We start from the raw sequence: 226,356 nt of genomic DNA, 5'->3' as shown, positions 1-226,356 counted from the left end.
CAGGACCTGACCGTGCGCGAGTTTTACGCGCGCGTGGTGGCGGCGCCGGGCCTGGTGTTCGGCCTGCCGGTGCAGTCGCGCATCAGCGGCGACTGGGTGCTGCCGCTGGTCCATCCGCTGCGCCGCCCCGACGGCGGCTTCGGCGGCAGCGCCTATGTGCTGATGAGCAGCGCGCGGCTGGACACCGCCTTTGCCGCGCTCAACATCGGCGCCCACGGCCGCATCGTGCTGATCGACCGCGACAAGCGCCTCCTGCACCGCTACCCGGAAAGCGCCGACCTGCCGCTGGGCGGCGCCATCCAGGCCAGCGCCGCCACCGAGGCGTTGCTGGCCAGCGGCCGGCCCGGCGCCAGCTACCTGGTGGTCAGCGCCGGCGACGGCCGCCAGCGCGAGCTGAGCGTGGAGCGGGTCGGCGCCTATCCGGTGTACGTGGTGGTCGGGCTGGCCAGCGAGGACTTCCTGGCGCCGTGGTACAAGGAGGTGCGCAACGCCTCGCTGGCGCTGGTGCTGCTGCTGGGGCTGGCGCTGGCGCTGCTGCGCGGCGTGCGCTTCGGCCTGAACGAGCAGTTCCGCGCGCTGACCGCGCTGGGCGAGTCGGACCAGGCGCTGCAGCAGTCGCTGGCGCGGCTGACGGCGTCGGAGGCGCGCTGGCGCTCGCTGACCGAGGGCCTGCCGCAGATGGTGTGGACCGCCACGCCGGCGTTGCGCATCGATTTCATGAGCCACCACTGGGCCAGCTTCAGCGGCCTGCCGGCGGCGCAGCTGCTGGCCGGCGGCGACTGGTCGTCGGTGATCCATCCGGACGACCTGCCGGCGCTGACCGCCGCCTGGCAGCGCGCGCGCGCCGCCGGCGACCAGTTCCGCTGCGATTGCCGGCTGCGCCGCCACGACGGCGTGTGGCGGGTGTTCGACAACCACGCGTTGCCGCAGCGCGACGCCGCCGGCGCCATCGTCAGCTGGGTTGGCAGCAGCACCGACAGCACCGAGCTGCGCGCGGCGCACGCGGCGCTGTTGCAGGCCAAGGAGGCAGCCGACCAGGCCGGCCGCGCCAAGTCGGAGTTCGTTGCCAACATGAGCCACGAGATCCGCTCGCCGATGAACGCGGTGCTGGGCATGCTGCAGTTGTTGCGGCAGACGCCGCTGAGCGGGCGCCAGCACGATTACGTGGCCAAGGCGCAGGCGGCGGCCGGCGCGCTGCTGGGCCTGCTGAACGATGTGCTGGACTTTTCCAAGGTCGAGGCCGGCAAGCTGGCGCTCGATCCGCATCCGTTCCGGCTCGACAAGCTGTGGCGCGACCTGGCGGTGATCTTGTCGGCCAACGTCGGCGACAAGGACGTCGAGCTGCTGTTCCGCATCGATCCGGCGCTGCCGGCGGTGGTGGTGGGCGACGCGCTGCGGCTGCAGCAGGTGCTGCTGAACCTGGCCGGCAACGCCCTCAAGTTCACCGCGCGCGGCGAGGTGGTGCTGTCGGCGCAGCTGGTGTCGCGCGGCGCGCAGCGGCTGTCGATCGCGTTTGCCATCCGCGACACCGGTATCGGCATCGCGCCCGAGCAGTGCGCGCACATCTTTGACGGTTTTTCGCAGGCCGAGGCGTCGACCGCGCGCCGCTACGGCGGCACCGGGCTGGGGCTGGCGATCAGCCAGCGGCTGGTGCGGCTGATGGGCGGCACCTTGCGCGTGGTCAGCGAGGTGGGGCAGGGCAGCGTGTTTGATTTCGCCGTCGAGTTCGAGGTGGCGGCGGCGGGCGCCGAGCCGGAGCCCGCGGCGGCGGCCGCCGTGGCGCCGGCGGCGCGGGCGCTGCCGCGCGACCTGGCGTGCCTGGTGGTGGACGACAATCCGGTGGCGCGCACGGTGCTGCGCGAGATGGCGGCGTCGTTTGGCTGGCAGGTCGAGGTGGCGGCCGATGGCCAGTCGGCGCTGGAGCTGCTGGCGGCGCGGGCGGCGTGCCCACGGCCGTTCGACGTGGTGCTGATCGACTGGCGCATGCCGGGCCTGGACGGCTGGGAAACCAGCCGCCGCATCCGCCAGCTGGCGCCTGCCGGGCGCACGCCGCTGATCGTGATGGTGACCGCGCACGACCGCGAGCTGCTGGCGCAGCGCCAGCAGGACGTGGCGCCGGTGCTGGACGGGTTGGTGGTCAAGCCGGTGACGGCGTCGATGCTGTTCGACGCGGTGGCCGAGGCGCGGCTGGGGCGGCGGCCGGCATCGCCGCCAGGGCCGGCGCTGCCGTCGGCGCGGCGGCTGGCCGGGCTGCGGCTGCTGCTGGTCGATGACAATCCGGCCAACCAGCAGGTGGCCAGCGAGCTGCTGGGGCACGAGGGCGCGCAGGTGGTGGTGGCCAGCTCGGGCCAGCTGGCGCTGGAGGCGCTGGCGCAGGGCGCGCCGTTGCCGCAACTGATTTTGATGGATATCCAGATGCCGGAGCTGGACGGCTACCAGACCACCCATGCGCTCCAGGCGCGGCTCGGCGTGCGGACGCCGCCGGTGGTGGCGATGACCGCCAATGTCATGGCGTCCGACCGCATCGCCGCGCTGGAGGCGGGCATGGTCGACCATATCGGCAAGCCGTTCGATCTGGAGCAACTGATCGCGGTCATCCTCAAACACGCGCGCCGCGACGCCGACGCGCCGGCCTCGCCAGCCGTGCCTGCCGCGTCAGTTGCCGCGACGCCGGCCGCCGCCGCTGCCGCCGCGCCGGTTGTCGCCGTGTCGGACGCGCCGGCATCGGCTGGCTGGCCGGCGGCGGGGCTGAACCGGGCGGCCGCGCTGAAGCGCATGGGCGGGCTGGCGGCGGTGTACACCAGCGCCTTGCGCGGCTTCGTCGCCGAGGCCGACACGCTGGCGGCCCAGCTGCGCGCCGCCCGCGCCGGCAACGACCGCGCCGCCGCCCTGCCGGCGCTGCACACGCTGAAAGGCCTGGCCGGCACGGTCGGCGCCGACCAGCTGGCCGCGCTCAGCCAAGCGGCCGAGCAGGCCCTGAAGCGCGACGCCGCCGCCTGGACCGCGCTGGCGCCGGTGCTGGACGCCTGTGCCGCCGCCGCCGCCGACAGCGCGCGCTTACTTAGCGAAAGCCATCCGCACTGATCTCCAGCTCGGTGACCTCGCCATACTGCCGGGCGATGTCGCGGATCGCCTCGGCCTTGCCGATCAACACCGTCTGCAAATTGGCGCGCGGGAAGTGTTTGTCGATCAGCGCCTTGGCCTTGTCCGGCGTCAGGCGGTCGACGTCGCGCGTGAAGTTGTCGATCTGCGCGCGGCCGACCTGGAACGCGTACATGTCGCCCAGCAGCCCCGCCAGCTGCTCGCCGGTTTCATAGCGCGGCGGGAACTGGCCCTTGACGTAGGCCTTGGCCGAGGCCAGCGTGGCGGCGTCGATGCCCTGTTTCCACAGGCGCTGGTAGGTGGTCTGCGCCAGCGCCAGCGCCGCCCCGGTCTTGGGCAGCGCCGTGAAGCTGCTGATGGCAAACGTGCCGCTCTGCCCCAGCGGCGCGAACTGGCTGCTGGCGCCGTAGGTCAGGCCCGAGTTGACGCGCAGCTCGTCGTTGAGCCACGAGGTGAAGCGCCCGCCCAGCACGGTGTTGACCACCTGCAGCGGCACGTAGTCCGGGTCGTTGCGGGCGATGCCGGCGCCGCCGATCAGGAAGGTGGTCTCGATCGCGTCCGCCTTGTTGACCAGCAGCACGCGCGCCTGGTCGGCCCGCACCTGGCCGTTGTCCTGCGCCGCCGGCGCCGGGCCGGTGGCCTGCCACGCGCCGAACAGCGCCGCGATCTGCTGGCGCATCGCCGCCTTCTGGAAGTCGCCGACGACGATGACGGCGGCGTTGTCGGGGCGGTAGTAGCGCTGGTAGTAGCCCTGCACGTCGCTCTGCTGCAGCGCCGCCAGGCTGCCGGCGGTGCCGCCGACCGGGCTGCCGTACGGCCGCTCGCCGAACAGCATGGCGCGGTAGTAGGTCTGCACCACCAGGCGCGGCGCCTCCTTGGCCTGCTTGATGCCGTTGATCTTGCGCGCGCGCAGCTTGGCCAGCTCGGCCGCGTCAAAGCTCGGCTGCTGGACGATCTCGGCGAACAGCGGCAGCAGCGCGGCGCTGTCGGCGGCGGCGAAGTTGGCCTGCACGGTGCTGGCCTCGGTGCCGGCGCCGCCGGCCAGGCGCGCGCCGCGCGCGTCGAAGGCCTGGTCGATGCTGGCCTTGTCGTGCGCCCGGGTGCCGAGCAGCAGGGCGTCGCCGGTCAGGTTGGACAGGCCGGGCTGCGGGCCGTCGTGGACGGCGCCGGCCTTGACCACCGCGCGTACCGAGATCAGCGGCACGTCGTGGCGTTCCATCAGGTACACGGTCAGGCCGTTCGGCAGGGTCACGGTGTCGAAGTCCGGCAGGCGGAATTCGGCGGCCACGGCCGGCGCCGGCGCGGCCAGCAGGGCGACGGCCAGCGCGGCAGACACGGCGCCGGCAGCGGTTGCGGCGCCGGCGGCGGCGGTGGCGCGCCGGGAGAGGGCGGAGCGGGTAATCATCATCGGCTTAATCCTCCTTCGCGGCCAGCACGCCGACCGTGCGCTGCGATTTCTTCAGGTATTTGGCGGCGACGGCCTGGATGTCGGCCGGCGTCAGGTGGTCGTAGGCGGCCGGGGCGTCGAACATTTTCTTGTAGTCGCCGAAGAACACCTCGTAGTTGCCCAGCTGCTGGGCCTTGCCGTTGATGGTTTCCTGCTCGCGGTACAGATTGACCAGCTTCTGCTTCTTGACCTTCTGCAGCTCCTCGGCCGTCACGCCATCGCGCACCAGCCGGTCCACTTCGGCCAGCAGCGCCTTTTCCAGCGTGGCGGCATCGGTCTTGGCCGAGGCCACCGCCGACAGGTACAGCAGGCCGGGATCGAAGCCGTCCAGGCTGTTGGCGCTGACCTGGGTCGCCAGCTGCTGCTCGACCAGCGCCTTGTACAGGCGCGAGGTCTTGCCGTCGGCCAGCACGCTTTGCAGCACGTCCAGCGCGTAGTAGTCGGGCGCGCCGGCCTGCGGGATCTTGTAGGCGATGGTCAGGTTGGGCGCGCTGGCCGACGCCTTGGTGACGAACACGCGCCGCTCGCCCGTCTGCGGCGGCTCGACGGTGCGCACCGGCGGCGGCGCCGCGCGCTTCGGAATCGCGCCGAAGTATCGGGTTGCCAGCTGTTTCACCTGGTCGGCCTTGACGTCGCCGACGATCACCGCCACCGCGTTGTTGGGCGCATAATAGGTGCGGAAATAGTGTTCCAGGTCCTGCTGGGTCCAGGCCTTGATGTCGGACTCGTGGCCAATCACCGGCCACGAATACGGATGGGCCAGGAAGGCCACGCTGTTGACCTCCTCGCGCAGCATGCGCAGGTTGGAGTTCTCCAGCCCGGTGCTGCGCTCGGACAGCACCACGCCGCGCTCGCTGGCGACCATCTTCGGGTCGATGCTGAGGTGGGCGATACGGTCGCTCTCCAGCGTGAAGATGGTTTCCAGCGAACTGGCCGGGAACCAGTCCTGGTATACCGTCAGGTCGGTGCTGGTGTAGGCGTTGTTGGAGCCGCCCTTGGCCTCCATCGTGCGGTCGAACATTTTCGGGCCGAAGTTCTGCGAGCCGTTGAACATCATGTGCTCAAAAAAATGCGACAGGCCGGTGATGCCGGGCGCCTCGTTGCGCGAGCCGACCTTCCAGAAGGTGTACATATTGGCGTTGGGGATGGCGTGCGATTCCAGTACGATGAACTTCATGCCGTTGGCCAGCGTGAAGGTCTGCACCTGCTCGGCGGTGACAGCGGCCCGCGCGGGCGCGCCGGCGCCGAGCGCCAGCGCCAGACCGGCGGCCAAAACTTTCCATTTCATGAGCGCTCCTGAGTGAGAGAAGCGTCAAGCATACAACTTTTTGACAACTATTTGCGAATGGCAAGTTTAGCGGCTAGCATGGAGCCAACAACAACTGGGAGCGAGCAATGGAAAAACCAATGAACTGGGTCGAGCACGAACTGAGCATGACCGTGCTGATGACGCCCGACATGGCCAATTTCTCCGGCAACGTCCACGGCGGCACCATCCTCAAGTACCTGGACAGCGTGGCCTACGCCTGTGCCAGCCGCTATTCGGGCAGCTATGTGGTGACGCTGTCGGTCGACCAGGTGATGTTCCTGCAGCCGATCCACGTCGGCGAGCTGGTCACCTTCCTGGCGTCGATCAACTACACCGGCAACACCTCGATGGAGGTCGGCATCCGCGTGGTGACCGAGAACATCCAGCAGCGCCTGGTGCGCCACGCTAACAGCTGCTATTTCACCATGGTGGCGGTGGACAAGGACCGCAAGCCGGTCAAGGTGCCGACGCTGGTGCCGGAAACCGAGGAGCAGAAGCAGCGCTGGGAACAGGCGGTGCTGCGCAAGCAGGCGCGCCAGATGGTGCACGGCAACCGCAAGCAATGAAACGGCGCGCGCTGATGCTGGCGGCGCTGGCCGCCGCCGGCCGGGCGCTGGCGGGCGAGCCGGCCGGGCGCGACATCATCGCCGATGTCAGCCGCATTGTCGCGCCGCGCGGCGTGCAGGAAAATTTCACGCTGCGCATCGGCGGCATCGACCAGTGGCTGTACACGCGCGGGCAGGACCGCGGCAATCCGCTGCTGCTGTTCGTGCACGGCGGCCCGGCCTCGCCCAGCGCGCCCACCATGTGGTTGTACCAGCGGCCGCTGGAGGAATACTTTACCGTGGTCAATTACGACCAGCGCGGCGCCGGCCGCACCTATCTGGACAACGACGCGGCGACGGTCGGGCCGACGCTGCGCATCGACCGGTTTGTCGAGGACGCGGTGGAGATCGCGCGCGCGGTGGCGCGGCGCTATGGCAAGCGCAAGGTGATTCTGGTCGGGCATAGCTGGGGCACCGTGGTGGGCATGCGCGCGGTGCTGGCGCATCCGGAGCTGTTCCATGCGTATGTGGGCATCGGGCAGGTGATCAGCATGCGCGACAACGAGAAGCTCAGCTTCGATTTCGCCCTGGCGCAGGCGCGCAAGGAAAACAACCGGCAGGCGATTGAGGAACTGGAGTCGATCGCGCCGTATCCGGGCGATACGCCGATCACGCGCGAGCGCATCGTCAAGGAGCGCACCTGGGCGCAGCATTATGGCGGGCTGGCGGCGTATCGCGGCGACTTCGCCTACTACTTCAACGCGCCGCTGTTGTCGCCGGAGTACGACGCGGCGGCCATCGCCGCCATCGACAAGGGCAGCCAGTTGACGCTGGAACGCGTGCTGCAGGAGTGGCTGGCGGTGGACTTCAAGCCGGTCACGCGCTTCCCGGTGCCGGTCATCATGTTCATGGGCCGCCACGATTACACCACGCCGTCCGCACCGACCGCCGCGTGGCTGGCCAAGGTGAGGGCGCCCTACAAGAAGGCCGTGTGGTTCGAGAACGCCGCGCACCTGGTGCAGTTCGAGGAGCCGGGCAAGACGCTGGTCAGCCTGCTCGACTACGTGCGCCCGCTGGCCAAGGACTGAGGAGCATATACCCCCCTCTATTTTTTTCGGCCTCTAAAAACTCTAAAAGCTCTAAAACGCTAGATTTCGAACTATTTCGCTAGATTTCACTCTAAAACAGAGAGTGCTTTTAGACGAAATAGAGCAAATAGAGCAAATTAGAGCGAGCAACATCCTATTTTTAGAGTGATCTCTATCGAAATAGAGCGAATTAGAGCGAATTAGAACAAATAGAGTTTTTAGAGGGGATAAAAAAATGGAGCACCCAGACCACCCGATCGGCAACATGCACCTGCCGAGCAGAGTATTCATGGCACTGACTGGGCATGTGGGCGAGGGCTACTATGGCCCCCAATCTGAAGCAGCGCTCTGCGCGCTGATTCGGCAGTGGGTAGCCACCACGCCCCCGGCGCATAGCCCGTCGAATGGCATGGACGAAGAGGCGGGCGGGCCGAACGCCAGCGCCATTGACCAACCCCCGGTCGCCGCCTCATCCGCTGCGAGCCCGCCTGTCGTGGACGTCAGCCGTGGCTACCAATGGAAAGACCTCTTCCTGCCCAACGGGACGGAACTGCGCGTCATCTATGGCGGCCGCTCCCTCTACGCCACCGTGGAAGACGAACAAATCGTCGGCGACAACGGCCCCACCACACCCTCGCGCCTCGCCAACCGCCAGGGCTGCGGCACGCGCAATGCCTGGCAAGCGGTTTGGCTGCGCATGCCCGGAAGAGCACGCTGGCAGCGCGCCGCCGACTGTCGGCGCCAGGCTGCGATACCGTTCAGTTAAACATGTCGTTCCGGCGCAGGCCGGAACCCATGGAACATACGCATGCCATAACGCATGCGAAGTATGGATTCCGGCGTCCGCCGGAATGACAAATCAGGCGCCAACTGAACGGCATCAACCTCAGGCTGGCAACGCCGTCTTGCCGCGGCGGGTCAGGAACACCAGGCCGGCCGCCACCACCGATGCCGCCGCCAGCGCGTACAGCCCGCCCTGGATCGAACCGGTCCTCTGCTCCAGGTAGCCGAAGGTGGCCGGCGCCACGAAGCCGCCCAGGTTGCCCAGCGAGTTGATCAGCGCGATCACCGCTGCCGCGATGCGGCTGTCCAGATAGCCCTGCGGAATCGGCCAGAACAACGACGAGGCCGCCTTGAAGCCAATGCCGGCAAAGCAGATCGCCACGAACGCGAACACCGGCCCGCCGGTGGTGGAGGCGAACATGCCGCACGCCGCCACGATCAGCGCCACCGCCACCCACGCCTGCTGGTGGCGGTACTTCTGCGCCAGCGCCGCAAACATGTACATGGCCGCGATCGAAATGATCCACGGAATCGAGTTAAACAGGCCGATCTGGAACTCCGAAAAATGCCCCATCTTCTTGATGATGCTCGGCAGCCAGAACGTCGCGCCATAAATCGTCAGCTGGATCGCGAAATAGATGAAGCAGAACAGCGCGATGCGGCCATCCTTGAGCAGCGTGAACATGCTGGCGTGCGGCGGCCGGTTGGCGTCGCGCTCCTTCTTCTCGGCCTCGATGACCGCCGCCAGCGCGCCGCGCTCGGCTGCCGTCAGCCACTTGGCGTCCTGCGGCCTGGAATCGAGGAAGAACCAGACCACGAAGCACAGCGCCACCGACGCCAGCCCCTCGATGATGAACATCCACTGCCAGCCATGGAAGCCGCCGCCGTCGATCGACAGCAGCGCCCCCGACAGCGGCCCCGACATCACCGACGCCAGCGCCGAGCCGCTGAGGAAGATCGCCATCGCCTTGCCGCGCTCCGCGTTCGGCAGCCATTGCGTGAAGTAGTACACCACGCCCGGAAAGAACCCGGCCTCGGCCACGCCGAGCAGGAAGCGCATCACATAGAACGACGTCTCGCCCTGCACGAAGGCCATGCCGGTGGCCACCACGCCCCAGCTGGCCATGATGCGGGTCAGCCAGGCCTTGGCGCCGAAGCGCTGCTGCAGGATGTTGGACGGCACCTCGAACAGCGCGTAGGCCAGGAAGAATACGCCGGCGCCGAAGCCGAACGCCGCCGCGCCGATGCCCAGGTCCTTCTCCAGGTGGGTGCGCACGAAGCCGATGTTCACGCGGTCTATGTAGTTGGCGATAAACATCACCACAAACAGCGGCAGGATGCGCCATTTGACCTTGCTGACGGCGCTGTCGAGCACCGTGGGCGCGGCAAGCGCGCCGCCGCCGGTGGTGGTGGAAGCGGTGGTAGTCATGCTAGTCTCCTTATACTGGTTCTGATGATTGTTGTTAGCGAACCATGCAAGGCATCTTGTTGTTGAACTTCCAGCCCGGGATCAGGTACTGCATCGCCACCGCGTCGTCGCGCGCGCCCAGCCCCATGTTGTTGTACAGGTGGTGGGCCGCCTCGATGGCGGCCATGTCGATCTCCACGCCGAGGCCGCCGCGTTGCGGCACCTGCACCATGCCGCCGCGGATCTGCAGCGGATTGCGCGTCAGGTGCTGGCCGTCCTGCCAGATCCAGTGGGTGTCGATGGCGGTGATGTCGCCCGGCGCGGCCGCCGCCACGTGGGTGAACATGGCCAGCGAGATGTCGAAGTGGTTGTTCGAGTGCGAACCCCAGGTCAGGCCCCACTCGTGGCACATTTGCGCCACCCGCACCGAACCCTGCATGGTCCAGAAGTGCGGGTCGGCCAGCGGAATGTCGACCGACTGCAACTGGATCGCGTGGCGCATCTCGCGCCAGTCGGTGGCCACCATGTTGGTGGCCGTCAGCAGGCCGGTGGCGCGGCGGAACTCGGCCATCACCTCGCGTCCCGAGTAGCCGTTCTCGGCGCCGCACGGGTCCTCGGCGTAGGCCAGCACGTCGCCCATGTCGCGGCACAGGCGGATGGCGTCGCGCAGCAGCCAGCCGCCGTTCGGGTCGAGCGTCACGCGCGCCTGCGGGAAGCGCTCATGCAGCGCCGTCACCGCCTCGATCTCCTCCTCGCCGCGGAACACGCCGCCCTTGAGCTTGAAGTCGTTGAAACCGTAGCGCGCGTACGCCGCCTCGGCCAGCCGCACCACCGCGTCCGCCGTCAGCGCCGGCTCGGTGCGCAGGCGCGCCCAGTCGTCGTCGGCGTCGGCCGGCACGCCGGCGTAGGGCAGGTCGGTGCGCGCGCGGTCGCCGATGTAGAACAGATAGCCCAGCATCTCGACCTCGCTGCGCTGCTGGCCCTGGCCGAGCAGCGCCGCCACCGGCACGTTGAGGAACTGGCCCAGCAGGTCGAGCAGCGCCGACTCCAGCGCCGTCACCGCGTGCACCGCCACCCGCAGGTCGAAGGTCTGCAGGCCGCGGCCGCCGGCGTCGCGGTCGGCAAAGGCGCTGCGGGCGGCGTTGAGGATGGCGTTGTAGTTGCCGACCGGCTGCTGCAACAGCAGCGGGCGGGCGTCCTCCAGCGTCTGGCGGATCTTCTCGCCGCCCGGCACCTCGCCGACGCCGGTGTGGCCCAGGCTGTCGGTCAGGAGCACCAGGTTGCGGGTGAAATACGGGCCGTGGGCGCCGCTCAGGTTCAGCAGCATGCTGTCGCGGCCGGCGACCGGGATGACGCGCATGGCAACGATGCGCGGGGTGTCAGAAGCAGGGTGGGTCATGGTGTCTCCAATAATGATTGCGCTGTCATTCGGGATCTTAGCCCGTGTACCGCGCCAGATCAAGCAAAACCTGCGGCCGTGTGCGGCGCAAAAATGATAGAAAATGATGTGCGATGCTATAATCGCACATCACCACTTACCATTGACACCATGGACAAGACCGCATTGCGCCGGCTGCGCACCGCCGGCGGCGAGCTCAGCGTCAGCGGCGCCACGCTGGCCGACGTCGCCCGCGTGGCCGGCGTGTCGCCGATCACCGTGTCGCGCGCGCTCAACCAGCCGCAGCTGGTGCGGCCGCACACGCTGGCGCGGGTGCAGGCCGCCGTGACCGAGACCGGCTACGTCAGGAGCCTGCAGGGCGGCGCGCTGGCGGCCGCGCGCAGCCGGCTGGTGTCGCTGGTGTTGCCAAGCATCGGCACGCCGATCTTCGCCGACATGGTGCAGGCCGCCAGCGAGCAGTTGACCGCGGCCGGCTACCAGGTGCTGCTCGGCCTGTCGAGCTACGAGGCGTGGCGCGAGGAACTGCTGGTCGACACCATCCTCAGCCGGCGGCCGGACGGCGTCATCCTGACCGGCGCGCTGCACACCGACCACACGCGGCGCCGGCTGCAGGCCGCGCGCGTGCCGGTGGTCGAGACCTGGGACCTGACGCCGTCGCCGGTCGACATGATGGTCGGCTTTTCGCACGAGGAGGTCGGCCACGCCATCGCCCGCCACCTGCTGGAGCGCGGCTACCGCCGCATCGCCATCCTGGCGGTGGACGACCCGCGCGCCGCGCGCCGCAACCAGGGGCTGCAGGCCGGCCTGTCGCGCCACGGCGTCGCGGTCGCCGCGCTCGAGGTGATGCCGCTGCCGTCGACCTTCGCGCTCGGGCGCGACGGCCTGGCGGCGCTGCTGGCGCGCCAGCCCGACCTCGACGCCGTCGTCTGCAGCTCCGACACGCTGGCGCACGGCGTGCTGACCGAGGCCATCGCGCGCGGCCTGGCGGTGCCGGCGCGGCTGGCGGTGATCGGCTTCGGCGACCTCAATTTCGCCGCCCGCACCCATCCGCCGCTTTCGACGGTGCGGGTGGATGGCGCGAATATCGGCCGCAGGGCCGCGCAAGCCATCCTCGACCGCATCGACGGCAAAGCGGTGCCGGCCCAGACCGACACCGGCTTCGCGCTGGTACAGCGCGGCAGCACCTGAGCAACGGCGGAGCGCGGCATGGAAAGCAAACCCATCAACGCGGGCCAGCTGCGCGCCATCGGCTACGACCCGCGCGAGCGCCTGCTGCGCGCCGAGCTGGAAGACCTGTTCCAGCCGCCAGCCGACAACTAGCGCCGGCCGCCGAATCCGATTGAATCCGCTCCCCCGCTGTGGTTTAATCAGGCGATACCCACCTGACACAACGCCATGACCGACGCCCGCCAGCCGCCCGCCGCCCCCTCCACCCCCGCCTGCCGCGTCGAGCGTTCGCCGGTGCACGGCAACGGCGTGTTCGCCAACCGCGCCATCGCCCCGGGCGAGCGCATCATCCAGTACGCCGGCCGCGAGATCAGCTGGGACGAGGCGCAGGCGCGCGCCGCCGCGCAGGGCGGGCCGCACAACCACACTTTCTTCTTCAGCCTGGCCAACGGCAATGTCGTCGACGGCGGCGACCACGGCAACGACGCCCGCTACATCAACCACTCGTGCGAGCCGAACTGCGAAGCCATCGAGGAAGACGACGGCACCATCCACATCTACGCGCTGCAGCCGATCGCCCAGGACGAGGAGCTCAGCTATTCCTACCCGCTGATCTACGAGGGCCGCCACACGCCGGCCATCAAGCGCGCCTTCGCCTGCCGCTGCGGCGCCGCCAACTGCAGCGGCACCATGCTGGCGCCCAAGCCGCGCCGGCGCCGGCCGCAGCCCCAGGCTACGCCGGCAGCGGAGCGCGGTGCCGCGCCAGCAACTGTTCAAACTCCGCCGCCGGCAGCGCCGGGCTGAAATAATAGCCCTGGATCTCGTCGCAGCCGTGGCGGCGCAGATACGCCAGCTGCGCCGCCGTCTCCACCCCCTCGGCGATCACGCGCAGCTTCAGGTTGTGCGCCAGCGCGATGATCGACACCACGATGGCCGCCTCGTCGCCGTCGCCGATGTCGCTGACGAACGAGCGGTCGATCTTCAGCACATCGATGGGGAAGTGGCGCAGGTACGAAAAACTCGAATAGCCGGTGCCGAAATCGTCGATCGACAGCGCCACCCCCAGCCCCTTCAGCTTGTGCAGCAGCTCGACCGCCTGCGTCACGTCGTGCATGAACAGGCCCTCGGTCAGCTCGATGTCGAGGCAGGCCGGCGGCAGGCCGGTGTCGCCCAGCACCGCGCCGATGTCGGCCACCAGTTGCGGCGCGCCGAACTGGCGCGGCGACAGGTTGACCGCCACCCGCAGCGGCCCGTGGCCGGCGTCCAGCCAGGCGCGCGCCTGGGCGCAGGCGGCGCGCAGCACCCAGGCGCCGATCTCGACGATGAGGCCGGTCTCCTCGGCCAGGCCGATGAAGCGCTGCGGCGCCACCATGCCCAGTTCCGGATGGCGCCAGCGCAGCAGCGCCTCCATGCCGACCACGCGGCCGCTGGCCAGCTCCACCTGCGGCTGGTAATGCAGCACGAACTCGCGCCGCTCCAGCGCGCTGCGCAGCGCGCCCTCGATGCGCAGCCGCTCGCGCGCTTCCTCGTTCATGGCCGGCTCGTAGAACTGCACGCGGTTGCGGCCCAGCTTCTTGGCGCGGTACATGGCGATGTCGGCGTGCTCGATCAGGCGCTGGGCCGAGGTGCCGTCCACGCCGTACACCGCCACGCCGATCGAGCAGGTGACGATGAATTCCTTGCCCTCCAACATCACCGGCTGCGTCACCGCGCGCATGATGCGCTGCGCCCCGTCGGCCGACAAGGCGCGCTCCGGGTACTCGGTCAGGATGGCCACGAACTCGTCGCCCGACAGGCGCGCCACGGTGTCGCTGTCGCGCACGCTGTCGCGCAGGCGCTGCGCCACCGTCTGCAGCAGCAGGTCGCCGGCTTTGTGGCCCAGGCTGTCGTTGACGAACTTGAAGCGGTCGAGGTCGATCAGCAGCACCCACAGCGGCTTGCCGCTGCGGTTGGCCAGGGCCACCGCCTGGCGCAGCCGGTCCTGCAGCAGCGTGCGGTTGGGCAGGCCGGTCAGCGCGTCGTGGTGGGCGATGTGCTGGATGCGCTGCTCGGCCAGCTTGCGCTCGGTGATCTCGGTGCCGGTGCCGCGGTAGCCGCGGAACTGGCCGGCGCGGTCGAACACCGGCTCGCCGCTGGTGCTGAACCAGTGGGTCTGGCCGTCCAGCCCGACCAGCGCGTATTCGAGGTTGGCGAACGGCAGGTGCGCCGCCAGCAGCGCCTGGTGCTCGCGGCCCTGGCGCGTGTCCCACTGGTCCGGATGCAGCTCCCAGCGCGTTTTGCCGATGAACAGCGCCGGGTCCTGCTTGCCCTTGTCGAAAAAGCCGCCGGTGATGTGGGTGAAGCGGAACTGCGCGTCCTGCTCCCAGTACCAGTCCGACGACAGCGCCAGCAGCCGGCGGAAGCGGTGCTCGCTCTCCTGCAGCGCCTCCTCGGTGCGCTTGCGCGCGGCCACGTCCTCGGCCAGCTTGTCGTGGCTCCGCTTGAGCGCGGCGGTGCGCTCCTCCACCAGCCGCTGCACCCGCGCCGAGCGCCGCGCCAGCGACTGCACGAAGGCCGCCGTCAGCAGCGTGAACAGCAGGCCGCCGACCAGCGTCGACAGCGAGCCGAGGTGGGCCGGCAGGAACGGCCGCGGAAGCGGCGTCAGCTGCACGTGCCAGGTCTTGCCGGCGGCGCTGAAGCTGTTGACCTGCGGCGCGCGGTAATCCAGCCCCAGCCAGCGCCGCAGCGCCGCCGTGCCGTCGCCCATGGCGCCGCCCGCGTGGGCGCCGTCGCCCGGATCGCGGCCGTGCGCGTAGACCAGGTTGGCCGGCCGCAGGTCGGCGCCGATGTAGACCCGCAGCAGCAGCTCGCGGTCGTCCAGCAGGTCGGCCGCCAGCAGGATCTTCTGGATCAGGTCGCCGGAGCGTATCACCACGCTGGTGTTGCCGAGCCAGGCCGCGCGCCGCTGCGCCGCCGTGGCCAGCGCGGCGTCGGCACGGTACACCGGCATCATCATCACGAAGCCCTGCTGCATGGCGCGCTCCTGCGCCAGCCGCATCAGCGGCGTGGTGCGCGGCTGGCCGCTGTCGACCGCCTCGGCGATCGGCCGCGTCATGGCCGGCAGCGAGGCCACGTCCAGCCCGAAGGCGGCCTCGTTGCCTTCCAGCGGCTCCAGGTAGTCGACGATGAGGTGGCGCGCGCGCGGCGCCAGCGGCAGGTCGCCGGCGTCGTGCAGCCGGAAGTCGGGAAAGCGCGCGCGCAGCGCCGCCTGGTGGGCGCGCGCGCCGTCGCCATCCAGCACGCGCTGAAAATTGAAGGCCTGCACGAATGGATAGCGCTCCAGCAGCGGCCGGGTGAAGCTGGCGAACTGCTCGCGGTCGACCACGCCGACCGCCGTGAACAGGCTGTTGAGGATGGCCACCAGGCCCAGCGCGTCGTCCATGCCGCGCTGGATCGCCGCCGCCCGCACCTGGCCGCGCTGCTGCACGCTGAGCTCCATCTTGCTGTACTCGAGCGCGCCGACTGCCACGCACAGCAGCGCCGTCACGGCGCAGCCGCTGAGCAGGGTCAGCGCGGCGGCCAGCGACAGCCGGCGCGGCGATGGCTTGCGGAAGGACGACATGGCGCGCTTTCCATGGGCAAGGTGGAAGGGGCGCGGGCGGGGGCGGGGACCGCGGGGGGATCCGGCCTAGTGTGTCACAAAACGTGCCTGCCGGACAGACTCATTTGCTAAATAACCACGCCGGCGCCGGCGCGCCCCGGCCCAGCCGGCGCACCACCCACCATGCCAGCAAACGGTTCAGCAGCGGCAGCGCCAGCCCGCCCGAGCGCGCCACTTGCCGCTGCATCGCGGCGGCCGGCGTCGCGCCGCCGGCCTGCACCGCGAACACGATGTGGTTGTTGCCGGCCATGCCGGGGAAGGTGCAGATGCGGCCGTCGAAGGTCTGGCGCAGGCGCCGCACCATGGCGCGGTAGTGCAGATCGTAGCTGAACAGGTTGGCCGCCAGCACCCCGCCCGGCCGCAGCGCGCGCCGGCAGTCGGCGTAAAAGGCGGCGCTGCCCAGCGCCGGCGGCAGGCCGTCGGCGTCGAAGCCGTCCACCAGCAGCACGTCGGCGCTGCCGGCCAGCTGCGCCATGTGGGCGGCGGCGTCGGCCTGGATCACGCGGAAACGCTCGCTGTCGGGCGGGATGGCGAACTGCTCGCGCAGCGCGATCACCGCCGGATCCAGCTCCAGCACGGTGATGCGGCAGTGCGGCAAATGGCGGTGGCAGAACTTGGCCAGCGAGCCGCCGCCCAGCCCGACCATGACGATGTGCTCGGGGCGCGGATGGAACAGCACGAAGCACATCATCGCGCGGTTGTAGCTGAGCACCAGCGCGTCCGGGCGCGACAGGCGCATCTCGCTTTGCACCTGGCCGGGCTGGAATTCCAGCCGGCGGATGTCGCCGACGGTGCGCACCTGGGGCGGCGGGCGGGAGGCGGGCGTGGTCAAGTTGGTCCGGGGAAGTGGATTTACGTGGGGAATCATAGTAGCATGGCGACAGCACCGAGCCGCCAACCGGCGGCCGCCCTGGAGAGAGAAACGATGTTTTTAGACCACCCTACGCTGACCGCCACCAACAGTTTCACCGAGCCGGACCGCCTGGAGCGCCTGACCCGCGTCTACGGCTACGTGGCGGCGCTGGCCGACCTGGCCGGCAAGCAGAGCTTCATCGAGAAGGTCAGCCAGCTGCACGACCACAAGGGCACGCTGATCGTGTTCTGGCACGACAGCCCGACCGAGGACGAAAAAGCCTTCTTCACCCAGGCCTGGGCCAGCAAGATGGGCGACGGCAGCACCAACGTCGAGCACGAGGTCTGAACCCCGGGACGGCGCGCGCATGGACAGCACCACCCTGGTCCTGGCGCTGGCACTGGGCAATCTGAGCCTGTGCGCGGCGCTGTTCTTTTTTGAGGCCGGCGCGCGCCGCAGCGGCCAGCGCGCCCGCATCCACGCCACCTGGCGGGCCGCCAAGCAATGCCAGGCGCTGGCCTGGCTGCTGCTGTACGGGCGCGGCCAGCTGCCCGACCTGGTCACGCTGCCGCTGGCCAACGCCATTCTGCTGGCCGGCTTCGCGCTGGACGCGGCGGCGCTGTGGGAGCGCGCCGGCCGGCGCGTCTGGCGCCGCTACCTGGTGCCGGCGCTGGGCGCGGCGATCGGCGTCTACGTCACGGTCTGGCTGCTGCGGCTGCCGGCCGGCGTGCGCATCGCCGCCGGCGCCGCCGCCAGCGCGCTGTTCTTCGCCGCCGGCGCCGCCGCGCTGGGGCGCGGCTGGTCGGCCGGCAGCCCGCTGCGGCGCTACCTGGTGCTGCTGATGCTGGCGCTGGCCGGCGTGGTGCTGGCGCGCGGCCTGCTGTCGCTGCCGGCGCTGGCGCCGCTGGTGGCCGCCGCCGGCGTCGAGCCGCTGGCGGTGCAGGCGGCCGGCGGCATCGCGCTGTACCTGATGATGCTGGGCAACGCCTTTGGCTACCTGCTGCTGGCGCGCGAGCACGAGCACGGCGAGCTGGCGCGGCTGGAGGTGGTCGACCCGCTGACCGACGTCCCCAACCGGCGCGGCTTCTACACCGCGCTGACGCCGTGGCTGGCGCTGGCGCGCCGGCCCGGCCTGCCGACCGCGCTGATCATCCTCAATCTCGACCAGTTCAAGCGCGTCAACGACAGCTACGGCCACCCGGCCGGCGACCTGGTGCTCAAGGCCATGGTCGACGTCTGCAAGAAACAGCTGCGCGACTCCGACCAGATGGGCCGTCTGGGCGGCGCCGAGTTTGCCATCCTGCTGCCGCGCACCGGACTGGAGGACGCCGCCATGGTGGCCGAGCGCATCCGCCACGCGGTGGCGGCGCAGCCGGTCAAGGCCGAGAAGGCGGTGATCAACCTCACCGCCAGCCTGGGCGTGACCACCATCCGCGCCGACGACAGCACCGTCAGCCTGTTCAAGCGCGCCGACGAGGCGCTGCGGGCGGCCAAGCAGGCCGGCCGCAACCGCGTCATGGAAGCCGAAGTCATCAAGCTGTAACATAAACAGCTTATCGTGCTTATAATAGTGTAAATCGTTTAGTTAATTCCTATCACATGTACGCTGCCGTCGACCTGGGTTCAAATAGTTTTCGCCTCCACATCGGCAAGCACGATGGCGAGGCCATCCGCGTGCTGAAAAGCGTGCGCGAGCCGATCCGCCTGGCCGCCGGCCTGGACGACCAGGGTAACCTGACGCCGGCCGCCATGCAGAGCGCGCTCAACTGCCTGAAAAACTTCCGCGCCGTGCTGGCCGCCTACAAGCTGGACGCGGTGCGCGTGGTCGCCACCTCGGCCATGCGGGTGGCGCGCAACGCCGCCGCCTTCCTGCCGGAGGCCGAGCTGGCGATCGGCTATCCGATTGAAATCATCTCCGGCGAGGAGGAGGGGCGGCTGATCTACATGGGCGTGGCGCACGCGGTGGCGCTGCCCGGCGAGCGCCGGCTGGTGATCGACATCGGCGGCGGCTCCACCGAGCTGATTCTCGGGCGCGGGCCGGAAATCGAGCGGGTCGAGTCGTTCAGCGTCGGCACCGTCAAGCAAAGCCTGTCGTTCTTCATCGGCGGCCGCGTCGACGCGCCGTCGTTCGAGGCGGCCATCCTGTCGGCGCGCAGCCACTTCGAGGACGCCGCGCCGCCGTACCACCCGCAGTTCTGGAAGCAGTGCTACGGCTCCTCCGGCACCGCCCGCACCATCGCCGACATCATCGTCAAGAACGGCCTGGGGCGCGAGGTCAACGCCCAGTCGCTGGAGGCGCTCAAGCAGCGCTTCATCGACTTTGGCCACGTCAGCAAGATCGACATGGCCGGCCTCAAGCCGGACCGCGCCGGCACCATCATCGGCGGCCTGGCCATCCTGATCGGCCTGGTGCGCGAGCTGGACATCCCGCAGGTGCAGCCGATCGAGGCCGGCCTGCGCATGGGCGTGATGTGGGACCTGCACCTGCGCTCGACCAAGCGCGACCGCCGCGAGCAGTCGGTGCAGGCCTGCATCGAGCGCTTCCACGTCGACCCGCGCCGCGCCAACCGGGTGGCGGTGGACGCGCTGGCGCTGTACGCCCAGACCAAGCCGGCCTCCGACCAGTACCAGCGCCTGCTGTACTGGAGCGCGCTGCTGCACGAGATGGGCATGGTGGTGTCGCACACCGGCTACCACAAGCACGCCGCCTACATCATCGAAAACGCCGACCTGCCGGGCTTCACCGCGCGCGAGCAGCGCACCATGAGCCGCCTGATCGTCGCCCACAAGGGCAATCTGCGCAAGGTGGTGGAGGTGCTGGGCGAGCCCGATTGCGCCCGCGCCATCGTCGCCTTCCGGCTGGCGGTGCTGTTCATGCACTCGCGCATCGACCTGGATTTCACCCAGGTCAAGCTGCGCTACAAGCACCGCATCGAGCTGGAAATCCGCCGCGACTGGGTGGCCGAGCACCCGACGCTGTCCTACTGGCTGGAGAAGGAACAGGAGCAGTGGGACGAAGTGGGTGTAGACTTCCTGATCCGCACCACCGGCTAAAGGAACCCGCCATGTCGTCCAGGATCGCCCGCTACTGCGCTTGCATGCTGCTGGTCCTGGCGTGTCCGGCGGCGGCGCGCGACACCGTCACGCTGTGCTTCGAGGCGCAGGACGTGCTGCCGTGGCGCACCGGGCAGGGCGAGGGCCTGAACTTCGCGCTGCTGAACATGGTGGCGCGCCGGCTCGACCTGCGCTTCGACTACCAGAGCATCCCGTGGAAGCGCTGCCTGGCGCAGCTCAAGGACAACACCGTCGATGGCGCCTTTGCCGTCAGCTACAAGCCGGACCGGCGCGAACTGGGCGCATACCCGGGCGGCGACCAGCCCGACGCCGCCAAGCGCATGCACACCGACCGCTACGTGGTGCTGCGCCGCAAGGGCAGCCAGGTGGCGTGGGACGGCAAGCATTTCAGCCACCTCGATGGCGCCATCGGCTTCCAGCTCGGCTACTCGGTGGGCGACGTGCTGCGCGCGCAGAACCTCGAAGTGGACGAGGGCAGCCAGCGCGCCGACGAGCTGGCGCGCAAGCTGCTCGCCGGCCGCCTGGCGGCAGCGGCCATGGGCGGCAGCGACGCCGCCCACCTGATGCAAGGGCCGCTGGGCGCGCAGCTGGAGCAGCTGCCGATACCCATTATCGAAAAGCCTTACTTCCTGATCCTGTCGCACGCGCTGGTGGCCAACAAGCCGCAGCTGGCGGCGCGCATCTGGGACGCGATCGAACAGGCCCGCAACAGCGCCGAGTACAAAAAGCTGGCGCTGGCCCAGGGAGTGCGCCATTAGCGCCGCGCTGCCCGACGGCGGCGGTCCGCTGACGCAGCTGCGGCTGGCATGGCGGCGCAACATCCTGCTGCGCCTCGGCTTCGCCATTTTCATCGCGGTGGCGCTGTCCACCGCCATCTACACCACCTACGTGATGCGCACCTTGCGCGCCGAGGCCGAGCAGAACCTGCGCGAGCGCGCCGAGCGGCTGGCGGCGGTGCTGTCGCAGGCGCTGGCACGGCCGCTGTTCGACATCAACAGCGCCGCCGTCAACAGCGTGGTCGACGCCTCCGGCGCCACGCCGGAGGTGCTGGTGCTGCGGGTGCTGGCGCCCAACGGCGCCGAGCTGGCCAGCTACGTCTCGCCGCTGAAGGAACCGGTGGCGTCGATCCGCGTGCGGCGCGACATCCAGTTCAGCGACGTGCGCCGCAGCTACCCGGTCGGCGCCATCGAGCTGGCCTACTCGCGCCAGCAGATGGACAGCGACCTCGAACGGCAGATCTTCAACACCGTGGCCGCCAACCTGCTGCTGGCGGCCGGCATCGTGCTGTCGATCTTCCTGGTCGGCCGGCGCGCCGCGCGGCCGTTCGCCGACATCCGCGCCAGCCTGGAAAAGCTGACCCGCGGCGAGACCGACATCAAGCTGTCCGGCATCGGCCGCGAGGACCAGGTGGGGCGGCTGTCGGACGCGGTGCTGCGCTTTCGCGACACGCTGACCCGGCTGCGCGACGCTGAACGCGAACTGCGCAACTTCAACGCCGAGCTGGAACGGCGCATCGGCGAGCGCACGGCCGAACTGACGCACAGCATGGGCCAGCTGCGCGACAGCCAGCACAAGCTGCAGACCATCGTCGACACCGCGCTGGACGCCGTGGTGCGCATGGACCTGGACGGCCGCATCGTCGGCTGGAACCGCCAGGCCGAGGTCATTTTCGGCTGGCGCCGCGACGAGGCGCTGGGGCTGGCGCTGGACAAGACCATCATGCCGCCGCGCTTCCGCTATGAGCACAAGCGCGGCATGCAGCGCTACCTGAACGGCACCGGCGGCGGCGTGCTCGATACCCGCATCGAAGTCTACGCGCTGCGCCGCAACGGCGAGGAATTCCCGATCGAGCTGTCGATCACCCAGGTCAGGACCGAGGAGCGCAACGGCTACGAATTCTGCGCCTTCATCCGCGACATCAGCGAGCGCCGCGAGCGCGAACAGAAGCTGGTGACCGCCAACGTGATGGCGGAGGCGGCCAACATCGCCAAGTCCGAATTCCTGGCCAATATGAGCCACGAGATCCGCACGCCGATGAGCGCCGTCATCGGCATGGCCTACCTGGCGCTGCGCACCGAGCTGACGCCGCGCCAGCACGACTATCTGAGCAAGATCCACCGCGCCGCGCTGACGCTGCTGGGCATCATCAACGACATCCTCGACTTTTCCAAGATCGAGGCCGGGCGGCTGGAGGTGGAGGCCATCCCGTTCGCGCTGGAGGACGTGCTGGCCAACGTCCACAGCGTCACCGCCCAGCGCGCGGCCGACAAGCAGCTGGCCTACGTGACCGAGGTGGCGCCCGGCGTGCCGCGCTACCTGGTGGGCGATCCGCTGCGCCTCGGCCAGGTGCTGATCAACCTGGTCAACAACGCCGTCAAGTTCACGCTGGAGGGCGGGCTGGAACTGCGCTGCGCGCTGCAGGGCGGCGAGGCCGATGGCCGGGTGCTGCTGCGCTTCACGGTGCGCGACACCGGCATCGGCATGACGCCGCAGCAGAAATCGCGCCTGTTCCGCGCCTTCAGCCAGGCCAACGGCTCCACCACGCGCCAGTACGGCGGCACCGGCCTGGGGCTGTCGATCTCGCAGCAGCTGGTGCGTCTGATGGGCGGCAACATCGAGGTGCGCAGCGAGGTGGATCACGGCTCGAGCTTCGAGTTCGACCTGCCGTTCGCGCTGTCCGACGCGGCGGCGCTGTCGGTGCAGGCGGCGCTGCATCACGGTCCGTCCGCCGCCGCCGCCGCGCCGGACGCCGGCCAGCGCCGCGCCGCGCGCGTGCTGCTGGCCGAGGACAGCCCGGACAACCAGGACGTCACGCGCGAGCTGCTGGAATTGCAAGGCCTGACGGTGGACGTGGCGGCCAACGGCCGCGAGGCGGTCGCGCGCATCACGGCGGACAACGCGCCGGCCTACGACCTGGTGCTGATGGACCTCGGCATGCCGGAAATGGACGGCCACGAAGCCACCCGCCTGCTGCGCGCCGACGCCCGCTACGCCGAATTGCCGATCATCGCCGTCACCTCGCACGCGGTGGCCGGCGTGCAGGCGCGCTGCCTGGAGGAGGGCATGCAGGACTACGTCACCAAGCCGATCGACCCGCAGCGCCTGTACCGCGTGCTGTCACGCTGGCTCGGCATGCCGATGCAGGCGCTGCCGCCGCTGCCGCCGGCGCCGACGCCGGGCACCGACGGCACCGACGGCACCACGCAGCCGGCCGAGGCGCGCCAGGCGCTCAAGGAACTGGCCGCGCTGGTAGCGGACTTCAGCGGTGAAAGCACCGACTACTTTGCCCACAGCCGTGGCGCGCTGGCCACGCTGCTGTCGCCGCGCCAGATGGCGCGGCTGGATCACCACATGGCGCAATACGAATACGAGGCAGCCGGCAAACTGCTGGCCGAGGCCATTCACCAACAGGAGGCTACATGAATGCAATTCATCGGGCGACGGTGCTGATCGTCGACGACACGCCGGACAACATCACCTTGCTGGCCAATCTGCTGAAGGACAAATACCACACCAAGGTCGCCACCAACGGCGCTACCGCCTTGCAGATCGTGGCTTCCTCGAAAATTGACCTCGTCCTGCTGGATATCATGATGCCGGACATGGACGGCATCGAAACCTGTCGCCGGCTCAAAGCGGATCCGGCCAGTGCATCAATTCCAGTCATCTTCCTGACCGCCAAAAATCTGCAGGAAGACGAAGCTTTGGGGCGCGACGCCGGTGCGGTAGACTTCCTGCGCAAGCCAGTCAATCCCGATTTGCTATTCGCGCGCGTCGCCGCGCACTTGAAATGATATATACTGTTTATATTGTTGAATAAAATGGAGTGAATATGGCGACCAAACCAGCCACCAAAACGACCGTCACCAAAACCGCCGCCGCCGCCAAGCCGGCCGCGCCGAAAGCCGCCGTAAAGCCGGCGCCAAAGGCAGCCGCCAAACCGGCGCCGAAAGCCCCGGCGAAAACCGCCGTGAAGCCGGCGCCAAAAGCAGCGGCGCCAAAAGCAGCGGCGCCAAAGGCAGCAGCGCCTAAAGCCGCCGCGCCGAAAGCGGCCGCCAAGCCAGCGCCAAAGGCCGCCGCCAAGCCAGCACCGAAAGCCGCGCCCAAGACCGCCGCCGCCAAACCTGCCGCCGCCGTCGCCGACGCCAAGGTCAAAGCCCCGAAGGAAAAGCTGGTACGCGACAGCTTCACCATGCCGGAAGCCGAATATGCGGTACTGGGCCAGGTGAAAAAAGCCGCGCTGAAAGCCGGTTTTGAAGTCAAGAAGAGCGAACTGCTGCGCATCGGCGTGGCCCTGATCTCGCAAATCGACCTGGCCACGCTGAAAAACGTGCTGGCCGGCCTGCCGCAGCTGAAAACCGGTCGTCCGAAAAAAGCCTGATTAAAAAACAACAGGTCATGAAAATGACATTTCCTTGTCATTTTCCTGAAGTATTCGCTGGTTACGCTTGCTTCGTCTTCCACACAAAAGGGATGAAGCATGCAAACCTCGATCATACAAGCGGACGTCCGAGCAGCGTCCGGCAAGCTGGTACTCAGTATGGCAAGCACGCCGGAAGAACTGCGCGAAGTGCAGCGCCTGCGCTACAAGGTATTCATCGAAACCATGGGCCTGACCGCGCTGGAGCGCGCCGACGGCCTGGATAGCGACGAATTCGACGACCACTGCGATCACCTGATCGTGCGCGATTCCGACACCCTGATGGTGGTCGGCACCTACCGCCTGCTGAGCGCCAACCGCGCCCGCAAGCTGGGCCGCCTGTACTCGGAAGGCGAATTCGACCTGGGCCGCCTGAACAACATCCGCGGCCGCGTCGTCGAAGCCGGCCGCGCCTGCATCCACCCGGATTACCGCGGCGGCAGCGTCATCATGCTGCTGTGGTCCGGCCTGGCCGAATACATGCGCCGCGAGAACGCCGAATTCCTGGTCGGCTGCGCCAGCATCTCGCTGGCCGACGGCGGCCACAACGCCGTCGCCGTCTACCAGCAACTGGCCGCCAAGAACCTGGCGCCGATCGAATACCGCGTCACGCCGCACCTGCCATTCCCGTTCTCCAAGCTGGAAGCCGCGCAGAAGGCCCAGGTGCCGGCGCTGCTGAAAGGTTATATGCGCTCGGGCGCCTGGATCTGCGGCGAACCGGCCTGGGATCCGGATTTCGAAAGCGCCGACCTGTTCCTGCTGATGCCGCTGGCGAACCTCGACGTACGCTACGCCCGCCACTATGGCGTCGGCGAAGCCCAACCGCTGGCCGCCTGACGCGCTTTGCCGGCCCCGTGTAGAATAAGCCGTTGTGCTTATTCTGCGGGGCTGTCATGAAGTTGGATCTGGAGTCGAACAAAACGGGTTATCAGCAGCGCCCGGTGCTGCGGCATCGCGGCAGCAGCGCCACCCGCACGACCGATAGCGTCATCGAGGAAGTCCCGGTGGCGCTGGTCTTCAATGGCATCTCACACGCCGTCATGATGGTCACCCCGCGCGACCTCCAGCCGTTTGCCATGGGCTTTGCCCTGACCGAAGGCCTGGTCGCCAAATCCGCTGATGTGTTTGACATCGAAGTGCGCGAACACGCGCGCAGTTTCGAAATCGACATCACCATCGCCACCCAGGACTTCGTCCAGCTTAAGCAGCAGCGCCGCTCGATGGCCGGCCGCAGCGGCTGCGGCGTGTGCGGCATCGAAAGCCTGGAACTGCTCGACCTGCAGCCGGAACCCATCACCGCCGCGCCGCTGCACGCGGAGGGTGCGCTGCAGCCGGCCATCGCCACCGCCGCCGCGCAGCTCGGCCAGCACCAGGAACTGATGCGCGCCACCGGTGGCGTGCACGCGGCGGCGTGGTGCGACGCCGGCGGCAACGTGCTGCGCGTGTGCGAAGACGTCGGCCGCCACAACGCGCTCGACAAGCTGATTGGCTACCTGGCGCTGGACGGCATCGACATGCAGCGCGGCTTCGTCTTCATGTCCAGCCGCGCCAGTTATGAGCTGGTACGCAAGGCCGCGCGCATGAACATCCCCACGCTGGCCACCATCTCCGCCCCCAGCACGCTGGCGGTCGACATCGCCGCCGAAGCCGGCATCAAGCTGGTGAGCTTCTGCCGCCAGGACGGCTGCGTCGAATACACCTGAGGCACCGCGCCGCCAGACACGCTAGCGCGCCGGGCCCAGCCAGGCGCGCGTGTCGTCCAGCAGGATGCGGGTCCACATCCACCAGTCATGGCCGCTGGGGTAAGCGGTGAAGGTGGCCACGCCACCCCGGCTGACGATGTCTTGCGTGATCCGCTGGGCGTTGCTGCGGTACGCTGGTTCCAGGTCGCCGGCCGATACGTAAAAGCGCGACAGCGATCGTGCCGCGCCATGCTGCACCGGCGGCATGCCGGGCGACATGACCAACGCGGTGCCGAACACGCCGGGGTTGCGCAAGGCCATGGACGCCGCCCAGGAGCCGCCATTCGACGCGCCGCCGACCGCGCGCAACCCGCGCTCCGCGGGCGCACCGTATGTGCGCTCAATCGCCGGGATCACGGTCTCCAGCAGGAAGCGTTCATGCGCGATGAATTCCGGCGCCAGTTGACCGGGGACGTCAGATTCGCCGAGATAAGTCAGTATCCGCAGGTCGGAGTCGCTTTGATGCTCCGGCGCGTAATCGACGCCGACCACGATCAGCGGCGCCAGTTCGCCGCTGCCGATGGCGCCGGCCAGCGTGTTGCCCTGGCTGGTCCAGCCGCCATCGGCCAGGTACAGGATGGGATAGCGCACGCCGGCCCGGTAGCCCGGCGGCAGCCAAACGCGGGCCTGCGGCAGCGTCGGGCCGAAGGTCATGGTTTCGGGTTGGCTGTCGCCCTGCGGCACGGCGAACGCCTGCGGCCCCACCAGCTCGATTGGCTTTGAGAACTCGCTGGCGCCGTCCTTCTCCTTCTTTGTCGCAAAGAGTACGTGCACGCGCGTCTGCTGCGCCTTGGGATAGCGGATCACGGTCTGGAACAGATCCGGCGTCACGCGGGTCAGCGAACCGTCCAGTGCGATACCGCTGCCCAGCCACACGTCCTCCGCCTTGCCTACCCAGGACAGCACCAGCCGGTCGCCGCTGATCCACGCTGCTGGACCGGCCGCCGGCAGTTGCGAGCGGTCGGGCGCAGCGCCCTCGATCATGCATGGCGCGGGATCGTCCGGCGCGGTGCAGGCGCGAATCCGTTTCGATTGCGCCCAGGCGGGCGAGGCTAGCGTGGCAAGCGACAACAAGGTGACGGCGACAATGCGCATGGTTACTCTCCGCAGGGTTCGAGCAGCACTGGAATGGATTTGGAGGTCGGCGTGCCGGCGCCGTCGGCGGTGCTGTGCAGCGGCACCAGGTCGTTGGTTTCGGGGAAGTAGGCGCCCAGGCAGCCGCGCGGGATGTCGTATTCCACCAGCAGGAAGCGCCCGGCGCGGCGCGTGACCTGGTCGTCCCACACGCTGACGATGTCGACGTGGCCGCCGGCGCGCAGGCCCAGCATCGCCAGGTCCGCCGGGTTGATGAACACCACGCGCCGCAGGCCGTAGACGCCGCGATAGCGGTCATCCAGGCCGTAGATGGTGGTGTTGTACTGGTCGTGCGCGCGCATCGTCATCAGCACCATCAGCCGCGCGCCGTGGCGCGCGCGGGCGCGGTGGATCGGCGTGTCGGTGTCCACCGCGTGCGGCACGAACTGCGCGCGGCCGCTGGCGGTGCGCCATTCGCGCTCGCGCGAGGCCACGCGCAGGTGGAAGCCGCCCGGGTGCGCTACGCGCGCGTTGAAGTCGTGGAAGTCGTCGAACACCCGCTCGATCAGCTCGCGGATGGCGGCGTAGTCGCCCCCCAGCCGCAGCCAGTCGACCTTGTCGCTGCCCAGCGTGGCGTGCGCCAGCCGCGCGACGATCATCGGCTCCGACAGCAGGCTGGCCGACGCCGGCTGGTTGATGCCGTACGACAGATGGACCATGCTCATCGAATCCTCCACCGTCACGCCCTGCGCCACGCCGTGCTGCAGGTCGATCTCGGTGCGGCCCAGCGTCGGCAGCAGCAGCGCCGCCCGGCCGGTCACCAGGTGGCTGCGATTCAGCTTGGTGGCCACGTGCACGGTCAGCGCGCAGCGCCGCAACGCCTCGAAGGTGAGGGGCGTGTCCGGCGTGGCCATGGCAAAATTTCCTCCCATGGCGATGAACACCTGGACGCGGCCGTCCAGCATCGCCTGGATGCTGTCGACCGTGTCCAGCCCGTGCGCGCGCGGCGGCGCGAAGTGGAACACCTGCTGCAGGCGGTCGAGAAACGCCTGGCTCGGCTTGTCCTCGATGCCCATGGTGCGGTCGCCCTGCACGTTGGAGTGGCCGCGCACCGGGCACAGGCCGGCGCCGGGACGGCCGATCTGGCCGCGCATCATCATCAGGTTGGACAGCATCTGGATCGTCTTCACCGCGCCCTTGTGCTGGGTCAGCCCCATGCCCCAAGTGCTGATGACGTTCTTGCCGCGCGCGTAGACCTCGGTCAGCTGCTCGATCTGCGCGCGCGGCACGCCGGATTCGGCCAGCAGCAGGTCCCAGCTTTCGGTGCGCAGGTCGGCCTCGAAGGCCGCGTAGTCGAGGGTGTGGCGGGCGATGAACTCGCGGTCCAGCAGGCCGGGCTGGCCGGCCGCGCGCGCCGCGTCGTCGCGCTCGACCAGGCGCTTGGCCATGGCCTTGATCAGCGCGAAGTCGCCGCCCAGCCGCGGCTGGATGAACAGCGTGCTGATGGTGGTGCTGGCGCCGGTCAGCATCTCCAGCGCGTGCGCCGGGCTGGTGAAGCGTTCCAGCCCGCGCTCGCGCAGCGGGTTGATCGAGACGATGGCGGCGCCACGGCGCGCGCAGTCGCGCAGCTCGTTCATCATGCGCGGATGGTTGGTGGCCGGGTTCTGGCCGAAGATCAGCAGCGTGTCGGCGTGCTCGAAGTCGTCCAGCGTCACCGTGCCTTTGCCGGTGCCCACCGTGCCCGGCAGGCCGCGGCTGGTCGGCTCGTGGCACATATTGGAGCAGTCCGGAAAATTATTGGTGCCCAACATGCGGACGAACAGTTGGAACAGGAAGGCCGCCTCGTTGCTGGTGCGGCCCGAGGTGTAAAAGGTGGCCTGGTTGGGATCGGGCAGGGCGCGCAGGTGGCGTGCCATCAGTGCGAAGGCCTCGTCCCAGGCGATCGGCCGGTAGGTATCGCTGGCCGGATCGTAGACCAGCGGGTCGGTCAGCCGGCCGTGCTGTTCCAGTGCATAATCGGACTGGCGCAGCAGCTCGGTTACGGTGTGGCGGGCGAAGAAGTCCGGCGTCACGCGCTTGCTGGTGGCTTCCGCCGCCACCGCCTTGACGCCGTTCTCGCAGAACTCGAAGGTGGACGCGTGCTCGCGGTCTGGCCAGGCGCAGCCCGGGCAGTCGAAGCCGTCCGGCTGGTTCTGCTTGAACAGCGTCTTGTAGTTGCTGCCGGCCACGCGTTCACGCACCAGGTTGATCGCCACCTGCTTCAGCGCATCCCAGCCGGCGGCCGGCCGGGTGTAGGGAGCGATATGGCCTTCGGACTTTTTGTTCATGTTGCGGTTCGCTAATATCTTGACATGAGTATATTGTATTTTAGCTAAAGATTGGGACATGATGGACGAGCAAGCGATGGCCCTGCTGGCCGGCATACTGGAGGCGCTGTGGCGCGCCGAGCGCGAGCGGCCGGACAAGCCCTGTTCGCTGGCGCGGCTCAGCAAGCAGACCCAGCTCCCGATGAGTGTGCTGCGCCGGCAGTTGACGCTGATGGCGGACGCCGGACTGGTCGAGGTGACGCTGGACGAGGGCGGCATCAGCGGCCGCGTGGCGCTGCGCGACGCCGGCCGCCAGCTGATCGCGGAGTGAACCTGGCGGCGCCGCCGCGGTCCAACCAGTTTTGACCACGGGCGCCGCCATGACATCTCCGCTGACCCACGTCATCGCGCCCGGGCTGGCGCCGGATCTGCTGCTGCGCCACATCTACCTGAATGTGCGCGACTTCGCCATCTTCACCATCGACACCGGCGGCATGGTCACCAGCTGGAACCTGGGCGCCGAGCTGATTTTCGGCTATGCGCCGGCGGAGATCATCGGCCTTGGCACCGAGCGGCTGTTCACGCCCGAGGACCAGGCGGCGGGCGAGCACTGGCACGAAATGGCGCAGGCCGCGCGCTGGCAGCGCGGCGCCGACTACCGCTGGCACTTGCGCAAGGACCAGTCCACCTTCTGGGCCGACGGCGTGCTGACGCCGATTGCCGGCGACGACGGCGCGCCGGTGGGCTACCTGAAAATCCTGCGCGACATCACCGACCGCAAGCTGGCGCAGGACGAGATCCGCCGCCTGGCCACCATCGACGGCCTGACCGGCCTGGCCAACCGCGCCGCCTTCGACACGCGCCGCTCCGAGATGGTGTCGCTGGCCGAGCGCACCGGCCAGCTGCTGCTGTTGCTGATGATCGACCTCGACCAGTTCAAGGAAGTCAACGACGTGCTTGGCCACCAGTCCGGCGACCAGTTGCTGCAACAGGTTGCGCAGCGCATCCGCGCGGTCAGCCGCGAGAGCGACTACGTGGCCCGGCTTGGCGGCGACGAGTTCGGCCTGCTGCAGCCCTATGCGCCGTCGCCGGCGAGCGGCGGCATGCTGGCGGAAAAGCTGCTGCACGAGCTAGCGCAGCCGTTTTTGATCGGCGGCCGCGAGGTGCGCGTCAGCGCCAGCATCGGCATCGCCGTCTGCCCGGTGGACGCCGCCACGCCGGACGCGCTGCTGAACAAGGCCGACCTGGCGCTGTACCAGGCCAAGAAGGACGGCCGCAACCGCTATCACTACTACACCGCGGCGCTGGACGAACTGGCGCACCGCAAGAACGCCGACCACACCGAGCTGCGGCGTGTGCTGCGCACCGGCAGCTACTGGCTGGAGTACCAGCCCATCCTGGCGGTGGATGGCCGCCCGGTGGCGATGGAAGCCCTGCTGCGGCTGCCGGATTTTCTCGGCCAGCAGCCGGTCGAATACGTGATCGGCCTGGCCGGCGAGTTGGGCGCGCTGCCGGAGCTGGGCAAGGGCGTGATCCGGCGCGCCTGCGCCCAGTTGCGCCAGTGGCGCGATGCCGGCATCACCGACCTGCGCATCTGCGTCAACACCTGCGCCAAGGAGCTGCTGGACCCGGACTACCTGGGACACCTGGACGGCATGCTGGCCGAGTTCGGACTGGCGGCCGGCGACGTCGAAATCGAGCTGACCGAGCGCGACGCCATCGAGCTGGAACGCAGCGGCAGCCACATCATCGAACAACTGCGCGCGCGCGGCCTGATGGTGGCGCTGGACGACTTTGGCACCGGTTATTCGTCGCTCAGCTACCTGCGCGCGCTGCCGGTCAACACTATCAAGCTGGACAAGAGTTTCCTGCGCGGCGTGCCGGGCAGCGACGACGCCAACGCCGTGGTGCGCATGGTGGTGCAGCTGGCGCAGGACCTGCGCCTGAACGTCATCGCCGAGGGGGTGGAGCAGCCGGAGCAGGCGGCGTTCCTGGGCGCCGCCGGCTGCGGCGCGTTCCAGGGCTTCTTGTACACGCCGGCGCTGCGGGCCGAGGAGGCCACCGCGTGGCTGCGCCGGCACCTGGCGCCGTAGACGCGGCGTGCCGCTGCGGCCTACACCAGGCCGAGGTCGCGTCCCTTGGTGCCGAAGATGGTGTCGACCTGGCCGCTGTTCAGGCCATACATGCGCGCCAGCAGGCCGCCGAACATGGCGCGGTATTCGTTCAGCACCGGGTAGTCGCGGTTCTGGAACAGCGTCGGCTGCTCCAGCCGCACCTGCTCGCCGTGGATCTTGCCGCCGTTGACGCTGCCGCCCATGACCCAGTACACGCTGCCGTGGCCGTGGTCGGTGCCGCGGTTGCCGTTCTCGCGGAAGGTGCGGCCGAATTCGCTGACCACCACCACCACCGTGTCCTTCCAGTCCGGCCCCATCTCCTGCGCGAAGCCGGCCAGGCCGCGCCCCAGCTCATCGAGGCGGTTGGCCAGGTAGCCGCTGGCGTTGCCCTGGCCGACGTGGGTGTCCCAGCCGCCGACGTCGACAAAGCCGATGTTGTACTTGTCGCGCATCAGCCGGGCGATGCGGCGCGCCTCCAGCTCGAAACCCTTGGTGCTGACGGCGTTGCGGTTGGCCGCCAGCATCTCGCCGCTCATCTCCTTCATCACGTCCTCGCGCACCGCGAAGCCGTCCTTGACCTGCTGCGACAGCGCGGTGCCGGCGTACATGGCGGCGATCGCACTGGCCTGCTTGTTGTCGATGGACGGCTTGCTGACGCTGCGCAGCGCGGTGTTGGGCACCTGCAGGCCGCCCTGCATGATCAGCGGCAGCTGGTCGGTGAAGGAGATGGCGCTGGCGCGGTCGGTGTTGAGCGTGGCCGCCAGCCGGTTGAGGAAGCCGGAGCGGTAGTCGCGGCTGCGGTTCAGCGCCTGTCCCAGCTCGATGCTGTCCTGGGTTTCGAAGTGGCTGCGCGACAGGTCCTCGGTGCCGGCGAACGGCACAAACGCCACCTGGCCGGACGTGAACAGCGGATGGATGCTGTCGGCCAGCACCGGATGCAGGCCCCAGTCGCTGTCGATCGGCAGCGCGGCGGTTTTGGGAATGGCGATGTTGGGCCGCACCTGGTAGTAGTACTCGCTGGAGATGGGCACCAGCAGGCTGGTGGCGTCGTAACCGCCGCGCATGAAGACGAACAGCAGGCGCGTCCTGCTGGCCGGCGCGGCCCACAATTGGCCGGACAGGGAGGCGGCCGTCAGCGCGGCCATCGATTGAATCAGGGTGCGGCGTTTCATGGTGCTTCTCCTAACGGTGCATCAGTTCCGGTGACGACAACAGCAGCGTGTTCCACTCCTGCGGCGAGCTGGCCTGGTCCAGCGCCTGGCGGGTGGCCGGCGCCAGCGATTGTTGCAGCGACTGGTAGTACAGCGCGTTGGCCAGTTGCGGGAAGGCCGGCTTTTCCAGCGGCTGCGCGCCGTCGGTCTTGAACAGGCCGGCGTTGCCGCCGCCGATGGCCTTGGCGATCTCGAAGCGGGTGGTCATCTGGCCCGGGCTGTCCCAGCCGGAGGCGGTCAGCGGATAGCCGTCCGGCGTCTGGCGGCCGTACAGCGGCTCGGCCATGCGGCCCAGCCAGCCGAGCATGGGGCCGGCGTTGAGGATGACCTTGTCGTCATAGGTCAGGCGTACGGCCGACACCACGTAGTGCACCGGGTCCTTGAACTTCTTGCCCAGCGACTGCGTGAATTCGGGCGCATCGAACAGCGTGCGCAGCACGGCGGCGATGTCGCCATCGGTGGCCTGGAAGCGCGCCGCCATGCGCTCGACCAGTTGCGGCGGCGGTTCGTCGGCCACGAAGTAGATCGCCAGCTTGCGGCTGATGAAGCGCGCCGTGGCCGGGCTGCGGCTCAGGCGGTCGAGCGCTTCGTCCACCTCGGCCAGGCCGCGGCCCTTGACGGTCTGGCCGAGGAACACCTTGTCGCCGTAATCGTGACGGTTGGGATTGAATTCGAACAGGCCCTTGCGCACGTACTGGCTTTGCTTGTCGCCGCGCACATTCGGCTGCTTGTCGCCCAGGTTGACGCCGACGCCGGTGAGGATGCGCGCCAGCTGCTGCACGTCGGCCTGGCTGTAGCCGCCGTCCACGCCCAGCGTGTGCAGCTCCATGATTTCGCGCGCATAGTTCTCGTTGATGCGGTTGGCGGCGTTCTGCTCGTTGTCCAGGTAGCGGATCATGGCCGGATGGTGCAGCGTGGCGGCCAGCAGGTCGCGGAACTTGCCCAGCGCGTGCGGGCGGATCGCCTGTTCCTCGTAGTCGCCCACCAGCACGCGCAGATTGCTCTTGCCCTGGTGGACGTTGAAGTGGTTCATCCAGAACCACGTCATCTGCTCCTGCAGCTGGTTGGGCGAATACAGGTCGCGCAGCAGCGAGCGGGTGGCGGCTTCCCTGGCCAGGCGGTTCAGTTCCTGCTGGTAGGCGCGCTGCGCGGCCTTCTTGGCGTCGTCGTCGACCATGGCCTTGTCGTAGTCGCGGCGCTGCTGTTCCAGTTCCTGCACCAACTGCGGCAGCGGCTTTTGCGAGATCGTCATGGCGTCGATCTGCGCCTGCGCGGCGGCCGGCAGCACGGCGGGGCCGGGATGGAGTTGCCGGTCTAGCCACGCGTTGTAGCCGATCTTTTCGGCCTGGTGGAAAGTGCTGGTGTTGACGCCCCAGCTGACGCGATTGAGCGCGGCGCTCAGCGCCACCGGATCGGCCGGCGCCTGCGGCGGCGCGGACGGCGTGGCGGCGCATCCTGCCAGCAGCAGGACGGCAAGGGGACGGAGGAAGGTTGTGGTATGCATAGGCTGAAGCATAGGCCATTTTTATGTGCATGCAGTATGACGGATGTGTAACGTGCTACGAAATGTTACAGACGCGGGTCTTGCATGATTTATCATCAATGCTTCACTTTTCGGGGAGGCGAAAGCCTATGCGTGTCATTTTCTCCGCACTGCTGGCATTGGCGGCGGCGCCGGTGCATGCCGCCGTCACGCTGCACGTCAGCGCCACCAGCATGCAGCGCACCACGCAGATGGACGTCACGCTGGCCGACACCTACATGGCGGTCGACACGGCGCGCGGGCGGCTGGTGTACGACTTCGCGGCGCGCCGGACCAGGTCGAGGAACAGACGGTGAATGGCCAGCGCGTATTCTCCATCGGCGGCCAGCGGCTGGCCACGTGGAGCGTCAGCGGCGCCAGGGTCTCCGCGGAGGACGCCGCACGGTTCGCGCGCTTCATGCGCTATGAGCAGGGCGGCCACCCGCAGATGCTGGACATCCTGGCCAGGGAAGCCGTGATTCCGGACCAGATCACGCTCACCATGGCCGGCGGCCGCGATGCGCGCATCGTCATCACCAATGTGCGCGACGCGCAGCCGCCGCCGTATGACCTCACCCCCTGCCGGCGCGAAATCGGCAAGGCGGGCATGGACGCGTTGTTCGACCGCATCGCCGCAGCAACGCCGGAGCAGTTGGACGCGCTGCGGGCTGCCCATCCCTGCGACACCGCCGACGACTTCGGCCTCGCACAGGCCCTCGACACCATGCTGGGCAAGATGGAATGCATGCTGTCCAATGGCACGCCGCCGTCGCTGACAGAGGAGCAGAAGCAGGCGGCCGGCGAAGCCACGTCGCTGGCGCTGCTGTTTGCCGCCGTGAATCCGGCCAACCCCGTGCTGGCCGGCGCCTACAAGGACTTGGGCGACCTGCTGCTGATGCAGTACGATAGCGTGCAAGCGTGGCGCAGCTGGGATGCCGGCCGCCGCCTGGCGCCAGCCTTGTCCAACTTCGCACCGGTTAACAAGTTCGAGGCGGACCTGCTGGCGCAGCACCCGGAATTTTTTCTGACGAGACCACCATGCCCACCACCGACCCGCGCGTAGACGCCTACATCGCCAAGTCCGCCGACTTCGCACAACCCATTCTTGAACATCTGCGCGCGGTGGTCCACGCCACCTGTCCCGACGTTGAAGAAACCATCAAATGGGGTTTCCCCAACTTCATGTACAAAGGGATGATGTGCAGTATGGCCTCGTTCAAGGCGCATTGCTCGTTCGGCTTCTGGAAGGCCGAGCTGCTGATGGCGGACGATGACGTCAAGCGCGAAGCCATGGGCCACTTCGGCAAGCTCACCTCCATCAAGGACCTGCCATCGAAGAAGGTGCTGACCGCCTACATCAAGCAGGCCATGAAGCTGAACGACGAAGGCGTCACCGCGCCGGCCCGCGCCAAGCCGGCCACGCCGCGCGCGCTGGAGATTCCGGACGACCTGAATGCCGCGCTGGACGCGGTGCCGGCGGCACGCGCCCACTTCGACCGCTTCAGCCCAAGCAAGCAACGCGACTACGCCGAGTGGCTTACCGAAGCGAAGACCGAAGCCACGCGCACGCGCAGGCGTGAACAAGCCATCGAATGGATCGCGGAAGGCAAATCGAGAAATTGGAAATACGAGAAGTGCTAAGGACCTGCGGGTACTTGTCTGGTACTGCTAGTTAAAGTTGCGTTCAGCGGGGTTTGGGCTGATCGCTAAGGCGCTTCGGGGCGCCGGATACCGCATGCCGGCGCCTGGCATGGCAAGAACAGCTTTTTTGTTCAATGCATCGACGCGGTAGATAGATCTTTCAGCTCGCGAATGCTGATATCTGATTTCTCATGCATGCGCAGCAGGATCGTCGCACCAACAGCCAGCTTGCGGTGGCGGATCTTGCTGATGATCGGAGGCTGAACTTCCAGCACCCGGCACAACTCTGCATCGTTCTTCAAGTTCATCTTTTCGATCAAAGTGTCAAGAAGCTTGTTTGGGACAAAACTGGATGGCTCCAGCGCCCGCGCACGATTCATTGCTTCGATCAACTCCAACTTCTTTTGACGTACGTTCATGGTTTGCTCCTCCTTTGCTCAAAACGTTAAAGAAAGTACGTTTCCCGGCAAGGCTAGCGCCCACACCCTTTCTGGTCTGAATGTGGTACGCGACTCAACATTCTTGATAACCATGCAAGTTATTTTCAATAATACTACGGTTGAAAAAAAAGTGCAGGGTTTAACAATTAAATTATGTTAGTTATTGCGCAAACGGCTTGACGGTTGTTGTTTCTTTTAAACCGTCTCTCTCTAAAAGGAGGATTTTGTCTGTCTTTTTAGCAGCATGTTGCGAATGGGTCACCATGATGGCGCAGGCGCCGGTGGCTTTGATTTCGCGCTGCAACAGCGTGAGGATGGCATCGGCGGTGTCCGGATCGAGATTGCCGGTGGGTTCGTCCGCCAGGACCAGGGCCGGGCGGTGCACCAGCGCGCGGGCGATGGCCACGCGCTGCATCTGTCCGCCGGAGATTTGATGCGGAAAATCGTGCTCGCGCCCGGCCAGGCCCACCGCCGCCAGCATCTCCGCCGCGCGCGCGGTCGGCAGGCCATTCAGCAACAGTGGCAGGGCGACGTTTTGCAGCAAGGTCAGGTGCGGCAGCACGTGGAAGGCTTGAAAGATGAAACCCATGCGTGTGCGCCGCAGCCGGGTGGCCGCGTCGTCATCCAGCCCGGACATCGGGAGGCCGTCGACGATGATGGGCGATTCGCCCGGCGCCGCGTCCGGCGTGTCGAGGCCGGCGATGAGATTCAGCAGCGTCGACTTGCCGACCCCGGAATCGCCCATGATCGAGACGAATTCGCCGGCCTGGAATTGCCACGACAAGCGGTCCAGCACCGGGCGGCCGTTGTAGGATTTGGAGAGCTGGCGAAGTTCGAGCATGGTTAGCGGGTAAGTGCGCGCCGCAGCGCAAAGCTGACGCCATCGACCAGCGCCACCAGCAGCAGCATGGCGATGATGACGGTGGCGGCCAGCGGCATCTGGAACAGGGACAGGTGGTATTTAAGCATCTGTCCCAAACCGCCGGCGCCCACTACGCCCAGGATCGCGGCGGCGCGGATGTTGTTCTCCCAGCGGTACAGCGTGTAGGACATCATCTGCGGCAGCGTTTGCGGCAGCGTGGCGTAGAAGAAGGCGGCGGTGGCGCTAGCGCCGTTGGTGCGCAGGCTCTGTTCCGGCAGCGGCGCGGCGTTTTCCAGCGAGTCCGCGAACAGCCGCCCCAACACGCCGGCCGTGTGCGCCGCCAGCGCCAGCGTGCCGCCCAGCGGACCGAGGCCGGCGGCGATCAGCATGATCGACGCCCACACCAGTTCCGGGATCGAGCGCAGCACGTTGAGCAGCGCGCGCACGGCGGCGCGCGGCGCGGCGCCGAAGCGTCCCGACGCCGGCAGCGAGAAGGCGAGCCCGAAGATCACGGCCAGCAGCGTGCCCAGGCCGGACATGGCCAGCGTTTCAATCGCGGCCCAGAAGGTCTTGGCCAGGAAGCCGCTGGACGTCTCCGGCGGCGCGAAGCCGGCCAGCAGTTCCAGCGTGCTGTTGACGGCATCCACGGTGAAGAACTCGCGCCACTTCAGCGGCAGCGTGGCGAAGCTGGCGGCGATCAGCAGCAGCAACAGCAGCATCAGGATGCGCACGGTCCAGTCGCGCGCCGGCGGCTTGGGCAGATGACGGTTCATCCGAGCCTCCGCCGCAGCACCTTGGAGAACTGGTCGGCCAACGCCACCAGCGCCACGAACACCAGCAGCATGGCGGAAACTTCGGCGCCGTTCATGGCCTTCAGCGATTCGTCCATGCGCTGACCGAGGCCGCCGGCGCCGACGAAGCCCATCACCACCGAGCCGCGGATCGCGCACTCCCAGCGATAGACGGTGTAGGACATCAGTTCCGACGCCGCCTCCGGCAGCGAGCCATACAGCAGCGCGGCAAGACGCCCGCTGCCGTTGGCCAGCAGCGTGTCGCTGGCGTGGGCGTCGGAGGATTCGAGAATTTCGGCATACACCTTGCCCAGCATGCCGCAGTAGGTGAGGGCGATGGCCAGCACGCCGGCGGTCGGTCCCAGGCCGATGATGCGCACGAACAGCAGCGCCCACACCAGCTCCGGCACCGAGCGCAGCACCACCATCAGCCAGCGCATGGTCTGGCGCGCGGCGATGGCGACGGGACGCATGCGGCCCGTGCCCAGCGCGGAAATCGACAACTGCTCGTTGATGATCAGCGTGGCCGGCACGGCGCCCAGTAGCGCCAGCGTGAGGCCGGCGGTGGCGATGGCCACGGTGTTCCAGGTCTCGCGCACCAGCATCTGCAGGAACTCGGCGTCGTGCGCGGGCACCAGGAAGTCCGACAGGAAGCGGCCGGTGGCGGCCAGGCTTTGTTGGTCGAACAGTATCCACGGCTTGAATTCGGACACCACCATGGTCGGCCACAGGATGACCAGGGCGGCGATGATGGCGAAGATGCGGCGGCGCGTGGCGGGATCGTGGTGCGCCACGGCTGGCGCGGTGGTCATGGTCGTCATTACAGGCACGCGCCGACGCCGAGTTTGACCGCCATCGCATCGTCGTCGTGCGGCAGGCTGGCGCGCGGCTGCTCGCCCTGGTACAGCGCGGCGATCATCTCCGGCGTGACCTGCTCGCGCGGCAGGTCGAACACGATGCGGCCCTCGCGCAGCGCGACGATGCGCGGGAAGTGGCTCAGCGCCAGGTCCACCTGGTGCAGGGTGCAGATCAGCGTGGCGTTGCGCGCCGAGGCTTCCTCGCGCAGCGTGGCCAGCGTCAGCTCGGACAAGGCGGGATCGAGCGCGGACAGCGGCTCGTCCACCAGCAGCGCCTTGGCCGGCGACAGCAGTAGACGCGCCAGGCCGCAGCGCTGGCGTTCGCCGCCGGACAGGCGGTCGACGCGGGAATACAATTTGTCGCCCAGGTTAAAGCGCGACAGCGCCTGCCACGCCGCTTGCGGATCGGCAGGCCTGAACAGCGACACCAGCGCGCGCCACAAGCTCCATTGCGGCAGGCGCGCGGCCAGCACCGCCGTCACCACGCGCTGGCGCGGCGGCAGTGGCGGCGTTTGCGGCGCCAGGAACAGCTGCGCGCGCAAGCGATGGCGCGCCGCCTCGCCCAGCGCCCACGGATCGGCGCCGAAAGCCTGGAAGCGGCCCTCCGATGGTTTGTGGGACAGGGACAGCGTCGCCAGCAGGGTGGTCTTGCCGGCGCCGGAGGGGCCGATCAGGGCCAGTTGCTCGCCCTGTTCAACGGTCAGGTTGATGGCATGCAGCGCGGCAGCGGACCGTCCGCCGAGGTGGCGGACGGTCAGGTCTTGCAGTTGATACGTGGGCATTGAATTACTTCAGCAGGCCGGCGTTCTTGGCTGCGGCTTCGATGTTCTTGTAGTTCTCGGCCTTGGTCGGGATGAACTTGGTGGCGCGCTGCAGTTCCATGATGGCCTTGTCTTCAGGCTTGTTGGCGTCCAGCGCCAGGAAGGCGTCGGTCAGCTTTTTTTTCAGGTCAGCGTTCATGTCGGTGCGCACCGACCAGTTGTAGTCGTAGTAGCCTGGCGTGGTGTAGAACACGCGCACCACGTTCGGATCGACCTTCTTGGCTTCCACCAGCTTTTCCCACACCGAGATGTTCAGCGCGCCGGCATCGACCTTGCCGCCGGCGACAGCGGCCACGGTGGCGTCGTGCGCGCCGGAGAAGGCGATGCGTTTCAGATCGGTGTCCGGATTGATCTTGGCGGCCAGCAGGTAGTAGCGCGGCATCAGGTGGCCGGAGGTGGAGGACTCGGAGCCGAAGCTCAGGGTTTTGCCCTTGAGGTCATTCAGGCTGTTGATGTTCTTGTTGGTGGTGACGAACACCGAGCGGAATTTTTCGTCCTCGGCGCGCTGCACCAGCGGCGTGATGGCGCCCTTGCTGCGCTCATTGGCCTGCACGAAGGTGAAGCCGCCAAACCAGACCATGTCCACTTTCTTGTTAATCAGCGCTTCCACCGAGGCGGCATAGTCGGTGACCGGCGTGAACTCCACCTTCATCCCGATCTTCTTCTCCAGGTATTCGCCCAGCGGCTTGAACTTGCGCTGCAGTTCCGTCGGCGCCTCGTCCGGGATGGCGGACACGCGGAACACGTGATCGGCCGATTGCGCGTGGGACCACGAAGCGGCCAGCATCATGCCGGTGGCCAGCAGGGTTTTGAGGGAGAATTTCATTGTTGTTTGCCCTTTAATGTGAGAAGTCGCACGGAACTTTTGGAACAGCGCTACAAAATGGATATTCAGCTATGATAGCAAAAATCCCCATCCGGGATTGCCACCCTCTTTATAGGTAGAGCATCCATGCAAGTGTCCCGCTCCCCGGCGATTCGTGTTGTGTCGCCCATCGCCAGCAACACAGCGCCCCAGCGGCCCGCCCACGGCAGTGCGGCGGTCATCGACGAAATCACCAGCGGTCTGTCGGCGCGCAGCGCCTACACGTCGCCCAAGTTCCTGTACGACAGCCTCGGCTCCAAGCTGTTCGAGGCCATCTGCGAGCTGCCGGAATATTATCCGACCCGCACCGAGGCCAGCATCTTTGCCGCGTATGGCGCCGACATGGCGCAGGCGGTGGGCGAGGGCGCCGCGCTGATCGACCTTGGCGCCGGCAATTGCGCCAAGGCGGCCGCGCTGTTCCCGCTGCTGAAACCCGCGCAATACGTACCGGTCGATATTTCGCGCGATTTCCTGCTTGGCGCGGTGTCGCAGTTGCAGCAGCGCTTCCCGCAGATCGAGATGACCGCGCTGGGCCTGGACTTTTCCAGCGGCTTCGCGCTGCCGGACAGCGTGCGCGACGAGCGCCGCGTGTTCTTCTATCCCGGCTCCTCGATCGGCAACTTCTCGCCTGAGCAGGCGGTGACCTTCCTGCAAGGCCTGCGCGCCAATGCCGGCGCAGACGGCGGCCTGCTGATCGGCGTGGACCTGATCAAGGACCAGGCGGTGCTGAACGCCGCCTACGACGACGCGCTGGGCGTGACCGGCGCCTTCAACCTGAACATGCTGCGCCACCTCAACCATCTGATCGGCGCGGACTTTGAAGTGGACCAATGGCGCCACGTGGCCTTCTTCAATCCCGAATTGAGCCGCATCGAAATGCACCTGGAAGCGCGCTGCCCGCTGACGGTGACGTGGCGCGGCGGCGAGCGCGATTTCGCGCGCGGAGAGCGCATCCACACCGAGGACAGCTACAAATACACGCGCCAGTCCTTCGTCAGCCTGCTGGAGCGGGCCGGCTTTGCCACCACGCGCATGTGGACCGACAAGGACAACTGGTTCGCCGTCATCCACGCGCGGGCCGTCTGATATGAACCCGCTGATCGCGCGCTACCAGGCCGTCCGCAAGCACACGCTGGCGCTGTCCGAACCGCTGTCCGACGAGGACTGCGGCGCCCAGTCGATGCCGGACGCCAGTCCGATCAAATGGCACATGGCGCACACCACCTGGTTTTTCGAAACCTTCATCCTGGAGCGCATGGAGCGCGATTTCGCGCCGTTCCACCCGGCCTTCCGCATCCTGTTCAACTCCTATTACAATGGCATCGGCGAGAAGCACCCGCGCCCGCAGCGCGGGCTGCTGACGCGTCCCGGCATGGCGCAGGTGCGCGCCTACCGCGCCGACGTCGACGCCCGCATCGCCCGGCTGGCGGCCAGCGCGCCATCGGCGGAGCTGGACATGCTGCTCACGCTGGGCCTGCAGCACGAACAGCAGCACCAGGAACTGATGCTCACCGACGTCAAGCACCTGCTGGCGCAAAGCCTGCTGCGGCCAGCCTACATGGAGATTCCGCTGGCGCCGGCCGCCAAGGCGCCGCCGCAGGCGTGGGTAGCGTTCGACGGCGGCCTGACCGATATCGGCCACGACGGCCAGGGCTTCAGCTTCGACAACGAACTGCCGCGTCACAAGGAATACGTTGCCCCGTTCGCGTTGGCCGCGCGGCTGGTGACCAACGGCGAGTACCTCGACTTCATCAACGCCGGCGGCTACGCCAACGCCGCGCTGTGGCTGGCGGAAGGGTGGGACTGGGTGCGCACGCAAAACCTGCGGGCGCCGATTTACTGGTTCCAGGACGACAAGGGCGCGTGGCAGGAATTCACGCTGCACGGCCCGCAGCCGCTGGACCTGCATCGTCCGGTCACGCACGTCTCGCTGTTTGAAGCGGACGCCTACGCCCACTGGGTCGGCGCCCGTTTGCCGACCGAAGCGGAATGGGAATACGCCGCCGCGCGCGCGCCGCTGGAAACCGGTTCGCTGCATCCGGCCGGCGCGCTGGGCGAAGGCCTGCGCCAGATGTACGGCCAGTGCTGGCAATGGACCAGCAGCAGCTACGCGCCGTATCCCGGCTTTGCGGCGGCGGAGGGCGCGCTGGGCGAATACAACGGCAAGTTCATGCTCAACCAGTACGTGCTGCGCGGCTCGTCGTGTGCCACGCCGGACGGCCATGCGCGCCGCAGCTACCGCAACTTCTTCCCCGCCGGCGCCCGCTGGCAATTCACCGGCATCCGCCTGGCCCGCCGTTAAAGCCGGAACTGGCTGACGACGGCGTTCAGTTCGCCGGCTTGGTCCTGCATCGCGGAGGCGGCGGCCGCCGCCTCTTCGACCAGCGCGGCGTTCTGCTGCGTCACCTGGTCCATCTGGCTGATGGCGATGTTGATTTGCTCGATGCCGCTGCTTTGCTCGCGGTTTGCCAGCGTCATCTCTTCAACGATGGCGGTCACCTTGCGCACGCTGTCCTGCACCTCGCCCATCGTGTTGCCGGCCAGGTCCACCAGTTGCGCGCCGGCCGCCACCTTGTCGACCGAGTCGTCGATGAGCTGCTTGATCTCCTTGGCGGCGCTGGCCGAGCGCTGCGCCAGCGTCCGCACTTCCGACGCCACCACCGCGAAACCGCGTCCTTGTTCGCCGGCGCGCGCCGCTTCCACCGCCGCGTTCAGTGCCAGGATATTGGTCTGGAACGCGATGCCGCCGAGCCGCGCGCCGATGTTGAGATTCGAAATATTCATGCACCGCTCCCTGGAGGTGGTGATGAAAGCAGTATAGCGGCGCGGCGCGCGATCGGTTGTTGCTCGGGCGGGGCGTGTTACGCGGTGGCCGTGCCCTGCGCCTGCTCCGCCTTGGCGCGCGCCAGTTGGCGGTTGACCGCGCTCAGCACCGCCTTGAACGAGGCGGTGAGGATGTTGCTGTCGGTGGCCGCGCCAAACAGCGTCGGGCCGTTGGCCAGGCGCAGTTCGACGTAGCACGCCGCCTTGGCGTTGGCGCCGGAACCGATCGAGTGCTCATGGTAGTCCATCAGCTTGATGTCCAGGCCGAGCGCGTCGACGAAGGCGTCGATCGGGCCATTGCCGCCGCCTTGCAGCGCCAGTGGCGCGCCGTTGAGGAGCAGGGCGATGTCGATCTGCACCGGCTCGTCGCTGCTGCTGTCTTCCACCATCTTGTGCGACTGGTAGCCGTACGGCGCGTTCTGCTCGAAGTACTCCTTGCTGAAGATGTTGTAAATGCCTTCGGCGGTGATTTCCAGGCCGGTCTGGTCGGCCACCTGCTGCACGGCGCGACTGAATTCAATTTGCAGGCGGCGCGGCAGCACCAGGCCGTAGTCCTGCTCCAGCAGGTAGGACATGCCGCCCTTGCCGGACTGGCTGTTGACGCGGATGACGGCGTCATAGCTGCGGCCCAGGTCTTGCGGGTCGATCGGCAGGTAAGGAATCTCCCAGATCGCGCCAGGCTGCTGCTTGGCGAAGCCTTTCTTGATCGCGTCCTGGTGCGAGCCGGAGAAGGCGGTGAACACCAGATCGCCGACATACGGGTGGCGCGGGTGCACCGGCAGCTGGTTGCATTCCTCGACCACCTTGCGCACCTCGTCGATGTCGGAGAAGTCCAGACCCGGATGCACGCCCTGGGTGTACAGGTTGAGTGCCAGCGTCACCAGGTCGACGTTGCCGGTGCGTTCGCCGTTGCCGAACAGGCAGCCCTCGACGCGGTCGGCGCCGGCCATCACCGCCAGTTCCGCCGAGGCGACGGCGGTGCCGCGGTCATTGTGCGGGTGGACCGAGATGATCAGCGCATCGCGGCGCGCCAGCTTGCGCGACATCCATTCGATCTGGTCGGCGTAGACGTTGGGCGTGCTGCATTCCACGGTGGACGGCAGGTTGATGATCATCTTCTTGTTCGGCGTCGGCTCGAAGATGGCGGTGACGGCGTCGCAGATATGCTTGGAGAAGTCCAGTTCCGTGGTGGAGAACGACTCCGGCGTGTACTCGTAGCCCCAGTCGGTTTCCGGATGCTGCCTGGTCAGCTGCTTCACCAGCCTGGCGCCGGTGGTGGCGATGTTGGTGATCTCCTCGCGCGACATGCCGAACACCACCTTGCGGAACACCGGCGCCACCGAGTTATACAGGTGGACGATGGCGCGCCTGGCGCCGATGCACGATTCCACGGTGCGGCGGATCAGTTCTTCGCGCGACTGGGTCAGTACGATGATGGTGACGTCTTCCGGGATGCGGTCCTCGTCGATCAGCTTGCGCACGAAGTCGAAGTCGGTCTGCGAAGCGGACGGGAAGCCGACTTCGATTTCCTTCAGGCCGATCTTGACCAGCAGGTCGAACATGCGGATCTTTTTCTCGATGCTCATCGGCTCGATCAGCGCCTGGTTACCGTCGCGCAGGTCGGTGCTCATCCAGATCGGCGGTTTGCTGATGATGGCGTTCGGCCAGGTGCGGTCCGACAGTTGGACGGCGGGGAAGGGACGGTATTTGGACGCTGGGTTCTGCAACATCATGGTAATGCTCCTGGATCTTTGAATGGTGGTGTGCCGGCGAAGGGCGCTGGCGCTCAGACTGCGGTGTGGCGGAAGGCGGCCGCGCGGCCACGGGGCACTAGGCGCGGCAACCGATCGGTAGTTTTAGCAGTAGCGCCGACAGCGCGCGTGCGCCAGCCGGCAGCGCGAACAGATCGCTGGTGCGGGATGGAGCATGGGTGGCCGTAGTCGTCGAGAGCATCGGTGCAAACTTTCCTGGATTTTGAAGACGGTGCGGCTTGTGGCCGGCACTGGGGTACAACAGGGACGCGGATTAAACGCGTGCTAGTAGGCGCGCTGCTAGCGATAGGGCGCTGGCAGGCGATAGCAGGAAAGCGGATAGGTGCAGATGCGAGATCATTCCTCAAATGTAAGTGATTCCGGACTGGGCCGTCAAGCGAATTATTCTGCCTGCGGCCCGGTCGAACAGCGTGTTTAAGCAGCGAGGACGCGGTCACCTCCGGATTTGCGGCGCAGGACCAGTCCCAGCAGGCAAAGTCCCAGTCCGAACATGGCATACGAGGTGGGTTCCGGTACGGCGGTGGCCAGGCGGTTCAGCGTGGTGATTTGTGCGGTGAAGGCGACCCAGGCGAAGTCGGTCGGGGAATAATAGAAATAATAGAACTTGGCGTCATCAAAACTGGATAAGGACAGGCTGGTGGGGAGCGAGGTGTCCGAGAAAACGTCACCGTTGCCGCGGCGCAGAAAGAGCTGCGCAGGACCATCCACGGCGAAGCTATCATAATAATAGCTCCACGGCTTGGTTGAGTGACCGTCTACCATGGTGATGGAAGCGGAATCGCTGCCGATGCGGTAGTTGGTGCGGTTGAAAACCACGTTCATGGAAATGTTCTGCATGTATAACGCTGATTCGATGTCGACGCCCGGCGTCTTCACATCCGGCGCAGCCCCCGTGTCGAAGGAGAAGGTGCCACGCACCGAGTCGCCATTGCGTAAGCCGCCGGCAACGGTTTCCGGATCGATTGAGCCGTTTCCTTGAGAAAACACTGCAGCGTTTTCCGCGGTAAAGGAATACTGCACCCGCTCCGCGCATGCGTTGGTGGCGGCGGCAAGGCTAACACCGGCGACGGCTAACAATTTTAGTAAGTTGGCGTACACGTATTTGCTCCATGTGAATTAATATTTTATTATATCAAAACCACAATAATTGGGCTTGGGTGTAAATGTTTATTAGTTCGATGATGGGAATATTGTTCGCAGGCGTGGCGTTGGCCGCGCCGCCCAAGGCTGTGAGTACGCCGGAGGATGTGAAGGCGATTACGGCGGTGACGGAGCAGTTTCAGGCCGCGTTGAAGGCCAAGGATGTGAAGGCGCTGTCGTCGCTGCTGCTGCACTCGAATATCCTGTGGGCCTCGCCGATGAGCGACCAGCGCGTGCAGCAGATCCGCGCCGAAACGGATCCCAATTTCGACGGCGTGCCGGCCGGCGGCTATGCCGGCTTCGCGCAATTCGTGAAGACCGCGACGTTTCCGATCGAAGAGCGCTTTTACAACGTCAAGATCACCCAGGATGCCGACCTGGCCTGGGTGATGTTCGATTACGAATTTGTCGGCGACGGCAAGGTGGAAAACTACGGCGTCGAGACCTGGCAGATGGTCAAGCGCGGCGGCCAGTGGAAGATCTTCTCCGTGGTCTGGTCGACGCACTTCCCGGAAAAATAATCAGCTGACGTTGACGCGCGCCGGACCGTCGGCCATGCGGCCAATCACGGCGGCGTCGCCGAAGCCTTCGCGGCGGAACAGGGTCAGCACTTCCTCCACGCTGGCTTCGTCGCACGACACCAGCAGGCCGCCGGAGGTCTGCGGGTCGGTCAGCAGCGAGTGCTGCGCCGGCGTGATGTTCTCGGCAAGCTTGACGTCCTTGCCATACGCCTCCCAGTTGCGGCCCGAGGCGCCGGTGAAGAAGCCGTCGTGCGCCAGTTGCTCCACACCCGGCAGCAGCGGGATCTTGCGCATTTCCAGGTGCGCCTCCAGCTTGGCGCCGCGTGCCAGTTCCAGCAGGTGGCCGAGCAGGCCGAAACCGGTGACGTCGGTCAGCGCGTGCACGCCGGCCAGTTCGGACAGCGCCTTGCCCGGCTTATTCAGCTTGGTGGTGTTGGCGATCATGGCCTTGTAGCCTTCGTCATCCAGCTTGCCTTTCTTGAGCGCTGCCGACAGCACGCCCACGCCCAGCGGTTTGCCCAGCACCAGCACGTCGCCAGCCTTGGCGTCGGCGTTGCGCTTCACTTTCGATGGATGGACCAGGCCCATGACCACCAGGCCGTAGATCGGCTCCACCGAGTCGATGGTGTGGCCGCCGGCGATGGGAATGCCGGCTTCGGCGCAGATCGATTCGCCGCCCTTGATGATCTGGCCGATGGTTTCCACCGGCAGCTTATTGATCGGCATGCCGACCAGTGCCAGCGCCATGATCGGCGTGCCGCCCATCGCGTACACGTCGGAGATGGCGTTGGTGGCGGCGATGCGGCCAAAGTCGAACGGATCGTCGACGATGGGCATGAAGAAGTCGGTGGTGGCGATCAGCGCCTGCTCGTCATTCAACTGGTAGACGGCGGCATCGTCGGCCGTCTCGATACCGACCAGCAGTTCCTTCGGCACCGGGAAGCCGTTGGAGTTCTTCAGAATCTCGGACAGCACGCCGGGCGCGATTTTGCAGCCGCAGCCGCCGCCGTGGGAGAAGGAGGTGAGTTTGATTGGTTCGTTGCTCATGGTGTGAATTCCCTGGTTAAGTCTGATGGAGCAGATTATCCACCAAGTCCAGCAAAGCCGCTTGCTCGGTGGCCGGCGCGAACAGCGGCGCGCGGGCGCCGCACTGGGCGCTCAGGGCGGCATGGAAGTTGTCGTCTTCGATGACGCGGTCGATCAGGCGCGCCAGCGCGGCGGCGTCGCCAGGCGGGAAGTAGCCCTGGTAGTCGTCGCCCAGCATGCCACGGTTGCCGCCGATGTCGCTGGCCAGCACCGGCACACCGGCGCACACGGCTTCGATGATGACGTTGGCGCCGCCCTCCATGTGCGAGGTCAGCGCCATGGCGCGGCTGCGCTTGAGCCGCTGGCGCGTGTCGGCATGCGGCATGGCGCCCAGCCAGTGGTAGCGTGGATGCCGCGATGCCGTGGCGTGCGCGGCCTCGCCCAGTGCCGGCTCCAGCGCGCCGCCAATGTGGATCAGGCGCGCCGACGGCGCTTGCACCAGCGCGGCGGCGTGCATGAAGGTCAGCGGGTCTTTTTCGGCGCGCAGGTGGCCGATCATGCAGATGTCCGCATGGCGGCGTGCAGCCGTTGGCGCCGGCCGCAGCGTAGCGGCCGACTGGTGGATGATGCTGGTTTTGGCGCGCAGCAGCGGTGGCAGCGTGTTGACGCCGTCGGCCTGCAGCACCACCAGCGCGCTGGCCTGCCGCAGCGAGCGCTGAGCGCTGGCGTCGCTGTCGATGTCGCGATACAGGTCGGTACCGGTCAGCAGCAGGATCGAAGGGCGGTCCGGGTAGGCGCGCGTCCACGCGTCCAGCGAGGCCGCCGAGCGCCGCGCGTGCAGCGCGATCAGCAAATCGGGCGGCGCGGCTGGCGCGCGCGTGGCCGGTGCTGATGTCGCGTTTGCGGCGGCCGCGGCGGCAGTGCCTTCAGCGGCCGTGCCGTCGGCCCGTGCGTCGGGGCACGGCGCGGGGCACGACGTGGGGCCTGCGTCCGGCCACTGCCGGGCCAGCGTTACGCGGTAGCGGGTGCGGAGAAAACGCGCCCAGCGGCTGGCGCTCTGCCAATTACCGTTGTTTGCGTCGGCGAATGCGGGACTGACGATCCAGATATGTGCTTTGGTCACTGGTGTTTTGCTTGAAAGTGGTTACAATCGGCGCATGACTTCTTCATTCAGGAACGCCTCATCGCAGCAGATGGCCCAGGCCCTCCAGCATGCGAGGGATTATACGCTGTCGCTGTTCGACTGTTTTGCCGCCGCCGGCATGGACGTGGCGGCGCGCGTGCCGCAGCTGCGCATCATCAACCCACCGTTGTGGGAGCTGGGCCACACCGCCTGGTTCGCCGAATGGTTCATTCTGCGCGAAGCGGCGTCCAGCCATCCGGCCGACGCCAACGGCAACTGCCTGCTGACCAAGGGCGACGACTGGTTCGACTCCGCCCGCGTGCCGCACCGCAGCCGCTGGACGCTCGATCTGCCGAGCACCGGCGGTGTCAAGACCTACTGCCACGAGGTGCTGGACCGCGTACTCGACAAGCTGACCCGCGAGCCCAACACCGACGAGGCCCTGTATCCCTACCGCCTGGCCCTCGCGCACGAGGACATGCACGGCGAAGCTTTTCTCTACACGCTGCAAACCCTCGGCCTGCAAGCGCCGATGCAGGCCGTGAGCGAAACCCAGCAGATGTTCGCGCCGTCCGACATCGGCTTCCCCGGCGGGACCATCCAGTTGGGCAGCAAGGCCGGCGCCGGCTTCGTGTTCGACAACGAGCGCCAGGCGCACAGCTTCCACGTGGCGCCATTCCGCATGGACAGCACGCTGGTGACCAACGCCCAGTATGCCGATTTCGTCGCCGACGGCGGCTACGAGCAGCGCCAGTTCTGGAGCGACGCCGGCGCAGACTGGCTGATGCGGCAGGAACGCTCGGCGCCGCGCTATTGGCAACGCGACGGCGCGCAATGGCGCACCGTGCGTTTCGGGCAGCTCTCCACCTTGTCCGGCGCGGAGCCGGTGCGGCACGTCAACTTGTACGAGGCGCAAGCCTACTGCGCCTGGGCCGGACGGCGCCTGCCCACCGAGGCCGAGTGGGAGTATGCTGCCTTGTCGGGCCACCCGGCGTTCCGCTGGGGCCAGCTGTGGGAGTGGACCGCGTCGCCGTTCGAACCGTACCCGGACTTCAAGGCGGACCGCTATCTTGAATATTCCGAGCCATGGTTCCATACGCACCAGGTGCTGCGCGGCGCATCGTTCGCCACGCCATCCCGCTTTGGTTCGGCCAAATTCCGCAACTTCTACATGCCGGAGCGTGACGACATCTTTGCAGGTTTCCGCACCTGTGCCTGGCCGGGGTAGTCTGCTATGCTTTTTGTTTTCCAAAAAACAAAGGGCGCCGTCCATGAAAATAAAGAACGTTCTGATTTCCGCCGCCATCCTCGGCGCGGCCGCGCAGGTATCTGCCGCTGACGAGGTGACGGTCATCCGCGCCGGCAAACTGGTTGACGTGGTGGCCGGCGCGGTACTCAAGGACCAGACCATCGTCATCACCGGCGAGCGCATTACGGCGGTTGGCCCAAGCGCTTCGGCCCAGGTGCCGGCCGGCGCCCGGGTGATCGACCTGTCGGCGCAGACCGTGCTGCCAGGCCTGATCGACGCCCACACTCACCTCACCGCCGACCCTTACCTGAGCGGCTACAACTCGCTGGGCGTGTCCGACACCCGCGCCGCGCTGTACGGCGTGCGCTCGGCGCGCAAGACGCTGGAAGCCGGCTTCACCACCGTGCGCAACGTCGGCGCCGGCGGCTTTGGCGATGTGGCGCTGCGCGACGCCATCAATGACGGCGACATCATCGGCCCGCGCATGCGCACCGCCGGTTACGCCATTGGCATCAAGGGCGGCCACTGCGACGAGAACCTGCTGCCGCCGGATATGAACTTCACCGGCCGTGGCGTGGCGGACGGCCCATGGGAAGCGCGCGCCAAGGTGCGCGAGATGGCCAAGTATGGCGCGGACGTGATCAAGATCTGCGCCTCGGGCGGCGTGCTGTCCAAGGGCGACGAGCCGGGCGCGCAGCAGTACACGCTGGAAGAGATGCAGGCCATCGTCAGCGAGGCGCACAAGCTGGGTCGCAAGGTGGCCGCGCACGCGCACGGCACCAGCGCGATCCACGACGCCATCATGGCCGGCGTCGATTCGATCGAACACGCCAGCCTGATCGACGATGCCGGCATCAAGCTGGCCAAAGAGCGCGGCACCTACCTGGTGATGGACATCTACGACGATGACTTCATCCTGCAGGAAGGCGCCAAGGCCGGCATGCTGCCGGAGTCGATCGAGAAGGAAAAGGCGGTGGGCCAGCTGCAGCGCGATAACTTCCGCAAGGCCTTCAAGGGTGGCGCCAAAATGGCCTTCGGCACCGACGCCGGCGTCTACCCGCACGGCGACAACGCCAGGCAGTTCTACTACATGGTCAAATACGGCATGACGTCGATGCAGGCGATTCAGGCGGCCACCATCAACGCCGCCGACCTGCTGGGCTGGAAAGACCGCGTTGGTTCCATCAGCGTGGGCAAGTACGCGGACATCATCGCCGTCAACGGCAATGCGGCGGACGATGCGACGGAGCTGACCAAGGTGTCGTTTGTCATGAAGGGCGGCGCCGTCATCCGCCAGTAGCGCAGGCGCCGGTGCTGCTGCAGTTTTAAGGCCTCTACACTAAGCGCAACCCCTGGTCACCTCCCGAAAGAGGTGAAATTGCGAATTTGTTCTGGACAAACAGTCACGTTAATGGATAATCTGACACGTTAACGGCGCAACCCGCGCCGTTTTTTGCGTTCGTCCTTTACAAATAGGAAGTTGATGGAAGCGTTTAAAAAACTAAAAATAGGTACGCAGCTGGCGTTGAGTTTCGGTACGCTGACCGCGCTGATGCTGATCATGGCGACGTTTGCGATTGTGCGCATGTCGTCGATTACCACGGCTTTTCACGACGAGCAGCGCGTGATGAGCGAGAAGCTGGAGCCGCTGTACGTGGCGCGCGAAGCGCTGGACCAAACCGGCATCGCCGCCCGCAACGCCTTTATTTTTACCGATGCTTCCGCGGCGGCCAAGGAGCTGGCCACGCTTGATGAACAGAAGGCCGTCTATCTCGCAGCGCTGGAGCAGATGACGCCTTTCTACAAGGGCAACGCCAATTTCGGCAAGGTGCGCGAAGGCCTGCTGAAGATGGCCGAGGCGCTCAAGCGTCCGCGCCAGCTGCGCGAGGCCGGCGATATGCCAGGCTATGCCGCCTTCCTCACCAATGAATGCAGCCCGCTGCGCAAGCAGATCGTGGCCGACATCACCGTGGTGCTGAAGGCCACGCAGGACGAAACCCATGCGGCCAGCGCCGGCGTCGACGCGCATGCCAACGACGCCTTCCTGTGGATCGTACTGCAGGCGGTGCTGTCGCTGGTGGTGAGCGTGCTGATTGCGTGGGTGAACACGCAATTGCTGCTCAAGCAGCTGGGCGGCGAGCCAACCTATGCCACCGCCATCGCCAACCGCATCGCCGAGGGCGACCTGTCGGTGGCGGTGCAGGTCAAGGACAACGACAAAACCAGCCTGCTGCACGCCATTGCAGCGATGCGCGAGAGCCTGTCGTCCATCGTTGGCCAGGTGCGCCAGGGCACCAACCTGATTGCCACGGCGTCTTCCGAAATCACCAGCGGCAACCGCGATCTGTCGGTGCGTACCGAGCACCAGTCGGCGTCGCTGGAGAAGGTCGCCACTGCGATGGAGGAGCTGACCGGCACCGTGCGCCAGAATGCGCATAACGCGATGCAGGCGAACACGCTGGCGGTGTCGGCCTCGGATGTGTCGGAGCAGGGCGGCCAGGTGATGGAGCAGGTGACGGTGACCATGGCGTCGATTAACGCGTCGTCGAAGAAGATCGTGGACATCATTTCGGTCATCGACGGCATCGCCTTCCAGACCAACATCCTGGCGCTGAACGCTGCCGTGGAAGCGGCGCGCGCCGGTGAGCAGGGACGCGGCTTCGCGGTGGTAGCGACCGAGGTGCGCAATCTGGCGCAGCGTTCGGCCGCCGCCGCCAAGGAGATCAAGGCGCTGATCGATGATTCGGTCGTGAAGGTGGGCGCCGGCTCCGAGCAGGTGCACAAGGCCGCCGAGACCATGCACCAGGTGGTGACCAGCGTGAAGCGGGTGACCGAGATCATGGGCGAAATCAGCGGTGCCAGCATGGAGCAGACGGCGGGCATCGAGCAGGTCAACAATGCCATCGGCGAGATGGACAGCATGACGCAGCAGAACACCGCGCTGGTGGAGCAGGCGTCGGCGGCGGCACAGGAACTGCAGGATCAGGCCACCAGCCTGGCGCACGTGGTGGACGTGTTCAAGCTGGAGTCGCACACGGCCAGCGTGACCGGGCTGCGTGGCCGGGCGGCGCGCAACAAGGCAGCGCCGCCGGCGGCGCCCCTGCCGGACGAAGAGGTGCGCCGCATCGCCAACGGCTGGCCAGGCTGACGAATCGCTTGCATGCGGCGGTTGCGTATTCCATAATTGATAAAAAATTATGGTGGCCGCATGAAGATTGGTTTGCAAACCTGGGGAAGTCACGGCGATATACGGCCCTTTGTGGCGTTGGCGGAGGGCTTGCAACAGGCTGGCCATGACGTCACGCTGCTGCTGACCTGCGTGGACAGCGGCGCCTATGAGGGCATGGTGTCGCCGTCCGGCGTGCGGACCCGGGTGATTGCGTCGCCGGTGATTTCGCTGGCGGAGGCGGAACGGATCGGCGAGGCGGCGATTGGCATGCGCAATCCGCTGACGCAGATGACGATGCTGATCGAGTCGGCCTTCCTGCCGGCCGAAGAGCCGATGTTTGCCGCCGCGCGCGAACTGGCGGCGGAGTCGGACCTGCTGGTGGGCCACTACTTCATGTATCCGCTGCAGGTGGCGGCCGCGCATGCGGGCAAGCCGTATGTCAGCGTGTTGCTGTCGCATCTGGCGATTCCCAGTACTTACAGCCATCCGGCCGGACTGCCGTTCGGGCATGGCTTCTTGTGGTGGCTGAGCCGCTGGGCCTTGCAGAAGGCGGCGGGGCGTTATCCCAATCGCTTGAGGGCGCGCCTGGGCATGCCGCCAGTGAAGGACTTCGTCAACGAGGTCTGGCTGTCGGACCGGCTGACATTGGTGGCGGTCAGTCCGCAGTTGTGCGAGCGTCAGCCGGATTGGGCGGAGTCGATACAGGTGTGCGGCTTCCTCGATATGCCGAACATGCAGATGGAAGGCCGCTTGACCGATGAGGTGGAAGCCTTCCTTGCCGCTGGCGAGGCGCCGGTCTACATGGGCTTTGGCAGCTGGACGCCACGCGATATTCTCTACCAGACCGACACCTTGCGCCTGTTCACCGAAGCGGCGCGGTTGGCCGGCTGCCGCGCCATCATCCAGAGCGCCAACGCGGCGGCGTGCGGTTTTCAATCCGATGGGCGCGTGCTGTATGTGGCGGCCTCGCCGCATCACCTGATTTTTCCGCGCTGCGCGGCGGTGGTGCATCACGGTGGCGCCGGCACCACGCAATCGGCCACGCTGGCGGGCAAGCCTTCGGTGGTGGTGGCGCACATCAACGAGCAGGAACACTGGGGCAGGGAGCTGCGCCGCATCGGCATCGCTGGTAAGCCGCTGCATCGCCGCAGCGTCACCGCCAGGCAGCTGGCCGCGCGCCTGCGCGCCATCACACCGGCCATGCGTTCGACGGCGCCACAGGTCGCGCAAGCGATGGTGCGGGAAAATGGCGTAGCCACCGCCGTGCGGCTGATCGACGCGTTGCCGCGATCATGACGGACGACGCTCCCGACTACCTGCGCTACACGGAGTCCCAGCTGCGCCAAGTGCTGCGTGACATCGACGCGCTGCGTTTTCCCGAGCGGGTGGTGCAAGCCAGCCAGCGATTGGCACACTTCGAGCTGGCGAGGAAGGCTGTGATGCCGGTAGGCGTTGATCGCAAGCTGATTTCCAGCTCACCGAGCCGCTGGCTGCTGCGAAGGCATTTCAATGTGCTGTAGGTGTTGGTTGAAGGGATCGAGTTTTATGCTGCCTCCGGTGGTCCCGATGCGCGGGAACTGCGGAATTTATTGAACCACAAACTGAAGAAGGGACGACCATGTCGCGATTCGTATTGAAATGCTTGGTGGTGATGGTGGCGGGTACGGTGTCGGCGATGGCGGCGCCGGTGGAGGAGGAACTGACGGCGCTGGTCAAGCGGCACGCCGAGGCACAAAGCACCTTCGATCAGGCCACGCTGAAAGCCATCACGGCCGAAAACTACGTGGAGATTTCGCCGGTGGGCGAGGTCGATCCGCGCGAGAAAATGCTGTCCTTCTACGCGCCGGAGCAGAAGCGCCCCGGCCCGCAAATGAAAATCGACGAGCCGCTGGTGCGCGTGTTCGGCGACAGCGCGGTCATCTACACCCGCCTGACCTTCACCATGGGCACAGACAGCGCGGCGCGCACCTTTGCAATGCGCGCCGGCTATGTGGCCCAGCACAAGGACGGCAAGTGGCTGCTGGTGTCCGCGCAGTACACCGGCATCCGGCCGCCCAAAAACTGATTACAGCAGCGACTCCGCCATGTCTTTCAGGTCATCGGCGTATTCCTGCTCCACCAGCTGCTTGCGGGCGACGCCGCTGCGGTAAGCGGCGGTGGCGATCTTTGGCGTCACACCGCTCAGCAGGCGCGGGTCCAGCAGGCCGGGGACGATGTAGTCCTTGCTGAAGCGGGCGTCGCTGCGGGCCATGTCGGCCAGCGCCACCACGCAGGCGCGCTTCATTTCCTGGTTGATGGTGGTGGCGCCCGAGTCCAGCGCCGCGCGGAACATGTAAGGGAAGCACAGCGCGTTGTTGATCTGGTTCGGGTAGTCCGAGCGGCCGGTGGCGATGATGGCGTCCGGCGCCACTTCGCGCACCAGTTCCGGACGCAGTTCCGGTTCAGGATTGGCCAGCGTGAAGACGATCGGCTGCGCCTTCATGCGCTGCACATCGGCTTGCGACAGCACGCCAGGGCCGGACACGCCGAGGAATACGTCCGCGTCTTCCATCACGTCCGACAGCGTGACGGCGCTGGTGTCCTGCGCCCACGCGGCTTTTTCGCCGTCCAGATTGCGTGCGGTGGACAGCACGCCCTTGCTGTCGCACACGTAGATGTTCTTGCGCTGCGCGCCCAGGTCCACCAGCAGTTCCAGGCAGGCGATGGCCGCCGCGCCGGCGCCGGAGCAGACGATTTTGACGGTGGCGATGTCGCGGCCGGTCATTTCGATCGCGTTCAGCATGCCGGCGCCGACCACGATGGCGGTGCCGTGCTGGTCGTCATGGAACACCGGAATCGACAGGCGCTCGCGCAGCTTGCGCTCGATGTAGAAGCACTCCGGCGCCTTGATGTCTTCCAGGTTGATGCCGCCGAAGGTCGGGTGCAGGGCGGCGATGATGTCCACCAGCTTGTCCGGATCGCTTTCGTCGATCTCGATGTCGAAGGCGTCGATGCCGGCGAATTTTTTGAACAGGACGACTTTACCCTCCATCACCGGCTTGCCCGCCAGCGCGCCGATGTTGCCCAGGCCGAGCACCGCGCTGCCGTTGGTGATGACGCCCACCAGGTTGCCCTTGGCGGTATATTCGTAGGCCTTGGCCGGCTCGCGCTTGATCTCGACGCAGGGCGCGGCCACGCCCGGCGAATACGCCAGCGCCAGGTCTTCCTGGGTGCTGACACTCTTGGTGATTTCGATGGCGATCTTGCCGGCGCTGCCGGCGCGGTGATAAGCCAGTGCCTTTTGTTCAATCGTGGTCATTTATTCTTTATTCCTTGTAAAGCGAAAAACGCCCGTACGAGCCGCGAGGGCAGGTACAGGCGCAAAACTGCTGGGGATTCAGTGATTATGGGTAGAGGCCACGAACTTCACGCGCCTGCAGCACTCGGGTGCAAGCGAGGATGAAGGTGGCGGTTCGCAGCGTGACTTTCTTGTCCTGCGCAACGGCCCATACTGCATTGAATGCATCCTGCATGATGCGGGTAAGGCGTGCATTAATTTCATCTTCCGTCCAGAAGAAGCTGGAGAAATCCTGCACCCACTCGAAGTATGACACGGTTACGCCGCCAGCGTTGGCCAGCACGTCGGGAACGATCAGCACATCCTTGTCGGTCAGGATGTCGTCCGCTTCCGGCGTGGTCGGGCCGTTGGCGCCTTCCAGGATGATTTTGGTGCGAATACGCGGCGCGTTGGCGGCGGTAATCTGCTGTTCCAGCGCGGCCGGAATCAGGATGTCCGATTCCACGTCCCAGAAAGCGTCGCGGGTTAGTTGCGCTTCGGCGCCAGGGAAGCCGGCGACGCCGCCGGTTTCCGCCACGTGCTTGTGCAGGCGAGGGATGTCCAGGCCACCCTGGTGCACGATGGTGCCGGTGTGGTCCTGCACGGCGATGACCTTGGCGCCGGCTTCCGCGAACATGGTCGCTGCCACGCCGCCGACGTTGCCGAAGCCCTGCACGGCGACGCGGGCGCCTGCAATCGCCACGCCGCGCTTGGCGGCGGCCTCGCGGCCCACCACGAACACGCCGCGGCCAGTCGCCTCGCGCCGGCCCAGCGAGCCGCCCAGCGAGATCGGTTTGCCGGTCACCACGCCGGTCGACAGGTTACCCTCGATCATGGCGTAGGAGTCCATCATCCACGCCATCACCTGTTCGTTGGTGTTGACGTCCGGCGCCGGGATATCCTTGTTAGGGCCGATAATCAGGCTGATTTCGCTGGTGTAGCGGCGGGTCAGGCGCTGCAGTTCACCACGCGACAGGGTCTTGGGATCGACACGGATGCCGCCCTTGGCGCCGCCGTATGGCACGTTGACGGCCGCGTTTTTCACGGTCATCCATGCCGACAGGGCCATCACTTCGGACAGGGTCACGTCCTGGTGGAAGCGCACGCCGCCCTTGCCCGGGCCGCGCGACATATTGTGCTGAACGCGGTAGCCTTCGTAGTGGGCGATGGTGCCGTCATCGCGCTCGATCGGCACGTCGACGGTCAGGATACGCTTGGGGCGCTTGAGGGTTTCGACCCAGCGCGACAGGCTACCGAGGTGCGGGGTGACGCGGTCGATTTGCTGCAGGTAGACACCCCACGGGCCGAGGTCTTCGGCGTTGAGGTACGAGGGCAGTGCGTGTTGTGCTGGTACAGAGGTCATGCTCAAGGCTCCCAATGAATTCGTTTGCTGAGCGCCGCTCGTGACGGCGTTCAAGTGGCTCGAATCCTACGCCTGGGCATGTGGGGCGGCCAATGCTGTATGCGCATTCGGCTATGCAAAAGATGCATAGTTATGGAAATGCCACCGTCGTTCCGGCGGAAGCGGGTCAGCGTTCGGACGAGGGAATGCTACGCTTCTTGCGGCCGCCATTCTGCTGTAGTTCGAGGAAGTCCCACAGCCGGTCGACGATCGGCTTGCCGCGCCGTTGCGCCGATGGGCGTTCGCGGTACAGGCGGATCTCCATTTCGATTTCCCAGTCCGCGGTGTCGCCATCGGCACGCGCCAGCTGCTTCTGTTTGAGCTCGCGCGTGACCGCCGATTCCGGCAGGAAGGCGATGCCGCGTCCCTCCAGCGCCATCATCTTCAGGCCCTCGGCCATGTCGGTTTCGTAATGCGGCTCCAGGTGCAGCGGCGTGCGCGCGTCGCCGAGGATCAGCTCCACCATGCGGCCCAGGTAGGCGTTGTTGGTGTAGGAGAGGAAGGGCAGCGGCGCGCGCTTGGTGCCGGGCAGCGTGAACTCGGGCACCTTGTTCTTGTCGCAGCGGGCGTAGGCGCGCAGCGATTCGTGGCCCAGCACCAGCATGTCGTAGCGGCCCGGATCGAGTTGCACCGGCTGGCGCGGATGGTGGTAGCACAGCAGCAGGTCGCAGCCGCCTTCCACCAGTTGCAGCACCGCGTCGTGGACGTTGAGCGCCATCAGGCGGCTGCGGATCGGCGCGAAGTCCTGTTCCAGGCCGGTCAGCCACTTCGGCACGAAGGTCAGCGACAGCGTGTGCGGCACCGCGAGGTCGATGCTGGTCTGGGCGGCGGCGCGCTTGGAGCGCAGCAGCTCGCGCGCGCCGTTGATCTTGGCCAGCATCTCCAGGGCCTGCTCGTAGAACACCACGCCGGCCGGCGTCAGCCGCGTGGGGTAGGAGGTGCGGTCGATCAGGTCCGTGCCCAGCCAGTTTTCCAGCGACTGGATGCGGCGCGAAAAGGCGGGCTGCGTCACGTGGCGCAGCGCCGCCGAGCGGCTGAAGTTATTGGTCTCCACCAGCGAGATGAAGTCTTCCAGCCATTTGGTTTCCATGCAAAATCCTTTACGGTGTCGTCGATACGATGCCGCGGATCGGCGTGAACAGATAGGCGCCGGCCGCGAACAGCACCAGTATGATGCCACCACCAAGGAACAATTGCGACAGCGTGACCAGCGTCAGTATCCATCCGGTGGCCGCCGCCGACAACGGCGCCAGCCCCATGAAGATGAACATGAAGATGCTCATGGCGCGGCCCATCATGTGCGGCGGCACGCGGCGCTGTATCCATGTGAAGACGTTGATCTGCATGAAGCCCGCCAGCAGGCCGAGGGTCAGCATCAGCAGGCACGCCTGCCAGACCGATTGCACGAGGCCCAACGGCGCCACCAGCAGGCCGGCCACGCCGTCCACCAGCAGGATCATGACGCCGAATTCGGCGAAGCGCAGGCGCGTGCCGAACTTCGCGGCCACGCCCATGCCCAGCAGCGTGCCGGCACCGTGCGCGCCCATCATGATGCCGAGCGTGGAGGCGCCATGCAGCTCGCTGGCCAGCACCGGAATCGCCACCTGCATCGCGCCGCCGATCAGCAGCGAGACCGTGCCCCAGTAGATGAAGCACAGGCGCAGCGGCACGTCGTCCCACACCATGCGCAGGCCGGCGCCGACGGCGCGCAGCACCGATTGCGCTGGCGCCCGCGCCGCCGATGCTCCCGCTGCTGACGCCCCCGCAGGCGCCAACTCTGTCGACGCCATGTCGGGTGATGGCGTGCGCAATCCGCGCACGTGCGACAGCGTCCATGCCGACAGCAGGAAGCTGAAGCAGTCGATGCCGAAGGCCAGCGCCAGGCCGCGCGCGTCGCTGAGCGCGCCCTTGCCGTGTCCGGCCAACGCCAGCAGGCCCGCCGCCAGCAGCGGCCCGACCAGCATCGACACCTGCCGCAATCCCATCATCATGCCGTTGGCCGCCTGCAGATGCTCGGGCGGGATGGCCTGCGGCATGATCGAGGTGCCGGAAGGGATGCTGAACGCCTGCGCCAGGCCGATCGCCAGGGCCAGCGCGTAAATCAGGTGCAGCGTCAGTTGCGGCGTCAGCGCGATGGTCAGCGACACCGTATCGGTCAGCGCCACGCTCGGCGTGCTGTCGGCGTTCAGCACCAGCAGGGCGAGCAGGGCAAGCAGCGCGGCGTTGGCGTACTTGGTCAGCATCAGCACGCGCTTTGGCGAATAGCGGTCCACCAGCGCGCCGCCGATGAGGATGAACAGCGCGCGCGGAATGCTCATCAGCGCAATCACCAGGCCCAGGGCCAGCGTGTCGCCGGTCAGCTTGAGCACCAGCCAGGGCAGGGCGATCATCGTCAGCTGGTCGCCCAGCAGCGAGATCACGCCGCCGCGCATCAGCCATTTGAAGTTGCTGTTTTGTTTGAGCGCGTTCATGAGTTGGAGGCGTTCATGCCGGCGATCAGCGCCAGCGCGTTGCTCAGGTCATCGAATTGCGACGGCGGGCAGCTGCGCAGCAAATCCTTGCAGATCTGGTCCGCCACGGTGACGGCGTTGTTCAGCAGCTCGCGGCCGGTGTCGGTGATGGCGGCGTAGGCCACGCGGGCGTCGCGCGGGTCTTGCTGGCGCTCCACCAGGCCGATTTTCTCCAGCGGCAGCAGGGTACGGGTGACGCCGGACGCGGTCAGGCCCTGGCGCTCGGCCAGGTCGACCCGGCGCAGGCGGCCGCCGGGCGCGCGGTTCAGGTAGTGCAGCAGCATGAAGTCGCTGAAGCTGATGCCGTGGTAGCCGCCCAGCACCTGGTCGAGCCGGCGCACGAGGGTGGCCTGGGCGCGCGCCAGGCGCAGGGTGAATTCAAGGCTGGGGCTGATTGGAGTGTCCATGGTTGATCTCTCGTTGAGTAATGCTTGAAATATACTTGAGTAATCAAGTAAATGCAAACACTAAATGCACAACTGCCGCTATAATGTCGGCATGAACGATACTACTCAACTCCCTCCACTGCCGGACCGTCTGTCGATCGATCCGCGCAGCAAATTCCACGTCGCCGCCGTGTTCGAACACGATGTCGGCATCCGTTTCAACGGCAACGAGCGCATGGATGTAGATGAATACTGCATCAGCGAAGGCTGGATCAAGGTCCCGGCCGGCAAGGCGCTGGACCGCTTCGGCAATCCGATGCTGATCAAGCTGAAAGGCACGGTCGAGGCGTTTTACCGTTAATCGGTCACGCGGCCACAAACAAAAAACCGCCCGGTGGGCGGTTTTTTTATTGGGCGTTGACGTTGCCGCGCAGCTTGTCGAGCATCTGCAGCGTGGCCGGCGAGAGGTTCATGATCCCGTGGTACGCACAGTATTCACAAAACGCTTCTTCCGGCGTCATCGCTGCGATACTGGCGTCGGAGTGACCGCGGCGGCGCAGGGCGCGCAGGCAGGCCGCATCCATATTTCTGGAATTCATGCACTTCTCCCAAGTTGGTTGATGGTTAGTTTCCTACTGTTAATATTATAATTTGGGATAGTGCCGTGTGGCAACTAAATTAGAATTTCTTAACAAATAGAAACAATTTACTACCTTCAACCAACATTCACCAACATTCCGGCGGTTACGCGGCTGCCTGCGGCGCCGGGGCGGCGGCACCGGGCAGGCCGCGCTGCAGGCGCCACAGCAGCGCGGCGGCGGTCAGCGCGCTGGCCACCACCACGTAGCCGACCGTGTCGAAATGCTGCAGCCGCCCGTCCGCCGCCTGGGTGACGATGTGGCCGGACACTACCGACGCCAGGCCGCCGGCCAGCTGCTGGATCGAGGCGCTGATGGCGTTGTACGAGCCGCGCTGGGTCTGCACCGGCACCGTCGACGACAGCGCCTGGAACGGGATCATGCGCGAGAAGATGCCAACGAACAGCAGCGAATTGACCAGCACCAGCATCCACAGCGGCACGCGGCCGAGATGGGTGTAGATCAGCACCATGGCGATCGACAGCGCGGTGCCAAACAGGAACACGCGGAACTTGCCGACGGCGTCCGCCGCGCGGCCGATCATCGGGCCGATGAAGATGGTGCAGACGCCAGTGACCAGGTACACGGTCGGCAGATGCTGCAGGTCGATGCCCATGTTGTTGACGATGTAGGCGCTGCTGAACGGCATCAGCATGAAGCCGCCGGTGGTCAGCAGGGCGGTGACGGCAAACGCCAGCAGGTAGCGTTTTTCGGTCACGGTATTCCATAAATGCATAAACGGGCTGTGTTCCTGCGGCTGGCCGAGGTGGGCGTCCACCGGTTGCAGCTTCCACGCCACCAGCAGGCCGCCGGCCAGGCCAAACGCCGCCATGGCGATGAATGGCACGTGCCAGTTCCACTGGTTGGACAGGTAAATGCCGGCCGGAATGCCCAGCACCTGGCTGGCGGCGAACGCGGTCTGGATCAGGCCCATCACGCGGCCGCGCATCTGCGGCGGGAACAGGTCGGTGGCGATGGCCAGCACGATGGAACCGATCACGCCGCCGAACAGGCCGGTGAACACGCGCGCGGCCAGCAGCGACCCGAAACTTTGCGCCAGCCCGCACCAGACAGTGCCGACGATGAAGCCGGTGTAGAAGAACAGCAGCAGCTTCTTGCGGTCGTAGCGGTCGGCGAAACCGGCCGTCAGCAGGCCGGAAATGCCGGCGCTGAAGGCGTAGGCCGACACCACCAGGCCGAATTGCGCCGGGCCGATGTGCAGGTCCGGCATGATCAGCGCGCCCAGCGGCGACATGATCATGAAGTCGAGGATGACGGCGAACTGCAGGAAGGCCAGCATGACCACGACGATTTTCTGGTAGCCGCTGAACGGCGGCGCGGGCGTTTTGTTCATTCGTTTTCTTTCTTTTCGGATGGACGGCAGAAGGGCGCGCGGTGCTGGAAGAACTGCTCGCGTTGTTTGAAGAATTGCGCGCGTTCCTCCGGGGTCATGGCCTGCCAGCGTTGCCAGTGCTCGCGCTTTTCATGCCAGTCGCGGTGGTGGCCGCGGAAACCGCCAAACAGGATGCGGCAGAGTAGCAGCAATCCCAGGGCCTGCCAATAGCTGACGGCATTGGCGCCGGGGAAGATGTCCGGCAGCAGCGCGTTCCACAGCCACATGACGATGGCGCCGAGCGCGGCGGCGGCGGTGAGTATCCACAAGCCTTTGATCAGCTTGAATTTCTTGTAGCTCATGTGTTCGGGGCGCATCGGGTGTGTCCTTTCATTCGTCGTACAGGGCTTGCAGGCGCTGGCGCAGGAACAGCACGGCGTAGCGCTTGCGGGCCAATAAGGTGTTGATCGGGACGCCGGTCTGGGCCGCCATCTCCTTGAAGCTGATGCCGTCCAGTTCGTGGGCGATGAAGACTTCGCGCTGGTTGGCGGGCAGGGCTTCCAGCGCCAGTTGCAGTTCTTCCAGCAGCATGGCGCGGGTGTAGGCGGCCTCGGGGCCGGCGTCGGGCGAGGGTAGCATGAGGTCGAGGCGGTAGGCGTCGTCCTCGTCGTCGCTGTTGTTGTTGAGGTCGTCGAGCGCGACCTCCTTTTTCTTGCGGAAGCGGTCGATGATCCGGTTGCGCGCCACGCGGAACAGCCAGGCGCTGACCTGTTCGATCGGCTCGGGCAGGTGGTAGGCCTGGGTGAATTCGTAGAACACGTCTTGCAGGATATCATCGGCGTCGGTCTGGTCCGCCACGCGACGCCGGATGAAGTGCCACAAGCGCGACCGCTCGCGCAACACGGTCGCGGTGATGGCCTGGTCTTGCTCGGTTGTCGTTGGTGGTGCGGTCATATTCCGGAAGACGATCCACAACTGGAAATATTGTACCGCCCGAACAGCCAGATTGAGCTGCGCCTCCAACCCCGGAGGATGGGGTCTGACCCCGTACGGGGTCAGACCCCTGTTCGCCGCAGTGCGGGGTTAACCTCGTATGCCAATCGCCGGATCCGTGCGGCCCGCGCGGCCGGTCTCGACGTGCCCGGCCAGGCGCCGCCGCCAGTGGGGATCGGTGGCGCAGGTGATGGTGTAGTCGTACCAGCCATGGCTGGCACCGAGGTCGCAGGCGATCGCCTCGGTCCTGCCGGCGGCCACGCTGCGCTGGACCGGCGCGGCGCCATAGGCGTTGTCGGTGATGGTGAAACGGCAGGCTTGGCCGCCGTGCTGGCTGGCAAGCCGCAGGATGATGTTGCCGCCATCGCGATCGTACCCGGCCTGCACCTCCGGCCCGGCGGCCTGGCCCTCAAACTGGCGCAAAAAGCCGTTCGGACCGTGGACGCTCAGTTCGTACGCGCCGCCGTCGAAACGCAGGATGTCGCCGTCGATCTGCTTGCCGGCTTCGACCGTGTAGTACCACGGGCCATGCTGGCGCAGACGGGAATAGACGATGAACGCGGCGCCGGCCTGGCCGCTGTTGGCGAAGCTCAGTGCAAACTCCCGGGCGCCGGTCCGGTGGCCGTGCACCGACAATGCATACGGCAGCGCGCAGGCGGCGCGCGAGCCGGGCTCCTGCCGCGGCAGCGTCTGGTCAAGCGGCGGTTGCGGATACGGCTTGCCGGACACGCGCGCATAGGCGGCGCTCGGCGGCACGCTGGCCGGCCAGTCGCGGTTCGGCGTGCCGAAGTCGAACGCCGAGGTCAGGTCGCCGCAGACCGCGCGGCGCCACGGCGAGATCAGGTCACACCGCACGGCCGAGCGCTGCTTGCCCTTGGCCACCAGCCACTCTTCCAGGAAACGCAGTTGCGAGGTGTGATCGAACAGCTGCGAGCAGACGCGGCCGCCACGGCTCCACGGCGAAATCATCAGCATCGGCACGCGCGGTCCGAGGCCGACCGGTTCGCCCTGGTAGGTTTCGTACGGGCCGATGTCGGCCAGCGTGGTCTTGCCCATGGCGGCGTTGAGCGGCGCCAGGTCGGACGGCACGTGGTCGAAGAAGCCGTCGTTTTCGTCGTACATCAACAGGAACACGGTCTTCGACCATACCTCGGGATTGGCCACCAGCGCCGCCAGCAGGCGCGCGGTGATCTGTTCGCCGGCGTTGGGCGAGTTGGGCGAGTGCTCGGTGTAGTCGTTGGGCGAGCAGATCCACGACACTTGCGGCAGCCGGTTGTGGCGCACGTCGTCGGCGAAGGCGTTGACCAGCCAGTCGGCGGTGGTGCCGGCCGCGTTGGCGGCATTGGAGCCGGGCGCCAGCGCGCGGCCGCGCTGGTACAGCGGCGCATCCGCGGCCAGACGGCTGCCGTCCGCGTTGACGCGGAAGTTGCGGAAGTAGGCCAGGTAATTGTCGCCGTAGTTGTCCCATTCCTGGTAGACCTTCCAGCTGACCTGGTTGGCCTCCAGGGTTTCGGCATAGGTGCGCCAGTTGGGCGCGCCGGCGATGACGTCCGGCGCGATGTTGTCCAGCGCCGGATCGCCGTTGAAGTAGCCGGCGGCATTGACGTTGTACAGCTTGCCCATGGTGCCGATCCAGCCCTGGCTGGTGCCGGTCAGCGCGTACATGCGGTTGGGATCGGTGGCGCCGAAGATCGCGCAGTGGTAGGCGTCGCAGATGGTGAAGGCGTCGGCCAGCGCGTAGTAGAACGGCAGGTCGCCGCGGTCGAAATAGCCCATCGATTGCGGCGTTTTGCGCTTGACCCAGGCGTCCCAGCCTTGCCAGGCGGCCTGCGAACCTTTCCACGTGTGGTCGGTGCCGAGCGACAGGGCGCTGGTGTTTTTGGCGTCGAAGTGGAACGGCAGCACATGGCCGCCGGCGCCGTCGGGCTGGTACCAGACCGGCTTGCCGCTTGGCAGCGTGATGGCGCGCGGATCGTTAAAGCCGCGCACGCCGGACAGCGTGCCGAAGTAATGGTCGAAGGAGCGGTTTTCCTGCATGAAGATGACCACGTGCTCGACGTCGGCCAGCGTGCCGGTGGCGTTGTTGGCCGGCACCGCCAGCGCGTCGCGGATCAGGTCGGGGAAGAGGGCGGCGGCACCGCCGGCGTAGCGGAGGAATTGACGGCGGTTGATCGACATGCGGGCAAGGCAAAAATGGCGGAAGCGACGATGATAGCCGGCGAATATGACAAGCCGATGGCGTCGGCCGCGCGCCTTGCTAGCGCTGGTCCTTCGGCACGATCTGGTCGAGCATTTTTTCCATTTCCGCAGGCACGGCAGCGCTGCGCCGCTTCAGGACCAAGGTCTTGTTGTCGGCCGGCGTCGTGCAGGTCAGCGTGGCTGGCGCCGCCTCGTAGCGGCAAGGGATGACGAGTCCTGCTTTCATGCCGGGGACGCCCGGCGGCGCAAAGCTCCGCAGTACCGGCATGTCGCCCTCCATGCTGGCGCGAACCGGCCAGCCTATCAGTGCGCGGGGGGCGGGCTGGCCGTCATCCACGCCATCGGCGCGGCGCGCTGGCGCGGTCGAGCCGGCCATCAGGCCCCAGCCATCGGGCCACAAATAAATCTCCGCTTGCTGTTCGTTGCCGTCATACAGCGAGGCGCCGGTGCCCCAGCTGCCGACCAGGTGGGGTGGGACGACATCGGCCGCATGGGCGCTCACGGACAGCAGTGCGAGCAGGGCGAGAAATCGGCCCCGGCTCACATTGCGGCGGATCGACGTTAGCGAAGTCATCTAGCGCGGATTGTTGGCGCCCGGCCGGGCCATCTTATTGCCGAGCGCGGCAAGGAATGCGGGATCCAGCGTCGCGCTGCCTGGCGCTGTTTCCGCCAGTTGCACCTTGTTCCACGCGCCCGCGTAGTCGCCCATGTAAAACAGCAGGATGGCCCAGTTCTGCAGATTGGCGGCATGCTCGGGATGGCGCAGGTAGATGGCTTCGCAGCGCCTGGCGGCATCGGCCATCATGGCCTTGTCCCGCTGCTGGGCGCCGACCATGGCCAGCGCGCGGGCGTAATCCACGTCGAAATCCACATTGCCGCGCAGACGGGGCTCGGCCTCGGCAAGCAGCTTTTGCGCCTCAAGCGCCTTGCCTCTGCTGCCTTCTATCGCCGCCATGCCCCACAAGGCCGTGCCGTTTGCGTGATCCAGCAGCCATGCCTGGTTGAAGCGGCGGATGGCGTCCTGCTGCGAACCCTTGCGCAGATAGCTCCAGCCCAGTTGCGCCACCTGTTCCGCCGCCTTGGCGCGGTCGCCGTTGAACTGCTTGTCCATCTCGGCCAGGAAGCGGTCGTCGGCGGCGCGCTGCTGCGGCGTCTTCTCCACCAGTCCGTACTTGGGCGCCAGATTGATATTCTGCGCGCCGGCGGTCTGCGGCCAGCCGCCCGCGACAGCGAGCGCCAGCAGCAGGGAAGCGATGAATGTTTTCATTTCGGCAGCATAGCATTAAATGCAAAAAAAGCCACCAAATTGCTTTGGTGGCTTTTTCGTATTGCTGCTGACGCCGTCGATTAACGGTCGCCGTAGCTGCGGCGTGGACGGTCGCTGTTGTACGGGTTGTTGGCCTTGAAGCCTGGACCCTTGTAGCCTTCGGCCGAACCGCTGACGCCATCACGGCGCGGTGCGCCCGGCTTGCTGAACGAACGCTGGCCTGGCTTGGCGCCGCCGCGGTTGTCGCCCGGCTTCCAGCCGCCCGGACGCGAGGAGCGTGGCGCCGCGCCGGTTTTCTTCGGCTCGTAGCCTTCCACCACGTTGACCGGAATCATCTGCTTGGTGAAGCGCTCGATGCGCTTCACGTGCATGCCCTCGGCGTGGTTCACCAGCGAGATCGCCTGGCCATTGCGGCCGGCGCGGCCGGTGCGGCCAATGCGGTGCACGTAGTCTTCCGGGAACTTCGGCAGGTCGTAGTTGAACACGTGGGTGATGTTCGGCACGTCGATGCCGCGGGCGGCGACGTCGGTGGCCACCAGCACCTTGACCTGACCGCGGCGCAGGCTGTCCAGCGTGCGGTTGCGCGCGCCCTGGTGCATGTCGCCGTGCAGCGCGGCGGCCGAGAAGCCGGCGATGTTGAGGCGGTCGGCAATGGTGTCGGCGTCACGCTTGGTGGCGGTGAACACCACGGCCTGGTCCAGCGACTCGTCGCGCAGCAGGTGGTCCAGCAGGCGGTTCTTGTGCGACAGGTCGTCGACGAAGTGCACGCGCTGGGTGATGTTTTCGTGCTTGTTGGCCGCGGTCATGATCTGGATGATCTGCGGCTCCTTGGTGATGCGGCGCGCCATGTTGCCCACCACGCCGTCCAGCGTGGCCGAGAACAGCATGGTCTGGCGGCCTGCCGGCGTGGCGGCCACGATTTTCTCGATGTCGTCGATGAAGCCCATGTCCAGCATGCGGTCGGCTTCGTCCAGCACCAGGATTTCCAGTTGCGAGAAGTCGATCTTGCCCGATTCCATGTGGTCGATCAGGCGGCCCGGGGTGGCGACCAGGATTTCCGGATTCTTGGCCAGCAGTTGCATCTGCTTCGGATACGGCATGCCGCCCAGGATCGACACGGCCTTGATGCGGCGCAGGTTGACGCTGTACTTGTCGGTGTTGGTGGTGACTTGCAGCGCCAGTTCGCGGGTCGGGGTCAGCACCAGCATTTTCGGCTGGGCTGGACGGAAGCGTGGACGCTCGCCGCGCGCGCGGGCGGCTTGCATTTCCTGGTTGGGGGTGCGGCCGGCCGCCGTCGGCTCGGTCGCCGCCAGGCGGTGCAGCGACGGCAGCATGAACGCTGCCGTTTTGCCGGAACCGGTTTGCGAGGATACCAACAGGTCCTTGCCAGCGATCGCCGCTGGCACTGCCTGCTCCTGCACCGGGGTCGGCTTGGTGTAGCCGGCGTCGGTCAGGGCTTTGAGGATGGACGTGTTGAGACCTAGTGCTTCAAATGTCATGCTTTTCTTTCGTAAAAATCAGGCGCTCACGCTTTCAAAGCGGAACGCGAAATAGCAACGCCTACCAAAACGAAATGACTCAATCAAAATCGACAGAAATTTCGGCACAAAAGCTTTGCGCCGGGACGGTGTCAAAGGTCGACACCAGAGGCGGGAGGGCTTTATAAGGGCATCAGAATGGATGCGCTGAGGCTGCGTAGCTGCTTGGGTACTACTGGCTGAACAATCGGTATCGCTTTGCTATCGACACGCTCAATTGCAGGCTAGACCGCTATTATGCCTTAGTTTGGCCTGCTTGTATAGGCCGCTCATCCAGCCAGGCGCTTGAGCAGCCGTTCGAAGCGCAGACTGGCCAGGTGGGCCTTGGCCAGTTGCGCCTCGCTGATCTCGTCGATGTCATGGGATGCCGCGCCGTGGCCGTGCACCGGGCCGTAGCCGAAGCGGCGCGTGGTGTTGCGCATGCGCGCCGACATGAACACGGCCAGCGCGCGGTAGAAGCGGGCGGCGAAATACGGATCGGCGGCCAGCTTGTCGCGCAGGCGCACGTGCGACAGGCGCAGCGCCGAGGCGCCCTCGTTGGCGCGCACCGAGGCGGTGGTGCGGGCCGGGTCGACCAGCGACATTTCGCCGATGATCTCGCCGCTGCCCAACTCGGCCACCAGCTCGCCGCCGGCGCTGAGCACGGAAAAAGTGCCGTCGAGGACGAAATACACGCTGTCCGGCAGCGTGGCGTAGCCGATGATCTCGGCGCCGACCGGGTAGCGCAGGCGGTCGCCGGCATTGGCGATCCATTCGACGTCCACATCCTCCAGCTCGCTGAGGATGAAGAGTACTTTACGCATGCGCGACTGGTCCGGCGCGATCAGTCGATCGACGGAAGAGGTTCGATTCACTTGCTGCCCCTGGTCTTGGATAGTTCTGAATTGTTTTTAAAATAATAGCATGATTTGTATCATTTTGTAATCGCCTGACCCCGCCGCGCCGCGCGCCGCGATACACCCTGCAATGCCGGATCAGCCGGCGCAACGGGGGGAACGAGATGGGGAAATGGATGGCGATGGCGCTGCTGGCGGCCGGACTGGCGCAGGCGCAGGAACGGACGGCGCAGCCGCCCCGGCCGGTGTGGCCGATGCCGCCGGTGATGGTGGTGCAGGGCGCCGAGCAGCCGGTGCGGCTGCAGCGTCTGACGGTGGAGGCCGCGCTCGGCGGCAGCATGGCGCAGACCACGCTGCGCATGGTGTTTTTCAATCCGAACCGGCGTCCGCTGGAGGGCAAGCTGCAGTTTCCGCTGCTGCCGGGACAGCAGGTCAGCGGTTTCGCGCTGGATATCGAAGGCAGGATGCGGGCGGCGGTGCCGGTCGCCAAGGCACGCGGGCGGCAGATCCTGGAGGCGGTGGAACGCGCGCGCGTCGATCCGGCCCTGCTGGAGCAGACGCAGGGCAATAACTTCCAGCTGCGGGTGTTTCCGATTCCGGCGCAGGGCACGCGCACGGTCGAGCTGACGTACAGCGAAACCCTGAACCGCGAGGGCGCCAACTGGGCCTACCGGCTACCGCTGGCTTATGGCGAGCTGGAGCAGGGCGTAGCGCTGAACGTCACGGTGGCGGGCGACGCCGCGCCGCAGGTCAGCGGCGCCATCGGCGAGATCGCGTTCGAGCGCAGCGGCGGTGGCTACCAGGCGCGGCTGCAGCGCGCCAGCTATGCGGCCAGCGGTGTGCTGACCTTGCTGGTGCCGGCGTCGGCCGCGCCGCAGACCTATGTGCAGCAGTTTGGCGGCGAGACGTATTTCCTGGCCGAGATGCCGGCGACCGTGCAGCGCACGCCGCGCGCGCTGCCCAAGGTGGTGGGCCTGCTGTGGGACAGTTCCGGCTCGGGCGGGCAGCGTCAGCACGATGCGGAGTTGGCCGAGCTGGACCGCTATTTCCGTGCGCTGGGCAATGCCGAGGTGCGGCTGACGCGGCTGCGCGACCGCGCCGAGCCGGTGCAGCGTTTCCGCGTCGTCAATGGCGACTGGCAGGCCTTGCGCACGGCGCTGCGCGACACGGTCTACGATGGCGCCAGCGCGCTGGCCGACTGGCAGCCGCAGGCGGACGTCAACGAATATCTGCTAGTCAGCGATGGCTTGCTGAATTACGGCGGCAAGCAGTTTCCGCAGCTGGCGGCGCGCCAGCGCCTGTATGTGCTGAATTCGGCGGTGTCGGCGGACACCGGGCGCTTGTCGGCGCTGGCCGGGCGCAGCGGCGGCAAGCTGGTGACGGTGCGGGCCGACCGGCCGGGCGAGGCGGCGGCGCTGCTGCTGACCGAGGGCCGGCAACTGCGGCTGGCGAGCGCGCAAGGCGCGGCCGAGGTGCTGATCGACGATGATGAAGGGCCGCAGGGCATGTTGCGCGTGGCGGGCAAGCTGCTGGCGCCGGCGGCGCAACTGGCGCTGGAGTTTCAGCAGCAGGGCAAGGCGACGCCCTTGCTGATCGATGTGACGGCCAGCGCGCCGTCGCATCCGATGGCGGCGCGCGTGTGGGCCGGCCTCAAGTTGCATCAGCTGGAGGTGGATTATGATTTGCACCGCGCCGCGATCCGCCGGCTGGGCACGCTGTTTGGCATGCCGACGCGCGAGACCTCGCTGCTGGTGCTGGAGCGGCTGGAGGATTATGTGCGTTATGACGTGGCGCCGCCGCCCGAGTTGCAGGCGGCGGTCGAGGCGCTGAAGCGGCTGCGCGGCGGCGAGCTGGCGCAGCGGCGCGGCAGCCAGCTGGAGCGGGTGGTGCGGCAGTTTGAGCAGAAGCTGGCCTGGTGGGAGGGGCGGACGCCGAAGCCGATGTTTTATCCTGGCTGGAGCGATCAGCCGTTGACCAGGGTGGAGATCACTGGCTCGGCGGTTGGCGCGGACGGGGCCGACAAGGGCGCACGCATCATGCGCCGGGCGCCTGTGCCGGGACAGTCGCCGCCGATGCCGCTGGCGCCGCCTCCCGCGCCGGCGGCGGTTGCGGCGCCGCTGTCGTTTGTCTCGGCCGAGGGCAAGGCCGCGCCGGCCGTGATGGCGGGCGCGGCGCAGCGGCATCAGTCGGTCACGGGGGCGCCGGAGCAGCGGACTGGCGAAATCTCGGTCAGCCTGCAGCGCTGGCATCCCGATGCCGGCTATATCGCGCGCATGAAGGCGGCGAAAACGGATCAGCTGTATGCGATTTATCTGGATGAGCGGGCGTCGTACCTCAACAGCAGCGCGTTCTACATCGATGTGGCGGATCTGCTGTTTGAGCGGGGCCAGCGCGATCTGGCCTTGCGTGTGCTGTCCAATCTGGCGGAGATGGATCTGGAGAACCGCCAGGTGCTGCGCATTCTCGGTTATCGCTTGCTGCAGGCTGGCCAGCCGGAGTTGGCGATTCCGGTGTTTGAAAAGGTGCGCGAGCTGGCTGAGGAGGAGCCGCAGTCGTTCCGCGATCTGGGTCTGGCGTACGCTGCCGCCGGCCGGGCGCAGCAGGCGATCGACCAGCTGTACGAGGTGGCGATACGTCCGTGGGACGGCCGTTTTGCCGAAATCGGGCTGATCGCGCTGGCGGAGATGAATGCCATCATTGCCACGCAGTCTGGCAGGGGAAAGCTGGATACCAGCCGCATCGATCCGCGTTTGCTGAAGAACATGCCGCTGGATTTACGCGTGGTGCTGGGCTGGGATGCCGATAATGCCGACATGGATCTGTGGGTGACCGATCCGAACGGTGAGCGCTGTTATTACGGGCATCGCTTTACGCGGCAGGGTGGCCGGTTGTCGGTGGATTTCACCGGCGGCTATGGGCCGGAGGAGTTTTCGCTGCGGCGGGCGGTGCCGGGCAAGTACAAGGTGGAGGTCAATTATTTTGGCAGCAGCCAGCAGGTGGTGGCGGGTGCGACGACGTTGCAACTGCGGTTGACTACCGGCTTCGGTGGCGCCGGGGCCCGCGATCAGTTGGTGAACTTGCGTTTGTCGGGACGTGGCGAGACGGTGCTGGTGGGCGAGTTTGAGGTGGAATAGTTTTAGTTGGTGGCGTTGATCTGCCTGGTCAGGTGTTCCGGCACGGGATAGTCGGGATAGGCCAGGTGGAATTGGCGCCATTCCTCTTGCGCGTCTTTGCGCAGGCCGGCTTTGAGCATTTCGTCGATGACGTGCAGCCAGTTGGCGGCGCGCGCGGCGTCCGCCTGGGCCTCGGCTTTGCGCGCGGCGCCGGTGATGCTCACCATGGTCGGCGCGGTCGCGCTAGAGGCCACGTAGCCCGGGGCAGGCGCCAACGCCGGCGCCGACAGCGAGGCGCGGGCTGCCAAGGCGGCGGATGCCGCCAAGGAGGTAGATGCGGGCAAGGAGGCGGATGTCGACAGCGTGGCCGGTGCCGGCGAGCGGGCCTGGACCGGCGCCGGCGCCAGCGCGGGGGGCGGGGCCGGCAGGGCAATCGGCGCCCGCGACGACATCAGGACGGGCGTCGATTGCGCCGCGTACGAGAGCGGAGTGTCGGCGGACGGCGTCGCATACGAGAGCGGAATGTCGGTCGGCGGGGTCGCGGCCGTGAGCGGAATGTCAGCGGGTGGCGTCGCGGCCGTGAGCGGCGGCGGGGCGGATTGCTGGTGCGGCGCGTCCGTTGGCGTTGCGGGCTGGCGCTGCTCCCGCTGCCCTTGTCGCGTGGGCAGCGGTGGCGGCGCCGCTTGCGCGACGGGCGCGCTCCTGGTGGACGCTACGTTTGCTGGCGCGGCGTCTGCGATCGGCGCATTCGACGCATCGGCTGGTCCATCGGCCGGATGATTGACCTGTGCACTGACCGGTGCACTGACCTGAGCACTGACCGGCGTACTGACCGGCGCACCGACCGGCGTGTCGGCGGATGGTGGCGGCGCGAATTGCGGCGCGCTCGCGGCTGGGCTGTGCTTTGGTGCCGCCGTTTGCGCCTGCTGGGCATAGTCGCCGCGCTGCCATTCCAGCGTCAACAGCAACGCGCCAATCAGGCTGGCGGCAAGGCCGGCGGGGACGCGCCAGCGAGCCATATTGGCGGCTGGACGCGATGGGACACGCGTCACGACCGCGACGTCGGCCGATGCGAATCCCGCCGCCTGCCCCGTAGCCGCCGCGTTTCGCGCGGCGTTTTCTTCCGCAAGCTGCGCCTCGATCGACGCCAGAATCGCATCGCCAACCTGCTTGGGCGCCTCCGGCTGCGCCAGCGCGGCCAGCTGGCGCGACAAGTCGTCGCGGCCGGCGAGGAACCCGTCCAGCTCCGCATCCTCCAGATTGTGATCGCCGCGCGTCATGCCTGCTCCTCCTGCGCGGCCACATCGGCCGCCAGCTGTTCGCGTAATTTTCGCATGGCGTAGCGCAGCCTGCTCTTGACGGTTTCCACCGGCGCCTCGGTCAGCGCCGCAATCTCCTCCAGCGACAACCCGCTGAACTGCTGCAGCACCAGCGCCTCCTTCTGCTCGCCCGGCAACGCCCGGATGGCCCGGTGCAGCGCCGTATTCATCTGCCGCGACTCCAGCGCCATATCGGCCGCCGGACTTTCCAGCTCCGGCCCGGCATCATCGGCCAGCAACGGCGACTGCCGCTGCAAATCCACCAACCGGTTGCGCGCGATCTGATACAGAAAGGTGCGAAAGCTGGCGCTGGGCACATACCGCGCCCGCGCCTGGTGCAAGCCGATCCAGGTCTCCTGCGCCACCTCGTCGACCCAGTCGCGCCGTGGCGAGCGCCACGCGACAAAGCGGTACAGCCCGCGCTGATGGCGCTGATACAGCGCGCGGAACGCGGCCAGATCACCATCGGCATAGCGCAGCATCAGTGACTCGTCGGAGGGCTCGGTTGACATGCGAGCAAGTGTAGCACCGCGATCGCGCGGCGGGGGAGCCAGCTGCACCCCAAAACAAAAGGGTCTGACCCCGTACGGGGTCAGACCCTGGCCGCAGCGCCGTGCGGGGGAATTACTGGTAGTCTTCGGCGTTCAGACCCATCACGTGCGAGAAGCCGCCGTCGACGTAGGTGATCTCGCCGGTGATGCCCGACGCCAGGTCCGACAGCAGGAAGGCGGCGGTATTGCCCACTTCCTCGATGGTGACGTTGCGGCGCAGCGGCGCGTGCGAGGCGGCAAAGCCCAGCAGCTTGCCGAAGTCCTTGATGCCCGACGCCGCCAGGGTCTTGATCGGACCGGCCGAAATGCCGTTCGAACGGATGCCCAGCTTGCCCAGGTTCTCGGCCAGGTAGCGCACCGACGCTTCCAGCGACGCCTTGGCCAGGCCCATGGTGTTGTAGTAAGGAATAGCGCGCACCGCGCCCAGGTACGACAGCGTCAGCACCGACGAACCATCCTTCAGCAGCGGCAGCGCGGCCTTGGTCAGCGCCGGGAAGCTGTACGCCGAAATATCGTGGGCGATGCGGAAGTTTTCGCGGGTCAGGCCGTCCAGGAACTCGCCGGCGATGGCTTCGCGCGGCGCGAAGCCGATCGCGTGCACCAGGCCGTCCAGCTGCGTCCAGCTCTGGCCCAGGTCGGCAAACAGCGCGGCGATCTGCTCGTCGCTGGTGACGTCGCAGTCGAACACCAGCTTGCTGCCGAACTCGGCCGCGAATTCGGTGATGCGGTCTTTGAAACGTTCGCCGACGTAGGTGAACGCCAGTTCGGCGCCTTCGCGATGGCAAGCCTTGGCGATACCGTAGGCGATGGAACGGTTCGACAGCAGACCAGTGATGAGGATTTTTTTGCCTTGCAAGAACGCCATAGGGACTCCGATTGCAACTGCGCGCGCTCGCTGGCTCTCTCTCGGAGCTGGCTGGCGACGTCAGTGGGGTTGTGTTTTTTTAGGGTGCGAGTATTGCCCGACACGCAAGACCAAGATTGTAGGGCGTGTCAGCCGCGACTGCAACCTCTGAATCGCCGCCCGCCGCCCCGCCGGCGCGGGGCTGGCGCGGCCTCGTCAGTTGGCCTTGCGGTGTTTTTTGTTGCTGTCGTGGTGGACGCGGGCCTTGACCAGTTTGTAACCCTTGGCCGGCTTGGCGCTGGCGCGTTCGGTTTCGTAGGCCACGTTGGCGGTGTCCGCCACGTCCGGCGTGATGTCGCCGGCCGAGGCCGAGATTTTCGGCACCAGGATGGTGGAGCCGGCCTTCAGCACCGAATTCTGCGGAATATTGTTGGCCTGGCGAATGACTTCCGGCGAAGTGTGGAAGCGCGAGGCCAGCGAACGGATCGATTCGCGCGCGCTGGTGATCTTGTGGGTTGACCAGGTCGACAGTTCCTTGGTCCACTGGGCCAGGTTCAGGTGGAACTTCTCGGCGTTTTCCTTCGGCAACAGGATCTTGGTATCCTCGCCGCCGACGATCACCGGGCGCTTGAACTGCGGGTTGAGCGCCTTGAACTCGTCCACCGACAGCTCGGCCAGGTGGGCGGCCACGGTCAGGTCGATGTCGCTGGTCTTGTCGACCGCTGTGAAGTACGGCGAATTGTCGATCACCGGCAGGCTCAGGCCGTATTGCTGCGGGTTGGCGACGATGTTCTTGACCGCCTGCAGCTTGGGCACGTAGTTGCGGGTTTCGGCCGGCATCAGGTCGGCCAGGCTTTCAAAATCGGTCGGCTTGCCGGCCGCCTGGTTGCGCTTGATGGCCTTCTGCACCGAGCCTTCGCCCCAGTTGTAGGCGGCCAAGGCCAGTTGCCAGTCGCCAAACATATCGTACAGGCGCTGCAGATAGGTCAGGGCGGCGTCGGTCGAGGCCAGGATGCCGCGGCGCTCGTCCTTGAAGGCGTCCTGCTTGAGGTTGAAGTCGCGGCCGGTGCCCGGCACAAACTGCCAGATGCCAGCGGCGTTGGCGTTGGACAGGGCGTTCGGGTTGAACGCCGATTCAATGAACGGCAGCAGCGCCAGTTCGGTCGGCATGCCGCGCTTTTCCAGCTCGGACACCACGTGGAACAGGTACAGCGAGGCGCGCGCGGTGGTGCGGGCGATGTAATCGGGCCGGGTGGCGTACCAGTTGACGTGCTTGGCGACCAGGTCGTTATTGACATCTGGAATCGCATAGCCGCTGCGGATGCGGCCCCAGACGTCTTTTTCGCGGAAAGCCTCCTCGTCGACCAGCTTGGCCGATTTGGTTTTCAGGGAGGTGACGTCGGGAACAGGGAACTTTGGCAGGGGAGACAGCGCGGTGGTGACCGTCGGCAAATCTGGTGCGTGATCGTACGCTTGGGACAGCGCGGGCGCTAGCAGCGCCACCAGCGTGGCCAAAACGGCGGATTTGGGAGTTCGTGCTTGCATAGTTTTCCGTGAGTTGGCGAGAAGAAACTTCGCGTGGACTATGAATTAAACGTGGAGTGTACGAAGGTCGCCCCGACGAGTCAAGAAATATGTCAGCCTTATGACAAATTCTTATATGCAACAATTCCTGTCAAATAAGCGTCAGATCTGTGCAAATTAACGGAAGTAGGCGATGTGGCCAAGAGTGCGTACAATCCTGTTTTTGCGTAGTGATTGAGGAAGAGCAATATGAGTAGTCCCGCCATCGACCGCGATGTGGTCATCGCCGACACCGTCCATTGGCTGGAAAAGGCCGTCATCGGCCTGAACCTGTGCCCGTTCGCCAAGAGCGTGCACGTCAAAAAGCAGGTCCGCTACGTGGTCAGCGAGGCGGAAACCCCGGAAGCGCTGCTGGAAAAGTTGATGGAAGAGCTACAGCACCTGGCCGACGCCGATCCGGAAAAAATCGACACCACGCTGCTGATCCACCCGCATGTGCTGACCGATTTCTACGACTACAACGAGTTCCTCGACGTCGCCGACGCCGCGCTGGAAGACCTGGGGCTGGACGGTTTCCTGCAGGTGGCCAGTTTCCATCCGCAGTACCAGTTCGCCGATACCGATCCCAACGACATTGGCAACTACACCAACCGCTCGCCGTACCCGACGCTGCACCTGCTGCGCGAGGACAGCATCGACCGCGCGGTCGAGGCTTTCCCGGACGCGTCGGATATTTTTGACAAGAATATCGAGAAGCTGGAGCAGCTCGGCCACGACGGCTGGGACAAGCTGTTGGAGAAGCCATGAGCGACCTGCCGATCCGTCCGGACACGCCGTGCGTGGCGGTGTGCTCGACCACCTTCGATGAAGTCTGCCGCGGCTGCGGCCGCACGGTGGTCGAGGTGGCGCACTGGGTGTCGATGACGCCGGAGGCGAAAGAGGTGGTCTGGCAGCGCATCCTGGCGCAGGGCTACCCGCGCCGCAACACCTGACCGTCGTCGCCCCGGCGAACGCCGGGGCCCATAGAACGCGTGCTTAGTAGCTGCCGATAAAGTCCTTCTTGCCGATCTCCAAACCGTTGTGGCGCAGGATGTCGTAAGCGGTGGTGGCGTGGAAGTAGAAGTGCGGCAGCGCGTAGTGGAACAGATAGGTCTGTCCAACGAAGTGCTTGGTCTTCTCGCCGCTGCCGGTGGTGATGGCGCGGCCTTCGCTGCCCTCGATCTGCGCCTGCGGCACACTGTCGATAAACGCCAGCGTCTTGACGATGCGCGCCTTCAGGTCGGCGAAGCTGACTTCCTTGTCTTCATACGACGGCACTTCCTGGCCGCCCAGGCGGGCGGCGGCGCCCTTGGCGAAATCGCAGGCGATCTGGATCTGGCGGGTGAATGGCAGCATGTCCGGGAACAGGCGGAACTGCAGCAGCGCGGCCGGGTCGATTTTCTTGTCGGCGGCGTGGGCCTCGGCCTTGTCCAGGATGGCGTGCAGGCTGTTCAGGATCTGCTTAAACACCGGGATGGACGCGGAATACATGGAGAACGTGGTGGTCATGGCGAATTCTTCGATGAGGGAAAGAGCCGCGATCATAACTTGGCTGTGGGATTTTGGCGACTCTGGCACTTTTTTTGCATATTTACGGGCATAATTCCTATCAAGTAACAACCACAGACCGATGATGCAAACTAATCAATACGCTGTACCGGTGCATGACTAGCACGATTTATCAGAAACTGCGCACCCGCCTTGGTACGCTGTACGGTCTGTCGATCTATGGCGCGCTGCTGCTGGTGGTGTTTGGCGGGCTGGTGATTCCCGCCATCATCGGCAGTTACCTGCTGATCGGCGTGCACGAACAGCAGTCGGCCCGCGTCGCCCTCAACGAATCGCTGCAGCGCAACGCCGACATCCTGGCGCTGGGCATGCAGGAATCCCTGTGGAACATGAACGCCGAATCGGCCCACTCGCTGGTCGAATCGGTGATGCGCGACCGCTCGGTGCTGCAGGTGCAGGTGGTCGGCCAGGCCGACACCCAATTCATGCACATGCGTTCGCCGCGCGTCGCCAGTGGTAACGTGTATCGTGCCGAGCGCGAGATCCTGGTGCGCGGTGAGCGCATCGGCAAGATCATGGTGGAAATGGACGATGCCCGCAGCCAGCAGGAGCTGCGCGAGAAGCAGCTGTCCTACGTGTTCGTGCTGGCGGCGCAGCTGATGGTGTCGCTGCTGCTGATCGTGCTGTTCCTGAACGCCCGCCTGATCAAGCCGCTGCGCAAGCTGATGCGCTTCTCCGACCGCCTGTCGCACGGCGACTTTGAAACCCGGCTGGAAGTCACCGGCAGCGACGAGCTGGGCCGCCTGGCGCAGCAGCTGGAGCAGATGCGGATGGCGATCAAGCGCCTGTTTGAAGACATCGGCCAGCGCGAGGAGCGCTTCCGCACCATCGTCACGCAGGTGCCGGGCGCGGTGTTCCGCTTCCGTCCGGACGGCCCGATCGACTTTGTCTCGGACGCCATCGAGGACATCTCCGGCTATTCCGCCGCGCAGTTCATGCGCAGCACCACCCATTCGTGGACCAACCTGATCGCGCCGGAAGACCGCAAGAAGCAGCGCCGCGTGGTGACCCAGGCCATTCGCGACGGCCAGCCCTACGAAATCGAATACCGCATCCAGGACGCCAGCGGCGCCGAGCGCTGGGTGCAGGAAAACGGCCAGCCGCAGGCCGCCGACGGCGAGCGCGACGCGCCGTGGGTGGACGGCATCATCTCCGACATCAGCCAGCGCAAGCACAACGAGATGCGCATCGAGGCGCTGCTGGCCGAGCAGAGCGCGATCTTGGACAACGTGATGTTCGGCGTGATGTTCGTACGCCACCGCACCATCGTCTCGGTCAACCGCCGCTGCGAGGAGCTGTTCGGCTACGAGCCGGGCGAGATGGTCGGCACCTCCACCGCCGTCCTGTTCCTCGACACCTTCGACTTCGAGTCGTCCGGCGCGCGCCAGTACCCGCTGCTGTCCAAGGGCGACTACTTCAGCGAGGAGCGCCAGTACCGGCGCCGCGACGGCAGCGTGTTCTGGTGCCTGGTCAGCGGCTACGCGCTGGACCACAGCCGCGCCAACGAGGGCAGCATCTGGGTGTTCGCCGACATCACCGCGCGCAAGGAGGCGGAGGAAAAACTGCGCCTGTCCGCCACCGTCATCGAGCACATTGCCGACGGCGTGATGGTGCTGGACGCCGACGGCATCATCGTCGCCGTCAACCCGGCCTTCACCCAGATCACCGGCTACACCGAGGCCGAGGCGCTGGGCAAGGACCGCACGCTGACGCGCTCCGGCCGCCACGAGCAGTCGTTCTACGACGACATGTGGCAGCAGCTGCTCGACACCGGCTTCTGGCGCGGCGAGCTGTGGAGCCTGCGCAAGAACGGCGAGCTGTATCTGGAATTCCTGACCGTGAGCGCGGTGCGCGACACGCGCGGCCGCACCACCCATTACGTCGGCGTGTTCAGCGACATCACCAAGGCCAAGGAATCGCAGGAAAAGCTGGACCATCTGGCGCACCACGATCCGCTGACGGCGCTGCCGAACCGCCTGCTGTTCCACGACCGCCTGCAGCACGCCTTGCAGCGCGCCTCGCGCGATGGCGAACAACTGGCGCTGCTGTTCATTGACCTGGACCGCTTCAAGAACGTCAACGACACGCTGGGCCACCACATCGGCGACGAGCTGCTCAAGCAGGTGGCCAAGGCGCTGCAGGACCGCCTGCGCGAAGGCGACACGCTGGCGCGCCTGGGCGGCGACGAATTCATCGTGCTGCTGGAAGATATCGAGAACCAGTACGGCGCCAGCCAGGTGGCCGAAAAGCTGGTGCAGATGTTCGAGGAGCCGTTCATGGTGGCCGGCCACGAATTGTTCGTCACCTGCAGCGTGGGCATCTCGCTGTTCCCGGACGACGCGGCCGACCTGAATATGCTGATCCGTAACGCCGACGTGGCCATGTACCAGGCCAAGGCGCGCGGCCGCAATGGCTTCAGCTTCTACGCGCCGTCGATGACCGGCGAGGGCGTCGAGCGCCTGCGGCTGGAAACCTTCCTGCGCCGCTCGATCGAGAAGGACGAGATCTTCCTCAACTACCAGCCGCAGGTGGAAATCGACACCGGCCGCCTGGTCGGCGTGGAGGCGCTGGTGCGCTGGAACCACCCGGAACTGGGCCTGATCCCGCCGATCCGCTTCATTCCGCTGGCCGAGGACACGGGCTTCATCAACCAGTTGGGCAAGTGGGTGCTGCACGAGGCCTGCCGCCAGATGGTGCGCTGGCAGGAGGCCGGGCTGCACGTGCCGAAGATCGCGGTCAACCTGTCGGCCAAGCAGTTCGAGCGCGGCTCGATCGTCAACATGGTGGCCGACATCCTGCGCGACACCGGGCTGGAGCCACAGCGCCTGCAACTGGAAGTGACCGAGTCGGTCATCATGAACACCGGCGATGCCATGGTCTTCATCAACGACCTGCACTCGATTGGCGTGGCGCTGGCGATCGACGATTTCGGCACCGGCTACTCGTCGCTGGCCTACCTGAAGCAGCTGCCGGTGCAGACGCTGAAGATCGACCGCTCCTTCATCAAGGACATCTCGACCGACGTCAATGACGAGGCGATCGCCATCGCGATTATCCAGCTGGGCAAGAGCATGAACCTGTCGGTCATCGCGGAAGGCGTGGAAACCGAAGAGCAGGCAGCCTTCCTGCTGCGGCATGGCTGCAATCTGGCGCAGGGCTACTTCTACAGCCGCCCGTTGGCGGCGGATGATATGCTGACACGCTGGCAGAAATAAAAAACCACGCGGGAGACGTGCATGCAGGGAGCGAAGAACAAGTCGCGCCGCCGCTTCATTCTGGGCGGCCTGGCGGTGACGGGGGCGTTGGTGGTCGGCTGGGGCGTGATGCCGGCGCGCCAGCGCCTGAACGGCAGCCATCCGTTGCCGCTGGAGGGCAGCAGCGTCGCGCTGAATGGCTGGGTGGGCATCGGCCCGGATGGCACGGTGACAATCGCCATGCCGCGCAGCGAAATGGGGCAGGGCGTCCACACGGCGCTGCCGATGCTGGTGGCCGAGGAGTTGGACGTGCCGCTGTCCGCCGTGCGCCTGGTGCAGGCGCCGATCGACAAAATCTTTGGCAATATCGCCATGCTCAAGGACGGGCTGCCATTCCATCCCGACGATACCGGGCGCCTGAAAACGGCCGTCAGCTGGGTGGTCGGCAAGGTCGCGCGTGAACTGGGGCTGATCATCACCGGCGGCTCGTCCAGCATCAAGGACGCGTGGGAACCGATGCGCGAAGCCGGCGCCGCCGCGCGCGCCATGCTGGTTGCCGCCGCTGCCGCTCAGTGGTCGGTGCCGGCCGCCGACTGCCGCACCGAGGATGGCCACGTGCTGCACGCCGACGGCCGCAAGCTGGCCTACGGCGCGCTGGCCGCGCAAGCCGTCAACGCCAGGCCGGGCGAGGTGCGCCTCAAGACGCCGGCGGAATTCAGATTGATCGGCAAGCCGCAGCCGCGCCGCGACACGCCGTCCAAGGTCAATGGCACGGCCATTTTCGGCATCGACGCGCGGCCGCCGGGCATGCTGTATGCGGCGGTGCGCATGTCGCCCGTGATCGGCGGCACGGTCGCCAGTATGAACAGCGCGGCGGCGTTGAAGATGCCGGGCGTGGTCAAGGTAGTCGACTATTCCGCCGCGCTGCCGCCGCACGCGGGCGCCGGCGCTGGCGTCGCGGTCATCGCGCGCAGCTACTGGCAGGCGAAACAAGCCGCGCTGGCGCTGGCGATCCAGTGGCACGACGGTCCGCTGGCCAAACTCTCCACCGAGGCCATCTACGCCGACTTTGCGTCGCGCCTCGACAAGGAGGATGGTCACGCCTACTACCAGGCCGGCGACATCGCCGCGGTGGAAGGCAAGGCCGCCGGCGTCGCCAAAACGGTGACGGCGGAATACCGCGCGCCTTATCTGGCGCATGCCGCCATGGAGCCGGTCAACTGCACCGCGCAGGTCAAGGACGGCGAGGTGCGCCTGTGGGCGCCGACGCAATCGCCGGGCTTCGCGGTGGACGTCGCCGCCAAGGTGGCCGGGGTCGCGGCCGACAAGGTGGCGCTGCAGGTGACCATGCTGGGGGGCGGCTTCGGGCGCCGGCTGGACGTGGACATGGTGGCGCAGGCGGTCGCCATCGCGCGGCAGGCGGACGGCCATCCGGTGCAGATGATCTGGTCGCGCGAGGACGACACCACGCACGACGTCTACCGCCCGGCGGCGCTGGCGCGGTTCAGCGCCACGCTGGACGCGGCGGGCAATGTGCTGGGCTACGACAACAAGTCCGCCAGCGGTTCGGTCTCGCACCAGTTCTTCCGGCGTAATCTCGGCCTGCCGCCGGCAGGCCCCGACAAGACCACGGCCGAAGGCGAATTCGACATGCAGTACCACTTCGCTAACCAGCGCATCCGCCACGTGATCGTCGACAGCCCGGTGCCGCTGGGGTACTGGCGCTCGGTGGGCCACTCGCACAACGCCTTCTTCAAGGAGAGCTTCATCGACGAACTGGCGCACGCGGCAGGCAAGGACAGTGTGACGTTCCGGCGCGCGCTACTGGCGCAGCACCCGCGCCACCTGGCGGTGCTGAACGCGGCAGTGGCCAGGGCCGGCGCCGCGCCCGCCGGCCGCGCGCACGGCGTCGCGCTGCACCAGTCTTTCGGCACGATCGTCGCGCAGGTGGCGGAAGTATCGGTGGAGGGCACGGAGATCCGCGTGCACCGCGTGGTCTGCGCGATCGACTGCGGGCTGGCGGTCAACCCGAACATCATCGCGCAGCAGGCCGAATCGGGCGTGATTTTCGGCCTGTCGGCCGCCTTGTTCGGCGCCGCCACCATCAAGGATGGCAAAGTGGAGCAGACCAACTTCCACGACTACCCGGTGGTGCGCCTGAACCAGGCGCCGGAGGTGGAGACCATCATCCTGCCGAGCGCCGCGCATCCCGAAGGCATGGGCGAGCCAGCGACGCCGTCGATCGCCCCGGCGGTGGCCAACGCCGTGTTCCGGCTGACCGGCAAGCGCCTGCGCAGCCTGCCGCTGCAACTCTAAACTCCGGGGTCAGGTCCTCCATTTCTACACGAGCTGTGCCGTAAGCGCGCCTACGGCACAGCTCGTGTAGAAATGGAGGACCTGACCCCGGATTATGACCCCGGATTATGACCCCGGATTACGGATTACAGCGCGTCGCGCAGCAGGGTGCGGAGGTTGCAGGTGCGCTGCCAGGCGGCGCGGTCGCTGTTGTTGATGATCAGTTCCTGCAACGTCTCGTCGCTTTGCGCGGCGGTCGATTGCACCAGGCGGTGCGCTACGCCGGCGTCCGGCAGCATGGTGCCGTAGAAGGCCACCAGCTCGTGGTGCTGGATCAGCAGCGTCGGAAAGTTTTCCACGTCCAGGTCGCCCACCACGTCGGCCTGGTCTTCGATGTCGATCCACAGAAAGAATTTGTCCGGGTGGCGTTCCGCCAGTTCGTCGAAGGTGGCGCGGTAGGTGGCGCAGGTGCCGCACCAGGCGGCGCACAGACAGGCAACGATCCAGCGGTCGCCGGCCAGGGCGGCCGCCACGTCTTCGCGGTTTTCGGAATTCAGGGTCAGGCTGGGCATGATGTGTTCGGGTCGAGGCGATCTCCGCCTAAAGTGACATTCTACATCCCCGCGCGGGGTCGCGCCTGCCAGCGCGCCGGGTTAAAATACGGCATGCTTACCATTCTTGCCATTGAAACGTCGTCCGAAACCGCCTCCGTTGCCTTGCTGCGGGGCGACGCCGTCCTGAGCCGCGTGTCCAGCGGCGTCCGTACCCATTCCCAGGCCGTGTTGCCGATGATGCAGGAGTTGCTGGCCGAGGCCGGCATCGCGCTGGCCGACTGCGACGCCGTCGCCTATGGCGCAGGGCCGGGCTCGTTCACCGGCGTGCGCACGGCGTGCGGCGTGGCGCAGGGGCTGGCGTTCGGCGGCAAGCTGCCGGCGGTGCCGGTGGTGACGCTGGACGCGATGGCGCTGGCCTGCCGCCAGCAGCACGGCGCCGACGAGGTGCTGGTGGTGCTGGATGCGCGCATGGGCGAGGTGTATTGGGCGCAGTACCGCTTTGACAACGGCGCGCCGGTGGCGGTGCTGCCGCCGGTGCTGTCGGCGCCGGGCGAGGTGCGGCCGCAGGGGGCGCCGGTGGCGTGCGGCAATGGCTTGTCGGCCTATGCCGATGCCTTCCCGGCCGGCGGTTACGCCGAGGTGATGCCGCACGCGGTGCAGATCGCGCAGCTGGCGGCGCTGGCGTTCGCGGCCGGCCGCACGGTGACGGCGGCCGAGGCGCAACCGCTGTATCTGCGCAACAAGGTCGCCTACACCCAGGCCGAGCGCCGCGACATGGCGGCGGCCAAGCCGGAAGGCGGCGCATGACGACGCCGGTGTGGGACCTGGCGCGGCTGCAGTATGAGCCGATGCAGCGCGCCGATCTGGCCGAGGTGTATGCGCTGGAGCAGCGCGTGTATCCGCATCCGTGGAGCATGGCCAATTTCGAGGATTCGCTTAACAGCCAGTATGAGGCGTGGGTATTGCGCGAGCGCGATGGCACGCTGCTCGGTTATTTTCTGCTGATGGCGGTGGTCGATGAGGCGCATTTGCTGAATGTGGCGGTGGCGGCCGAGCGGCAGGGGCAGGGTTTGGGGCGGTTTTTGCTGAACCAGTCGGTGGCGTGCGCGCGCGGGCTGGGCATGGAGTCGGTGTTGCTGGAGGTGCGGCCGTCGAATACGCGGGCGCTGGAGATTTATGAGCGCTATGGTTTTAAACAGATCGGTCGCCGTCGGGGGTATTACCCGGCGGCCAACCAGCAACGCGAGGACGCGATTGTGATGCGGTTTCAGGTATGAGTCAGTCGGCGACGCGTAGCGCGGCGTTCCTGCAGGAGATGGGAATCGGCGTGCAGTGGAAGGTGCGCCATGGCGCTCCGGAGGCGCCGGAGGCCGATGCGTTTGTGACGGCCGTGCAGGCGCTGGCGGATGGCTTGCCAGCGGAGGACGCGCCCGTCGATGTCGCGCCGGTGGCGAGGCCGACGCCGCAAGCCAGCGCGCCAGTGGCGGGATCGAGGCCTATGTCGCAAGCCAGTGCGCCAGCGCCGGTGGCGGTGACTTCCGCTGCCCCGGCCGGCGTGCCGGTTGTCGCGCGCGCGGCACCGCCGGCCGCGCCGCCAGCCGCGCCCGCCGCTGCGTCGTCCGACACCGATGCCGCTGGCGAAGATATGTCGTGGTTCGACAATGCGCCCGTGCCGGCGCCAGCGCCACGCGCTGCTACGGCCACGGCTTCTGGCGCCGCACCGCGTCCTGCCCCGCCGCCGGGTCGCCCTGCGCAGCGCGCGGCCACGCCGGCCGACGCCGAGCCGCCGGCCGAAGATACCGCCTGGTTTGACGACGCGCCGATGCCGCCGCCCGCCGCGCCAGCGCGCCTATCCGACACGTCGCGTCCGTCCGATACGCCGCGCCCGGACGCGAGGTCGTCGCGACCGCCAGAGGCGTTGCATCCGGCCGCCGCACCATCGCGCGAAGCCCAGCGCGCGTCCCTGGCCGCGTTGGAACCCGTCAGCGACGAGGCGATTGCGGCCATGGACTGGCCCGCGTTGCAGGCAGCCGTTTCATCGTGCACCCGCTGCTCGCTATGCGAAACACGCGTGGCCGCCGTCAATGGCCGGGGCGCCGAAAACGCCGCCTGGATCGCCATCGCCGGCATGCCGTCGCAAGCCGACGAGCAGGACGTGCAAGCCGTCACCGGCGAGGCCGGCCAACTGCTGCACAACATGCTGAAGGCCATCGAGCTGACACCGGACACCGAGGTTTACGTCACCAACGTGGTCAAATGCCGTCCGCCGGGTCGCAATCCTACCGGCGAGGAGGTTATCGCTTGCCGTCCGTATCTGGAGCGCGAGCTGGCGCTGACCGGCGCCACCATGGCCATCACCTTCGGCCAGTTCGCCGCCCGCGGCCTGATGATGGGCCCGGCCGCGCGCGGCCAGGTGATGCATTACGGCGCCAGCCGTCTGCCGGTGGTCGCCACCTACCACCCTGACGATCTGCTGCGCAAACCGGAAGACAAGGCCAAGGCCTGGGCCGACCTGTGCCTGGCGAAAGCCAGCCATGGCTGACCAGCCGCCCGGCGCGCCAGCATCACCACCGCCGGGCCCGCCTGCCACGTCCGCCATCTCAGCCGACGCCAAGTCCGCCGCCGTGCCCGCCGACTTCGCCGACGTCGCCGCGCTTCCGACCGAGGTCGGCACGCCGCCGGCCAGCTTTGCCGCGCCCTCGGCCGACCTCGCCGTCCCCTCGGCCGACGTTGCTGCCTCGGCGAACTACCAAGCGCTGTTTGAGGCCCGCTGGCCGCAGTTGACCAACCGCCACGTGCGCGCGCTGGCCTGGCTGCTGGACGCGCCGGACCTGCTCGATCCCGCCGCGCCGCACTGGCAAGGCCGCATCGCCACGCTGGGCGCCATCCCGCCGCCCACGCGCGACTGGCTGGCGGCGCTGGACCGCGATCCGTCGCCGCTGGAGGCCGCGCTTGGCGCCAAGCACATCTCGCGCCTCGGCCTGTACGCCGAAAAGCTGATGGCCTTCCACTTCGCCGAGCATGGCCAGTTGGTCGCGCACGGCCTGCAAGTGCGCGCCGACCGCACCGACACCATCGGCGAATTCGACTTCCTGCTGCGCGACGGTCGCGACCTGGTCCACATCGAATTCGCCACCAAGTTCTACCTGCTCGACAGCGCCGACAACCTCGACGGCCTGATCGGCCCCAACCTGGCCGACACGCTCGGCCTCAAGATGCGCAAGATCTTCGACAAGCAGCTCTCGCTGTCGCAGCACCCGGCCGCGCAGGCGGTGCTGCCGCAGCCGGTCACGCGCGCGCAGGCGCTGGTCAAGGGCTGGCTGTTCTATCCGGACGGCGTCCAGCCCATGCCCGGCATCTCGCGGCAACACTGTCACGGCTTCTGGATGACGCAGGCCCAGGCGCAGGACCTGCCGCCGCAGCAGTACGCCATCATGCCGCGCCTGCACTGGCTGGCGCCGCTGAAGACGCAAGACAGCATGGACCGCGCCACGCTGCTGGCGCAGGTGGTCGGACTGGAGGCGCCGGTGATGGTCGCCGCGCTGCGGCAGGCAGGGGCGTGGCTGGTGGAGGAGCGCCGGGGCTTCATCGTCCCCGACGGCTGGCGCGCGCAGGCCGCGCAGCGCCGCCACGAGGGCGTGCTGCCGGCCTAGCGCTCAGTGCTTGGCTTCGCCGATCAGCGCGACCGAGTCGAACGCGCGCTGGTTTTGCTGGTGTTTGCGCATGATGTACAGCATGGTGCCGGCCAGGAACAGGCCGAACAGCAGAATGATGATGTCCAGATTCAGGTGCGCGCGCAGCATCAGCGAGTACATCGCCAGCATCGTCAAAATCGACAGATTCTCGTTGAAGTTCTGCACCGCGATCGAATGGCCGGCGCTCATCAGCACGTGGCCGCGGTGCTGCAGAAGCGCATTCATCGGCACCAGGAAGAAGCCGCCCAGCAGCCCGACCAGGATCAGCAGCGGGTAGGCCACCTTGACCGAATGCACCAGCGTCATGCTCATGACGATCACGCCCATGGCGATGCCCACCGGGATCACCGTCAGCGACTTGCGCAGCGTAATGAAGCGCGCCGAAATCACCGCGCCCAGCGCCACGCCGATCGCCACCACGCCCACCAGGCTGGTGGACTGCTCATAGCTCAGGTGCAGCGTGCGGTTGGCCCATTCCAGCACGATGAACTGCAGCGTCTGCGCGGCGCCCCAGAACAGCGTGGTCACGCCCAGCGAAATCTGGCCCAGCTTGTCTTTCCACAGCAGGCCGAAGCAGTTGGCGAAATCGGTGATCAGCTTGATCGGATTGCGTTCCTGGTGACCATACTTGCAGCCGGTGTCCGGAATGCGCGTGTTGAACAGCGCCGCCAGCATGTAGATGCCCACCACCACGCACAGCGCGGCCTGGGTTGGCGTCTCGATGCCGGTGTCGATCAGCGGCATGTCAAAGCCCAGCAGCACGGCCGACACGCGGTCGCCGACCAGCGCGCCGCCCATGACGGTGCCGAAGATAATCGACAGCACGGTCAGGCCCTCGACCCAGCCATTGGCCGCCACCAGCTTTTCGGCCGGCAGCAACTCGGTCAGGATGCCGTATTTGGCGGGCGAATACACCGCCGCGCCAAAGCCGACGATGGCGTAGGCCAGCAGGGGATGAACGTGGGCGAAAATCAGCAGGCAACCGCCAACCTTGATCAGGTTGGAGATGAACATAACCTTGCCTTTGGGCATTGAATCAGCAAAAGCGCCGACAAACGCGGCCAACAGCACGTAAAAGAGGGTAAATGACAGCTTCAGGAGCGGCGTGATCCACCCTGGAGATTTCATGTTTACCAGCAGGTCGATCGCAACAAAGAGCAGCGCATTATCCGCCAAGGACGAAAAGAACTGCGCTGCCATGATGGTATAGAAACCACGATTCATTCTGGGATATGCCTGGAAAACTTATCTGGCTTGCTTTATACCATGCTTTGATCGTAATCCCCAAGAATTGAGCAGTGCGCCTTCTGGCGCAGGCGTTAAAATAGCGCCTTCGTTTATTCCGCAGAAAAAGTCGTATGCCAAGGCCGATCTTAGCAACTATTCACGTTGATTCCATGAAGCAGAACCTGGCCCTGGCCAAGGCCAGAACCCCCGGCGCCAAGGCCTGGGGCGTCCTCAAGGCCAACGGTTATGGACACGGCCTGGAGCGCGCGATGCGCGGTTTCGCCGACGCCGACGGCCTGGCGCTGATCGAGTTCGACAACGCCGTCAGGCTGCGCGAACTGGGCTGGAAAAAGCCGATCCTGTTATTGGAAGGTTTCTTCGGTCCGGAAGATCTGCACACCATGGCCGGCTACGACCTGCAAGCGGCCGTCCATTGCGATGCGCAACTGGCGTGGCTGGAGGCGGCCGCGCCGCAACTGAGCGCGCGCGGCATCCGCTTCGACCTGCACCTCAAGATGAACACCGGCATGAACCGCCTCGGCTTCACGCCGGAGGCGTACGCGGCCGCCCACGCGCGCCTGAGCGCGATCGCCTGCGTCGGCAGCATCACGCTGATGACCCACTTCGCCAACGCCGACGACATTGATCACCCGCTGCTGCCGATCCGCGAACAGTTGCGCCGCTTCGCGCTGGGCGCGGCCGGCCTGCCCGGCCAGCGCAGTCTTTCCAATTCGGCCGGGGTGTTACTGCACCAGCAATTGCCGACCGACTGGATCCGCCCCGGCATCATGCTGTATGGCGGCACGCCGGGCGGCGGCACGGCCGAGGATTTCGGCCTGCAGCCGACCATGACGCTGACCAGCGAAATCATCGGCACGCAGGACATCGCCGCCGGCGAGGTGGTCGGCTATGGCAGCCGCTTCAAGGCCGATGTGCCGATGCGCATCGGCGTGGTGGCCTGCGGCTATGCCGACGGCTATCCGCGCGTGGCGCCGGCCGGCACGCCGGTGCTGGTCGATGGCGCGCGCACGCGGCTGGTCGGCCGGGTCTCGATGGACATGCTGACCGTGGATCTGACCGAACTGCCGCACGCGCGCATCGGCAGCCAGGTCACGCTGTGGGGGCGCGGCCTGCCGATCGACGAAGTGGCCGAGGCCGCCGGCACCATCGGCTATGAGCTGATGTGCGCGCTGGCGCCGCGCGTGCCGGTGGTGGAAGGCTGAGCGCATGGCCAAGGCAAAAACCAACTACACCTGCAACGAGTGCGGCGCCACCGCCACCAAGTGGACCGGCCAGTGCGCCGCCTGCCAGCAGTGGAACACGATGGTGGAGACGGTGATCGAGGCGGGCGGCAACAATCGCTACTCGCAGCCGGCCCACCTGTCGCTGGCGCAGACCGCGCCGGTGCTGTCGCTGGCCGACATCGACGCCATCGACGTGCCGCGTTTCGGCACCGGCATCGAGGAGTTTGACCGCGTGCTGGGCGGCGGCCTGGTGGCCGGCGGCGTGGTGCTGATCGGCGGCGATCCGGGGATCGGCAAATCGACCCTGCTGTTGCAGGCGCTGGCCAATGTGTCGCACCTGAAAAAGGTGCTGTACGTGTCGGGCGAGGAATCCGGCGCGCAGATCGCGCTGCGCGCCAAGCGCCTGGCCATCGACGCCCGCGAGCTGAAGCTGCAGGCGGAAATCCAGCTGGAGAAAATCCTCGCCACGCTGGCCGACCTGAAGCCGGAAGTGGCGGTGATCGACTCGATCCAGACCCTGTATTCGGACGCGCTCAGTTCGGCGCCGGGCTCGGTGGCGCAGGTGCGCGAGTGCGCGGCGCAGCTGACCCGCGCCGCCAAGCAGACCGGCGTCACCATCATCCTGGTCGGCCACGTGACCAAGGAGGGCGCGCTGGCCGGGCCGCGCGTGCTGGAGCACATCGTCGACACCGTGCTGTATTTCGAGGGCGACAGCCATTCGAGCTTCCGCCTGGTGCGGGCGATCAAGAACCGCTTTGGCGCGGTCAACGAGCTGGGCGTGTTTGCCATGACGGAGAAGGGCTTGAAGGGCGTGTCGAATCCGTCGGCCTTGTTCCTGTCGCAGCACGATAACCAGGTGCCGGGCTCGTGCGTGATGGTGACGCAGGAGGGCACGCGGCCGCTGCTGGTCGAAATTCAGGCGCTGGTGGACGCCAGCCATCTGCCCAACGCGCGCCGGCTGTCGGTGGGGCTGGAGCAGAACCGGCTGGCGATGCTGCTGGCGGTGCTGCACCGGCATGCCGGCATCGCGGCGTTCGACCAGGACGTGTTCATCAACGCCGTGGGCGGCGTCAAGATCAGCGAGCCGGCGGTTGACCTGGCGGTGCTGCTGGCGATCAACTCGTCGATGCGCAACAAGGCGCTGCCGCGCGGGTTCGTGGTGTTTGGCGAGGTAGGGCTGGCGGGCGAGATCCGGCCGGCGCCGCGCGGCCAGGAGCGTCTGCGCGAGGCAGCCAAGCTGGGCTTCTCGATGGCGATGATCCCCACCGCCAACGCCCCCAAGCAGCCGATGGAGGGCATGACGATCATTCCGGTTGACCGGATCGATGACGCCTTCAATAAGCTGCGCGAAATCCAATAACGTTGTATTGTTTTATGTTGTAATCGGTAATAGTGCAATTTACGTAATTAAAGGATAGAAAGTGTTAGTTGATCAACGGTCAGGCGCGCGCAAGATTGTGCGTTCGAAAGCAGTCGTGGTGATGGATGGCCTGCCGCCCGCGCAGGGGCGCACGCTGGACATCAGCGCCACCGGTCTGTCGCTCACGTTTGACCATAAACTGGGGACGGGCGACATCGGCATGGTGTCGTTTGAGCTGTTCGTCGAGGGCAAGGCGCAGGTGTTGACTTGCCGTTCGCGGGTGAATTACTGCATTTTCAGCGGCGACCACTTCAAGATCGGATTCCAGTTCATGAATCCCGACATGGCCACCATGGCCACCATCAATAAATTCCTGCGTTGACCGGCGCGGGCCCGGTGTAGCGGGCCCGTGGCCGGATCAGCCGGTTGGCTTGCACCTGTTCCAGGGCGTGCGCCAGCCAGCCGGCGCAGCGACCCACGGCAAACAAGATAAACGGTGCGTCTGGTGGCAGGCCGCAGGCGGCGGTCAGCGTGGACAGGGCGTAGTCGATGTTTGGCAATTCGCCGGCTTGTTGTTCTGCCGCTACAGCCAGTTCTTCATGTGATGCAACTTTTGGTAGGTGTTTGAGCAGCGCCTTGGCGCGCGGGTCGCCGTCGCGGTACAGCGGGTGGCCGAAGGCGGGCAGCGGGCGGTCGCTGGCCAGCCAGTCGCGGACGGCCTGGCTGGCGCCGTTCGCCTGCGCGTGGGCCAGCAGGTCGGTGAATTGCCGGGCGGCGCCGCCGTGCAGCGGGCCGGTCAGCGTGGTCAAGCCGGCCAGCACGCCGGCCGCCAGCGAGGCGCCGGTGGAGATGGCCACGCGGGTGGCGAAGGTGGAGGCGTTCAGTTCGTTGTCGGCCATGAGGACGAGGGCGCGGCGGATCAGGTCCTCGTGCGCCTCGGCGCCCCAGGCGCGGGCCAGGCGCCGGCTGATGGGGAGGCCCGCGCCGCCACTGCTGCGGCCACCGCTGGCGTTGCGGCCGTCGTTGTCGCCAGCCATGGCGCAAGCGAGCGTGGCCAGCACGTCGGCCGCTTCGGCCCGCAGCGTGGACGGCGCGCGGCCAAGCGACGGCGGATCGCTTGCGCTGCGGCGGGCGAGGGCCAGCAGGCCGGCAGCCAACGCGCTGCCGTTGCCCGTCGCAACAGCGAGTCCGGCGGCGCCAGCGGCGCTGGCTGCCTCGGCGACCCCGGTGGCTTCAGCGGCCTCGGCGGCCCCAGCGGCTTGGCTGGCGGCTTGGCTGGCGACTTCGTCGGCCGGGCATTGCCACAGCAGCGTGGCGATGTCTTCGAGGCTGGCGCTGTCGGCCAGCGTGGCGGCGTCGTGACCGCGATAGAGCAGGCGGCCGTCCCAGGCGGTGGAGATGGCGGATGGCAGCACCGGATCGCCATATTGCATCGCTTCGCTGGAGACGACGTCCACCTTGCGCCGCCCGTTGGCCCGCCGCGCCATGCGCAGCACGTCATCACGGTGATACAGACTGCGGCGCGGATCCTCCCCATCCGGCTTGGCGCGGATCTTGCCGCGGCTGACGTTGGCGTACAGCGTTTGCGGGCGAACGTTGAGCACCTCCAGTGCTTCTGCGGTCGTCATCCAGACCATCTTCGCTTCCTATGTTGACACTTCAAGTCAAGATTGACGCTCACGGACCGGCGGTCCTAAGCTGCGGCCAAGCTTAACTTATCTGGAGCCGGTATGTTGAACACAGTGTGGTCTGCCCTGGGCCTGCCCGTTGGCGCGCTGAACGCCTTGACGGTGACGGGCGAGGGCGCCTTGCCGTCGTATTTTGATGTCACCGGCCTGGCGGCGGCATCGGTGGGCGCGGCGACGTTGGCGGTGCGCGAGCTGATGCTGGCGCAGGGCGCCGCGCCGGGCCCGGTGACGGTGGATCGGCGACTGGCGTCCATGTGGTTCAGTTGGTCGATCTGTCCGGTTGGCTGGGAGCGGCCGCCGTTGTGGGATGCGGTGGCTGGCGATTACCCGACTGCCGACGGCTGGATACGCTTGCACACCAACGCCCCGCATCACCGCAGGGCCGCGCTGGCGGTGCTCGGCTGCGCGGAGGAGCGCGAGGCGGTCGCCCGCGCGGTGGCCGGCTGGCGCGGTCTGGCGCTGGAGGAGGCCGTCGTCGCTCAGGGCGGCTGCGCGGCCGTGATGCGCTCGCTGGTCGAGTGGCAGGCGCACGCGCAAGGCCAAAGCGTCGCCAGCGAGCCACTGATGGCGTTTGCGGACGCCGCCGACGTTGGCGCGCGGCGCGGGTGGGGCTGGGCGGCGGTGCGGCCGCTGGCGGGACTGAAGGTGCTCGATCTGACGCGGGTGCTGGCCGGACCGGTGGCCACGCGCTTCCTGGCCGGCTACGGCGCCGATGTGCTGCGCATCGATCCGCCCGGCTGGAACGAGCCAGGCGTCATTCCGGAAGTCACACTAGGCAAGCGTTGCGCACGCCTCGACCTGACCCGGACCGCCGACCGCGCCATCTTCACCGGCCTGCTGGCCGAGGCCGACGTGCTGGTCCACGGCTATCGCCCGCAAGCGCTGGAGCGGCTGGGCTTGGGCGAAGCAATGCGTCGCCGCCTGAACCCGCACCTGATCGACATCGCGCTGGACGCCTACGGCTGGACCGGCCCGCTGGCCGGCCGGCGCGGCTTCGACAGCCTGGTGCAAATGAGCTGCGGCATCGCGCACCACGGCATGCAAATGCGCGGCGCCGACAAGCCGGTCCCGCTGCCGGTGCAAGCCCTCGATCACGCCACCGGCTACCTGCTGGCCGCCGCCGCGATACGCGCCCTGATCGCGCGCCTCACCGAAGGACGCGCATTGCAGGCCCGCCTGTCGCTGGCCCGCACCGCCACCTTGCTGACCGACGCCAGCGCGCAGCCGTCCGCCACGCTGGCGCCGGCTACCGAGGACGACTTCGCCGCACGACTGGAACAGACCGAGTGGGGCCCGGCGCGCCGCTACCGCCCGCCGGCCGCCATCGACGGCGCCGCCATGGCCTGGGACCACCCCGCAAGCAGTCTCGGCTCGTCGAGCGCGCGCTGGGGCGCGGATTAAGGGTAGAATCCCCGCTTATTCACCGGATTGGCGCAACTGTCCATGTTGCATACTATGTAAGCATCCACATGGCGGAACCATCATGACTACTATCAGCAACCCGACCAGCGCCACCAGCACTGGCGTTTCGACCGACGTCTACAACCGCGTCGCCCAGGCAATGGCCCCGGCATCCGCCGCTGCCAACAAGATCAATTCGTCCATCACCAAGGACCAGACCAAGCTGTCGGCGCTGGGCCAGCTGCAAAGCGCGCTGGCCAGCTTCCAGCAACTGGTGGCCGGCCTCACCGGCGACGGCCTCAGCACCAGCGCCACCAGTTCGGCCAAGAGCGTGCTGACCGCCACCTCCACCGGCAGCGCCAAGGCTGGCACTTATGCGATCGACGTCAAACAGCTGGCCCAGGGCCAGGTGCTGACCAGCGACGCCTTCGCCACCGACGCCAATGGCAAGGTCGGCTCGGGCACGGCCACCACCATCAAGATCGATTTTGGCACCGTCGGCGACAAGGGCTTTACCAGCAACGGCAGCGCCAGCAGCAAGAGCATCACCATCGACAGCAGCAACAACACGCCGGAAGGCATCGCCGCCGCCCTCAAGGCCGCCGGCGTGGACGCCAGCGTGGTCAAAGGCAAGGATGGCCAGTACGCGCTGTCGATCGAGGGGCAGGACGGCGCGGCCAATAGCATGCGCATCAGCGTCAGCGGTGACGGCACGCTGAAGAACCTGCTGACCTACGATCCGGCCGGCACCCAGAAGCTGACCCAGACCAGCGCCGCGCAGGACGCCATCCTCACCGTCGACGGCAAGGAAATCAAGAGCGCCAGCAACAGCATCAAGGACAGCGCCATCGCCGGCGCCACGCTGAACCTGGTGGGGGCGGGCAAGAGCGACGTCACCGTCGCCGCCGGCGCCAGCCAGATCAGCGACAACCTGAAATCGTTTGTCACCGCGTATAACGACCTCAACGCCAAGATGCAGAAGCTGCAAAAGGGCGACCTCAAGTCCGACACCGCGCTGAACCAGGCCATCAATCAGATGGGCCAACTACTGAAGACCGGCGGCGGCAGCGTCTCGGTCACCAAGCTGGCCGCAGCCGGCCTGAGCCAGGACAAGGACGGCAACCTGGTGCTGGATGACAAAAAGTTGAAGGCCGCGCTGGCCGCCGATCCGTCCGCCGTGTCACAGCTGTTCACCACCAGCGACGGCCGCGGCGTTGCCGATCTGCTATCGGCCAAGGCCGGCGCGCTGACCTCGTCGGGCAGCGTGCTGACCAAGGAAACCTCGCTGGTCACCAACGACATCAAGAACCTGACCGCCAAGAAGGCCAGCATGACCAAGGCGCTGACCGCGCAGGCCAACGCGCTGGTGGCGATGTACACCGCCCAGGCCCAGACCGGCGCCGGCAGCGCCATCACCGGCGGCGGTTCCGGCACCGGCACGCTGTTCGATATGTTGGGGTGATTTTCTAACGAATTCCTTGCATCCGGGCGGTGGATGGCCGATCATCACGGCTTGTGTGTCTGAATTCCACTTACGGAGGTGTTATGGCAGGAAAGTTCGTTGGCGCGGCGTTGTTGGCGGCCGGTTTGATGGTAGTCGCGCTGCAGGGAGCGGCGGCGCAAGAGGAGAAAGTCCTCAATATCTACAACTGGTCGGATTACATCGCCGAGGATACGGTCAAGAATTTTGAAAAAGAAACCGGTATCAAGGTTCGTTATGACCTGTTCGACAACAACGAAATCCTGAACTCCAAGCTGGTGGCCGGCAAGTCGGGCTACGACATCGTGGTGCCGACCGCCCAGTGGGCGCGCCTGCAGATCGATGCCAAGCAGCTGCGCAAGCTGGACAAGTCCAAGCTGCCCAACCTGAAAAACCTCGACCCGGCCATCCAGGCCAAGCTGGCCAACATCGATCCGGGCAACGATTACCTGGTCGACTGGCTGTGGGGCTATACCACCGTCGGCATCAACGTCAACAAGGTGAAGGCCGCGCTGGGCGGCATGCCGCTGCCGGACAACGCTTGGGAGCTGGTGTTCAATCCGAAGTACGCGTCCAAGCTGAAGTCGTGCGGCGTGTCCTTCCTCGATTCGCCGTCGGAAGTGCTGCCGGCCGCGCTGATCTACGCCGGCAAGCCGGCCTTTTCGAAAAACGCCGCCGACTACGCGGAAGCGGGCAAGGTGCTGCAGGCGATCCGTCCTTATGTGACTTTGTTCAGCTCGTCGGGCTACATCAATGACCTGGCCAACGGCGGGGTGTGCGTGGCGCTGGGCTGGTCGGGCGACATCAACATCGCCCGCCAGCGCGCCATCGATGCCAAGAACGGCAACGTGATCGAGGTGCTGGTGCCGAAGACCTCGGCCGCGCTGGTGTTCGACACCATGGCGATTCCGGCCGACGCGCCGCACCCGAACAATGCCCACCTGTGGATCAACTACATCCTGCGTCCGGAAGTGCACGCCAGCCTGACCAACAAGGTGTTCTACGCCAATCCGAACGCGGCCAGCGTCAAGTTCGTGCGCAAGGACATCGCCGGCAACAAGACCGTGTTCCTGTCGGACGACGACAAGAAGCGCATGACGCCGCCCGAGGCGGTGCCGGCGGATATTCGCCGTAATATCACGCGTATCTATACCAAGTTTAAGACCGGCGTGTAACGCGCGCTTTTACCCCGCACGGCCAGGCGGGGTCGGACCCCGTTCGGGGTCCGACCCCTAAGCGGCGATGCACGCGTATCGCTGAAGGTCGTGGGGTAGGTGGGGACTAATCGTGGTAGCGGTCGATCAGCCGGTTTTTACTGCCGCGCATTTCCTGTACCAGTTCGTACACCACCAGGGCGATCATGCCCCCGAACATCCCCATGGTGAGCAAGGTGAACATCATGATGGCCTCCCCCGAGAGTTGATACAATTAAACTCTAGCAGATGCCAAGGCCTTTACAAGCCTATTTCACCACCAGGTCGGCCGCCATGACGGCTTTCAGATACACGCTCATCGGATCGCCCGGCTCGCGCTGCGCAAACCACCACGCGCTGGCCTTGCGGATGTCCCATTCGAGGTCGTCGCCGGTCAGTAGCATGGACGCCACCTGGCCCAGCGTCGGCTGGTGACCCACCACCAGCACCGAGTCCTTGTTGCCCGGCCAGTTGGCCGCCTTCAGCACGTCGGCCGGATCGGCGCCCGGCGCCAGGTCGGTGTGGATTTTGAATTTGCGGCCCAGCGCCTCCACCGTCTGCAAGGTGCGCACGGACGGGCTGGACAGAATCTTGCAGCTGTCCGCCAGTTGCGAGTTGAGCCATTGCCCCATGCGGCGCGCCTGCTTCTGGCCCTTGCCGGTCAGCGCCCGCTCCAGATCGGTCATGCCCGGCGCCGCATCCTCGGCCTCGGCATGCCGCCACAAAATGAGATCCATGCTTTTCTCCTGAGTTATATCTGGAAACACATTTGAAAACAGATCCCGGCCGCGCACCTCCCGGCGCGCTGCTTGTTATTCTCCCAGATGGGCGTTGGGCGTGCCCAGCGTGTCCATCAGGTGCTGCTGCGCGCTGAAGTGGACCTGCTTGCCGCGCGCCTTGCGGCGCTGGTAGTGGCCGTCCGGCTCCAGTTCCCATGCGTTCATATTGTCCTTCAGGTACGGCGTCAGGCCCTCGGCCATCACCCGCCGCTTGAGCGCCTTGTCCAGGATAGGGAAGGCGACCTCGATGCGGCGGAACAGGTTGCGGCTCATCCAGTCGGCGCTGGCCAGATAGGTGTCATGCGCCAGGTCATTGCGGAAGTAGTAGATGCGGCTGTGCTCCAGGAAGCGGCCGATGATCGAGCGCACCTTGATGTTTTCCGACAGCCCCGGCACGCCCGGCTTGAGCATGCAGGCGCCGCGCACGATCAGGTCGATCTTGACGCCATCCTTGGACGCCGCGTACAACGCGCGGATCACCGATTCGTCCACCAGCGCGTTGATTTTAACAATAATCCGCCCCGGGCGTCCGGCGCGCGCGATGCGTGCCTCGTTGCGGATGGCCTTGATGATCTCGTTCTGCAGCGCGAACGGCGCCAGCCACAAATGGGTCAGGCGGTGCGGCTTGGTCAGCGAAGTCAGGTGGATGAACACCTCGTTGACTTCCTGGCTGATGCCGGGGTGGCAGGTCAGCAGGCCAAAGTCGGTGTAGAACTTGGTGGTGGTCGGGTGATAGTTGCCGGTGCCGAGGTGGGCGTAGTAGCGCAGCTTGTGGTCCTCGCGGCGGATCACCAGCGCCACCTTGGCGTGCGTCTTCAGGCCGACCACGCCGTATACCACCTGGGCGCCGGCCTGTTCCAGCTTGTCGGCCCAGTTGATGTTGGCCTCCTCGTCGAAGCGCGCCTTCAGTTCGACGATGACGGTGACTTCCTTGCCGGCGCGGGCGGCGGTGATCAGCGACTCCATCAGGTCGGAGTTCATGCCGGTGCGGTAAATCGTCTGCTTGATCGCCACCACGGCCGGATCGAGTGCGGCGCTGCGGATGAAGTCGATGACGGTCTGGAACGACTGGTAGGGGTGGTGCAGCAAGATGTCGCCCTCGCGCAGCGCGGCGAAGATGTCGTTGGCGGCAGTCTTGTGCGCCAGGCCGGGGAAGAAGGGCGGGAAGCGCAGCGCCGGATTGTGGACGTGGTCCATGATCTCGTTCAGCCGCACCAGGTTGACCGGGCCGTTGACCGCGTACAGGCGGCTCTGGTGCAGGCCAAACTGGTCCAGCAGGAACTGCGACAGCTCCGGCGGACAGTTCTTGGCCACCTCCAGCCGCACCGAGGCGCCGAACTGGCGGCCGACCAGCTCGCCCTTGAGCGCCTGCCGCAGGTTCTTGACCTCGTCCTCGTCGACCCACAGGTCGCTGTCGCGCGTGACGCGGAACTGCGAGTAGCCGATCACCTCGCGGCCGGCAAACAGGTCCGAGATGTGGGCGTGGATTACCGACGACAGCAGGCAGAACGAAATGCCGCCGCTCTTCGACAAATGATCCGGCAGGCGGATCACGCGCGGCAGCACGCGCGGCGCCTTGACGATGGCGATGGCGGTGCCGCGGCCGAACGCGTCCTTGCCGCTCAGCTGGACGATGAAGTTCAGGCTCTTGTTGATCACCTGCGGGAACGGGTGGGCCGGGTCGAGGCCGATCGGCGTCAGCAGCGGCCGCACCTCGGTGTCGAAATACTCCTTGACCCAGGCGCGCTGCGCCTCGTTGCGCTCGTTGTGGCGCACCAGGTGGATGCCGTTGGCGGCCAGTTCGGGCAGGATCTGGGTGTTCAGCAAGTCATATTGGTGGGTCACCAGCGCGTGGCATTCATTGCTGATGCGCGACAGCGTGGCCACCAGGGCGGGGTGGCTGGACAGCGAGCCGTCGGCGGCGCCGGCCGCCAGCAGGCTGGCCACGCGCACTTCAAAAAATTCGTCGAGGTTGCTGCTGGCGATGCACAGATAGCGCAGCCGTTCTAATAAGGGAATGCTGCGGTCCTCCGCCTGCGCCAAAACGCGGCGGTTGAACATCAGTTGCGACAATTCCCGGTCGAGGAAAGCCGAGTTCTTGTTTACTTCATGCAAGTCAGGCTTCATGTCTTTTAATTCACTTTGCAGTTGTTTCCATTCTAGCGTGTTTAAGCCAAGAATGATTGCAACAGTGTAAAGAAGAAATATGACAAGTCGATGACAAATCCTGTCATAAATGACCGCTGATTATGACAAAGCGGCGTAACATAGAATGACAAGCCACCGCGTTTTCAGAGGGAAGAGCCGGTGCCGGAACTATTTTTGAAATATTTTGGCCATGTCATAAACCTGTCATAAATGACCGTTAGACTGCGCAGCATCCTAACCTGTCATAACAAAGGACTTGAAATGCGACTCAAACAAATGATCTCTTCCCTGGTGGTTGGCGCAGCAGCCGTAATGGCCTTCTCGTCGGCTGCACACGCCGCCGATATGACCGGCGCCGGCGCAACCTTCCCCTACCCGATCTACGCCAAGTGGGCAGAGTCGTACAAAGCCGCCACCGGCAACGGCCTGAACTACCAGTCCGTCGGTTCGGGCGCAGGCATCAAGCAGATCAAGGCCAAGACCGTCGATTTCGGCGCGTCGGACATGCCACTGTCGGCTTCCGACCTGGATGCTGATGGCCTGATGCAGTTCCCGGCCATCATGGGCGGCGTTGTGACCGTGGTTAACCTGGATGGCATCACCCCAGGCCAGATGAAGCTGACCGGCCCGGTCGTGGCGGACATCTACCTGGGCAAGATCACCAAGTGGAACGATCCAGCGATCGCCGCCCTGAACCCGGGCGTCAAGCTGCCAGCCGAAGAAATCACCGTGGTGCACCGCGCCGACGGTTCGGGCACCTCGTTCCTGTTCACCGACTTCCTGTCGAAAACCAGCCCTGAGTTCAAGACCAAGATCGGCGCATCGACCGCGGTGAAGTGGGTCGTCGGCGTCGGCGGCAAGGGCAACGAAGGCGTGGCCGCCAACGTGCAGCGCATCAAGGGTTCGATCGGCTACGTCGAGTGGGCCTACGCCAAGAAGAACAAAATGTCGCACACCCAGCTGAAGAACAAGGACGGCAACTTCATGCAGCCTGACGACGAGTTCTTCAAGGCCGCCGCCGCCAACGCGGAATGGACCAAGACCCCAGGCTTCGGCGTGGTGCTGACCGACCAGGCTGGCAAAAACTCGTGGCCGATCACCGGCGTGTCGTTCATCCTGATGCACAAGGTGCAGGCGGACGCCACCAAGGGCAAGGAAGTGGTCAAGTTCTTTGACTGGGCCTTCAAGAACGGCGCCCAGCAAGCCACCGACCTGGACTACGTGCCGCTGCCAGCATCGGTGGTCAAGCTGGTGCAGGAATCGTGGAAAGCCAACCTGAAAGACGCTTCGGGCAAGGCCATCTACTAATCCGGACGCTCCCTTCGCCGCCGGCAGCAAGGCGGCGAGGGGGTTAGCCTGCGCCTCCCAGCCGGGAGCCGCAGGCTAGCTTACATCCACCGAGACAATAATATGAGCGCAGATATCACTTCCACGCCCCTACCAAAGCAAGAGCCGGCCATGAACACGAGTACCGCACCTGTGTCCGCTGCGGAGCAAGCTGCCATGCAGGCGATGCTCCGCACCATGCGCAACCAGCGCATCCAGGATTTCTTCTTCCACAAGACCACGATGATTTTCGCGCTGTCCGTGCTGGCGGTGCTGCTGGGGATTATCGTTTCGCTGATGATGGGCGCGTGGCCGGCCTTCAAGGAATTCGGCCCGGCCTTCATCACCACCGTCGAATGGGACCCGGTCAATGACCAGTATGGCGCGATGATCGCCATCGTCGGCACGCTGGCCACCTCGGGCATCGCGCTGCTGATCGCCTTCCCGGTGTCGTTCGGCATTGCGCTGTTCCTGACCGAGATCTGTCCGGCCGCGCTGCGCCGCCCGCTGGGCACGGCGGTCGAGCTGCTGGCCGGCATCCCGTCCATCATCTACGGCATGTGGGGCCTGTTCGTGTTCGCGCCGCTGTTCGGCGACTACGTGCAGCCCTTCCTCAAAGCCACGCTCGGCCAGCTGCCGCTGATCGGCCCGTTCTTCAGCGGCCCGACCATGGGCATCGGCATCCTGACCGCCGCGCTGATCCTGGCCGTGATGATCATCCCGTTCATCTCGTCGGTGATGCGCGACGTGTTCGAGATCGTGCCGGCCGTGCTGAAGGAATCCGCGTACGGCCTCGGCTGCACCCGCTGGGAAGTGGTGCGCAAGATCGTGCTGCCGTACACCAAGACCGGCGTGGTCGGCGGCGTCATGCTGGGCCTGGGCCGCGCGCTGGGCGAAACCATGGCCGTGACCTTCGTCATCGGCAACGCCAACAAGCTGTCGTTCTCGCTGTTCGCCGCCGGCAACTCGATCGCCTCGACGCTGGCCAATGAATTCGCCGAATCGGATACCGTGCTGCACACCTCGTCGCTGTTCGCGCTGGGCCTGATTCTGTTCGTCATCACCTTTATCGTTCTGTCCGCCGCCAAGCTGATGCTGGCTGGCATGTCTCGCAAGGAAGGCGTCAAATAATGAGCGCAACTCTGGAAAAAGCCGCGATGAACCCGGTCTACCGCAAGCGTCTGCTGCGCCACCGCGTCGGCATCGCGCTGTCGGTGGCGGCCATGTCGATCGGCCTGATCGCGCTGGCATGGATACTGATCACGCTGGCCGTCAAGGGCTTCGGCGCGCTGAGCCTGGCCATGTTCACGCAAACCACGCCGGCCCCGGGCAGCGAAGGCGGCGGCCTGATCAACGCCATCGTCGGCAGCCTGCTGATCGTCGGCCTGTCGACGCTGATCTCGACGCCGGTCGGCATCCTGGCCGGCATCTACCTGGCCGAGTACGGCGAGGAAAACAAGATCGCCAGCATCACCCGCTTCGTCACCGACATCATGCTGTCGGCGCCGTCGATCGTGATCGGCATGTTCGTCTGGGCCGTGTACGTGGCCAACGCCAAGCACTTCTCCGGCTACGCCGGCTCGGTGGCGCTGGCGCTGATCGCCATCCCGGTGGTGGTGCGCACCACCGACAACATGCTGCGCTTGGTGCCGAACAGCCTGCTGGAAGCCGCGTTTGCGCTGGGCGCGCCGCGCTGGAAGGTGGCGATGATGGTGCGCCTGCGCGCCGTCAAGGCCGGCGTGATCACCGGCGTGCTGCTGGCCGTGGCCCGCGTGTCCGGCGAAACCGCGCCGCTGCTGTTCACCGCGCTGAACAACCAGTTCATGAGCGTCGACATGAACGCGCCGATCGCCAACCTGCCGGTGGTGATCTACGGCTTCGCCATGAGCCCGTACGACAACTGGCGCGAACTGGCCTGGGGCGGCGCGCTGCTGGTGACCTTCAGCGTGCTGGCCTTGAACATCATCTCGCGCACCATGTTTGCGCAAAAAGCCCCGAACTAATTATTTAAAGCGAATCCAGACAATGAATACGCAACTGAACCAGGAAAACGTCGTGAACCTGAACCAAGGCAAGCGCAAGACCATCGAGATTTCGGGCCTGAACTTCTTCTACGGTAAAACCCAGAGCCTGCACAACGTCAGCCTGGACATCCACGAGCGCCAGGTGACCGCCTTCATCGGCCCGTCGGGCTGCGGCAAGTCGACGCTGCTGCGCACGCTGAACCGCATGTACGACCTGTATCCCGGCCAGCGCGCCGAGGGCTCGATCATGTACCGCGGCCGCAATATCCTGGAGCAGGGCCAGGACTTGAACATGCTGCGCGCCAAGGTGGGCATGGTGTTCCAGAAGCCGACCCCGTTCCCGATGTCGATCTACGACAACATCGCCTTCGGCGTGCGCCTGTACGAAGACCTGTCGAAAGGCGAGATGGATGAGCGCGTGGAATGGGCGCTGAAGAAGGCCGCGCTGTGGACCGAGGTCAAGGACAAGCTGGGCAAGAGCGGCCTGTCGCTGTCCGGCGGTCAGCAGCAGCGCCTGTGCATCGCGCGCGGCGTTGCCGTCAAGCCGGACGTGCTGCTGCTCGACGAGCCGACCTCGGCGCTGGACCCGATCTCGACCTCGAAGGTGGAAGAGCTGATCAGCGAACTGAAGCAGGACTACACGATCGCCATCGTCACCCACAACATGCAGCAGGCGGCGCGCTGCTCGGACTACACCGCCTATATGTACCTGGGCGAGCTGGTCGAGTTCGGCGAAACCGACCAGATCTTCATGAATCCGGCGCGCAAGGAAACGCAGGATTACATCACCGGCCGCTTCGGCTGATCGACCTTTATAATATCAAATCGAAACTGGAGAGCAGCATGATCGGTGAGCATTCATCCAAACAGTACGACAACGAACTGGAAGCCATTCGCAGCAAGGTGCTGCTGATGGGCGGCATCGTCGAGACGCAATTCCTCGACGCCATGACCTGCTTCCGCATCGGCAATTCCGAGCGCGCCGACCGCGTGATGCGCGAGGACGACTCGGTCAACCAGCTGGAAGTGCAGCTGGACGACGCCTGCAGCCACCTGATCGTGCGCCGCCAGCCGGCCGCCAACGACCTGCGCACCATCATGGCCACGATCAAGGTCATCACCGACCTCGAGCGCATCGGCGACGAGGCCACCAAGATCGCCCGCGTGGCCAAGGCGCTGCACGCGCGCGGCGCGGTGACCGTCAACCACTACGAGATGGTGCGCGGCATCGCCAACAATACCTCGGACCTGCTGCACGATGCGCTGGACGCCTTCGCCCGCAACGACGGCAAGCAGGCGCTGCAGCTGATCGCCCAGGACGCCGTGATCGACCACGAGTTCCGCTCGATCATGCGCAACCTGATCACCTTCATGATGGAAGACCCGCGCACCATCTCGGCCGCGCTGGACACGCTGTGGGTGGCCAAGGCCATCGAGCGCATTGGCGACCACGCCAAGAACATCGCCGAATACGTGATCTACGTGGTGGAAGGCAAGGACATCCGCCACACCAAGTCCGCCGTGCCGGTGGAAGACCTGCCCGAGCAAGCTGAGTAAATAGAACCAAATGGCATCTGACAAGACTACTGTACTGATCGTGGAAGACGAACCGGCGATTGTCGAGCTGGTGACGTTTTCGCTGCGCGAGGCGGGCTGGAACTGCTGCAACGTGCAAAGCGCGGGCGAGGCCTGGGACTTCATCCAGACCAAGACCCCGCAGCTGATCCTGCTCGACTGGATGTTGCCGGACTCGACCGGCCTGCGCCTGCTGTCGCGCATCCGCTCGGACCGTCAGTTCAACGACATCCCGGTCATCATGCTGACCGCCAAGAGCATGGAGGAAGACAAGCTGGCCGGCCTCAACAGCGGCGCCGACGACTACATCACCAAGCCGTTCTCGCCGCGCGAGCTGCTGGCGCGCGCCAAGGCGCTGTTGCGGCGCAAGGCGCCGGAGCACGCGCAGTCGACCATGCGCGCCGCCAACATCATGCTCGACCCGGTGTCGTGCACGGTGTCGATGGACGACCAGAAGATCGACATCGGCCACGCCGAATACAAGCTGCTGAAGTTCCTGCTGGCGCATCCGGAACGGGTGTTCTCGCGCAGCCAGCTGCTGGACAAGGTGTGGGGCGACCACGTGGTGATCGAGGAGCGCACGGTGGACGTGCACGTGCTGCGTCTGCGCAAGGCCTTGAAAGAGGCCGAACACCTGATCAAAACCGTGCGTAGTGTAGGCTACATGCTGTCGGAAAAAAACTGAGTTTCACATGAATCCAAAACTGGTGTTCTGGGTGCCTGCCGCGCTGCGCACCGCCTTGATCCTGGCGGGTTGCTGGCTGGCGGGCTGGATGTTCGGCTGGACGACCGGGCTGGTGCTGGCGCTGCTGTCGATGATGGCGCTGGTGTTCACCCAGCTATCCTACCTCTACCAGCTGAGCAACTGGATGGACGACCCGCGCAGTGCCAAGCTGCCGGACGGCTGGGGCGAGTGGACCAACATCTTCTCGCGCCTGTACCGCATGCGCCGCGACGACGAGAAAAACCAGGCCGAGCTGACCGAGTGGCTGGCGCGCTTCCGCCAGGCCATGCACCTGCTGCCGGACGGCGTGGTCATCATGGACGACGTGCTGTTCCTGGAGTGGTGCAATCCGGCCGCCGAGCAGCACCTGGGCCTGAGCAATGAGCGCGATAAGGGTATGCGCGTGACCAACCTGGTGCGCAACCCGGACTTCATGGATTACATCATCCTGGGCCGCTACGACCAGCCGCTGACCATCAGCTTCCGCGAACGCAAGCTGATCGTGCACATTATCCCGTTTGAAAACCGGCGCCAGATCCTGGTCACGCACGACGCCACCGAAACCGAGCGCATCGAGGAAATGCGGCGCGACTTCATCGCCAACGCCTCGCACGAACTGCGCACGCCGCTGACGGTGATCGTCGGCTTCCTGGAAATCGCCGCGCAGGAAGGCCTGGACGCCGCCACCCGCGCCTCGCACCTGAAGCTGATGACCGAGCAGGGCCACCGCATGCAGCACCTGATCGAGGACATGCTGACCTTGTCGCGGCTGGAGTCGGTCGACTATCCGATGCGGCCGGAGCCGGTGGATGTCGGCAAGCTGCTGGACCAGGTGGCGCGCGAGGCGCGGGCGCTGTCGACCGGCAAGCATGACATCACCGTGTCGGTGAACGGCCCGAACGTCATGGGGTCATACGAAGAGCTACACAGCGCCTTCGGCAACCTGGCATCCAACGCTGTGCGCTACACGCCGGCGGGCGGCAAGATCCATTTGGTGTGGAAAGAGTTTGATGGCGGCGTCAAGTTCATGGTGGAAGACACCGGCATTGGCATCAGCCCGGAACACATCTCGCGCCTGACCGAGCGTTTCTACCGCGTCGACAAGAGCCGCTCGCGCGAAACGCAGGGCACTGGCCTGGGGCTGGCCATCGTCAAGCACGTGCTGTTGCGCCACAGCGGAACGCTGCAGATCAAATCGGAAGCGGGCAAGGGCAGCACCTTCATCGTCTGCCTGCCGAAGACCGCGATCGTGCAAGCGCAGCCGGAGCTGCTGCACGGTTAATCGCGCAGATCGGCCGGCACCTTGCCGCCGTTCTGCGCCAGCTTGGTCATCACCTGGCGGTGCAGCCAGACATTCATGCTGGCCGAGTTCTCCATGTCGCCGGAATAATGCAGCTCTTGCGCGAGTTGCTTGCGCGCCTGCAGGCTGCTGTCCAGATCCAGCAATTTCAACAAATCCAAGATCGAACTGCGCCAGTTGAGAGGCTGGCCGGCGTGTTGCGCCTTATCGTTGAGGATGGTTTCGACGTCGACATCCGTCAACTGCACACTGTCCGGCGCTTGCGGCTGCGATACCGGCTGAGGCGCCTGCGGTGCGGACGGCTGGCGGCGGCACCATGGTCCCTTGCGGCGCCTGCGCTACCGCCGGGTGGGAAGCAGGGAAAATCTTGTGAAAGATATTGCTGAGGATGCCCATTACTTCTCCTGATCAAAAAACGCCACGACCTTCTCGACCACGCCGGGCGCATGCTGCTCCGCCGTGGCGGCGATTTCGTCGACTTGCGCCGGCGTGATTTGCGCGGTTTGCTGCGGCGTCACGCGCGGGTGGCGGTCCTCGCCAAATTCGCCAATGCTGGCCGCCAGCGAGAGCACCATCTCGTGGCTGACGTTGCTCAGCAAGCGATTGACGATATCGGCGCGCTGGTCTGGGCTGCTCAGCAAGAACAACTGGCTGAGGGTGTGGTGTTCTGATTGCGTATCGATGGCGGCGGTCATGTTGGCTCCTTGAGGTCTACGAGAACAACTTAACCGCGCGGCCGGACCACGTCTGTACGGGCGCTAACGCTGCCCCCGGCGGTGACAAAGCGCGTATTTTTCGGCTTTGCAACATGCTATGCTGGCTTGCGATTACTTCTATGTTGTAGCCCAGCAAATGCACATACAGCCGCAAGCCGCGCGATTTCAGGCGGAAAGCACCATTGACGGATTCAGAGTCGTCATTCCGGCCAGTAGAAACTGGTTCAGCATCCTGTTTTTTGGCGCGTGGCTGTGTGGCTGGGCAGTCGGCGAAACCAGAGTGGCCGGACAGCTACTCGACCCCGTGAATAAGCCGGCGACTGCGTTCTCGCTGTTCTGGCTAATCTGCTGGACGCTCGGCGGTATCTACGTTTTCGGCTCCATTCTGTGGCAGTTTGCGGGCAGGGAAGTATTGACGGCCAACTCCCTGGCGCTGACATATCGGATAGAGATGTTCGGCGTCGGAGTAAATCGCTCGTACAGCGCATCCGACATCAAAAATCTGCGCACCACGGAATACGCGGTAGCACCGAACTGGAGCCAGCGCGGCACCTTCCCGCCGCTCTTCGGCTCCGGACGCGGCCTCATCGCCTTCGATTACGGCACCAGAACAATCCGCATCGGCTCGTCGCTGGAAGAGGCAGAAGCCAAAGCGCTCCTCACCAGCCTGCTGCCCCATCTGCCCCGCCAGATAGGAGATTAACGCTGGTTGCCTGTTAATTTGTCATCGCAGCGGGTTGGTTGCTGTCTTGTGTCTGCGACTGCTTCCGGCCAGAAGCCGCCTGTTGAAAAACGAAAGACGATTTATACATGCTGAGTCTTGAAGATAATAAGTGGCAAGAACTCCACGGAGGTTACAGAGTTCCATATGATGTTTCGGTAGCCTTACGGTCTATGCAGGGCGGAATAAATGTATGGGATGTGCGAAGACAACACTGTGCGTTACGTGCAGGCGTATAATTTCCCCTACAGGTGAAAGCTAGCGATATAATATTTTTTTTGCATTGTTAAATTGGCAGCATGTCGACTACAACTACGCCCCTTTTGCAATTTTTTTATAATCTGTTTCATGGACTGCGAGAGGTAGGTGTGCTACTCATAGCGTTAGCTCCGATGGAAGGGGTGTTGGCGGATCACAAACCCCTCTTGGACTCAAGTATTTTATGGTTTTTCGGTGCAGGCATTGTCGTGTACGGTATCGCTGCCTTTAGCGAAGCTCGCATTATGCGAGAGGTTTTGAAGCACAAGCCAGAGAAGGAGGCATAGTATGCAGTGGCCAGGTGATAATGTTGTATTGCTTCTGTTTGGTATCTTAGCTATAGCCGTCATTGGCATGCTAGCCGCGCTCTGGAGCGTGCCGAGGCATCTTAATAAGCTGAATCAGAAAAGTTCACAAAAAGATGCGGCCGAACCTGTAAAGCAAGCAAACACTACGCCCGCGGATATTAATAATGTCCTGGTAGCAATTGCTCAGTTAAGCCGAACTGCTGAGGCGCATGCATCCTCAGATGCCATCCTGAAGGTGCTGACAAGGGGACAGAATGAACCGGGCCCCTTTAACGTCCGATGATTTGTCAATTTAGCAATGAAACGGCGTCTCAACGGATGATGCATGTCTGGCACCCGGCTCCGAAAAACACGTGTAATAGCGCGTTTTCATTTACAAAGTTGAAGAAGCGCACGCGTCTCGTCAACGTCTGCAATGGGGTGCGGATTGCCGCCGGAAGCAGTAGCGTTACTGGCGCCGTGATTACAGCGTTGGCAAAATGGTGAAGGCGTCGCTGACGGATGTTGTGTCTTCGATGGCGACGTTGTCGACGCGGGCGGCGGGTGGGCCTCGGTGGCTCCAGGCGATAATGGCTTCGATAGCGGCGGTGTCGCCGTCCACCAGCGCTTCCACGGAGCCGTCGCTGCGGTTGCGGACCCATCCACGCAAGCCGAGCTTGATGGCTTGCTGTTCGAACGAGGCGCGGTAGTAGACGCCCTGGACCCGCCCGGTAATCTGCAATCGCTTTGCCATTGCTTTTCTCCTTAGTGTTGCGCGGCAAACGGCGCCAGCGCTTGCGCGGCGGCGGCGGGGCTGAGGGTCGCCGCTTGCAGCGGCTGCATGGCGCGCGCTATGTCGGTCTGTCGCGCGGGATCGGTCACTATCGCCTGGTTGTCGGCCATCGAGCGCAGGATTTGGGTGGTGATGCGGTCCAGCGCGGGACGGATGGTGTTGGCCAGGTCTGGCGCGTCGGCAAAATGGCCGGCCTGTTGTGTCTGCCATTTGGCGAACAGTTCGCGTTGCACGGTTTTGGACGCTTCGATTTGCGCGCGGAAGACGGATTCAATCCAGGCGGCCGGCAAGCCCATGGCGCCGCCCTGGCGTACGGCGGCCTGGATCACCAGCGCTTCGCGCGGCAGGTCTTCGATGTTTCCCTGCACATTCCATTTGGCGCGCGCCACGGCTTCCGCCAGCAGCAGGCGCTGGTCGATGGCCTGGCGCAGAGGTTCCAGTGACTTTTGTAAGTCCGGCCCGCTGCGGTCGCTGGTGGCGCCGCTGTCGCCTTGTGGATGAGCGCTGCCCGCCAGTGCCGGCGCCAACGGCGTCAGCAGCAATAGCGATAGCAGTAGTTGAGCCAGGGGGCGGAACGGGGCGGGCATCGGTCAGCCCCGTGCCTGGAACGATTCGAGTTCCTTGATGCGCTGCTTGGCGCGCTCCTGCATGCAGCCGCTGTACATCACGTTACGGATGGTGCCGCCTTTCCATTTGTCGTATTCGGCCTGGCAGTCGGCTTCGCGGAACTTCACCCACAGGCGCTGCGCGTCGACCAGCTTGGTTTTGGTCGAGGCGTCGTCCGCGCTGGCGAAGACTTTCAGCGTTTCCTGGTAGGTCGCGTTCAGCTGGCGCTCGACTTTCTGCTGCTCCTGCAGCGCGCACTGGTTGATTTCGATGGTGGAGCTGGCTTTGTCGCAGTCCAGCGCGTAACTGTGGCCGGCGCACGCGGCCAGCAGCAGGGGCATCAGATGTTTCATAAGGTGGCGCGTCCTTTCATGGCCAGCTGGCAGCTGTGCAGCACGTCTTCGTACGAGCGCGACACGTGGTCGGCGTCGGGGAAGACGCAGGTCTTGAGGTCGGGGTTTTCAAACGGGCTGGGCAGCAGCAGCGCGAATTGCTTGGAGTGCGGCAGGCGCTCGCGCATCTTGGCCAGCATCGCCGTCATCTGCTCGCAGTCGTTGAGCGGGTCGACGCTGATCAGGATGGTGATCGCCACCAGTTCGGGCGACGCGCCCGGGGGCGGCGCCGCGTCCAGTTCGTCGAAGTTGCGGCTGCGGGCGTCGATCTTTTGTTCGCGCAGGATGCGCACCAGGATCTCGGTGGCCAGCTCGGCGTACGACGAGCCGAGGCCGACGCTGAGGACCACGCTGCCAGCCGGCACGTCGAACGATCCCTGCCATTCGCCGGTGTCGGAGATGCGCTGTTCGCGCAACTGGCGGCCGATGCCGCCGGCGGCCAGCACGCTGTTGCGGCGGCGCTTCTTCCACCACCGGGGACTGCCGCTCAGCGCCTCGATCACGGCGATGATGGAGCCGGCCACTTTTTCCTCTTCCTGCGGCGTGATCGACTGGTCGCGCAGGTCAAAGCTGGCCAGGTGCAGCGCCGGCAGCAGCACCTTGTCGCAATATTCGGCCAGCGACTTGTGCTGCATGTAGCGCTTGGCGCTGGTGACGATTTCGTGCGCGTCGCCGGACAGCGCGCGCTGGTAAAAGTTCTGCGGCATGGTCAGCGCCGGCAGTTCGCCGAACATGATTTCGAGCACCTTCAGCGCGCGGATGTAGCGGCCGGCCACCACCAGGCACAGCGTCAGCGGCGTCGACAGGACCAGCCCGACCGGGCCCCAGATCCAGCTCCAGAAAATCGCCGCCACCACTACCGACAGCGGCGACAGCCCGGTGGTGTGGCCGTACAGCTTGGGCTCGATGGTCTGGGCGACGATGATTTCCACCGCCAGGAACAGGCCCAGCGTCATCAGCGCCAGCGACCAGCCGGGATCGACCGCCGCCGCCAGCACGGTGGCGCACACCGCCGCCATCCACACGCCAACGTAGGGGATGAAGCGCAGCACGGCGGTCATGGTGCCCCACAGCAGCGCCTGGCCGAGGCCCAGCAGGCTCAGGCCCAGCCAGATCGCCAGCCCGGTGGCGATGTTGACCAGAAACTGCGAGATGAAGAAGCGCGACAGCCGTTCGCCGGCGTCGTTGACGGCAATCGTGGTGGCGCGCAAATCACCGCCGCCGGCCAGGCGGATGAAGCGGTCGCGCAGCGATTCATGTTCCAGCAGCACGAAGATCAGCACCACGAACACGATGCCGGCGGTTTCCAGCGGCGGCCACACGGACGAGGCCACCTTGGCCAGCAGCTGGAAGGGCTTGAGCGCCGGCTCGTGGATTTCCACCAGCACCGGCGTCTTCACGCTGCCGTCGCTTTGCAGCACCGGCGCCGTGCCGTTGCTGTTGTCGCCGGTGAAGTGCTCGATCAGCTGGCCGGCCGGACCGCCCAGGCTGCCGAGGGTGCCGCGCGTCAGCTCGTCCAGCGTTTCCAGCTTGCTGGCGATGGTGTCCTGGTACTGCGGCAGGCTGGCGCCCATCATGCCGACCTGCTGCACGATGACCGCGCCAATGGCCAGCAGCGCCACCGTCACCACCAGCACGCCGGTGCAGACGGAGGTGGTTTGGCCCAGGCCGAGATGGCGCAGGGCGCGCACGAACGGCGCGATCAGGAAGCTGAAGATGAAGGCCAGCGTGATGGGGATCAGCACGTCGCGGCCGAAGTAGAGCAGGGCCAGCACCGTGGCTGTGCCGACCAGTCCGGCTACGGCGCCGGGTAGCGTGCGGGAGGTAAGGGAGTCAGACACCGTCTATCCTGGCAGGGTAAGTGAAGGCGATAAAGTGCACCGTGTTGAGCGCGATGTGGACCAGTATGCTGGATTCGATGCGCTGCGTGCGTTGATAAGCCCATGCGTAGCCGAGGCCGGCAATCGTCGCGAGTATCGCATAGCGCGCTCCGCCGCCGAGGTGGGCGGCGCCAAACAGCAGCGCCGAGGCCGCCACCGCCAGCCACGGTCCCCAGCGATAGCGCCGCAACGCTGCCGCCAGCCGGGCCTGCAGCAATCCGCGGAAGAACGCTTCCTCGGCGATGACGGTGAACAGCAGGTTGACGGCGACGAAGCTGAGCGTTTGCGGCGGGAATTTGAGGTCGACGCCGACCACGCCGGCCGCCAGCGCGAAGCCCAGCGTGGCCGCCACCGTCACGGCCAGCACCGGCGCCGTCTGGCGCAGCACCGGGGCCAGTTCGGCGCGCGAGGTCATGCGCTGGCACAGCCAGGCCAGCAGGATCAGGCCGACCGCGCCCTTGTCGAAGTTGGCGTACTGCGTGAAGGGCAGGGCGCCGGGCGAGAGTTGCACGTGATCGATCAGCACCGGGTTGTTGAAGCCGGGCAGCTTGTGCATGGCCAGCGCAAGCGACAGGACGATGACCACCGCCAAGGCCAGCGCGCGCAACGGCGCGCCGCGCGCGGCGGCGTTGACGGCGGCAGCGGCTGCGGTGGAGGAGCCGCCGCGCGCGGCCAGCCAGGCGGCGCCGGCCAGCAGGCCCAGCGACAGCAGCGCGGGCCAGTGCAGCACGCCGCCCAGCAGGCCGGCAAGCAGCGCCGCCGCAAACAGCGGCGCCGGCAGCAAACGGTGGAGCCAGACGGCGACCAGCGCGCCGGCCAGCAACAGGAAAGTCAGCAGGACAGGAATCGGCATGAAGCGAGCGAAGCAAAAAGGCTAATGTTTCCCTTCATCATATCACTTCGCCCCGTATCGATTTAGAAGCGGTAGATCAGCGCCGTCATCAGCATCGGCGTGGTTTTGCGGCGGGTGAGCGGGCTGTCGGCGGCGTCGCCGGTCAGGCGGTCGACGCCGACCGCGCTGCGCACCGACCAGTTGGCGTCCAGCACGTGGTTCCAGTGGACGCCGGCGCTCACATGCTCGAAGCCGCCGCTGGCCTTGTATTCGCGGTAGCCTGAGCGGGCGCTCTGCGTGGCGGTGACGCCAAAGTAAGTCTGCATGCGCTTGTTGTCGGCATAGACGGCCGAGGCGCCAAAGCCGATCTGGTCGGTGCTGTCGGTGTACAGCGCAGTGCTCATGCCCAGCGCATAGCTGGCGCCGTACGCGCGGTGGCCGATGTTCTGCCTGGTGGTGAAGGTGAGGCCAACGCTGCCGAGCTGGTAGCCGGCGCTCAGCACCGCTTGCGCCGAGCCGTCGATGTCACCCATGCCGCGCAGGGCGTCCGAGCCGGAGAAGTAGCCCTTCTTGTGGTCGTCGCGGCCGCCGTCATAGCCCAGCGCCGCGCTCAGCGTGAAACCGCCGACCTTGGCCTGGTAGCCGATGCCGCGCTGGGCGCTGAGGAAGACGCCATTGCTGTAGGTGCGTTCCAGGATCGGCAGCGGCAGAACGCGGCGCTTGTTGGCGCCGGCGTATTCCGGCACGTAGGCCAGGCCCAGGCCGGCGGTGAAGCTGTCGCCGTTGGCGGGTGTGTCGGCCGCGTCGGCAGCAAAGCTCTTGCCGCTGAAGGCGCAGAGGGACAGAAGGGTAAGCGTGATGGCGTGGCGCATGGTGGTGGTTCCCGGTCAGTGGTCCGCCGGCGCGGGGGGCCGGCGCAGACGGGCGGAAGTTTCCCAGTTACTATGGCACGACGCCACCGGCGCAGCTGAAGTATCATTTGTCGGAATCTTTGGTATCGCCCGTTGCACTTTGGAGCCGACTATGTCCCTGACCTTGTATTACCATCCGCTGGCCTCGTTCTGTCACAAGGTGTTGATCGCGCTGTACGAGAACGGCACCGCGTTCGACAAGCGCATCATCAACCTCGGCGACGCCGCCGACCGCGCCGAGCTGGAGTCGATCTGGCCGCTGTGCAAGTTCCCGGTGCTGCGCGACCACGCGCACGTGCGCGACGTGCCGGAGACGTCGGTCATCATCGAGTACCTGGACCGCCACTACCCGGGCGCGGCGCCGATGATCCCGGCCGAGTGGGACGACGCGCTGGAGGTGCGCCTGTGGGACCGCTTCTTCGACAATTACGTGCAGGGGCCAATGCAGACCATCGTCGACGCCCACCTGACCGGCCTGAGCTGCGACCAGACCAGGGAGCGCACCAAGCTCAAGACCGCCTACAAGATGATCGAGAAGCGCATGGCCACGCGCGGCTGGATGTGCGGTGAACGCTTCAGCCTGGCCGACTGCGCGGCGGCGCCGGCGCTGTTCTATGCCAGCACGCTGGTGCCTTTCCCGGAGGAATACCATCATTTGCACAGCTACTTCGAGCGGCTGGTGACGCGGCCGTCGGTGCGGCAGGTGCTGGAGGAGGCCAAGCCGTATTTCTCCATGTACCCGTTTGTGCAGGATATCCCCGAACGCTTCCTGTAAGCGCCTTGCCGCACAGTGCGGCGGCACGGATGGGGGAATGATGTGCTTTCCCGATCACGAAAGGACATCCCATGGACCATCCGAATTCTTCGCGTCGCGCGCTGGTGGGCGCGGCGGCCACCGGCTTGCTGGGCGCCGCCATGGCGCCGGCCGGGGCGCAGAGCGGCGCCGCCGAGGGCGCCCCGATGCCGCCCAAAAATCCGCTGGACGCCTACCCGGCGCCGCCATTCCCCAAGCAGCAGCAACCGTGGCCCGGCCTCACCAGCAAGATGACGCCGCGCCCGGATCATGGCGAAACCAGTTACAAGGGCTCCGGCCGGCTCAAGGGCCGCAAGGCGCTGCTGACCGGCGGCGACTCCGGCATCGGCCGCGCCGCCGCCATCGCCTATGCGCGCGAGGGCGCGGACGTGGCCATCAACTATCTGCCGGCCGAGGAGGCCGACGCGCGCGAGGTGGTGCAGCTGATCCGCGCCGAGGGCCGCAAGGCGGTGGCGATTCCGGGCGATATCCGGGATGAGGCCTTCTGCAAGAAGCTGGTGGCCGACGCCGCGCGCGAGCTGGGCGGGCTGGATATCCTGGTCAACAACGCTGCCCGCCAGTTCTCGCACGACTCGATACTGGACATCACCACGGCGCAGTTTGACGAGACCTTCAAGACCAATGTGTACGCGATGTTCTGGATCACCAAGGCGGCGATACCACTGCTGAAGGCGGGCGCCACCATCATCAACACCGCCTCGGTCAACGCGTATGATCCGGGCGAGAACATCATCGACTACGCTGCCACCAAGGGCGCCATCATGATTTTCACCAAGGGGCTGGCCAAGCAGCTGGCCAGCAAGGGGATCCGGGTGAACGCGGTGGCGCCGGGGCCGTTCTGGACGCCGCTGCAGGTGACCGGCGGCCAGCCGCCCGACAAGCTGCCGCAGTTCGGCGCCGACACGCCACTCAAGCGGCCGGGCCAGCCGGCCGAGCTGGCAGGCGTCTACGTGCTGCTGGCGTCGAATGAATCCAGCTATGCCACCGGCCAGGTGTATGCCGCCGTCGGCGGCAACGGCGGGCCATAACCGTCGTTGCCGGGCAAGCGGGACGGGCCGCCGCTGCGGCCCAGGTAACGCAAGCGTCTTGACAGCGCTTGCGACGGCAACTAGCTCTTGTTCCCTTCGTCGGCACTCTGCATCGACGCCGCCTGCGGGAAGGCCTGATTCTGCGCGGCGATATTGGCGAAGCGGCTGGCCTCGTCCGCCAGATGCTGGCCGGCGGCCTTGCGGCCGGCGTCCGCCAGCTCGGTGGCGGTGCGCGCGGTCTGCGGCACGTGCTGCTGGGCCACGTTATTGATTTCCGCCTGGAAGTCGGTCGCCAGCTTGGCCAGCTGCTGGTGATAGCTCTGCAGCTTTTGCAGCAGCGCGGTGGCCTGCTGCGGCGTGGCGTCCGCGCTGCGTTCCGATGGCGGCGTCAGCACAGCGCGTTGCATCGCCGCCGTCGACTCGTCCAGCCATTCACGGCTGAATTGGACGTTGACCTCCGACAATTGGCGCAGCGAGCGCAGGACCGCCTGGCTGAGGTCGGCGTAATAGTCGATGCGGGCTTCCGCGTGGTTGCGTGCTGCCGGGGACAGCGTTTCTACAAACGAGTTCATAAGCTTGCTCCTGATGGGTGGGGGCCAAAAGAGGGCGGATTGCGAGCGGGGGCGCGGGACGTTCTGGCCATGCGTCCCATGCCGTTATCATCGCAAATGTCGCCGCTTTGTGGCACTCCTGAGCTTGGCGGAACTATTTGTTTTCTTTATTCAACGGATGGCGACGGCCGTGGCAGGAGCAGCAGCTGTTTCTGGCGGCCGTTGATGAAGCGGATGCCGCTTGCATCGAAGTAGGCATCCTCCTCCAGCATGATGTTGACCGGCTCGCGCCAGCCGGGAATCTCGGCCGTGTTGCTCAGCTCAATCGAGTAGGCGGTGCGCGGCCGCAGCAGCTCGTCGCCGCTGCCCGGCACGCCGTTTTGCGCGTCCCACATGCCGATGGCCGGGCCGGCCGCGTGGCCGTGGTAGCCGATCGGATGGCTGTAGATGGTCGGCCGCAGGCCCTCGGCCTTGGCCTGCTGGAGCGCCGCCGCCAGCATGGCGTTGCCGCTGCGGCCGGTCTGGAATTGCGCCAGCAGGATGTCCTGCACGCGGTTGGCGCCGGCGAAGGCCTTGCGCAAGGCCTCCGGCGCGGCGGTTTCGCCCGGCTTCAGGACGTAGGCGTGCTGCTGGATGTCGGTGTTCAGGCGCAGGTAGGTGATGCCGATGTCGACGTGCAGCAGGTCGCCGGGAATGATCACGTTGGGATTGGCGCGGTTGGGGTCCTGGCGCTGGATTTCCACCGACGGATGAAACCAGGTGTCGTAGCCCAGGTCGCGGATCTTTTGGCGGAACCACCACACCACGTCGTCGGTGGTGGTGATGCCGGGCGTGATCACGCGCTCGGAAAAGCCTTCCTCGATGATGTTGTGGGTGGCGTGGACCAGTTGCGGATAGATCTGCATCTCGCGCTCGGAGCGCGTTTCCAGCCAGCGCACGGCCAGCGGTTCGGCCGACACCACGCGGCTTTTCAGCGGCGCCGGCAGCGCCGCCAGCAGCTCGGCGTAGTCGGTCTGGTCGATGCCGTCGGCATGGCCGAAGTGGGTCGAGGTGTTGATGCCGATTTTCTGCGGATTGCGGGTCTGGATGATGTCCACCAGCGCGTCCCACTGGTTGGGGAATTTCTTCTTGTCCCACAGCGGCTTGATGCCGCCGACGTCATAGCGCGCCACCGCCAGCTGCTCCACCTTGCCGCTGCGGGCGTCGCGGTAGAACACCAGGATGGTGCGGCGGCGGGCGTTGAGCCACTCGGCCGGCAGCATGGTCTTCAGCACCGGGTCCTCGTTGTATTCGCGCGAGACGACCACCCACATATCGATGCCGGTTTGCGCCATCATCTCCGGCAGCAGGTGGTCGAGGCGGTCGGCCAGCAGTTCGTTGATGACGGCTGCCTGCGCGCGCAGCGGCAGCACCTGGGCCTGGGCGTGCGCGGATGTCGCCAGCAGCAGGGCAAAAGCGAGGAGGAATTTTTTCATGCCCCCGATAGTGCTGCGGGTTTTTGGCAATGTCAACCAACAATATTTATAATGCCTGTTGCTTTTGCTAAGGAGAGAACATGGCAGCAATTTCGGTCTTTTATCTGCACGGTGGTCCGGGGCTTGGTCCGGTGTTTGAGCGCGCCCGCTATCCGGAGGCGTCGAATGTCCACTGGTGGCACCAGCCGGTGACCAAGCCGTGCGCGGAGCGTCCCTACCGCGACCTGCTGGAAGCGACGCTGACCGAATTCCGCCGCGTGGCCGCGGAAGCCGGCCAGCCGCTGACCGTGATGGCCAGTTCCTTTGGCGCCCATCTGGCGGTGCACCTGGCGCGTCACGTGCCGCAGCTGATCAAGAACATCGTGCTGCTGGCGCCCACCTTCAACCCGGAGCAGGCCGCGCTGCGCCTGGCGCGCCGCGCCTTCCGCGTGCACACCGACCACCAGCACGCCGGCAAGCTGGCCACGGCGCTGGCGATGTACGAGGAAGACCCGGGCCGTCCGCGCTTCTGGGACGTGTTCGGCGCACTGTCGCTGCTGCCGGACGTGACCGACCTGTATTTCGGCCCGCATGGCGGCGCCGAGGCGGCGCGCTCGTTCTCGGAACTGATCCAGCAGCCGGGCGCCTTCGACGGCCCGACCTCGGTGGCCACCTCGGACGACTTCTCGGCGCTGGACCACACGCCGGCGCGCAGCGCGTTTGACGGCCCGGTGTCGGTGCTGTTCGGCGCCTACGATCCGATGATCGACGCCGAACAGGACCGCGCCGTGTGGGAGATCATCTTCCCGCAGGCTGCCTTCTTCAAGGTGGACACCGGCCACTTCCCGCTGCTGGAGCTGTCGCTGGAGCAATGCCTGGCCCCCGCTTAAGGCGGGCTGGCCTTGTCCTGCTGGATCAGCCGCGCCAGCTGTGACTGCGGGCCGACTGCGTCCAGTGTCATGATTTTGTCGGCGGGGATGGTTTGCTCAAGCGGCCCGTGCCAGTCGTTTTTGCGCCGGCTGACCACGCGATTGCCGGGTTGTCCGTTGGGCTGCTGGTAGGACTGGATGTAGTACACATCGCCGAGCCTGATATAGGCCGGCGTGGCTTCCAGCAGCAAGCCGTAATACACCTGACCATTCACCAGTTGGACGCTATACCAGCCGCCGAGCGGTCCCGGCGTGATCACCCGGGCGCTGTTGTTGAGCCAATGGCTTACGGCCAGCGCCGCCAGCGCCGCTGCTGCCACCAGTCCCGCCAGCAGCGCGCCGGTCAGCTGCCAGGTTTTCCAGCCGCCTGTTGGGGTGACGGGGCGTAATTCCATGCCGTCCATTTTCATTTGCCGTGCTCCCGGATAGCTAACGGTGTCGTCGATGTGCGCGCTCATGCTGGTTGCTCCAGGTTAAATTGGCGTCGCTGGCGGCGCTGGCGCTGCAACAGCACCAGCATCACGCCGGCCAGACTCATGGCCCAGGTGGATGGTTCAGGCACCGCCGTGACAGCCACCGATCCGATCACATAGCGCAGGCCGAAGCCGCCGCTGGCGCCGCCATAGGTGGTGAGCGCCGTGGCAATTTCCAGGTCCTGCGCGCCGGCGCCGAACTGGCCAAGGTCCAGCGTGCCATCGCTAAAGAAACTGGCGGCCTCGCCGGCGTTGCTGAAGGTCTGCGTGTAGAGCAGGGTGCCGTGGCTGTTGACGCTCAGGCTGAACGCGTCAAAGCCGCTATTCAAGGCAAACGTCGACAGCCAGCCCACCACCAGGTGGCCGGCCTGCGTGGTCTGGAACTGGAATTGGCCGCTGGCCAGGTAGGTCTGGCTGCCGCCGGCCGGCACGGTATCGGCCGAATACGACGCGCCCAGGACGCCGCTGCCGTGCACCACGCCATCTGCCAGCGCGGCCGCCACGTTGCCGGCTCCGGCCAGCAAGGTGGCACTGTCGCCCGGATCGCCGGTGACGCGCGACAGCACTTGCGGCGTATACAGCGTCGACAGGTCATGCTGCGCCGCGCCGTCGCCGCCGTGGCCCGCCTGGGTGTTGGCGTAGAGGTAGCCGCTGGCGCCGCCCACCGGTGCCGTGGCCTTGGCGCTGGAGAGCGTGTGCGCGCCGTCGCTGGCGATGCTGATGGCGGTGACGCTGCCGCTATCGCCGCGGCCGGACGCGGTCGCCGCGATGGTGCCGTGTCCCACGCCCTCGGCCTGCGCCAGCGCGCTGATCTGACGGCCTTCGGCCTGGCTGGACGCCAGGCTGGTGCCGCCGCTTTGGTTGCTGCGCGCCAGTGCATAAGCGTCGGCATCGCCGTAGCGCTGCGCCGCATTGCTGTAGCCGCCAGAGGCCACCGCGCTGGCGCTGGCCGACGTGGGCGCGACCACCGTGGCGTGTGCCGTTGCGTTGCCGCCCACGCCGTAGGTGCCGGGATGCGCGCCGCCAGCGCCGCCGATGGCGGTGGCGCTGCCCACCGCGCTACCGCTGGTGTGCAGCAGCAAGCGGCTGTCGGCATTGCCGCCTTGACTGGCAGGCGTCTCGCTCCAGCTGGCGCCGCCGGCGCCACCGCTGGCGTTCAACTGTACCTGAACGCTGCTGGCTTTGCTGTCGTTGAGGGTCAGCCAGGACTGCGCCATGCCGGCCTTGCCGTTGACGGTGCTGAGGTCGCCGCCGTAGGCGCTGCCCGCGTTGCCGCCGGCGGCGCTTTGGGTCAACGTGAGCGCGCCGTCGGTGCTGCCGCTGACGGCATTCTTGAGCACCGAGTCGGCGCCGTCGCCGCCGTTGGTGCCGTAATAGCCGGCCATGCCGGAGCCGCCGGTCTGTGTCAGGCGCAGCGCCACCGCGCCGCTGCCGGAACTGCCGTACACGCTGCTGTCACGGGCCACTCCGCCGGACGCCGCCTGCAGTACGCCGCCGGCGTTGGAGTACACATAGCCGCTGCCGCCGCTGACGTTCAGGGTGATGTCGACGCTGTTGGCGCCATTGCTGACACCGCGCACGGTGCCGCTGGCGTCGCCGCCATTGCCGCCGCTGCTGCCGCTACCGCCGTAGTAACCTCCCATGCCGCCGCTGGCGTTGGCGCTGATTTGCAGCGGCCCGACAGCGCTGGCGTCCAGCCACAGCGTGGCGTTGCCGCCTTTGCCGCTCACTCCGCTGGCGGTGCCGCCGCCGGCGCCGCCCGCCGCGCTGGCCGACAGCACCAGGCTGCTGGCCTGGCCGTCGTTCAGCACCAGGCTGGAACTGGCGTCGCCGCCATTGCCGGCGCTGCGATAACCATAGCCGCCATCGCCACCGCGAGCATTTTGGGTCAGCGACAACTGGCCGCTGGTGCTGCCGCCCACGGCGTTGTTCAGCGTGCCCGCCGCGCCATCGCTGCCGCGCGCGTCGGCCGCGCCATCGCCAGTGGCGCCGCCACCGGCGCCGCCGGTGATATCGGCGCGCACCGAAACATTGCCCGTGACCGAGCTGCCATAGGCGCTGGCGCTGGCGATACCGCCGGCGCCGCCATTGGCATAGCTGGACGAGCCGCCAGCACCGCCTTGCGCCAGCGCGAAGACGGCGACATCGCCGCCGGCGCTGGCGCCGCGCGCGCTGCTGCTGGCGTTGGCACCCGGCGCCGCCTGGCCGTTATAGGCGTAGCCGCCGGCGCCACCGATCGCGTAGCTGGTGACGCCGACGGCGCCGTTGCCGCGACCGTCGGCCAGCGCGGCGGCGGTTCCGCCAGTGGTTGGCGCGCGGTTGCCGTTGGCGCCGCCGCCGGTGCCGCCGGTGGCGCCGGCGTACAGGCTCAAGCTGGCAGCCTGCTGGTCGTCGACGGTGAGCGTCGAACTGGCATTGCCCGCCAGCCCGGACTGGCCGTTGTACGCCCAGCCGCCGGCGCCGCCGTTGGCTTGTTGCGACAGACTGAGGGCGCCGCTGGTGCTGCCCTGCGCGGCATTGTTGAGCGTGACGCTGGCGCCGTTGCCGGCCAGCGCGCCATCGGCGGCGTCATTGTAATAATTGTTGCCGCCGTTGCCGCCGGTGAGTGTCAGGCTGACGCTGGCGGCGCCGCTGGCCGACACGGCGCGTCCGCTGGCGCTGCCGCCGGCGCCGTTGCCGGCCTGTAGCGACTGATAACCGGTGCTGCCGCCGTTGCCCCCCGTGGCGCTGACCGTCAGCGTGGCGCTGTTGGCGCCGCTGGCCGACACTTCGCCGCCGGCACTGGCGGCGCCACCGTTGCCGTTGGCGCCGGTATTGTAGTAAGAGTCAGACTCGTTGGCGTTGCCGCCGCGCGCAGCACTGCTGCCGCTAACGTTGCCGTTGGCGCTCAACTGCAAGCGCGCGTCGGCGTTGCCGCCATCGGCGGGCGCGCCGTACCAGCCGGCTTTGCCGGCGCCGCCAATGGCCAGGCTGCTGCCGTTGACGCTGGCGCCGTCGCGGGTGGCGCTCAGCACCAGGGCGCTGCTGGCGTTGCCGGCATTGCCGGACAGTCCGCCCACGGCATTGGTGCCGCTGGTGCCACCACTGCCACCGGTGGCGCTGATGGCGCTGGTCAGTGCGCTGGCATCGCTGTCGATCAGCGTTAAACGCGATTCGGCGTCGCCACCGCGCCCGCCCTGGCCGGCGGCACTGTCGCCGCCGCGGCCGCCGTTAGCGTTCTGGTTCAGCGTCAGGCCGCCGCTGGTGTGGCCGCTGACCAGATTGACGGCTGTCGCCAGCGCGCCATCGCCGCCGCGGTTGCCGTAGTTGCCATAGCCGCCGCTGCCCCCGGTCAGGGTGGCGTTGAGCGTGACGTTGCCGCTGTCGGACTGGCCGGACGCGTGGGCCTGCGCGGTACCGCCATTACCGGCTGCCAATTGCGAGTCGTAGGCGCTGCTGCTCGTGCCGCCGCCACCGCCGACGGCGTAGGCCGTCACCACCACGCTGGCGCCGCCACTGGCGCTGGCCGTTGCCTGCGCCAGGCCCTGACCGCCAACCGCGCTATTGCCGCCACTGCCGCCAGTGGCGTTGCTGGAGACAGTGGTGTTGGCGCTGTTGCTGGCGCTGGTGATCGCCTGTGCGTTGGCGCCGCTGCTGCCGACGCCGACGCCGCTGCTGCCGCCAGCGCCGCCGGTGGCATAGGCGTACAGGGCCAAATCCGGCTGGCTGGCGTTGCTCAGGCTGAGTGTCGAGCTGCCGCTGCCCGCCTGGCCGGCGGCGCCGGCGCTGCTGTCGCCGCCCTTGCCACCGGCCGCGCTTTGGCTCAGGGTCAGGTTACCGGCTGCCGTGCCGCTGGCCGTGTTCACCATGCTAATGGCGGCGCCGTTGCCGCCGCTGGCGCCACCGTAGCCGTCGCCGCCGGCGCCGCCGGTGGCATTGCTGGTGGCGCTGGCCGCGCCGCCAGCAACGCTGGCACTGCTGATGGCACTGCCGCCGTTGCCGGCCTGCTGGCCGGCGCCATACGCCATGCTGCCCCTGCCGCCGGTGGCGGCGGCGCTGACGCTGGCCCAATTGGCGCCACTGGCTTGTCCCTGGACCACGCTGGTGGCGCTGCCGCCGTCGCGGGCCTGCACCGTGTCGCCGCCAGTCGGCGCGTTGCTGCCATGGCCGCCCACCGCGTTGCTGGCGGCGGACAGGCTGCCGGCGCTGCTGCCCACCACCGTCGCGCTGGCATTGCCGGCCGTGCCGATTTGACCGCTTGGCGTTGCGCCGCCGCCGTTGCCGGTGGCGCTGGCCTCCAGCGACAATGCCGCGCCGTCGCGCGTGGATGTGCCATTCAGCAGGACCAGGGCGCTGCCGCCGTTGCCGCCAGCGTTGCTGCCGTTGCCGCCAGCGTTGCTGCCGCTGCCGCTGGTGTTGGCGCCGCCCGCGCCGCCTACCGCGCGGACAGAAAGGGTGACAGCATTACTGCTGTTGTCGAGTAGCGTCAACTGGGACGAGGCGTTGCCGCCGTTGCCGCTGACGCCACCATCGCTGCGGCCACCGTTGCCGGCGTTGGCGTACTGTGCCAGCTGCAGGCTGCCGCCGGTGCTGCCGCTGACGGCGTCGAGCAGGTGGCTGTCGGCGCCCTGGCCACCACTGGCGCCGCCATAACCGTCGCCGCCGTTACCGCCTTGCTGCGTCACGCCCAGTTGCAGGCTGCCGGTGCTGGACTGAGCGCTGGCGCTGGCGCTGGCCGTGGCGCCATTGCCGCCGTGCTGGCCGGCGCCATAACCGTCGCCGCCGCTGCCGCCGGTTGCGCTGGTGTTGACGTAGACGTAGCCATTGCCGGCATTGGTGCCATCAGCGCTGGCGCTGGCTGTGGCGCCATGCTGGCCGCTGGTGTTGCTACCGCCATGATTGGTGGCGCCGCCGCCGTTGCCGCCGCGCGCGCTGCTGCTGATGTTCAGGTTGGCATTGTCGGCACGGCCGCTGGCGTTACTGGTGGCGCTGCCGGCCATCCCGGTCACGCCACTGTCGCTGTGGCCACCGGCGCCGCCATTGGCGCTGAGGCTGATGGCGAGATCGCTGGCGCTGTTGTCATTGACCGTCAGCGTCGAGCTGGCGTTGCCGCCGGCGCCGGCCGTGCCGCTGTCGCTGTGACCGCCACCACCGCCGTTGGCGGATTGCGCCAAGCTTAGATAGCCGGTCGTCGTGCCGCTGACTGTATTGTCCAGCAGGCTGGCGGCGCCGGTGCCGCCATGGGCGCCATTGATGCCCGCGCCGCCGGCGCCACCGGTCTGATCGTTGTTCAGGTAAAGCGCGCCCGCGCCGACCACGCTGCCGCTGACGCTGCCGCTGGCCGCGCCGCCGTTGCCGCCGCTGTTGCCGGCACCCGAACCGCTGCCGCCAGCGCCGCCGGTGACATAGGTTTGCAGGCTGAGCGTTTGATCGGCCTGGCCGCTGCTGCTGGCCGTGGCGTTGCCGCCGTGCTGACCGTTGCCGCTGCCACCGCCGCCGACGCTGCCGCCGGTGCCGCCGCTGCTGGTGGCGCTGCCGTTGACGTTGTAGCCGCCGGTCACGTGGAACTGGCTGCTGGCACTGCCGGCCTGGCCGGCCTGGCCGCCGGCGTAAGCGTTGCCGCCGTTGCCGCCACTGCTGCTGGCCGTGGCGGTGGTCTGGCCGCTGCCTGGTGCCGAGGTCAGCGTCAGCATGGCGCTGCCGTTGCCGCCGTTGCCGGCCACGCCGCTCTGCGTATCGCCACCACTGCCGCCGACGCCGGCCGCGCGCAGCGTGGCGCGGTTGCCGAGGTCGCCGCCCAGGGTCAGACTCGAACTGCCGGCACCGCCATGACCTGCTTGTGCACTGTCGCTGGCGCCGCCGTTGCCGCCGTATCCGCTCTGATTCAGATCGCTGGCATAGCCGGACACTGTCGCGCTGAGCGCGTTGTTGATGGTTGACTGCGCGCCTTGGCTGCCGCGCGCACCGGCCAAGCCGGCGCCGCCGTTGCCGCCGGTCTGCGTCAGATTAACGACCGTGGAATAGGCATCGCTGTGCACCGTACCGGTGCTGCTGGCTTCGGCGCCGGCGCCGCCCTGGTAGCCGCTGCCTTGGCCAACGCCGCCGCTGCCGCCTGCGCTGCTGATCGTCAGATAGCTGTAATAGCCGCCGCCATTGCTGATACTCAGATTACCGCTGGCATTGGCGGTGCCACCGGTGCCGCCGGCGGCGCCGAGGCCGGGCAGGGCGCCGGAACCGGCCGCGCCCGGCACGCCGGCGTCGCCGCCGCGTCCGCCCGCGGCCGATGCACTGAGGTAGCCGTAGCTGTCACTGACCAGGCCGACCGTGGCGTTGGCGCTGCCGCCGTTGCCACCGGCGCCGGCATTGCCGCCATTGCCGGCGGGGATGCCCGGCGCGCCGTTGCCCCCGTTGCCGCCGGTTCCACCGCTGGCAGTGGCGCTGGTGCTACTGTCGCTGCCGCCGGTATTGCTGGCGAGCGCGCTGCCGCCGGCGCCACCATTGCCACCCGCCGCGCCCGGGGTCGCGCCGGCTGCGCCGTTCACACCGTTGACGCCGTACTGGCTGACATCGGTGGCGTAGGCTTGGCTGACCGCCAGTGTCAGAAGCAAGGGGACCAGTTTGCGGGGTGGGCCTGGTGGAAGCATACGCATGGTGCAGACCTTTCTGTAGTGAGGGGTTGGTGTCTATATGACAATTTCCTCACTGTCGCAGGATTGGCCGGCGGCGTAAATGATGCAATTGCATCACAAGGATGGGAATACAAATTACCGCTGGGAAAGCCGGCATTCAGCCGGCGGCGGTCCTGGCGAAACGCGCCTCGATTTCCTCCAGCGTCTTGCCCTTGGTTTCGGGCAGCAGGAAGGCGGCGGTGAGGAAGTACAACAGCGTGGCGCCGGCCCACCAGAAGAACATCGTCGCGTAGCCGTATTCGCCCACCGTGGGCAGGAAGGTGGCGGCGATGGTGGTGGACACGAACTGGTTGATCAGCAGCGCCACGCTCATGCCGTTGGAGCGTATCCGGTTCGGCATCAGCTCCGACAGCGCCAGCCACACGCACACGCCGGGACCGACGGCGAAACTCGCGACGAACACGCACATCGCCGCCATCACCTGCCAGCCATGCGCCGCCGGCGGCACCGCCGCCAGGTCGGCGCGCTCGATGCGCAGCGGCGCGCGCAGGCCTTCGGCCGGATCGGCGAACGGATTCAGATGCAGCTTGCGGAAGAAGGCACCGATCACGCTGTCCGGCTGCACCGTGTCGTCGCGGCTCATGCGCAGCACCGGCAGCGCGGCGTCGTCGCTGCGGCGCGTCTGCACATTGGTGAAGGGGCCATACGAATACGCCACCGTCAGCTGCAGCGGCGCGCCGGCCGCCGCGTTGGCGCCGGCCGCGCTGCCGAACGATTGCAGCGTCTCGGCGTCCAGCCGCATGGCCATGCTGTCGGACAGGATGCGCGCCTGCAGCATCGGCCGTACGTCGCGCTGCGTGCCTTCGGCGCCGCGGAACAGCAGGCCGGCCGCCAGCAGCGCGGCGACGATGCCGCCGGTGCCCAGCATCAGCAGGAACTTGCGGCCCTTGCGGTCCACCAGCACCACCGCGACGATGGTCATCAGCGCGTTGACCACTTTCAGCACCACGTCGGCGCTGTTGGCGGTGGCGCCGGGCAGGCCGGCCTGATTGAGGATGTTGACCACGTAGGCCAGCACCGAGTTGATGCCGGTGGTCTGGTTCAGCGCCAGGATCAGGCAGGCCAGCAGGAAGGGCAGCACGTAGCGGCGGCTGAGCAGCGGATCGCTGGCGGCCGGGCCGGCGGTGACGGCCGGCGCCAGCGCCTGCTGGATCTCGCGCAGTTCGGCCTCCGCCTCGTCGGCCGGACGGGTGCGCAGCAGCGCCGCGCGGGCGGCGTCGATGCGCCCCTTGCGCGCGAGCCAGCGTGGCGACTCGGCCAGCAGCGCGCAGCCGGCGGTGAAGATCACGCCCGGCGTCAGGCACCACCAGAAAATGCTGCGCCAGGCGTGGTCCTTGGCGGCGAACACCGCGGCGGCGCGCTGGTCTTCGTTCAGGTGCTGGACGGCGGCGGTGGCGCTGTCCACCGCGTGCGCCTGCAGCAGGCCGATGACGGCGGCGGCCACCAGGCCGATGGTCAGCAGCAGCTGGAACAGCGCGGCGCCGCGTCCGCGCTGGCGCGCGTGCAGGCATTCGGCCAGGTACAGCGGCACGATCACGCCAATCAAGCCGCCGCTGACGCCTTGCAGCAGGCGGCCCAGCAGCAGCGGCAGGTAGCCGTCGGCCAGCGCGATCAGCGGGATGCTGAGCGTGAACAGCACGCCGGACAGCATCATCGCCCAGCGCCGGCCGATCCAGTCGGCCAGCGCGCCGGCAAACAGCGACGACAGCACGGACCCCAGCAGCACCGCCGCCACGATAAAACTCAGTTGCTGCGCGCTGAGGCGCCACGCCACCGAGGCGGTCGATTCCAGATAGGGCAGGGCGCCGGCGATGATGCCGACGTCGATCCCGTACAGCAGTCCACCCATCCCGGCGATGAACAACAAGAATCCCATGGCGCGCTTTTGCATCGAGTCTCCGGCTAGTTGGTGGTGAGGTCGATGGCTTCGCCTTCAATGAAGACGGCCACCGGTTGTAATGTTTTGTCGAGGACCACGATATCGGCCCAGGCGCCCGGTGCCAGGCGGCCGCGCGTCGTCTCGCCGAGATAGTCGGCCGGGTAGAGCGACAGGCGGTGGGAGGCGTCGGCCAGGTCCAGCCCCAGGCCGACAAAGTTACGCAAGGCCTGGTCCATGGTGAGCACGCTGCCGGCCAGCGAGCCGGTGGCCAGCCGCACGCAGCCCACGCATTTGTAGACGCGCTGGCTGCCCAGCGCGTATTCGCCGTCCGGCATGCCGGTGGCGGAGGTGGCGTCGGTCACGCCGTACAGGCGGGGAATGGCACGCAGGGCGGCGTGGATGGCGCCTGGTGCCACGTGCTGCAGGTCGGGGATGATCTCCGCGTACTCGGCGTGCGCCAGCGCGGCGCCGACGATGCCGGGCTGGTAGTGGTTCAGGCCCGCCATGCCGTTGTACAGGTGGGTAAAGCCGGCGGCGCCGGCGCGCAGCGCGGCCACGCCGTCCTCGTAGCTGCCGTTGCTATGGCCGATCTGCACGCGGATGCCGAGGGCGTTGAGTTGCGGGATCAGCGCCAGGTGGTCGGCCACCTCGGTGGCCAAGGTCATGGCGCGGATCGGCGCCAGCGCGTGATAGGCGCGCACCAGGTCCATGCTGCCGGGGACCACCGCGTCCGCCGGCTGCGCGCCCAGGCGGTGGATGCTGAGAAAGGGGCCTTCCAGGTGCACGCCCAGCATGCGCGCGGCGCCGGCCGGGCGCTCGGCGATGATCGGCCCCAGTCCGCGCAGCGCGCGCCGGATGGAGTTGTCGGTGGCCGTCATGGTGGTGCCCAGCATGGCGGTGGTGCCGTGCTTCGCATGCGCGCGCGCCACGGTGACGCCGGCGTCGCCGCCCTGCATGATGTCGGCGCCGGCCGCGCCATGCACGTGCAGGTCGATGAAGCCGGGCAGGATGGTCAGCGCGTGGTCTGCGCCGCTGTCTTCCCGGATGGCCTGGATGCGCTGGCCGAAAGCGATGCTGCCGTTGATCCAGCCGTCCGGGGTCAGTATGCGTCCACTCAGCACCGCGTCACTCCGCAATCAGCAGCTCGATGCCGGCGTCGCGCAGGCCGTCGCGGTATTCCGGGCTGATGCCGGCGTCGGTGATCACCGTGTGTACGCGGTCCAGCTGGACGATGCGGTGCAGGCTCACGCGCCCGAACTTGGAGGCGTCGGCCAGCACGATGATCTTCTTGGCGCGTTCCACCATCTTGTGATTCAGGCTGGCCTCCGCCTCGTGGTGGGTGGTGACGCCGAACTGCAGGTCAAAGCCGTCCACGCCGAGGAACAGCTTGTCGAAGCTGTAGGCCTGCAGGCAGGCCTCGGCCTGCGTGCCCTGGATCGACAGCGACTGCTTGCGCAGCAGGCCGCCGGTCAGGATCAGGTCCACGCCCGGCGCGTCGGCCAGCTCCCAGGCGATATTCAGGCCGTTGGTCATGACGGTGACGCCTTGTGCCTCGCGCAGGTGGCGCGCCAGCGAAATGGTGGTGGTGCCGGAGTCGATGATGATGTTGTCGCCCGCCTGCACCATGCGCGCGGCGTAGGCGCCGATGCGCGCCTTCTGTTCGTGATTGATGGCGTCCTTCTGCGGCACCGTGTGCTCGGTGGGCGGCGTGCGCGCCAGCGTGGCGCCGCCGTGGCTGCGCGTGGCCAGACCCTGGGATTCGAGCGCACTCAGGTCGGTGCGGATGGTCACCGCTGAAACGCCCAACTGCTCCACCAGTTCGGTGACCTGCACCGAACCGTGCTGGGTGAGCGCCTGCAGGATGGCGGCGCGGCGTTGACTGGTATGTCGCATTTTTTGCTATCAATCTGTCAAAAACGGCAGCTTAACAGATCGCGGCCGTTGCGCCAGCCGGCGCGCCGCTGCCGGCGGCGGCGTTGCGGTTGCAGGCGCGCGCGTATTGCGCCAGCAGGCGGCCGATTTTGTGCTCCAGCAGGGCGTTGGCGCTGGCCGGCAGCTGGCCCTGCAACACCTCCAGGTACTGCTCCGGCAGGTGCTGGCTGAGCAACGACAGCGGGATCTCCACGCCATCCAGGTTGGCGAACAGCCGCTCCACCGCGGCCGCCACCGGCGCCTCGCCCCAGTAGTAGCGGCAGCGGTCGCTCAGGCCGTAGCGGCGCAGCAGGCGCTGTTCGGCGCTGGTGCCGGGATAGTGCTTGGCCCAGTGCCTGGGCTGCGCCAGCATGGTGTCGTCCAGCACTCGCATCAGGCGCGAGGTGCGGCCGGCCGGGATCAGCTCTTCCTCGATGCCGCACAGCGCCGCCAGGCCTTCGCGCAGCGCGAAGGTGGCCGCCGGGCCGACCTTGAGGATGGCAAAGTGGTCGCGCACCATCTGGTGCAGCGCCGATTCGCGCTGGTAATCGGTGGAGTGGGCCTCGAACACGATGCCCGGCTGGCCGGCCACGAACGCCGACAGCGGCGCGGCCTGGGCGGCGTCGTAGTGCTGGATGCGGCTATGGTCGAAGTCCACGCCCGGCTGCACCACCAGCGCGATCACGCGGCGCCAGGCGGCGTGCAGGTTGCGGTCCAGGAAGGACTTGCGGTGCACGTCCAGCGTGCGGCGCGCCGCCTCCGGCGCGGTGACGGCGCCGGCCTGCGCCAGGTTGGCCTCGCCGCCGGGGATCGGCACCTCGGTGCCGATCACGTACACCGGCGGCGGCAGGCCGGCCAGCGCGGCCGCCTGCTCGGCAACGATGCACAGGCGGGCCGACCGTTCGGCGATCAGCTCATCGCTCAGGTAGGGCGCGTCGTCGGCGCAGCGCATCGAGCAATCGAGGTGGATCTTGTGGAAGCCGGCCGCCGCGTAGGCGGCGATCAGCGTTTCGGCGTGGTCCATGGCGGTGGCGGCATCCAGCGATTGCCAGGCGTTGGGGCCCAGGTGGTCGCCGCCCAGTACCAGCCGCTCCAGCGGAAAGCCCTGCGCCCGCGCCAGGTCGTGCACGTAGTCGCGGAACCGCGCTGGCGTCATGCCGGTGTAGCCGCCAAACTGGTCGACCTGGTTGGAGGTGGCCTCCACCAGCAGCACGGTATCGTAGGTCAGGGCGACCCGCATGGCGGCGCGCAGCACGCTTGGATGGCTGCAGCACACGCTGTACAAGCCGGCGGCGGCGCCGCGACGGTGGGCGGCAATGATCTGCTGGATGGGGGACAGGGCGTCGGTGGTGGACATCATCAATCGTTCAGTTGTTGGCGGATGAGGAGGGCGGCGCCGCGCGCGCCGCCGGCGTCGCCAAACACGGGCGGCAGCACGGGCGGCGTGCGGACGCCGGGGAACAGGTGGCGGGCAATGGCCGCCGGCAGTTTCTGGTACAGGTGCGCCAGTTGCGACAAGCCGCCGCCCAGCACGATCGCATGCGGATCGAGCGCCAGCACCAGGCTGGCCAGCGCGTGACCCAGCAGGTCGAGGTGCACGTCCAGCGCGCGCCGCGCCAGCGCCGAGCCGCCCTGGGCGTGAGCGACGATGGCCAGCGGCGTGTCGTCGCCGCCGCCGAAGTGACGGTACATGCGGCTCAGGCCCGGACCGGAGACATAGCGTTCCAGGCAGCCGCGCCGCCCGCACGGGCAGTCGTACAACGGCAGGCCATGCGGCGCCAGTTGTGCGGCCGCCAGCGGCCAGTGGCCCCATTCGCCGGCCACGCCGTTCAAGCCGCGCAGCAGGCGGCCGTGCAGGCAGAAGCCGCCGCCGGCGCCGGTGCCGAGGATGGCGCCGAACATCGACGGCAGTCCCTCGGCCGCGCCGCCCTGCGCCTCGGACAGCGCGAAGCACTGGCAGTCATTGCCGACGGCGATGGGGCGCACCAGCGCCTCATGCAGCGCCTCCACCACCTGGCGGCCGTTCAGCGCCGGCACGTTGGAGCTGAGCTGGCGGCCGGTGGCGCTGTCGATCACGCCGGGCAGGCCGATGCCGACCGGCGCGCGCAGGCCCAGCGCGGCATCGGCGCGGCCGGTCAGGCCCTGCATGGCGGCGATGAAGGCGGCGAAGTCGTCGCCGGGCGTGGCGATGCGCTCGCGGTGCACTTCGCGCAGGTGGCCGCCTTCATCGGCAAAGGACACCAGTTCGATCTTGGTGCCGCCGATGTCGATGCCGTGGTAGCCGCGTTCAGAGGTCGTCATGACGATAGATGGTGACGCCTTGCACTACGCGGTTCACGATGCCGCCGGTGAAGGGATTATCGGGACGCAGTTGCAGCAGCGCCGATTGGTGCAGCGCGTACTGCTGCGCCATCAGCAGCCACAAAGGCGCCAGCCAGGCATCCGGCCACGCCGGCGTGTCGATGGCGAAGTCGCCGCCGGCGCCGATGGTCAGCACCGCGCTGGCCACCTGGTCCCGGCGCAGTTCTTGTAGCAGGTCTTGCTCGTAGCGGCGCGACAGCGGATCGGCGCTGCGGAACAGCAGCACCAGCGTTTCCGGCGTGACGGCCGCCTTGGGGCCGTGGCGGAAACCGAGGGCGCTGTTCGCCATCGTCATGACGCTGCCGGCGGTCAGCTCCATGATCTTCAGCGCCGCTTCCTTGGCCAGCGCTTCCAGCGGGCCGCTGCCCAGGTAAATCACGCGCGACACGCGCTGCTTCGCCAGTTGCGCCACGTCCGGCGCCCAGCGCACCGCGGCCTGCTCGCCCAGGTCGGCCAGCGTGTTCAGGTGCTGCGGCTGGAAGTCGGGATCCAGCGCACACAGCGCCGCCAGCAGCATGCAGGTGAAGCTGCTGGTCATCGCGAAGCCGCGGTCGCAGCTGGCGGCGGGCATCAGCAGGTTGAAGGTGTTGGCGTCCTGTGCGCCCTGGCGTGCCAGGTCGCCGTCGGCGTTGCAGGTGATGTTGAGGAAGCGCGCGCCGGGTACCAGGTCGCGCACCAGTTGCACGGCGGCGCTGCTTTCCGGGCTGTTGCCGCTGCGGGCGAACGACACCAGCAGCGTCGGCGCGCCGCTTTCCAGATACAGGGCGGGGTGTGTCAGCAGGCTGGTGGTGGCGATGGCGCGCACCTGGCATGGCCAGGCGGCGTTGATGTCGTCCGCGATGATCTCGCCCACATAGGCCGAGCTGCCGGCGCCGGTGAGGATCACCCGCGCTTGCGGATCGCGCAGGCTGTCGCCGAGGAAGGCGGCGAGCTCGCTTCGGCCGGCGCTCAATTGCCCCGCCAGTGTGCGCCACAGGGCGGGCTGGTGGGCGATTTCTTCCGCGGTGTCCAAACCGCCGATGTCACGCCAGTCATTGCTTGTGCGCTGGAATAAGGTAGTCATCGAAAGAATTTTCTGGTGAAGGTCAGATGAAGAGTAAGGTTTAATTTTCGAAAAGTCAAATACGAAAGTAAAAAGAAAGATATTGTTCGCAAGAACTTTATTTGCCTGTACCACTTTCGCGACGAAATCGAAAGTTAATGCCGCCTTGATCGGTTTAATCGAAAGATTTTGAGGAAATATTTTCGATTTATTTTTTCTTTTTATTGACCTTGATTATTTTTGTTCCTAGAGTTGGTGCAGAGTCTTTCGAAAGTACAAACAAAACACAACACCGAGGGAGAGTTCGACATGCATCACAGCCGCTTCAAACCACGCCACCACGCCATCCGCCAGGCGACGGCCATCCTGATTGGCCTGACGATGGCCGCCGCCGGTCATCAGGCGTGGGCCCAGTCTAACGCCACCACCACCATTTATGGCGAAGTGGCGTCGCCGGCCGGCGCCACCGTGGTACTGGAAAACCTGGCCACCGGCGCCCAGCGCACCCTGACGCCCGATGCGTCGGGCCGCTACGTAGCCAACTCCATGCCGCCCGGCCGCTACGCCTTGCGCGTGCTGCGCGGTGGCGCGGTGCAGGATGCGCGCGAGGTGGAGGCGCTGGTGGGCAGCGGCACGGAAGTCAACTTCGGCGCCAAAGAGGCGGACGGGCAGACGGTGGTGGTGCGCGCGGCGCGCAATCCGATCGACGTCTCCAACACCAACAACGGCGTGGTGTTTACCGCGCGCGAACTGAAAACACTGCCGGTGGCGAACGACGTGGCGGCCGTGGTGCAACTGACGCCCGGCGTGGCGCGCGGCACCAACAGCCAGTATGGCAACGCGCCGTCGATCGGCGGCTCCGGCCAGTCGGAGAACGCGTTTTACGTCAACGGCTTCCCGGTGACGAATATCCTGACGCAGGTAGGGGCGTCGGAACTGCCGTTTGGCGCCATCTCCAACCTTCAGGTGCTGACCGGCGGCTATGGCGCGGAGTTTGGCCGCTCCACTGGCGGGGTGGTGAACATCACCACCAAAAGCGGCGGCAATGACTTCCACTTCGGCGGCAAGCTGGCCACCATTCCGGGCGGCCTGAAAGGTTCGCCTAAAAACATCTACTTCCCCAACACCGGCGCCAACCCGGCCACCGACGGCAAGCTGCTGTACTGGAACGAAGACAACACCAGCACCAGCAAGGTGGCCGGCCTGTATGGCAGCGGCCCGATTATCAGGAACAAGCTGTTCGCCTTTGTCGCGCTGGAGCGCACCAAAACCAATTCGGAAGGCGTGGGCGCCAGCACGGAGTCCAACGCCACCGCGCTCAAGACCGGCTGGAGCACCAGCGAGTCGACCGTGGATCGCGGCACCATCAAGGTGGACTTCAACCTCACAGAGGACCATCACCTGGAGTACACCAAGCTGTATGACCGCACGCGCGTCAGCAGCCGCGCCTACGGTTACGACTACACGACCCGGACGCACAACGATGTTCCGGGCAATGCCGGTGAAACCACCACCAACTGCTGCGGCGCGTCGGCGGCGCCCGGCGCCAACATCGATATCTTCAAGTACACCGGCTACCTCACCGACAACCTGACGGTGACCGCCTTGTACGGCAAGTCGCGCACCCGCCATGAGCGCTCGCCGGCCGGCTACAATCCGGCGCTGCCGCAAATCTCCACCGGCCTCTCGGTGCAGGTGCCCACGCTGAACTACACCACGCCGCAGACCGTGACCGGCAACCTGGTCGATCCGGCGTCCGCCGACAACCAGAAGGGCAAGCGCCTGGATATCGAATACCGTCTCGGCGAGCACTCGCTGCGCGGCGGTATCGACCGCATCGATGTCGACTCCAAGGTCGGCTTCTCGCTGGCCGGCGGCTACCGCTGGACCTACCGCAAGGCGGCCGATCCCAATCGCGCCATCAACGGCGCGTTTGAAACGCCGGCGCAAGGCGGCGGCTTCGGCACCCAGGGCTATTACGTCAGCCGTGATGTGTACTCCAACCTGGCCAACCCGACCAGCGAGCAGTCGGCGCAATATCTCCAGGACCACTGGCAGGTGACGCCGCGCGTGTTGCTGGACCTGGGCCTGCGGCGCGAGCAGTTCACCAACTACACCAGCACCGGCGACGCCTTCATCTCGCAGCGGAACATGCTGGCGCCGCGCCTGGGCGCCACCTGGGATTACCACGGCGACGGCTCGGTCAAGTTGTTCGCCAACGCCGGCCGCTATCACTTGCCGGTGCCGTCCAACCTGTCGAGCAACATGGCGGCGCCGTTCACCTCGACCAGCGAATTGTTCACCTACACCGGCGTTGATCCGGTGACCGGCGCGCCCACCGGCCTGCACCAGATCGGCAAGCCATATTCCGCCAACAACGCGTATGGCCAGAGCCGCGATGCGCGCGAGGTGACCGCCATCGGCCTCAAGCCGCTGTCGCAGGACGAGCTGTCGCTGGGCTTCGAGAAGGCGCTGAGCAAGCAGCTGGTGGTGGGCGTCAGCGGGCTGTATCGCCGCATGAACGATACCAACGACGATACCTGCGACCAGCGCCCGATCGACGCCTGGGCGGCGCGCAACAACGTCAGCACCGCCAACTGGGGCGGCTTCCAGTGCGCCATCATCAATCCGGGCCGCGACAACGCGCTGTGGATCGACTTCGCCGACGGCCATGGCCTGCGCCGCGTGGATATTTCGGCGGCCGAGTGGGGCACGCCAAAGCCGGACCGCACCTACAAGGCGCTGAACTTCTTCATCGAGCACCCGTTCAGCAACGGCTGGTACGGCAAGCTGACCTACACGCTGTCCGCATTGAAGGGCAATATGGAAGGCCAGACCGACACCATCGGCGGTGGCGATGTGGGCCTGACCGTCAGCGACGATCATAAGGAACTGATGTACAACGCCTACGGCTACCTGCCGGGCGACCATCGCCACTCGATCAAGGCCTACGGCTACTTCCAGGCTACGCCTGAATGGACCGTCGGCGGCAACCTGAATCTGACCTCGGGCGCGCCGCGCAACTGCATCGGCGAGCTGCCGGCGAACCTGAAGTGGGAGAACGATTACGGGGCGGCCTACTTCTACTGCAATGGCGTGCCGGCGCCGCGCGGCAGCCAGGGACGCTTGCCATGGCAGGCGCAGTTAGACCTGAACCTGGCCTACCAGCCGCGTTTTGCCAAGGGCCTGAGCCTGAAGGTGGACGTGTTCAATGTGTTCGACCGCCAGAGCGTGCAGCGCTACAACGAGACGCGCGAAGACGGCGGCGCCATTTCCAAGAACTACCTGCAAGTGGCCAGCCGCACGTCGCCGCGCTCCGTGCGCCTGACCGCGGAATATGAATTCTGAGAGGAGGAGAGATGATGAAACAGCGACGCACATTCCTGTATTCGGCAGTACTGTTCCTGGCCGCTTGCGGCGGCGAGGGCGCCGGCAACGGCACGCCGATGGCGCAGGCGCTGGCGGCCGCGCCGTCGGCGTCGGCCACGTCGGCCGAACCGGCCACGCCGGCGGCGGCCAGCACGGCCACGGTGGCGCTGGCCGGCAACGCCTTCATCACGTCGGCGCCGGCCGGGGCGGCGGAGGTCATCAACGACAACGGCCTGGCCAACTGGAATAACGCCAGCACGGTCACCAGCGCCTACTTCCGCGTGGCCTCGGCCGGCTCGGTGACGCTGGGCCTGGACGCGCGGCTGGCCGGCAGCAATAACAGCACCATCCGCGTGACGGTCAATGGCACGCCGTTCACCGTGGCGCTGGCCGGCACCGCGACCAAGACCTACGCGGTCGGCACGGTCAACGTGGCGGCGCCGGGCTATGTGAAGGTGGACTTGCAGGGCGTCAGCAAGGACGGCGGCTACTTCGGCGACGTCTCGGCGCTGAAGGTGACCACCGCGTCCACGCTGAATTACGCCAGCGACGCCGCCAATTACTACTGGTCGCGCCGTGGCCCGTCGGTCCACATGGGCTACACCACGCCGGCCAACACCGAGTACTTTTACAACGAGATGACCATCCCCACCGGGCAGGACCCGGTCGGTTCTTACTTCATGGCGAATGGCTTCAGCGGCGGTTACTTTGGCATCCAGGTCAATTCCGCCACCGAGCGCCGGGTGCTGTTCTCGGTGTGGGACGCCGACAGCGGCGCCAAGACCACGCTGGTGAGCAAGGGCGCGGGCGTGGTGGACAACGGCTTTGGCGGCGAGGGCACCGGCGGCCAAGCCTACCTGCTGTACAGTTGGCAGGCCGGTACCACCTACCGCTTCATCACCCGCGCCACGCCGGACGGCGCCGGCGCCACCAATTTCTCGGCGTGGTTCTATGCACCGGAGGCGGGCGCCTGGCGCTACATCGCCACCTGGAAGCGGCCCGCCACCAGCACTTATCTGACCGGGAATCACTCGTTCCTGGAGAATTTCATCGATACCAACGGCTATACTGGCCGCCGCGTCTTGTACGGCAACCAGTGGGCGCGCAACGCCAACGGCACGTGGTCGGAAGTGACCACGGGCCGCCTCACCGGCGACGCCACCGTGACCAACGCGCAGCGCATGGACTATGCGGGCGGTTTGGACAGCGGCCGGTTCTACCTGCGTAACGGGGGCTTCTTTGCCGATTACGTACCGGTCAATCAAAGCTTTACCCGGCCGGCCAGCGGCCAGCAACCGACGGTGGACGTAAACAGCCTGCCGCAGTGACTATAAGAAGGAGCAACATGAAATCTGTTTTGAACCGACGTGACTTTATCGCGGCAGGCGCCGCGCTCGCTGGCGCCATGATGCTGCCGGCCTTCGCGGCTACGCGCCAGAAGGTGCGCCTGGGGATGATCGGCACCGGCATGCGCGGCCAGGTGCTGCTGCAGGAACTGCTGCGCCGCGACGACGTGGAAGTGGTGGCGCTGTGCGACATCGAACCTATCATGCTGGGCAAGGCGCTGGCGCAGGTGGCCAAGTTCGACAAACCCAAGCCGAAGACCTTCGGCGAGGACCGCGACCCGCAAGCCTACAAGCGCATGCTGGACGCCGCCGCGCTGGATGGCGTCATCATCGCCACGCCATGGGAATGGCACGCGCCGATGGCCATCGCCGCCATGCAGGCGAAAATTCCGGTCGGCTGCGAGGTGGTGGCCGGCGTCACGCTGCAAGACCACTGGGATGTGCTGAACACCCAGCTGCAAACCAAAACGCCCTACATGTTGCTGGAGAACGTGTGCTTCCGCCGCGACGTGATGGCGGTGCTGCAGATGGTGCGCGCCGGCGTGTTCGGTGAACTGGTGCACCTGCAGGGCGGCTATCAGCACGATCTGCGCGCGGTGAAGTTCAACAGCGGTGATCCGGCCAAGCCGTATGGCGGCGGCGTGGAATACGGCGCCAAGGGCTGGTCGGAGGCGCGCTGGCGCACCGAGCACTCGGTGCGGCGCAATGGCGAGCTGTATCCGAGCCACGGCATCGGCCCGTGCGCGATGTACACCAACATCAATCGCGGCAACCGCTTCACGCGCATCAATTCCTTTGCCACCAAGGCGCGCGGCCTGCACGACTACATCCTGAAGGAGGGCGGCGCCAATCATCCGAGCGCCAAAACCACCTTCAAGCTGGGCGACGTGGTGACCACCACGCTGGCGTGCGAGAACGGCGAGACCATCCTGCTGCAGCATGACACCTCGCTGCCGCGTCCTTATTCGCTGGGCTTCCGCGTGCAGGGCACCGATGGCTTGTGGATGGATGTAAACCATTCGATCCATATCGAGGGCAAGAGCAAGCCGCACCAGTGGGACGACTTCAAGCCGTGGCAGGACAAGTATGACCATCCGCTGTGGCGCAAGTACGAGAAGCAGGCGGAGGGCGCCGGCCATGGCGGCATGGACTTCTTCGTCATCCACGCGTTTGTGGAGGCGCTGAAGGCCGAGGCACCGATGCCGATCGATATCTACGATGCGGTGACGTGGAGCGCCATTACGCCGCTGTCCGAGCAGTCCATCGCCCAGAACTTCCAGACGCTGGATTTCCCGGACTTTACCAACGGCGCCTGGAAGTCGCGCAAGCCGATTTTCGCGTTCGACGACCGGTATTAATCGCGCGCGGCGGGGCGGTGTACAATTTGGGCGCTCAGCTAGTTCATCTTAATGCCCATGACATCACGCCGTCTCGCCCTTGCCAGTTTAGCCATCCTGTCCGCAGCCGCCATGGTCGGCTGCAAATCCCCGCCTGTCGCGGAGACGCCGGTGCTGCAAGCGCCGCCGGAGCCGCTGCCACCGAAGAAAATCAAGATCGGCCTGGCGCTGGGCGGCGGCGCGGCGCGTGGCTTTGCCCACATCGGCGTGATCAAGGCGCTGGAGGCGCAGGGCATCTATCCCGACATCGTGGTCGGCACCAGCGCCGGCAGCGTGGTCGGCGCGTTGTACGCGGCCGGTAACACCGGTTTCCAGTTGCAGAAGATGGCGCTGGAGATGGACGAGGCCTCGATCTCCGACTGGGCCGTGCCGCTGTTCCGCAAGAGCACCGGGGTGCTGAAGGGCGATGCGCTGCAGGCTTACGTCAACAAGGCGGTCAACAATCTGCCGATGGAGAAGCTGAAGATTCCCTTCGGCGCCGTGGCCACGGACCTCAAGGACGGCAAGCCGATCCTGTTCCAGCGCGGGAATACCGGCATGGCGGTGCGCGCCTCGTCGGCGGTGCCGGGCGTGTTCCAGCCGGTGACCATCAATGGCCATACCTACGTCGACGGCGGCCTGGTGGCGCCGGTGCCGGTGCGCTTCGCGCGCGACATGGGCGCGGACTTCGTCATTGCCGTCAACATCTCCACCCAGGCCGACGTGCAGGCCACCGTCAGCTCGCTGGACGTGATCATGCAGACCTTCTCCATCATGGGCCAGCGCATCAACGACTATGAGCTGCGCGATGCCGACGTCGTCATCACGCCACCGCTGGGAAAGATGGCCAGCAATGACTTCAATGGCCGCAACCAGGCGGTGCTGGCCGGCGAGCAGGCCGCCGCGCAGGTGATGGCACAGATCAAACAAAAACTCGAAGCAAAACGCAAACCATAAGGAAGCATCATGCAGACCAAGCCCTACCTGACCCTTGCCGACGTCAAGAAAATCGCCGCTGCCGCCGAAGCGGAAGCGCTGGCCAACAACTGGGCGGTGGTGATCGCCATCGTTGACGACGGCGGGCACTTGCTGTGGCTGCAGCGGCTGGACGGCGCCAATCCGCTGTCGTCGCACATCGCGCCGGCCAAGGCGCGGGTGTCGGCGCTGGGCCGCCGCGAATCCAAGCTGTACGAGGACATGATCAACAACGGCCGCGCCTCCTTCCTCAGCGCGCCGGCGCCGCTGGCCGATGGCATGCTGGAAGGCGGCGTGCCGGTCATCGTGGATGGCCACATCATCGGCGCCGTCGGCGTGTCCGGCGTCAAATCGTCGGAAGATGCACAAATTGCAAAAGCCGGCATTGCCGCGCTGAACTAAGCCACAACCGTAAAAAAACCGCCTGGCGCAACGCCGGGCGGCCTTGCCAAGCAGGGCAGATTTGGTTATAATTCAAAGGTTTAGCCAAATCACATCTCTACCGTAGCGACTACCACTCAATCCATCATCAATCTGACCCTCACCCCCGGCGCGCGCATGGCCAGGGTTGCTTGACGGTCGTCTGACGTGGCGCAGCTACGGTAACTTTATCAGGAGTTGCCCTTGCCGCCATTTTTTTCTGGCCCCGCCGTTCCAGCCATACTGGCCCTCGCTGACGGAACCATTTTCAAAGGTTTTTCGATCGGCGCCGCCGGCCATACGACCGGTGAAGTGGTCTTCAATACTTCCATGACCGGCTATCAGGAAATCCTCACCGATCCTTCCTACAGCCGCCAGATCGTCACCCTGACGTATCCGCACATCGGCAACTACGGTATCAATACCGAAGACGTCGAATCCACCAAAGTCCACGCCGCCGGTCTAATCATCCGTGACCTGCCGCTGATCGCGTCGAATTTCCGCTCCACCCAGTCGCTGGCCGACTACCTGAAGGCCGAGGGCATCGTCGCCATCGCCGGCATCGACACCCGCAAGCTGACCCGCATCCTGCGCGAGAAGGGCGCGCAGTCCGGCGCCATCCTGGTCGGCACCCAGGGCAACGAGCCGTCGGAATCGCAGGCGCTGGACCTGGCGCGTTCCTTCCCCGGCCTGTCCGGCATGGACCTGGCCAAGGTGGTGACCGTCAAGTCGACCTACGAATACACCGAAACCGAGTGGACGCTGGGCGAGGGCTACGGCAAACTGGCCGACGCCGACGCCAAATTCCACGTGGTCGCCTACGACTTCGGCGTGAAGAAAAACATCCTGCGCATGCTGACCGCGCGCGGCTGCAAGGTCACCGTGGTGCCGGCCCAGACCACCGCCGAGGAAGTGCTGGCGCTGAACCCGGACGGCGTGTTCCTGTCCAACGGCCCCGGCGACCCGGAACCGTGCGACTACGCCATCGCCGCCGCCAAGGTGTTCATGGAGAAGAAGCTGCCGCTGTTCGGCATCTGCCTCGGCCACCAGATCATGGGCCTGGCCTCCGGCGCCAAGACGCTGAAGATGAAGTTCGGCCACCACGGCGCCAACCACCCGGTGCAGGACCTGGACAGCAAGCAAGTGCTGATCACGTCCCAGAACCACGGCTTCGCGGTCGATCCGAACACGCTGCCGGCCAACTGCCGCGTCACCCACGTGTCGCTGTTCGATGGTTCGCTGCAGGGCTTCGCCCGCACCGACACCCCGGCCTTCTGCTTCCAGGGTCACCCTGAAGCATCGCCTGGCCCGACTGACGTCGCTTACCTGTTTGACCGCTTCATCGGCATGATGGAAGCTACGGAGAAAAAATAAATGCCAAAACGTTCTGACATTAAAAGTATTCTGATTATTGGCGCTGGCCCGATCATCATCGGCCAGGCCTGCGAGTTTGACTATTCCGGCGCCCAGGCCTGCAAGGCCCTGCGCGAAGAAGGCTACAAGGTCATCCTGGTCAACAGCAATCCGGCGACCATCATGACCGACCCGGAAATGGCCGATGTCACGTACATCGAGCCGATCACCTGGCAGATCGTCGAGAAGATCATCGCCAAGGAAAAGCCGGACGCCATCTTGCCGACCATGGGCGGCCAGACCGCGCTGAACTGCGCGCTGGACCTGCACCGCAACGGCATCCTGGACAAGTACAAGGTGGAACTGATCGGCGCCACGCCGGAAGCCATCGACAAGGCCGAAGACCGCGCGAAGTTCAAGGACGCGATGACCAAGATCGGCCTGGGCTCGGCGCGCTCCGGCATCGCCCACTCGATGGACGAGGCCTGGGCGGTGCAGCGCGACGTCGGCTTCCCGACCATCATCCGCCCGTCGTTCACCATGGGCGGCAGCGGCGGCGGCATCGCCTACAACGAAGAGGAATTCGAGGCGATCTGCAAGCGCGGCCTGGAAGCCTCGCCAACCAACGAGCTGCTGATCGAAGAATCGCTGCTGGGCTGGAAAGAGTACGAGATGGAAGTGGTGCGCGACAAGGCGGACAACTGCATCATCATCTGCTCGATCGAAAACCTGGACCCGATGGGCGTGCACACCGGCGACTCGATCACCGTGGCGCCAGCGCAAACGCTGACCGACAAGGAATACCAGATCATGCGCAACGCCTCGCTGGCGGTGCTGCGTGAAATCGGCGTCGATACCGGCGGCTCCAACGTGCAGTTCTCGATCAATCCGAAAGACGGCCGCATGATCGTCATCGAGATGAACCCGCGCGTGTCGCGTTCGTCGGCGCTGGCGTCGAAAGCCACCGGCTTCCCGATCGCCAAGGTGGCGGCCAAGCTGGCCGTCGGCTTCACGCTGGACGAGCTGCGCAACGAGATCACCGGCGGCGCCACCCCGGCCTCGTTCGAACCGTCGATCGACTACGTCGTGACCAAGATCCCGCGCTTCACCTTCGAGAAGTTCCCGACCGCCGACCACCACCTGACCACCCAGATGAAATCCGTGGGCGAGGTGATGGCGATCGGCCGCACCTTCCAGGAATCGTTCCAGAAAGCCCTGCGCGGCCTGGAAGTGGGCGTGGACGGCCTGAACGAAAAAACCAAGGACCGCGAGAAGATCGAAGAGGAACTGGGCGAGCCAGGTCCGGAGCGCATCTGGTACGTGGGCGACGCTTTCGCGCAAGGCTTTACGCTGGAAGAAGTGCACCAGCTGACCAAGATCGATCCATGGTTCCTGATCCAGATTAAAGAGATCGTCGACCTGGAACTGTGGATGGACACGCAGAAGCTGGAACAGCTGGACAAGACCACGCTGTACAAGCTGAAACAGAAAGGCTTTTCGGACCGCCGCCTGGCCTTCCTGTTGCAAACCACGCCGGCCGACGTGCGCCAGTACCGCCACTCGCTGGGCATCCGCCCGGTGTACAAGCGCGTGGATACCTGCGCCGCCGAATTCGCGACCAACACCGCCTACATGTACTCGACCTACGACGAGGAATGCGAGTCCAACCCGACCGACAAGAAGAAGATCATGGTGCTGGGCGGTGGCCCTAACCGTATCGGCCAGGGTATCGAATTCGACTACTGCTGCGTGCACGCCGCGCTGGCGATGCGCGAAGACGGCTACGAGACCATCATGGTCAACTGCAACCCGGAGACCGTGTCGACCGACTACGATACCTCCGACCGCCTGTACTTCGAGTCGCTGACGCTGGAAGACGTGCTGGAAATCGTCGACCTGGAAAAACCGGCCGGCGTGATCGTGCAGTACGGCGGCCAGACCCCGCTGAAACTGGCGCTGGACCTGGAAGCCAACGGCGTGCCGATCATCGGCACTTCGCCGGACATGATCGACGCCGCCGAAGACCGCGAGCGTTTCCAGAAGCTGCTGCAGGACCTGGGTCTGCGCCAGCCGCCTAACCGCACCGCGCGCACCGAACCCGAAGCGCTGGCGCTGGCACAGGAAATCGGCTACCCGCTGGTGGTGCGTCCTTCCTACGTGCTGGGCGGCCGCGCGATGGAAATCGTCCACGAGCAGCGTGACCTGGAGCGCTACATGCGCGAAGCGGTCAAGGTGTCGAACGACTCGCCGGTGCTGCTGGATCGCTTCCTGAACGACGCCATCGAGTGCGACGTCGACTGCATCTCGGACGGCGACACCACCTTCATCGGCGGCGTGATGGAGCACATCGAACAAGCCGGCGTGCACTCGGGCGACTCGGCCTGCTCGCTGCCGCCGTACTCGCTGGCGCAGGAGACCATCGATGAACTGAAGCGCCAGACCTCGCTGATGGCCAAGGGCCTGAACGTGGTCGGCCTGATGAACGTGCAGTTCGCGATCCAGAAGCAGGACGGCCAGGACGTGGTCTACGTGCTGGAAGTGAACCCGCGTGCCTCGCGCACCGTGCCATACGTGTCGAAGGCGACCGGCCTGCAACTGGCCAAGATCGCCGCGCGCTGCATGGTGGGCCAGAAGCTGGCCGACCAGGGCATCACCAAGGAAGTCGTGCCGCCGTACTACAGCGTCAAGGAAGCCGTGTTCCCGTTCGTGAAGTTCCCGGGCGTGGACACCATCCTCGGCCCGGAGATGAAATCGACCGGTGAGGTGATGGGCGTCGGCAAGACCTTCGGCGAAGCCTTCGTCAAGTCGCAACTGGGCGCCGGCGTCAAGTTGCCGAAGTCGGGCAAGGTGTTCCTGTCGGTGAAATCGTCGGACAAGCCGCGCGCTGTCAAGGTGGCACGCGACCTGGTGGACATGGGCTTCACGCTGGCCGCCACCAAGGGCACGGCTGCGGTGATCGCCGCCGCCGGCCTGCCGGTCACCGCGGTCAACAAGGTGGTCGAGGGCCGTCCGCACATCGTCGACATGATCAAGAACCATGAGCTGGTCCTGGTCATCAACACGGTGGAAGAGAAGCGCAATGCCATCGTCGACTCGCGCGCCATCCGCACCTCGTCGCTGGCCTCGCGCGTGACCACGTACACCACCATCGCCGGCGCCGAAGCGGCGGTCGAAGGCATCCGTCACCTGGACGAATTGCGTGTGTACGATTTACAAGGGCTGCATAAAACCTTACACTAAGGTTTAAGTAGTTAACGAACCACAGAGCTCGCGCTGCAACCTGGCGCGGCCTCTGTGGTTTTCCATTGTAAAAACAGAGTAAATAGATAACATGACTTCAGTTCCACTTACCAAGTACGGCGCAGAACTCCTGAAAGAAGAGTTGCACCAGTTGAAGACCAAAGAACGCCGTATTGTCATCGACGCGATTGCCGAGGCACGCTCGCACGGCGACCTGTCGGAAAACGCTGAGTACGATGCCGCCAAGGAGCGCCAGGCCTTCGTCGAAGGCCGCATCGCGGAACTGGAAGGCAAGCTGAGCGCCGCGCAGATCATCGATCCGGCCACGCTGGACGCCGATGGCCGCGTGGTGTTTGCCGCCACCGTTGACCTGGAAGACCTGGAAACCGGCGACAACGTCAGTTACCAGATCGTGGGCGTGGACGAGGCGGACATCAAGCTGAACAAGGTATCGGTGACCTCGCCGATCGCCCGCGCGCTGATCGGCAAGTCGGCCGGCGACGTGGTGGAAGTGCAGGCCCCGGCCGGCCCGCGCGAATACGAAATCCTGGAAGTGCGCTATATCTGATGTTACTCGCCCGCACACGCTTGCTGGTCGCGACCCTGTGGGCCGGCAGTTTATGGGCGGTGGGCTATCTGGCTGCGCCGACCCTGTTTGCCACGCTGAATGACCGCGTGTTGGCCGGCACCATCGCCGGCAGTCTGTTCACCAGTCAGGCCTGGTTATCGATCGCCTGCGCGGTGGTGATGCTGTTGCTGCTGTGGGCGACCAAGCCCGGTACGGAAGGCATTTTCGCCGGTCCGGCGGTGAACATGGCGGCCAAGGCGCGCCGCACCTTGCTGATTATTGTGCTGGTGATGCTGGCCTGCACGCTGGTGTCGCACTTCGGCCTGCAGCCGATGATGGCGTCGCTGCGGGCGGCGGCGGGGCCGGGCGGGGTGATGGCGGATGCGGCCAAGAACGAATTCGGCATCCTGCACGGGATTTCCAGCACGATTTACCTGATTCAGAGCCTGCTGGCCGCGTGGCTGGTGGTAAAGCAATAACGTCGTCATCCGGCGCAGCCGCGTCGTCCCGGCGCAGGCCGGGACCCATGCTGCGTTTGCGCCCTGGCCGACGTTCCATGGATTCCGGCCTGCGCCGGCATGACGGCGGCGCGGCTTAGCTCAATGCGCTTTTCTTGGTCGACTTCTGACGCGCCTTGGCGCGCTTGATGTTGCCGCCCTGGGTCACGCGTTCATTCCCCTTCAGCAGCACCTTGGTGACCGACGGCCGCTTGGTGCCGGTCGGGCTGGCCTTGACGATGGTGACTTCGCGCATGCCCTTGCCGCTGGTGGCGCTGCGGGTCTTTTCCGTTTCCACTTTCGGGCGGTACAGCACCAGCAGCTTGCCGATGTGCTGCACCGGCGCCGCCTTCAGCTGCTCGCAGATGGTCTCGTACATGGCGATGCGCGCCTCGCGGTCGTCGCCGAACACGCGGACCTTGATCAGGCCGTGGGAATCCAGGCCCAGCGAGATTTCTTTCAGGACATTGGCGGTCAGGCCGTCGGCGCCGATCATGACGATAGGATTCAGGCCGTGGGCTTCGGCGCGCAGTGCGCTGCGCTCGGCGGGAGTAAGTTTGATCATAAAATTCTTTTAGTAGGTTCCTTAAAGGCAGTATTCTACGCGAATGGCTAAGAACAAAATAAGCAAAAACTGGATTCACGACCACATTAACGATCCTTACGTGAAATTGGCCCAGAAAGAGGGCTATCGCGCCCGTGCGGCTTTCAAGCTGAAAGAGATCGATGAGGACGAGAAGCTGATCAAGCCCGGCCAGGTCATCGTCGACCTCGGCTGCACGCCTGGCAGCTGGGCCCAGTACACGCGGCGCAAGCTGGCCGGCAAGGAGGGCGGCGGCGTGCACGGCACGCTGATCGGCCTGGACATCCTGCCGATGGAGCCGGTGGCGGATTTCCACTTCATCCAGGGCGATTTCCGCGAGCCGGAGGTGCTGCAGCAACTGGAAGCGGTGGTGCAGGGGCAAAAAGTTGACCTGGTGTTATCGGACATGGCGCCCAACCTGTCCGGTATTCCGGATTCGGACGCCGCGCGCATGGAGCACCTGATCGATCTGGCGATTGAATTCTCGCAAGCCCATTTGAAACCGGAGGGCGCCTTGCTGGTCAAATGTTTTAAGGACATGGGCTTCAACGATATTGTGCATAAATTCCGTGCCGAATTTAAAACAGTGATACAAAAGAAACCAAAAGCCAGCCGCGACAAGTCCTCCGAGATATTCCTGCTGGGCCGCGGCCTGAAAAATCCGACCGACGAGGGCATGGCCTCGGCACAACCGCTGGATTCTGATGGCTGGCGCCCTTGATATTTGCTGAACAACCCGCACATCGATCAGGAAAAGTCGTTTTTTGCCTTGATCGAGGTAAGATTTTGGTTGAATAATGTGCTTTTCAGCCGGTTTTGGGCCGGCGCACGGCAGGTTTCTGGCAAGGCCTGCTTATTGCGAGTAAAATCGAATTTCAGCCAGGTTTATCGATGCGCCTCGCATCCAAGGAGTTTTCGTGAATAACATGTTTTCCAAATCAGCCATCTGGGTAGTCGTGGTACTGCTCCTGCTTATGCTGTACAAGCAGTTTGATAGCCATGGCGTAACCGGTGGCGCCAAGCCCATCGCTTATTCCGACTTGCTGGATGACGTGAAAGCCAAGCGCATCAAGGACGTCGTGATTGAAGGCGGCACCATCACCGCCACCCGCAGCGACGACACCAAGGTCCGCACCACCGCCACGCTGTACGACCGCGGCCTGATCGGCGACCTGCGCGACAATGGCATCCACTTCGACATCAAACCGCCGGAGGAACCGTCGTTCCTGTCGCAGGTGTTCGTGTCGTGGTTCCCGATGCTGCTGCTGATCGGCGTGTGGATCTTCTTCATGCGCCAGATGCAGGGCGGCGGCAAGGGCGGCGCGTTCTCCTTCGGCAAGTCGAAGGCGCGCATGATGGACGAAACCAATAACACCGTCACCCTGGCCGACGTGGCCGGCTGCGACGAAGCCAAGGAAGAAGTCGCCGAGATCGTCGACTTCCTCAAGGACCCGAGCAAGTTCCAGAAACTCGGCGGCCGCATTCCGCGCGGCGTGCTGATGGTCGGCCCTCCAGGCACGGGTAAAACCCTGCTGGCGCGCGCCATCGCCGGCGAAGCCAAGGTGCCGTTCTTCTCGATTTCCGGTTCGGACTTCGTCGAGATGTTCGTCGGCGTCGGCGCCAGCCGCGTGCGCGACATGTTCGAGAACGCCAAGAAGCACTCGCCGTGCATCATCTTCATCGACGAGATCGACGCGGTCGGTCGTCACCGTGGCGCCGGCATGGGCGGCGGCAACGACGAACGCGAACAGACGCTGAACCAGCTGCTGGTGGAAATGGACGGCTTCGAGGCGCAATCGGGCGTGATCGTCATCGCCGCAACCAACCGCGCCGACGTGCTGGACAAGGCGCTGCTGCGTCCGGGCCGTTTCGACCGCCAGGTCAATGTCGGCCTGCCGGACATCCGCGGCCGTGAGCAGATCCTGAACGTGCACATGCGCAAAGTGCCGATCGGCACCGACGTCAAGGCCGACGTGCTGGCGCGCGGCACCCCGGGCTTCTCGGGCGCCGACCTGGCTAACCTGGTCAACGAGGCCGCGCTGTTTGCCGCCCGCCGCTCCAAGCGCCTGGTGGACATGGCCGACTTCGAGGACGCCAAGGACAAGATCTACATGGGTCCTGAACGTAAATCGATGGTCATCCGCGAGGAAGAGCGTCGCAACACCGCCTACCACGAGTCGGGCCACGCGGTGGTGGCCAAGTTGCTGCCGAAGGCCGATCCGGTCCACAAAGTGACCATCATGCCGCGCGGCTGGGCGCTGGGCCTGACCTGGCAGCTGCCGGAGCACGACAACATCTCGGGCTACAAGGACAAGATGCTGGAAGAGATTTCCATCCTGTTCGGCGGCCGCATCGCCGAAGAGATCTTCGTCGGCCAGATGTCGACCGGCGCCTCGAACGACTTCTCGCGCGCCACCAAGCTGGCCCGCTCGATGGTCACCAAGTTCGGCATGTCGGACGCGCTGGGCGTGATGGTGTACGAGGACAGCCAGAACGACGGCTTCCTGGGCGGCACCAACAAGACCATCTCGGAAGCGACCCAGCAGAAAGTGGATGCGGAAATCCGCCGCATCCTCGACGAGCAATACGCGCTGGCGCGCAAGCTGCTGGAGGAAAACCGCGACAAGGTGGAAGTGATGACCAAGGCGCTGCTGGAATGGGAAACCATCGACGCGGACCAGATCAACGACATCATGGCCGGCCTGGAGCCGCGTCCGCCGAAAGCCGGTGTGTCGATCCGCAAGCAGCCTCCGAGCGATGGCGGCACCGGTGTGTCGCCGGGCGTGACCGCACCGGCCTAAGCCACGCGGAGCAGCATCCACCACAAAGGGTGAGGAGCGATCCTCGCCCTTTTTCATTCCAGTTTCACATGCAATCTACCTTACAGTTTGGCCGTTTCAATTTCCCGTGGCGGGGGCAGGGCGCGCGCGCGCGTGTGATGGGCATCCTCAACGTGACGCCGGATTCGTTCTCGGACGGCGGCCAGCACCACGCGCTGGAATTCGCGCTGGAGCACGCCGAGCAGATGATCGAGGACGGCGTCGACATCATCGACATCGGCGGTGAATCGACCCGGCCGGGCGCGCCGCCGGTGTCGCTGGAGGACGAGCTGCGGCGCGTGATGCCGGTGCTGTACGCGCTGCGCGACCTCGGCCCGGCGATCTCGGTCGACACCTACAAGCCGCAGGTGATGCGCGAGGCCATCATCGCCGGCGCCGACATGATCAACGACATCAACGGCTTCCGCGCGCCGGGCGCGATCGACGCGGTGCGCGACAGCGACTGCGCGCTGTGCATCATGCACATGCAAAGCGACCCGCAGCACATGCAGCTGGCGCCGTCGTACACCGACGTGGTGGACGAGGTGATCGCCTTCCTGCGCGCGCGCGCCGAGGCGCTGCTGGCGGCCGGCATTGATCCACGTCGACTGTGCATCGATCCCGGCTTTGGCTTTGGCAAGACTGTGGAGCATAATTACGCCTTGCTGAAGGCCACCTCGCGCCTGATTAACGAGCTGAACCTGCCGCTGCTGGCCGGGCTGTCGCGCAAATCGATGGTCGGCGCGGTGACCGGCAAGCCGGTCGAGCAGCGCATGGCCGGCAGCGTCGGCGGCGCGCTGGCGGCGGTGGCGCAGGGCGCGCTGATCGTCCGCGTGCACGACGTCGCGGAGACGGTCGACGCGCTCAAGGTCTGGCACGCGGCACAATAGAATAACGACTGGAAGAGCACACATAACATGGCACGTAAATATTTTGGCACCGACGGCATTCGCGGTCTGGTCGGCGAAGCCCCCATCACTCCTGACTTCGTCATGCGGCTCGGCTACGCCGCCGGCAAGGTCCTGGCCAGCAAGCGCACCGGCGCCGGCCGCCCGACCGTCCTGATCGGCAAAGACACCCGCATCTCCGGCTACATGCTGGAAGCCGCGCTGGAAGCCGGCTTCTCGGCCGCCGGCGTCGACGTCATGCTGGCCGGCCCGATGCCGACCCCGGCCATCGCCTACCTGACCCGGGCGCTGCGGCTGTCGGCCGGCGTGGTCATCTCGGCCTCGCACAACCCGTTCCAGGACAACGGCATCAAATTCTTCTCGGCCCAGGGCACCAAGCTGCCGGACGCCGTCGAGCTCGACATCGAAGCCGAGCTGGACCAGCCGATGAACTGCGTGCCGTCGGAAAAGCTGGGCCGCGCCAAGCGCCTGGACGACGCCCAGGGACGCTACATCGAATTCTGCAAGAGCACCTTTCCGAACGAGCTGGACCTGCGCGGCCTCAAGGTCGTGGTCGATTGCGCCCACGGCGCCGCCTACAACATCGCGCCGCACGTGTTCCACGAGCTGGGCGCGGAAGTCATCGCCATCGGCAACAAGCCTGACGGCTTCAACATCAACCTCGACCACGGCGCCACCGCGCCCAAGGCCATGGCTGCCGCCGTGCAGGCCCACGGCGCCGACCTCGGCATCGCGCTCGATGGCGACGCCGACCGCCTGATCATGTGCGACGCCAACGGCCGCCTGTACAACGGCGACGAGCTGCTGTACCTGATGGTCATGGACCGCCTGGCCACCGGCCCGGTGGCCGGCGCCGTCGGCACGCTGATGACCAATATGGCGGTCGAAGTGGCGCTGAAAGAGAAGGGCATCGGCTTCGCCCGCGCCAAGGTCGGCGACCGCTACGTGCTGGAAGTGATGCAAGACAAGGGCTGGATCCTCGGCGGCGAAGGCTCGGGCCACCTGCTGGCGCTGGACAAGCACACCACCGGCGACGGCATCATCTCCGCGCTGCAGGTGCTGTCGGCGCTGAAGCGCGCCGGCAAGTCGCTGGAAGAATGCTGCAGCGAGCTGACCATCTTCCCGCAAACGCTGATCAACGTCCGCGTGCCGGCCGGCTTCGACTGGACCCAGAACGCCGCCATGGTGGCCGAGAAAGCCAAGGTCGAGGCCGAACTGGGCGACAGCGGCCGCGTGCTGATCCGCGCTTCCGGCACCGAACCGCTGATCCGCGTGATGGTCGAAGCGCGCGACGCCGACGCCGCCCAGTCGATGGCACGCCGCATCGCCGACAAGGTCGATACCGCACTGGCCGCTTAAAATTTCAGCACTGAAATATAAATCAGGTGCTTTGATTGACGCGCGGGGCGAGTGCGGCTAAAATACTGTTCATCGGAGTGTAGCGCAGCCCGGTAGCGCATCTGGTTTGGGACCAGAGGGTCCAAGGTTCGAATCCTTGTACTCCGACCAATATCTCTAAAACGGGTTGTCCTCGGACAGCCCGTTTTTCATTTCCGCCGCAAAAACTGCGGCGCGATCACACTGCCCATAGCTCAGTTGGATAGAGCATCAGCCTTCTAAGCTGAGGGTCGCTGGTTCGAACCCAGCTGGGCAGGCCAACCAAAACCATGAGTTACGTAACTTTCTGTAATGCCGCGCGAGTAGGCAGGACTGGCTACGTCGATGTGCCGTCTCAGGTGGCTGCCTCACGCAGCAGCAGGCGCAGCGACGAGGCGGGCCGCTTCAGCGCTGGCGTGGTGGTGCTGGCGCTCAGGCGGAAGCGCGCCACCTGCGCACCCAGCGCCGCCGCCTGCTCGCGCATGGTGGCGCTGGCGGCAGCCGATTCCTCGGCCAGCGCGGCGTTCTGTTGGGTGACGTCGTCCATCGCGGCGATGGCCTGGTGCAGCTGGCGGATGCCGCTCGACTGCTGGCGCGCCGACACCACGATGCGCTCCATCAGGCTGGTGATGCCGGCCACGCTGTCGGCCACCTCGGCCATGCTGACGCCGGCCCGTCCGGCGACCTGCTTGCCGTTGCTGACGCGCCGCGTCGATTCCTCGATCAGCGACTTGATCTCGGCCGCCGCTTCCGCCGAGCGCAGCGCCAGCGCGCGCACCTCGCCGGCCACCACGGCGAACCCGCGGCCATGGCTGCCGGCGCGCGCCGCTTCGACGGCCGCGTTCAGCGCCAGCAGATTGGTCTGGAAGGCGATGCCGTCCATGACAGCGACGATGTCGGCAATGCGGGCCGAGGCGGCGTCGATACCGCCCATCACTGCCACCAGATCACGCACGGTTGCGCCGCTGCGCTGGGCGACGGTGGCTGCCGCCAGCGCCTGTTGGCGCGCCGCGCTGACCTGCTCCTCGTTGTGGCGCACGTCGCTGGCCAGTTGCTGGGTCGAACAGGCCGACTCCTCCAGCGCGCTGGCCTGGCGTTCGGTGCGGCGCGCCAGTTCCTGGTTTTCGGCGGCGATGGCGTCGACCGAGGCGCCGATGGTGGCGGCGCCCGTGCGCACCTCGCCGACCAGGCCGGCCAGGCCGTCGCGCATGCGCTGCAGCGCGTACAGCAGGCTGTGGCGGTCGTCCGGCGCCAACGCGATGTGCACGCCCAGATTGCCGGCGGCGATTTCATTGGCCACCGCCACCGCCGCCATTGGTTCGCCGCCGAGGCGGTGGAACAGCGCGCGCCCGAACAGCAGCCCGGCGGCGACGCTGCCGGCCAGCGTCAGCGCGCACAGGCCAACCAGCGTGCGCTGGGCCGCGCGCGCCTGGGCCAGCATGCCGACGGCGTCGGCGTCGATGGCTCGCTGTTGCAGCGCCAGCATCGCCTCGACGCCGTCGAGGTAGCGCTGCGACGCCTGCGCGAACTCGCGGTCGTAGAGCGCGATGCCGTCCTCGTGGCGGCCGTCGGCGGTCAGCCGCATGACGCGGTCGCGCACGGCGACGAACTGGCGGCGGCTGTCCAGCGTGGCGGCGAAGCGCTGCTGTTCTTCCGGCGTGGTCAGCAGCTGTTGCACTTCCTGTTGCAGCGCGGTGGTGCTGGCGCTCGAGTCGCGGGTTTCCTGTTCGAAGGCGCGCGCCAGCGCCGGGTCGGCGCTGCGGGCCACGGCCGCGGTGCGCTTGGCCGACACCGAGACGTTCAGCAGCCAGCGCGCCAGCAGCCGTTCCTTGGCCAGCGGCTGATGGATCAGCGTCTCGGTTTCCGCCGAGAGTTCCTGGAAACGCCAGATCGCCAGCGCGGTGCTGACGAAGGAGATGGCGATAACGAAGGCGAACGCCAGCCGCAGTTGCAGGCGCACGCTGTGAGAGAGTTTGGTCATGGCGATGTGTGGTTCGGTAGGTGGCCGCCGCCGGCGTGGCGGCGGCGGATGTCAGATGCCGGCGTACCAGTCGTAGCCGCGGTCTTCCCAGTAGCCGCCGTTGCCGCCCCACAGCCCGTGCAGGTTGTCGACCAGCTCGATGCGCATCAGGTATTTGGCCTGCTTGTAGCCCAGCTGGCGCTCGACGCGCAGGCGCAGCGGCGCGCCGTGGCCGACGCTCAGGTCCTGGCCGTTCATGCCGTAGGCCAGCAGCGTCTGCGGATGGAAGGCGTCGACCAGGTCGATGCTTTCGTAATAGCGGCCGCTGCCGTCGAGGGTCTTTTCCAGCTCGTCGGCGCAGTGGAACACCGCGTAGCGCGCGCCCGGCAGCACGCCGGTGGCGCGCAACACCTCGGCCAGCGGCACGCCGGTCCATTTGCCGATCGCGCTCCAGCCTTCGACGCAGTCGTGGCGGGTGATCTGGGTGCGCGACGGCATCAGCTTCAGCGCCGCCAGCGAAAACGCCGTCGGCCGCGCCACCATGCCGTCCACCGTCAGGCGCCAGTCGGCAAACTTGTCGGCCAGCAGCGCGGCGTACAGTTCGCTGTCCGGCATGCTGCTGCCGTTGACGCGGAAGGTGGGCGAGATGTCGGCCTCGGTGTATTCGCGCGCCAGCGCGTGTTTGCCTTGCAGACGTCGTTGCGCCTGTAGCGTCAGCGATTCGGCCGAGCGCAGGAGTTGGCCGGTCGGCGTGTCCTGGCCGCCGGCATCGCAGCCGCCGAGGGCGACGGCAGCAGCCCCGAGGGCGCCGCCCAGCAGGAAGCGGCGGCGTGTCAGTCGTGTGTCAGTCATGGTGGGGTTCACTTTCGTCAATGGCGTAGCGGCCGGTGATCATCGAGCGCAGGTTGTTCCAGACGCCGGACAGCAGCACCATGGCGATGTGCACCACCACGAACGTCACCAGCAGCGCGGCGCTGATGAAGTGCAGCGCACGCGCCGACTGGCGGCCGCCGAACAGGTCGAGCAGGAAGGGAGCGGCGGCGTTCATGCCGGGCGACATGGTCAGGCCGGTCAGCACCATCAGCGGCAGCAGCACGCCGATCACGCCGAGGTAGCTGAGTTTCTGCAGCACGTTGTAGCGCCGCGCCTCCTGGCCCTTGGGGAAGCGCAGGCGCGCGTGGTCGAGCACCTCGTGCCACACGTGGCGCGGCGCCAACTGGCTGCGCGACGGCAGCAGGTCGCGCCGCAGGTGGCCGCTCAGCACGGCATACGCCAGGTAGGCGGCGCCATTGAGCACGAAGCACCAGGCGAAAAAGAAGTGCCAGCGGCGGCCTTCGGCCAGGTCCTGGTAGGAGGGCAGCGTCAGCCAGGTGGGGAAGGCGCGCTCGGTCAGTTGGCCGTCGACCTTGGACAGGCCCAGCACGCCGGTGGTCGGAATCGCGGTGTCGCCGATGCGCACGCTGCCGCGCGTCTGGCCGTGTGCTTGCGTGGCGCCGATGCTCAGCCAGCTATGGTCGGCATCGGCCCCGTACTGGCCCCAGTACAGGCTGGGCCAGGCGTTGAAGATTTGCAGTCCGCTGAGCAGCAGGAAGCCGAGGCAGACGGCGTTGATCCAGTGCGTTATGCGGGTCAGGATGGCATGCCGGTGGACCAGCACGGTGTTGGTTTCAGGGCTCATGGCGGCTCCAGCGGGGGAAGGCCGGCCCGGGGCAGGGCCGGCCCGCCGGGATTACATCGGTGGCACGACGCCGTTGGTGCCCACCACCAGTTGCTGCGCGACCAGGTTGCCCTTGTCGTTCTTGGTGGCCGGGATGAAGACGATGGCGCCGGCGACCAGGTCCTTGGTGCTGGCCGGCGCCAGCGTCACCACCGGCGTGCCGTCGGCGATGGCGATCTTCTTCTCCTTGCCGTGGTAGGACACGGTGACGGTGTGGCCGTCCACGCCCTTGACGGCATCGGCCACGGTGGCGTTGGTCATGCTGCTGTTCGGCTTCAGATCCCAACCGTAGCTGCCTTCGCCGGTGCCCTTCATGGCCGGCGGGAAGATCAGCACTTCCAGCGCGCCGTCGCCGCCATCGGCTTTGGCCAGCGAGGCGATGCCGACGAAGTCGCCCGGCTTGATGTCGGTCACGGCGGCGCGCGCCACGCCGGCCACGCGGCCGCCTTCGGCCAGGGTGACGTCCACCATCTTGCCTTCGCGCGTCTTGACCTTGATGGTGTTGTTGGCGAACGAGACGATGCTGCCGCGGATATTGGTCGGAGCGGCGTGCGGCGCCTGCGCCTGGGCGGTGGCCGGCAGTGCGAGGTAGGCGGCTGGCAGACCCAGGGTGGCGGCGGCGATCAGGGCGCGAACGGTGATGCGGGTAACAGTGTTTTTCATAATATACCTACTAGTTGGTAGATTTGTGGCGCAAAAAAAAAGGGATCTCGATGCAGTGCGCCGACAGGCTGCGGAGATCTTCCGACAAAATCTTGGGGCCGCGGCGGCCACGCCGGCCGTAAAGGCGCGGCGCGGGCCGCGCTCAGCCCTTGGCCGCCAGGCGCGCCAGCAGCGGCTCGGTGATGGCGCCGAACACGCTGCCGTCGCCATAAGCGCGCGCCGACAGCATGGCGCCATGCACGGTGGCCATGAATGCCTCGGCCTCGACCCGTGGCGGACCGTTCAGCGTGATGACTCCTTGCGCCGCGCCGCGTTCCAGCACGCTGGTCAGCCAGCCCGACAGGAAGCGGAAGTAGGCGCGCACCTGCAGCGCGACTTCTTCCGGCAGCACCGGCAACTCGTTGGCCAGCAGCGCGCACACGCAGAACGGCCGGCTGCCGTCGCTGATGCAGGCCTTCCAGTGATCAATGTAGATGCGCAGCTGGTCGAGCGGATTGGGCGCCGCCAGTTCCAGATTGGCGAAGCCCTCGCGGGCGTCGGCCAGGTAGCGTTCCACCAGCGTTTTGACCAGATCGGCCTTGCTGGGGAAGTGGTGGTGGATGCTGGGCTTGCGGATGCCGACCACGTCGGCGATGTCCGCGTAGCTGAAGCCGTTGTAGCCGCCACTGACGATCAGCGCCCGCGAGCAGGCCAGGATATCGTCGGCGGTAGAAGAAGTTTTGTTCATGTCGAACATCCTACCTTCTGGTAGGTTTGGAGTCAAGCATGGCACCAAAGTATTTTATCAGTGCCTCGGCGCCGAGCGGCCTGGCGAAGTGGTAGCCCTGCGCCTCGTCGCAGCCCCAGGCGCGCAGCAGCGCCGCGCACTGGGCCGACTCGACGCCTTCCGCCACCACCCGGTAGCCGAGGTCGTGCGCCATGCGCAGGATGGCGCGCACCAGTTTCTGGTCGTGGGCGCTGGCGGTCAGGTCGCCGATGAAGGCGCGGTCGATCTTCAGCACGCTGGCGGGCAGCTTCTGCAGGTAGGCCAGGCTGCTGTAGCCGGTGCCGAAATCGTCGATGGCGATGTCGATGCCCATGGCGCGCAGCGCCCGCAGCTGGGTGATGACGCGGCCGTCGTCGCGGGCCAGCATGCTTTCGGTGAATTCCAGCTCGATCGCCGCCGGCGGCACGCCATGCCGTGCCAGCAGCGTGGCGACGCAGCCGGCGAAGCCCGGCTCTTCCAGGTCGGCGGCCGACACATTGATCGACAGCTTGAGCGTAACGCCGGCGGCGCGCCAGCGCGCCAGTTGCGCCAGCGCGTGGTGCAGCACCCAGCGCGTCAGCGCGCCGATCAGCGCGGTCTCTTCGGCCAGCGGCACGAACTCGGCCGGCGAGATGTCGCCATGGCGCGGATCGCGCCAGCGCAGCAACGCTTCAGCGCCACGCGGCCGGCCGTCGAGGTCGACACGCGGCTGGTACACCAGCGACAGCTGGTCCTCGGCCTGCAGGGCGCCGGCCAGGCCGGCCAGCAGCTGGAAGCGGCGCGCGTGGTGGCGGTCGTGGCTGGCGGCGTAGGCGGCGGTGCGGGCCGGCGTGCCGCGCGCGTCGTCCACCGCGCTGTACAGGCGGCGCAGCGCATCGCGCGCGGCCACCTGGCCAGGCACGAACACATCGATGCCGATGGCCGGCTCGGCGCGCACCGGCACGCCGTTGCAGTCGATCGGATCGCGCAGGCTCAGATGCAACTGGCGCGCCGTCGCCTCGGGCGCGTTGGCGCCGTCCTCCAGCAGGACCACGCAGCGCGCCGCGCTCAGGTGATACAGCCGGGCGCGCGGATCGAGCGCGCGCCGGATGCGCTCGGTCGAGCTTTGGATCAGGCTTTCGACGAAGGTGGCGCCGAACACCCGCACCCCTTGCTGCATCTGGCGCGCGGTGACGCTTTCCACCAGCAGCGCGGCGCGGCGCACGCCGGGCTGGCGCTCGGCCAGGTCGTCCAGATCGTCGATCAACTGGTATTCGTTGGGATAGCCGCTGACCGGGTGGATGCGGCCGATGCTGTTTTGCAGCTCGATCTGGGCCATCACCATCGCCGCCAGCTCGGCCAGCACCGCCACCTCGTCGTCGTCGAAGCGGCGCGGCTGGGTGTCCATCACGCACAGCGTGCCAAGGCTGTGGCCGGTGCGGGTGATCAGCGGCGCGCCGGCGTAGGCGCGCATGCCGCCGCGCCGCACCAGCGGCGTGTGGCCGAAGCGCTCATCGTGCAACAGGTCGGGGATCACGCACACGCGCTCGCCGCGGATGGTCCAGTTGCAGGGCGCGTCCTCGCGCGGCGCCTCGACCAGGTCGAAGCCAACGCGCGACTTGAAATACTGGCGGTCGCGGTCCAGCAGCGAAATCGAGGAGATCGGCACGCGCAGCAGCCGGCTGGCGATGCGCGTGATGCGGTCAAAGGCTTTGCTGGGCGCGGTGTCCAGCAGGCGCAGGCTGCGCAGCGCGCCCAGGCGCGCTTCTTCGTTGAAATGCGGGGAAAGGCTGGTCATGATGGGAAAACAATCGTCAGCCGGGCCAGGCGGCCCGGCTTAAAAACCGCAACGGGCCGCCGCGCTGGCCGGCGACACCGTCCACCGCCACACCGGTGCCGGCTGCGCGCGCGGCAGGTAGCTGATGCGCCGCTGCTGGCCGTCGCGCGTGACCAGCAGCGACAGCATGCCGGTTTCGTCCTTGCGGGCCTGTTGCAGGTTGTCCATCGACGCGATCTGGTCGCCCTCGGCCAGTCCCGCCAGTGCCGCCTGCGAGCCGGCGCGCAGGCGGCGCACCACGGTGTGGCTCATCTCGTCGAAGCCGAGGTCGAACGCGCGCACCTGCCTGAGCGAGCGCGCCAGGCATGGCGCCAGCGCCGACGCCGGTGGTTCGATCAGCTTGCCGCTGACCATGTCGTCGTAGTCGCGGCCGGCGGGCTCGCCCAGTTCGCCGACCACCATCGTGCGCCAGTCGGCGGCGCGCACCTGCTGGCCGGCGCGCTGGCGCCGCAGCACCTCCAGCACCAGGTCGTCGACGCCGCGCCGGCCCTGCGTGTGTTCGCGCAGTTGCGCGTTAAGGCGCAGGAAGTACAGAAAGCCGCGCACATAGGGCAGGCGTTGCGCGCGCGTGTCGGACCAGAACTGCTCGCCGGCCTGCTGATTGCTGGTGTGGATGAACGGGCTGGTCATGTAATCCTCGGTGTGCTTGTTGACCAGTTCGGCGAACTTGTCGAGCGTGATCGACTGGTTGCGGTACAACAGCACGGCGGTGTAGTACTCGGCCGTGCCCTCGGTGTACCAGGCGGTGGTGCTGAGGTCGTTGTCATCCAGGCGCGGCCAGTTGTGCACCATTTCGTGCGTCAGCAGCAGTTTCTGGTCGTCGGCGTTGGCGCCGTCCGAACCGTAGCCGAACACAAACGAACGGGTCCAGCCCGAGCCGCCGGAGGACGGGTAGGGATTGCGGCGCGCGAAGATGCGGTAGGTGGTGCCCTGATCCTGGAAGAAGCTGGCCATGGCGCGGTACATGGCCTGGGTGTCGGCGGCCAGGCGCGCCATGTCGAACGGCGGTTCGCTCAGCCAGTACAGCGCGAACGGGCCGCGACCGTCGGCCGGCAGGCTCTTCACCGGGCCGATGGCGAAGCCGCTCTGGAACAGGTCGCCGCTGGTGCCGGCCAGCGTCTGCCGGCCTTCACCCAGGCTCCAGACGCCGCGCGTGCCGGGCGCGGCCTGCGACAGGTCCCAGTCCAGCGTGATCTGGTAGCGGCGCTCGTCCGCGGGCAGGGCCAGGAAGTACATGCCGGCGCCCAGCAGGCCGCCGGCCTCGGCGCGCAAATCGTACAGCGGGCCGTTGCGGGTGTGGGCGTCCACCGCGCGCGGCTTGCCGGTGTAGCGCACCACCACGTTGCCGACCGTGGCGCGGCCAACCAGGTAGTCTCGGAACACCATCGACGGATCGGGCTCGCCTTCCTTGACCGTCAGCGTCAGCGGACCGGCATCGTCGCGGGCCTCGATCGCGTCGGCCGCGTAAGCCGGCACGTCGATCGACACCGCGTAGGTCGGCATGGTCAGCAGGCTGGCGCCGGGCGCCAGGTGCGGATTGTCGATGGTCAGCCGGACGCCGATGGCGTCGACCTCGGCGCCGTGCTGGTGCGGCATCATCAGCAGGTCCAGTTTGGGCAGGGTGGCAGGCTGCGCGGCGGCGAGCAGCGGCATCGACAGCGATGTGGCGAGAAGCAGGGTCTTGATCGGCATGTTAAGCGGCGCTGTCGTCAGCGGGGTGGGGAAACGGGACGGCGTCCCGCTCACGCTGGCGGCGTTCCGCGGCCAGCATGTGCGAGTAGAACCGCCATTCTTCCAGTTGGGCAAAATAGGTGGCCTGGCGCTCGCCGGTCCTGATCCGGGCGCAGCGGATCGCGGAGACCGAGGCGACCGGCGTGACAGGATGGCTGGCCATGGTGGCTCCTTGCGTTTATTTGTCGCGGCGCAGGCCGCTGATGCTCAGGGACAGGGCGGACACCAGGAAATAAAAGGCGCCAAACCCGGCGTAGCCGGCCACAGTGGCGACAGTCGGCGTGGCGGCCGCCTGCGCCTGGAAGATGAACACGCCGCCGGCCAGCGCCGATTGCGCGCCGCTCAGGATCATCGCCCACTGCGCGCCATACTGCTTACGGCGGCGCAATCCGGTGCCCAGCTGCAGCACGCCGGACAGGATGGCCCAGACGCCGAACACGCTCAGCACGCGATGCATGTCGGGCAGGGCGAGATAGACGCCAACGGCGACCGCCAGGCTGACGATGACATTGAACTGCTGGGTATGGTTGCGGGAGATGCCACCGCTGCGCGCGCCATCGACCAGGTTGGCCACGGCGTCCCACAGCGGGTAGAACACGAACAGCATGGCAGCCAGCGGGCCGCTCTGGTCGGCATTCAGTGCAAGAAACACCCAGGCGGCGGCAACGGCGGCGCGGGTGAAGTAGTAGGTTTTCAGCCAGCTTTCATTCGCGGAGAAAGCGGCCGTGGTGGAGGCTTGGTTCATGGAATATCCTTTGCAGAGTGTTTGCTATCTATTAGTTGGTAGGTCAATGAATGGTAGCCTACCTTCTAGTAGGACTGGAGTCAAGATTTTTCCGTAGAACCTACAGCTTGTGAAGCGCTGGTTTCATTTATGTTGATGTATGGAATCTTTTAGGGCATAGTGTGGGCAGATGCATTGTTCCGACGCGCCGGCCACGCCCTAGCCAGCGCCTCCGCCGCCTTTTCCGTCCCCATCCCGACTGTTCCATCGGTTTTCCATCGCCCTGATCCCGCGAGCCTGGTTGTTCAACCCGACTTTGCCTACCACAGGAGCGTCCCATGGACTCGTTCAAGAAATTAAAAATCGGTACCCAGTTGTCGCTGGGCTTTGGCATGCTGACCGCGCTGATGCTGGTGCTGGCGGTGTTTTCGGTAATGCGCGTGTCGTCGCTGTCGAAGGCCTTCTACGAAGATAATCGCATCTCCTCCGAGCGGCTGGAGCCGCTGTACCTGGCGCGCGAGGCGCTGGCGCAGACCGGCCTGGCCGCGCGCAATGCCTACATTTTCACCGACAACGCGCAGGCCATGCGCGAACTGGACATCGTTGATGAGCAAAAGGCGGTGTATCTGGCCGCCGTCGAGAAAATGACGCCGGTGTATGCCAACGATCCGCAATTTGCCAAGGTGAAGGAAGGGCTGCTGGCCATGGCGAACGAGCTGAAGCGCCCGCGCCAGTACCGCGAGGCGGGCAAGATGGAGGAATACGGCCGCTTCCTGGTCGAGGAGTGCAGCCCGCTGCGCCGCCGCATCGTGCAGGACATGGGCGTGCTGGTGAAGTCGGTGCAGAAAGAGTCGGAAGGCGCTGCCGAAATGGTGGAAGACGACGCCACGGGCGCGCGGCGCCTGGTGACGGTGCTGGCGGTGGTGGCTTTTGTCCTGAGCGTGGTGATTGCCGGCTTGATCAAGCGGCTGTTGCTGAAGCAGTTGGGCGGCGAGCCGGTCTACGCAGCCGAAATCGCCAGCCGCATCGCCAAGGGCGACCTGGCGGTCAGTGTGCATCTGGCGCCGGAAGACAAGGATAGTTTGCTGTTTGCCATCAAGGGCATGCGCGACAGCCTGGCGGGCATCGTCAGCGAGGTGCGGCATGGCACCGAGGCGATCAGCCATGCGTCGCAGGAGATCGCGACCGGCAATGCCGACCTGTCGCAGCGCACCGAGCAGCAGGCGCAGTCGCTGGAGCGGGTGGCGACGGCGATGGAGGAGTTGACCTCGACGGTGAAGCAGAATGCCAGCAATGCGCAGCAGGCCAATCAGCTGTCGCAGTCGGCGTCAGACGTGTCGGAGCAGGGTGGTGTGGTGATGCGCCAAGTGACCGATACCATGGAATCGATCAATGAATCGTCGAAAAAAATCGTTGAGATTATTTCTGTTATCGACGGCATTGCTTTCCAGACGAATATTCTGGCGTTGAATGCGGCGGTGGAAGCGGCCCGCGCCGGTGAGCAAGGCCGGGGTTTTGCGGTGGTGGCCAGCGAGGTAAGGGTATTGGCGCACCGCGCGGCGCAGGCGGCCAAGGAAATTAAAATCCTGATTGATGATTCGGTGGTTAAAGTCGGCAGTGGTTCCGAGCTGGTACAAAAGGCGGGGATTACTATTCACGAGGTCGTGGACAGCGTTCGCCGGGTGACGGAGATTATGGCTGAAATAAGCGACGCGAGTCAGGAGCAAAGTGCGGGTATTCAGGAGGTCAGCCAGGCCCTGGGGCAAATGGATGGCATGACGCAACAGAATACCGCCTTGGTGGAGGAAGCCAGCGCGGCTGCCGAGGAATTAAAGGAACAGGCTGCGCATTTAAATGACATCGTCGGGCAGTTTAAATTGGATGCCGCAGAATCGAATATCGCGCATTTGCCGGTGAAAACCAGCGCGACGATGAATTCGCGCACGCACCGCAATTTGCGGTTGGCCAACGGCTGATAGGCAGAGCAAGGCGGCGCGGCTTGCCGCGCCGCTTTTTTATGCCAAAAATTGGCCTGAAGGCGCCGGTTTTTGGCATGCTTCAGTGTCGCTTTCCTACGGGAGAGCAGGATGGACGCCAATACATCGGCTTTGCGCCGGCAGGGCAGAACCCGCCGGCTGTTTATTGACCCGGCGGCGATATGCGCGTGTGGCCGGAATCAGCGATATAGTCGGCGGCATAATTTGGCAGCATTGTGGCGTGTCGCATATTTTGCCTGCATGCTTATCGATATATTATTTCAACGCATGCCGATATTCAGCTCGACGGTAACTTCGATTATCGCCGCTTAATTGGCGTGCTTGTGGAATATCCGATTGTTGGCGTGACGGTATTTATAATCTCGCGGGTGAGGAGTGGCTGGCGAAATGGCGGGCATGCCGCTTTATGACTGATTCGACCGCCCGCGCGGTGGATAACTTTGCTGCGGAAAAATTACGCAGCAAACATTTGTCCTTACGAAACAAGCACTTGTTGGTGTGCCTTGATGCTTGTTAACAGCCTTATCCACAGAATTTGTTAACAACCGCCGGGCAAAGCATCAATCAGCGCCCGCACCGCCGCCGACAACCGCCGGTGCGGTGGATAAATCAGCGAAAACGGCCTGCTGCGTCCGCGCAGCCCAGGCAGCACCTCGACCAGCCGACCGGCAACCAGCCTGTCCGCCGCCACGAAATGATAGGTCTGGCAAATGCCTAAGCCCTGCTCGGCCAGCGACACCACCCCCAGCACATCGTCCGCCACCCGCAGGCGGGCCGGCGCCTGCCAGTCGATTTCCTTGCCATCCACGTGCAGCAGCCACGGCGCCTGCCGCCCAGTGCTCGGCATGATGAAGGGCAGGCAAGCGTGCCCGGCCAGTTCGTCCAGCGTCTCCGGCGTGCCGGCCCGACGCAAATAATCCGGCGACGCCACCAGGCACACGGCTTCGTCGCCCAGCCGCTTGGCCGCTAACCCGCTGTCAGCCAGTTCGCCCAGCCGGATCGCCAGGTCGTAGCCCTCGGCAACCAGATCGACGTTGCGATTGCTGACGCTTAACTCGACGGACACCTGCGGATGCCGCTCAATGAACGGCCGTAACATCGCCGGCAGCCGGTAATGGCCGTAGGTGGTCGGCACGCTGATGCGCACCTTGCCGGACAGTTCGCCGCCTTGTCCCTGAATGGCGCGTTCGGCATCGGCGATCAGGCCAAAGGCGTTGCGCGCTTGCTCCAGGTACAGGTTGCCGGCCTCCGTCACACTCAGCCGGCGGGTGGTGCGGCGCATCAGCTGGACGCCAAGCCGCGCCTCCAGCCGGGCGACCGCGCGGCTCAGCACCGACGGCGTGGTGCCCAGCGCCACCGCCGCCGCGCTGATCGTGCCCTTGTCGACGATGGTGACAAACGCCTCCAGGTCTGCCATGTGATCGAATTGTCTCGCCATTTTCACCTTTTGCGAACAAATGATTTGAATCGGAGGTTATTTAATCACATTCAAGACACGAATACACTGGCGCCACTGTCAAAACAAGGAGCCATACCATGATGCCCACCCTCCGTAACGCCGTTGCCGGCGCCATTGTGAGCCTGTCCGCCCTCGGCGCCCACGCCGCCAATGTACTGGTTGTGTTGTCCGACGAGTCCCAGCTGGCGCTGCGCGACAACCGTAGCTTCGACACCGGCTTCTACGCCAACGAGCTGATGCAGCCGGTCAAAAAGCTGCTGGATGCCGGCCACACTGTCACCTTCGCCACCCCGTTGGGCAAGGTGCCGACCGTGGACCGCCATTCGTTGGACCAAATGTACTTCGGCAATGATGAAGCCAGCATGCAGCAGCATCTGGCACTGCTGGACAAGCTGCAGCTGACCGCGGCCGCCAGCTCGCCGGTGATCAGTCTGGCGCGCGTGGAGCAGGCCGGGTACGACCGCTATGACGCCATTTATATCCCCGGCGGCCACGCGCCGATGCAGGATTTGCTGTACAGCGCCCCGCTGGGCCGCCTGCTGACCGCCTTCCACCAGCAAGGCAAACCCACCGCGCTGGTCTGCCACGGTCCGATCGCGCTGCTGTCGACGCTGGCCCAGCCGCATCAACTGACCAAGCCGCTGGAAAGCGGCGGCAAGGCGGCCAAGCCACAGGGCTGGATTTACGCCGGTTACAAGATGACGGTGATCAGCAACCAGGAAGAGGATGCCGCCAAGCCGATGCTGAACGGCGGCACGATGAAATTCACGCCGCAAACGGCGCTGCAAGCGGCGGGCGGCGCCTACAGCAGCGCGGCCAACTGGCAGCCTTACGTGGTGACGGATCGGGAACTGATTACCGGCCAGAATCCGGCCTCGGCCAACGGCGTGGCCGACGCATTACTGGCAAGGCTGAAGCGCTGAGCCGGATCAGGCAAACATCGGCTTGAAGAGGCGCCGCTGCAGGGGGCTGATTTCCTTGCGCCACAGGCGCGGCGCCAGCGGGTCGGGGAAAAAGGATTGCGACTGGTAGAAACGGTCGGTGCCTTCCGCCGCCTCCAGGATCAGGCGCAAGATGCCCGAACCGAGGCAGTATTGCTCGATCCGCTTGACGAACCAGTGGCCGACGCCGCGTCCGCGATACTGGCTCAAAATCATCAGGTCCGACACAAAGCAGAACGCCGGCGGCGCCAGTTCCAGCCGGGCGATGCCGATTTGCTTGTTTTTCAATTCCACCGACACCCATTGGATGGTGCCGCGCGGATCGTGGGCCTGCGCTTGCGGCATGACGCTGTTGAAGCCGGCATCCCTGCGAAAAGCCAGCAGCACTTTGGCGGTCGGAGGCGCCTTCATCGGGCGAAATTGCAGGTCGAGATCCATGGACGTGTTTCAAGTAAGTGATTTACTTAGCGTAATACCCACACCGCAGGAGCGCAATACCCAATTTGTATAAATTGTTGCGGGGACGTGTGCGACAATGGGCCATGCATACTCCCTATTTTTACGAACCGGCACGGGGCCACGGCCTGCCGCACGACCCGTTCAACGCCATCGTCGGCCCGCGCCCGATCGGCTGGATTTCCACCCGCGCCGCCAACGGCAACCTCAACCTGGCGCCGTACAGCTTCTTCAACGCCTTCAATTACACGCCGCCGCTGATCGGCTTCGCCAGCCTGGGCCGCAAGGACACGCTGCGCAATATCGAGGAAACCGGCGAATTCGTCTGGAACCTGGCCACCCGCCCGCTGGCCGACGCCATGAACGCCAGCTGCGCGCCGGCGCCGCCGGAGGTGGACGAGTTCCAGCTGGCCGGGCTGACGCCAACCGCGTCCAACATCGTCCGTGTGCCGCGCGTGGCGGAAAGCCCGGTGTCGTTCGAATGCCGGCGCACGCAGATCATCCGCCTGCAGAGCGCGTCCGGCGCGGACACCAATACCTGGCTGATCCTGGGGGAAGTGGTGGGCGTGCATATCGCGCACGAGCTGCTGCGCGACGGCGTATATGACACGGCCGGCTCGCGCACCATCTTGCGGGGTGGCGGTCCGGCCGACTACTTTGAAATCACGCCGGAGAGCCGGTTCCGCATGGCGCGGCCCAGCTACCCGTAAGCGTCATCAATAAGTGGCGAACATGCGCTGAATCTGTTTGCTGTCGGTGGTTTTGGTCAGCGCCAGCATCAGCAGGATGCGGGCTTTCTGCGGATTCAGCGTGTCCGACGCCACGAAGTCCAGCTCGTCGTCGTTGGCTTCGCCGTTGCGCGCCACGATGCCCTGGCCGACGCGGCTGGAACGCACGATCAGCACGCCTTGCTTGCGCGCCGCCACCAGCGCCGCCTTGACCGGGGTGGCCAGGCTGCCGTCGCCCACGCCGGCGTGGACGATGCCCTTGGCGCCGGCCGCCACCAGCGCGTTCAGCGCCACCGGACCCACATTGGCGTAGCCGTAGACGATGTCCACCTGCGGCAGCGCGCTCAGCTTGCTGACGTCGAACTCGGTGTCGGCGGTGTGCTTGCGCGCCGGCACGTGGTAGAAGTAGGGCTTGTTGCCCTGGATGTAGCCCAGCATGCCCAGTTCCGGCGTCTTGAAGCTGTCCGGGGTCGAGGTGTTGGTCTTGGTGACGTCGCGGGCGGCGTGGATCTGGTCATTCATCGCCACCAGCACGCCCTTGCCGACCGCTTCCTGGCTGGCCGCCAGCAGCACCGCGTTGTACAGGTTGATCGGACCATCGGCCGACAGCGCGGTGCCCGGACGCATGGCGCCCACCAGCACCACCGGCTTGCGGCTCTTGACGGTCAGGTCGAGGAAGTAGGCGGTTTCTTCCAGCGTGTCGGTGCCGTGCGTGATGACGATACCGTCAACGTCTGGCTGGGCCAAAAGGGTGTTGACGCGCTGGGCCAGTTTGAGCCAATGTTCATTACTCATGTTTTCGCTGGCGATCTGGAACACCTGCTCGCCCTTGACGTCGGCGACCTTGGCCAGCTCCGGCACCGCCGCGATCAGCTGGTTGACGCCGACGGTGGCGGCGGTATAGCCGACCGTGGTGGTGCTGGTGGCGCCGCTGCCGGCGATGGTGCCGCCGGTGGCCAGGATGGTCACGTGGGCCAGCTTTTCAGCTGCCCCGGCATAGGAACTGAGCAACATTGCACAAGCCAGCAGGGCTTTGCACCAGCGGGCGGGTTGAGGGTAGAGCATGTGTTCTCCTGAGCGGACTGTAAAGCTTGGGATATTAACAAAAGCCCCGCGTGTCAACAATGCGGGCTGTTGCTGCGTTAAGGTGGGATCGCGGCACACATATAAAAGAGAAAACATATGAGATTGGCTATCACGATGGCGTTGGCGCTGGTATTGGCCGGCTGCGGCAAGACGGCGGCGCAAAAACAGCAGGAGGACGCGGCGACGTTGACCAAGCTGGGTGAAAAATATGTCAAGGAAAAGATCCTGGAACCCAGCCAGGCCCAGTTCCGCAACCAGTTCATCGGCAAGGGCGGCGCGCCGTGCGGCGAGGTCAACGCCAAGGACGCGTTTGGCGGCTACATCGGCTTCCAGCGCTATATTTCAGTGGCGCGCGACCTGACCTTGCTGGCGCAGGACGTGTCGCCGGCCGAATTCGACGCGCAGTGGAAGCAGCTGTGCCAGTAAGACCCGGCCTGCCTGTCCGAAGGAAGGCTGCCGCGTTGTGCAATTAGCGCTATGATGGCTGTATCACACCGCGAGGATACGGCATGGCACAGCAACCCGGGGGCGGCAACAACGTCGCCCCGCATTTGGCATCATCCGACATCGGCAACCGCCGTCACCAGATTTTTCCCACCCTGAGCGAAGACCAGTTCGACGTGCTGCTGCGCTACGGCGAGCGCCGGCGTTTTGCCGCCGGCTCGGTACTGTTCCGCCAGGGCGAGCGCCACATCCCCATGTACGTGCTCATCTCCGGCGCGATCGAGGTCGAGCGCGGCTCGGCGCTGGGGTCGACGGTGCTCGGCACCCACGGCCCCGGCATGTTCACCGGCGAGATGGGCGCGCTGGCCGGCCGCGCCGCCGTCGCCACCGCGCGCGTGGTCAGCGACAGTGAGCTGATCGTGGTCAGCGAAGAGTCGCTGCGCACGCTGGTGATTTCGGAGGCGGCGCTGAGCGAAACCATCATGCGCGCCTTCATCCTGCGGCGCGTGGCCTACATGCAGGACCAGACCGGCGGCGTGGTGGTGTTTGGCGCGCGCGATTCGCAGGAAACGCTGGTACTGCGCCAGTTCCTCAACCGCAATGGCCAGCCGGCCGCCTATTTCGACACCGAGTACGACGCCGACGACGAGGCGCACAAGCTGATGGCCCGCTTCGGCGTCAAGCCGGAGGACATTCCCGCGGTGGTCACGCTGAACGGCGAGGTGCTGCGCCGCCCGACGCTACGCCAGCTGGCCGACGGCATCGGCATTTCGCCGGACAGCATCGACGGCCGCCTGTTCGACGTGGTGGTGGTGGGCGCCGGCCCGGCGGGCCTGGCAGCGGCCGTGTATGCGGCGTCCGAGGGCCTGACGGTGGCGGTGCTGGACGCCAAGGCGCCCGGCGGCCAGGCCGGCGCCAGCTCCAAGATCGAAAACTACTTTGGCTTCCCCACCGGGATCACCGGCCAGGCGCTGGCCGGCCGCGGCCTGTCGCAGGCGCGCAAGTTCGGCGCCGAGGTGGCGGTGCCGGTCAAGGTCAGCAAGGTCGATTGCGACAGTCCGGAATACGGCATTCAAATCGACAGCGGCGAGCAGCTGCGCGCGCGGTCCATCGTCATCGCCAGCGGCGCGCGCTACCGCAAGCCGGCCTTGCCGGAGCTGGAGCGCTTCGAGGGACGCGGCGTGTACTACAGCGCCTCGTTCATGGAGGCGAACTTCTGCACCGACGAGGAAGTGGTGATCGTCGGCGGCGGCAATTCGGCCGGGCAGGCGGCGGTGTTCCTGTCGGGCCACGCGAAGCATGTGCACATCGTGGTGCGCTCGGGCGGACTGGCGGCCAGCATGTCGCGCTATCTGATCCAGCGCATCGAGGCGTCGCCGAAGATCACGCTGCACACCCACAAGCAGATCGTGGAACTGCGCGGCACCGACAGGCTGGAAAGCATCTGCTGGCAAAGCGAAGGCGGCGAACCGCGCGAGGCGCCGGCGCGCCATCTGTTCCTGTTCCTCGGCGCCGAGCCCAGCACCGCATGGCTGGGCGATTGCGTGGCGCTGGACGACAAGGGCTTCGTGCTCACCGGGTCGGACGTGCCGGCCGGGCGCTGGCCGCTGGAGCGGCCGCGCCATCTGCTGGAAACCAGCCGTCCGCGCGTGTTTGCGGTGGGCGATGTGCGCAGCGGCTCCGTCAAGCGGGTGGCGGCGGCGGTGGGCGAGGGCTCGGCGGCGGTGGCCTCGCTGCACCAGGCGTTGGCGTCGGACTTCCTTTAAGGCTCGATTTAAGGCTCGATGCTGCGCAGCGGCTTGCTGTGGCGGTTGGCGCGGCGCACCATCGGCTGCTGGCGTGGCGGCCGCGCCAGCGCTTCGCGCGCGCGGTCGTAGCCGTACTGCCACTGGTCGTTCATGTGCTGCACGAAGATGTCGTGGGACGGCGGCATCTGCAGCTCGATGCGGTTGCGCAGCCAGTCCAGCTTTTGCTGCATCTGCTGCCGTTCCAGCACCACCGACACGTCCGATGAATCGATGCGGATGTCGGCCAGATGGCTGTTGGCGTAGCGCAGGCGCGCATTGCCGTCCACGCCCAGCACCGCGCGCCAGGCGGGGATCGAGAACACCTGGTCGAACGCTTCCTTGAATTCCATGATGACTTCCTCGCCGAGGCGGCGGGCGATTTCGACCGGGAACAGGTCCAGCACACCGCCGATGTATTCGTCGCCGCGATACTGCGCGCAGCGGAAGTAGATCATGTCGGCGATGGAGATGCGCGCGGCTTCGGTGAGCGGCACGCTGCCGTCGATGCGCAGCTCACGCGCGATGGCGTGCTCGCCCCAGCGGGCGTCGGCCAGCGGCGAGTCCATGCCATGCAGCGCGGCGGCGGCGCGCTGGTTGCAGAACACCGTCTCCGCGTACAGCTTGCGCTGGCCGCGCGGCTGGCCCACGTCCCCGGGGCCGAACAGCAGCTTGCCGCCGATGATGGCGACATCGACCTCCGCCGTGCCGGAGGCGGGCGGGAAGGGCAGTTGCGGCGGTATCTCGAACAGGTAGTCGTTAAACAGGTCCGGAATCACCGGCGCGGCCGCGCTGGACAACTTGCGCCGAGCGGCGCGCAGCAAGTTGCCGATCAGCGCCGCGTGCTCGGTAGAGCGCAGGCTGCACCAGAAGCGGTACATCGACTCGGACGACAGCCACGCGCGCTGCGCCTCGGGATCGGGCAGGTTGTGGATGATGGTGGCGGCGATGGCGCCGCCGCAGCTGGCCAGCAGCACGTCCGGCGCCTTGCCGGCCTGCCGCAGCGCGGCGTACATGCCGATGTAAATGCCGAAGCGGAATCCGCCACCGCCGAGCACCATGCAGCGTTTAAACGGTTTATACGATTGTTGCGTCATAGGCCGCAACGATATCACACCATCGCTTGAAGGACGCTGACCGCAGTGTGTTCCGGCCTGGGCGGATCGGCCGCACCCTGCACTGATTACAGTTGGTGCTCCAGTTGCACGCGTACCGTCGGCTGAGTGGGCATCTGGCGGAAGGTACGGGTGGCGCCGCTGGCGTCAATGAAGCTGGAGGTTTCGGTGGCGTCCTGATGCAGCAGATTGCTGGCCGAGACGCGCAGCTGGGTTTTAGCGTTCATCTTCCATAGCGCATACACATCCAGTTCGCGCTTGGCACTGGCGCTGTTCAGCACCTGCGCCGACTGGCGCGATGGCCCTGCGGCCTGATAATTCATATTGCCGCCCACGGTCAGCGCCGACCAGCGATAGTCGGCGCCAACGTTGGCGGTGGCCGGCGTCTGCGATTCCAGGCGGTTGTCCGGCCCCGGCACATTGTCGACCCGCGACCAGTTGCGCGCCACGTTCGCCCGCACATCCAGTGCTTTGGTCACACGCAGCTTGGCCTCCAGTTCAACGCCGTGTACGCGCGCGTTGCCATCATTGAACGGGGCAGTCACCCATACGCCGTCCTGCTCGAACAGGCGCCACTGCGTCACGTCGCGGATGCGGCGCGCGTAGACGCCGGCACTGAGCAGCGCACCATCGCCAAGATAATGTTCATACGCTGCATCCAGTCCCCAGGTCAGCTCCGGTCGCAGCGCCGGATTGCCTTGTTCGTCCGGATTGGTGGGATTATTGTTGTTGTCCTTGGTGTAGCGGCGTGGCACCATCCTGGCCAGTTCGGGCGCCTTGTACGTGCGGCTGACTGCCAGCCGCAGCACGTCCTGGTTCGCCAGCTCGTAGCGTGACTGCAGGGATGGACTCCACACCGCGGAACTATTGTCCAGCGCATCCGGCGCGTTGGCCGCCAGTGCGCGGCTGGCGGTGCCGAGCCGCTCGTGGCGTAAGCCGAGATACAGCGAATAACGTCTGGTCACCTGCCACTCATCCTGTGCAAACAGCGCCACACGGTCGACCGCCGCCGTGTAATCCGCGTTGTTGCGGCCTGCCAGTCCGCCGGCAGCATCGAATAGCGTCTCGTCGCGGTTTTCGCTGCGGCGCGCATGCGAGGCGTCCCAGCCGATCGCCACCGCATGGCGGTCGCCGACGGGATGGCGATACGTGCCGCTGCTGTTGACGTCGTTCTCCACCGGTCCGGAATCCACATGATGACGCGCCAGCGGCCGGCCTGCCGTATCCATGCCGTGAAAGTCAAAGGTGCCGGTGCGGCGGTTGGTGCTGGCGCCCACCTTCATCTCCAGCTTGTCGCCATTCGACAGCGCGTGTGTCCAGGTCACGTCACTGCGCAGCATGACGAAGTTGGCGACGAAGTTGGCGGTGTTGCGCGGATAGTCGCTATGGCCACCGGTCAGCGCCGTTTCGTCAGCGCGCGCGAGATTGTCCACGCGCCGAAGATAGGCGAAGTTTTGCCAGCTGAGCGTGTCGGTGTCATCCAGTTTCCAGTTCAGGCGCGGCGTCAATGTCAGCGCGTCGGTGCGTCCCGATTCGGTTTGTGGCGTGCGGCGCAGCAACGTTACCCGGCCGGACGCATCACGCTCCTCCTGCCAGTCGGTGAACGCCTTTTCGCTGCGTTTGCGGGTCAGTGTGGCGGCGAGGTTGTAGGAGTAGGCGTCATGCTGGTCGGAGAGTTGGGCGCTGAGCGCCGGCGTGTTGACGCCGTGCTGCCTGGCGACGCTGGCCGTCACGGAGCGTTGTCCGCGTTTTACCGCTTTTTTCAGGATGATGTTGATCGCGCCCGCTACCGACTGGTTGCTCAGCTCCGCCGTGGCGCTGCGCAGGATTTCGATGCGCTCGATGGTCTCGGGAGCGATGGCATCCAGCGAGAAGCCCGACGGCACTGGCTCGCCATTCAGCAGGATCTGCGTGTAGCCGTTGCCCAGGCCGCGCATCTGGATTGCGCCGCCCTGGCCCGGCGCGCCGGTGATGCTGATGCCCGGCAGGCGCTTGAGCACATCGGACAGCGCTTGGTCGCCTTGCCGCACAATGTCCGCGTGCTGGATCACAATGCTGGTGGTGGTGTCGCGCTGGCGCTGGTCGGCGCTGGAACCGGCGACGACGACTTGCTGCGGCTGCGGCAGGTCCGTCGCGCAGGCGCAAGCCGACACCGCCAGCAGCAGGCTGCTGGTGATGCGTGGTACTGGCATGGGTTATCCCTTCTGGGGCAGTTGCTGGCGGCGGACCTTGAGGGCGCGCTGGGTTGCATGGGCGTCCAGCGTGGGGTACATGGACGCCGGATCGATGTTGCGGCCGCCCTGCCGCACTTCCATGTGCAGATGCGGTCCGGTAGCGAAGCCGCTTTGGCCGGTGGCGCCGATCAAGGCGCCGGCTTGCACGTGCTGGCCGGCTGTCACGCTGACGCTGTCAAGGTGGGCGAAGAACGAACGTTGCGCGCCGTGGTCGATGATGACCACGTTGCCGTATCGGCCGTCATTCTCGGCGATGGGGCCGGCGGCGATGACGGTGCCGCTGGCCACGGCGTGCACCGGCGTGCCTTTGGCGGCGGCGAAGTCGATGCCCTTGTGCGGCGTGGGCAGCACGCTGCGCATCACGCCGTAGAAGCTGGTGACGCGGACCTTGTCGAGTGGCAGGCGCCATGCCTCGACCGGTGCCGCCACCACCGGCATCGTTGGCGGACTGACGGCGGCGGAAGGTAGGCTGAAGGCCAGCGCTGGCTGCAGCAGCGCGCCCGCCACCAGCACGACCGTCAGCGCGGCGCCGGTGAACCACACGGCTGCGGCGCTCAGTGTGGGCAAGCCGTCCTTCTGCATGTGGCGCAGGCGGGCGGCAACGGTGGCGCCGTTGAAGGCAGCCACGCCAACGGGCGTCATCATGGTCCATTGTTGCAGCAGGGACGCGGCATACTGCTTGCGCTCGTGCTGCGGGCGGCCGGTCAACACTCGCTGATCGCACTGGAGTTCCAGCGCCCACTCCATGTGCGTCGCCATCCAGCGCAGGGCGGGATTGAACCAGAAAATCGTCCGCAGCGCGGCGGCCAGTGCGAGGCAGAGCGGGTCTTGCGCGCGCCAGTGGTGCAATTCGTGCGCGATGATCATCCGTTGTTGTGTAGCGTCCAGTGCTTGCAGGTGGGCCGGCAACAGGAGGCGCGGACGGCGCACGCCGATCAGCATCGGCGAGATGGCCGCGTCAGTGCGCAGGACGGTCAGCCTGTGCCGGGCGATGGCGCGCCGCTGGCCGGCGGTGAAACCGTCGTGGGCTTGCAGCTCGTCGGGTGTCAGGCACTGTGCGCCGGCGATCAGGCCGCGCAACAGGCGGCGTGCCCGCCATTGGCGTGCCACGGCACGCGCCAGGCCCGCCGCATACACGAACAGCCAGCCGGCGGCTAGCAGCGGCAGGGCGCTGGCGGCGGACGGCGAGGCGGCCTGCATGGCATCTGCAACGGCCGCGGTTGCGCGAGCGGACGCGAATGCTGGCGCTGATGCGGCTGACTGCGTTGCGGCTGACTGCGCTGTGGCAGCGGTTGGCGTGGCCGTGCCGGCCGCCGGCGCGTCGTTGCGGACGTGGCTGCCAAGCGGCGGCACATCAAGCTCGATTTGTGGCGCGAGCCGAAGCTTTGAGGGGTGCGGCACCAAGGGCAGCAGGGCGGCGGCCGCCACCACGGCCTGCGCCGCCAGCCATACGTTGCGCCGCGTCCGCAGCGCCGGCCACCAGCGTACGGCAGCGCGCAGCAGTGCCCACGCCACCAGGCCGACCGCCAGGCTGCCGGCACAGGACAAGAGCCACTGCATCGTCCACAGCGGGATCATCACTCCTCCGCCGGCCAGTCGTTCAGCATTTGCTCCAGCTGCGACAGCTCCTGCTGATCGACCAGTTTGCTGCCGGTGAACATGGCCACCGGCAGCGGCGCGTCCAGCTCCATCACGCGGCGGCCGAAGTCGCGCGCGAAGGCGGCCAGTGTGCCCACCTTCTCCAGCACCGCGCTGTAGACGTTGATGCCGTGCACCACCTGCATGCTGATCATCTGCTTCTCCAGCATGCGGTCCAGCGTCTTGCGGGTGGACGAGAACGACCAGCCCAGTTCATCGGCGGCGGCGTCATGAATCTCGCGCGCGCTCAGTGGTTGCTGTTTCCACAGCACTTTCAGCAAGGTCAGCTCGCTGACCGAAGGAATCGTGACCGACATGAATTGCCCCTATGCGACTAATGGGATGATTATGCGACCAATGTCGCAATCCCGTCAACTGCCGCAGATGACACCGATGTATAAGATTTTGTAACATTGCTTTGAATAAATTCCAAATATGTTACGATGGATTTTTTGTTAATTAGCAAAAAAGTACGGTCGTGCACAGCGGGACGAAAGGTATCGCACGGCAGGTATCGGCATGAAGGCGGCGGCGCGAAGCGGCGGAGCGCTATACAATGCCTGTGGCCGCAGCTATCCCAGCCGCAGCCACCACTGCATTGGAAACGTTATGTATTACGGAGAGCGCTTTAACAGCATCACGCACACCGTAGGCGCGGCGCTGGCCGCCATCGGCGGCACATTGTTGATCGTTCAGGCCGCCCGCAGCGGCGACGCCTGGAAGATCGTCAGTTGCAGCATCTACGCCGCCACCTTGCTGGCGTTGTACCTGACGTCCACGCTGTATCACAGCCTGCGCGGCCGCGCCAAGGATGTGCTGCGGCGGATGGACTACTGCGCCATCTACCTGCTCATCGCCGGCAGCTACACGCCGTTCACGCTGGTCAGCCTGCGCGGGCCGTGGGGCTGGTCGCTGTTTGGCGTGGTGTGGGGGCTGGCGCTGGTTGGCATCCTGCAGGAGCTGTGGTTCGCCAAGGGCGCGCGCGTGCTGTCGCTGCTGATTTACGTGGCGATGGGCTGGGTGGGCGTGATCGGCGCCAGCCCGCTGATCGACGCGCTGGGCTGGAGTGGCTTCATGTGGCTGGCGATAGGTGGCCTGGTGTACACCGTGGGCATCGCCTTCTTCGTCACCGACCACAAATGGCGCTATGGGCACGGCGTCTGGCATTTGTTTGTACTGGGCGGCAGTGCCTGTCATTTCGGCGCTGTCATGCTCTACGTGGCGTAAGGATGGAACACCCGTGGAAATCAACTCGGACGATTTAAAAACCTTCATCACCGTGATCGACAGCGGCACCCTGAGCGCCGCCTCGGTGCACCTGGGACAAACCACCTCCGGCGTCAGCCGCGCGTTGTCGCGGCTGGAGGACAAGCTGGCCACCTCGCTGCTGACGCGCACCACGCGCCGCATGGAGCTGACCGAAGAGGGCCAGCTGTTCCTGGAAAAGGCCCGCGCCATCCTCGGCGCCATGGAGGAGGCCGAGGAAACCATCCGCATCCGCCGCCAGAAGCCGGCCGGCCGCCTGTGCGTGGACGCCGCCTCGCCGTTCATGCTGCACTGCGTGGTGCCGCACGTGGCCGAATTCCGCGCCATGTATCCGGACATCCGCCTGGAACTGAGCAGCAACGACCAGATCGCCGACCTGATCGAGCACCGCACCGACATCGCCATCCGCATCGGCACGCTGAACGACTCGACGCTGCACGCGCGGCCGCTCACCTCCAGCCCGCTGTACGTGCTGGCCAGCCCCGAGTACCTGGCGCAGCACGGCACGCCGCGCACGCCGGAGGATCTGGCGCGGCACGCGCTGCTGGGCTTTGTGCAGTATGAGCTGGGCAACCAGTGGCCGCTGCGGCACGCCAGCGGCAACAGCCTGCCGGTGACGCCGTCGATCTCAGCCTCCAGCGGCGAGACGCTGCGCCAGCTGGCGCTGGCCGGACAGGGCATCGTCTGTCTGGCCGACTTCATGACCCGCGCCGACATCGAGGCCGGGCGCCTGGTCAAGGTGCTGGAGCCGCACTACACCGGCTACCGCCAGCAGATCCACGCGGTCTACTACCGCAACACCCAGTTGGCGCAGCGGATCAGCTGCTTCCTGGAGTTCTTGCAGCAAAAGCTCTGAATGGCGCAGTGTGCGGGGCCGTACGGAGCGCCGCCGGCGGCGGGGCTACACTGGATTCAACAGCTTGACGATGTAGCCGCCTTTGGAGGTCATCATGACGCAAACCACACACCCTTCCAAGCATGCCGTGCGCGCCTATCTGGAGCGCCGTACGCACGAAGTGAAACCGCCGCCGACGCCGGAGGAAATCCGCCGCCAGCTGGGCTGGGGCCTGATGGCCTTCGAACAAAAGGTCGGCAACGGCCGTAACTGAGTAGCCGAGCGTCGTTCGCCGACGTTTCGCCGTTCACCGGCCCATTTCCGCCATTCGCCGAATAGCGGTTTCCTCGCCCGCGGTTCCCCGGTATTGTTACATGCATACCGACTTGGGGAACTCAAATGACTGTAGAAACCGCATATCGCTGGCGCAAACAGCTGGTCTGGGGCCTGGCCCTGATCATCGCCGGCACCGTTATCCTGCTGGCGCAGACCGACGTTCTGGACATCGATCTCAATCCCGCCCACTTCTGGCGCTGGTGGCCCTGGCTGCTGGTGATCAGCGGCGTCACCAAGATCATCCCGCCCACCAATTCGCGCCACTTCACCTCCGGCTGGTGGGAGATCTTCTTTGCCGGCTGGTGGTACGTCTCGTTCAATCACATCTGGGGTCTCGGCTTCGGCGACACCTGGCCGGCGCTGCTGGTCGCGTGGGGCATCGGTATGATGCTGCGCCCCCTGCTGGATAACATCTTCCCGCCACCAGTCAAGGAGCAGGCATGAGAACCCGTCAGCGCCGCGAGCGCAATCCCGCCACGCAGATGGTTATCGGCCTGTTCGTCATCGGCGTCGGCATGCTGTTCCTGCTCGATAACCTGGGCTGGCTGGACCTGGACCTGCGCATCCACATCTTCCCGAGCATCCTGATCGGCGCCGGCATCCTGAAAGTGCTGCAGACGCGCACCCAGTCCGGCGTGGTGGTCGGCGGTGCGCTGATCGTGGCCGGCGCGCTGTTCATGCTCAAGGCCATGGGCTACCTGAACATCGACTGGCGCACGCTGTGGCCGCTGTTCATGATCGGCGCCGGCGTGGCGGTGGTCATCAAGTCCAACATCAACCGCCATGCGCCGTCTTCGGATGCTTCATCGCTGTCCAAGGACAGCGATGAAGCGGTCATCAACGCCACCGCTGTCATGGGCGCGTTCAAGCGGCGCATCATCACGCAGGACTTCCGTGGCGGCGAAATCAACGCCATCATGGGCGGTTGCGACGTCGACCTGCGCCAGGCCGGCCTCACCGGCGACGCGGTGCTGAATGTATATGCGCTGTTTGGCGGCATCACCATCAAGGTGCCGGTCGACTGGACCGTGGTGCTGGAGGGGACGCCGATCATGGGCGGCTTTGAGGAAAAGACCGTGCCGCCCGCCGCCAACAGCAAGCGCCTGATCGTGCGCGGCTACGTCATCATGGGCGGCCTGGAAGTGCGTAACTGATGCTGGAGCTGTCGTCCACCCGGCGCGGTCTGGTCATCTACCTGCTGGTGTGGTTGTTCCTTGGCTGTGCGCTGGGCGGCGTGATCCGCGTCGCCAGCGATACGCCGCTGGCCAACGCCATGCTGTTCGCGGTGCCGCTCAATCTGGTGTATGCGTTTGCCGCCGGCTACTCGGCGTACTACGTGTGCCGCGCCTACCCGCTGGGCAGCCGCAGGGCAGGGCAGATCGCGCTGGTGCTGACGGTGGCGGGCGTCGTGTCCGGTTTCCTCTGGCTGATCATCGCCAATCTGTGGAACGGGGTGTGCGTAGCGTTGGGGGTGGCGTGGAGCGGCATCGTCATCACCCCGCAGTTGTCGGTGCTGATCGTGGTGCTGGGGGTGTTGTTGTATGGCTTTGCGGCGGCGGTGCATTATCTGGTGATCGAATTCGTGCGCGCCAAGAATGCCGAGCAGCGCGAGCTGGAATCGCTGCTGATGGCGCAGGAGGCTGAATTGCGCATGCTGCGGACGCAGATCGATCCGCACTTCCTGTTCAACAGCCTGAATTCCATCAGCGCGCTGACGTCGCAGGACCCCAAGGCCGCGCGCCGCATGACGTTGGAGCTGGCCAGCTTCTTCCGCCAGAGTCTCGGCATGGAGGCGCACAAGAAGGTGACGCTGGGCGAGGAGATGATTTTGATCCGTCACTTCCTGGCGATCGAGCAGGTGCGCTTCGGCGAGCGGTTGCGGGTGGAGGAGGTGATCGAAGAGGGCGCGGCGGAATGCCTGGTGCCGCCGATGATCATCCAGCCGCTGGTGGAGAACGCCGTCAAGCACGGCATCTGCAATATGCCGGAAGGCGGCACGGTGCGCATCGCAGCGCGGCGCCTGGGGTCGATACTGCAGATCAGCGTGACCAATCCGGTGGACGCGGATATCTCTTCGATCCGCAGCGAAGGCCACGGCATCGGCCTGACCAACGTGCGCCAGCGTTTATCCGGCGCCTACAAACACGAAGCCGGCATCCACTGGGGCCGGCAGGACAACAGCTTTGGCGTGGACATCACGATGCCCGCGCAAACGAGCGAACAAGGGGAGTAGAGCAATGCGTATCATCATCGTGGACGATGAAATGCTGGCGCGCGACGTGGTGCGCGAATACCTGTCCGAGCATGCGGACGTGGAGATCGTGGCCGAATGCGCCAACGGTTTCGAGGCGGTGAAGGCGATCACCGAGCTGTCGCCCGACCTGGTGTTTTTGGACATCCAGATGCCCAAGCTGGATGGCTTTGAAGTGGCCGAGCTGGCGGGCAGCAAGACGCGCTACATCTTTGCCACGGCGTTCGACCAGTATGCGATCAAGGCGTTTGAATTCCACGCGCTGGATTATCTGTTGAAGCCTTTCAGCCAGCAGCGTTTCGACCAGGCGCTGGCCCATGCCCGCGCCAACCTCGGCGCCGGCGGCGAGGCGGTGGAGAAGATGGTGCGCGAGGCGGCCGGCCGCAACAAGCCTTTGGGCCGGGTGCTGATACGCGACGGCGCCAAGGTCCACGTGATCAACGCCGAGAAGATCGAGCACGTGGAGGCGCAGGACGACTACGTGCAGATCCGCTCGGAGGGCAAGTCCTATCTGAAGAACCAGCGCATGTCGGAACTGGAGGAGCAACTGGATGGCCAGCAGTTCCTGCGCATCCACCGCTCCTACATCGTCAACATCGCCCATGTCGCGCGGATCGAGCAAGCGACCAAAGACAGCTATGTGGCGATCCTCAAGGATGGTGGCAAGCTGCCGATCAGCCGCAGCGGCTACCAGAAGATCAAAACCGTCATGCAGTAAACCTCAAAGGAGAAAAAATATGGAGCGCGAACGGGCAGCCGATTCCGCAGGAACTGCTGAATGAAGTCATCGATGCAAAATGACGGCCGGCCCGGCCCCGGCTCCGGCCCGGCATGGCGCCGCGCGGCGGGCCTAGTTGGGGCGGTGGCCGTAGCTTAGCGCGCGGGTGATTTGCCAGTCGTTGCCGCGCTGACGCCAGATGATGGTGAATTCGGCGATGCCTTCGCATTTGCCGCTGCCGAACTGGCAGAAGGTGTGCGAGCCGGTGGCGATGGCGCCGAAGTCCTTCACCGGCGATACCTTCAGGGTGCCCGGCACCAGCTCGCGGCGGTAATGGCCGCAGACGTTCTTCGCGGTTTGCGCGATCATCACGTCGCGCTTCCAGGTGACGCCGCCGTTATCGTGATAGAACTCGACCTCCGGATCGAAGTAGCTGGCGTATTTGTCCAGCTGCCCCGGCTTGTCGCATTGGTTGAAGGCGCTGAACATCTCGCTGTCCAGTCGTGCAATGGTGGCGGTCAGCGCCGCGTTATCCGCTGCTTGCGCGCCGGCGGCGGCGCATATCAGCATGCTGATGGCCCATCTCTTCATGTCCGGTTCCCCCATGGTTGGCATACCGGCCATCTTACGCCAGCGGCACCGCCGCGCCACAAATTTCCGACGAATGGCACGCGGCGGCCGACCAACTGCGCTCAAGCGCGATGAATGGACACGCCGCCATCCTCCAGCAGCGCCGTGCCGGTGAGGAAGCTGGACGCATCCGACGCCAGAAGCGGCGCCGCCCGCGCTATCTGTTCAGGAGCGGCGAGCCGCTTCAGCGCGTGCACTCGTTCGGCGACTCGCGCGCCGGGCGCACCGGTGGCGGCATTGCCCATGGGCGTATCGATCGCGCCTTGCTGGCCGCACAAGCGCCCATACCCGGCATGCCCCCCATGGCGTCGAGTTTGTGCTGCCGCCGCGCTGTGACTACCAGCTAGGTGCCTTGTTGCGCAATCAGCCACGTTCGATCTGGTGGCGCGCGATCTGTGCGCGCAGCTCGTCGGCGCTCAACTGCGTGTAGTCCTTGTTGATTTCCAGCTGGGCGGTGGCGCGCACGTGGGGATCGAGTACCTGGCGCAGCACGCCGAGGAAGTGCGGCGGCGCGATCAGCACCAGCTTGTCATAGACGCCGTCGCGCCGCGATTGCAGCAGATACGCGTTGATGTCACGCGCGAAGCGCTCGGCCTCGTGTTCGGCCGGCGTTTGCGCCGGCTGATAAGTCTTGTTGGGCAAGGCGCCGCCGGTGTTGTGCATGCTCTGTCCGGCGGACGTTGGCCCCATCCGGTCCGTCTCCAGATCGGCGGCGGGCTGGCGCGCCGCGTCGTTGATCATGTCGTGCACGTGGCATAACTGCCTGTTGTGCTGGCCGCTGTGGAAGAACAGGGCGCGGCCGGCATTCGCGGCCAGTATCAATGTGGTGTCCATGGGCGAGTCTCCTGATGAGCCGGAAAAACACCGGCAAGCCCATTGTTCCACTTTTCCTGGCGAGGGAGCGCCACGCCGTGTTAAGGATGAGCGGCGGTGGTGATCGACCACCACGCCGGCATCAGTTCCTGAATCTCGGGCCGGCCGAAGCGGTCGTCGATCAGGTAGACGGTGCCGCGGTCGGACGTGGTGCGGATCACGCGGCCGGCCGCCTGCACCACTTTCTGCAGGCCGGGATAAGTGTAGGTGTAGTCATAGCCGGCGCCGAAGATGCTGTCCATGCGCGCCCTTATCTGCTCGTTGACCGGGTTGATTTGCGGTAGGCCCAGCGTGGCGACAAAGGCACCGATCAGGCGCGCGCCCGGCAGGTCCACGCCTTCGCCAAACGAGCCGCCCAGCACCGCAAAGCCGATGCCTTCGCTGTCGAGCGTAAAGCGGTCGAGGAATTGCGCGCGCTCCGCCTCGTCCATGCGGCGCGCCTGGCGCCACACGGGCACGTCGGGATACAGCTCGCTGAACTGGTTGGCCGCCTTTTCCATGTAATCGAAACTGCTGAAGAAGGCGAGGTAATTGCCGCGCTGCGTCGCGTACTGCCTGCCCATCAGCGCCGCGATGGGACGCAGCGATTGCTGGCGATGCGCGTAACGCGTGGAGATGTGCGACGCCACCTGCACCGACAGCTGCTCCGCCGCGAACGGCGATTCCACGTCCACCCAGGCGGTGGTGTCGGGCATGCCGAGCATGTCGCCGAAGTAGTTCCATGGGCTCAGCGTGGCCGAGAACAGCGCGGTGGCGTGGGTGCTTTCAAAGCGCGGCTTGAGGTAGGGCGCCGGCACGATGTTGCGGATGCAGAGCACCGAGTTGCTGTTGCTGGCGCGCGCGCCGGGCGACTTTTCGATGTCGAACAGCGCGTGGTCGCCAAAGCTTTCCGCCAGCCGCGCGAACATCAGCGCGTTGAAATAGAAGCTTTGCAGGTCCGGCTCCACGTAGCTGGGGTGGTCGACCATGTAGTCGGAGATGGCGGTGGCCGCCGTCTGCAGGGCGCCCATGAACTTGTCCGGCAGCTCGGCGTAGGACTGGTATTCGGCCGTCTGCTCCTTTTCCAATTGGTTCCACTGCTTGTGGACGCGGTCCAGCGGCTTTTTCAATTCGTCCGGCACGATCTTGCGCAGCAGGCGCAGGTTGTCGTGCTCCATGTCGGCCGAATACATCTTGCGCGCGCGCGACACCATGTTGTGGGCCTCGTCCACCAGCACGTTGACTTTCCAGTCGTTGAGCTGCGTGAGGCTGTACAGCATGGCGCTGAGGTCGAAGTAGTAGTTGTAGTCGCCGATGACGACGTCGCACCAGCGCGCCATCTCGCTGCTCAGGTAATACGGGCACACGTCGTGGGCCAGGGCGATGGCGCGCAGCGTGTCGCGGTCGAGCGAGAGCGGCACGGCGGCTGCGCGTTCGCCGCTGTCCGCGCCGTGCCGCGCGCCGGCCGATGGCGCCATCACCGCCAGGGCGGACGCGCGCGCGGCCGGCAGGCGGTCGTAGAAGCCCTTGGCCAGCGGGCAGGAGTCGCCGTGGCAGGCCTTGTCCGGATGGACGCAGGCGGTGTTTTTGGCCGCCAGCTCCAGTGTGCGCAGCGGCAGCAGCGGCGCGCCTTCGCGGATGATGTCCACCGCGTCCAGCGCCATCTGCCGGCCGGAGGTTTTCGCGGCCAGGAAAAAGATCTTGTCGACGCCATGGTCGGCGCTGGCCTTCAGCATCGGGAACAGGCTGCCCACGCTCTTGCCGATGCCGGTCGGCGCCTGCGCCAGCAGGCATACCTTGCGGTTGCTGGCGCGGTACATGGCTTCCGCCAGTTGGCGCTGGCCGGGACGGAAGTCGCCGTAGGGGAAGCGCATCGCCTTCAGTTGCAGGTCGCGTTCCGCGCGGTGCGCCATTTCCTGTTGCGCCCACTGCAGGAACAGCGTGCATTGCTGCTCGAAGTAGGCGCGCAGGCCGGCGGCCGTGTGGTCTTCGTGCAGCACGGTTTCCTTCTGGCTGCCGATGTCGAAGTACACCAGCGCCACGCGGAGCTTGTCCAGCCCCTGTTCCTGGCACAGCAGATGGCCGTAGACCTTGGCCTGCGCCCAGTGCAGCGCGCGCTGGTTGTCCGGCATCTTCTTCAAGTCGCCGCGGTAGGTCTTGATTTCCTCCAGCCGGTTGGCGCGGGTGTCGTAGCCGTCGGCGCGGCCGCGCACGTGCAGCGGGCCGAAGTCGCCGGACAGCGTAATCTCGGTCAGGTAATCGTCGTCGCGGCGCGCGGTCACCACGCCATGGCCGGCGATGCCTTCCTGCGCGGTGGGCGAGGGCGTGAAGCGCAGATCGAGGTCGCCGGCCTTGGCGGTGAACTCGCACAGCGCGCGCACGGCGACGGTGTAGCGGACCGGCTGCGTCATGCCGCCCATTGCAGGTAGCAGACCGAGACCGGCATCTCGTGCGCCGCGCAGTATTCGATCCAGCGCAGCTGGTTGTCCTGCAGGCGGTCGCCGGGACCCTTGACCTCGATCATGTTGTAGCGGCGCTCGGCCGGCCAGAACTGGATCAGGTCCGGGAAGCCGCTGCGGTTGGCCTTGATGTCCAGCAGGATGCGCTCGAAGGCGCGTTTCAGGTGCCGCGGCGGGATGCAGTCCAGCGCCAGGTCGAGCAAGGCCTCGTCGAGCGCCTCCCAGTACAGGAAGGGCGACTGGATGCCGTACTTGGCGGCGTAATTGGCGCGGATGGTGGCGCGGTACTGGTCGCCGTCCAGCTGCGCCAGCGCATCGCTGAACTGCGGCGCGCGGCGGCGCTGGAAATCGGCGCTGTGCAGGTCGGCCGGACCGCGATGGTACGGATGGAAGAACGCGCCGGGGATCGGTGAAAACACCGCGTCCCAGCACAGCAGGCCGAACAGCGAGTTCATCAGCGAATTCTCGACATAGAACACCGGCGCGTCGTCGCGGTTCAGGTGGTCGCGCACGACGAATTCCACGTAGCTGGCTTCCTGCGGCGGCGGCAGGCTGAGGTCGATGCGCGCGGCCTGCGCCAGCGCCACCGGCGGCGGCTTGGCGTGGCCCAGCTTGCGCGCCAGGCGCGGCGCCATGCGCAGCAACTGCTGGCGCTCGGCCTCGCTCTCGGGCGCCAGCAGCGCGGCCTGCAGCAGGTCGAAGGCCGCGCGCGGCTGCTGGTCTTTCTCCAGCACGCGGATGGCGCGGGCGCGGGCGCCGGGATAATCGCAATCGGCGTACAGCGCGTGGGCGGCCGGCCAGTCGGCCAGCTTTTCCACGTGCTGGGCGATGGTGAACAGCAGCTTGTTGCGGCGGCTGCGCAGCCATTCGTTATCCTGCGCGCACACCGGCAGGTCGGCGATGACGGCGGCAAGGTCCTCGCCCTCGGCAAAGCGTTCGTGGCACTGGTGGATGGCGAGGAAATCGTCGATGTCGCGGCGGCTGCGGAAGCCGCGCGCGGCCGGCGAGAACTCCACCTTCTCGTACTGGTAGATGCCGAGGTCGGACAGCACGAACTCGGTCCAGTCCTGGTGGTAGTTGCCGAAGAAAATCAGGCGCAGGCGGTCGCACAGGTCCTGGGTCAGATTGCGGTAGACGTGGTCGCCGGAATTGGCGTACCAGGCGGAGAAGCGGTGCGCGCTGTCGTACTGCGCGCGCAACGCCTCCAGCTGGTCGGCCTTGCGCAGGTGCTTGACGTGCGCGCCAAGCTGGAACACCTTGACGATTTCCGGCTTTTGCAGCAGGTCGAACAGCGCATCCAGCTCCAGCTGAGGGTCTTCCTCGATCAGGCCGGCGTTGGCCAGCGGCCGGGCCGCCTCGTGGGTGCTGCCGATTTCCGCGTACACCAGCTTACTGGCACGAAACACCGTGCCCTTGCGCATCACCATGCGCACGAATAGCGCGCGCGAGGATTGCGGCAGGGTGGGAAAGGTGGCCAGAAAGTCGCGTTCGTCGGCGTTCAGCAGATCGTCGTAGCGTTCGCCGATCCACGCCAGCACCTGGTGAAAATTCTCCAGGTAATAGAACGGATTTTCCAGAACTTTGATCATTGCAGCGGGGAACGAACGGCGATTAACTGTATTTTTATACAGTGTATCGCGTTACGCCCCGCTTGCCCAGTAAAAAATTCGGGGTCAGGTCCCCCATTTATACACGAGCTGTGCCGTAGGCACGCCTACGGCACAGCTCGTGTATAAATGGAGGACCTGACCCCGGAGTTTATGGCTTGTTGGCTGATTGGGCGACCAGGGCGTTGGCTTTGGCGATTTCGCTTTCTACCGCCTGCACCGCCTGCTTGGTGGCCTTGGTCACTTGCTCGTAGCCGGCGAAGGCGTTGTCGATCGCGGTCTTGACGATCTGCACCGCGTTTTCCGAGCCGGGACGGACGTTTTTGGTGACGTCGTGGATCAGCGCGCTCAGGTTGTTCTTGGCCTCGGCCATGTGGGCGTCCGCCGCGCGCGTGAATTCCTCGCGGATCTCGGCGATGATGTCGCCCAGTTGCTGGTTGTAGGCGGCCGCGCTGGCCACGCCCGGCTGGATCTTGTCGGCGGCGGCCTTGATGGCGGCCTTGGCGTCGGCCGCCGCGCTGATTTCCTTGCCGGCGGCCAGGCCGCCTTCCAGCTGCGACTTGGCGGTCGACAGGTTGAGCGCGATTACCTGCTCGACGCCCTGCACGGTCTTGCTGGTCAAGGTGTTGAAGGTTTCAAGCTGGAATTCAAACAGCGCCTTGGTGGCGTTGGCAAATTGCTCGGGATTCGTAAACATACAGTCTCCTCATCAGGTATGTAGGGATGCAGCGTGCAGCGATTCCGGTTCCACCGTCTTATTGTGAGTTTATTATCTAGTAACAATTGGCTTTTCGCAACGGGCGTCGCGGAACGGGCCGTAGGCTTTTTCCCAGCCGTTGCCCAGCGGCGTTTGCGAGCACGCCAGCGTGCCGTCGAGCTTGCTGCGCCACTGCCACCATGGCGCCGGCCCGGCCGCCAGGCTGGCGCAGCACAGCGCCAGGACCAGCAGCAGCGAGGGTTGGATGATCTTCATCGGTTATACCAGTTGTTGCGCGCAGACGCGGTTGCGGCCGCTGTTTTTGGCAGCGTACAACAAATCGTCGGCGGCCGCGATCATGTTGACGTGGGCGTTGTGCGCCGAGCTGGCGAAATCCACGCTGGCCACGCCAAAGCTGGCCGTCACGGCGATCTGCTGGCCTTCGTGCGCGACCGGCGTGGCGGCCAGCGAGGCGCGCAGGCGCTCGGCCAACAGTTCGCCGCCGGCCAGGTCGGTTTCCGGCAGGATCAGCAGGAATTCCTCGCCGCCGTAGCGCACCACGCTGTCGATGCTGTCGCGCGTCATCGATTGCAGCAGGGCGGCGAAGCGCTGCAGCACGGCGTCGCCGCCGTAGTGGCCGTAGGTGTCGTTGACCGCCTTGAAGTGGTCGAGGTCGCACATGATGACGGTCAGGCTCAGGCGGTAGCGCTGGGCGCGCGAGATTTCCGTTTCCAGCAGCTGCTCGTGCAGGTGGCGGCGGTTGTAGCAGCCGGTCAGCGGGTCGCGCACCGACAGGTTTTTCAGCACCATCTGCGCGCTGTATTCCTCGCGCGACAGCATTTCGTAGCGGCGCGCGGCCACGTAGCAGAACAGGTTGCACAGCGTTAGCAGCGCCGCCATCGTGCCCAGTTCCATGCCGTGCACGCCGCCCAGGCCCCACGCCAGCGCGATGAACAGCGCGGTGGCCGCCGCCGCGATGGCCGCCGCGTACAGCAGCCGGTTGGGGATGTAGATGTAGATGACGATGATGACGATCGACATCGAGATCGCGTGCAGCGAGAATTCGCTTGGCCGCAGCGCGGCGATCAGCAGGAAGCCGGCCGCGCCAGCCACCTCGACGATGTTGGCGGCCACCCGCGTGACGGGGATGGACGCCGGCCGCCGCTTGAGCAGTCCCAGGCAGGCCAGCACCGTGGCCGCCACGGCGATGCGCGCGCCCACCAGCAGGCAGGTCTTGAACTCGTAGCCGACCCAGATCAGGTCGGTGAGGGCGAAGCACAGGTAAAACAGCGCGCAGAACAGGAAGGTGACGCGCAGCTGCGCCTGGGTGGTGGCCAGATGGTGGCGCAGGAAGTCATGTTCTGTTGAGGCGTCACAAAACTCGCACTTCAGGGGCGCGACTTTGATTGTCCTGGACGGAACAGGCGTTGGTGGCATGGCTGCAGGTCTCCGCGTGCGGCCGGCTGCTTGCCGGTCTGCTAGCGTGAATTATACGACTGCAACAATTGCGAGGCGGAAAAAACTTGATGCGGCCTACAGCGGCGCCACCTTCGGCAGCCGCAGCATGAAGCTGGCGCCTTGGCCCGGCGCGCTGGCAGCGTCGATCCGGCCGCCCAGCACGCCGGTGACGATGTTGTGTGTTATATACAAACCAAGGCCGGAGCCGCCGGCGCCCATGCGTGTCGTGAAGAATGGATCGTAAATCTTTGGCAAGATTTCAGGGGCGATGCCGACGCCGGTATCGCTCAGGTGGATGGCGATTTCGCCATTGCCGCTGTCGTGCGCGGACAGCGTGATGCTGCCCTGGCCCTTGAGCTGGCCGCGGCCGCCAAAGCCGTGCAGCAGGCTGTTGTCGATCAGGTGGCGCAGCGCCTGGATCAGCAGGCCCGGGTAGCTGTCCATTTCCAGCCAGTGGTCGATGTCCTCGATCAGCGCCAGTTCGCGCTGGCGCAGCTCGCCCTGGACCGCCTGCATCAGTTCGGGCAGCACGTCGCCCAGCACGAACCGGCCGCGCTGGCGGTTGCCGCCGTCCACGGCGATGCGCTTGAAGCTGTCGACCAGCGCGGCGGCGCGGTTGAGGTTGCGCAGCAGCACCTCGTCGGCGCCGGACGCTTCGTCCAGGTAGGCGGCCAGCGCCGACTTGCGCAGGCCGTTGTCGAGGTCGCGGCGCAGCGCGGCGGTGCGTTCGCTCATGCTGCTGGCCAGGGTCAGGCTGTTGCCGATGGGCGTGTTCAGCTCGTGCGCGACGCCGGCCACCAGCGCGCCCAGCGCGGCCAGCTTGTCGCGCCGCACCAGTTCCTCCTGCGTCATGCTGAGGTTGTCCAGCGCGGTGCTCAGTTCCTCGTTGACGTGCTCGGCGTCCTCCTTGGCCTGGCGCAGTTCGGCGGTGCGCGCCGCCACCAGGTCTTCCAGGTGCTCGCGGTGGCGCTGCAGTTCCTCCTCGCGCCGGGTGCGGGCGATGGCAATGCCGGCCAGGTGGGTGGCGGTCTGGATCAGGCGGCGGTCGTCGTCGTTCGGCGCGCGCACCTCGCGGTAGTACATGGCGAACGAGCCCAGCACGGTGTCGCGGTCGAGCAGGATGGGCATCGACCAGCAGGCGCGCAGGCCGTAGTGGGCGGCGGCGTTGCGGTAGGGCGCCCACAGCGGATCGTTGAGGATGTCGCTGACGATCACGGTCTGCTTGCGGAACATGGCGGTGCCGCAGGAGCCGGCCGCCGGGCCGATCGGCAGGCCGTTGAGCGCGGCCAGGTAGTCGGGCGGCATGCTGGGGCCGGCGGCGCTGTGGACCGTCACGCCGTCCGGATTGAGCAGCATGACGGTGCAGTGCCCGCCGTCGAGCTGGGCTTCGATCATGCGCACCAGCTTGTCCAGCGTGTCGGCCAGCGGCGCGCCGCTGGCGATCATCTCCAGCAGCTCGTTCTTGCCGTCGCGCAGGGCGGCGGCCAGCTTGCGCGGCGTGACGTCAACGATGCGCGCGTGCATCAGCCGGTGTTCGGCGGTGGTCAGCGGCACCATGCGCAGCTCGCAGGCGATGGCGCGGCCGGAGGCGTGCAGCAGGTCCAGCTCGAACATCTGGGTGTCGCCGGCCATGATCTGTTCGACGCTGGCGGCAAACATCTGGGCGCTGGGCTGGCCGTCCGGCTGCACGGGCGGGCACAGCGCCAGCAGGTCGGTCTGGATCAGCTCGGTTTCGGTCATGCCGAACAGCTGGCGCGCGCGCAGGTTGACGTCGAGGATGCGCCAGCTGCCGCGCTGCATCAGCAGGATGGCGTCCGGCGAGCCGGACAGCATGGTGTGGTAGTTGACCTCCAGCGTGGCCATGGTCGGCATGCCGGCCAGCACCGGCGCCGGCACGATCAGTTGCAGGTGCAGCAGGATTTTCTCGGCCAGGTCTTCCGGGCTGAAGTTGAGCGGCAGGTAGGCGGCCGCACCGGCCTGGTGGGCGCGCTCGCGCTCGTCGTTGCTGGGACGGGCGGACAGCAGGAACACCGGCAGCGGCGTCTGGCTGGCCTGCTGCAGGCGCGGACACAGCTCCATGCTGGCGCTGCCGGCCAGCGCCACGTCCAGCAGCGCCAGCGCCACGCGGCCGCCGCGCACGGCGGCCAGGGCTTCGTCGCCGCGCTGCACCGCCCGCACCTCCAGCGGGTGCCGCGCCAGCATGCGCTGCAGCGCGCCAGTGTCATAGGTGGTGCTGGCGGCGATGAGGATGGTGTGCGGCTGGTCGGCTGAGAACGGCGGCATCATGTCTGGGTGGTGCGGCTCCGCAGGGCGGCGTGGGCTCAGTGTATTACAAGATGGCCTGGCGTGGGCGGTGTCAGGCGGCTTGCAGCGCGGCAGCGTCCTGCGCCTGCTTAATCAGCGGAAAATTTTCCTCGATCCAGTCGACCAGCACCTCCAGCCGTTCGGCGGCCGCGCGGCCCAGCGGCGTCAGGCTGTACTCCACGTGCGGCGGCACCACCTGGCGGGCCACGCGCAGCACCAGGCCGTCGTAGGCGAGGGCGTCCAGCGTTTGCGCCAGCATTTTCTCGCTGACGCCGCCGACCGCGCGGCGCAGCTCGCTGAAGCGGTGGGTGCGTTCCAGCAGCATCACCAGCACCAGCACGCCCCAGCGGCTGGTGATGTGGCCGAGCACGGCGCGCGACGGGCAGTCGGCCACCATGACCTGGGCGCGCTGGGGGTCCTGGGTTTGCTGTTGAATGGTCTTGCGCAGGGATTTGGCGGTCATCAGAGCTCCTTGGTACTTACCAAAATGTACGTACTTACATTTCGTAAGTATAGACGATATGATCCGCCCATCCACATTTTTAGGAGAAAACGGATGATTATCGTGACTGCTGCAAGCGGCCAACTGGGCCGCCTGGTGATTGCTGAACTGCTCCAGCGCGTGCCGGCCGAGCGCATTGTCGCCGCCGTGCGCGATCCGGGCAAGGTGGCCGACCTGGCCGATCAGGGCGTGCTGGTGCGCCATGCCGACTACACCGATCCGGCCGCGCTGGACGCCGCCTTCGAGGGCGCCAGCAAGGTGCTGCTGATTTCGTCGAACGACCTCGGCAACCGGGTGCCGCAACACCGCAACGTGATCGACGCCGCCGCGCGCGCCAAGGTGGGGCTGCTGGCCTACACCAGCGTGCTGCACGCCGACCGCTCGACGCTGGGCCTGGCCGCCGAGCACCGCGCCACCGAGGACGCGGTGCGCGCCTCGGGTCTGCCCTACAGCTTGCTGCGCAACGGCTGGTACGTGGAAAACTATACCGTCAGCCTGGGCGGCGCGGTGGCGCACGGCGCGCTGGCCGGTGGCGCCGGCGAGGGCCGCATCGCCGCCGCCGCGCGCGCCGACTATGCCGCGGCCGCCGCCGTGGTGCTGGCCGGCGAGGGGCCGAAGCAGCAGGTGTATGAACTGGCGGGCGACACCGCCTTCACGCTCGCCGAGCTCGCCGCTGAAGTGTCGCGCCAGACCGGCAAGCCGATCCCGTTCCACAACCTGGCACAACAGGAATATGCTGAACTGCTGGTGAACGTCGGCCTGCCCAAGCCGCTGGCCGAGCTGATCGCCGACGCCGACGCCCAGGCCGCAAAAGGCGCGCTGTTCGACGACCGCCGCGCATTGAGCCAACTGATCGGCCGTCCGACCGTCACGCTGGCCGCTGCGGTGCGGGCGGCGCTCAACTAAGTCGCGAAAACAAAAAAGCCTCCCGAAGGAGGCTTTTTCGCGGAATTTTTGGTGCCCACGGAGGGACTCGAACCCCCACACCTTGCGGCACATGGACCTGAACCATGCGCGTCTACCAATTCCGCCACGTGGGCATATGTAACGGACAATCATCAGCGCTTGGTGCCCACGAAGGGACTCGAACCCCTACACCTTGCGGCACATGGACCTGAACCATGCGCGTCTACCAATTCCGCCACGTGGGCGCTGATGTCTTGCTGTTACTTCCTGCTGCGTGTTGTGCAACAGAAGGCATGCATCTTAAAGGCCGATCGCCAGCCCGTCAATAGTAAATTGCTGCTTTTGTGAAATTATTTCCACGACATCAATCAACTCAGATCGTGCAGCGCCTTGTCGAGCGGCGGCGTCAGCGAGAGCGCTTCGAATTGCACCCTCAGGCCGGCGCGTTCCGGCGTGCAGCACATCACGCCCACCGCGCAGCGGTCGAAGCCGGGAAAGTGCGCCAGCCGCAGCAGCGGCCAGTGCCGTCCGTCCGCCGAGTATTGCAGGCGCAACGCGTCGCCCTTGCGCGTCAGCCGCATCCAGAACGCGCTGGCGTCGCCGGGGAAGAGGCCGGTGGCCCAGTCGGAGTGTCCCTGCGTGAGCACGCTGCCGATGGCCGGCGCGCCGTCGTTGAATTCGATGCCGGCCTTGAGCCAGTGGCGCTGGTCGCCCAGCAGCATGATGCCGGCCTGGTCGTACAGCGCCGCGAAGTCGGCCCGGACCTTGACCTGGAAGGTGAAGTCGCCGGCGACGTCGGCGCCGTAGAAGTGGCCGGAGAAGCGCTCGAAACCGTACCAGGTCTTGCGCCAGAAATCGGTGTGGCCGTCGGTGACCACCGACAAGGTATCGCCGTCGCGGCCCCATTCCTTGGGCTCGTTGACCCAGTAGCAACCATTCATCGTTCGCTCCTCCGGAAAACAAAAAAGCCTCCCGAGGGGAGGCTTTTTCGCGGAATTCCTGGTGCCCACGGAGGGACTCGAACCCCCACACCTTGCGGCACATGGACCTGAACCATGCGCGTCTACCAATTCCGCCACGTGGGCATGTTACGACTTGCTCTGCCGCGTTGTTTGCGTCAGAGGCCAGCACTATACGGTAACAACTCCTTTTCTGCAAGTGTTTTTGTGCTTGCTTCTTGCGATGCACTTTCGTAAGCTTGAATCCTGTCATTTCAATAATATCGGAGGCGGGTGATGGACAGTTTCATGCCGCACGGGCACTGCTTCCTGTGGATACCCTCGATTTTGTGGACCAGCGTGATATCGGATGCCTTGATCGCGCTGGCCTATCTGACCATTCCCATCAGCCTGGTGTACTTCATCCGCAAGCGGCGCGACATGCCGTTCGACTGGATGTTCATCGCCTTCGGCGTGTTCATCCTGGCCTGCGGCGCCACCCACGTGATGGATATCTGGGTGATCTGGCGGCCCGACTATGTGGTGGCGGTGTCGCTCAAGGCGATCACGGCGGTCGCCTCGGTGGTGACCGCCATCGCCATGGTGCGGCTGATCCCGATCGCGCTGCGCATCCCCAGCCCGGCGCAACTGGCCGCCGTCAACGCCGAGCTGCAGCAAGCCAACAACGACCTGCGCGCGGCGATGGAGCGCGCCGAGGTGGCCAACCGCGCCAAGAGCGCCTTCCTGGCGGCCATGAGCCACGAGCTGCGCACGCCGCTCAACGCCATTCTCGGCTACACCCAGATCCTCAAGCGCGACAAGAGCCTGACCGTGCCGCAGCAGACCGGCATCAGCACCATCCAGCAGGGCGGCCAGCATCTGCTGGCGCTGATCAACGACGTGCTCGACCTGTCGCGCGTGGAAGCCGGCAAGATGGAGTTTCATCCGCGCCCGGTGCGGTTGGGCGATCTGCTGTCGGTGGTGGCGGACATCATGCGTGTGCGGGCCGAGCAGAAGCACCTGTACTTCGAGCTGGAGCTGATGGAGGGCTTGCCGCAGGCGGTCAGCGTCGATGAAACGCGGCTGCGGCAGGTGCTGCTCAACCTGCTGGGCAACGCCGTCAAGTTCACCGACTGCGGCGCGGTGCGCTTGCGCGTGTCGCCGCTGCCGGCGGCAACGGGGCAGGCGGCGGGCATGGCGCTGCTGCGGTTCGAGGTGATCGACCAGGGTGTCGGCATCGCCGCCGAGCAGCAGGAGGCGATCTTCCGCCCGTTCGAGCAGGCCGGCGACCCGTCGCGGCGCGCCGGCGGCACCGGGCTCGGGCTGGCGATCAGCCACCAGCTGGTGCGGCTGATGGGCGGCGCGCTGCGGGTGGACAGCGCGCCGGGCGAGGGCAGCCGCTTCTGGTTCGATGTGCCGCTGCCGGTGGCGGACGTGCCCGGCGCGCAGGCCGCCACCGAGCACATCGCCACCGGTTACGCGGGGCCGCGCAAGACCATCCTGGTGGTGGATGATGTGGCCACCAACCGGGCGCTGATGCGTGACTTGCTGGGCTCGCTGGGCTTCCGCACGCTGGAGGCGGAAAACGGTACCTCGGCGCTGATGCAGGCGCAGGCGCTGGGGCCGGACATGGTGTTGCTGGACATGGTCATGCCCGGCATGGACGGCATCGAAACCATGCGTCGCCTGCGCGCCGACGCGCGCACCGCCGCCACGCCGGTGCTGATGATTTCCGCCAGCTCCACGCGGGAAGAGGAGGAGCGCTCGCTGGAGGTGGGCGCCAATGCTTTCCTGTCCAAGCCGGTCAACCAGCACGACCTGCTGCGCGAGATCGGCGCGCACCTGAAGCTGGCGTGGACCGAGTAGAAGAAAGAGACAAGCAATAAAAAAAGCCTCCCGAGGGAGGCTTTTTTGCGGAATTCTGTGGTGCCCACGGAGGGACTCGAACCCCCACACCTTGCGGCACATGGACCTGAACCATGCGCGTCTACCAATTCCGCCACGTGGGCACTGATGCTGCTCTACAACTCTGCTATTATATCGACCGGGAGAGTTTCGCGCCAGATGAACTTTGACATTCCTTACTGCACATCGACCCTGTCTTGCAGATCCCGCCGCTTGCGCTGCGAGAGACCAGAATTATAGAGTAATCTCGGGCGATGTCAAAGGCCTCCCAGAATATTTTTTGCGACACCCCCGATTCCGGCATGAATTAGTCAAGCAGGGCGAATCCAAGTACACTACGCCTGTCGTCATGCCATATATATGCTAAACACTGTAAAAATAAGAAAACTTTTGAGCCAATCTACACACACCATTCCCAGCCGTGAGGAAATTCTCGGCATCTTCCGCAGCGCCAACGGCCCGTTGGACTTGCGCGCCCTGTCGAAATCGCTGAAGGTCGCTACCGATGCGCAAGCGATCCTGTCGCGCCGTCTGAACGCGATGCAGCGCGACGGCCAGATCCTGATCGACGACGCCGGCAACTACACGCTGGCCGCGCAGACCGGCTTCATCGCCGGCCGCGTCAGCAGCCACCGCGACGGCTTCGGCTTCGTCATCCCGGACGAGCCGGGCGAAGACCTGTTCCTGCCCGATAAGGAAATGCAGAAAGTGCTGCATGGCGACCGCGTGCTGGCCAAGATCGTCGGCGTCGACCGCCGCGGCCGCCCGGAAGGCACGATTGTCGAAGTCACGCAGCGCGCCAACACCCACATCATCGGCCGGTTGCTGAACGAGAACGGCACCTGGATCGTGGCGCCGGAAGACCAGCGCATCCAGCAGGACATCCTGGTCGAAGGGTCGATCGGCAAGGCCAAGGCCGGCCAGGTGGTCAGCGTCGAGCTGACCGAGCAGCCGATGCGCTTCAAGCAGCCGGTCGGCCGCATCGATGAAGTGCTGGGCTCGCTGGACGATCCGGGCATGGAAATCGAAATCGCGGTGCGCAAGTTCGGCGTGCCGCACATCTTCTCGGACGCCGCGCTGAAGCAGGCCAACAAGCTGCCGGACCACGTGCGCGAGTCCGACTGGGGCGAGCGCGTCGACCTGCGCGACGTGCCGCTGGTGACCATCGACGGCGAAGACGCGCGCGACTTCGACGACGCGGTCTACTGCGAACCGGTCAAGATCGGCCGCGCCAAGGGCTACCGCCTGATCGTCGCCATCGCCGACGTCAGCCACTACGTCAAGCCCAATGACGCGCTTGACGCCGACGCGCTGGAGCGCAGCACCTCGGTCTACTTCCCGCGCCGCGTGATCCCGATGCTGCCGGAAAAGCTGTCCAACGGCCTGTGCTCGCTGAATCCGGCGGTGGATCGCCTGACCTTGGTGTGCGACGCCGTCATCACCGCCAAGGGCGAGATCAAGGCCTACCAGTTCTATCCGGCCGTGATCCACTCGGCCGCGCGCCTGACCTACACCGAAGTGGCCGACATCCTCGGCAACACCAAGGGACCGGAGGCGGCGCGCCGTCCCGGCCTGGTGCCGCACCTGCTGAACCTGTACGACGTGTTCCAGGCGCTGCTGAAGGCGCGCACCGAGCGCGGCGCCATCGATTTCGAAACCACCGAAACCTACATCGTCTGCAACGCCAACGGCAAGATCGAGAAGATCATCCCGCGCACCCGCAACGACGCGCACCGCCTGATCGAGGAGTGCATGCTGACCGCCAACGTGTGCGCGGCCGATCTGCTGATCCGCCACAAGCACCCCGGCACCTACCGCATCCACGCCAGCCCGACGGTCGAAAAGCTGAAGCAGGTGCGCACCTTCCTCAAGCAGGTGGGCCTGGACCTGGGCGGCGGCGACAAGCCGGCGGCCGCCGACTACGCCAAGCTGATGAAGGAAATCAAGGAGCGCCCGGACGCGTCGCTGCTGCAGACCATGCTGCTGCGCTCGATGCAGCAGGCGGTCTACTCGCCGGACAACATCGGCCACTTCGGCCTGGCGTACGAGGCCTATGCCCACTTCACCAGCCCGATCCGCCGCTACCCGGACCTGCTGACGCACCGCGCCATCAAGGCCATTTTGCTGGGCAAGAAGTACGAGCCGAAGATCGCCAGCACCAGCGTGCTGAACACCAACGTCTCCAACGCCACCCGCAAGCAGCAGGCCAAGGACAAGGCAGAGGGCAAGGAGAAGAAAGCCGGAGACCTGACCGTCTGGGATGCGCTGGGCGTGCACTGTTCGGCCAACGAGCGCCGCGCCGACGAAGCCTCGCGCGACGTCGAGAACTGGCTCAAGTGCTACTTCATGCAGGACAAGCTGGGCGAGGAATACACCGGCATCATCACCGGCGTGACCACCTTCGGCATCTTCGTGCAGCTGGACCAGTTGTTCGTCGAGGGCATGGTGCACATCACCGACCTCGGCCAGGATTACTTCCAGTACGACGACGCCCGCCACGAGCTGAAGGGCGAGCGCAGCGGCAAGACCTTCCAGCTGACCGACCACGTCAGCGTACAGGTGGTGCGCGTGGACCTGGAATCGCGCAAGATCGACCTGCGCCTGGCCGGCGCCGACGCGCCGCCGCCGCGCGACACCAAGGCCGACCGTGCCGCCAACGCGCTGACCAAGGACCGCAAGAGCAACATCAAGCCTGGCCCGGCGATCCCGGCTGCCAAGCCGGCCCGCAAGGCCGGCGCCAAGCCCGCCGCGGCCAAGCCGACGGCGGCGGCGCGCAAGACCAAGGCCGCACCCGCGGCCAAACCCAGAGCAGCCCAAGCTGCCCCTAAAAGTAAGAAGAAGCGATAAATGAGCAAGAACAAAATGATTTTCGGCTTTCACGCGGTGACCTCGCGTCTGCGACACGAGGCTGCCTCCGTGGAGGAAATTTTCGTCGACGCCACGCGTGATGATCGCCGCATGAAGGATCTGGTCGCCAACGCCAAGGCGGCTGGCGTGCGCGTGATGCCGGTGGATTCGGCGCGCCTGGACAAGATCGTCGGCACCCGTCGTCACCAGGGCGTGATTGCGTTTGCCTCGCAGCTGGCGCTGGCGCGCAACCTGGACGAGCTGCTGGACGCCATCGACGGCCCGCCGCTGTTGCTGGTGCTGGACGGGATTACCGACCCGCACAACCTGGGTGCCTGCCTGCGCGTGGCCGATGGTGTCGGCGCGCACGCGGTGATCGTGCCGAAGGACCGCGCGGTGGGGCTGAACGCCACCGCCGCCAAGGTGGCGTCGGGCGCGGCGGAGACCGTGCCTTATATTACCGTCACCAACCTGGCGCGCACGCTGCGCGAACTGAAGGAGCGCGATATCTGGCTGATCGGCACCTCCGATGACGGCGAGAAGGGTTTATATGAGGCTGATTTCACCGGTCCGACCGCGCTGGTGATGGGCTCGGAAGGCGAGGGCATGCGCCGTTTGACGCGCGAGACCTGCGATGTGCTGGTCAGCATTCCGATGTTCGGCTCGGTGGAGAGTTTGAATGTGTCGGTGGCGTCGGGCGTGTGCCTGTACGAGGCGCGCCGCCAGCGTCTGGCCAAGGAAGGCTGAGCAAACCCGGGGCGTTCCGCCGTATAGGGTCTGACCCCGCCGGGGTCAGACCCTGCCTTGCCGGGGTCCCCGGGGTAGAATGACGCTACCATAGGCGTTACTGTCTTTTATCATGTTCCACCATCTCCGTCAGGACATCAACAGCATCATCGAACGCGATCCGGCCGCGCGCAACGCGTGGGAGGTGCTGACCTGCTATCCCGGCCTGCAGGCCATCGTCATGCACCGCTGGGCGCACTGGTGCTGGACCCACGGCCTGAAGTGGCTGGGCCGCTTCATTTCCTACCTGGCGCGCATCGTCACCGGCATCGAGATCCATCCCGGCGCCACCATCGGCCGCCGCGTGTTCATCGACCATGGCTTCGGCGTGGTCATCGGCGAAACCGCCGAGGTTGGCGACGACTGCACCATCTACCAGGGCGTGACGCTGGGCGGCACCTCGCTGCACACCGGCACCAAGCGCCACCCGACGCTGGGGCGCGGCGTCATCGTCGGCGCCGGCGCCAAGGTGCTGGGCGGCTTCACGGTGGGCGACTATGCCAAGGTCGGCTCCAATGCCGTGCTGCTGAAGCCGGTGCCGCCGGGCGCGACAGCGGTCGGCAACCCGGCCCACATCGTGCAGAAAGAGGCGCTGAACACCGCCGCCAATCCCTTCGCCGCCTATGGCGTGACGCCGAATGGCGACGATCCGCTGTCCAAGGCGCTGCGCGGGCTGATCGAGCACGCCGTCAAGCAGGAGCAGCGCATCGAGCAACTGGTGGTGACGATGAAGGCGGCCGGGCTGCAGTGTCAAGCCGTGCCCGAGTGTGATAAATTGAATTCCGACCAATTGAACAAGCTCGTCGAATAAGGAAGCAGGACATGGAAGAAACGCCCGATGGCGCGGAAGTGCTGGACCCGTTTGAAATCCGCGTGCTGGCCGTGCTGGCCGAAAAGGAAGCGCTGACGCCGGATAACTATCCGCTATCGCTGAACGCGCTGGTGAACGGCTGCAACCAGCTATCCAGCCGCGATCCGGTGATGGCCTTGTCGGAAGAGGCCGTGGCCGAGGTGCTACAGCGGCTGATGCAGCGCAAGTACGTCAACGGCATCACCCAGGCCGGCGCGCGCGTGACCAAGTACGAGCACCGCATGCGCATCAAGTGGTCGCTGGAGCAGGACAAGCTGGCCGTGCTGACCATCCTGATGCTGCGCGGCCTGCAGACCGCCGGCGAAATCCGCACCCGCAGCGGCCGCCTGCACGAGTTCAAATCGGTGGCCGACGTGGAGCAGGCGCTGCAGTTCCTGATCGACAAATACCCGCCGCTGGTGTCCAAGCTGCCGCTGGCGCCCGGCACCAAGGAGCCGCGCTACGGCCAGTTGCTGGGCGGCGAGGAAGCGCTGGCGCGCGAGGAAACCGCCGCCAGCCTGGGCGGCTCGGTCAGCGGCGGCCAGGGCACCCGCATCGGCGCGCTGGAGCAGGAAGTGGCCCAGTTGCGCCGCCAGGTCGACGACCTGACCGCGCAGTTCGCGGAATTCCGCAAGCAGTTCGAATAAACTCCGGGGTCAGGTCCTCCATTTCTACACGGCCTCTGCCGTAGCGTTTGCTACGGCAGAGGCCGTGTAGAAATGGAGGACCTGACCCCGGAGTGCGGCAAGTCAGTTGAACTCGATCAGCGCGTCGTTGCCGTACTGCTTGTTGCCGATCGGGACGGAGAAGCTCTGGCCGTCGTCGCTGACCTTCAGCTCGATGCGGGTGGCGCCGTCGATCAGCGTGGCGCGGTCGATCTCGTGATCGGCGCGCACGCTCAGCTTGAAGTCCTTGAATGAACACCAGTCGGTGGTCAGGGTCAGCGTGTTGATCAGGGCGCGCACCATGAACGGGATGTAGTTTTTGGCGATCCCCACCATCACCCGGCATTCCAGCCGGATGTCGCCCAGCCGCCGCATGCCGGCCGGCACGCCGGCGCTGCGCACGTCCGGCATCCAGCCGTAGTAGCTCTTTTTCTGGTTCAGCACCACGTCCGCGTTGTCGTCCTCCGCCGCGCGGTGGCGCGGCAGCGTGAAGCTGTGGTCCGGCGCCAGCGGCAGCGGCACTTCGGTCTCGTTGCCCAGCAGGCGCACCGTCAGCGTGTCGAAGGCGTCCGCCGGCGCCTTGCCTTTCTTGTGCAGGCGGAAGCGCACTTCGGACGCGTTGGGCGCCAGTGCATGGTTGTCCTCGAAGGCGTCGAGCCCGGACAGCATGTAGCGGTACGGCTGCAGCTCGGGGCTGCGGGTGCCGTTGATGACCACCAGTTGTCCGGCCTCGTCCTCGGCCCGGGCCTGCGGCTGCCACAGCAAGGGCAGCAGCAGGGCGGCGATGGCGGCGTGGCGGCGCGGCATCTCAAGCCTCTTCACGGCGGCGGCGGGTGTAGATGGCGACCGCGATCATCGCCGCGCCGGCGGCGGCGCCGATCCAGACGTTGGGATTGCCCAGCGAGGACCACGAGCTCTCGAACATCAGTTGCGTCACCGAGACGCCGCTGTCGCCGTCCAGGTGGATGACCGGGCGTTCGACGGCAATCCACGAGCCCGGCACCACGCTCAGCAGCAAGCGCGAGGTGATGTGACTGGCGAACCACAGCGCGTTGAAGTCCAGCTGCAACATCTTTTGCGCCCACACCAGCAGCAGCGTGGTGATGAGCGGCGTGCCCACCGCCCACAGGAACACTTTGGAGCGCGCCAGGCTCGACACCATCAGCAGCCAGCCCACCGTCGGCAGCGCCCACAGGATGTACACCGGCAGCACGCCCACCAGGCGCAGCGGCGTCAGGTACAGCTGCGGCGTGGTCAGCAGCACGCCGAACAGATTGGTGCCGTGCGCCAGCAGGAACAGGCACACCGCCAGCAGCATCAGCAGCCCGACCGCGACCGCGATCGCCAGCGTGATCAGCGGCGCCACCACCAGCGCCGTCAGCAGCTTGGACAGCACGGTGGTGGCGTCCGAGATCGGCAGCGACTTCCAGAACAGCAGGCTGCGGTCGCGGCGTTCGTCATGCAGCGCGCCCAGGCAGTAGAAGAACACCAGCAGGCCGAGGATCACCAGCACCGGCATGCCGGCCGTGATGTACAGCTCCGCCATGGTCTGCGCCAGCTTCACGCGCGCCGCGCCCTCGATGGTCACGCTGATCGGCTGGCCGTACATCTGGATGCGCTGGAGGTTGCCGAAGATCAGGCTGGACAGGACCAGCGCGACCACCGCGCCGGCGATCACCACGGGCGTCCACAGCAGCATGCCCTTGTTTTCCCACATCTCGCGCTTGAGCAGCCATTTCATGGTTTTCATGCGTAACTTCCTTTCATGGTCGCAACGAACAGGTCGGCCACGCTGGGCGTGCGCAGTTCGCCAAAATTGGACAGCTGGTCGCGGCTGGCGCCGTCAAACAACATCACCGGCTTGCCGAACACGGTGCGCTGGCTCAGCGGTTGCAGCGCGTTGGCGGCCGCCACGAACTGCGGCTCGACCATCACCTCGGTGAAGCGCTCGCCCACCTCGTCCATCGACGCCGCCAGCGCGATCTTGCCGTTGTCGATGAATAGCAGGTCGGTCAGGATGTGCTCGACTTCCTCGATCTGGTGGGTGGTGATCAGGATGGTCTTGTTCTCGTCGAAGTAGTCTTCCAGCAGGTTCTGGTAGAACTGCTTGCGGTACAGGATGTCCAGGCCCAGCGTCGGCTCGTCCAGCACCAGCAGCCGGGCGTCGATTGCCATCACCAGCGCCAGGTGCAGCTGCACCACCATGCCCTTGGACATGGCCTTGACCTTCATGTTGGGCGTCAGCTTGGTGTTGGCCAGGTATTTCTCGGCCTTGGCGCGGTTGAAGCGCGGGTGCACGCCCTCGACGAAATCGATGGCGTCCCGCACCTTGAGCCAGCGCGGCAGGATGGCGACGTCGGCGATGAAGCACACCTCGTTCATCAGCGCCTCGCGCTGGGTGCGCGGGTCCATGCCCAGCACCGACAGCTCGCCCTGGAACGGCGTCAGGCCGAGGATGGCCTTGAGCGTGGTGGTCTTGCCGGAGCCGTTGGGACCGATCAGGCCGACGATGCGCCCGGGCGCCACCGTGAAGCTGACGCCGTCCAGCGCGGCCTGCTTGCCGTACTGCTTGCGCAGGTTGCCGGCGGTGATCAGCGCGCTCATGCCGCACCTCCGGCGGCCGGCTTCAGCAAGGCCTCCAGGTCCAGCCCGAGGCGGCGGATGCGTTCCAGCACCAGCGGCCAGTCTTCGCGCAGGAAGCGCTCGCGTTCGGTGGCCAGCAGTTTGTCGCGGGCGCCATCAGTCACATACATACCTAATCCCCTCCGTTTTTCGACCAGCGTTTCGTCCACCAGCTCCTGGTAGGCGCGCGAGACCGTGATCGGGTTGAGTTGATAATCGGCGGCGATCTGCCGCACCGAGGGCAGGGCGTCGCCGGGCTTGAGCAGGCCGTCCAGCATCATGCCGACCACCTTGTCCTTGAGCTGCCGATAGATCGGCGCATTGTCATTCCACATACATGGTTACCCCTTACGTGTGTTAATGAAGTGGTGTTGTAGTGAACTATAACACTAGAAATCAAAAAAGCAAGCAGTTTTGCTCTCCGCGCACGATTGAAAACCCTATTTTTGATGCAATGTTATATAGTCTGACAGTTACGTCATCTAACACACAAACTAGGGGATTGAATGGCTGCCAATAACATCGCTCAACGCCTGAGCAACCTGATCACGCAACACGAAGCCGACATCCTGGCCACCTGGACCGCTGAGATGAACGGCAAGAGCTTCCGCAGCGACGACGCCACCATGCACCGTCACACGCGCCAGCTGCTGGCCCTGCTGCCGGCCGCCGTCGCCACCGGCGGCACCGACGACATCAACGTGCGCCAGTGGGACGAGGTGCGCAATCTGCTCAACGAAATTTCCACCCAGCGCGCCAAGCAGGGCTCGACGCCGAACGACACCGCGACCTTCGTGTTCTCGCTCAAGCAGTCGCTGTTTGCCATGCTGCGCCGCGAACTGGCGGCCGAGCCGCAGGCGCTGGCCGAGGCGTCGTGGGCCATCAGCACCGTGCTCGACCAGCTGGGCCTGTACACGCTGGAGGTGTTCCAGAAGAGCCGCGACCAGATCATCGTGCGCCAGCAGCACGAGCTGATGGAGCTGTCGACGCCGGTGGTCAAGTTGTGGCACGACATCCTGGCGCTGCCGCTGATCGGCACGCTGGACAGCGCGCGCAGCCAGGTGGTGATGGAGAGCCTGCTGGAAAAAGTGGTGGAAACCGGCGCCGCCATCGCCATCATCGACATCACCGGCGTGCCGACCGTGGACACGCTGGTGGCGCAGCACCTGATGAAAACCATCGCCGCCGCCCGCCTGATGGGCGCGGACTGCATCATCAGCGGCATCCGCCCGCAGATCGCCCAGACCATCGTCCACCTGGGCGTGAACCTGGAGGACGTGGTGACCAAGGCCACGCTGGCCGATGCCTTCGTGGTGGCGCTGAACCGCGTCGGCGCCACCATCACCCGCCAGGCGTGAGGGCGGCATGGAACGCATCCCTATCTTGCGCATCGGTGACCTGCTGCTGGTCACCATCCAGGTGGACATGCACGACCGCCTGGCCATGACCTTGCAGGACGACCTGACCGAACGCATCGTCAGCGACCGCGCCAAGGGCGTGCTGATCGACATATCCGCGCTGGACCTGGTGGACTCGTTCATCGGCCGCATGATCAGCAACACCGCCGCCATGGCGCGCGTGCTGGACGCGCAGACGGTGCTGGTCGGCATGCAGCCGGCGGTGGCCATCACGCTGGTGGAGCTGGGCCTGACGCTGCCCGGCGTGAAAACCGCGCTGAATGTGGAAAAAGGCATGAAGTTGCTAGGAAAGAACTACGTCTGATGAGCCCATCGACCCTGGATGTCAGCCGTTACCGTTCACCCTTGCTGACCCGCTACGCCAGCCAGGCGCAGCTGCACCAGGTGCTGCCGCTGGAAACCGACGAGCACGTCGTGGCGGTGCGCAAGGCGGTGCGCGAGCAGGCCATCGACATGAAGCTGAGCCTGGTCGACCAGACCAAGCTGGTGACCGCCGCCAGCGAGCTGGCGCGCAACACCATCAAGTACGGCGGCGGCGGCGTGGTGCTGCTGGAGCGGCTGGTGGACGGCCTGCGCAAGGGCTTGCGGCTGGTGTTCGCCGACACCGGCCCCGGCATTGCCGACATCGAGCTGGCGCTGCGCGACGGCTACACCAGCGGCGGCGGCCTCGGCCTCGGGCTGGGCGGCACGCGCCGCCTGGCCGACGACTTTACCATCGATTCCAGCCCCGGCGAGGGCACAGCGGTAGCGATCATCAAATGGAAAATCTAAGCAGTTCGCTGGCGCCGGCCGAATGGATCGTCGTCAGCCACGCCAGCGATGCCGGCGCCGCGCGCCGCGCCGGCCAGGCGCTGGCCGCCCGGCTGGGCATGAGCGACACGCGCGCCGGCCAGCTGGCCATCATCATCACCGAGGCCGCCACCAACATCCTCAAGCACGCCGGCGACGGCCGCCTGCTGGTCAGCGTGGCCGAGCACGGCGGCCAGCGCTGCATCGAGGTGCTGGCGCTGGACCAGGGACCGGGCATCGCCAACCTGGCGCAGGCAATGCAGGACGGCGTGTCGACCGCCGGCACCGCCGGCACCGGGCTGGGCGCCATGCGCCGCCTGGCCGACCAGTTTGACGTCTACGCGCCGCCCGGCAAGGGCACGGCGCTGTTCGCGCGCCTGTGGCTGGACGCGGCGGCCGCCACCCAGCCGGCCTGGACGGGCGGGGTGTGCCTGCCGCTGCCGAGCGAAACCGAATGCGGCGACGCCTGGGCGGTGACGCCGCACCAGGGCCGCCTGACGCTGCTGATGGCCGACGGCCTGGGCCACGGGCCGGAGGCCGCCAAGGCCTCGGCCGCGGCGGTGCGCGCGGTGGCCGGCCTGGGCGGCCTGCCGCCGCAGCGGCTGATGGACGAGTGCCACCAGGCGCTGCGGCCGACGCGCGGCGCCGCGCTGGCCATCGCCGCGGTCGATCTGGCCGGGCAACAGCTGGAGTTCGCCGGCATCGGCAACATCGGCGCCAGCATCATCGCCCATGGCGCGCGGCGCCAGCTGATGTCGCACAACGGCATCGTCGGCCACAATGTGCGCAAGGTGCAGCAACTGGCGTTTGCCTGCCCGGCCGGGGCGCTGGTGGTGCTGGCCAGCGACGGCATCACCACCCAGTGGGACCTGGCCCAGTATCCGGGCCTGGCGGCGCGGGCGCCGGCGCTGATCGCCGGCGTGCTGCTGCGCGACCACAGCCGTGGCCGCGACGACGCCAGCGTGCTGGTCATGGCCATGCCGGGGAGCGCATGATGCCCTTCGTCCGCGTCCTGCAGGTCAGCATCGCCAGCGCGCCGGACGTGGTGGCGGTGCGCCAGCGCGCGCGCCAGATCGCCGGCCTGCTCCAGTTTGGCGTGCAGGACCAGGTGCGCATCGCCACTGCCGTGTCGGAAGTGGCGCGCTGCGCCTACGGCCGGCTGGCGGGCGGCCGCGCCACGTTTGCCGTCAACGCCCAGCAGCAGCCGGCGCAACTGCGGGTCAGCATCCACGCCGGCGCTGCCGAGCGGCTGGCGGCCGGCGCCGAGGGGGCGGCGTCGCAACTGCAGGAGGCACTGGTGACCGCGCGCCGGCTGATGGACGATTGCACAGTGCTCAGCGACACGCCGGAAGAACTCAAGGTCGAGATGAGCAAGACGCTGCCGCCGGCGCAGTCGCGCGAGCCGCTTGACCTGGCGCGGCTGGGCGCGCGGCTGGCAGCGACGCCGGTGCAAAGCACCTATTCGGAAATCGAGCAGCAGAACCGCGAGCTGGCGCAGGCGCTGGCCGAGCTGCGCGAACGCCAGGACGACCTGCTGGAACTGACGCGCGAGCTGGAGGACACCAACCGCGGCGTGGTGGCGCTGTACGCCGAAATCGAGGAAAAGGCCGAGCGCCTGCGCAAGGCCGACGAGATGAAATCGCGCTTCCTGTCCAACACCAGCCACGAGCTGCGCACGCCGCTGAGTTCGATCCGCGCGCTGACCACGCTGCTGCTGGACCGCATGGACGGCCCGCTGACCGACGAGCAGGAACGCCAGGTGGCCTTCATCGCCAGCGCCGCCAGCGACCTGTCGGAACTGGTCAACGACCTGCTGGACCTGGCCAAGATCGAGGCCGGCAAGGTGGAGGTGACGCTGGCGCCGTTGCAGGTCGGCGAGATGTTCAGCGCGCTCAAGGGCATGCTGCGGCCGCTGACCCGCAACGCCCCGGTGGAGCTGGTGTTCGTCGAGCCGCCGCCGACCGTGCTGATCTCGGACGAGGGCAAGGTCACGCAAATCCTGCGCAATTTCATTTCCAACGCGCTCAAGTTCACCGAGCAGGGCCAGGTGGTGGTGCAATTGCTGGACGAGGGCGCGCAGCGGATCACGTTTGCCGTCACCGACACCGGCATTGGCATCAGCGCGGACAACCAGCAGCTGATCTTCGAGGAGTTCAGCCAGATCGAACACCCGCTGCAGCGGCGCGCCAAGGGCACCGGGCTGGGACTGCCGCTGTGCCGCAAGCTGGCCACGCTGCTGGGCGGCACGGTCGATGTGTGCAGCGCCGAGGGGGAGGGGTCGACGTTTTATCTGCGGCTGCCGGCCGCTTCCCCATGAACAAGGACACCGTCATGGACAACAGCTCAATTCTGATACTGAATGTGGACGATAACGACGGCGCGCGTTACGTCAAGACACGGATTTTGCAAAGCGCCGGCTTCCGCGTGATCGAGGCCGCCAATGGCACCGACGCGCTGGAGCTGGCGCGCAGGGAGATACCGGCGCTGGTGCTGTTAGACGTCAAGCTGCCCGACATCAGCGGCATCGAGGTGTGCCGCCGCATCAAGGCCGATGTTGCCACCTGCACGGTGCTGGTATTGCAGACCTCGGCCGCGCTGATCGGCCGCGACGACAAGATCCGCGGCCTCGACGGCGGCGCCGACAACTACCTGGCGGCGCCGATCGAGGCCGACGAGCTGATCGCCAACGTCAACGCCTTGCTGCGCCTGCAGCGCACGCAGATGGACCTGCGCAACAGCGAGGAGCGCTTCCGCCAGCTGACCGAAAACATCGAGGACGTGTTCTGGATGTTCAACATCAGCGACCGCCGCCTGCTGTACGCCAGCCCGGCCTACGAACGGCTGTTCGGCCGTCCGCTGGCGCAGTTGCAGCAGGCGCCGGACGACTGGCTGGCGGCGGTCCATGCGGAAGACCGCCAGCTGGTGCAGTCCGGCTGGCACAACTTCCTGCAGCAGGGCCACTACGAGCAGGAATACCGGCTGGGGCAGGACGGCGCGGTGCGCTGGGTGCGCGACCGCGGCTTCCTGGTGCGCGACGACCAGCAGCAGCCGTACCGCATCGCCCGCATCAGCAGCGACATCAGTCAGCGCAAGAACATGGAGGCGCTGCTGCGCCAGGCGGACGAGCACAAGGACGATTTCCTGGCCACGCTGGCGCACGAGCTGCGCAATCCGCTGAGCCCGATCCGCAACGCCGTCACGCTGATGAACACGGTGCCGGCCGAGCAGACCGAGGTACACCAGCACGCGCGCGACGTCATCGTGCGCCAGGTCGGCCACCTGACCCACCTGGTGGACGACCTGCTGGACGTGGCGCGCATCTCGCAGGGCAAGCTGACGCTGCGCCACGAGGACATCGAGCTGCACACGGTGGTCGAGCCGGCACTGGAAACCGTCAAGGCGCTGGTGGAGTCGCGCGGCCACACGCTGACGGTCGACCTGCCGCCGCAGCCGGTGTGGCTGCACGGCGACCCCGTGCGGCTGGCGCAGATCATCGGCAACCTGCTGCACAACGCCGCCAAGTTCACCGACCCCGGCGGCCGCATCGCGCTGAGCGCCACGCTGCCGCAGCCGGACCGCATCCGCATCGCCGTGGCCGACAACGGCATCGGCATCACCTCGTACAACCTGGCGCGCATCTTCAACATGTTCACGCAGGGCGCGTCCACCCAGGACCGCATGCATGACGGCCTCGGCATCGGCCTGTCGCTGGTGTCGCGGCTGGCGGAAATGCACGGCGGCTCGGTGCAGGCCTACAGCGACGGCATCGGCCACGGCAGCACCTTCGTGCTGGAATTCCCGCTGCGCCAGCCGGTGGCGGCCACGCCGGCCGCCGCCGCGGCGCCGGCGATGGCACCAGCCGCGCCAGGCGCGCTGCGCCTGCTGCTGGTGGACGACAACGCCGACTCGGTCAGCGTCATGGCCGAGTTGCTGACGCTGATGGGGCACGAGGTCGCCACCGCCCACAACGCCGAGGACGCGCTGGCGCTGGCGCGCGCCCGCCAGCCGGACACCATCCTGCTCGACCTCGGCCTGCCCGGCACCGACGGCTACACGCTGGCGCGCATGCTGCGCGCCGAGCCGGCGTTCGCGCACACGCGCCTGATCGCCCACACCGGCTATGGCTCCGAGCAGGACCGCGAGCGCAGCCGCCAGGCCGGCTTCGACTACCACCTGGTCAAACCCGCCAACTTTGACGACCTGGAGCGGGCGCTACAGTCCGAGCAGTGAGCGCAGCCGCAGCGCGTTGAGGAGGGCCGCGCCGGATGCGGTGTTGTCGAAGATGCACCAGCCGTCGCGCCCGGCCAGCCAGGCGGCCACGCTGGCCAGGTAGGCCTCGTCGTACGACGAGTAATACATGCGCGGGCTGCCGTGCAGGCGCACATAGGCGTCCTCGGTGGTCGGCACGTACGGCCCCGGCTGGCCGGCCGGCGGATCGGCAATCACGCGGGTGACGCGGTGGCGTTGCAGCAGGGCGCTGGCGTCGTCGCCAAACCAGCTGCCGTGGCGCGCCTCGCACGCCAGCATGCAATCGAACTGGCCGCGCAGGCGCTGCAGGAAGGCCGCGGCCAGCGCCGCGTCCAGCGCCAGGCTGGGCGGTAACTGCACCAGCACACAGCCGAGCTTGTCGCCCAGCGCGCCCGCCTCGGCGGCGAATTGCGCCAGCGGGGCGGCGATGTCGCGCAGCCGCTGGTCATGCGTGATGCTGCGCGGCAGCTTGACCGCGAAGCGGAAACCGTCCGGCACGCTGTCGGCCCAGCGCGCGTAGGTTTGCCGCTGGTGCGGGCGGTAGAACGACGAGTTGATCTCCACCGCGTTGAACACGGCGGCGTAGCGCTCCAGGTGACTGCCGGGGCCGGTGAAGGCGGGGGCGGCGTCGCGGCTGATGCTCCAACCGGCACAACCCAATCGCGTCAGAGTCATATAATGCGCAGGTTCCGTATTTTTGAAGGATGTTCCGATGGATCTTAAACGTTACGCCAAATTCGCCGCGCCACTGTTGCTGGCTGGATTGCTGGCCGCCTGCGCCAGCCTGATCGGCCCGCGCGACGTCGAGTTGCCGCAGGAGCGGCTGCAGGCCAGCCTGGAGCGTAAATTCCCGCTGCACCAGCGCGCGCTGGGCGTGTTCGAGGTCGAACTCAGCCATCCGCGCCTGGCCGTGATGGCCGAGAACGACCGGGTGGCGCTGACCATCGACCTCGGCGTGACGCCGCTGCTGGCGCGCCAGTCGTGGCACGGCAGCATGCTGATCTCCGGCCGGCTGCGGGTGGACAGCCCGCGCAACGCCATCTACATCGCCGACGCCCACGTCGACCGCTTCATCGTCGACAACATGGACGAGGGCAAGCAGGCGCAGATCGCCAGCGTGGCCAATCTGCTGGCCGACCAGGTGATGCGCGACGTGCCGCTGCACACCTTCCGCCCGGAAGACCTGCGCTATGCCGGCGTGCAGTTCGTGCTGACCTCGATCGATACCCGGCCCGGCGGGCTGGTGGCGCGGCTGCAGCCGGCGCAATAAGCCGGTCATTTCGCGCCGCCCGGCCGCAGTTGGCGCCGGGCTGGCGCATTTCGTCGCATCGCGGTCCGCCGCGCCCGCCGCTGGCGCATAGTGTCTCCATCCACACACCACTCAACGGAGCACACCATGATCCAGCAAATTATTTCCCACACCCCCGTCTACGTCTGGGCCCTGTTGGCCTTCCTGATCTACCGCGGCTGGCTGGCCAGCCAGGACCGCGACACCTCGCTGCTGAAAGTCGCGCTGATCCCGCTGGTGATGCTGGGGCTGGCCGTGTCCGGCCTGCATGGCGACGGGCCGCTGGGGCAGGGGGTGTGGGCGGTCTGGGCCGTGGGCGCGGCGGCCTCGGCGGCGGCGCTGTGGACCCTGGCCACCGGCGCCATCGCCGTCGACCGCGCCGCCGGCACCCTCCGCCAGCGCGGCAGCTGGATGCCGCTGTGCCTGATGATGGCCATCTTTGCCACCAAGTACGCGGTGGCGGTGCTGTCGGCCCTCCATCCCGAGGTGGCGCACAGCCTGCCGTTTGCGGCGTCGGTGACCCTGCTGTATGGCGTGTTCAACGGCCTGTTCCTGGGGCGTCTGGCGCGTTACGCCGCCGCCTGGCTGCGCCAGCCGCTGCCGCTTGCCGCCTTGTGATGCGCGGCGCTTGCCTCTACAATCGGTCGTTCCGAGGTTTGTAGAGGTCGTATATGACTATTTTTGGTGTCGGTTTGCATGTGCTGGTGGCGATCTTCTTCGCCATCCACGCCATCCGCAGCGGTCAGCAGCTGTACTGGGTGGTGATACTGTTCCTGTTCCCCGGCCTGGGCAGCATTGTGTATTTCTTCGCGATCTACCTGCCCAATTCCCGGCTGCAGCACGGCGCCCGCAAGGCGGTCAACGCCGCCGCCAGGACGCTGGACCCGGGCCGCGAACTGCGCGAGGCGCGCGACGCCTACGAGTTCACGCCCACCGCGCAGAACCAGATGCGCCTGGCCAGCGCCTTGCTGGAAGCCGGCAACGCCGAAGAGGCGGCCGCGACCTACGAGGCTTGCCTGAACGGCCCGTTCTCGGGCGACCTGGAAATCCGCTACGGCGCCGCGCGCGCCACGCTGGCCAGCGGCCGGGCGGCGGCGGCGGTCACGCATCTGCAAGCCATCCGCGCCAGCGATGACAAGTTCCGCGCCGAGCAGGTGTCGCTGTTGCTGGCGCAGGCGCTGGCGGCGGCCGGCCGCCAGGACCAGGCGCGCGCCGAGTTCGAGCACGCGCTGGGCCGCTACAACGGCTTTGCCGTGCAGGCCGAGTTTGCCATCTGGGCGGCCGGCGTGGGCGATGCCGACAAGGCGCGGCAACTGTACGGCGAACTGCAGCGCACCATGGAGCGCTGGCCGCGCCACACGCGCGACATGAACCAGCCGCTGGTGCGGCGCCTGAACGCCGCCATGGCGTCGGTGCCGCGCTAGGCTCAGCGCGCCGGCTTGCTGTGGCCGGGGTTGAACACGCCGCCGGTGGCGGTGATGGCCAGGTCCAGCTTGCGCATCGTCTCCGCCGCCACATCCTTGCTGCAGACGATGTGGCGGCGCAGGCCCGGCGGCATGCCGGGCGGGTCGTAGCGGACCACGGTCGGGCCGGGATGCTGGGTCTGCTGGAAATATTCCCAGTCTTCGCGGTCGACAAACACGTAGGAGGCGCGGCCGACGGTCAGCATGCGCATCATCTGCGTGGTGTCGACGGTGCGGCTCATCACCTTGTTGCGGCTGGTCTTGATCAACTGGTCCAGCACCGGGCCGTAAGATACGCCCTCGACCACGCCGAGGGTCAGCGTGGGATCGGCCAGCAGCGACTCCAGCGTGGCATGCGACTTCACCTGCGCCAGCGCCGACGGCGCCACCAGCAGGGTGTGCGGCTGGTCTTCGTGGAAAGCCTGGCTGTATTGCGCCAGCGCCTCGCGTTCCGGCAGCTTGTACCAGCTGATGGAGCAGTAATTGCTGGCGCCATGGGCGAAGTTGGCCCAGATGCGCTTTTGCGGCTCCACCACGAAGCGTGCCGGAATGCCGGCCTGCTCAAAGATGGCTTGCGCGCGCGTCAGCAGAAAACCTTGCGGCTTGCCGTCTTGCAGATAGTGATAGGGCGGCTTGTCGCGCCAGGAGACGGTGATGGTGGACGTCGCCGCCAATGCCGCCAGTGTCGCCGCGCCGCCGGCAAGCAAGCCGGACACCAGCCAGCGCCGCATCACGTGGCGATCACCGCGCCGTACAAATCATGGCGCGTGATGATGCCGTGCTGGTCGATGGCGATCCAGCCGCCGCGTGGCGGCATCGCCTCCGGCTCCCAGTCCGGCAGCACGTAGCGCAGCTGGTCGCCGACGCGGTGCAGGGCGGGGCGGTGGGTGTGACCGTGGATCATGACGCTGGCGCCGGTCTGCGCGAACACCTCGGCGATCGCCTCGGGCGTCACGTCCATGACTTCGTAGGATTTGCCGCGTTGTTCCTTGCGGCTGTCGGCGCGCAGGCCCTCGACGATGGCCTTGCGCTGCGCCAGCGGCATGGCGGTGAACTGCTGCTGCCACGCCGGTTGGCGCACCATGGCGCGGAAGGCCATGTACTTGGTGTCTTGCGTGCACTGGGCGTCGCCGTGCAGCACCACCACCCGCTGGCCGGCGATGTCGGCCACCCAGGTTTCCGGCAACAGCGTCAGCCCGGCCACCTCGGCAAAGCGGGCGCCGACCAGGAAGTCGCGGTTGCCGGCGACCCAGTACAGCGCCACGCCGGCGTCGCTGACGGCGCGCAGCGCCGCCACCACCTGCGCATGGAAGGGATCGGCGAGGTCGTCGTCGCCGGCCCAGTACTCGAACAGGTCGCCAAGCAGGTACAGTTGCTGCGCGTGCCGCGCATGCCGCTCCAGGAAGCCGAAAAACGCCGCACTGGTGGCGGGATGCGCGGGCTGCAAATGCAGATCGGAAATGAACAGCGCGCAGACTTCAGACATTGCTCAGGCTGCCAGTTCGATGCTTTCGATGATCACGTCTTCCGCCGGCACGTCGGCAAACATGCCGCTGCGGGTGGTTTTGACTTTCTTGATCGCGTCTACGACGTCGGTGCCGTCCACCACTTTGCCGAACACGGCGTAGCCCCAGCCGTCCTGGCCCGGGTAGTCCAGGAAGGAGTTGTTTTTCACGTTGATGAAGAACTGCGCCGAGGCCGAGTGCGGCGCCGAGGTGCGGGCCATGGCCAGGGTGTAGGTGTCGTTCTTGAGGCCGTTCTTGGCTTCGTTTTCCACGGTCTTGTCGGCTGGCTTCTGCTTCATGCCTGGCTCGAAACCGCCGCCCTGGATCATGAAACCGTCGATCACGCGGTGGAAGATGGTGTTGCTGTAGTGGCCAGCGTTCATGTATTCCAGGAAGTTGGCGACGGTCTTCGGCGCTTTTTCCGCGTCCAGTTCGGCAGTCATGGTGCCCAGGTTGGTTTTGATGATTACTTTGGTCATGTTGTTATCCTGAAATAGGTTAATGAGTGCGGCAAGGCCGCTATTTTACTGTTTTGGCTGGATTGGTGTCTTCAAAATCGTCGCCGACTTCACCACCACCGGGATCACCGGCAGGTTCTGGAAGACGCCCTTGTCGTCCACCAGCACGGCCTTGATCTTGTCGACCGTCTCCTGGCCCTTGATGACGCGGCCAAACACCGCGTAGCCGCCGCTGCCGTCCGGCCCCGGCGCGTCGAGGCCGGCATTGTCCTCGACGTTGATGAACCACTGCGAGGTGGCCGAATTCGGATCGCCCATGCGCGCCATCGCCAGCGAGTACTTGACGTTGTGCAGGCCGTTGTTGGCTTCCAGCGGAATCGGCTTGTTGGTCGGCTTGCCCTTGAGTTTTTCGTCGTAGCCGCCGCCCTGGATCATGAAGCCGTCGATCACGCGGTGGAAGATGGTGTTCTTGTAATAGCCGGACTTGACGTAGGCGAGGAAGTTGTCCACCGACTTGGGCGCCTTGTCATGGTCCAGTTCCAGCACGATATCGCCCATGGTGGTCTTCAGTTCCACCTGCGGGGAGGCGGCCAGCGCGGCGCCGGACAGCGCCAGGCCAACGAGGGCGGTGATCAGTTTTTGGTGCATCGGGCTTCCTCTAATCAATGTTGGATAGGCATAATCCGGTAACAGATGAGGCCTATGCTGTTTTTATCAATGCTATACTTTGGACATTCTACCCCTTAGAAGGTGGAAACAAGAACATTCCCGAGGTTCCCCCAGGCACACGAAGATGACAGGTGCGCGCCGTTTTCCATGACGCACCGGGCCATCGTATTGCCTGTGGCCTCCCGCAAACGCAAGAGTCCGATGAGCAATTTAAAGATTTACAACACGCTGGCGCGTGACAAGCAGACCTTCGTACCGATCGAGCCGGGCAAAGTCCGCATGTATGTATGCGGCATGACCATCTACGATTACTGCCACATCGGCCACGCCCGCATGATGATGGCGTTCGACGTCATGTACCGCTGGCTGCTGGCCTCCGGCTACGACGTCACCTACGCCCGCAACATCACGGACATCGACGACAAGATCATCAAGCGCGCGGTGGAAAATGGCGAGACCATCACCCAGCTGACCACCCGCTTTACCCAGTACATGGACGAGGACACCACGGCGCTGGGCATCCTGCCGCCGACGCTGGTGCCGCGCGCCACCCAGTACGTGCCGCAGATGCTGGCCTTGATCGAAACGCTGGAATCGAAGGAACTGGCCTACCAGGGCGAGGACGGCGACGTCAACTACGCGGTGCGCAACTTCCCGCAATACGGCCGCCTGTCCGGCAAGTCGCTGGACGACCTGCGCGCCGGCGAGCGCGTCGACGTCAACACCGGCAAGCGCGACCCGCTCGACTTCGTGCTGTGGAAGGCCGCCAAGGCGTCCGAGCCGGAAGAGGCCAAGTGGGATTCCAAGTGGGGCAAGGGCCGCCCGGGCTGGCACATCGAGTGCTCGGCCATGTGCTCGGCGCTGCTGGGCGAACATTTCGACATCCATGGCGGCGGCGCCGACCTGCAGTTTCCGCACCACGAGAACGAGATTGCCCAGTCGGAAGGCGCGTTTGGCCACCAGATGGTCAACTACTGGGTGCACAACGGCTTCGTGCGCGTGGACAACGAGAAAATGTCCAAATCGCTGGGCAACTTCTTCACCATCCGCGACGTGCTGAAGAAGTATGACGCCGAGGTGATCCGCTTCTTCATCCTGCGCGCCCACTACCGCAGCCCGCTGAACTACTCGGACGCCCACCTGGACGACGCGCGCGGCGCGCTGACCCGCCTGTACACCGCGCTGGACGGCGTGGAAGGCGACGGCCAGCCGCTCGACTGGCAGGAAGCCCACGCGGCCCGCTTCGCCGAGGCCATGGACGACGACTTCAACACGCCGCTGGCGGTGGCCGCGCTGTTCGACCTGGTGACCGAGCTGAACAAGTCGAAGTCGCCGGCGCTGGCGCGCCAACTGAAGGGCCTGGCCGGCGTCATCGGCCTGCTGCAGCGCACGCCGCAGCAGTTCCGCCAGGCGGCGGTGGGCGAGGCCGGCGGCGACGACGGCGCCATCGAGGCCGCCATCGCCCAGCGCGCGGCGGCCAAGAAGGCGCGCAACTTCGCCGAGTCGGACAAGATCCGCGCCGACCTGCTGGCGCAGGGCATCATTCTCGAAGACAAGCCGGACGGCACCACCAACTGGCGCCGCGCATAACATGGTCATCGCCAGGGATACCGAAGGCGGCGTGCCGCCATACTGGGAGGAAGCCAAGCTTGAGCTGATGAAGCGGGACCGCATCATGAACAAGCTGATCCCCCAGTTTGGCGACCTGCACCTGCGCGGCCACCACGACCCGTTCACCACCCTGGCGCGCTCCATCGTCGGCCAGCAGGTGACCGCCAGGGTGGCCGACGCGGCCTGGAAAAAGCTGCTGGAAATCAGTCCCAAGTGCACGCCGGCGCAGATCATCAAGGCTGGCGCCGAGCCGCTGGCCGGCTGCGGCCTGTCCAAGCGCAAGACCGAGTACATCCTCGACCTGGCCGACCACTTCAAGAACAAGCGCGTCCACACCGCCCAGTGGCACCAGATGGACGACGAGGCGGTGATCGCCGAGCTGACGCAGATCCGCGGCATCGGCCGCTGGACAGCCGAGATGTTTTTGATATTTAATCTGCTCCGACCCAACGTCTTGCCGCTGGACGACCCCGGTCTGATCCAGGGCATCAGCCAGAATTACTTCTCCGGCGAGCCGGTCTCGCGCAGCGATGCGCGCGAGGTGTCGGCCAACTGGGAACCGTACCGGACGGTTGCCACCTGGTACTTATGGCGTAGTTTGGATCCGGTTGCTGTAGAATAGAGACTCTAATCGCTGTGCGAGGGGTTTTTGCGCGCCTTTACAAAAGGCACCCATCCCACAGATGAGAATAAACACGGAGGTACAATGACCAAAACGACTTTCCTCAATTTTGAGCAACCGATTGCTGAACTCGACGGCAAGATCGAAGAATTGCGCTTCGTCCAGGACGATTCGGCAGTCGACATCTCTGAGGAGATCGACCGTCTGGCCAAGAAGAGCCAGCAACTGACCAAGGACATCTACGCCAAGCTGACGCCATGGCAGGTCTCGCAGATCGCGCGTCACCCGCAACGTCCATACACCATGGACTACGTCAACGAAATCTTCACCGACTTCCACGAACTGCACGGCGACCGCACCTACGCGGATGACCAGTCCATCGTCGGCGGCCTGGCGCGCTTCAACGGCCAGGCCTGCATGGTCATCGGCCACCAGAAAGGCCGCGACACCAAGGAACGCGCGATGCGCAACTTCGGCATGCCGAAGCCGGAAGGCTACCGTAAGGCCATGCGCCTGATGAAGCTGGCTGAAAAGTTCGGCATCCCGGTGTTCACCTTCGTCGACACGCCGGGCGCCTTCCCCGGCATTGACGCCGAAGAGCGCGGCCAGTCGGAGGCCATCGGTCACAACCTGTACGTGATGGCGGAGCTGAAAGTGCCGCTGATCGCCACCATCATCGGCGAAGGCGGCTCCGGCGGCGCGCTGGCGATTGCCGTGGCCGACCAGGTGCTGATGCTGCAATATGCAACCTACTCGGTGATCTCGCCGGAAGGCTGCGCCTCGATCCTGTGGAAGACCTCGGAACGCGCGGCCGACGCCGCCGAAGCGCTGGGCCTGACCGCGCACCGCCTGAAAGCCATTGGCCTGATCGACAAGATCGTCACCGAGCCGCTGGGCGGCGCGCACCGCGATCCGAAGCAGATGGCCACGCTGCTGAAACGCGCGCTGGCCGACTCGCTGCGCCAGTTCCACGGCATGAAGACCAAGGACCTGCTGGAAGCCCGTCACGAGAAGCTGATGAGCTATGGCAAGTTCAAGGAAACCACGCCGCAGGAATAAGATACTCAGCATGGGCACCGGCCTCCGCCGGTGCGACGACCCCGTCATTCCGGCGAAGGCCGGAATCCATGGAACACCGCCGGGAGCCCGCGCATGCGCCGCTCCCGGTTTGCATTTCGGAGCCACGATTGAAGCAGCAAAAGCCCACCCTCAAGTCCACCTTTGACCAAGCCGTGACCGCCGCCCGCGCCCGGGTGCGCGCAGGAGAGGGCGCCGCAGCCCGGCGCATCGCCGTCGCCCTCAGCGGCGGTCTGGACTCCTCGGCCTTGCTGCACCTGGCCCACGCCTACGCCCAGCAACACGACCTGACCCTGTGCGCCTTCCACATCCACCACGGCCTCAGCCCCAATGCCGACGCCTGGCTGCGCCACTGCGAACATGAATGCGCCGGCCTGAACGTCTCCTTCGCAGCGCGCCGCATCCAGCTCGCCGACGCCAAAAAAACCGGCACCGAAGCGGCCGCCCGCAAAGCCCGCTACGCCGCCCTCGGCGCGCTGTGCCGGGAGCACAACATCCCGCTGCTGCTGACCGCCCACCACCAGGACGACCAAGCCGAAACCGTGCTGCTGCAACTGCTGCGCGGCTCCGGCCCGGCCGGCCTGTCCGGCATGGACGCCGCCAACACCGCCGCCGGCCTGCTGCACAACGACCAGCTGGTCATGGCCCGACCCCTGCTGCACATCTCGCGCAAGCAACTGGAAGCGTACACGCGCAAGCACGGCATCCAGCACATCCACGACGAATCCAACGACGACCCGCGCTACGCCCGCAATGCGCTGCGCCACACCGTGATGCCGGCGCTGGAACAGCACTTTCCCGGTTTCCAGGAGCGCTTCGCCCGCAGCGCCCAGCACGCGCAATCGGCCTACCGCCTGCTGACCGAACTGGCCGAGCAAGACCTGGTTGCCACCCGCGACGGCGACCAGCTCGACATCGGCAAGCTGCGCGCCCTCAGCCAGGACCGCGCCTACAACCTGCTGCGCCACTGGTTCGCCACGCGCGGCTACAGCATGCCCAGCACCGCCTGGCTGGCCGAAATGCTGACCCAGCTGCTGGAAGCCAAATACGACGCCCAGCTGCTGGTCACCCATCCCGACTGCCACGTGCGCCGCTACCGCGACCGCCTGCACCTGACGCCCAAGCTGGCGGAACTGGAGGGCACGCGCGAAGACCAGTTCGACGACAAGCCCGGCACCGACTTCCGCTGGAACGGCGAGACCGAACTGGCATTCCCGGCCTACGGCGGCATCCTGCACTTCGAGCCGGCCGAAGAAGGGCTGGACCCCGACTGGCTGCGCGCCCAGCCGCTGGTGATCGAGTTCCGCCGCGGCGGCGAAAAGCTCAAGCCGGCGCCCAACCGCCCGACCCGCGCCGTCAAATACCACTACCAGGCGCTCAACATCCCGGCCTGGGAGCGCGGCCGCCTGCCGGTGGTCAAAACCGCCAGCGCGCTGCTGTTTGCCGCCGGCATCGGCATGGATTGCCACCATCTGAGCAATGGAACCGGCCGTATCCGCCTGCGCTGGCAAGCTGTATAGACATCAAAGCGCTTTCTGCCGAATTTTGTATGTAGATATGCTTATTCGGTATGAGATTATGAGCTTTTCGACTTGTTATTTTGCACTGCGACAGGTAGAGTTAAGGGTTCCATTTACCCTTATTTGAGCGGAAAACTCACTGTTATGGCTTTAATCGTGCACAAATACGGCGGTACGTCGATGGGTTCGACGGACCGTATCAAAAACGTCGCGCGGCGGGTCGCCAAGTGGCATGACGCCGGACACCGCATCGTGGTGGTGCCGTCGGCAATGTCGGGCGAGACCAACCGCCTGATCGCCCTGGCCAAGGAAGTGCAGGCACAACCAGACCCGCGCGAGCTGGACATGATCGCCTCGACCGGCGAGCAAGTGTCGGTCGGCCTGCTGTCGATGGCGCTGCAAGCGATCGGCAAGAAGGCGATTGGCTACGCCGGCTGGCAAGTCGCGATTAAAACCGATTCCGCCTACACCAAGGCCCGCATCCAGTCGATCGACAGCGACAAGGTCAACCGCGACCTGGACGAGGGCAAGATCGTCATCATCACCGGCTTCCAGGGCGTGGACGACGAAGACAACATCACCACGCTGGGCCGCGGCGGCTCGGACACCTCGGCCGTGGCGATCGCCGCCGCCATGCAGGCCGACGAGTGCCTGATCTTCACCGACGTCGACGGCGTCTACACCACCGACCCACGCGTGGTGTCGGAGGCGCGCCGCCTGAAAGCCATCACGTTTGAGGAAATGCTGGAACTGGCGTCGCTGGGCTCGAAAGTGCTGCAGACCCGTTCGGTGGAATTCGCCGGCAACTACCGCGTGCCGACCCGCGTGCTGTCGTCGCTGACCGACCCGATGCTGGACCTGGAAGTGGAAGCCAACTCGGGCACCCTGATTTCGTTTGAGGAAGATAAAAACATGGAACAAGCAGTCATCTCCGGTATCGCCTTTAACCGCGATGAAGCCAAAATCACCGTGCTGGGCGTGCCGGACCGTCCGGGAGTGGCCTACCACATCCTTGGCCCGGTGGCCGACGCCAACATCGAAGTCGACATGATCATCCAGAACCAGTCGGTGGATGGCAAGACCGACTTCACCTTCACCGTGCCGCGCAACGACTTCCAGCGCGCGCTGGACGTGCTGAACGGCTCCAAGGACGCGCTGGGCGCGGCCAGCATCGCCGGCGACGCCAAGGTGTCGAAGATTTCGGTGGTGGGCGTGGGCATGCGCTCGCACGTGGGCGTGGCCTCGAAGATGTTCCGCACGCTGTCGGAAGAGGGCATCAACATCATGATGATCTCGACCTCGGAAATCAAGATTTCGGTGTTGATCGACGAGAAATACATGGAACTGGCCGTGCGCGCGCTGCACAAGGCGTTCGAACTGGAAAAGGCTTAAATTTTTCCAAAAAAACCGCCGAGTTGCCTTGACCAAACGGGTCACGGTCTATACTATGGCGGTCGTCTGCTTCACGGCAGACATAGTTGAGCAATCGACTAGGAGACGTGGCCGAGTGGCCGAAGGCACTTCCCTGCTAAGGAAGCATACGGGCAAAACCTGTATCGTGGGTTCGAATCCCACCGTCTCCGCCAGAATCAGACAAAAAGCCCTTGAATTTCAAGGGCTTTTTGTTTTTCAGCCCATCATGCATCCAGCAAAGATCAAGGAATTGGCAGACGCCGAGAAAGCAGAAGTCGAGGTGCTGCAAGAGTCATTGCTGAAAACTTGTAAAATCTGCCGGTATGACAACTAGCCTGACCGTTATATGAAAAGACGCTCTGTGGTGGCGCTGGTCAGCGCAGGGCTGTTGTCCTGCGTAGCGTATGTGCTGACACGGGGAGCGTTGAATACTGAAACACCACCGGCGACCGCCGCCGCCAGCCTGCCCGCGCAGCTTGGCCCGCCGGACCACAACGATGCGCGTGCACCAGTTCCACGCTCCGCATGCCCGGCTGGCGCCGCGCAGTCGCCATTTCCGGTATTGCGGAAAGTCGACGGTGATTCGCCGCAGATAGATGAGCTACTGGTCGCCTCGTTCACCACGCCGGCCGCCGTCAGGAACAAGGCCGATCATGGTGATGCCGATGCCGCCAGCGCCTACTTTCGCATGGCACTGTCCTGCGCCCCGTTCACCGAGGGCGAGTCAAAGCCGTTGTCGTCAGGCTGCCAGGAAAACGTGTCGCGGGTTGACGCCTTCCGGCTTCTGTACCAGGCCGCCGAGCAGGGCAGTGTTCCGGCCCAGACCTTGTTTGCGCTAAACGCGCCAACCCATGCGCGGTTTCTGAGGCAGCAGGGCAGTAATGAGTCCTTGGCCGAATCTGTGAAGCTGATCAAACTTGCAGAGCATTTTGGAACCTTGGCAGCGCACGGCGGATCGGAAGAGGCCGTGACATTCATGATCTCCGCCTACCTGAACGGCACGTTCGGCGTGCGGGATACGGAAAAGGCCTACTTTTATCTCTTGCCGCTCGCCGCCCAGCAACCGTCCGATGCCGCGACCACTTTGATCGGCTCCATCAAGAAAACGTTGAACGAAAAAACGCGCGGGGAAATTGAACGCGCCGCGCTGGGTTGTCAGTCGCCGGCCTCGCCGATCGTCAATCCGTTTGGCGCGAGATAAGGGCCGGCGTCGCCGTTCCTTGCAGCTCGGCGATGTGGCGCGCCTGGTCGAACACGCTGCGCGCGGTCAGATTCAATCCTGAGACCGGCAATTCCGCCGCGCGTAGCGCACCGACCACCCACGAATTGCAGTTGTTGAGCAGGCTGTAGTTGCCGGTGGCCTTGTAAAACAGGTTGAGATTCGGCAGTCGCTTGCCGAGGTAGATCGGCTTGCCGTCGGCGTCGGCGGCGATGCTGCGGTCGATATAGGCGACCAGTTGATCGAAGCCGCGCTCGGTGATCGCCAGCGGAACGCTATCGCCAGCCGCCACGCCCAGCGGTGGATTGGTTTCGCGCCCGCCAGCCTGCAGGGCAGGGTAGTCGGACGCCACCAGCGCCTTGACCGCCTGCGACACATCTGGATGGTCCTCGACAAAATACGCGCCATCGCCCCAGCCGATCAGCATGTACTTGTGGTCCTTGAAGTCCTGCGCCAGCTTGGGGCTGCGAGCGAGGATGTCCTTGCCGTCAAACAGCAGCGCCGTGTGCCAGCCGTATTGCACAACGTAGACGGTGTGGGGCGTGGGTTCCTTCGGCAAATCGGCGCGGCTGGGCATGCCGGCGCAGCCGGCCAGCAGCACCAGCGACGCCAGGAGGGCAAACAATCTCATACGGGGAATCGATGCGTCAAATGCGCAATTCTACCGCAGGCCTTGTTGTCGGCCGGGAAGAATTGCCATGGTGTTCGCCTTGACCAAATGTCCACTGGCCTATACTATGTCGCACGTCCTCTCCGCGATGCGGAAAAGACATAGTTGAGCAATCGACTAGGAGACGTGGCCGAGTGGCCGAAGGCACTTCCCTGCTAAGGAAGCATACGGGCAAAACCTGTATCGTGGGTTCGAATCCCACCGTCTCCGCCAGAATTAGAAAAATAGCCCCGATACCGGGGCTATTTTTTTGCCTGTCGTGGCGAGCGCGTTTGATTTTTGTTCAATGTCGTCCACCTGAATTCTGTACTTGCCACCTTTGAAAGGTAGATACCGACGGGCATCGTGGACAGACCGATCAACAAGTTATCCATGCTCGAGGTAGCACTCCTGGCGACGCCGGGCCGGTATGTAGAAGCGTGGGGCCGTGGCTGCAAGTTTTGCCCAGAGGCACCAACAGCTGGGTGTTTCGCTACGCCATCTACCCTCCTTGACTAGTGCGCCGAGCACGCGCTGGTGCTGCGACAGGGGGGCGGCACATCGCCTTGGGGACCTGTTAGCAAAACGACGCCAGCTAATGGTGGCGTGGACCGTTATCTGAATCCGGCGCAGCTACGGCCGTCTGCAGCAAATAGAGAGACAATACAAACTATCAGGTCGCGCGAATGGTGCTTTACGATGGCGAATGGAGCATCAAAAAATCGACCCATTCCTGGTCGGTTGGATGAGCGGCCAAATACCGCTGACGCTTACTTGCGTTGGCAGTGGTCCAGAACGGCAGGAAGAACCAATCCCACCAGTAGGCCATGGGGCCTTGCAAACTGCCCAAAGCACTCGGGTCTGCCTCCGGAAAAATGGCCCAGGGCGGGGGGGGTTCAAGCGCGAGCGCATCGATTCCTTCCAGTAGCTTAACCGAGTTGGTCACGATAGCAACTCGCACGCCACCAAACTCCGGGCGCAGAGAAAAGTGAATCGACTGTGTAGGAGTTGCCAGATGCCCTTCTTGGAACATGTCCTGGCTCATCAGATCAAACTCGGTGTTGAGCGTGTTCAGAATGCGCCTAGCATCCGCTTCGGTCACCATGAACTCCATTCGGTATGCAAAGATACCTTGGTCACCAAGGTAGGCTTTTTGCGGATAGTTGGCGAATGCTGGCGCTGACAGCAGATTGTTTTGCGGGTAGTCTCGCGCAAGCGCATGCTCTGGCTTCGCGCCGGTCAGCACGGCACCGATCCGTTTAAAAATGTTCATCCAAGCCTCAGTTTTTATCAATGTGGTCGGCGACCCAGTCCGCGCCGAAGTAGCCTGCTGTACCGAAGATGATGCCCCCCACCAGACCTGTTATGACGGCGCCTGGTCCGGTTTCAATTCCTAGCGCCGCACCTGCAACACCTCCGATTTTAAAGCCAGCTACGGCACCTCCCCATCCTGTTCGTTTGCTTGACGGATTGACCCGCTCAGTTTGACCCTCCCTCCATACCCTCGCGAACGCCGCGACCCTGTCGTAAGACCCCTCAAAACCCAATTGCCTCAGGTCTTCGTGGATCTGCTTTAAGGTTCGTCGCTGCTTCCTGGAACGGGCTGCCTCGGTCTTGGGCATGGCTGAAAGTTGGAACGCATATTTGTCGATCGCGCTGCGTGAGCGCCGCACGGCGTAGGCCGGCTCGGTGATTTCCGCGCGCAGGTAGCGCCGGACAGTGTTTCTAGAGATGCGCAGGCGCCTGGCTATCTCTCGAAGGGGGACCTGGTCTCGGATATGCCAGCGTCAAATAATGCTTAGTAGTGCCACGTCGATCACTCCAATTCCCGACTCAACCTGTTGAGTAGGATTGTGTCTTAAACGTGGGGCAGATTCAGTTGCAAATTACTGGAAAAGTGAGTCAGATTTGGCTGCAAATCAACAGGTAGATGTGGGGTAAGAAAAAATCGAACTATTAACTCAGCTATTGGCTATTTTTAGCTGCGTTTGGTTATTGATTGGCGAGCGCCAGTTGCCTTTCAGTAATTGACAAAGATGCTTTCTTTGTTGATGCCGATCATCGCCAACTTCAAACGGCGCCTTTGGTTACAAAGCGAACGTTGCTGGTGGGTAGACCTGGGGGGGTAGGATTTTTCAGACCCCGTTTTTCATAGGAGAGTTCGAGAAACACCGTCTCCGCCATATACCTAAACCCGCTTCGGCGGGTTTTTTCGTTGTAGCGCCGCCTCCGCGTGGCGACGCAATCTGTCGCATCCCGCCCTTATACTCTGCCGGTGTTCAACCAACAGAGAGAGTATGACCGGAGCTGTCGATCCGCAGTCGGGCGCGCCCGCGCTCACGTTTTCCCATCTTGAACTGGCGCAGGCCGCCGCCTTTCTCCTGACGGTGCAGCAATCGGAGGGCGGCATCATCCAAGATCCTTTGTCGATGCTGCAATTTCGTTACGCCATCGCGCCCGTCCGCGCGCAGGCGCTGGCTGCGGAACTGGAGCTGATCGGCTTCTGGAC

The 226,356-nt window shown here is 66.0% G+C and carries 205 protein-coding genes, 8 tRNA genes and 2 pseudogenes (2 of these 215 only partly in view); 108 read left to right on the top strand and 107 right to left on the bottom strand.

Annotation, left to right across the window (positions count from 1 at the left end; translation table 11 throughout):
- On the top strand, positions 1–3,084 hold the 3' portion of the coding sequence (locus tag FHW58_RS10625) for a response regulator (RefSeq protein WP_179672970.1). 390 nt of this gene lie to the left of the window's left edge; 3,084 of the gene's 3,474 nt are visible here — the last part of the coding sequence; the start codon falls outside the window, past its left edge; the stop codon is at positions 3,082–3,084.
- Here FHW58_RS10625 and FHW58_RS10620 read toward each other — a convergent pair.
- Entirely contained in the window at positions 3,062–4,510 is a 1,449-nt protein-coding gene (locus tag FHW58_RS10620; RefSeq protein WP_229265124.1) for a pitrilysin family protein, read from the bottom strand. The genes FHW58_RS10625 and FHW58_RS10620 overlap by 23 nt on opposite strands.
- Positions 4,511–4,514: 4 nt before the next feature.
- Positions 4,515–5,837 carry a pitrilysin family protein gene (locus tag FHW58_RS10615; RefSeq protein WP_179672969.1) on the bottom strand — a complete coding sequence of 441 codons (1,323 nt, stop codon included), beginning with the start codon at positions 5,835–5,837 and terminating at the stop codon, positions 4,515–4,517.
- 119 nt (positions 5,838–5,956) lie between these two features.
- On the opposite strand from FHW58_RS10615, the gene FHW58_RS10610 reads away from it, so the two are divergent.
- The 3 genes from FHW58_RS10610 to FHW58_RS10600 all read left to right on the top strand — a co-directional run bounded on the left by FHW58_RS10610 (position 5,957) and on the right by FHW58_RS10600 (position 8,257).
- Positions 5,957–6,424: an acyl-CoA thioesterase gene (locus FHW58_RS10610; RefSeq protein ID WP_179673373.1), complete on the top strand. Its 468-nt coding sequence runs from the start codon at positions 5,957–5,959 to the stop codon at positions 6,422–6,424.
- Positions 6,421–7,491 carry an alpha/beta hydrolase gene (locus tag FHW58_RS10605; RefSeq protein ID WP_179672968.1) on the top strand — a complete coding sequence of 357 codons (1,071 nt, stop codon included), beginning with the start codon at positions 6,421–6,423 and terminating at the stop codon, positions 7,489–7,491. Before FHW58_RS10610 ends, FHW58_RS10605 begins: the two co-directional genes overlap by 4 nt.
- A 235-nt stretch (positions 7,492–7,726) precedes the next feature.
- The gene (locus FHW58_RS10600) at positions 7,727–8,257 is read left to right on the top strand and encodes a hypothetical protein (protein WP_229265122.1); all 531 of its coding nucleotides are present in this window, start codon (positions 7,727–7,729) and stop codon (positions 8,255–8,257) included.
- A 120-nt stretch (positions 8,258–8,377) separates the two neighbouring features.
- Here the strand turns inward: FHW58_RS10600 and FHW58_RS10595 are convergent, their stop codons facing one another.
- The gene (locus tag FHW58_RS10595) at positions 8,378–9,703 is read right to left on the bottom strand and encodes an MFS transporter (RefSeq protein ID WP_179672967.1); all 1,326 of its coding nucleotides are present in this window, start codon (positions 9,701–9,703) and stop codon (positions 8,378–8,380) included.
- Between the two features lie 34 nt (positions 9,704–9,737).
- Positions 9,738–11,081 (bottom strand): glucarate dehydratase, encoded by a 1,344-nt coding sequence (gene gudD / locus FHW58_RS10590; RefSeq protein WP_179672966.1) that lies wholly within the window; start codon positions 11,079–11,081, stop codon positions 9,738–9,740.
- 150 nt (positions 11,082–11,231) lie between these two features.
- Between gudD and FHW58_RS10585 the strand changes: the two genes are divergently transcribed.
- Entirely contained in the window at positions 11,232–12,269 is a 1,038-nt protein-coding gene (locus FHW58_RS10585) for a LacI family DNA-binding transcriptional regulator (RefSeq protein ID WP_179672965.1), read from the top strand.
- Positions 12,270–12,476: 207 nt separating this feature from the next.
- Positions 12,477–13,052, top strand: a complete 576-nt coding sequence (locus FHW58_RS10580; RefSeq protein WP_179672964.1) for an SET domain-containing protein — start codon at positions 12,477–12,479, stop codon at positions 13,050–13,052.
- Here FHW58_RS10580 and FHW58_RS10575 read toward each other — a convergent pair.
- Together FHW58_RS10575 and FHW58_RS10570 are read right to left on the bottom strand one after the other, a co-directional pair.
- Complete coding sequence (locus FHW58_RS10575) at positions 12,982–15,849, bottom strand: EAL domain-containing protein (protein ID WP_179672963.1); 2,868 nt, start codon at positions 15,847–15,849, stop codon at positions 12,982–12,984. The genes FHW58_RS10580 and FHW58_RS10575 overlap by 71 nt on opposite strands.
- 100 nt (positions 15,850–15,949) lie before the next feature.
- A complete protein-coding gene (locus tag FHW58_RS10570) occupies positions 15,950–16,720 on the bottom strand; it encodes a fused MFS/spermidine synthase (protein ID WP_229265121.1) in 771 nt (256 codons plus the stop codon).
- A gap of 93 nt (positions 16,721–16,813) precedes the next feature.
- Here FHW58_RS10570 and FHW58_RS10565 point away from each other — a divergent pair, with 93 nt between their 5' ends.
- The 9 genes from FHW58_RS10565 (at position 16,814) to fdhD (ending at position 25,939) form a co-directional block, all read left to right on the top strand.
- The gene (locus tag FHW58_RS10565; protein ID WP_179672961.1) at positions 16,814–17,089 is read left to right on the top strand and encodes a hypothetical protein; all 276 of its coding nucleotides are present in this window, start codon (positions 16,814–16,816) and stop codon (positions 17,087–17,089) included.
- 19 nt (positions 17,090–17,108) lie between these two features.
- Entirely contained in the window at positions 17,109–18,284 is a 1,176-nt protein-coding gene (locus tag FHW58_RS10560) for a diguanylate cyclase (RefSeq protein WP_179672960.1), read from the top strand.
- A gap of 56 nt (positions 18,285–18,340) precedes the next feature.
- Positions 18,341–19,795 (top strand): Ppx/GppA phosphatase family protein, encoded by a 1,455-nt coding sequence (locus tag FHW58_RS10555; protein WP_179672959.1) that lies wholly within the window; start codon positions 18,341–18,343, stop codon positions 19,793–19,795.
- An 11-nt stretch (positions 19,796–19,806) separates the two neighbouring features.
- Positions 19,807–20,574 carry an ABC transporter substrate-binding protein gene (locus tag FHW58_RS10550; RefSeq protein WP_179672958.1) on the top strand — a complete coding sequence of 256 codons (768 nt, stop codon included), beginning with the start codon at positions 19,807–19,809 and terminating at the stop codon, positions 20,572–20,574.
- Positions 20,575–20,671: 97 nt separating this feature from the next.
- Positions 20,672–23,239, top strand: a complete 2,568-nt coding sequence (locus FHW58_RS10545; RefSeq protein WP_179672957.1) for an ATP-binding protein — start codon at positions 20,672–20,674, stop codon at positions 23,237–23,239.
- A complete protein-coding gene (locus FHW58_RS10540) occupies positions 23,236–23,610 on the top strand; it encodes a response regulator (RefSeq protein ID WP_179672956.1) in 375 nt (124 codons plus the stop codon). The genes FHW58_RS10545 and FHW58_RS10540 overlap by 4 nt, the downstream gene beginning before the upstream one ends.
- A 38-nt stretch (positions 23,611–23,648) precedes the next feature.
- Positions 23,649–24,197 carry a hypothetical protein gene (locus tag FHW58_RS10535; protein ID WP_179672955.1) on the top strand — a complete coding sequence of 183 codons (549 nt, stop codon included), beginning with the start codon at positions 23,649–23,651 and terminating at the stop codon, positions 24,195–24,197.
- Between the two features lie 99 nt (positions 24,198–24,296).
- A complete protein-coding gene (locus tag FHW58_RS10530) occupies positions 24,297–25,073 on the top strand; it encodes a GNAT family N-acetyltransferase (protein ID WP_179672954.1) in 777 nt (258 codons plus the stop codon).
- Between the two features lie 56 nt (positions 25,074–25,129).
- Entirely contained in the window at positions 25,130–25,939 is an 810-nt protein-coding gene (gene fdhD, locus FHW58_RS10525) for a formate dehydrogenase accessory sulfurtransferase FdhD (RefSeq protein ID WP_179672953.1), read from the top strand.
- Between the two features lie 21 nt (positions 25,940–25,960).
- Here fdhD and FHW58_RS10520 read toward each other — a convergent pair whose 3' ends face one another.
- Positions 25,961–27,073, bottom strand: coding sequence for an esterase family protein (locus FHW58_RS10520; protein ID WP_179672952.1), 1,113 nt, complete (start codon positions 27,071–27,073; stop codon positions 25,961–25,963).
- Between the two features lie 2 nt (positions 27,074–27,075).
- Positions 27,076–29,379, bottom strand: a complete 2,304-nt coding sequence (locus FHW58_RS10515) for an FdhF/YdeP family oxidoreductase (RefSeq protein ID WP_179672951.1) — start codon at positions 29,377–29,379, stop codon at positions 27,076–27,078.
- Positions 29,380–29,437: 58 nt separating this feature from the next.
- Between FHW58_RS10515 and FHW58_RS10510 the strand changes: the two genes are divergently transcribed.
- Both FHW58_RS10510 and FHW58_RS10505 read left to right on the top strand, forming a co-directional pair.
- Entirely contained in the window at positions 29,438–29,689 is a 252-nt protein-coding gene (locus FHW58_RS10510; RefSeq protein WP_179672950.1) for a helix-turn-helix domain-containing protein, read from the top strand.
- Between the two features lie 49 nt (positions 29,690–29,738).
- Positions 29,739–31,451: a bifunctional diguanylate cyclase/phosphodiesterase gene (locus FHW58_RS10505; protein ID WP_179672949.1), complete on the top strand. Its 1,713-nt coding sequence runs from the start codon at positions 29,739–29,741 to the stop codon at positions 31,449–31,451.
- A gap of 20 nt (positions 31,452–31,471) precedes the next feature.
- On the opposite strand, the gene FHW58_RS10500 is transcribed toward FHW58_RS10505, so the two are convergent.
- Positions 31,472–32,644 carry a DUF1501 domain-containing protein gene (locus FHW58_RS10500; protein ID WP_179672948.1) on the bottom strand — a complete coding sequence of 391 codons (1,173 nt, stop codon included), beginning with the start codon at positions 32,642–32,644 and terminating at the stop codon, positions 31,472–31,474.
- A 10-nt stretch (positions 32,645–32,654) separates the two neighbouring features.
- Complete coding sequence (locus FHW58_RS10495; RefSeq protein ID WP_179672947.1) at positions 32,655–34,187, bottom strand: DUF1800 domain-containing protein; 1,533 nt, start codon at positions 34,185–34,187, stop codon at positions 32,655–32,657.
- Between the two features lie 128 nt (positions 34,188–34,315).
- Here FHW58_RS10495 and FHW58_RS10490 point away from each other — a divergent pair, with 128 nt between their 5' ends.
- Genes FHW58_RS10490 through FHW58_RS10480 form a run of 3 tightly spaced genes read left to right on the top strand, consistent with a single transcriptional unit; the run spans position 34,316 to position 35,846 of the window.
- Entirely contained in the window at positions 34,316–34,522 is a 207-nt protein-coding gene (locus FHW58_RS10490; RefSeq protein WP_179672946.1) for a hypothetical protein, read from the top strand.
- A complete protein-coding gene (locus tag FHW58_RS10485; protein WP_179672945.1) occupies positions 34,519–35,268 on the top strand; it encodes a hypothetical protein in 750 nt (249 codons plus the stop codon). The genes FHW58_RS10490 and FHW58_RS10485 overlap by 4 nt, the downstream gene beginning before the upstream one ends.
- Positions 35,244–35,846: a YdeI family protein gene (locus FHW58_RS10480; protein ID WP_179672944.1), complete on the top strand. Its 603-nt coding sequence runs from the start codon at positions 35,244–35,246 to the stop codon at positions 35,844–35,846. The genes FHW58_RS10485 and FHW58_RS10480 overlap by 25 nt, the downstream gene beginning before the upstream one ends.
- A gap of 131 nt (positions 35,847–35,977) precedes the next feature.
- On the opposite strand, the gene FHW58_RS10475 is transcribed toward FHW58_RS10480, so the two are convergent.
- The 6 genes from FHW58_RS10475 to FHW58_RS10450 form a co-directional block, all read right to left on the bottom strand.
- Positions 35,978–36,265 carry a hypothetical protein gene (locus tag FHW58_RS10475; RefSeq protein WP_008447145.1) on the bottom strand — a complete coding sequence of 96 codons (288 nt, stop codon included), beginning with the start codon at positions 36,263–36,265 and terminating at the stop codon, positions 35,978–35,980.
- A gap of 181 nt (positions 36,266–36,446) precedes the next feature.
- Positions 36,447–37,127, bottom strand: a complete 681-nt coding sequence (locus tag FHW58_RS10470; protein WP_179672943.1) for an ABC transporter ATP-binding protein — start codon at positions 37,125–37,127, stop codon at positions 36,447–36,449.
- A 2-nt stretch (positions 37,128–37,129) separates the two neighbouring features.
- Positions 37,130–37,921 (bottom strand): phosphonate ABC transporter, permease protein PhnE, encoded by a 792-nt coding sequence (gene phnE / locus FHW58_RS10465; RefSeq protein ID WP_179672942.1) that lies wholly within the window; start codon positions 37,919–37,921, stop codon positions 37,130–37,132.
- Positions 37,918–38,760, bottom strand: coding sequence for a PhnE/PtxC family ABC transporter permease (locus FHW58_RS10460; RefSeq protein ID WP_373996652.1), 843 nt, complete (start codon positions 38,758–38,760; stop codon positions 37,918–37,920). Before FHW58_RS10460 ends, phnE begins: the two co-directional genes overlap by 4 nt.
- On the bottom strand, positions 38,760–39,578 hold the full coding sequence (locus FHW58_RS10455; protein ID WP_179672941.1) for a phosphonate ABC transporter ATP-binding protein: 819 nt from the start codon (positions 39,576–39,578) through the stop codon (positions 38,760–38,762). Before FHW58_RS10455 ends, FHW58_RS10460 begins: the two co-directional genes overlap by 1 nt.
- Before the next feature lie 4 nt (positions 39,579–39,582).
- Positions 39,583–40,443, bottom strand: coding sequence for a putative selenate ABC transporter substrate-binding protein (locus tag FHW58_RS10450; RefSeq protein ID WP_179672940.1), 861 nt, complete (start codon positions 40,441–40,443; stop codon positions 39,583–39,585).
- A 126-nt stretch (positions 40,444–40,569) separates the two neighbouring features.
- Here FHW58_RS10450 and egtD point away from each other — a divergent pair, with 126 nt between their 5' ends.
- Positions 40,570–41,568 (top strand): L-histidine N(alpha)-methyltransferase, encoded by a 999-nt coding sequence (gene egtD, locus FHW58_RS10445; RefSeq protein ID WP_179672939.1) that lies wholly within the window; start codon positions 40,570–40,572, stop codon positions 41,566–41,568.
- A gap of 1 nt (position 41,569) precedes the next feature.
- Positions 41,570–42,784 carry an ergothioneine biosynthesis protein EgtB gene (gene egtB / locus FHW58_RS10440; protein ID WP_179672938.1) on the top strand — a complete coding sequence of 405 codons (1,215 nt, stop codon included), beginning with the start codon at positions 41,570–41,572 and terminating at the stop codon, positions 42,782–42,784.
- Here the strand turns inward: egtB and FHW58_RS10435 are convergent.
- From FHW58_RS10435 to FHW58_RS27930, 3 genes and pseudogenes are all read right to left on the bottom strand, one after another.
- A pseudogene (locus FHW58_RS10435) lies at positions 42,781–43,233 on the bottom strand (methyl-accepting chemotaxis protein); the annotation flags it as partial. The gene egtB and the pseudogene FHW58_RS10435 sit on opposite strands and share 4 nt — an antisense overlap.
- A gap of 110 nt (positions 43,234–43,343) precedes the next feature.
- Complete coding sequence (gene leuA / locus FHW58_RS10430) at positions 43,344–45,038, bottom strand: 2-isopropylmalate synthase (protein WP_179672937.1); 1,695 nt, start codon at positions 45,036–45,038, stop codon at positions 43,344–43,346.
- A 453-nt stretch (positions 45,039–45,491) separates the two neighbouring features.
- The gene (locus FHW58_RS27930) at positions 45,492–46,175 is read right to left on the bottom strand and encodes a PEP-CTERM sorting domain-containing protein (protein WP_179672936.1); all 684 of its coding nucleotides are present in this window, start codon (positions 46,173–46,175) and stop codon (positions 45,492–45,494) included.
- 80 nt (positions 46,176–46,255) lie between these two features.
- Here FHW58_RS27930 and FHW58_RS10420 point away from each other — a divergent pair, with 80 nt between their 5' ends.
- Positions 46,256–46,738, top strand: coding sequence for a nuclear transport factor 2 family protein (locus tag FHW58_RS10420; RefSeq protein WP_179672935.1), 483 nt, complete (start codon positions 46,256–46,258; stop codon positions 46,736–46,738).
- Here the strand turns inward: FHW58_RS10420 and selD are convergent, their stop codons facing one another.
- On the bottom strand, positions 46,739–47,785 hold the full coding sequence (selD, locus tag FHW58_RS10415) for a selenide, water dikinase SelD (protein WP_179672934.1): 1,047 nt from the start codon (positions 47,783–47,785) through the stop codon (positions 46,739–46,741).
- A gap of 16 nt (positions 47,786–47,801) precedes the next feature.
- Positions 47,802–48,887, bottom strand: coding sequence for a selenoneine biosynthesis selenosugar synthase SenB (gene senB, locus FHW58_RS10410; RefSeq protein ID WP_179672933.1), 1,086 nt, complete (start codon positions 48,885–48,887; stop codon positions 47,802–47,804).
- 34 nt (positions 48,888–48,921) lie between these two features.
- Here senB and senA point away from each other — a divergent pair, with 34 nt between their 5' ends.
- The 6 genes from senA to FHW58_RS10380 all read left to right on the top strand — a co-directional run bounded on the left by senA (position 48,922) and on the right by FHW58_RS10380 (position 55,370).
- The gene (senA, locus tag FHW58_RS10405) at positions 48,922–50,115 is read left to right on the top strand and encodes a selenoneine synthase SenA (protein ID WP_304506260.1); all 1,194 of its coding nucleotides are present in this window, start codon (positions 48,922–48,924) and stop codon (positions 50,113–50,115) included.
- 43 nt (positions 50,116–50,158) lie between these two features.
- Positions 50,159–51,436, top strand: a complete 1,278-nt coding sequence (locus FHW58_RS10400; RefSeq protein WP_179672932.1) for an amidohydrolase family protein — start codon at positions 50,159–50,161, stop codon at positions 51,434–51,436.
- Positions 51,437–51,619: 183 nt separating this feature from the next.
- Positions 51,620–53,284 (top strand): methyl-accepting chemotaxis protein, encoded by a 1,665-nt coding sequence (locus tag FHW58_RS10395; RefSeq protein WP_179672931.1) that lies wholly within the window; start codon positions 51,620–51,622, stop codon positions 53,282–53,284.
- Between the two features lie 60 nt (positions 53,285–53,344).
- A complete protein-coding gene (locus FHW58_RS10390; RefSeq protein ID WP_179672930.1) occupies positions 53,345–54,601 on the top strand; it encodes a glycosyltransferase in 1,257 nt (418 codons plus the stop codon).
- Entirely contained in the window at positions 54,598–54,825 is a 228-nt protein-coding gene (locus tag FHW58_RS10385) for a hypothetical protein (RefSeq protein WP_179672929.1), read from the top strand. The genes FHW58_RS10390 and FHW58_RS10385 overlap by 4 nt, the downstream gene beginning before the upstream one ends.
- 98 nt (positions 54,826–54,923) lie before the next feature.
- Positions 54,924–55,370, top strand: coding sequence for a nuclear transport factor 2 family protein (locus tag FHW58_RS10380; protein ID WP_179672928.1), 447 nt, complete (start codon positions 54,924–54,926; stop codon positions 55,368–55,370).
- Here the strand turns inward: FHW58_RS10380 and FHW58_RS10375 are convergent, their stop codons facing one another.
- The 5 genes from FHW58_RS10375 to FHW58_RS10355 all read right to left on the bottom strand — a co-directional run bounded on the left by FHW58_RS10375 (position 55,371) and on the right by FHW58_RS10355 (position 60,940).
- Complete coding sequence (locus FHW58_RS10375) at positions 55,371–56,603, bottom strand: malic enzyme-like NAD(P)-binding protein (protein WP_179672927.1); 1,233 nt, start codon at positions 56,601–56,603, stop codon at positions 55,371–55,373.
- Positions 56,604–56,688: 85 nt separating this feature from the next.
- On the bottom strand, positions 56,689–57,984 hold the full coding sequence (locus FHW58_RS10370; RefSeq protein ID WP_179672926.1) for a Glu/Leu/Phe/Val dehydrogenase: 1,296 nt from the start codon (positions 57,982–57,984) through the stop codon (positions 56,689–56,691).
- Positions 57,985–58,150: 166 nt separating this feature from the next.
- Positions 58,151–59,113, bottom strand: coding sequence for a LysR substrate-binding domain-containing protein (locus FHW58_RS10365; RefSeq protein ID WP_179672925.1), 963 nt, complete (start codon positions 59,111–59,113; stop codon positions 58,151–58,153).
- 10 nt (positions 59,114–59,123) lie between these two features.
- A complete protein-coding gene (locus FHW58_RS10360; RefSeq protein ID WP_179672924.1) occupies positions 59,124–60,494 on the bottom strand; it encodes an MFS transporter in 1,371 nt (456 codons plus the stop codon).
- Positions 60,491–60,940 carry a MarR family winged helix-turn-helix transcriptional regulator gene (locus FHW58_RS10355; RefSeq protein WP_179672923.1) on the bottom strand — a complete coding sequence of 150 codons (450 nt, stop codon included), beginning with the start codon at positions 60,938–60,940 and terminating at the stop codon, positions 60,491–60,493. The genes FHW58_RS10360 and FHW58_RS10355 overlap by 4 nt, the downstream gene beginning before the upstream one ends.
- A 91-nt stretch (positions 60,941–61,031) precedes the next feature.
- Here FHW58_RS10355 and FHW58_RS10350 point away from each other — a divergent pair, with 91 nt between their 5' ends.
- On the top strand, positions 61,032–61,280 hold the full coding sequence (locus FHW58_RS10350; RefSeq protein ID WP_179672922.1) for a DUF3297 family protein: 249 nt from the start codon (positions 61,032–61,034) through the stop codon (positions 61,278–61,280).
- 46 nt (positions 61,281–61,326) lie between these two features.
- Here FHW58_RS10350 and FHW58_RS10345 read toward each other — a convergent pair whose 3' ends face one another.
- The 9 genes from FHW58_RS10345 to FHW58_RS10305 all read right to left on the bottom strand — a co-directional run bounded on the left by FHW58_RS10345 (position 61,327) and on the right by FHW58_RS10305 (position 69,690).
- Positions 61,327–61,518: a hypothetical protein gene (locus FHW58_RS10345; protein WP_179671058.1), complete on the bottom strand. Its 192-nt coding sequence runs from the start codon at positions 61,516–61,518 to the stop codon at positions 61,327–61,329.
- Between the two features lie 145 nt (positions 61,519–61,663).
- Positions 61,664–62,911 carry an MFS transporter gene (locus tag FHW58_RS10340; RefSeq protein WP_179672921.1) on the bottom strand — a complete coding sequence of 416 codons (1,248 nt, stop codon included), beginning with the start codon at positions 62,909–62,911 and terminating at the stop codon, positions 61,664–61,666.
- Complete coding sequence (locus tag FHW58_RS10335; RefSeq protein WP_373996651.1) at positions 62,908–63,267, bottom strand: hypothetical protein; 360 nt, start codon at positions 63,265–63,267, stop codon at positions 62,908–62,910. The genes FHW58_RS10340 and FHW58_RS10335 overlap by 4 nt, the downstream gene beginning before the upstream one ends.
- A gap of 13 nt (positions 63,268–63,280) precedes the next feature.
- Positions 63,281–63,844, bottom strand: a complete 564-nt coding sequence (locus FHW58_RS10330) for an RNA polymerase sigma factor (protein ID WP_179672920.1) — start codon at positions 63,842–63,844, stop codon at positions 63,281–63,283.
- Between the two features lie 129 nt (positions 63,845–63,973).
- The gene (locus tag FHW58_RS10325) at positions 63,974–66,061 is read right to left on the bottom strand and encodes a phosphocholine-specific phospholipase C (RefSeq protein WP_179672919.1); all 2,088 of its coding nucleotides are present in this window, start codon (positions 66,059–66,061) and stop codon (positions 63,974–63,976) included.
- A 79-nt stretch (positions 66,062–66,140) separates the two neighbouring features.
- The gene (locus tag FHW58_RS10320; RefSeq protein WP_179672918.1) at positions 66,141–66,656 is read right to left on the bottom strand and encodes a hypothetical protein; all 516 of its coding nucleotides are present in this window, start codon (positions 66,654–66,656) and stop codon (positions 66,141–66,143) included.
- Positions 66,657–67,349, bottom strand: coding sequence for a hypothetical protein (locus tag FHW58_RS10315; RefSeq protein WP_179672917.1), 693 nt, complete (start codon positions 67,347–67,349; stop codon positions 66,657–66,659).
- Between the two features lie 80 nt (positions 67,350–67,429).
- Positions 67,430–68,848 (bottom strand): DEAD/DEAH box helicase, encoded by a 1,419-nt coding sequence (locus FHW58_RS10310; RefSeq protein WP_179672916.1) that lies wholly within the window; start codon positions 68,846–68,848, stop codon positions 67,430–67,432.
- Positions 68,849–69,156: 308 nt separating this feature from the next.
- On the bottom strand, positions 69,157–69,690 hold the full coding sequence (locus FHW58_RS10305; protein WP_179672915.1) for a cyclic nucleotide-binding domain-containing protein: 534 nt from the start codon (positions 69,688–69,690) through the stop codon (positions 69,157–69,159).
- Between the two features lie 197 nt (positions 69,691–69,887).
- Between FHW58_RS10305 and FHW58_RS10300 the strand changes: the two genes are divergently transcribed.
- The gene (locus tag FHW58_RS10300; protein WP_229265119.1) at positions 69,888–72,857 is read left to right on the top strand and encodes a VIT domain-containing protein; all 2,970 of its coding nucleotides are present in this window, start codon (positions 69,888–69,890) and stop codon (positions 72,855–72,857) included.
- A 2-nt stretch (positions 72,858–72,859) separates the two neighbouring features.
- Here the strand turns inward: FHW58_RS10300 and FHW58_RS10295 are convergent, their stop codons facing one another.
- From FHW58_RS10295 to FHW58_RS10280, 4 genes are all read right to left on the bottom strand, one after another.
- Positions 72,860–74,116, bottom strand: coding sequence for a hypothetical protein (locus FHW58_RS10295; RefSeq protein ID WP_179672914.1), 1,257 nt, complete (start codon positions 74,114–74,116; stop codon positions 72,860–72,862).
- Positions 74,113–74,637, bottom strand: coding sequence for a sigma-70 family RNA polymerase sigma factor (locus FHW58_RS10290; RefSeq protein ID WP_229265118.1), 525 nt, complete (start codon positions 74,635–74,637; stop codon positions 74,113–74,115). Before FHW58_RS10290 ends, FHW58_RS10295 begins: the two co-directional genes overlap by 4 nt.
- Before the next feature lie 142 nt (positions 74,638–74,779).
- Positions 74,780–75,571, bottom strand: a complete 792-nt coding sequence (fabI, locus tag FHW58_RS10285) for an enoyl-ACP reductase FabI (RefSeq protein WP_179672912.1) — start codon at positions 75,569–75,571, stop codon at positions 74,780–74,782.
- Positions 75,572–75,766: 195 nt separating this feature from the next.
- Complete coding sequence (locus FHW58_RS10280; RefSeq protein WP_179672911.1) at positions 75,767–77,095, bottom strand: transglycosylase SLT domain-containing protein; 1,329 nt, start codon at positions 77,093–77,095, stop codon at positions 75,767–75,769.
- Between the two features lie 228 nt (positions 77,096–77,323).
- On the opposite strand from FHW58_RS10280, the gene FHW58_RS10275 reads away from it, so the two are divergent.
- Complete coding sequence (locus FHW58_RS10275) at positions 77,324–77,881, top strand: DUF1415 domain-containing protein (RefSeq protein ID WP_179672910.1); 558 nt, start codon at positions 77,324–77,326, stop codon at positions 77,879–77,881.
- Positions 77,878–78,066, top strand: coding sequence for a DUF1289 domain-containing protein (locus FHW58_RS10270; protein WP_179672909.1), 189 nt, complete (start codon positions 77,878–77,880; stop codon positions 78,064–78,066). Before FHW58_RS10275 ends, FHW58_RS10270 begins: the two co-directional genes overlap by 4 nt.
- A 43-nt stretch (positions 78,067–78,109) precedes the next feature.
- Here the strand turns inward: FHW58_RS10270 and FHW58_RS10265 are convergent, their stop codons facing one another.
- Positions 78,110–78,622, bottom strand: a complete 513-nt coding sequence (locus FHW58_RS10265; RefSeq protein WP_179672908.1) for a DUF1993 family protein — start codon at positions 78,620–78,622, stop codon at positions 78,110–78,112.
- Between the two features lie 155 nt (positions 78,623–78,777).
- Here FHW58_RS10265 and FHW58_RS10260 point away from each other — a divergent pair, with 155 nt between their 5' ends.
- A complete protein-coding gene (locus FHW58_RS10260; protein ID WP_179672907.1) occupies positions 78,778–81,897 on the top strand; it encodes an EAL domain-containing protein in 3,120 nt (1,039 codons plus the stop codon).
- Between the two features lie 21 nt (positions 81,898–81,918).
- Entirely contained in the window at positions 81,919–84,192 is a 2,274-nt protein-coding gene (locus FHW58_RS10255; RefSeq protein ID WP_179672906.1) for a molybdopterin cofactor-binding domain-containing protein, read from the top strand.
- 125 nt (positions 84,193–84,317) lie between these two features.
- On the opposite strand, the gene FHW58_RS10250 is transcribed toward FHW58_RS10255, so the two are convergent.
- Entirely contained in the window at positions 84,318–84,743 is a 426-nt protein-coding gene (locus tag FHW58_RS10250; RefSeq protein ID WP_179672905.1) for a thioredoxin family protein, read from the bottom strand.
- Between the two features lie 93 nt (positions 84,744–84,836).
- Here FHW58_RS10250 and tsaB point away from each other — a divergent pair, with 93 nt between their 5' ends.
- The 4 genes from tsaB to FHW58_RS10230 are packed head-to-tail and all read left to right on the top strand — an operon-like array spanning position 84,837 to position 88,378.
- Complete coding sequence (gene tsaB / locus FHW58_RS10245; RefSeq protein ID WP_179672904.1) at positions 84,837–85,532, top strand: tRNA (adenosine(37)-N6)-threonylcarbamoyltransferase complex dimerization subunit type 1 TsaB; 696 nt, start codon at positions 84,837–84,839, stop codon at positions 85,530–85,532.
- A complete protein-coding gene (gene rimI, locus FHW58_RS10240; RefSeq protein ID WP_179672903.1) occupies positions 85,529–86,002 on the top strand; it encodes a ribosomal protein S18-alanine N-acetyltransferase in 474 nt (157 codons plus the stop codon). The genes tsaB and rimI overlap by 4 nt, the downstream gene beginning before the upstream one ends.
- Complete coding sequence (locus FHW58_RS10235; protein ID WP_229265117.1) at positions 85,999–87,267, top strand: uracil-DNA glycosylase family protein; 1,269 nt, start codon at positions 85,999–86,001, stop codon at positions 87,265–87,267. The genes rimI and FHW58_RS10235 overlap by 4 nt, the downstream gene beginning before the upstream one ends.
- Positions 87,260–88,378, top strand: coding sequence for a DUF1853 family protein (locus FHW58_RS10230; protein ID WP_179672902.1), 1,119 nt, complete (start codon positions 87,260–87,262; stop codon positions 88,376–88,378). Before FHW58_RS10235 ends, FHW58_RS10230 begins: the two co-directional genes overlap by 8 nt.
- 3 nt (positions 88,379–88,381) lie before the next feature.
- Here the strand turns inward: FHW58_RS10230 and lplT are convergent, their stop codons facing one another.
- On the bottom strand, positions 88,382–89,644 hold the full coding sequence (gene lplT / locus FHW58_RS10225) for a lysophospholipid transporter LplT (RefSeq protein WP_179672901.1): 1,263 nt from the start codon (positions 89,642–89,644) through the stop codon (positions 88,382–88,384).
- Positions 89,645–89,778: 134 nt separating this feature from the next.
- On the opposite strand from lplT, the gene alr reads away from it, so the two are divergent.
- The 3 genes from alr to FHW58_RS10210 all read left to right on the top strand — a co-directional run bounded on the left by alr (position 89,779) and on the right by FHW58_RS10210 (position 92,633).
- The gene (gene alr / locus FHW58_RS10220) at positions 89,779–90,870 is read left to right on the top strand and encodes an alanine racemase (protein ID WP_179672900.1); all 1,092 of its coding nucleotides are present in this window, start codon (positions 89,779–89,781) and stop codon (positions 90,868–90,870) included.
- Between the two features lie 4 nt (positions 90,871–90,874).
- Entirely contained in the window at positions 90,875–92,251 is a 1,377-nt protein-coding gene (gene radA / locus FHW58_RS10215; protein WP_179672899.1) for a DNA repair protein RadA, read from the top strand.
- A gap of 61 nt (positions 92,252–92,312) precedes the next feature.
- The gene (locus FHW58_RS10210) at positions 92,313–92,633 is read left to right on the top strand and encodes a PilZ domain-containing protein (protein ID WP_179672898.1); all 321 of its coding nucleotides are present in this window, start codon (positions 92,313–92,315) and stop codon (positions 92,631–92,633) included.
- Here FHW58_RS10210 and FHW58_RS10205 read toward each other — a convergent pair.
- Complete coding sequence (locus FHW58_RS10205; protein WP_229265116.1) at positions 92,614–93,879, bottom strand: citrate synthase family protein; 1,266 nt, start codon at positions 93,877–93,879, stop codon at positions 92,614–92,616. The genes FHW58_RS10210 and FHW58_RS10205 overlap by 20 nt on opposite strands.
- A 102-nt stretch (positions 93,880–93,981) precedes the next feature.
- On the opposite strand from FHW58_RS10205, the gene FHW58_RS10200 reads away from it, so the two are divergent.
- The 3 genes from FHW58_RS10200 (at position 93,982) to FHW58_RS10190 (ending at position 97,995) form a co-directional block, all read left to right on the top strand.
- On the top strand, positions 93,982–95,340 hold the full coding sequence (locus FHW58_RS10200; protein ID WP_179672896.1) for a CoA transferase: 1,359 nt from the start codon (positions 93,982–93,984) through the stop codon (positions 95,338–95,340).
- 82 nt (positions 95,341–95,422) lie between these two features.
- Positions 95,423–96,802, top strand: a complete 1,380-nt coding sequence (gene fliD, locus FHW58_RS10195) for a flagellar filament capping protein FliD (protein ID WP_179672895.1) — start codon at positions 95,423–95,425, stop codon at positions 96,800–96,802.
- Between the two features lie 83 nt (positions 96,803–96,885).
- The gene (locus FHW58_RS10190; protein WP_179672894.1) at positions 96,886–97,995 is read left to right on the top strand and encodes a polyamine ABC transporter substrate-binding protein; all 1,110 of its coding nucleotides are present in this window, start codon (positions 96,886–96,888) and stop codon (positions 97,993–97,995) included.
- A gap of 287 nt (positions 97,996–98,282) precedes the next feature.
- Here the strand turns inward: FHW58_RS10190 and sixA are convergent, their stop codons facing one another.
- On the bottom strand, positions 98,283–98,750 hold the full coding sequence (gene sixA / locus FHW58_RS10185) for a phosphohistidine phosphatase SixA (protein ID WP_179672893.1): 468 nt from the start codon (positions 98,748–98,750) through the stop codon (positions 98,283–98,285).
- 75 nt (positions 98,751–98,825) lie between these two features.
- The gene (gene ppk1 / locus FHW58_RS10180; RefSeq protein ID WP_179672892.1) at positions 98,826–100,919 is read right to left on the bottom strand and encodes a polyphosphate kinase 1; all 2,094 of its coding nucleotides are present in this window, start codon (positions 100,917–100,919) and stop codon (positions 98,826–98,828) included.
- A 282-nt stretch (positions 100,920–101,201) separates the two neighbouring features.
- On the opposite strand from ppk1, the gene pstS reads away from it, so the two are divergent.
- The 7 genes from pstS (at position 101,202) to phoR (ending at position 107,871) form a co-directional block, all read left to right on the top strand.
- On the top strand, positions 101,202–102,248 hold the full coding sequence (gene pstS / locus FHW58_RS10175) for a phosphate ABC transporter substrate-binding protein PstS (RefSeq protein ID WP_179672891.1): 1,047 nt from the start codon (positions 101,202–101,204) through the stop codon (positions 102,246–102,248).
- A 150-nt stretch (positions 102,249–102,398) separates the two neighbouring features.
- Positions 102,399–103,397, top strand: coding sequence for a phosphate ABC transporter permease subunit PstC (gene pstC / locus FHW58_RS10170; protein WP_179672890.1), 999 nt, complete (start codon positions 102,399–102,401; stop codon positions 103,395–103,397).
- On the top strand, positions 103,397–104,269 hold the full coding sequence (gene pstA / locus FHW58_RS10165; protein WP_179672889.1) for a phosphate ABC transporter permease PstA: 873 nt from the start codon (positions 103,397–103,399) through the stop codon (positions 104,267–104,269). Before pstC ends, pstA begins: the two co-directional genes overlap by 1 nt.
- 22 nt (positions 104,270–104,291) lie before the next feature.
- A complete protein-coding gene (pstB, locus tag FHW58_RS10160) occupies positions 104,292–105,095 on the top strand; it encodes a phosphate ABC transporter ATP-binding protein PstB (protein WP_179672888.1) in 804 nt (267 codons plus the stop codon).
- Positions 105,096–105,133: 38 nt separating this feature from the next.
- Positions 105,134–105,847, top strand: a complete 714-nt coding sequence (gene phoU / locus FHW58_RS10155; protein WP_179672887.1) for a phosphate signaling complex protein PhoU — start codon at positions 105,134–105,136, stop codon at positions 105,845–105,847.
- Positions 105,848–105,857: 10 nt separating this feature from the next.
- Positions 105,858–106,550: a response regulator gene (locus tag FHW58_RS10150; protein ID WP_179672886.1), complete on the top strand. Its 693-nt coding sequence runs from the start codon at positions 105,858–105,860 to the stop codon at positions 106,548–106,550.
- Between the two features lie 7 nt (positions 106,551–106,557).
- On the top strand, positions 106,558–107,871 hold the full coding sequence (phoR, locus tag FHW58_RS10145; protein WP_179672885.1) for a phosphate regulon sensor histidine kinase PhoR: 1,314 nt from the start codon (positions 106,558–106,560) through the stop codon (positions 107,869–107,871).
- Here phoR and FHW58_RS27485 read toward each other — a convergent pair.
- Both FHW58_RS27485 and FHW58_RS10135 read right to left on the bottom strand, forming a co-directional pair.
- Positions 107,868–108,137 (bottom strand): DUF3597 domain-containing protein, encoded by a 270-nt coding sequence (locus FHW58_RS27485; RefSeq protein ID WP_373996650.1) that lies wholly within the window; start codon positions 108,135–108,137, stop codon positions 107,868–107,870. The genes phoR and FHW58_RS27485 overlap by 4 nt on opposite strands.
- A 147-nt stretch (positions 108,138–108,284) precedes the next feature.
- A complete protein-coding gene (locus FHW58_RS10135; RefSeq protein WP_179672884.1) occupies positions 108,285–108,584 on the bottom strand; it encodes a hypothetical protein in 300 nt (99 codons plus the stop codon).
- 118 nt (positions 108,585–108,702) lie between these two features.
- Here FHW58_RS10135 and FHW58_RS10130 point away from each other — a divergent pair, with 118 nt between their 5' ends.
- Together FHW58_RS10130 and FHW58_RS10125 are read left to right on the top strand one after the other, a co-directional pair.
- On the top strand, positions 108,703–109,308 hold the full coding sequence (locus FHW58_RS10130) for a hypothetical protein (protein ID WP_179672883.1): 606 nt from the start codon (positions 108,703–108,705) through the stop codon (positions 109,306–109,308).
- A 564-nt stretch (positions 109,309–109,872) separates the two neighbouring features.
- Positions 109,873–110,175 carry a hypothetical protein gene (locus tag FHW58_RS10125; protein ID WP_179672882.1) on the top strand — a complete coding sequence of 101 codons (303 nt, stop codon included), beginning with the start codon at positions 109,873–109,875 and terminating at the stop codon, positions 110,173–110,175.
- A 180-nt stretch (positions 110,176–110,355) separates the two neighbouring features.
- Here FHW58_RS10125 and FHW58_RS10120 read toward each other — a convergent pair whose 3' ends face one another.
- From FHW58_RS10120 to FHW58_RS10095, 6 genes are all read right to left on the bottom strand, one after another.
- Positions 110,356–110,625: an acylphosphatase gene (locus FHW58_RS10120; protein ID WP_179672881.1), complete on the bottom strand. Its 270-nt coding sequence runs from the start codon at positions 110,623–110,625 to the stop codon at positions 110,356–110,358.
- An 11-nt stretch (positions 110,626–110,636) separates the two neighbouring features.
- Positions 110,637–111,251: a gamma subclass chorismate mutase AroQ gene (gene aroQ / locus FHW58_RS10115; protein ID WP_179672880.1), complete on the bottom strand. Its 615-nt coding sequence runs from the start codon at positions 111,249–111,251 to the stop codon at positions 110,637–110,639.
- A 3-nt stretch (positions 111,252–111,254) separates the two neighbouring features.
- A complete protein-coding gene (locus FHW58_RS10110; RefSeq protein WP_179672879.1) occupies positions 111,255–111,623 on the bottom strand; it encodes a lysozyme inhibitor LprI family protein in 369 nt (122 codons plus the stop codon).
- Positions 111,620–113,503 carry an AI-2E family transporter gene (locus FHW58_RS10105; RefSeq protein ID WP_179672878.1) on the bottom strand — a complete coding sequence of 628 codons (1,884 nt, stop codon included), beginning with the start codon at positions 113,501–113,503 and terminating at the stop codon, positions 111,620–111,622. Before FHW58_RS10105 ends, FHW58_RS10110 begins: the two co-directional genes overlap by 4 nt.
- The gene (locus FHW58_RS10100; protein WP_179672877.1) at positions 113,496–114,395 is read right to left on the bottom strand and encodes a CPBP family intramembrane glutamic endopeptidase; all 900 of its coding nucleotides are present in this window, start codon (positions 114,393–114,395) and stop codon (positions 113,496–113,498) included. The genes FHW58_RS10105 and FHW58_RS10100 overlap by 8 nt, the downstream gene beginning before the upstream one ends.
- A gap of 62 nt (positions 114,396–114,457) precedes the next feature.
- Positions 114,458–115,246, bottom strand: coding sequence for a MipA/OmpV family protein (locus FHW58_RS10095; protein ID WP_179672876.1), 789 nt, complete (start codon positions 115,244–115,246; stop codon positions 114,458–114,460).
- A 151-nt stretch (positions 115,247–115,397) separates the two neighbouring features.
- On the opposite strand from FHW58_RS10095, the gene FHW58_RS10090 reads away from it, so the two are divergent.
- Together FHW58_RS10090 and FHW58_RS10085 are read left to right on the top strand one after the other, a co-directional pair.
- Positions 115,398–116,060, top strand: coding sequence for a glutathione S-transferase family protein (locus FHW58_RS10090; RefSeq protein ID WP_179672875.1), 663 nt, complete (start codon positions 115,398–115,400; stop codon positions 116,058–116,060).
- 71 nt (positions 116,061–116,131) lie between these two features.
- Positions 116,132–117,127: an SDR family oxidoreductase gene (locus FHW58_RS10085; RefSeq protein ID WP_179672874.1), complete on the top strand. Its 996-nt coding sequence runs from the start codon at positions 116,132–116,134 to the stop codon at positions 117,125–117,127.
- Positions 117,128–117,207: 80 nt separating this feature from the next.
- On the opposite strand, the gene FHW58_RS10080 is transcribed toward FHW58_RS10085, so the two are convergent.
- Together FHW58_RS10080 and FHW58_RS10075 are read right to left on the bottom strand one after the other, a co-directional pair.
- A complete protein-coding gene (locus FHW58_RS10080; protein ID WP_179672873.1) occupies positions 117,208–117,699 on the bottom strand; it encodes a phasin family protein in 492 nt (163 codons plus the stop codon).
- 146 nt (positions 117,700–117,845) lie between these two features.
- The gene (locus tag FHW58_RS10075) at positions 117,846–119,153 is read right to left on the bottom strand and encodes a M24 family metallopeptidase (RefSeq protein ID WP_179672872.1); all 1,308 of its coding nucleotides are present in this window, start codon (positions 119,151–119,153) and stop codon (positions 117,846–117,848) included.
- An 80-nt stretch (positions 119,154–119,233) separates the two neighbouring features.
- Between FHW58_RS10075 and FHW58_RS10070 the strand changes: the two genes are divergently transcribed.
- On the top strand, positions 119,234–120,022 hold the full coding sequence (locus FHW58_RS10070) for an alpha/beta fold hydrolase (RefSeq protein ID WP_229265115.1): 789 nt from the start codon (positions 119,234–119,236) through the stop codon (positions 120,020–120,022).
- Here FHW58_RS10070 and FHW58_RS10065 read toward each other — a convergent pair.
- From FHW58_RS10065 to FHW58_RS10030, 8 genes are all read right to left on the bottom strand, one after another.
- The gene (locus FHW58_RS10065) at positions 120,019–120,519 is read right to left on the bottom strand and encodes a hypothetical protein (RefSeq protein ID WP_179672871.1); all 501 of its coding nucleotides are present in this window, start codon (positions 120,517–120,519) and stop codon (positions 120,019–120,021) included. The genes FHW58_RS10070 and FHW58_RS10065 overlap by 4 nt on opposite strands.
- Positions 120,516–127,121 (bottom strand): hypothetical protein, encoded by a 6,606-nt coding sequence (locus tag FHW58_RS10060; RefSeq protein WP_179672870.1) that lies wholly within the window; start codon positions 127,119–127,121, stop codon positions 120,516–120,518. The genes FHW58_RS10065 and FHW58_RS10060 overlap by 4 nt, the downstream gene beginning before the upstream one ends.
- 178 nt (positions 127,122–127,299) lie before the next feature.
- Positions 127,300–129,093, bottom strand: a complete 1,794-nt coding sequence (locus FHW58_RS10055; protein ID WP_229265114.1) for an MFS transporter — start codon at positions 129,091–129,093, stop codon at positions 127,300–127,302.
- A gap of 11 nt (positions 129,094–129,104) precedes the next feature.
- Entirely contained in the window at positions 129,105–130,202 is a 1,098-nt protein-coding gene (locus tag FHW58_RS10050) for an N-acetylglucosamine-6-phosphate deacetylase (protein WP_179672869.1), read from the bottom strand.
- A 4-nt stretch (positions 130,203–130,206) separates the two neighbouring features.
- Positions 130,207–130,974, bottom strand: coding sequence for a DeoR family transcriptional regulator (locus FHW58_RS10045; RefSeq protein ID WP_179672868.1), 768 nt, complete (start codon positions 130,972–130,974; stop codon positions 130,207–130,209).
- A gap of 31 nt (positions 130,975–131,005) precedes the next feature.
- Entirely contained in the window at positions 131,006–132,349 is a 1,344-nt protein-coding gene (locus FHW58_RS10040; protein WP_218892742.1) for a D-tagatose-bisphosphate aldolase, class II, non-catalytic subunit, read from the bottom strand.
- A 2-nt stretch (positions 132,350–132,351) separates the two neighbouring features.
- A complete protein-coding gene (locus FHW58_RS10035; protein WP_179672867.1) occupies positions 132,352–133,293 on the bottom strand; it encodes an ROK family protein in 942 nt (313 codons plus the stop codon).
- Complete coding sequence (locus FHW58_RS10030) at positions 133,280–134,416, bottom strand: SIS domain-containing protein (RefSeq protein ID WP_179672866.1); 1,137 nt, start codon at positions 134,414–134,416, stop codon at positions 133,280–133,282. The genes FHW58_RS10035 and FHW58_RS10030 overlap by 14 nt, the downstream gene beginning before the upstream one ends.
- A gap of 288 nt (positions 134,417–134,704) precedes the next feature.
- On the opposite strand from FHW58_RS10030, the gene FHW58_RS10025 reads away from it, so the two are divergent.
- The 9 genes from FHW58_RS10025 to FHW58_RS09985 all read left to right on the top strand — a co-directional run bounded on the left by FHW58_RS10025 (position 134,705) and on the right by FHW58_RS09985 (position 147,521).
- Positions 134,705–137,743, top strand: coding sequence for a TonB-dependent receptor (locus FHW58_RS10025; RefSeq protein ID WP_179672865.1), 3,039 nt, complete (start codon positions 134,705–134,707; stop codon positions 137,741–137,743).
- Positions 137,744–137,757: 14 nt separating this feature from the next.
- Positions 137,758–139,092: a DUF3472 domain-containing protein gene (locus FHW58_RS10020; RefSeq protein ID WP_179672864.1), complete on the top strand. Its 1,335-nt coding sequence runs from the start codon at positions 137,758–137,760 to the stop codon at positions 139,090–139,092.
- Positions 139,093–139,109: 17 nt separating this feature from the next.
- Positions 139,110–140,468 carry a Gfo/Idh/MocA family protein gene (locus tag FHW58_RS10015; RefSeq protein ID WP_218892655.1) on the top strand — a complete coding sequence of 453 codons (1,359 nt, stop codon included), beginning with the start codon at positions 139,110–139,112 and terminating at the stop codon, positions 140,466–140,468.
- Positions 140,469–140,525: 57 nt separating this feature from the next.
- Positions 140,526–141,443: a patatin-like phospholipase family protein gene (locus FHW58_RS10010; RefSeq protein WP_179672863.1), complete on the top strand. Its 918-nt coding sequence runs from the start codon at positions 140,526–140,528 to the stop codon at positions 141,441–141,443.
- A 9-nt stretch (positions 141,444–141,452) separates the two neighbouring features.
- Positions 141,453–141,863 (top strand): heme-binding protein, encoded by a 411-nt coding sequence (locus FHW58_RS10005; RefSeq protein ID WP_179672862.1) that lies wholly within the window; start codon positions 141,453–141,455, stop codon positions 141,861–141,863.
- A gap of 222 nt (positions 141,864–142,085) precedes the next feature.
- Positions 142,086–143,255, top strand: a complete 1,170-nt coding sequence (gene carA, locus FHW58_RS10000; RefSeq protein WP_179672861.1) for a glutamine-hydrolyzing carbamoyl-phosphate synthase small subunit — start codon at positions 142,086–142,088, stop codon at positions 143,253–143,255.
- Positions 143,256–146,474 carry a carbamoyl-phosphate synthase large subunit gene (carB, locus tag FHW58_RS09995; protein ID WP_179672860.1) on the top strand — a complete coding sequence of 1,073 codons (3,219 nt, stop codon included), beginning with the start codon at positions 143,256–143,258 and terminating at the stop codon, positions 146,472–146,474.
- A 91-nt stretch (positions 146,475–146,565) separates the two neighbouring features.
- Positions 146,566–147,042, top strand: a complete 477-nt coding sequence (gene greA / locus FHW58_RS09990) for a transcription elongation factor GreA (RefSeq protein ID WP_179672859.1) — start codon at positions 146,566–146,568, stop codon at positions 147,040–147,042.
- Positions 147,042–147,521: a DUF4149 domain-containing protein gene (locus tag FHW58_RS09985; protein ID WP_179672858.1), complete on the top strand. Its 480-nt coding sequence runs from the start codon at positions 147,042–147,044 to the stop codon at positions 147,519–147,521. The genes greA and FHW58_RS09985 overlap by 1 nt, the downstream gene beginning before the upstream one ends.
- Positions 147,522–147,636: 115 nt before the next feature.
- Here the strand turns inward: FHW58_RS09985 and FHW58_RS09980 are convergent, their stop codons facing one another.
- Positions 147,637–148,104 (bottom strand): YhbY family RNA-binding protein, encoded by a 468-nt coding sequence (locus FHW58_RS09980; protein ID WP_179672857.1) that lies wholly within the window; start codon positions 148,102–148,104, stop codon positions 147,637–147,639.
- 43 nt (positions 148,105–148,147) lie between these two features.
- On the opposite strand from FHW58_RS09980, the gene FHW58_RS09975 reads away from it, so the two are divergent.
- From FHW58_RS09975 to FHW58_RS09950, 6 genes are all read left to right on the top strand, one after another.
- Positions 148,148–148,843: an RlmE family RNA methyltransferase gene (locus FHW58_RS09975; protein ID WP_179672856.1), complete on the top strand. Its 696-nt coding sequence runs from the start codon at positions 148,148–148,150 to the stop codon at positions 148,841–148,843.
- A 196-nt stretch (positions 148,844–149,039) separates the two neighbouring features.
- Complete coding sequence (gene ftsH / locus FHW58_RS09970) at positions 149,040–150,923, top strand: ATP-dependent zinc metalloprotease FtsH (RefSeq protein ID WP_179672855.1); 1,884 nt, start codon at positions 149,040–149,042, stop codon at positions 150,921–150,923.
- Between the two features lie 68 nt (positions 150,924–150,991).
- Positions 150,992–151,831, top strand: a complete 840-nt coding sequence (gene folP / locus FHW58_RS09965) for a dihydropteroate synthase (RefSeq protein WP_179672854.1) — start codon at positions 150,992–150,994, stop codon at positions 151,829–151,831.
- Positions 151,832–151,858: 27 nt separating this feature from the next.
- Positions 151,859–153,208 (top strand): phosphoglucosamine mutase, encoded by a 1,350-nt coding sequence (glmM, locus tag FHW58_RS09960; RefSeq protein ID WP_179672853.1) that lies wholly within the window; start codon positions 151,859–151,861, stop codon positions 153,206–153,208.
- A gap of 73 nt (positions 153,209–153,281) precedes the next feature.
- Positions 153,282–153,358: transfer RNA gene (locus tag FHW58_RS09955), tRNA-Pro, on the top strand.
- A 72-nt stretch (positions 153,359–153,430) separates the two neighbouring features.
- Positions 153,431–153,507: transfer RNA gene (locus FHW58_RS09950), tRNA-Arg, on the top strand.
- A gap of 74 nt (positions 153,508–153,581) precedes the next feature.
- On the opposite strand, the gene FHW58_RS09945 is transcribed toward FHW58_RS09950, so the two are convergent.
- The 9 genes from FHW58_RS09945 to FHW58_RS09905 all read right to left on the bottom strand — a co-directional run bounded on the left by FHW58_RS09945 (position 153,582) and on the right by FHW58_RS09905 (position 162,603).
- The gene (locus tag FHW58_RS09945) at positions 153,582–155,207 is read right to left on the bottom strand and encodes a methyl-accepting chemotaxis protein (RefSeq protein ID WP_179672852.1); all 1,626 of its coding nucleotides are present in this window, start codon (positions 155,205–155,207) and stop codon (positions 153,582–153,584) included.
- A 51-nt stretch (positions 155,208–155,258) separates the two neighbouring features.
- Positions 155,259–156,038: a molybdopterin-binding protein gene (locus tag FHW58_RS09940; protein ID WP_179672851.1), complete on the bottom strand. Its 780-nt coding sequence runs from the start codon at positions 156,036–156,038 to the stop codon at positions 155,259–155,261.
- Positions 156,031–156,864, bottom strand: a complete 834-nt coding sequence (locus tag FHW58_RS09935; protein ID WP_179672850.1) for a cytochrome b/b6 domain-containing protein — start codon at positions 156,862–156,864, stop codon at positions 156,031–156,033. The genes FHW58_RS09940 and FHW58_RS09935 overlap by 8 nt, the downstream gene beginning before the upstream one ends.
- A 51-nt stretch (positions 156,865–156,915) precedes the next feature.
- Complete coding sequence (locus FHW58_RS09930) at positions 156,916–157,566, bottom strand: hypothetical protein (protein WP_179672849.1); 651 nt, start codon at positions 157,564–157,566, stop codon at positions 156,916–156,918.
- Between the two features lie 142 nt (positions 157,567–157,708).
- On the bottom strand, positions 157,709–158,293 hold the full coding sequence (locus FHW58_RS09925) for a TetR/AcrR family transcriptional regulator (RefSeq protein WP_179672848.1): 585 nt from the start codon (positions 158,291–158,293) through the stop codon (positions 157,709–157,711).
- Between the two features lie 10 nt (positions 158,294–158,303).
- Positions 158,304–160,088, bottom strand: coding sequence for an EAL domain-containing protein (locus tag FHW58_RS09920; RefSeq protein ID WP_179672847.1), 1,785 nt, complete (start codon positions 160,086–160,088; stop codon positions 158,304–158,306).
- 39 nt (positions 160,089–160,127) lie between these two features.
- The gene (locus FHW58_RS09915) at positions 160,128–161,819 is read right to left on the bottom strand and encodes a hypothetical protein (RefSeq protein WP_179672846.1); all 1,692 of its coding nucleotides are present in this window, start codon (positions 161,817–161,819) and stop codon (positions 160,128–160,130) included.
- Position 161,820: 1 nt separating this feature from the next.
- Positions 161,821–162,021 carry a hypothetical protein gene (locus FHW58_RS09910; RefSeq protein WP_179672845.1) on the bottom strand — a complete coding sequence of 67 codons (201 nt, stop codon included), beginning with the start codon at positions 162,019–162,021 and terminating at the stop codon, positions 161,821–161,823.
- A gap of 15 nt (positions 162,022–162,036) precedes the next feature.
- Positions 162,037–162,603, bottom strand: coding sequence for a DUF308 domain-containing protein (locus FHW58_RS09905; RefSeq protein ID WP_179672844.1), 567 nt, complete (start codon positions 162,601–162,603; stop codon positions 162,037–162,039).
- Between the two features lie 371 nt (positions 162,604–162,974).
- Here FHW58_RS09905 and FHW58_RS09900 point away from each other — a divergent pair, with 371 nt between their 5' ends.
- Positions 162,975–164,558, top strand: a complete 1,584-nt coding sequence (locus FHW58_RS09900) for a methyl-accepting chemotaxis protein (RefSeq protein ID WP_229265113.1) — start codon at positions 162,975–162,977, stop codon at positions 164,556–164,558.
- A 559-nt stretch (positions 164,559–165,117) separates the two neighbouring features.
- Here the strand turns inward: FHW58_RS09900 and FHW58_RS09895 are convergent.
- Entirely contained in the window at positions 165,118–166,017 is a 900-nt protein-coding gene (locus FHW58_RS09895) for a LysR family transcriptional regulator (protein ID WP_179672842.1), read from the bottom strand.
- Between the two features lie 98 nt (positions 166,018–166,115).
- Here FHW58_RS09895 and FHW58_RS09890 point away from each other — a divergent pair, with 98 nt between their 5' ends.
- Positions 166,116–166,961 (top strand): type 1 glutamine amidotransferase domain-containing protein, encoded by an 846-nt coding sequence (locus tag FHW58_RS09890; protein WP_179672841.1) that lies wholly within the window; start codon positions 166,116–166,118, stop codon positions 166,959–166,961.
- 6 nt (positions 166,962–166,967) lie between these two features.
- On the opposite strand, the gene FHW58_RS09885 is transcribed toward FHW58_RS09890, so the two are convergent.
- Positions 166,968–167,417 (bottom strand): GNAT family N-acetyltransferase, encoded by a 450-nt coding sequence (locus tag FHW58_RS09885; RefSeq protein ID WP_179672840.1) that lies wholly within the window; start codon positions 167,415–167,417, stop codon positions 166,968–166,970.
- A 104-nt stretch (positions 167,418–167,521) separates the two neighbouring features.
- On the opposite strand from FHW58_RS09885, the gene FHW58_RS09880 reads away from it, so the two are divergent.
- On the top strand, positions 167,522–168,145 hold the full coding sequence (locus FHW58_RS09880) for a flavin reductase family protein (protein ID WP_179672839.1): 624 nt from the start codon (positions 167,522–167,524) through the stop codon (positions 168,143–168,145).
- A 6-nt stretch (positions 168,146–168,151) separates the two neighbouring features.
- Here FHW58_RS09880 and FHW58_RS09875 read toward each other — a convergent pair whose 3' ends face one another.
- A complete protein-coding gene (locus FHW58_RS09875; RefSeq protein ID WP_179672838.1) occupies positions 168,152–169,228 on the bottom strand; it encodes a type II asparaginase in 1,077 nt (358 codons plus the stop codon).
- A 117-nt stretch (positions 169,229–169,345) separates the two neighbouring features.
- On the opposite strand from FHW58_RS09875, the gene FHW58_RS09870 reads away from it, so the two are divergent.
- Both FHW58_RS09870 and FHW58_RS27795 read left to right on the top strand, forming a co-directional pair.
- Entirely contained in the window at positions 169,346–169,675 is a 330-nt protein-coding gene (locus FHW58_RS09870) for a hypothetical protein (protein ID WP_179672837.1), read from the top strand.
- A gap of 83 nt (positions 169,676–169,758) precedes the next feature.
- On the top strand, positions 169,759–171,459 hold the full coding sequence (locus tag FHW58_RS27795) for an FAD-dependent oxidoreductase (protein ID WP_179672836.1): 1,701 nt from the start codon (positions 169,759–169,761) through the stop codon (positions 171,457–171,459).
- Positions 171,460–171,467: 8 nt separating this feature from the next.
- Here the strand turns inward: FHW58_RS27795 and FHW58_RS09860 are convergent, their stop codons facing one another.
- The 4 genes from FHW58_RS09860 to FHW58_RS09845 all read right to left on the bottom strand — a co-directional run bounded on the left by FHW58_RS09860 (position 171,468) and on the right by FHW58_RS09845 (position 176,781).
- Positions 171,468–172,574 carry a patatin-like phospholipase family protein gene (locus FHW58_RS09860; RefSeq protein WP_229265112.1) on the bottom strand — a complete coding sequence of 369 codons (1,107 nt, stop codon included), beginning with the start codon at positions 172,572–172,574 and terminating at the stop codon, positions 171,468–171,470.
- An 86-nt stretch (positions 172,575–172,660) separates the two neighbouring features.
- Positions 172,661–174,784: a TonB-dependent siderophore receptor gene (locus FHW58_RS09855; RefSeq protein WP_179672835.1), complete on the bottom strand. Its 2,124-nt coding sequence runs from the start codon at positions 174,782–174,784 to the stop codon at positions 172,661–172,663.
- A gap of 3 nt (positions 174,785–174,787) precedes the next feature.
- Positions 174,788–176,404, bottom strand: a complete 1,617-nt coding sequence (locus FHW58_RS09850) for a M23/M56 family metallopeptidase (RefSeq protein ID WP_179672834.1) — start codon at positions 176,402–176,404, stop codon at positions 174,788–174,790.
- Complete coding sequence (locus FHW58_RS09845; RefSeq protein ID WP_179672833.1) at positions 176,404–176,781, bottom strand: BlaI/MecI/CopY family transcriptional regulator; 378 nt, start codon at positions 176,779–176,781, stop codon at positions 176,404–176,406. The genes FHW58_RS09850 and FHW58_RS09845 overlap by 1 nt, the downstream gene beginning before the upstream one ends.
- A gap of 292 nt (positions 176,782–177,073) precedes the next feature.
- Here FHW58_RS09845 and FHW58_RS09840 point away from each other — a divergent pair, with 292 nt between their 5' ends.
- The 7 genes from FHW58_RS09840 to FHW58_RS09810 all read left to right on the top strand — a co-directional run bounded on the left by FHW58_RS09840 (position 177,074) and on the right by FHW58_RS09810 (position 181,870).
- The gene (locus FHW58_RS09840; RefSeq protein ID WP_179672832.1) at positions 177,074–177,691 is read left to right on the top strand and encodes a hemolysin III family protein; all 618 of its coding nucleotides are present in this window, start codon (positions 177,074–177,076) and stop codon (positions 177,689–177,691) included.
- 13 nt (positions 177,692–177,704) lie between these two features.
- A complete protein-coding gene (locus tag FHW58_RS09835; RefSeq protein WP_179672831.1) occupies positions 177,705–178,586 on the top strand; it encodes a LysR family transcriptional regulator in 882 nt (293 codons plus the stop codon).
- 94 nt (positions 178,587–178,680) lie between these two features.
- Positions 178,681–178,839: a hypothetical protein gene (locus tag FHW58_RS09830; RefSeq protein ID WP_179672830.1), complete on the top strand. Its 159-nt coding sequence runs from the start codon at positions 178,681–178,683 to the stop codon at positions 178,837–178,839.
- A gap of 125 nt (positions 178,840–178,964) precedes the next feature.
- Complete coding sequence (locus FHW58_RS09825) at positions 178,965–179,345, top strand: LiaI-LiaF-like domain-containing protein (RefSeq protein WP_179672829.1); 381 nt, start codon at positions 178,965–178,967, stop codon at positions 179,343–179,345.
- Positions 179,342–180,055 (top strand): LiaI-LiaF-like domain-containing protein, encoded by a 714-nt coding sequence (locus FHW58_RS09820; protein ID WP_229265111.1) that lies wholly within the window; start codon positions 179,342–179,344, stop codon positions 180,053–180,055. Before FHW58_RS09825 ends, FHW58_RS09820 begins: the two co-directional genes overlap by 4 nt.
- Positions 180,055–181,134, top strand: coding sequence for a sensor histidine kinase (locus tag FHW58_RS09815; RefSeq protein ID WP_179672828.1), 1,080 nt, complete (start codon positions 180,055–180,057; stop codon positions 181,132–181,134). The genes FHW58_RS09820 and FHW58_RS09815 overlap by 1 nt, the downstream gene beginning before the upstream one ends.
- Positions 181,135–181,138: 4 nt before the next feature.
- Positions 181,139–181,870 (top strand): LytTR family DNA-binding domain-containing protein, encoded by a 732-nt coding sequence (locus tag FHW58_RS09810; protein ID WP_179672827.1) that lies wholly within the window; start codon positions 181,139–181,141, stop codon positions 181,868–181,870.
- Between the two features lie 132 nt (positions 181,871–182,002).
- On the opposite strand, the gene FHW58_RS09805 is transcribed toward FHW58_RS09810, so the two are convergent.
- From FHW58_RS09805 to FHW58_RS09760, 10 genes are all read right to left on the bottom strand, one after another.
- The gene (locus FHW58_RS09805) at positions 182,003–182,461 is read right to left on the bottom strand and encodes a nuclear transport factor 2 family protein (protein ID WP_179672826.1); all 459 of its coding nucleotides are present in this window, start codon (positions 182,459–182,461) and stop codon (positions 182,003–182,005) included.
- Positions 182,462–182,562: 101 nt separating this feature from the next.
- Entirely contained in the window at positions 182,563–182,871 is a 309-nt protein-coding gene (locus FHW58_RS27925; RefSeq protein WP_373996649.1) for an SDR family oxidoreductase, read from the bottom strand.
- Complete coding sequence (locus FHW58_RS09795; RefSeq protein WP_179672824.1) at positions 182,864–183,334, bottom strand: host attachment protein; 471 nt, start codon at positions 183,332–183,334, stop codon at positions 182,864–182,866. The genes FHW58_RS27925 and FHW58_RS09795 overlap by 8 nt, the downstream gene beginning before the upstream one ends.
- An 80-nt stretch (positions 183,335–183,414) precedes the next feature.
- Positions 183,415–185,763 carry an ATP-dependent DNA helicase gene (locus tag FHW58_RS09790; protein ID WP_373996648.1) on the bottom strand — a complete coding sequence of 783 codons (2,349 nt, stop codon included), beginning with the start codon at positions 185,761–185,763 and terminating at the stop codon, positions 183,415–183,417.
- Positions 185,760–187,400 (bottom strand): VRR-NUC domain-containing protein, encoded by a 1,641-nt coding sequence (locus FHW58_RS09785; RefSeq protein WP_179672822.1) that lies wholly within the window; start codon positions 187,398–187,400, stop codon positions 185,760–185,762. The genes FHW58_RS09790 and FHW58_RS09785 overlap by 4 nt, the downstream gene beginning before the upstream one ends.
- 169 nt (positions 187,401–187,569) lie before the next feature.
- A complete protein-coding gene (locus FHW58_RS09780) occupies positions 187,570–188,115 on the bottom strand; it encodes a phasin family protein (RefSeq protein WP_179672821.1) in 546 nt (181 codons plus the stop codon).
- A gap of 72 nt (positions 188,116–188,187) precedes the next feature.
- Positions 188,188–188,391, bottom strand: a complete 204-nt coding sequence (locus tag FHW58_RS09775) for a hypothetical protein (RefSeq protein WP_179672820.1) — start codon at positions 188,389–188,391, stop codon at positions 188,188–188,190.
- 3 nt (positions 188,392–188,394) lie between these two features.
- The gene (locus tag FHW58_RS09770) at positions 188,395–189,552 is read right to left on the bottom strand and encodes a GGDEF domain-containing protein (protein WP_179672819.1); all 1,158 of its coding nucleotides are present in this window, start codon (positions 189,550–189,552) and stop codon (positions 188,395–188,397) included.
- Between the two features lie 96 nt (positions 189,553–189,648).
- Complete coding sequence (locus FHW58_RS09765; RefSeq protein WP_179672818.1) at positions 189,649–191,859, bottom strand: ATP-binding protein; 2,211 nt, start codon at positions 191,857–191,859, stop codon at positions 189,649–189,651.
- A 70-nt stretch (positions 191,860–191,929) separates the two neighbouring features.
- On the bottom strand, positions 191,930–192,340 hold the full coding sequence (locus tag FHW58_RS09760; protein WP_179672817.1) for a helix-turn-helix domain-containing protein: 411 nt from the start codon (positions 192,338–192,340) through the stop codon (positions 191,930–191,932).
- A 93-nt stretch (positions 192,341–192,433) separates the two neighbouring features.
- Here FHW58_RS09760 and FHW58_RS09755 point away from each other — a divergent pair, with 93 nt between their 5' ends.
- Positions 192,434–193,285: an NAD(P)H-binding protein gene (locus tag FHW58_RS09755; protein WP_179672816.1), complete on the top strand. Its 852-nt coding sequence runs from the start codon at positions 192,434–192,436 to the stop codon at positions 193,283–193,285.
- 49 nt (positions 193,286–193,334) lie between these two features.
- On the opposite strand, the gene FHW58_RS09750 is transcribed toward FHW58_RS09755, so the two are convergent.
- The 4 genes from FHW58_RS09750 to FHW58_RS09735 form a co-directional block, all read right to left on the bottom strand.
- Positions 193,335–193,419, bottom strand: a tRNA-Leu gene (locus FHW58_RS09750).
- A gap of 26 nt (positions 193,420–193,445) precedes the next feature.
- Positions 193,446–193,530 (bottom strand) — tRNA-Leu (locus FHW58_RS09745).
- A 123-nt stretch (positions 193,531–193,653) separates the two neighbouring features.
- Positions 193,654–194,226, bottom strand: coding sequence for a DUF1349 domain-containing protein (locus FHW58_RS09740; RefSeq protein ID WP_179672815.1), 573 nt, complete (start codon positions 194,224–194,226; stop codon positions 193,654–193,656).
- Positions 194,227–194,285: 59 nt separating this feature from the next.
- Positions 194,286–194,370: transfer RNA gene (locus FHW58_RS09735), tRNA-Leu, on the bottom strand.
- 150 nt (positions 194,371–194,520) lie between these two features.
- Here FHW58_RS09735 and FHW58_RS09730 point away from each other — a divergent pair.
- Positions 194,521–196,089, top strand: a complete 1,569-nt coding sequence (locus FHW58_RS09730; protein WP_179672814.1) for an ATP-binding protein — start codon at positions 194,521–194,523, stop codon at positions 196,087–196,089.
- Between the two features lie 58 nt (positions 196,090–196,147).
- On the opposite strand, the gene FHW58_RS09725 is transcribed toward FHW58_RS09730, so the two are convergent.
- Positions 196,148–196,232, bottom strand: a tRNA-Leu gene (locus tag FHW58_RS09725).
- Between the two features lie 286 nt (positions 196,233–196,518).
- Between FHW58_RS09725 and rnr the strand changes: the two genes are divergently transcribed.
- The 4 genes from rnr (at position 196,519) to FHW58_RS09705 (ending at position 201,258) form a co-directional block, all read left to right on the top strand.
- On the top strand, positions 196,519–198,975 hold the full coding sequence (gene rnr, locus FHW58_RS09720; protein WP_179672813.1) for a ribonuclease R: 2,457 nt from the start codon (positions 196,519–196,521) through the stop codon (positions 198,973–198,975).
- The gene (gene rlmB / locus FHW58_RS09715; RefSeq protein WP_229265110.1) at positions 198,976–199,722 is read left to right on the top strand and encodes a 23S rRNA (guanosine(2251)-2'-O)-methyltransferase RlmB; all 747 of its coding nucleotides are present in this window, start codon (positions 198,976–198,978) and stop codon (positions 199,720–199,722) included.
- A 112-nt stretch (positions 199,723–199,834) separates the two neighbouring features.
- On the top strand, positions 199,835–200,572 hold the full coding sequence (gene cysE, locus FHW58_RS09710; RefSeq protein WP_179672812.1) for a serine O-acetyltransferase: 738 nt from the start codon (positions 199,835–199,837) through the stop codon (positions 200,570–200,572).
- Positions 200,573–200,583: 11 nt separating this feature from the next.
- Positions 200,584–201,258 (top strand): YceH family protein, encoded by a 675-nt coding sequence (locus FHW58_RS09705; RefSeq protein ID WP_179672811.1) that lies wholly within the window; start codon positions 200,584–200,586, stop codon positions 201,256–201,258.
- Between the two features lie 102 nt (positions 201,259–201,360).
- Here the strand turns inward: FHW58_RS09705 and FHW58_RS09700 are convergent, their stop codons facing one another.
- The 4 genes from FHW58_RS09700 to FHW58_RS09685 are packed head-to-tail and all read right to left on the bottom strand — an operon-like array spanning position 201,361 to position 204,233.
- A complete protein-coding gene (locus FHW58_RS09700; RefSeq protein ID WP_179672810.1) occupies positions 201,361–202,083 on the bottom strand; it encodes a hypothetical protein in 723 nt (240 codons plus the stop codon).
- 1 nt (position 202,084) lies between these two features.
- On the bottom strand, positions 202,085–203,026 hold the full coding sequence (locus FHW58_RS09695; protein ID WP_179672809.1) for a hypothetical protein: 942 nt from the start codon (positions 203,024–203,026) through the stop codon (positions 202,085–202,087).
- On the bottom strand, positions 203,023–203,880 hold the full coding sequence (locus tag FHW58_RS09690) for an ABC transporter ATP-binding protein (RefSeq protein WP_179672808.1): 858 nt from the start codon (positions 203,878–203,880) through the stop codon (positions 203,023–203,025). Before FHW58_RS09690 ends, FHW58_RS09695 begins: the two co-directional genes overlap by 4 nt.
- On the bottom strand, positions 203,877–204,233 hold the full coding sequence (locus FHW58_RS09685) for a GntR family transcriptional regulator (RefSeq protein WP_179672807.1): 357 nt from the start codon (positions 204,231–204,233) through the stop codon (positions 203,877–203,879). The genes FHW58_RS09690 and FHW58_RS09685 overlap by 4 nt, the downstream gene beginning before the upstream one ends.
- 171 nt (positions 204,234–204,404) lie before the next feature.
- Here FHW58_RS09685 and FHW58_RS09680 point away from each other — a divergent pair, with 171 nt between their 5' ends.
- Genes FHW58_RS09680 through FHW58_RS09655 form a run of 6 tightly spaced genes read left to right on the top strand, consistent with a single transcriptional unit; the run spans position 204,405 to position 210,335 of the window.
- A complete protein-coding gene (locus FHW58_RS09680) occupies positions 204,405–205,256 on the top strand; it encodes an STAS domain-containing protein (RefSeq protein WP_179672806.1) in 852 nt (283 codons plus the stop codon).
- A 7-nt stretch (positions 205,257–205,263) separates the two neighbouring features.
- Positions 205,264–205,620 carry an STAS domain-containing protein gene (locus FHW58_RS09675; RefSeq protein WP_179672805.1) on the top strand — a complete coding sequence of 119 codons (357 nt, stop codon included), beginning with the start codon at positions 205,264–205,266 and terminating at the stop codon, positions 205,618–205,620.
- The gene (locus FHW58_RS09670) at positions 205,620–206,087 is read left to right on the top strand and encodes an anti-sigma regulatory factor (protein ID WP_229265109.1); all 468 of its coding nucleotides are present in this window, start codon (positions 205,620–205,622) and stop codon (positions 206,085–206,087) included. The genes FHW58_RS09675 and FHW58_RS09670 overlap by 1 nt, the downstream gene beginning before the upstream one ends.
- A complete protein-coding gene (locus FHW58_RS09665) occupies positions 206,075–207,100 on the top strand; it encodes an ATP-binding SpoIIE family protein phosphatase (protein WP_179672804.1) in 1,026 nt (341 codons plus the stop codon). The genes FHW58_RS09670 and FHW58_RS09665 overlap by 13 nt, the downstream gene beginning before the upstream one ends.
- On the top strand, positions 207,097–208,422 hold the full coding sequence (locus tag FHW58_RS09660; RefSeq protein ID WP_179672803.1) for a sensor histidine kinase: 1,326 nt from the start codon (positions 207,097–207,099) through the stop codon (positions 208,420–208,422). Before FHW58_RS09665 ends, FHW58_RS09660 begins: the two co-directional genes overlap by 4 nt.
- A 14-nt stretch (positions 208,423–208,436) precedes the next feature.
- Positions 208,437–210,335: a response regulator gene (locus tag FHW58_RS09655; protein ID WP_229265108.1), complete on the top strand. Its 1,899-nt coding sequence runs from the start codon at positions 208,437–208,439 to the stop codon at positions 210,333–210,335.
- Here the strand turns inward: FHW58_RS09655 and FHW58_RS09650 are convergent.
- The gene (locus FHW58_RS09650; RefSeq protein ID WP_179672801.1) at positions 210,318–211,028 is read right to left on the bottom strand and encodes a DUF72 domain-containing protein; all 711 of its coding nucleotides are present in this window, start codon (positions 211,026–211,028) and stop codon (positions 210,318–210,320) included. The two genes, FHW58_RS09655 and FHW58_RS09650, sit on opposite strands and share 18 nt — an antisense overlap.
- A 37-nt stretch (positions 211,029–211,065) precedes the next feature.
- Here FHW58_RS09650 and FHW58_RS09645 point away from each other — a divergent pair, with 37 nt between their 5' ends.
- The 3 genes from FHW58_RS09645 (at position 211,066) to FHW58_RS09635 (ending at position 213,065) form a co-directional block, all read left to right on the top strand.
- Entirely contained in the window at positions 211,066–211,623 is a 558-nt protein-coding gene (locus FHW58_RS09645) for a DUF1439 domain-containing protein (RefSeq protein WP_179672800.1), read from the top strand.
- Positions 211,624–211,749: 126 nt separating this feature from the next.
- Positions 211,750–212,259 carry a DUF6622 family protein gene (locus FHW58_RS09640; RefSeq protein WP_179672799.1) on the top strand — a complete coding sequence of 170 codons (510 nt, stop codon included), beginning with the start codon at positions 211,750–211,752 and terminating at the stop codon, positions 212,257–212,259.
- Between the two features lie 53 nt (positions 212,260–212,312).
- Positions 212,313–213,065 carry a tetratricopeptide repeat protein gene (locus tag FHW58_RS09635; RefSeq protein ID WP_179672798.1) on the top strand — a complete coding sequence of 251 codons (753 nt, stop codon included), beginning with the start codon at positions 212,313–212,315 and terminating at the stop codon, positions 213,063–213,065.
- A 2-nt stretch (positions 213,066–213,067) separates the two neighbouring features.
- Here FHW58_RS09635 and FHW58_RS09630 read toward each other — a convergent pair whose 3' ends face one another.
- From FHW58_RS09630 to FHW58_RS09615, 4 genes are read right to left on the bottom strand one after another with little or no spacing between them, the layout of a single operon-like run.
- Positions 213,068–213,835, bottom strand: coding sequence for an ABC transporter substrate-binding protein (locus tag FHW58_RS09630; protein WP_179673358.1), 768 nt, complete (start codon positions 213,833–213,835; stop codon positions 213,068–213,070).
- Positions 213,835–214,590: a UDP-2,3-diacylglucosamine diphosphatase gene (locus FHW58_RS09625; RefSeq protein ID WP_179672797.1), complete on the bottom strand. Its 756-nt coding sequence runs from the start codon at positions 214,588–214,590 to the stop codon at positions 213,835–213,837. Before FHW58_RS09625 ends, FHW58_RS09630 begins: the two co-directional genes overlap by 1 nt.
- A gap of 3 nt (positions 214,591–214,593) precedes the next feature.
- Positions 214,594–215,088 (bottom strand): peptidylprolyl isomerase, encoded by a 495-nt coding sequence (locus FHW58_RS09620; protein ID WP_179672796.1) that lies wholly within the window; start codon positions 215,086–215,088, stop codon positions 214,594–214,596.
- Positions 215,089–215,133: 45 nt separating this feature from the next.
- Positions 215,134–215,715 carry a peptidylprolyl isomerase gene (locus tag FHW58_RS09615; RefSeq protein ID WP_179672795.1) on the bottom strand — a complete coding sequence of 194 codons (582 nt, stop codon included), beginning with the start codon at positions 215,713–215,715 and terminating at the stop codon, positions 215,134–215,136.
- Positions 215,716–215,937: 222 nt separating this feature from the next.
- Here FHW58_RS09615 and cysS point away from each other — a divergent pair, with 222 nt between their 5' ends.
- The 7 genes from cysS to FHW58_RS09580 all read left to right on the top strand — a co-directional run bounded on the left by cysS (position 215,938) and on the right by FHW58_RS09580 (position 223,180).
- Positions 215,938–217,326 carry a cysteine--tRNA ligase gene (gene cysS / locus FHW58_RS09610; protein ID WP_179672794.1) on the top strand — a complete coding sequence of 463 codons (1,389 nt, stop codon included), beginning with the start codon at positions 215,938–215,940 and terminating at the stop codon, positions 217,324–217,326.
- 1 nt (position 217,327) lies between these two features.
- Positions 217,328–217,969 (top strand): DNA-3-methyladenine glycosylase, encoded by a 642-nt coding sequence (locus FHW58_RS09605; protein ID WP_179672793.1) that lies wholly within the window; start codon positions 217,328–217,330, stop codon positions 217,967–217,969.
- Positions 217,970–218,053: 84 nt separating this feature from the next.
- A complete protein-coding gene (locus FHW58_RS09600; RefSeq protein ID WP_179672792.1) occupies positions 218,054–219,028 on the top strand; it encodes an acetyl-CoA carboxylase carboxyltransferase subunit alpha in 975 nt (324 codons plus the stop codon).
- Between the two features lie 128 nt (positions 219,029–219,156).
- A complete protein-coding gene (gene tilS / locus FHW58_RS09595) occupies positions 219,157–220,566 on the top strand; it encodes a tRNA lysidine(34) synthetase TilS (protein WP_229265107.1) in 1,410 nt (469 codons plus the stop codon).
- A gap of 144 nt (positions 220,567–220,710) precedes the next feature.
- Positions 220,711–221,958, top strand: a complete 1,248-nt coding sequence (locus tag FHW58_RS09590) for an aspartate kinase (RefSeq protein ID WP_179672790.1) — start codon at positions 220,711–220,713, stop codon at positions 221,956–221,958.
- Between the two features lie 101 nt (positions 221,959–222,059).
- Positions 222,060–222,152: transfer RNA gene (locus FHW58_RS09585), tRNA-Ser, on the top strand.
- Between the two features lie 173 nt (positions 222,153–222,325).
- Positions 222,326–223,180, top strand: a complete 855-nt coding sequence (locus FHW58_RS09580) for a hypothetical protein (protein WP_179672789.1) — start codon at positions 222,326–222,328, stop codon at positions 223,178–223,180.
- On the opposite strand, the gene FHW58_RS09575 is transcribed toward FHW58_RS09580, so the two are convergent.
- Positions 223,158–223,829, bottom strand: coding sequence for a DUF2459 domain-containing protein (locus tag FHW58_RS09575; RefSeq protein WP_179672788.1), 672 nt, complete (start codon positions 223,827–223,829; stop codon positions 223,158–223,160). The genes FHW58_RS09580 and FHW58_RS09575 overlap by 23 nt on opposite strands.
- Positions 223,830–223,988: 159 nt before the next feature.
- On the opposite strand from FHW58_RS09575, the gene FHW58_RS09570 reads away from it, so the two are divergent.
- A tRNA-Ser gene (locus tag FHW58_RS09570) sits at positions 223,989–224,081 on the top strand.
- Positions 224,082–224,541: 460 nt separating this feature from the next.
- Here the strand turns inward: FHW58_RS09570 and FHW58_RS09565 are convergent.
- The gene (locus FHW58_RS09565) at positions 224,542–225,120 is read right to left on the bottom strand and encodes a hypothetical protein (protein WP_179672787.1); all 579 of its coding nucleotides are present in this window, start codon (positions 225,118–225,120) and stop codon (positions 224,542–224,544) included.
- 217 nt (positions 225,121–225,337) lie between these two features.
- Positions 225,338–225,625, bottom strand: a pseudogene (locus FHW58_RS27470) (IS21 family transposase); the annotation flags it as partial.
- A 519-nt stretch (positions 225,626–226,144) separates the two neighbouring features.
- Here FHW58_RS27470 and FHW58_RS09560 point away from each other — a divergent pair.
- Positions 226,145–226,356, top strand: partial view of a hypothetical protein gene (locus FHW58_RS09560; protein ID WP_179672786.1) — the 5' portion only. Its footprint extends 52 nt past the window's final position; 212 of the gene's 264 nt are visible here — the first part of the coding sequence; the start codon lies at positions 226,145–226,147; the stop codon falls past the right edge of the window.

The sequence above is a fragment of the Duganella sp. 1224 genome (assembly GCF_013408245.1).
GTDB lineage: Bacteria > Pseudomonadota > Gammaproteobacteria > Burkholderiales > Burkholderiaceae_D > Rugamonas.
This window is presented reverse-complemented; position numbering and strand designations above follow the sequence as displayed.

Coding starts and splice junctions, on each gene's coding strand:
- FHW58_RS10550 (WP_179672958.1), top strand. CDS start 19,807: ATGTCGTCCAGGATCGCCCGCTACTGCGCTTGCATGCTGCTGGTCCTG.
- FHW58_RS10120 (WP_179672881.1), bottom strand. CDS start 110,625: ATGGCAAAGCGATTGCAGATTACCGGGCGGGTCCAGGGCGTCTACTAC.
- phnE (WP_179672942.1), bottom strand. CDS start 37,921: ATGAACCGTCATCTGCCCAAGCCGCCGGCGCGCGACTGGACCGTGCGC.
- FHW58_RS09790 (WP_373996648.1), bottom strand. CDS start 185,763: ATGACGCAGCCGGTCCGCTACACCGTCGCCGTGCGCGCGCTGTGCGAG.
- FHW58_RS10585 (WP_179672965.1), top strand. CDS start 11,232: ATGGACAAGACCGCATTGCGCCGGCTGCGCACCGCCGGCGGCGAGCTC.
- egtB (WP_179672938.1), top strand. CDS start 41,570: ATGAACCCGCTGATCGCGCGCTACCAGGCCGTCCGCAAGCACACGCTG.
- FHW58_RS09580 (WP_179672789.1), top strand. CDS start 222,326: ATGAAAAGACGCTCTGTGGTGGCGCTGGTCAGCGCAGGGCTGTTGTCC.
- FHW58_RS10200 (WP_179672896.1), top strand. CDS start 93,982: ATGTTGAACACAGTGTGGTCTGCCCTGGGCCTGCCCGTTGGCGCGCTG.
- FHW58_RS10305 (WP_179672915.1), bottom strand. CDS start 69,690: ATGCGTAAAGTACTCTTCATCCTCAGCGAGCTGGAGGATGTGGACGTC.
- FHW58_RS10375 (WP_179672927.1), bottom strand. CDS start 56,603: ATGACCACGATTGAACAAAAGGCACTGGCTTATCACCGCGCCGGCAGC.
- folP (WP_179672854.1), top strand. CDS start 150,992: ATGCAATCTACCTTACAGTTTGGCCGTTTCAATTTCCCGTGGCGGGGG.
- FHW58_RS10205 (WP_229265116.1), bottom strand. CDS start 93,879: ATGACGACCGCAGAAGCACTGGAGGTGCTCAACGTTCGCCCGCAAACG.
- FHW58_RS10320 (WP_179672918.1), bottom strand. CDS start 66,656: ATGACTTCGCTAACGTCGATCCGCCGCAATGTGAGCCGGGGCCGATTT.
- FHW58_RS10130 (WP_179672883.1), top strand. CDS start 108,703: ATGCTGGCTTGCGATTACTTCTATGTTGTAGCCCAGCAAATGCACATA.
- gudD (WP_179672966.1), bottom strand. CDS start 11,081: ATGACCCACCCTGCTTCTGACACCCCGCGCATCGTTGCCATGCGCGTC.
- FHW58_RS10510 (WP_179672950.1), top strand. CDS start 29,438: ATGATGGACGAGCAAGCGATGGCCCTGCTGGCCGGCATACTGGAGGCG.
- FHW58_RS10035 (WP_179672867.1), bottom strand. CDS start 133,293: ATGACGACCTCTGAACGCGGCTACCACGGCATCGACATCGGCGGCACC.
- FHW58_RS09640 (WP_179672799.1), top strand. CDS start 211,750: ATGATCCAGCAAATTATTTCCCACACCCCCGTCTACGTCTGGGCCCTG.
- FHW58_RS09615 (WP_179672795.1), bottom strand. CDS start 215,715: ATGCACCAAAAACTGATCACCGCCCTCGTTGGCCTGGCGCTGTCCGGC.
- aroQ (WP_179672880.1), bottom strand. CDS start 111,251: ATGCCCGCCCCGTTCCGCCCCCTGGCTCAACTACTGCTATCGCTATTG.
- FHW58_RS09605 (WP_179672793.1), top strand. CDS start 217,328: ATGGTCATCGCCAGGGATACCGAAGGCGGCGTGCCGCCATACTGGGAG.
- FHW58_RS10070 (WP_229265115.1), top strand. CDS start 119,234: ATGGCAGCAATTTCGGTCTTTTATCTGCACGGTGGTCCGGGGCTTGGT.
- FHW58_RS10330 (WP_179672920.1), bottom strand. CDS start 63,844: ATGACCGCACCACCAACGACAACCGAGCAAGACCAGGCCATCACCGCG.
- FHW58_RS10080 (WP_179672873.1), bottom strand. CDS start 117,699: ATGAACTCGTTTGTAGAAACGCTGTCCCCGGCAGCACGCAACCACGCG.
- carB (WP_179672860.1), top strand. CDS start 143,256: ATGCCAAAACGTTCTGACATTAAAAGTATTCTGATTATTGGCGCTGGC.
- FHW58_RS10265 (WP_179672908.1), bottom strand. CDS start 78,622: ATGACCACCACGTTCTCCATGTATTCCGCGTCCATCCCGGTGTTTAAG.
- FHW58_RS09575 (WP_179672788.1), bottom strand. CDS start 223,829: ATGAGATTGTTTGCCCTCCTGGCGTCGCTGGTGCTGCTGGCCGGCTGC.
- lplT (WP_179672901.1), bottom strand. CDS start 89,644: ATGAATCGTGGTTTCTATACCATCATGGCAGCGCAGTTCTTTTCGTCC.
- FHW58_RS10560 (WP_179672960.1), top strand. CDS start 17,109: ATGGACAGCACCACCCTGGTCCTGGCGCTGGCACTGGGCAATCTGAGC.
- alr (WP_179672900.1), top strand. CDS start 89,779: ATGCCAAGGCCGATCTTAGCAACTATTCACGTTGATTCCATGAAGCAG.
- FHW58_RS10600 (WP_229265122.1), top strand. CDS start 7,727: ATGGAGCACCCAGACCACCCGATCGGCAACATGCACCTGCCGAGCAGA.
- FHW58_RS09695 (WP_179672809.1), bottom strand. CDS start 203,026: ATGAAAACCATGAAATGGCTGCTCAAGCGCGAGATGTGGGAAAACAAG.
- FHW58_RS09680 (WP_179672806.1), top strand. CDS start 204,405: ATGGCTGCCAATAACATCGCTCAACGCCTGAGCAACCTGATCACGCAA.
- FHW58_RS10610 (WP_179673373.1), top strand. CDS start 5,957: ATGAACTGGGTCGAGCACGAACTGAGCATGACCGTGCTGATGACGCCC.
- FHW58_RS10290 (WP_229265118.1), bottom strand. CDS start 74,637: ATGCTGCGCTATGCCGATGGTGATCTGGCCGCGTTCCGCGCGCTGTAT.
- FHW58_RS09845 (WP_179672833.1), bottom strand. CDS start 176,781: ATGTCGGTCACGATTCCTTCGGTCAGCGAGCTGACCTTGCTGAAAGTG.
- FHW58_RS10470 (WP_179672943.1), bottom strand. CDS start 37,127: ATGCTCGAACTTCGCCAGCTCTCCAAATCCTACAACGGCCGCCCGGTG.
- FHW58_RS10490 (WP_179672946.1), top strand. CDS start 34,316: ATGCGTGTCATTTTCTCCGCACTGCTGGCATTGGCGGCGGCGCCGGTG.
- FHW58_RS09740 (WP_179672815.1), bottom strand. CDS start 194,226: ATGAATGGTTGCTACTGGGTCAACGAGCCCAAGGAATGGGGCCGCGAC.
- FHW58_RS10025 (WP_179672865.1), top strand. CDS start 134,705: ATGCATCACAGCCGCTTCAAACCACGCCACCACGCCATCCGCCAGGCG.
- rimI (WP_179672903.1), top strand. CDS start 85,529: ATGACGACGCCGGTGTGGGACCTGGCGCGGCTGCAGTATGAGCCGATG.
- FHW58_RS09780 (WP_179672821.1), bottom strand. CDS start 188,115: ATGTTTACGAATCCCGAGCAATTTGCCAACGCCACCAAGGCGCTGTTT.
- FHW58_RS09915 (WP_179672846.1), bottom strand. CDS start 161,819: ATGCCGATCAAGACCCTGCTTCTCGCCACATCGCTGTCGATGCCGCTG.
- FHW58_RS10495 (WP_179672947.1), bottom strand. CDS start 34,187: ATGCATACCACAACCTTCCTCCGTCCCCTTGCCGTCCTGCTGCTGGCA.
- tsaB (WP_179672904.1), top strand. CDS start 84,837: ATGCTTACCATTCTTGCCATTGAAACGTCGTCCGAAACCGCCTCCGTT.
- FHW58_RS09795 (WP_179672824.1), bottom strand. CDS start 183,334: ATGGACACCACATTGATACTGGCCGCGAATGCCGGCCGCGCCCTGTTC.
- FHW58_RS09910 (WP_179672845.1), bottom strand. CDS start 162,021: ATGGCCAGCCATCCTGTCACGCCGGTCGCCTCGGTCTCCGCGATCCGC.
- FHW58_RS09875 (WP_179672838.1), bottom strand. CDS start 169,228: ATGCTCTACCCTCAACCCGCCCGCTGGTGCAAAGCCCTGCTGGCTTGT.
- pstS (WP_179672891.1), top strand. CDS start 101,202: ATGCGACTCAAACAAATGATCTCTTCCCTGGTGGTTGGCGCAGCAGCC.
- FHW58_RS27795 (WP_179672836.1), top strand. CDS start 169,759: ATGGCACAGCAACCCGGGGGCGGCAACAACGTCGCCCCGCATTTGGCA.
- FHW58_RS10515 (WP_179672951.1), bottom strand. CDS start 29,379: ATGAACAAAAAGTCCGAAGGCCATATCGCTCCCTACACCCGGCCGGCC.
- leuA (WP_179672937.1), bottom strand. CDS start 45,038: ATGATGTTGCAGAACCCAGCGTCCAAATACCGTCCCTTCCCCGCCGTC.
- fdhD (WP_179672953.1), top strand. CDS start 25,130: ATGAAGTTGGATCTGGAGTCGAACAAAACGGGTTATCAGCAGCGCCCG.
- selD (WP_179672934.1), bottom strand. CDS start 47,785: ATGAGCAACGAACCAATCAAACTCACCTCCTTCTCCCACGGCGGCGGC.
- FHW58_RS10400 (WP_179672932.1), top strand. CDS start 50,159: ATGAAAATAAAGAACGTTCTGATTTCCGCCGCCATCCTCGGCGCGGCC.
- FHW58_RS09660 (WP_179672803.1), top strand. CDS start 207,097: ATGATGCCCTTCGTCCGCGTCCTGCAGGTCAGCATCGCCAGCGCGCCG.
- FHW58_RS09645 (WP_179672800.1), top strand. CDS start 211,066: ATGGATCTTAAACGTTACGCCAAATTCGCCGCGCCACTGTTGCTGGCT.
- FHW58_RS10230 (WP_179672902.1), top strand. CDS start 87,260: ATGGCTGACCAGCCGCCCGGCGCGCCAGCATCACCACCGCCGGGCCCG.
- FHW58_RS09700 (WP_179672810.1), bottom strand. CDS start 202,083: ATGCCGCGCCGCCACGCCGCCATCGCCGCCCTGCTGCTGCCCTTGCTG.
- FHW58_RS10520 (WP_179672952.1), bottom strand. CDS start 27,073: ATGCGCATTGTCGCCGTCACCTTGTTGTCGCTTGCCACGCTAGCCTCG.
- FHW58_RS10360 (WP_179672924.1), bottom strand. CDS start 60,494: ATGAACGCGCTCAAACAAAACAGCAACTTCAAATGGCTGATGCGCGGC.
- FHW58_RS09870 (WP_179672837.1), top strand. CDS start 169,346: ATGAGATTGGCTATCACGATGGCGTTGGCGCTGGTATTGGCCGGCTGC.
- senA (WP_304506260.1), top strand. CDS start 48,922: ATGACTTCTTCATTCAGGAACGCCTCATCGCAGCAGATGGCCCAGGCC.
- FHW58_RS09690 (WP_179672808.1), bottom strand. CDS start 203,880: ATGAGCGCGCTGATCACCGCCGGCAACCTGCGCAAGCAGTACGGCAAG.
- FHW58_RS10345 (WP_179671058.1), bottom strand. CDS start 61,518: ATGAATTCCAGAAATATGGATGCGGCCTGCCTGCGCGCCCTGCGCCGC.
- FHW58_RS09590 (WP_179672790.1), top strand. CDS start 220,711: ATGGCTTTAATCGTGCACAAATACGGCGGTACGTCGATGGGTTCGACG.
- FHW58_RS09620 (WP_179672796.1), bottom strand. CDS start 215,088: ATGACCAAAGTAATCATCAAAACCAACCTGGGCACCATGACTGCCGAA.
- egtD (WP_179672939.1), top strand. CDS start 40,570: ATGCAAGTGTCCCGCTCCCCGGCGATTCGTGTTGTGTCGCCCATCGCC.
- cysE (WP_179672812.1), top strand. CDS start 199,835: ATGTTCCACCATCTCCGTCAGGACATCAACAGCATCATCGAACGCGAT.
- FHW58_RS09625 (WP_179672797.1), bottom strand. CDS start 214,590: ATGTCTGAAGTCTGCGCGCTGTTCATTTCCGATCTGCATTTGCAGCCC.
- FHW58_RS10090 (WP_179672875.1), top strand. CDS start 115,398: ATGTCCCTGACCTTGTATTACCATCCGCTGGCCTCGTTCTGTCACAAG.
- FHW58_RS10505 (WP_179672949.1), top strand. CDS start 29,739: ATGACATCTCCGCTGACCCACGTCATCGCGCCCGGGCTGGCGCCGGAT.
- radA (WP_179672899.1), top strand. CDS start 90,875: ATGGCCAAGGCAAAAACCAACTACACCTGCAACGAGTGCGGCGCCACC.
- FHW58_RS09840 (WP_179672832.1), top strand. CDS start 177,074: ATGTATTACGGAGAGCGCTTTAACAGCATCACGCACACCGTAGGCGCG.
- FHW58_RS10110 (WP_179672879.1), bottom strand. CDS start 111,623: ATGAAACATCTGATGCCCCTGCTGCTGGCCGCGTGCGCCGGCCACAGT.
- FHW58_RS09815 (WP_179672828.1), top strand. CDS start 180,055: ATGCTGGAGCTGTCGTCCACCCGGCGCGGTCTGGTCATCTACCTGCTG.
- FHW58_RS10530 (WP_179672954.1), top strand. CDS start 24,297: ATGCAAACCTCGATCATACAAGCGGACGTCCGAGCAGCGTCCGGCAAG.
- glmM (WP_179672853.1), top strand. CDS start 151,859: ATGGCACGTAAATATTTTGGCACCGACGGCATTCGCGGTCTGGTCGGC.
- FHW58_RS09850 (WP_179672834.1), bottom strand. CDS start 176,404: ATGATCCCGCTGTGGACGATGCAGTGGCTCTTGTCCTGTGCCGGCAGC.
- cysS (WP_179672794.1), top strand. CDS start 215,938: ATGAGCAATTTAAAGATTTACAACACGCTGGCGCGTGACAAGCAGACC.
- FHW58_RS10100 (WP_179672877.1), bottom strand. CDS start 114,395: ATGCCGATTCCTGTCCTGCTGACTTTCCTGTTGCTGGCCGGCGCGCTG.
- FHW58_RS10270 (WP_179672909.1), top strand. CDS start 77,878: ATGAGCGACCTGCCGATCCGTCCGGACACGCCGTGCGTGGCGGTGTGC.
- fliD (WP_179672895.1), top strand. CDS start 95,423: ATGACTACTATCAGCAACCCGACCAGCGCCACCAGCACTGGCGTTTCG.
- FHW58_RS09655 (WP_229265108.1), top strand. CDS start 208,437: ATGGACAACAGCTCAATTCTGATACTGAATGTGGACGATAACGACGGC.
- FHW58_RS09935 (WP_179672850.1), bottom strand. CDS start 156,864: ATGAGCCCTGAAACCAACACCGTGCTGGTCCACCGGCATGCCATCCTG.
- FHW58_RS10380 (WP_179672928.1), top strand. CDS start 54,924: ATGTCGCGATTCGTATTGAAATGCTTGGTGGTGATGGTGGCGGGTACG.
- FHW58_RS10595 (WP_179672967.1), bottom strand. CDS start 9,703: ATGACTACCACCGCTTCCACCACCACCGGCGGCGGCGCGCTTGCCGCG.
- FHW58_RS10335 (WP_373996651.1), bottom strand. CDS start 63,267: ATGCGCCCCGAACACATGAGCTACAAGAAATTCAAGCTGATCAAAGGC.
- FHW58_RS09775 (WP_179672820.1), bottom strand. CDS start 188,391: ATGAAGATCATCCAACCCTCGCTGCTGCTGGTCCTGGCGCTGTGCTGC.
- FHW58_RS09945 (WP_179672852.1), bottom strand. CDS start 155,207: ATGACCAAACTCTCTCACAGCGTGCGCCTGCAACTGCGGCTGGCGTTC.
- rlmB (WP_229265110.1), top strand. CDS start 198,976: ATGAGCAAGAACAAAATGATTTTCGGCTTTCACGCGGTGACCTCGCGT.
- FHW58_RS09670 (WP_229265109.1), top strand. CDS start 205,620: ATGAGCCCATCGACCCTGGATGTCAGCCGTTACCGTTCACCCTTGCTG.
- FHW58_RS10150 (WP_179672886.1), top strand. CDS start 105,858: ATGGCATCTGACAAGACTACTGTACTGATCGTGGAAGACGAACCGGCG.
- FHW58_RS10385 (WP_179672929.1), top strand. CDS start 54,598: ATGACGGACGACGCTCCCGACTACCTGCGCTACACGGAGTCCCAGCTG.
- FHW58_RS10420 (WP_179672935.1), top strand. CDS start 46,256: ATGATGGGAATATTGTTCGCAGGCGTGGCGTTGGCCGCGCCGCCCAAG.
- sixA (WP_179672893.1), bottom strand. CDS start 98,750: ATGGATCTCATTTTGTGGCGGCATGCCGAGGCCGAGGATGCGGCGCCG.
- FHW58_RS09685 (WP_179672807.1), bottom strand. CDS start 204,233: ATGTGGAATGACAATGCGCCGATCTATCGGCAGCTCAAGGACAAGGTG.
- ppk1 (WP_179672892.1), bottom strand. CDS start 100,919: ATGAAGCCTGACTTGCATGAAGTAAACAAGAACTCGGCTTTCCTCGAC.
- FHW58_RS09985 (WP_179672858.1), top strand. CDS start 147,042: ATGTTACTCGCCCGCACACGCTTGCTGGTCGCGACCCTGTGGGCCGGC.
- FHW58_RS09705 (WP_179672811.1), top strand. CDS start 200,584: ATGGAAGAAACGCCCGATGGCGCGGAAGTGCTGGACCCGTTTGAAATC.
- FHW58_RS09820 (WP_229265111.1), top strand. CDS start 179,342: ATGAGAACCCGTCAGCGCCGCGAGCGCAATCCCGCCACGCAGATGGTT.
- FHW58_RS10620 (WP_229265124.1), bottom strand. CDS start 4,510: ATGATGATTACCCGCTCCGCCCTCTCCCGGCGCGCCACCGCCGCCGCC.
- FHW58_RS09890 (WP_179672841.1), top strand. CDS start 166,116: ATGATGCCCACCCTCCGTAACGCCGTTGCCGGCGCCATTGTGAGCCTG.
- FHW58_RS10250 (WP_179672905.1), bottom strand. CDS start 84,743: ATGCCCAGCCTGACCCTGAATTCCGAAAACCGCGAAGACGTGGCGGCC.
- FHW58_RS09980 (WP_179672857.1), bottom strand. CDS start 148,104: ATGATCAAACTTACTCCCGCCGAGCGCAGCGCACTGCGCGCCGAAGCC.
- FHW58_RS10040 (WP_218892742.1), bottom strand. CDS start 132,349: ATGTCCACCACCGACGCCCTGTCCCCCATCCAGCAGATCATTGCCGCC.
- pstA (WP_179672889.1), top strand. CDS start 103,397: ATGAGCGCAACTCTGGAAAAAGCCGCGATGAACCCGGTCTACCGCAAG.
- FHW58_RS10135 (WP_179672884.1), bottom strand. CDS start 108,584: ATGACCGCCGCCATCGATACGCAATCAGAACACCACACCCTCAGCCAG.
- FHW58_RS09675 (WP_179672805.1), top strand. CDS start 205,264: ATGGAACGCATCCCTATCTTGCGCATCGGTGACCTGCTGCTGGTCACC.
- FHW58_RS10065 (WP_179672871.1), bottom strand. CDS start 120,519: ATGAGCGCGCACATCGACGACACCGTTAGCTATCCGGGAGCACGGCAA.
- FHW58_RS10280 (WP_179672911.1), bottom strand. CDS start 77,095: ATGCAAGCACGAACTCCCAAATCCGCCGTTTTGGCCACGCTGGTGGCG.
- FHW58_RS10015 (WP_218892655.1), top strand. CDS start 139,110: ATGAAATCTGTTTTGAACCGACGTGACTTTATCGCGGCAGGCGCCGCG.
- FHW58_RS10460 (WP_373996652.1), bottom strand. CDS start 38,760: ATGACGACCATGACCACCGCGCCAGCCGTGGCGCACCACGATCCCGCC.
- FHW58_RS09830 (WP_179672830.1), top strand. CDS start 178,681: ATGACGCAAACCACACACCCTTCCAAGCATGCCGTGCGCGCCTATCTG.
- FHW58_RS09805 (WP_179672826.1), bottom strand. CDS start 182,461: ATGAAGAGATGGGCCATCAGCATGCTGATATGCGCCGCCGCCGGCGCG.
- fabI (WP_179672912.1), bottom strand. CDS start 75,571: ATGGCGTTCTTGCAAGGCAAAAAAATCCTCATCACTGGTCTGCTGTCG.
- FHW58_RS10235 (WP_229265117.1), top strand. CDS start 85,999: ATGAGTCAGTCGGCGACGCGTAGCGCGGCGTTCCTGCAGGAGATGGGA.
- FHW58_RS10190 (WP_179672894.1), top strand. CDS start 96,886: ATGGCAGGAAAGTTCGTTGGCGCGGCGTTGTTGGCGGCCGGTTTGATG.
- FHW58_RS10010 (WP_179672863.1), top strand. CDS start 140,526: ATGACATCACGCCGTCTCGCCCTTGCCAGTTTAGCCATCCTGTCCGCA.
- FHW58_RS10365 (WP_179672925.1), bottom strand. CDS start 59,113: ATGGAAACCAAATGGCTGGAAGACTTCATCTCGCTGGTGGAGACCAAT.
- pstB (WP_179672888.1), top strand. CDS start 104,292: ATGAATACGCAACTGAACCAGGAAAACGTCGTGAACCTGAACCAAGGC.
- FHW58_RS10390 (WP_179672930.1), top strand. CDS start 53,345: ATGAAGATTGGTTTGCAAACCTGGGGAAGTCACGGCGATATACGGCCC.
- FHW58_RS10005 (WP_179672862.1), top strand. CDS start 141,453: ATGCAGACCAAGCCCTACCTGACCCTTGCCGACGTCAAGAAAATCGCC.
- FHW58_RS09730 (WP_179672814.1), top strand. CDS start 194,521: ATGGACAGTTTCATGCCGCACGGGCACTGCTTCCTGTGGATACCCTCG.
- FHW58_RS10605 (WP_179672968.1), top strand. CDS start 6,421: ATGAAACGGCGCGCGCTGATGCTGGCGGCGCTGGCCGCCGCCGGCCGG.
- FHW58_RS10535 (WP_179672955.1), top strand. CDS start 23,649: ATGGCGACCAAACCAGCCACCAAAACGACCGTCACCAAAACCGCCGCC.
- FHW58_RS09760 (WP_179672817.1), bottom strand. CDS start 192,340: ATGACCGCCAAATCCCTGCGCAAGACCATTCAACAGCAAACCCAGGAC.
- FHW58_RS10030 (WP_179672866.1), bottom strand. CDS start 134,416: ATGACTACCTTATTCCAGCGCACAAGCAATGACTGGCGTGACATCGGC.
- FHW58_RS09885 (WP_179672840.1), bottom strand. CDS start 167,417: ATGGATCTCGACCTGCAATTTCGCCCGATGAAGGCGCCTCCGACCGCC.
- FHW58_RS10500 (WP_179672948.1), bottom strand. CDS start 32,644: ATGAAACGCCGCACCCTGATTCAATCGATGGCCGCGCTGACGGCCGCC.
- FHW58_RS10555 (WP_179672959.1), top strand. CDS start 18,341: ATGTACGCTGCCGTCGACCTGGGTTCAAATAGTTTTCGCCTCCACATC.
- FHW58_RS10540 (WP_179672956.1), top strand. CDS start 23,236: ATGAATGCAATTCATCGGGCGACGGTGCTGATCGTCGACGACACGCCG.
- FHW58_RS10075 (WP_179672872.1), bottom strand. CDS start 119,153: ATGAAAAAATTCCTCCTCGCTTTTGCCCTGCTGCTGGCGACATCCGCG.
- FHW58_RS09630 (WP_179673358.1), bottom strand. CDS start 213,835: ATGCGGCGCTGGCTGGTGTCCGGCTTGCTTGCCGGCGGCGCGGCGACA.
- FHW58_RS10325 (WP_179672919.1), bottom strand. CDS start 66,061: ATGTCGATCAACCGCCGTCAATTCCTCCGCTACGCCGGCGGTGCCGCC.
- FHW58_RS10340 (WP_179672921.1), bottom strand. CDS start 62,911: ATGAACAAAACGCCCGCGCCGCCGTTCAGCGGCTACCAGAAAATCGTC.
- FHW58_RS09665 (WP_179672804.1), top strand. CDS start 206,075: ATGGAAAATCTAAGCAGTTCGCTGGCGCCGGCCGAATGGATCGTCGTC.
- FHW58_RS09880 (WP_179672839.1), top strand. CDS start 167,522: ATGCATACTCCCTATTTTTACGAACCGGCACGGGGCCACGGCCTGCCG.
- FHW58_RS10020 (WP_179672864.1), top strand. CDS start 137,758: ATGAAACAGCGACGCACATTCCTGTATTCGGCAGTACTGTTCCTGGCC.
- FHW58_RS09855 (WP_179672835.1), bottom strand. CDS start 174,784: ATGCCAGTACCACGCATCACCAGCAGCCTGCTGCTGGCGGTGTCGGCT.
- FHW58_RS10615 (WP_179672969.1), bottom strand. CDS start 5,837: ATGAAATGGAAAGTTTTGGCCGCCGGTCTGGCGCTGGCGCTCGGCGCC.
- FHW58_RS09925 (WP_179672848.1), bottom strand. CDS start 158,293: ATGAACAAAACTTCTTCTACCGCCGACGATATCCTGGCCTGCTCGCGG.
- FHW58_RS10095 (WP_179672876.1), bottom strand. CDS start 115,246: ATGCGCCACGCCATCACGCTTACCCTTCTGTCCCTCTGCGCCTTCAGC.
- FHW58_RS09635 (WP_179672798.1), top strand. CDS start 212,313: ATGACTATTTTTGGTGTCGGTTTGCATGTGCTGGTGGCGATCTTCTTC.
- FHW58_RS10370 (WP_179672926.1), bottom strand. CDS start 57,984: ATGACCTCTGTACCAGCACAACACGCACTGCCCTCGTACCTCAACGCC.
- FHW58_RS10475 (WP_008447145.1), bottom strand. CDS start 36,265: ATGAACGTACGTCAAAAGAAGTTGGAGTTGATCGAAGCAATGAATCGT.
- FHW58_RS09650 (WP_179672801.1), bottom strand. CDS start 211,028: ATGACTCTGACGCGATTGGGTTGTGCCGGTTGGAGCATCAGCCGCGAC.
- FHW58_RS10355 (WP_179672923.1), bottom strand. CDS start 60,940: ATGGACACTCCAATCAGCCCCAGCCTTGAATTCACCCTGCGCCTGGCG.
- FHW58_RS09765 (WP_179672818.1), bottom strand. CDS start 191,859: ATGATGCCGCCGTTCTCAGCCGACCAGCCGCACACCATCCTCATCGCC.
- phoU (WP_179672887.1), top strand. CDS start 105,134: ATGATCGGTGAGCATTCATCCAAACAGTACGACAACGAACTGGAAGCC.
- FHW58_RS10315 (WP_179672917.1), bottom strand. CDS start 67,349: ATGAAAACATTCATCGCTTCCCTGCTGCTGGCGCTCGCTGTCGCGGGC.
- FHW58_RS10300 (WP_229265119.1), top strand. CDS start 69,888: ATGGGGAAATGGATGGCGATGGCGCTGCTGGCGGCCGGACTGGCGCAG.
- FHW58_RS09770 (WP_179672819.1), bottom strand. CDS start 189,552: ATGCCACCAACGCCTGTTCCGTCCAGGACAATCAAAGTCGCGCCCCTG.
- FHW58_RS10575 (WP_179672963.1), bottom strand. CDS start 15,849: ATGTCGTCCTTCCGCAAGCCATCGCCGCGCCGGCTGTCGCTGGCCGCC.
- FHW58_RS10275 (WP_179672910.1), top strand. CDS start 77,324: ATGAGTAGTCCCGCCATCGACCGCGATGTGGTCATCGCCGACACCGTC.
- FHW58_RS09785 (WP_179672822.1), bottom strand. CDS start 187,400: ATGATCAAAGTTCTGGAAAATCCGTTCTATTACCTGGAGAATTTTCAC.
- FHW58_RS10480 (WP_179672944.1), top strand. CDS start 35,244: ATGCCCACCACCGACCCGCGCGTAGACGCCTACATCGCCAAGTCCGCC.
- FHW58_RS09860 (WP_229265112.1), bottom strand. CDS start 172,574: ATGACGCAACAATCGTATAAACCGTTTAAACGCTGCATGGTGCTCGGC.
- pstC (WP_179672890.1), top strand. CDS start 102,399: ATGAACACGAGTACCGCACCTGTGTCCGCTGCGGAGCAAGCTGCCATG.
- FHW58_RS10455 (WP_179672941.1), bottom strand. CDS start 39,578: ATGCCCACGTATCAACTGCAAGACCTGACCGTCCGCCACCTCGGCGGA.
- FHW58_RS10045 (WP_179672868.1), bottom strand. CDS start 130,974: ATGCGACATACCAGTCAACGCCGCGCCGCCATCCTGCAGGCGCTCACC.
- FHW58_RS09975 (WP_179672856.1), top strand. CDS start 148,148: ATGGCTAAGAACAAAATAAGCAAAAACTGGATTCACGACCACATTAAC.
- FHW58_RS10580 (WP_179672964.1), top strand. CDS start 12,477: ATGACCGACGCCCGCCAGCCGCCCGCCGCCCCCTCCACCCCCGCCTGC.
- FHW58_RS09940 (WP_179672851.1), bottom strand. CDS start 156,038: ATGACTGACACACGACTGACACGCCGCCGCTTCCTGCTGGGCGGCGCC.
- FHW58_RS10565 (WP_179672961.1), top strand. CDS start 16,814: ATGTTTTTAGACCACCCTACGCTGACCGCCACCAACAGTTTCACCGAG.
- FHW58_RS10255 (WP_179672906.1), top strand. CDS start 81,919: ATGCAGGGAGCGAAGAACAAGTCGCGCCGCCGCTTCATTCTGGGCGGC.
- FHW58_RS09930 (WP_179672849.1), bottom strand. CDS start 157,566: ATGAAAAACACTGTTACCCGCATCACCGTTCGCGCCCTGATCGCCGCC.
- FHW58_RS10350 (WP_179672922.1), top strand. CDS start 61,032: ATGAACGATACTACTCAACTCCCTCCACTGCCGGACCGTCTGTCGATC.
- FHW58_RS09810 (WP_179672827.1), top strand. CDS start 181,139: ATGCGTATCATCATCGTGGACGATGAAATGCTGGCGCGCGACGTGGTG.
- phoR (WP_179672885.1), top strand. CDS start 106,558: ATGAATCCAAAACTGGTGTTCTGGGTGCCTGCCGCGCTGCGCACCGCC.
- FHW58_RS09600 (WP_179672792.1), top strand. CDS start 218,054: ATGACCAAAACGACTTTCCTCAATTTTGAGCAACCGATTGCTGAACTC.
- FHW58_RS10295 (WP_179672914.1), bottom strand. CDS start 74,116: ATGACGCGCGGCGATCACAATCTGGAGGATGCGGAGCTGGACGGGTTC.
- FHW58_RS10395 (WP_179672931.1), top strand. CDS start 51,620: ATGGAAGCGTTTAAAAAACTAAAAATAGGTACGCAGCTGGCGTTGAGT.
- FHW58_RS10450 (WP_179672940.1), bottom strand. CDS start 40,443: ATGAAATTCTCCCTCAAAACCCTGCTGGCCACCGGCATGATGCTGGCC.
- FHW58_RS10125 (WP_179672882.1), top strand. CDS start 109,873: ATGCAGTGGCCAGGTGATAATGTTGTATTGCTTCTGTTTGGTATCTTA.
- FHW58_RS10260 (WP_179672907.1), top strand. CDS start 78,778: ATGACTAGCACGATTTATCAGAAACTGCGCACCCGCCTTGGTACGCTG.
- FHW58_RS09565 (WP_179672787.1), bottom strand. CDS start 225,120: ATGAACATTTTTAAACGGATCGGTGCCGTGCTGACCGGCGCGAAGCCA.
- FHW58_RS10310 (WP_179672916.1), bottom strand. CDS start 68,848: ATGACATTTGAAGCACTAGGTCTCAACACGTCCATCCTCAAAGCCCTG.
- FHW58_RS09905 (WP_179672844.1), bottom strand. CDS start 162,603: ATGAACCAAGCCTCCACCACGGCCGCTTTCTCCGCGAATGAAAGCTGG.
- FHW58_RS09825 (WP_179672829.1), top strand. CDS start 178,965: ATGACTGTAGAAACCGCATATCGCTGGCGCAAACAGCTGGTCTGGGGC.
- FHW58_RS09920 (WP_179672847.1), bottom strand. CDS start 160,088: ATGACCAGCCTTTCCCCGCATTTCAACGAAGAAGCGCGCCTGGGCGCG.
- FHW58_RS09895 (WP_179672842.1), bottom strand. CDS start 166,017: ATGGCGAGACAATTCGATCACATGGCAGACCTGGAGGCGTTTGTCACC.
- FHW58_RS10055 (WP_229265114.1), bottom strand. CDS start 129,093: ATGCAAAAGCGCGCCATGGGATTCTTGTTGTTCATCGCCGGGATGGGT.
- FHW58_RS10085 (WP_179672874.1), top strand. CDS start 116,132: ATGGACCATCCGAATTCTTCGCGTCGCGCGCTGGTGGGCGCGGCGGCC.
- FHW58_RS09755 (WP_179672816.1), top strand. CDS start 192,434: ATGATTATCGTGACTGCTGCAAGCGGCCAACTGGGCCGCCTGGTGATT.
- greA (WP_179672859.1), top strand. CDS start 146,566: ATGACTTCAGTTCCACTTACCAAGTACGGCGCAGAACTCCTGAAAGAA.
- FHW58_RS09900 (WP_229265113.1), top strand. CDS start 162,975: ATGCTGACCGCGCTGATGCTGGTGCTGGCGGTGTTTTCGGTAATGCGC.